Origin of the sequence: Paraburkholderia sp. PREW-6R (genome assembly GCF_039621805.1) — a bacterium.
Taxonomy (GTDB): domain Bacteria; phylum Pseudomonadota; class Gammaproteobacteria; order Burkholderiales; family Burkholderiaceae; genus Paraburkholderia.
Genome location: NZ_CP155075.1, coordinates 630905 through 861590, shown reverse-complemented (window position 1 = coordinate 861590; position 230686 = coordinate 630905). Strand labels below are relative to the sequence as shown.

Below are 230686 nucleotides of genomic sequence, written 5' to 3'. Positions count from 1 at the left end.
GACGCGCGGCAGCGTTGAATCGTGCTTCACGTCGTGTATCGACGTGGTGCCGACCGTGCTGGACGCACTCGGGCTGCCGCCGTACAGCGAGCGTGTGGAAGGACAATCGCTGCTGGCGCTCACGCGCCGTGCCGCTCACACTGCAAACACGGATAACGCGCAGAAGTGGCGCGACTACGTCGTCTCCGAACTCGACTACAGTTTTCGCGGGGCGCGTCTCACGCTCGGACGCGAGCCGGGCGAATGCCGGGGCTGGATGGTGCGCGATGCGTACTACAAATACGTGCACTGGCAAGGCTTCGGCCCGCAACTGTTCGATCTTCAGGCCGACCCGGACGAATTCGTCGATCTTGGCCGCGATCTGTCACACGAATCGATCCGCTCGCGGATGCACGCGCAACTGGCGGACTGGCACGGCAGCCTCAAGCAGCGCGTGACGATCAGCGATGCGAACGTCGCGAGCCGCACCAATACGCATAAAAACTGGGGTGTGTTTTTCGGCGAATGGTGACGCGCTCGACCTCACACGATGCATCAACCTGACTGAAAGAGCCCGCATGGAAGCGGGTCATCAAGGAGACATCATGAGCCACGTCCCCGCTACATCGAGTTCATCGGGCAGCGACGACAACGCGATCTACCGCAAGGTCGCGCGCCGCGTCGTGCCATTTCTGTTCATCTGCTACGTGGTTAACTTCATGGACCGCGTGAACATCGGCTTTGCGAAGCTGCAATTCCTGCAGGACCTGAAGCTCGACGATTCGGTGTTCGGCGTGGCGGCGGGGATGTTTTTCGTCGGCTATGTGATCTTCGAATTGCCGAGCAATCTGCTGGCGGCGCGAATTGGCGTGCGCAAGACGCTTTTACGCATAATGGTGCTGTGGGGCGCGCTGACCGTGTCGCTGATGTTCGTGAGGAGCGCGCAAGGGCTGTACTGGCTGCGCTTTCTGCTCGGCGCGGCCGAGGCGGGCTTCTTTCCCGGCGTGGTGCTGTATCTGACGTACTGGTTTCCGGACCAGCGGCGCGGCCGCATCCTGAGCCTTTTCGTGATGGCGGTGCCGCTTGCGGGCGTCGTCGGCGGCCCGCTGTCGGGTGCGATCATGGGTCATCTGCATGGCGTGCTCGGCTTCGCGGGCTGGCAGTGGCTGTTCCTGATCGAAGGTGTGCCGGCGATCGTGCTGGGCCTGCTCGCACACGTGCTGCTCGACGAGCGTCCCGCTGACGCGCGATGGCTCACCGCGAACGAAAAAGCGCAGATCGAAGCCGCGCTCAACTCAGATCGCCGCGCGCATCCGGCGGGCGTACATGCTTCCGCGAAGCTCTCCGATGTGCTGACCAATCCGCGCATCTACGTGCTGTCGGCAATTTACTTTTGCGTGTTCATGGCGTTGAACGCGATCGGCTTCTGGATTCCGACGCTGCTGCGGCAGGTTGGCGTGCACGCGATCAGGGATATAGGCTGGTTAAGCGGCGGGATTTCAGTGTGCACGGCCTTTGGCATCGTGCTGATCGGACGGCACTCGGACCAGCGTAAGGAGCGTCGCTGGCATGTGGCCGGTTGCGGCCTCGCGGTGGCGGCGAGCTTCCTGTTGTTGCCGCTTGCTGCGCACAGCATCGCACTGACTGTCGTGCTCCTCGTGGTCGCATCCGTCGGTATCTACGCCGCGCTCTCGCTGTTCTGGACGATTCCGACGCTCTACTTGCAGAAGGATGGGATCGCGGGCGGAATTGCGACGATCACGGCAATTGGCGCAATCGGCGGCGCGGTGAGCCCGTCGCTGGTAGGGATGCTGAAGACGTCGACCGGCAGTCTGTATTCGGGGTTGGGTGTGGTCGGTGCGCTGCTCGCCATGGGCATGCTCGCGCTGCTGGTAGTGGTGCGTCCGGCGACGCGTGAAGCGACGGGTGCCGTCGGCGCGGCATCAGGCCACTAGAGCGCACAACCTGACCCGTGATCTTTGCTTCACGCTGTGCACTTCCGCCTGAAGCCGGGTGGCGTCTCTATCATTGGTCCGCACTATTCATGACCACCCGGCCACCGATGACTGACCTTCTTCCGTTTCACGAAACGTCTTCCACGTCGTTCTCAACGCGTTCCAAACGCCGGAGGGGGCAGCCCATCCGGACGCTGTTTCTTTATTTGAACGGTCCCGCACGACTGGCTTTGGAAGCGGCAATCCTGCGCCCGACCTTTTCGACGTCGATGGTCTGCGCGCAACGATGATCGATGCGATCACGCAGTCTGCCTTAGGCTGGGCGCAATACTCCGCGACCGAAGGTGTCGCCGAGCTGCGTGAGGCGCTGACGACGGCCAGCACGCAGCAGGGCTTCGATCTGCTGACGCGCTTGCTGCTCGATGCGGGGACGTGGTCGCCGTCAAGCGACCGACCCACACGATGAGCAGGAGGTCTTGCGTCTCTGGGAGCGCGCACCGAACGCCGCTGCCGACGAAAACGGTATATATGCCGCCTCGTTCTAACACCCGATCGCACAACGCAAGGGTATCGCAGACCCCGTGCGTGGTGCCGACGCTCGCCAATCCAGGCGACGAGTGCAATCAGAATTGGACCCTCATTGGCCAGAAGCGGGCGCTCGACAATCGCATGCGAATCGTCAACAATCTGGACCGTCCAAAGTCTGGCTGCAAAAAAATGTCAATACACTCATCGGACCGTGTATCGTTATTTGGTGGGCCTGCGCTTCATCTCAGCATAGAACTTGGATTTGGGCGAGATGACGCACGCATGGAGCAGGCGCTTTCGGCATTCTGGAGTAGTGGCAGTGTGGACGGCCCATGGCTCGACTCAGGGTCAATGGGCGAATTTACTGGCACTGAGCCTGCGACAGGCACCGATCTCGTTGACAGAGACCAATGCGGAACGTTGCGTGTTAGTGGCGCGACTGCCTCGATGCCGTTCGCGCTTCTTCAGATCAACGAAGACGGGCCGAAGAGAGTTGTGGATGGAAAGCTGGTCCTCGACAATCAGATACCCGAGCCAGAGAAATCGGCGTGGCTAACGGTAAATCTGACTCGATATCAACTGACGAAGCAGTTTCATGTAGACAACACGTGGACGTTGCGGTCGCAACCGTGGCTTGGATTAGTCTGCGATGCATTTGCCGAAATCGTCAATGCAGTGCATGCTCAGGTTCCGATAGCCTCTGCCGCTATTGGAGAAGAAACATCAGGATGTTTCCGATGCCCTACTGCCAATCGGCTGGTACATGCAGATCAGGCATACCCGCCGCTCGCAGTTATTTCGACCGATGTGATCGAGAGTCGTGGTGCGGTGTTCGTAACCAATGTGTTATGGCGCGAGCTATGTCCCGACGTAGATGCAGTTCTGCTTCCGTCCAATCTTTACTACGTCAAGCCGAGGCTGGATGCGCGATTACTTGGTGCTTGAATGGCATGGAGCCACCCGAAGGTTTTAAAAATATTTAAAATTCTTCTGAAGCGGCTCAGGAAGTATTCGACCGAACAGACGAGGCAGATGCCAGAAGCCGCCGTCTACATGGCTTCGGGATGGCTAACAATGAGTGCATTGCAACAACCCATCAGCCGGGTTATATGACGATACGGTCTTAGGCCAGGGAGTGCCAATGATAGCTTCTGACACCATCGCACTTATCGTGGATCCTGATTTCGGGCTTCCCACCCGAGAGGTCGCGGCAAGAGTTCGACACACGTGGATCGTGGAGACGCCAGAGAATCTGGCGACCGTTATAAAAATCAGGAAAGCATCGCACAAGCCTCTTGAGCACATGATGGAGAACGGAATCACTACGTTTCTTCAATATGGACCAGATCCAGAGAGTTGGTGCGACACGACTTTAGATTCTGTAGAGGAGCACCATAGTAGCCACGCCGGCGGTCGTGGTTATGGCGTGCTCGAAATCTATGGAATTTCGCTTACGGAGCGACTTCGACGTGCTTGCCTTGAATTTGGGTTCTCGGTGTTTGCGGAGACCGATTACGGGTTCCGTGCAGAAAAGCTCGGCCGAGATTAGCTGGCTCTTGCAAACGTGGAGATTTGTCGTTCGACAGAAGCAACACTCTGCGGCGCTGCTTGCAACCGACACTTATCTAAAAGATGCACCGTCTCCAACTTTTTTAGGCAGAAGAAATCCCCCTGATGTTCCTCGTCGAATCTCCAGTCACCTGGGCGCCACAGCGCATTTTGAACGGGCGGTCCCGGTAATTCCGAAGGTTCGCCCGGGTCGTTAACCGCCCCCGTCTGCGCGCAGCGATTACGGTGCTCCCTCAAGTTTCCGACCGGTCTTTCTGAATCTCCGGCTGCTAATCAAAATCTGCCCTCGGGAACAGGCTGAACGTATCCCAACTGGCGTCATTCGGGTTTGCCTCGCAGCCTGTGCAGATTGCTTTACTCGCGGACATGGATGCCTGACGTTCGCACTCGGAAGGTCTTCAGGCTGCCGCCCGTGCGGTCAGAGTCCGAAATTGATGCGGTTACATGAGTGCTAACCGAGTGGCTATACTGGACCCGACCCCACCGTCCGGTGGTCGCGAATTCGTTTTTCGCGTATTTCCTCACTATGTGAACCACGTCCTGAACGGGCATCCAGTGAGACGTCGATTCGCGCATTAATGTCGACCGCTCTGCCGCAGATAGCCCACGACGCCGTGCAGATTCGCCGATGCTTCGCCAATTGCCGTCCAATCCATCCGGTCAATCGCCAATAAAAAAGCTGCTCTTAAGCGGCCGATAAAAAAGCGGCATGCGTCCGATTTTCGGCTAACATCTAGCGTCAGCCTGAGCCAACGGCATTTCCTTTAAGGAAAACGCATGCAAAAAAGAGCGATGATGCAACGCGCTTCTGATGCTTTCGCAAACAAGGCAGACTGTCTGGTATGCGGCGGTGGAATGCGTCAGGGCGTTCAGCATTGGCACTATGTATGCGCCAGATGCGGATATGAGGCAGGCGACCTACAGCCTGCAATTAACGATAGCAGCGCGCATAACGCCATCGACGAGGCGGATAGAGAGGCCGGGCTCAGGGCCATCCGAACTGAGAACTTCCGGGAGGTCGTCGGGCTCATTGCTGCGAACCTGCCCGTTGCAGCGAAAAAACTACTTGATGTAGGCTGCGCACACGGCTGGTTTCTCGAACAGGCCGCAGGTCGATTTGACGTGTTAGGCATTGAACCAGACGAAGCGGTCCGCGCGAAGACAGCGGCAAAAGGTCTGCCGGTAAGGGGCGGATATTTCCCCCAAGCGTTGCTTCCCGGAGAGACGTTTGACGCTATCGTCTTTAACGACGTGATCGAGCACATCCCGGATATTGATTCCGCACTTGCCGCGTGCCGCGAGCGCCTGAATCCCGGTGGTGTGCTCGTGCTCAATCTGCCGAACAGCAAAGGTCTGTTTTACCGCGTATCCAAGTTTTTCGCGGCAATGGGGTGGACGAGCCCGTTCGAACGGATGTGGCAAAAAGGTTTCCCGTCACCGCACGTCCATTTTTTCGGGACGCGGAACCTGGCGGAGCTTGTCGACAAGCATCAAATGCGGCTAGTCCGCGAGGTCCAGTTGCCCTCTATTCGCGCTAAGGGGATGCTGGAGCGGATGCGATACTCAACACATGAATCCACTCTGAACATGTACCTGCAATACATCGGCGCGATGGCGATACTGCCATTTACGAAGCTCTTTCAAAGCGACGTGATTGTTTGCCTGTTCGCCGTTAATCCGAAGTGATCAATCTCGCGATTGAAAAATGCTCGAACCGCTCAAGCCGTCACGAAGCCGGCGCGTTAAAGCGGTCAGTCCACTTATCCTCGTAGCGCATCTGTGCGAAGTGTTCGATCACAAAATCGATGAACACGCGTGAGCGTGCCGGCAGATAGCTGCGGCTTGGGTACGCGATGTTGATATCCATCGACGGCAAATTCCAGTCGGCCAGGACGCGCACCAGCGTGCCGCGCTGAAGGTCGTCGTAATGCAGGTAATTGGGCTGCACCAGCATGCCCATCCCGCCTAGCGCCGCCTGCCGGAGAATCTGCGCTTCGTTCGCGCTCGCGATCCCCTGTATCACTTTCGTCACCGTCTCGCCGTTGCGCTCGAAGTGCACGTCCTTTGGATAGCTCGAATGCAGATACGTCAGGAATCGGTGACGATCGAGCTCGTCCGGATGGTCGGGCGTTCCATGCTGCGCGAGATAAGCAGGCGATGCGACGACCGCGCGATGCGTGCGCGCGAGGCGGCGTACCGTGATGCCGGAATCCGGCTCCGCATAGCGGGTGCGAAAAGCCACGTCGATCCCGCTATCGATGATGTTGTCATAGCGATTGGCGGCGATGACTTCGACAGTCAGCTTCGGGTATCGCATCGCGAATAGCGGCAGGATGGGGCCGATATGCTGCATGCAAAACGATAGCGGCCCCGTCACGCGCAGGTTGCCGTCGATGCTGTGGGCCGCAGCGGCCGCCGCCTGTTCCGCGGCATCGATCTCGGCCACGGCGTTCTTGCAACGGCCATAGAACACTTCGCCGGACTCGGTCAGCCAGAGCCGCCGCGTATTGCGTTCGACGAGCCGCACCGACAGGCGGCGTTCGAGTTCCGCAAGGTAACGGCTCGCTGCCGCGTTCGACTGCCCGAGCGCCTCGGCGGCTTTCGTCATGCTGCCCGTTTCGGCGATCTGAATGAACAGGCGCAACTGATTCCAGTAATCCAAATTCGACTCCGGTTTTCCAGCAGCAGGAAAAGTGATTTCCCGCTGTCTTCTTGTTCGCTCAGGAAACCAACCTTATCGTGCAACAACAATGCCGGAGCGCCAATCCGCGATTGCCCGCACGCCGATTCGTCGACATGGATCGTCGGCTTTGCGCTGCCGCGATTGGGCGCCCCGCTTCCAATACGTAGACGCCCGGGCGTCGCCAATTCATCCCCAATCAGGAGAACAGCATGCTGAGCGCATCCGACAACGCCATCCTCACCCAGGTCGGTCCCGACAAACCGATGGGCAAGCTGATGCGGCAATTCTGGATTCCCGTGTGTCTGTCGTCGGAACTGACTGCCGATGCCGAACCGCTGCGCATCATGCTGCTCGGCGAAAAGCTGATTGCGTTCCGCGACACGGCGGGCAAGGTCGGCGTGATGGATCATCGTTGTCCGCATCGCTGCGCGTCGATGTATTTCGGCCGCAACGAACAGGGCGGCGTGCGTTGTGTGTATCACGGCTGGAAATTCGACGTCGAAGGCAATTGCATCGACATGCCCAACGTGCCGCCCGAGCAGGACTTCAAGCATCGCGTGAAGGCGCGTGCCTTCAAGGTGCTGGAACGGTCCGGCATGGTATGGGCGTACATGGGCCCGCGCGACACGCCGCCCGAATTTCCGAATATCGACGCATTGCAGATTCCCGCTGCCGAGCGTTCGATCTTCGTGCATCAGCGCGATTGCAACTGGCTGCAATCGGCGGAAGGCGACATCGACACATCGCATTTCGGGTTTCTGCATATCGGCAGTCTCGAAGCCGACGACGTCGATCCTGACTCGATGCACAAATGGGGAATCATCGGCCGCGCGCCCGAATACAGCGTCAAGGAAACGCCATGGGGCACGATGTATGCCGCGTATCGCGCGGCCGACGAGGGCGAGCGTTACTACCGGTTCGCGCATTTCCTGTTTCCGTTCATCACGTTCACGCCGAACGGCGATTTCGACGATCTGATCGCGTGCACGATCAACGTGCCGATGGACGACGAACACACGATGTCATATCGCGTCGCGTGGAACAAGCGAACCATGCCGCTGCAGAACCTCAAGAGCGGCGAGCCGATTCCCGGTCTCGCGCCCGAAAGCGATTTCCTGCCGCGCACCCACGACTGGTATGGCCGCTGGCGTCTGGCCGCCAACGTCGACAACGATTACTTCATCGATCGCGACGCACAACGCACGATCAGCTTCACCGGCATCCAGGGGATCGGACGCCAGGATCAGGCGGTGATCGAAAGCATGGGGGCCGTCGTCGATCGCACCTTCGAGCATCTTGCCGCGAGCGATCGCATGATCATGGTCACGCGCCGGCGTCTGCTGCAGGCCGCGCGAGCGCTTGACGCAAACAATGAAACGCCCGCCATCGTCGACGATCCCGACGCGTATCGCGGCGCACGCGGCGGATCGTTCCTCGCCTCCGACAAGCTCGACTGGGTTGCGGCCTACGAGCAGAAGCTCGGCGAGGCGGTGCGCATGCCGGCGCAGCCCGAGCCGCAATCGGTGTGAACTGACGCGCCGGCGCATTGGAGCCCGCAAGCGAAGCGGCGCAGACGCGCGAAGCCCGGCAACCGGCAGGACCGACACGCCCGACATGCGCGCCCGACGAAGGCGCGCGGCGGGCTCACGATATCGACGATACGGAGACACCCCACATGGAACCTCGCGCCGACGCACGAGGCGAGTTACCCGACGCACTTGGGCGACTCGCCGACCGGGCCGACGATCACCCGGAGACGATCCGCAAGGTCGGCCGCCGCATGACCTGGCTGATCTTCGCGCTGAACTTCGTCGCGGTGCTCGATCGCGGCAATCTCGGCTTCGCCGCGTTGCAGATGAACAAGGATCTCGGGCTGACGAGCGCGACTTTCGGCATTGGCGTCGGCGTGTTCTTTCTCGCGTATTCGCTGCTCGAAGTGCCGAGCAACATGGTGCTGGCGCGCTACGGCGCGCGCCGTACGCTCGCGCGCATCGCGATCCTGTGGGGTCTCGCGCAGATGGCGATGGCGTTCGTGCATGGCCCGACCACGTTCTACATGGCGCGCGCGCTGCTTGGCGCGGCGGAAGCGGGTCTTGCGCCCGGCATGCTGGTCTATATCAGCTACTGGTTTCCCTACGCCTACCGCGCGCGCTACAACGCGGTGTTCGCTTACGCGATTCCGGCGTCTTACGCGGTCGCGTCGATCCTCTCCGGCTCGATCCTGCAACTGAACGGCGTGCTTGGGCTGGCCGGCTGGAAATGGCTCTTTCTGCTCGAAGGATTTCCGGCCATCGCGCTCGGCATCGTCACGCTGTTCTATCTGACCGACAAGCCCGCGCAAGCGCACTGGCTCACGCCCGAGGAACGCGGCTGGCTGCAAACCACCATCGATCGCGAAGCGATGCTGGCCGGCAGTCAGCCGCACGCGCGGCTGTGGGACGCGGTCAAGCATCCGACCGTGCTGCTGCTCGCAGCGGTCAATACCGGCATCTACAGCGGACTCGCGACGCTCGGCGCATGGCTGCCGCAGATCGTGCGTTCGTTCGGCTTGCCCCTGCATCTGATCGGGCCGATCTCTGCAATTCCGCCGCTGACCGCGGTGATCGGCATGTATTTCATCAGCCGCCATTCGGACCGCAAGCGCGAGCGCATCTATCACACGTTCGTGCTGCTGCTGGTCGCCACGCTCGGCTACGCGATCGTCACCGCGTCCGGCACGCCTTCGCTGACCATCGCCGGATTCGTGATCGCCAATCTCGCGGTGTATTCGGTCAACACGATTTTCTGGACCATGCCGCAATCGTATCTGCCGCGCGAAATCACCGCGACCGGGCTCGCGTTCATCAACGCAATGGGCAGCATGACGGGTTTCGTCGTGATCGCCATGATCGGGCGCGTACAGGGCTCGATGGGCAGCCTGACGGCGGGCTTTCCGATCGTTTGCGGCGTCTTCCTGCTGGCGAGCGTGGCGGTGCTGACGCTGGCGTTCCGCATGAAGCGCGCGAAGGCGACGGTGGCGGTTTCGTAACACACGCATGTACGGCTGCACCGATGCACCCGCCTGCCGTCGCGGCGGCGGCGTTTCAACGCGAATCGACGATGAAAACGAAAACCGGGCCCCACCCGGCTAGTCCATAACGTTTGGGATCAAAACCAATATGAAAAAGCACTGGAGACTCGGTCTGATAGCGTGCGCTCTTGCAGCGGCCACGCACGCAAATGCGCAAAGCAGCGTCACGCTGTATGGATTGATTGACGAGGGATTGATGTATTCGAACAGCTCGCAAACCGGCACCGTCGGCGGCGCGCATAACGGCAAGAGCCAATGGGCGATGATGGACGGCGCCGCCGGTATCGGCGGCTCGCGCTGGGGCCTGCAGGGCACAGAAGATCTCGGCGCCGGTCTGAAGGCCATCTTCACGCTGGAGAACGGCTTCAACATCAACACGGGCACGCTTGCGCAGGGCGGACTCGAGTTCGGGCGGCAGGCGTTCGTCGGCCTGTCGTCGCCGCTCGGCACGGTGACGCTCGGACGCCAATACAATCCGATGACCGACTTCGTGTTCACGACCTCGGTGGCCAATTCGGTGCCCGGGCATCTGGGCGCGCATCCGGACGACATCGACGATCTCGGTCATTCGCAGCGTATCAACAACACCATCAAATTCAAATCCGCGACCTTCGACGGCTTCACCGCGGCTGGCATGTACGGTCTGGGCGGCGTGGCGGGCGACGTGACGAACCGGCAATTCCTGTCGGGCGCGCTCAGCTTCGCGAGCGGTCCACTGACGGTTGCGGCGGGCTACACCAGCGCGCGCAATCCGAATCTGTCGTACTTCGGCACCGGCGGCACGTCCGGTCCGGCGACCTCGGACAATCTCGGTTCGGTAGGGTCGGCGACAGCCGCGCAATCGAATCCGGTCTACGCCGGATTTTCGTCCGCACATTCGTTGAGCATTGCAGAGGGCGGTGCGAAATACCAGATCGGCCCGGCGACGATCGGCGCGGTCTTCAGCCACATCTCGTTCAACAATCTCGGCGACCTGAACTCGGGGCCCAATCCGCTGCGCTACCGCGGCACGGCCATCTTCAACGATGCCGAAATCAACGGCAGCTACGCAATCACGCCGAGCATCCAGGTGGCCGCCGCGTACGATTATCTGCACGGCGGCAGCGTGAGCGGCGCGGGCGGGTCGACGGGCGGCGTCACGTATCACCAGGGGCTGGTTTCGGCGGCGTATCTTCTGTCCAAACGCACCGAGGTCTACGCGATCGGCATTTATCAGCAGGCAAGCGGGCGCGACTCGCTCAATCAACCGGCGGTGGCCTCGGTGACCAATGTATCGCCGTCGTCGACCGACCGGCAGACGGTCGTGCGGTTGGGCATTCTTCACCGCTTCTAAGCCGGCATCCACGTCCCAATGAAAGCATTTTCCGCAAACGGCATGCGGCCAGTCAGGTTGATCGGCATCCGGCTGGCCGCCGAAGACGTCAACGTCTACGAATTCGCGCCGCTCGACGCTCGGCCAATGGAGCCATTCGAGCCGGGCGCGCATATCGATCTGCGCCTGAACGACACGCTGCTGCGCCAGTATTCGCTGCTTCCGCCGCTCACCGGCACGCATGCCGACGCGAACACGCTGCGCATCGCCGTGCAGACCGAAGGCGACGGACGCGGTGGCTCGCGCTTTCTCGCGCACGATGCGCACGTCGGCGACGTCTTTCACGTCAGTGCCGCGCGCAATCATTTCCACCTCGTGCGCGGCGCGGCGCATAGCGTGTTGATCGCGGGCGGGATCGGCATCACGCCGCTGTTCGGCATGATCGGCGCGCTGCAACGGGAAGGCGCTTCGTGGCAACTGCATTACGCGGTACGCAGCGAGACACGCGCGCTGTTTCGCGACGCGCTGCGGGATTATGGCGACAAGGTTCGCATCGCGTGTTCGGACCGCCCGGACCAGGGGCGCCTCGATCTGCAGGCGATCGTCGCGGACGCGCCGCCCGGCAGTCAGTTCTACTGCTGCGGTCCGCAGCGCATGGTCGATGCGTTTATCGACGCGAGCCGCGCGTTGCCGCCCGCCGACGTCCACGTCGAACGCTTCTCGGCGACGACCGACGCCGCCGACGAAGGCGGCTTCGAAGTGCGGCTCGTACGCAGCGACCGCCGCTTCGTGATTCCGCCTGGCAGCACCATCCTGCAGGCGCTGCGCGAGGCGGGCATGGATGTGCCGTCGTCGTGCGAGCAGGGCGTGTGCGGCGTTTGCGAAACGCGTGTGCTGGCAGGCGAGCCGGATCATCGCGATCACGTGCTGAGCGCGTCGGAGCAGGCGAAGGGCGACACGATGATGATCTGCTGTTCGGGCAGCCGCAGCCCGTTTCTCGAACTCGACCTGTGACGCGCGCATCGCGATGCCAGGGTTGTCGCGGACATTCAAGCCGGCGTGCGTCGAAGTAGCATGACTGGCCGACGGAATGAACGATAGGAACCCTATACGTCTGGTTCGCAACGCGAGACCGCGAGCCCACCGCCGTTTGAGCCCAGGAGGCTTTCAATGAACGATGCCACCCTTTCAGATCCGTCAGCCACCGCGCGCACTTTCTTCCAGAAGATCTGGGACGATCACGTGATCGAAGACTTTGGCGACGGCAGCTATCTGCTGCAGATCGACCGCCTGTTTCTGCACGAGGTGTCAGGCGGCGTGGCGCTGCGCGAGTTGCACGAGGCACGACGCGCGACCGACAGTCCGCGCCAGGTGTTCACCGCGATCGACCATGTCGTCAACATCTATCCCGGCCGCCGGCCCGGCCAGGGACGCAACGACACCGCGACGTCGATGATCGCCGAGACGGTCGGCGAATCGGCGCGTCACGGACTCCAGGTGTTTCAGGTCGGCGATCCGCGCCAGGGCATCGTGCACGTGATCTCGCCGGAACTGGGGCTTGCGTTGCCGGGGCTGACGCTCGTCTGCGGCGACAGCCACACCTGCACGGTCGGCGGCGTCGGCACGCTGGGCTGGGGTGTCGGGTCGACCGAAGGCGTGCACGTGCTCGCGACGCAGACGCTGGTGCAACCGAAGCCGAAAACGATGCGCGTATGGTTTGACGGCGCGCTGCCGGCGGGCGTCCACGCGAAGGACATGGCCTTGCATCTGATCGCGCGGATCGGCGCTAATGGCGGCATTGGCTACGCGATCGAATTCGCGGGCGAAGCCGTCGAAGCGCTGCCGGTCGAAGGGCGCCTGACGCTGTGCAACATGGCGATCGAATGCGCCGCGCGCTATGCGTTCGTCGCGCCCGACGACGCCACTTATGCGTATCTCGCCGGCCGCGAATACACGCCGAGCGGCGCGGCGTGGGACGAGGCGGTCGCTTACTGGAAGACCTTGCCGAGCGACCCGGGCGCGCAATTCGACAGCGATATCCACATCGATTGCACGCAGCTCGCGCCGCAGATCACGTGGGGCACGAGTCCGCAGCATAGCGCGGCAATCGACGGCGCGGTGCCCGCACCGGGCGCATTCGACGACGAAGGCGCGCGCGCACTGGTCGAACGGGCCCTTGCGTATCAGCATCTGACGCCGGGCACGCGCTACGACGACATCGCCGTGGACGTTGCCTATATCGGCTCGTGCACCAACGCGCGATTGTCCGATCTGCAGGTGGCTGCCGACGTGTTGCGGGGACGCAAGGTGGCCGACGGCGTGACCGCGATCTGCGTGCCGGGGTCGAGCCGTGTGAAGGCCGAAGCCGAGGCGCTCGGCATCGACGCGATTTTTCGCGCGGCCGGCTTCGAATGGCTCGAGTCGGGCTGTGCGATGTGCGCGACTGGCGGCGCCGATCGGCTCGGCGGCAAGCGCGTCGTCAGCACGACCAACCGCAATTTCGAGAACCGTCAGGGACCGAAAACGCGCACGCATCTGGCCAGTCCCGCGACGGTCGCGGCAAGCGCGGTGCTCGGGCATCTGGCCGATGCGCGTGCATTGCCTCGCACAGCCGATGCGGCGGACGTGGCAACGTCGCCCGCAGCGGCCGATCAATCGCGCTGAACGAACGGAGCAAGCTCATGGAAGCCTTCACTCGCATCAGCGCGATCGCCGCGCCGCTCATGCAGATCAACATCGACACCGATCAGATCATCCCGACGCCGTATCTGCTGCGCACGAGCGAAGCGGGCCTGTCCGAGGGTCTGTTCGCGAACTGGCGCAAGCAGGCCGACGGCTCGCCCGACCCTGGGTTCATCCTGAACCGGGCGCCGTGGTCGAATGCGCACATCCTGCTGGCCGGGCGCAATTTCGGTTGCGGATCGTCGCGCGAGGCGGCGCCGCGCGCACTGCGGCAGGCGGGTTTTCGTGTCGTGATCGCGCCGAGTTTCGGCGAGATCTTTTTCAGCAATTGTTTTCGCAACGGACTGCTGCCGGTCCGGTTGCCGGAGGACGCCGTGCGGGATCTGGCGCAGCAGATGCAGGATGCGCATGGCCATGCGCAAATTGCCGTCGATCTCGATGCGCAAACGGTGCGCGCGCCTGACGGCCAAAGTTTCGGCTTCGAGACGCCGCCGGCGTTGCGCACGATGCTGCTGAACGGGATCGATGAAATCGACGTGACGCTGCAACGGCGCGAGAAGATCGATGCCTACCGATCCTCCGACCGGCGACGCCGGCCGTGGGCGTACGACCCGCGCTCGCCACGCTGACGCGCACGCTCGCGCCGAAAAGAGGAAATGTCAATGGAACCGGAATCTAACCGCGCCGCCGACGCCGCCGACCCGTGCGCGCCCGCGCCACGCGATGCGATCGGCCACCGCGTCGTTCGCGAGCCGCGCAACGATAGCGACGAAAAGCTCGAACGCGAGACGCTACGAAGGGTGACGTGGCGATTGATGCCGTACGTGTTCGGCCTCTTTCTCGTCTCCATCGTCGATCGCGGCAATCTTGGCTTCGCGGCGCTTTCGATGAACCGTCAATTGCATCTGACCGGCGCGATGTTCGGCATCGGCGTCGGACTGTTTTTTCTCGCGTTTGCCGTGTTCATGATTCCGAGCAATCTGGCGATGGCGCGTTTCGGCGCACGCACGGTGCTGACCCGCATCGCGATCGGCTGGGGCGCGGTGACGATGCTGATGGCGTTCGTGCAAGGGCCTTACAGCTTCTACGCGTTGCGGGCGCTGCTCGGCGCGGCGGAAGCGGGCATCGCGCCCGGTCTGCTGCTGTATCTGAGCTACTGGTTCCCCGCGCGCTATCGCGCGCGCAATAACGCGATCTTCACGTATTCGGTGCCCGCGAGTTACGTGCTGACGGCCATCGTCTCCGGCTGGATTCTCGAAATGGACGGCATGCTCGGTTTGCCCGGCTGGAAATGGCTGTTTCTACTCGAAGGGTTGCCCGCGATCGTGCTCGGCATCATCGGCTTGCGTGTGCTGACCGACGCGCCCGCGCAGGCGGCGTGGCTGTCGGCCCCGCAACGCGACTGGCTGCGACGACGTCTGGACGACGAAGCGCCCGCGCCGGTGCTCGCGCAACGCGCGCGCTTGCGCCACGTGATCGCGCATCCGCTCGTGCTGATGCTCGCGATGATCAACGCGGGCATTTTCGCGGGTCTCGCGACGCTGTCGACGTGGTTGCCGCAGATCGTGCACACGTTCGGCTGGTCGCCGCACCTGTTGGGTCCGGTGGTCGCGTTGCCGCCGGCGGCGGGCGCACTCGGGCTGTTCTTCGTGAGCCGTCATTCCGACCGGCATGGCGAACGCGTCAAGCATCTTCACGCAATGCTGCTGCTGGCGGCAGCCGCTTACGCGGTGATCGCGCTGTCGCGCGGGCCGGCCGCGATACTCGCCGGATTCTGCTTCGCGAACATCGGTATCTATGCATCGATGACGGTGTTCTGGACGATTCCGCAAACCTATTTGCCGCGCAATATCGCCGCGGCCGGCATCGGCACGATCAGCGCGGCGGGCAGCGTAGCCGGCTTCGCGGTGACGACGCTGATCGGACGTGTACAGGACGCGACGCACAGCCTGACATCGTGCTTTTCGATCGTGATCGTCGTGCTGCTGGTGGCAAGCGGCGTGCTGCTCATCATTGACCGGCAGTTGCGCGAGCCGCCGTCATCCAGCGCGCAGGCGCCGTTGCCGATGCATTGATGGAGATCTACTGGCGGTGCGAAAGCCGTGAGATCGATGCCAGTACCGCATCGCGCGATGCTTCGGCTTTCAGCAGTGGGGCGATTTTCGCCGCGCCGACTGCGTGGCTGGATAGGAGGCCTTGTCCCTGCTGATAGCCACGTGCGGTCAGATGCGCTTTATCGGTCGAAGCTTCGATGCTCTCCGCAGTGACTCGTGAGCCCAAGACCGTTGCTCGGCCGCATGGGTGCCGCGACGGTTTCCGCGCTTTCTGGCTCGGTGCTCATTTTGTGCGCGAAACTGCGGTCGATTCTGATCTTGTCCAGCCGGACGCTGCGCGGGTGATAGAGGCTTGAGTGGCCCGTGCCGCGGTGGCCGCCGCGCTGAGAACTCGAACCAGCGCCTTCGGTGATTGATATTTCGACGCGCGACGGCGCGAGCCCGCAGTGGGCCTGTGGCTGTTACACGAACAGGTGGATAAGGAGTTGCGCTCGAATTGGCGTAGGGTGGGGAACTGTGTGGCTCTGTTCGGCCATGAACGGACCGTCGACGCCGACGACTAAATTGTCGACAATTTTCAACGCCGCCCGCTTCAACGGCGTTGGAGACGAGATAAAAACCCTGACTATGAAAGCTCTTACAGATCTGGAGTGCTGCATGGTGCAGGTGGGAACTAAGGGAAACAATTACTTCCTCAGCGATAGCGCGTAGGATGATCACACCGACGATCTGCCACATAGCTCGATGGGCGCGGCGGGTAGCGGCCCTTGCGTCCGTATGGATTCCAGGATTTTGCTCCGTTGCCGACATGCAGGGGCACCGCGGGGAGTTGAACGCGCCGTCACCGCGTTTAGCCAATTCGCGGAATAGAACGGCGAGGTTACGGGGGTGCAACATGATGCATGACTTTCTGGCGAATAACCGCGACGAACTGGTGAGGCGATGCCGGGCAAAGGTCGCAGGGCGACCCGGGCGAAGTGCGACGGTTGAACAGCTCGAAAATGGAGTTCCGCTCTTCCTTGAGCAACTGATAAGAGTTCTTCGGGCAGAACAGTCGTCGGACCCGATGGACGGCCTCAGGATTTCCGGTCCTGCGGGCGGCGGCGGGGTTCCATCGGAAATTGGTCTGGCAGCCGCGCAGCACGGGCGCGAGCTATTGATCCTGGGTTTTTCAATCGGTGAGGCAGTGCATGATTATGGCGATATTTGCCAAGCCATTACCGATCTCGCACACGAGCGTGATGCTCCTTTCTCTGTCGACGAATTTCGTACCCTCAACCGATGTCTGGACAATGCCATCGCCGATGCGGTGACTGAATTCAGCGACCAACGCGATTTCGCGCTTGTTGACAGCCAGGAAATCGCGACGCGCGAGCGGCTAGCGTCCTTCGCGCACGAATTGCGTAACCTGCTTCAGACCGCAACACTTGCTTTTACTGCCGCAAAAGAAGCAAATCTAAGTCTGACTGGCGCCACGGGGACAGTTCTGGAGCGCAGCCTCGACGGCTTACGCGAGCTGATCGATCGCTCTGTTGACGAAGTGCGCCTTTTTAGCATGAACTCCATACAGGTGAGAATATTCCCTGTCGACGACTTCATCGCTGAAGTGGGTATCGCCGCCAGCGTTCTGGCGCAGTTGAACCACTGCACGCTGACGATCGCCGATATCGATTTCCGTCTTGCCGTGAAGGGGGACCGCGACGAGTTGTGTGCAGCCGTGGGGAGCCTCCTTCAGAACGCCATCAAATTCACGCAGCCTCATACGGAAGTCATGTTGGACGCATACGCGCTGTCTGATCGAATACTCATCGATGTGAAAGATCACTGCGGCGGCCTCCATCCTGGCGACATTGAGCGAATGTTCGTTCCGTTCATGCAGCGAACTACCGATAAAACTGATGTGGGGCTGAGCTTGTCAATCGCAAAGTCTAGCGTCGAAGCGAATGACGGCGTTCTCAGTGTGCGCGACGTCCCTGGCACCGGCTGCATCTTCACCGTCTCGTTGCCTCGATACGGAATGCAGTGCTGATTCATCCGCTCCTCCGGGAGGAGGTAGACCCAAAAACGTCCGGATTAGATCTCGCCTCGGTCCGTGCTTTTTGCAGGCGTCTGCTTAACCCATGAAGCAAGAAATAGGGTCGACCCCGCAGCACGGGTTGCGCTGCCAACCGATGAATATCGCATTCACCGATAGCTGGCTGAATTCAATGCAGGGACTTCGCCTGGTTATACCGACAGGTTGCACTGTTGCGGGGACTGCAGGCGGCGACGGTCCCGAAATAAGCCGTTCTATTCTGATCAGTGCGCCATTTGTCGCAATTATCCCGGTGGGGGCGCAGTTGGCCGCAGTCGCTGACAACAATCCCGCTGGATGGGTTATCGCACTCAAACCGGGCGTACTTGGGCAAGTCTCGCAACTGGCGTTTGACGTGGTCCCAAGATGGTCCAGGTTTTGGAATCCGTTCCTGCGCGAGGCCGCGGGCACACTGACTACCTTGCATCATGCGGATCTCATCGACGCTGCCTGCGCCGACGCGTTTGCCGATGTCGTCTCGGTGCACGTCGCTCTGCGCTATGGGCATTGTGCCGGTGCGGCAGTGCCGGACATGCCTCTTACGCGTCAAATGCTGACTCGCATTGAAGCCTTCGTTCATGAGCACATAGCCGAAACCATTCTGGTCGGGCAACTCGCAGTGCTGGTGCACATGAGTGCATCAAACTTTGCACGCGCTTTCAAAACGGCGACAGGTACCCCACCGCATCTGTACGTGACACTCGAACGGGTGAAATTTGCCAGGACGATGTTGTGCCAACAAACCCCTCCTCTGGTTGACGTTGGCGCGCGCGCGGGGTTTCGGACTCAGCAGCATTTCACCGAAGTATTTCATCGATACACCGGTGTGACGCCGCGCGCATACCGACTTGCCCACCGGACAGTCGGTAGCTGATTCATTGGCGAATTTGCGGCAAGACGATGACCGCGGAACTGCCGCGCGCGCGATTAAGTCAGAGCGACAAGAGTTTCTCGAAGTAGATACTGCCGTGGGTCACGAGCACGAACATATCCGCGTCCGCTGATGGCGTACTTTGCTATTACCTGATCGAAGTGCCGGCGCGTCGCGCGATTGTCGCGAAATTGCAGGCGCGGCGCGGCAGGCGAGTGAAAGCGGAGCAAACGGGCTTTTTCTGCCCATCCCCGGAAACTGAAGACTTCACTAAACCATCGCGCGACGGCGAGGTAGTTTGAGAGCCCGAACGGCATATCGGATCGCGAAGTGGCAGTTGCTCGATCGCCGACATGGAAAGGGGGCTAATGCGCGCTAGCTGCAAACCCTCGCGAAATCGCACGTCGGCGAGTGGCCGCTCTGGAGATGCCCGACTGTCGCTTGTGGGTCGACTTGCGCCCGACGCTTCAGGCAGCACGCGGCCAGCAACGAACCTTTAGCCGATGCGTTGCGCGACTACCCCAATGACATTTGCATTGTGCAAACGGCCATTCAATCCTTCGGTCGGCGAATTCGCATCGACGGTAATTCTGAGGCGGTGCTGGCAGCGAAACGGATTCCCGGAAGCCGGAGGCGGGCCTCCCAACGCGTTCGATGTCGCCTTGCAGGGGTGAGCGGCGCGCGGGCAGTGTCGGGTATAGTCAGCAGGTTCTTTATCCACGGTATCTGTTCAATGGAATCAAGATGCAAGACAGTGGGCGTAGTCGCGCCCGCGGGTGTACCCGATCCGCTAGGCATCGAGCGTGGCATCGCGCTCGTCGAGAGCTGGGGCTTCAAGGTCCAGACGGGCGCGCATCTCGGCAGCCGGTACCGCTATTTCGCCGGAACTGCCGAGGAGCGCGCGAGCGATCTGCGGCGCATGCTGATGGACCCGTCGATCGACGTCGTCTGGCTCGCGCGGGGAGGATTCGGTTGCGCGCACCTGCTCGAGCACCTGCCCGACGAGATCGCGACGCCGAAGACGATCATCGGTTTTTCCGACGCGACGTCGCTTTTCTGCGCGCTCTCCGACCGACCCGGCGTGCGCTTGTTGCATGGCCCGACATTCCACAGCCTGGCGACCAAGGTCGACGACGCGACGCGTGCCGACGTGCGAGCCGCGCTGACTGGTGGCAAACGCTTTCCGCTGAGCCTGCGGCATTTGTCTGGTGACTCTGGTGCCGTGCGGGGATATCTGTGCGGCGGCAACGTGACGGTGCTCGCGAGCGTCGCGGGTACACCTTGGTCGCTTCACTCACGCGACGCGATCGTACTGCTGGAGGACGTGACGGAATTAGGCTACCGGCTCGACCGCAGCCTGACGCAACTGCGTCTGAGCGGCGCGTTCGACGGGGCGCGCGCGTTCGTACTCGGGCAATTCACGCGCTGCCCGATCCCGGACGGCGCGGATTTCACGCTCGAGCAGATGCTTGTCGACGTGCTGGTCGGCTTCGACCTGCCGATCTACTCGGGTCTGCCGATCGGACATGAACACCGCAACATCACCTGGCAATACGGCAACCAGGCTGCCATCGAGAACAGCGAGATCCGGTTCGTCGCCTAGCGTCGAATCGGTTCTGTCGCAATGCATAGCCGATGTTTGCGAGCGGTTTGTAGGCCGATCTGAGAGCCCGAATTTTCTGCCGGCGATTTGATGACCGCGCGCCAGAAGTTCTCGACAGGAACGCCAGGCAGCTACCGCCCAACCTGACCGAGCGAACGGCCGCAGCACACTTCGGAACCGCCGTCGAGTTTCCGCCGGGGCGAAGGGTCGAAGTGTGCCAATCCATGCCTTTCGCATATCTGCCGCGATCAGCGGTCCGTGGTGTTCGTGTAGGCCCGGGACCGGCCAGTTCCGTCACTCGACGCCGCTATGTACATCGTTCACAATCCGAAGGATCACGGCCGAATTCTCACACCATGACTCCTGCACAGAACCGCCCACTGTCTGCATCAGAGATGTCCCTGGCTCGTTGGATGCTTGAACATGGTGAGCCGGAAGCGCGAGAATTTGTTGAGCAACTCGCAGTTGCGGAGATAACGCCGTGGCGCTGCCCCTGCGGCTGCGGGTCTATCAATTTCCAAATCAAAGGTCACGAACCAGCGCCCCCCGGCGTACACATTCTTGGGGACTTCATATTTGGTCCCGATGATGCGCCGACTGGGATATTTATTTTTGAGAGCGCTGGTCTATTGAGTGGTATTGAAGTTTACGGGCTAGCAGGCGATGCGCCCCGAGAACTACCGCGCGAACATGCGCTTCGGCCTTTATGGAAGGGCGGTAGCGAGGCATAGCAGTAAGCTTCAATCAATCGGTGCGGCGGGGCGAGGTCTGCGCCTGACTATTACGCAGACGGTGCCCAAGACCCTGGGCGCGGTCGGCTTTACCCACTGGTGCCCCTGACGGAGGTCCTTCCCCCGCGCCGCGACGACAGTCTGTCGACCTTGGACCAGTCGAATAGTTGCCCGCGAATGTCCGCTACCGGGCGCGCCGAAGGTCCCTTGTATGTCGATCCATGCCTTCCGCGCATCTGCCGCGATCAGCGTTCCGCGAGGCTTCTGTCGGCCCGGTTCGGCCAGTTTGAGACGTTCGACGCGACAAAGCGAAGTGACGACACGCGAGCCGAATGTCCCGGACTCGCGATCGAACAAACTCAAAACTCGTAGTTGGCAGCGCTCGCCAGCGTCACGAAGGATCCATCCAAGGTAGCGTTGTGGTGTTCGATGATCGCTCTTGCTGGCAATACACGTGTGTCCATGCAGGTGTGAGCATCCGCTATCAGAACTGGCCTGAGACCCATGTCGGCCGCAGTTCGGCAGGTTGCGTCGATGCAATATTGAGTCTTCATTCCGACTATGACTAACTCGCTGGTACCTGCTTCGGCGAGCCGCTCGCCGAGCGACGTGCCGAAAAAGCAACAAGGCCTGGTTTTATCGAATATCAAGTCGCGTTTCACGTCCACATCCAACTGGGGTACCAACTGAGAAAGCGGGCTGCCCGGTTCGATGGGTGTGCCTCTTGGCCCAGTGTGACGGGCAGCGAATATCGGAGCATTGGCGCCGCGTGCGCGCTTAATGAGTTGGTTGATATTTTTTAGCACACGGTCGCCCTCGTACGGCTTGTCCGAGCCGTTAAAAAGGCCCAATTGCATATCGATGATCAATAAGGCAGGGCGTCTTAGAGCAGATTGATTCATGCTGTTTCTCCTGATTGTGCCAGTGATGACGGAGAAACTAAAAGGCCCCTTTCATCTCTGGCGGGGCCTTGGCTAATACGTAACGTTGCGCGTACTGACCTACGACCCACCATAGGTGGTCGTGGTTGTTGTCGCAGTGTGGAGCGCATTGAAGTTCATGCATCAATCATGCGGTACGCGGCAACCATCGTCAACGTCCGTTTTCCGAAAAGCCGGCTGTCCCTTGGAGTCGGTCTTGGGCAGTCGCGTTGGGCAGTGTACGGCCAGTCGCGATCGTTCGACAGCCCGACTGAAATCACCGACAATCGACGCGTCGAAGCCGGAAGCCGAGATACCAAGACACCTATGCCAAACAATCTGGAACGAGCAGCTTATTGGGTTACGTTCATCCTTGAACACTGTCCATTTCCAAATCGTGACGCGCTTGCAGCGCAATTCGCGAATGCGCAGATAGTCAGGCTCTGCGAATGTGGATGTAACAGTTTTAGCCTGTCGCTGGCCACGCCCGACGAAGTTCCTCCCATAGCCATAGCTTCGAGCGGGCAGCCTTACCGTATGGTGTTTGAAGCGGACTTCCACGATCGGTCGGAACTGGAGGTTGGGGGCTCGATCGAGATCCTGCTCTTCGCCGACGAGTCGGGTCATTTAGCCGATGTCGAGATCGACTATTGCGGAAACGGCATACCCATTCCCGAAAATCTGGATCTTGAATTCCCACCTTACAACGTCTTCGTCAGCGACTCGCTCACCTAAAAATAAAAAACGGGAATAGCGCACTCCGCCCACACTGGATCATGGGCTGGAGTTTGCAAAACGGCAGTGCGGACGGCGGACTGAAACGAGTAAAACCATATCGGTGGTAAGGTCCCGTATCACGTGTGCTATTTCTACCCGCCACCCACCGCGAAACTCTCACATGAGGCCTACGCCAGGCCCGCGATCTCGGCTTCGCGAAAGAGGGTCTGGGTCCTCTTTGATGACCCGGTCTCTCAGTCCGGATGGTGCTAGGCTATGCAAGTGTGAGGGGACGGTCGACCCTGCGGGCACAGATGATGCGCGCGTTGCGCTCAAGTCAACTGAAGAACAGGAGGGTGTATGAAAATTGGCATTATTGGCGCGGGAAATATTGGAAGTGTACTGGCACTGCGCTGGGTCGAACATGGACACGAGGTGCTGATCGGCAACTCGCGTGGACCGGAAACGCTCGCCGATGTCGCCCGCGAAACGGGTGCAAAGCCAGCCGAACTCGCGGATGTAGTTCGCGATGCAGCAGTGATCGTAATCACTATTCCCGAGAAGAAGGTCCTTGATCTGCCTGCGAGCCTGTTCGACGATGTACCCGAAACAACGGTTGTAATCGATACCGGCAATTATTATCCACGAGAGCGTGATGGCCGCATCGAGGCGATCGAGTCCGGGATGACGGAAAGCGCGTGGGTTTCGCAGCAGATCGGCAGGCCTGTAGTCAAAGTGTTCAACAACATCTACGCGGATCATTTGCGCAATCTCGGCAAGCCGGAAGGCACCCCAGGGCGGATTGCGCTGCCAGTCTCGGGCGATAGCGCCGACGCCAAGGCGGTGGTGATGCAACTCGTCAACGAGGTGGGTTTTGATGCGGTCGATAATGGCGGGATCGACGACTCCTGGCGTCACCAGCCTGGCACGCCAGTCTATACGAAGGACTTCGACGCGGAAGGTCTGAAGGCCGGCTTGCAGAAGGCGGAGCGAGTTCGGACTCCGCAGTGGACGGCCTCGGACAAGAGCCCCGGCAGTTTCGAACAGCCTGCTTGAAGCGACGTTCCGACGGACGCGCCGAAGTCCGTCGGCGCGTGCGGGAAAGCAATGAGATGCAGTTGAACGTCTGCTGCCTCAAAAGGCCAACGGCGCTCGAACTCACGCGCCGCTAGCAATATGCTGGCCGCGCGATTGAACAACATCCGCTCCAGCGATGCCGCTTTACCAGAACTAGACTTGCCACTCTGGATCGCGGGTTCTTCTCGTTTGGCCCGATCGCGACGCGCTTCCGGAAAGCGGATTTCGACTGGCCGCTTTCCGGCGATCAATTTCAAGAGCGAATCGGCGCAATGCGACCCTCTAGGGCCGGTCGACCACGCGCGACAGATATGGAAGCTTCAACGGCACTGCAGACGCTTGTTTAGTCGCATCGGAAGACGGGAATTCGGCCTAAGGGCCGCTTTAATAAGTTCGTGCGAGCTGATCGCTTACGGTCACATCACGGTGCCTCAATCGCGGCGGTCTACATCCACATCTCGGGCGCTATCGATATAGTCTTCGCCCCAACGCTTCATCGCGTCAAGCACGGGTGTAAGCGTCCGGCCGAACTCGGTCAGTGTGTATTCGACGCGTGGCGGCACTTCATTGAATACTTCGCGACGGACGATACCGTGCGATTCAAGCTCACGGATTTGTAGTGTAAGCGAACGTTGCGTCACCGTGCCAATGAGGCGTTGCAACTCGCCGAAACGCTTTGTTCCACCCATCAGATAGTGAATGATGAGCGGCTTCCATTTGCCTCCGGCAACGTCGACAGTGACTTGAACTGCGCACGGGTATTTATTCAAAAGAGACATCTTGTCGATCCATTAGGATACTGTTTTGCCCTATATATCAAACGTGTGCCTACTTGTGCACAAACTTTGTAGCGTTGATATTGAGTCCCTTACGCAGATTGCTGCCGGGAGGGAGAGGTCATGAAAGCCGCCTATTACGATCGCCAAGGTCGAGCCAGTGAGGTTCTCAAGTTGGGGGAGTTCCCGCTCCCGGAACCAGGGCCTAATGAGGTAAGAGTCAAACTTCACGCATCGGGTGTCAATCCATCTGATATCAAGGCCCGTACAGGATTTTCAGCCAAAATGGGCTTTCCTGCCATTATTCCTCATCAGGACGGGGCAGGTACCATTGACAAAGTGGGAGCCGGGGTGACTTCACACCAGATCGGGGATCGCGTCTGGCTCTATGAGGCTCAATACGGGAGGCCACATGGTACCGCCGCCGAGTACGTTGTCGTCCCTGCGGTACAAGCCGCTGCGCTTCATGCGAATGTGTCGTTTGAAATGGGTGCGTGTCTAGGCATACCTGCCTTGACCGCCCACCGCTGCCTCTTTGCCGATGGCCCGATTACCGGCCTTAGAGTACTCGTCCATGGCGGAGCCGGCGCTGTTGGCTCCGCAGCAATCGCGCTGGCAAAATGGGCCGGCGCCTGGGTTGCGGCTACGGTAACCAAACCAGAGCACGAAGCCAGCGCACGCAGAGCAGGGGCAGACGTCGTCGTGCTTCGAACAGATGATGCGGTCGTCGAAGCACTGCGGTCCGCGAGCCGCAATCAAGGGTTCGACCGCATCGTTGAGGTGGCGCTCACCACCAACCTGGACATCGATCTCGCGTGTATAGGCACAGGCGGCGTGATAAGCACCTATGGTCTTGAGAACGCGAGCGAGCAGTTGGCGTTGCCCATTCTTAAGGCCATGGTTAAAGGATGCGTCTTCCGATTCGTCTACATCTATACCGTGCCGGGTCATGCAAAGTTAGAGGCAGTCGCCGCTATCAACGCATGTCTGGCGGCGAACGTTTATGCCCCGACCATTGGGAAGATTGTGCCATTGGAGCGCATTGCAGATGCGCACGAGTGCCAGGAAAGTGGTGGAATCGCGGGAAAAATCGTCGTCGCGATAAATTGATAGAGGCTTGGTTTGGAAAGCGTGCGGTCGGATAGTCTTCGATAGCACCTTATGTGGCAATTCCGATGGCGTCTCCCGGACCGCAAAGTCGTACGATCTAGACCATCGCAAGGTATTGGAAGGCCTTCGCCACGACTAGCGGACGGGGCTCCCTATCCCATTCATTGCACGCAAAGCGCACCATGCCGTTATCAATTTAGACTTCGCACGACAAGATCAAGCCGTCATGCGCAGCGTCATGGCTGTATTCAAATCGGGAAACACCTGTAAACACTAACTTGAATTTCGCTGGCGGCTTGCCGATTTGACTGTCGAAGTTCAACGTCAACCTGGCTTCATTGCCGGCGCCGCAGTGCATGCTCCCGTTTTGATCGACGAAGCGTCCATCATCAAACTCAAAGGATGTAATGCACGAGTCATGCAAACGATGCGTTTCATTCAAGAAGCGAACGATCGAAGCTTCCGAGTCGACATCCTTGGGTTCTTTGCTGGACATGAGTTCCTCGTTCGCTTGACTTTGAAGCGGGGCGATGACTCCGATCGCGATCGCCAAGAGGGCGCGCGAGAATCAGCTTTTGAGCGGAGTCGGACGATCAAAAACGTCGAATGCTGGAATCAGGCTGTAAAGTCCGAAGCAGATTGACGCGATGCCGAGCGCGAGAAGGAAGACGACAAGCATCCCGCGCGCCGACCTACGACGCACATCATTTAGGTCTACTCGAGCCTTTGCAGTCGCCGATGGCTCGTGACGCCGCTTACCGACAGGCGTCATGGTTTGCATGTGTTAGGTCATTCCGCAACGACTTCGCAGAAAAATTTCGCGTCCGCATCGGTCAAGCATAGCGGTTGTCGCCTCCTCTGAAAAATGTTCCCGCGCTTACCCTCGCGGGAACATTCCATCTAGAACTATGGCGACCGGCTCAGAAAGTTGAACCGTCAGACTTGTATTTGCCGTCATATGGGCCGGCCGGCAGTCCTTGGCCAACTTTGTTGACGGAAATAGCGTTTGCCTGCTGAGCCAGAGGAACGTAGTTCGGCTTCGCCTTAGCGATCGCCGCCGTGATCGCGGCTACAAGCAACGTCGCAAGAGGGTTACCCGCGTTCGCGGCTTGCGGCGAGTAGACCATGGTCTGTTTGTGCGTCCAAAGCGTTTCGCCCGTGGTGCCGCTCTTCAACGCATAGCTGAGTTCGACGGTTACCGATGTCGCTAGAACCGCATACCTCGCATCCCACCGGTTGATGGTGATGTACATGATCGAGTCCGCACCGAACATCTTGCCCAGAACGGTCGGATCGTTGGAGTGAACGAGGTTAGCGTCACCAAGCCCGTCATCCTCCATCACACGCTTTGTGAGGTTGACCGGGAACACGTAGTAGCCGCGCTCTGCCAACGGCCGAGTGATCGTTGACAGAAAGTAGTCCGGCGCATCCACGTCGACGCTGCGGTTGATAACCGGCACGACAAGAATGGAATGCGGGTCGGCATGCCGGAACGTCGTGTAATCGTTATGAACGGGAACCGGCGCGCACGCTGCCATCGCGACGACAGAAGTAACGGCGAGAGCAAGTTTCAAAAAGCGGTTTGCTACGCTCATTGTTTCGCCTCCTTCGTGCCAGAGGCGACTCTGATCATGGTCGTCATGAAGACCGTCGACTCAGGCCAGGTGGTCTTTTCCTTTTCGAAGAAGACAGCGGCCTGTTTCGAATTACCGGACTCAAGCAGGACCTGGCCATATTCAGCGTAGATTCCGGGCGGCACCTTTTTGCCCGATGCCTCCGCCTTGCTAATGGTATCAGCCAGGTGCTGAGCAAATGCCGTAGTATCGCCCGGCGTCTTGTAGTGTTCGTACAGGGACGACTCGTAGTCTCCCCATGCGTATTTCGGCTGAGGCGCACAGGCAGCGGTCAATCCGGCTACTGTGAGCACGACTGCCAATGTCGAGAACTTCATTGTTATTGCCCTCCGCTCGTTACGTCCACTGTGACTACTTCTCCACTGGCAGCCAGGATTCTTCTCTTTGCCAATAGCGTGTTGCCTTGACGCACTTCAACGGAGTGCGGGCCCTCCTCGATGACCATCACGCCGTTGACTCCGTTGTACTGGTTCGCTGGTCCGATCAACTGCCCGTCGAGCACGAGTTCGCTGCCGCTCGGTGCGCCGATAAGGCTCAGGGTGGGGCGGGCGCTGCCCGAAACGACCTGGCTATGGGGCATAGCGCAGCCCGCGAGGGCAACGACGAGCGCTGCCACGCAAATGGATTGCATCATTTGTCAGTTACTCGGCTACGAACAGAGATTTGTCTTTTGTGACGGACCCGCTTGTCACAAGTGCCATAGAGCCTTCGTTCACTTCGCTGTCACCAAAATTCGAAGTGACGCGAATGGTCGCGACGGGAGTCGGCGGCAATGCGATGGTGAAGCCCGTTTGCCCGCTCTGGATCGATTCACCCGGCTTGTAGATGTGAAGCGTCAAACCAGGCTTGATTCCTTGCAACGCGCCGCCGCTGATGTAAACCGTCGATCCGTCCGTCTTGAGGATGTCAGACTTCCACGGACGCTCGCGGAGCTTTGTCATCATGCGGCCGATGACGTCGGATATCGCAGCGGAGATTGCTTTGTCATTAAGCGAGCCGTCATAGTCGGCGCGACTCCCGAATCCTGCGATTTCTCCCGACTCGGTGGAAGCTTCACCCGTACCGGATGCAGAAAAGAAGACATAGCCCGTCTTGACGTCGACCAGTCGCAGCTCGACTTTCGCATGGGCGTTTTGCACCTTCGTCGCGCTCAGGAAGCCTGTCTTGCCCGTGGTGCTGCGACCAAACTCAGTCACCGAGCCGAGAATGAGCGCGTCCACACCTATCAGGCCGGCGTCTTTCGAAAGGGATTGTTCGGCGGCCACCTTCGCAATATCGGGGCGTTCGAAAACGAGAAACTGCTTCGACGCTACCAGCCGGCTTGCCAGGATGTCGCTCGCCTGCTTACCCAGTGGGTCGAGGCTCGCATCGGTGACGAAGGTCCGGCCGTAGCGAGTTTCATTGCTAAATCGGCCGATGGCGATCTTTCGTTTGACCGCCTTTTCGTCAGTCGCCGAGATTGCGACTTGCGCGGTTTGCTGTTGCGTTCTGGGAGTGGGCGCTTCCTTGACTTGAGGAGGCACGGATACGGTTGCGCAAGCCGCGAGCATCGCACTCACTGCGCTGATGACAAGATTTCTTTTCATTGTTCCCCGGAGGCCACATCTAGTAATTTTTCGACAGTCTAGGGCGGCGCGGATTTACAAGCAAGTTCGTCTTTTCCCGATTTGGCGGGAAATACAACAGTCGTTGGGGGGCGATGCGCACGATCCGGTATTGGCGGTCTTTCGATCAATGCCTGCGAGCGACCACTCAGGGATGACCAGCTGCCGACAAGAGTACTTGTGCCGTTGTATTGACAGATGCATGCCGCCTCGCCCGAGCTTGTGCCGGCGACAAAAATTGACAGCATGTGGCTGGCGATTGCCAGGAGCTCTCGTATTGTTGTGGTCGTTGACTGCCTTTATCTCCGTTATCGGGGCGATGGCTTGCGCCTGCATCCGGGTTCTCGCCAAAGGCATCTCTTTGACGTCATTGCATGATCGTGGGGCGGTTCTACGTCTGCGGTTCATCTCTCTCTCTGCCTTGTCGCTTCTTCTCGCTGCCTCAAATATCGAGATGGATAAATCCTGTGCTTTTGCGGGTGTATCGCACAGCATTCTTTTTTTTGTGAGAATGAAGTGCTAAAGTTACCGCTCAAAGCGCCGATACAAAAAAAGGCGGCAAAAAATAGAAGTGCTGCGACTGGACAGAAAAGCAATTGAACTATTCAGTCGACGCATCGGGATGTCCAATAACAAAGTCGAGAGACCAAAAGAATGATCAAGAATAAGAAGCGCGCAGCGGCTTGCGCGACCATTGCGACTGCAATGCTGTTCATGGGCGCGGGGGCAAATGCTCAGGAATCGGCTAACGACGATCTCAACTCCTGTGTCAAGAAAGAACAGGTTCTCACCACGGCAAAGGGCGCAGGACTGGGCGCGCTTGCCGGCCTGAGCGCCATGCTCGTATCCCACAAGAGCGAAGATGCGGGCAAGGCCGCGCTGATCGGCGCCGTCGCCGGCGGGGTAGCCGGCTTCGCGACGGCCTATTACACCGCAATCGACACCTGCTACAAGAAAAACCCCTCGTGGATTCCTGAGTCAAAGCTCCAGCGCACCAAAGACTACGACAAGGTCAAGAAGGAAATCCACTACAACCCCAAGCAGGGCTTCGTGACGAAGGTGCGGTCCATCGATGTGCCTGCAGTCGTCGCGGCCGGCAGCCAGGCGGATGTCACCAGCAACTTCATCGTCATGACGCCGCAGGGCGATGACGCGCCCGTCACCATCGAGCGCAAGCTATTCGTCGTCGAGGGCGACAAGCAGACCGAGGTGCCTTTCCCGACGCAGAACGCGACGCAGCAACTCACGCTCGAACCCGGCGAGCAGCAGGACACGGTTCACGTGCCCATTCCTCCGGATGCGAAGCCCGGCAGCAAGTTCATCTATCAGGTCAGCGTGGCGTCGTCGAGCGGCGGGAAGCCGGACGTCCAGCAAAAGCCGCTGGTCGTAAGTCAGTAAACATCGGGCCGGCCGACGTCGCGCCGGCTGTCCGTTCCCTGAATCCGCATCGAGGGTAGGGAGGCGCTCGCGCGCTTCCCGGATTGCTATGAAACGGCTTATCGCACGCCTTGCGTGCCTCATTGCCCCGGTACTGCTGAGCGCTTGCGCGGCCAGCAGTCTGCCGGGATTCCAGAACGCCTACCGTGCCTATAACGTGCCGGAACCGCTCGTTCAGCAGATCAAGCTCAAGTTCGCGACCCACGGACTCACGCAGGCATCGGTCGCGCGCGACAACACTGGGCGCATTCAGCTGATCGGGACTTATCGCGACGAGGATCAGGTCGACACCGCGTTCCTCATCGTGCAGTCGATCGTCGGCATCAAATCCACTTCGCCGTTCTATCCGGAACATGTCCTCAAGAAGCGATGGGACACCGAAGCCGGCAAGGCGCTCGCCGCTTATAACCGCGCCCAGGCGGAAAAGGCCACGCAGCCGGTGAAGCGCGCACTGGTGGTGGGCATCAATCATTTTGCCGATCCGTATCACCTGCCCGATATTCAAGGCGCGGATGACGCCGAGGTCGTTCAGCACTACCTTGAGCGCGCGGGTTATCGCGTGACTGCACTGCTCAATCAACAGGCGACGAAAGCCAACATCGAAGCCGCCATCGCGCGCCTGAATGAGCAGATTCGCCCGAACGACGACGTCTTCATCTATGTATCGAGTCACGGCAACATGCCAGTGCCGGTGCCGGGCGACAAACGCAAGATGTCGATCATGGCTTACGACTCGGGCAACGAGGAGACAGTTCGTTCGAACGACGGCCCGGAAATCATCCTGCACTTTCAGCAGCATGCGGTGCCCGACACGCTCGTTCAGGATCTCGCGCGCAAACCAAGTCATGTCACGCGAGTGGTGATCGACACATGCTATAGCGGCGACATGCTCAATGACATCGTCGACGAAGGCGCCGCTTATGTGCGGCGGACCAATGGCAACCGTAACGAGTACGAAGGCATCTCGCTCGCGTCGTGGACCGGCGACTCCTATACGTCGAAGGGCATTCGGTTCTCGGACGACGGCGTGCAGCAAACCGGCGGGACGCAAAAGGCGCGCACTGTGATCGACCGCAGCCGCGCGGGCTACAACATCATCACCGCGACCAGTCCGAACGAAGAATCGCTCGGCCCAAAGAACGGCACATTCGAAAGTCCGCTCGCGCACGACCAGGTTTTGAAGGGTTCGTTCTTCACACAATCGCTGTTCGCCTACCTGGATCACTACCACGGGCAACTCGCGCCAGCGTTTCGCGATGCCAGCCGTTTCACATCGGAGAAGGCACAGGAAGTATCGAAGGGCGAACGCCATCAGGTGCCTCGCGAGTGGTCGACGATTCCGCCGGACCAGAACGATCTTCAGTAAAACGCACTTTCCACAACAGCTTCCTTCAGCATTCCGGAGACTCATCATGCGTCACGCTTTTGCCGCGCTAGCGCTTGCCACGCTCGCAAGCCATGCCATGGCCGAAGATGGCTATACCGCCAAGTCGCTCTTCTTCGGTGAGGACGATAGTCTGCGCACCGTCGCGACTTCTCCGGCGCCATCCACGGGCGACGCCACCGCCGTTGCGGACAACCAATCCGCTCAGCCTGCAACGGCTCACGCGCAGACGGCCCACGTGGTGAAAGTGTCTTCCCGCAAGAAAATCGCGAACGTCGGCGCCAGCTATTTCATCAGGCTCAAGCAGCCCGATGGCTCGACACGCGATGTTCTCGCGCGCCGCGTGTTCAAGAGCGGTGAGCACTTCCAGCTCGGCGTGAAGGTCAACAATCCGTCATATGTGTACATCCTCAACGAAGGACCCGACGGCTCGATCACGCAAATCTATCCGCAGCCCTCGCAGGACAACTTCGTCGACGCAATGGGCGTCGTGTTCCTCCCGGCGCGCGGCTCGTTCGTATTCGACAACAAGCCCGGCATGGAAAAGCTGATGGTGTATCTGTCGCCCCAGCCGGTCGGGGGTGATCTACGCAAGCGCGTGTCTGGCTATACGCCCGACTTCGTTTCGACGCCGGTTCCATCCGTTGCGCAAGCATGCACGCCCAATCCCGGCGCGCTGACGGCGGACGCACCCGCGCCCGCATCGTCGTCCGACGCGGCGGTGCAAGTAGCGGCCGCCGACACGGGTTATGCGGCAAAGGGTATCGCATTCGCCGCCGAGGACAGGGCCGCCTGCACGACAGCGACGACGACCGCCGCCGCGGACACGGGCTATGCGGCGAAGGGCATCGCATTCAGTGACGACTCCGCGCCCGCCACGGGAGGCCAGGTCGCCTCTTACGTGGTCAAACCGGCTGCCACGTCTGATGCCAATCTCTATCTGAAGATCAACCTCGCCCACGAGTGACATTGCCGACATTGGCGAACCGGGAAAACGAACGAGCTGACATATGGAACATAACCACCTCATCATTGGCCTCGGCGGATCGGGCGGCAAGATCATCCGTAATCTGCGCAAGACGGTCGAGCGCGATCGCGATGTGCAGGGCAATTCGCCGTCGGAAGCGCGCTTCGAATATCTGTATGTCGACACGTCCACCGACGAGCTCGACAAGCACGACGAATGGCGCGTACTGGGCAAAGATATCGAGCTGGCGCGCAGCCAGTACGTCATCAACACGGCCAGCAACGTGCGTCCCGTGCTGGACGATCCTGCATCGTTCCCCGGTCTTAGCGACTGGATCGAGCCGCGCAGCGTCTTCGATTTCGTGAAGCCGGGCATCGCGGGCGCGGCGCAGCGCCGCAAGCTCGGAAGGCTGGTGTTCGCGCAGAATGCCGCGCAATTCGTCAAGGCGGTCGAGGACCGCATGCGCGTGCTCGAGCAGGGGCCGGGACGCAAGGGCGTGACCATTCATATCGTTTGCGGTCTCGCGGGGGGCACGGGCAGCGGTTCGATCGTCGATGCCGTCGCGCTGATCCGCAACAAGTACGCCGAGGCCGATCTGCATCGCATCCTGATCTACGCACTGTTGCCGGAGAAAGATTCGAAGCGCGTGCGCAATGTGGCCGGATTCTCGAACTACTATGCGAACGGCTATGCAGCGCTCGCGGAACTCAACGCGATGGCCGTGGGGCAATATCATCCGCGCAGCGTGCTCGACGGATCGCCGATGAGTCACGACACCTATTTCAACGGCTGCTATCTCGTCAACAACGTCAACGAGCATAACCTGCAGTTCGATGTCGATACTGAACTGCCGCGCATCGTGGCGGAGTTCATTTATCAGAAGACACTCAACAAGCAATGGGAAGGGCTCGGCCGCGCGGAGAAGGGCGAGAACGATATCAAGAATTTTGAGTCCGAGGACGAGATCGGCAAGGCGCGCGCCAAGCTGTTTTTGTCGTTCGGCGTCGAGCGCATCGTCGTGCCGGAGCAGGAGATCAAGGAATACCTCGCCTATGGCTTCGCGGAGCAGGCCACGCGTCAGCTCATGTTCAACAATTTCCGTCAGGGCGAAGGTTATGCCGACGAGCCTGTCCAGAAAGACTGGGGTTCGGAGGCGCGCAAGCCCGATGTGTTCCAGAAGCTGCTGCTGAGCGATACGCACCTGACGCTCGAGAGCGGCATTCTGGAAGACGACGCGAAGAACACGATGTGGAAGCCCGCGCACGAATACTGGAAGCAGATCGTGAGCCGCCTCGCGCCGGAGATTCGCGCCGACCAGACGCTCGAACAGACCACGTGGGTTCACGCGATGAGTTCGCGGCTCGCCAAGGTCTTCGACGAGACGTACCGGACGATGGGCGGCGTGCGCAAGTTCTATGAGATCAAGGCGAACGCACGCCTGGAAATGGCCCGGCATGTCAGCCGTCAGATCGAGAAGCAGTTGTTCTCGGACTGGAAGATCGGCACGCATTCGCTCATTCAGTTGCGTCAATTCGTCGACGCTTTGGTGGCGATGCTGGGCGAGCGCCTCGCACTCTTTAACGAAGAAGTGACGAAGGGACCCGCCAAGGAACAGGCGATCGTCAAGCGCATCGACGAGCTGAACAGCCAGTTCAACCAGGTGGGCTTTCTCGGCAAGCATCTCACCGACAAGCGCGGCGGCCTGTTCACCGAGATGGCGATGCAATATCAGGATCTCTTCGCGCTGCGCACGCTGATCGAAGGTCAGCGTTTCGCGTGCGGGCTGATTCCGTTCATCAAGGATGAACTCGTGTCGCTGCGCGGACTGATCGACGCGCTGCATCAAAATCTCGCTGCGGCGACCGAGCAGGTGCACGACGAACAGGCGGCGCGCCTCGCGAGCACCGACGCAATCCATCAGGACCGCATCTTCGACCGCAATGCGATCGGCAGCGTGATGAAAGCGCTGATCGTCGACGAGCAGGCGCAGATCGCGCGGACACAGAAGGTGCGTCAGTCAATCATCGAGCTCGCGGGCACCGAGGTCGATTCTTTCGACAAGCTGGTGCGCGGCGTGTCACTCGGCGCGATCATCTCGACCATCTCGCAGGCGTCGGCTGTCATCGTCGAGCTGGCGCACACGGAGATCGCGAAAACGCTTCAGCCGGTGCTGCACGTCAATATCGTCGAGCGCTTGCAGAAGCAGTACGACGCGAACCCGGGCGGCCTGAAGAACTTCGTGTCGGAACTCTATGAGAAGTCCGGCACGATGCTTCAGTACAACAAGACCGAAACGGACCGCGCCGTGGCGAACAATCAGGGCGGCTCTGTCGGCACGGCGAAAACGGTTGCAGTGTTTTTACCCGAATGCGAAAGCCAGAAGACTTTCCACGCAACGCTCAAGCGCATGTTCGAAGAGCAGAAGGATTCCGCGTCGGACACGGTCGTCGAGACGGGCAAGCTGTCGAATGAAATCGTCATCATGAAGATCGCTTCGTTGATGCCGGTGCGCTTCGTCGAATCCTTGCCGATGCTCAAGCGTCACTACGACGGTCTGCTTACCGACTTCAACGAATCGCACCTGCTGCATAGCAGCGGCGACGGCAAGCGCCTCCCGCCGCTCTACGCGCGCACGGCCGCCGAAGCGGCGTCGCAGGCGAAGCGCAAGCCATACCGTCTGGTCGCTCATCTGCTCGACATGATCCGTTCGCGCGAGAACCGCACGACGGGTGAGACCGAATGGATCTTCGTCTACGAGGACGACGGCCTGCCGACCGATCGCGTGCTTAACGGACGGACCTGGTCCGCGGTCTTCGATGGCGATCAGAAGGATGATCTCCAGAAGCTCGTGGAGACGGAAGTGACCCGTCATATCGCCAGCGCGCTGCAGCATCGGGACGACAAGAGCGATCTGATCAAACGCTTCGATGCATTCGCGCGCAAGACCCTCGAAGAATCGGGCGGCTATACCGACGACCCCGGTTACAAGGCGATCGTCGCGTTGAAGCCCCAGATTCGCGACATCATCGGCTTGCCAGGCACGGCGGCGCAGGCTGCCTGAGCGTGGCGCAACATCGAACGAATTAAGGCGGAGTAAAGAACATGGCAACGTACAAATGCCCGTCGCTGGGCGACTGCGAAGTCGGCATGAGTAACAAGATCATCGAGCGTGCGCCGGGTGAGGATCTTCATTGCCCGAGTTGCAAGGGCTTGCTCGATCCGTATCCGCCAAACGACCGCGGCGTCAAGAAAACGAAGCCGCCGGTGATCGCGGCGATCGTTGGCGCGGCGGCGCTGGTGATTGGCGGAGGCTCGGCTTTCTACTTCATCCACGCTCACAAGGCGGCGCAGGAAGAGGTGCAAGCTGCGCAGGGCGGCGCGCCGGCCGCCGAGGTGGCCTCGGCGAGCACGTCGGCCGTTATCGCAGCGAGCGTGCCAGCGGCGACTGTAGCTGCTCAAGGAGCGTCCGAGGCTGGCGGTATCGCGCCTCCCGCCGAGGACATCGCGGCGGATCGCAAGGCGGGGGACGAACAACTCACGAGCGGCGATGCGGCGGGTGCGGAAAGTGCGAGCAATCGCGCGGCGGCGAAGGAGATGATCAAGGTCGCCATCGCCGACATGGCGCAGGGCAAGCTCGACGACGCCGAAAAAGAGTTGAACGCCGCGCAGGCGCGCGACCCGAAGCAGTCACTCGTGTATTACAACCTGGGCGTGCTGCGGCTTAAGCAATCCCGCACCGACGATGCGCTCAAAGCCTTCGAGGCGAGTTTCCTGAACGGCTTCCAGTACTTTGACGCGATGGAGAAGGATCCCGATCTCGACGTCGTTCGTCATGATCCGCGCTTCGAGACGCTGGTGAATAAATACCGTCGTCCGGCCACGACATGAAGCTGAGTCACGTCCTGCTGAGCGTGGCGTGCGGAGTGCAACTCGTCGCATGTTCACGACAGGAGCGGCCGTCGATCATCGGACACTGGCAGGCGGAGCGTCAGACGTTCTTCAGCGCGCATCTTCCGATCGGTCCTGACATCGTGATCAGCAAAGAGGCCGTGTCCATGCCGGGGACGGACACGCGCATTCCGCTGAATGCAATCAGGCAGAAAGGAGGCGAGACCCTGCTGGAGTTGCCGTATGGCGTCGGCGTCTCGTTCTTTTTCGACGGTCCGGATCGCATGCATTTCGACGTGCCGGTGGTCGGAAGCGTGTATTACGACCGGGTGGGTGACGCGACTGCCGCGCAAGTCGTGCCGCAGTCCGACGGGAAAGCCGCCGGAGCAGTCGTAGCGGGGCCTGAGGAGAGTCCGAAGCAAGCTGTGTCGCCGTCGGTGGCGACGCCCGTAGCCTTGGTCGACAAGCCTGCACCAGTGCCGCAGGCGCCGCCAGCGGTGGACGTCGGGCAGCCGGGTCCCGCGCGCTCGTCGGAATTTGATCAGGCTGAACTGGCTGCGCGCCGGGGGGATCAGGATGCCGTCATCGATCACCTGAACGAAGCGTTCCGGCAGGGGTTCAAAGGTTTCGACAAGCTCGATGCCGCGCCGGAGTTTGCGACGATGCGCGAAGACGTCCGGTACCAGGCGTTGTTGGCTCGCTACCGATAGAAGACATCCGTTCGCGGTGATGTCGCTATTTTTGATGAACGGTTATTGAGGAATACTTTCATGAGTGATGTATCCCGCCAGATGATGATGTATGACGCGCAGAAGAAGAGCATTGTGCTCGCTTTCCTTCTGTGGTTCTTTCTCGGCTATCTGGGCGCACATCGGTTTTATGCGGGTAAGACCGTCACCGCGATCGTGCAACTGATGCTTTCGCTGATCGGTGGCGGACTGGCATTCGCGGGAGTCGGATTCGTTTTTATCGGCCTCGTTGGTATCTGGCTGTTCGTCGATCTCTTTTTGCTGCCGGGCATGATTCGCCGTTATAACTTATCGCTAGCCGGCAGACTGGGCTGATGGCGAACTACATGCGGTCGAACATGATCCGCGGTTTTCCACCGCAGACGAAGCCGCTGGACTGCTATAAACGTCGCCAACTTTCAAAACAGACGAATTAAACGATGAAAAGACTGATTGCCGTATTGGTGGGAAGTGTCCTGCTTGTATGTGCTGGCGCTGCCGGTGCCGAAGGATGCCTGAAAGGCGCTGTTGTGGGCGGCGTAGCCGGCCACTACGCTGGGCATCACGCAGTCATCGGCGCTGTAGGTGGTTGTGTGGTGGGCCATCATCTGGCGCAAGAGAAGCGCAAGCAGGCGGAGCAGGCGCAAACGCAGCGGACCCTCGCGCATTGAGCGTCGCAATGGAACGCGGGGACTGCTGCAAAAAGATATCGGTAGTTACTGCTAACTCGCCGTAGACTGCACGGCGGTACTGTCGACTGCTAAGTCCACGGCCTGCGTAAGAAGATTGTCTTAGCGCCGGCATGGCGCTGGTATATGGAGTCGCACAATTAGTCCAACGCTCAGATCGCGAGTTCATGCGCCGTTGCCTTCAACTGCGCAACGAACTGATCGACGATCACCGACCGCGGCCTCCCCGGCGCGAACAGAAAACGCGGCTCCACAGGCACTGCCGGCGAAAAACGCCGCGCGACGAGCTCTGGAAATGAGGCCCCCATCAAGGCGAATGGATCGACTAACGCGACCGCGTTGGCCTCACGCGCGAGCGCGCACAGGACCGGCGTGCTGTTCGATACGAACGCGCTGGTAAATACGCGCCCTTGCGCGCGAAATGCTTCACGCAGACGCCAGCCGGTCAGCGTGTCGTCGCCGAAGGTGGCCAGCTTTTCGCGGTCAAGCATTTTGGGGGTGATGGTTTTTCGCGCCGCAAGGGCGTGCTCCTTGCGCACGACGCAACGCAACTCCGCGCTACAGAACTCCTCGATTTCCAGCGTGCCCGAAGGCGCGGCCACATCGAGAATGCCAAAGTCCGCCTGATTGTTGTTCACGTACTCGACCACGTGTCGCGTGGGCAGCGCGCGTATGTCGAATTCGACATAGGGATGCGTCTTGCGAAATTCTCCCACCGCACGAGCGACGATGGTGGTCGCGAGCATCGACACCGTGCACACGCGGATCGAGCCGCGCTGGCCTTGCTGAATCTCGCGCGCTGTCTCGGCAATCGATTGCACGCTGCCGAACAGGCGCTCGATCTCGGGCAGGATCGCATCGGCTTCGGGCGTGCACACGAGCCGCCCCTTCACGCGCAGAAACAGCGTGAGCCCAATCTCTTCTTCCAGCATGCGCAGCGTCTTGGTGACAGCAGGCTGCGAAACATACAGCAAACGCGCGGCGGCCGACACGCTGCCCGCCTTGACGACCGCACGGAATATCTCCAGATGACGCACTTTGAGCATGGCCGACCTCGCGAAAACCCATAACTTTCAGGCAGGAACAACCTTATCAGAAAGTATTGGTTTTCATAGTTTTGAAACCGTACACTGGGCTTCATCGGTAGCGGAAATAACCAGCAGGCAAGCATTCCAGTCAATCAATTAAGGAGCTTCGCTGTGAGCATTCCTGATGCATCGGTGTGGCGCGCACGCGCTCAAGAGATTCGCCCCGAGGGCCGCGCGTTCATCGACGGACAACACGTGTCTGCGCTGTCGGGCAAGACTTTCGCGACGGTGAATCCCGCTACCGGACGCACCATCGCCGACATCGCGGAATGCGGTGCGGAAGATGTCGATGTTGCGGTGCAAAGCGCGCGCCGTGCATTCGAATCGGGTGTGTGGTCGCGCCTTGCGCCTGCCGGGCGCAAGGCCGTCATGCTGAAGTTTGCACAGTCGATAATGGAGCATCGCGAAGAACTGGCGCTGCTCGAATCGCTCGATGTCGGCAAGCCCATCACCAACGCCTATAACGGCGACATCGCAAGCTCCGCGACCTGCATCCAGTGGTACGGCGAAGCCATCGACAAACTCTACGGCGAAACCGCGCCCGCCGCGCCCGACGTCACCACCATGATCGTGCGCGAACCGCTCGGCGTGGTCGCCGCCGTCGTGCCATGGAACTATCCGCTGTCGATGGCAAGCTGGAAGCTCGGCCCCGCGCTCGCCGCCGGCAACTCGGTCGTGCTCAAGCCCGCCGAGCAATCGCCGCTCACAGCGATCCGCATTGCGGCGCTGGCGATGGAAGCCGGCCTGCCCGCGGGCGTGCTCAACGTGTTGCCCGGCTACGGCGAGACGGCGGGCCGCGCGCTCGGTCTGCACATGGATGTCGATGCGATCGGTTTCACCGGTTCGACCGCTGTGGGCAAGCTCTTCATGCAGTACTCGGGTCAATCGAACATCAAGCGCGTCGGGCTCGAATGCGGCGGCAAGAGCCCGCATATCGTGCTCGACGACTGTCCCGATCTCGATGCCGCCGCGCGCGCCGTCGCCGCCGGCATCTTCGCCAACAGTGGGCAGGTTTGCAATGCAGGCTCGCGGCTCATCGTACACGCGGCGGTGCGCGACGAACTCCTCGAACGCGTGGCGAAGATCGCCCGCGAACTGGTGCCGGGCGACCCGCTCGATCCCGCAACGAAGATGGGTGCGATCGTCAGCCAGACGCAGCACGAAACGGTGATGTCGTATATCGATGCGGGACGCGCGGAAGGCGCGCGCGTCGTCGCGGGAGGCCGTGCGGCACGCACGGAATCGGGCGGCTACTTCATCGAGCCGACCGTGTTCGATCGCGTGAGCAACGACATGCGCATCGCGCGAGAGGAGATATTCGGGCCGGTGCTGTCGGCAATCACGGTGGAGTCGCCCGAAGAAGCGGTGCGCGTCGCGAACGACACCATCTACGGTCTTGCCGCCGCCGTGTGGACCTCCAACATCGCCCGTGCGCAGCAGGTGTCGCGGCAATTGCGAGCGGGCGTGGTGTGGGTCAACTGCTTCGATCGCGGCACCATGTCCTCACCGTTTGGCGGCTTCAGGCAATCCGGCTTCGGGCGCGACAAGTCGATGCACGCGTTCGACAAATACATGGACTGGAAAGCAATCTGGATTGCAGGCTGAAGACGACGAACGACTCAAGGTATCCCCCGATCAACGTGCCATCGTGGAAACCATCATGAAAACGCCCGACCTCGACACATCAAAGCTCATCGACCAGCAACCTCGCCCACGGCGCGTGTTCCTCCAGCAAGCGGCCGCGCTTGCGGGCGTCGCGCTGCTCGGTGCGCCCGCTATCGTGCGCGCGCAGTCGAAGAGCATCAGCGTGACGTGCTGGGGCGGCGCGTATGAAGCCGCGATTCGCGGCGCGTTCGCCGAGCCATTCACCAAAGAGACGGGCATCGCGGTGAATCTCGTCAACAGCGCGGACCTGGCGCGTATGAAGGTGCAGGTCGAGTCGAAGAATGTGTCGTGGGATGTGTTCGACAGCATCGGGCCGCAGATCGTGGCGGGATCGCGCGCGGGCATGTGGGAAAAGCTCGACCCGGCCATCGTCAAGACGGACGGGCTGGTCACGAGGACCGGACAGGATTTCGTCGGCACGTATTCGTATGCTGGCGGTATCGGCTTCGATCCGAAGCGAAGCGCAAAGCCGCCGACGACCTATGCCGAGTTCTGGGACGTTAAGGGTTTTCCGGGGCGGCGGGGCTTGCGTCCGCGCGTTAGCGAAAACCTCGAGATGGCGTTGCTTGCCGATGGCGTCGCGCCCGACAAGCTCTATCCGCTCGATGTCGAACGCGCGTTCAAGGCGATGGACCGCATCAAGCCCGCCGTGCGCAAGTGGATCGAGACGACGCCGGAGACCGTCACGCTTATCGCCAGCAACGAACTTGACTTCACCTACACGTATCTGAGCCGCGTGCTGCCGGCACAGCGCGCGGGTACCTCCGTGCAGATGTCGATGAAGCAGACGCTCAACAGCCTCGAATATCTCGCGGTGCCGAAGTACGGCAAGAACACGCGGGCCGCGATGCAATACGTGGCGTTCTGTCTGCGCCCGGACCGTCAGGCCGCGTTCTGCGACATGGTGGAATTCGCGCCGAATGTGACCGCTGCGATGCCGCTGGTGTCCGCCGCCGCAAAGGCACGCATGCCCGACATGCACGATAAAAACAGCATCATCATCAACGATGCTTGGTGGGGCGATCACTACGATGCCTTGCAAAACCGCTTCACGACGTGGATGCTCACCTAAGCGGAGCAATCCGGCAAAGCAGGCGATAGGAGGCGCGCGATGAACTATACGCTCAATGTGAAGACCGTCGTCGTGATGTTGCTGCCGCTCTATACGCTGCTGGCCGTGTTCTTTCTATGGCCGCTGGGCGTGGTCGGTTGGTCGAGCATCTGGGAGCATGCGTTCACGCTGCGCGGCTACGAGCAGGTCTTCACCAATCCGCTGATTCGCCGCGTGCTCGGCAGCACGCTCGCGATCGCCTCGTTCGCGACGGGCACTAGTCTTCTGCTCGGCTATATCGTCGCGCTGCATCTCGCGCGCCTGCCCACCGCGAAGCGCGCCCCGTATCTCGTCATGGTGATGTTGCCGTTCTGGACCAGCATCCTCGTCAAGAGCTATGCCTTTACCGTGGTGTTGGGAAGTGCGGGCCTCATCGCGAAGATTGCGGGCTGGCTCTCGGGCGATGCATGGCATCCGGAACTCGTGTTCAATCGTACCGGGGTTGTGATCGGCATGACGAACTATTTGCTGCCGTTCATGGTGCTGCCGATCCTCACGAGTCTCACCACGCAAAACCGCAACCTCAAGTTCGCGGCCGAGTTGATGGGCGCAGGCCCGTGGATGATCTTCGCGCGCATTACGCTGCCCCTTTCGATGCCGGGCGTGATCGCAGGCGTGCTGATGTGCCTGACGCTCTCGATGGGCATGTACATTACACCTGCGCTGCTGGGCGGTCCGCGCGACATGATGCTGGCGAACCTGATCGATTTCTATACCCGGCAGACGCTCGACTGGACGCTCGCCGCCGCCATTGCGATGATGCTGCTCGTGCTGTCGGGCGTCCTCATCGCCATGCTCGGACGCGTGCAGCAGGGCAGGGAGGCGCTCGCATGATCGATACCGCAACCGAGGTCGGGAGCACCTACGTCCGGCCCGAAGCGAAACGCCGCGATTCGCGCGCCATGTTGCGCGTGCTGGGCACGATAGGCGGATGGTGCGGCTATCTGTTCCTGCTGCTGCCGAGCCTCGTCATCGTGCCGATTTCCTTTGGTGGCGGCAGTGAACTCACTTTCCCGCCGAAGACTTTCTCGCTCGATCTGTTCAGGCAGCTTCTCGCCGATCCCGCCTGGTGGGGCGCATGCGTGACGAGCGTGATCGTTGCTCTGGTGGCCTCCGCGATCTCGATCGCGGTCGGCGTGCCTGGCGCGTACGCACTCGCACGCGCACGCTTCCCCGGCAAGCGCATCTTCGAAACGCTCGCGATCACACCCATGCTGGTGCCGGTCGTGGTATTGGGCCTCGGCATCTACAAGCAGTTTTCGACGCTCGGGCTCGTGAATACGATCTGGGGCCTTGCGCTCGCGCATGCGGTGCTTGTCGTGCCGTTCGTGGTGATCGCGGTCGGGTCGGGCTTGCGTCACGCGGATGCCGCGCTGGAAGCCGTCGCGCTCGTGATGGGCGCGAGCCGCGTGCGCATCTTCTTTCAGGTGGTATTGCCGCAGATACGCGCATCGGTCGCGGTAAGCGTGCTGTTCGCGTTCCTGCTTTCCTTCGATGAAGTCGTGGTCGCGTATTTCATCTCGGGACCGCAGACCACGACACTGCCCGTCAAGATGTATAGCGCGATTCGCTGGGAAGTGTCGCCGGTGCTGGCCGCCGTATCGACCATGCTCACGCTGATCTCGCTCCTGATGTGTCTGGGCATCATGGCGCTGCAGCGGCGCGAAGCATCCACGGATCAATGAGCGTAACCCGGGCGATACAGGCGACATGGCAAACATACACCACGACGCGGTGATCGTCGGCGCAGGGCACAACGGCCTCGTGTGCGGGGCGTATCTTGCGCGCAAGGGTTTCAAGGTGTGCGTGCTGGAGCGGCGTGAGCTGGCGGGCGGCGCGGCGGTCAGCGAAGCCGTGTGGCCGGGGTATCGCGTATCGACCGCTTCCTACACGATGGCGCTGCTGCAACCGCGCATCATTCAGGAACTCGAACTCGCGAAGCACGGCTACGAAATCGTCGTGCCGACGCCTATGCTGCATCTCTATGGCAATGGCCGCAGCCTGGTGTTCCGCGCGGAAGGCGAGCAGCTGGCGCGCGACATCGCGTGCTTCGACTACGCGGATGCGCAAGCCTACGGCAAGTATCGTGCACACATGACGAGGCTCGGCAAGGCAGTCTCGGAGATGCTGTGGGAAATCCCGCCAGATCCCGCGGATAGTGCGCTCGGCGCGCGCAGCAAACTGCTCGGTTTCGCGTGGCGCTTCCGCGACATGGGCGAGCAGTTCTACGATCTGTACGACATCCTCACGTTATCGGCCCGCGACTATCTGGCGCGCTGGTTCCGCTCCGACGAGATGATCGCCGCGCTCGGCTTCTATGCGTCGTGCGGCGGCGCGGCGACGAGCATCTGTTCTCCGGGCTCGGCCTACGTGCTGTTGCGCGGTTTCATCCGGGACAATGCGACGAATGCCGGACCGGCAGGTTTCGTGCGCGGCGGCATGGGCACGATTTCCGAGTCGATCGCGGCATCGGGTCGGGCGCACGGCATGGAAGTGCGCTGCGATGCACCGGTGGCCGAAGTGTTGATAGAAGGCGATCGCGCGGTCGGCGTACGGCTCGAATCAGGCGAACATATCGCGGCCGGATGCGTGATCTCGAACGTCGCGACCAAGGTGCTGTTTCAGAAGCTCGTGCATGCGCGTCACGTGCCGCCCGCATTCGTGTCGCGCGTTTCGCAGATTCGCGATCGCTCGACTGCGTTCAAGGTGCATCTCGCGTTGAATCGTCTTCCCACCTTCAAGGACTTCGATGCAAACGCCGCGGGGTTCGCGTATCCGGCGCAGGTGCGTATCGGGCCGTCGGTCGAGTATCTGGAGCGCGCGTGGGACGCCGCCAAGTATGGCGAGATCGCGCCGCGCCCTGCGCTGGTCGTAATGACGCCCAGCGCCGTCGATCCGACAGTCGCGCCCACGGGCAAGCATCTCATCAGCATCTTCGGCCAGCATGCGCCGTATGCACTGCGCGAAGGCGATTGGGACACCCAGCGGGATCGCCTCTACGAAATCGTGATCGACACGCTTTCGCAACACGCGCCCGATATTCGCGACTGTATCGATGCGGCGCAAGTGTTGTCGCCCTTTGATCTCGAACGTATCTTCGCGCTGCCGGGCGGACATGTGCATCACGGTGAACTGAGCGCCGATCAGATTTTCTTCAGGCGTCCCGTGCAGGGCGCGGCGGACTATCGCACGCCGGTGAAAGGGCTTTATCAATGCGGTGCATCCGTGCATCCGGGTGGCGGCGTGACGGGCGTGCCAGGTCATAACGCCGCGCAGGTCGTGATGCGCAACGAGAGACGTCGGGGCGGAGCCAAATCATGAACATGATCGAACTGAAGCAGGTCTCGCGACGTTACGGCGCGGTGCAGGCGCTCGCGCCACTCGACTTCAGCGTCAGGCAAGGCGAATTCGTGACGCTGCTCGGACCGAGCGGCTCGGGCAAGACGACGCTGCTCAACCTGATCGCAGGCATGGTGAGTCCGTCTTCAGGACGCATTTTCGTGCGCGGAGTCGATATCACCGATGCACCACCGAGCGCGCGCGGCCTCGGCATGGTCTTTCAGAACTACGCACTGATGCCGCACATGAGCGTGTTCGACAATATCGCGTTCCCGCTGCGCGTTCGCAAGATGTCGAAAAGCGAGATTCGAGACAAAGTCATGCAGGTGCTCGAACTCGTGCGCCTGCCCGACATCGCGCAACGCAAGCCCAAGGAATTGTCGGGCGGACAACAGCAGCGCGTGTCGCTCGCGCGTTGCATCGTCTACAACCCGGCGCTGATTCTGTTCGACGAACCGCTTGGTGCGCTCGACAAGAAGTTGCGAGAACAGATGCAGTTCGAGATTCGCCGGCTGCACGCGGAACTCGGCATCACCATGCTCAATGTGACGCACGACCAGGACGAGGCGTTGTCGATGTCCGATCGCATCGTGCTGATGAATCAAGGGCAGGTCGAACAGGTCGCCACGCCCGACGAGCTCTATCGCTCGCCGCGCACCGTGTTCGCAGCGAGCTTCATCGGCACCGCGAATCTGATTGCGGGCGTCGTGCAGGAAAACGCGGGTGAGCATGCGATCGTGTCGACACCGCTCGGCATGCTGCGCGCCGCAATGCATTCGCGAGCCGTCACGCGCGGCACCGCGGTCAAGCTGCTGGTGCGGCCCGAAAGCGTGCGCATGATGGGTGCGCCTGATTCCAGCGATCTCAAGCTGGACGATGCAATCGCCGGCGGCTTGCGTCACGCGGGCACGCTCGAGGACTCGATCACGCTCGGCGGCGTCGTGCGTCATCACGTGCGCCTTCCGGGCGACATGCAGATCGTGGTGCAGCAGCAGGGCAGCCGCCGTCCATCTACCCACGCGCGGGGCGCGCCGGTTCTCATCGACTGGGCGCCGGAAGACTGCCAGATGATTTTGCAGGACTGAACACCCCTTATCCGCGCCGTGTCGCTCGAACACGGGGCCGGCAAGTTTATGGAGAACAGCATGAAGACACAGTCGCCGACCGTGGCGGACGAACTCGCGCATCGAAAGCGTCAGGAAGCGCTGGCGCTGCCCGAATCGCTGGGCGATTTCGTTCGGGAGCAGGCCGCGCTCCATGGCGATAAAACGGCTGCCGTGTGGTTCGAGCGCGGCATCAGCATGAGCTATGCGGAGATCGATCGCGCGGCTTCTTGTCTTGCCGATTCGCTGGTCAAACGCGGCATCCGCAAAGGCAGCCATGTTGCGCTGATGCTCAAGAATGCGCCCGAGTTTCCCATTACGTGGATCGCGCTCGGACGCATTGGCGCGGTGATGGTGCCGGTCAACACAGCCTACACACGCGAAGAAATGGCCTTCGTGCTGACCGACGCCGACGCGCAATATCTCGTGATCGACGCGGAGTATCTGCCGCGTCTCGCCGATGCACCCGCGCTGCCCGGTCTGCTCGCATGGGAACGCGTGATCGTCGCCGGGGCGGTGGACGCGAGCGATCCAACGTTGCAATGGCAGGCTCTCGTCGATGCAGGCAATGCGGATTTCGTCGCGCCGAGCGCGGTGTCGCGCAACGATCTGCTCAATCTTCAATACACTTCGGGCACAACGGGATTCCCGAAGGGCTGCATGCTAAGCCACGACTACTGGATGATCCATTGTCATGGCGCGGCGCGGCATCGGCGCGGGCCGCAGGGGGGCATCGAAAACGTGCTGATCTGGGCGCCGTTCTTCTACATGGACCCCATGTGGCAATTCCTCATGACGTTGAAGCTCGGTGGCACCGCGTATATCGCGGAGCGCATGAGTTTGTCGCGCTTCATGTCGTGGCTGATCGACTATCGCATCCACTATTGCATCTTTCCGGAGCCGGCCTTGAGCCAGCATCCGCGCAGCCCGCGTGATGCAGAGGTGTGCCTCAAGTACATCAGCATCTATGGCTGGACGCAGCCCGCGCGAGAAGAAGTACAGGCGCGCTTCAATGTGATCGCGCGCGAAGGCTTTGGCATGACGGAAGTGGGCACCGGTGCGCTGGTGCCGGCATGGGCGCACGACAAGGCGCTCGAACGCACCTGCGGCCTGCCTGCGCCATTTCGCGAGCTGCAGATTCGCCGCGAGGACGGCAGCGTCGCGGAGGTGGACGAGGCTGGCGAATTGTGGGTGCGTGGACGCGGCATCTTGTGGGGCTATTACAAGCGGCCCGAGGCGAACGCGGAGAGCTTCGACGGCGCATGGTTTCGCACCGGCGATATCTTCAGGCGCGATGCCGATGGCTTCTATAGCATCGTCGGCCGCATCAAGGAGATGATCAAGCGTTCGGGGGAGAACGTATCCGCGACCGAGGTCGAAGCGGTGCTGCGCAGTCTGGATGTCATCGACGAAGCGGCGGTCGTGCCCGTGCCCGACCCGCTGCGCCGCGAGGAAGTCAAAGCCTATCTCAAGTTGCGCGAAGGGCTGTCGCATGCGGACGTGCCACCGTCGATGGTGTTCGAGCATTGCGCGAAGCATCTCGCGGCCTTCAAGGTGCCGCGCTTTCTGCAATATATCGACGGCGATTTTCCGCGCACGCCGTCGCGCAAGATCGCGAAGAAGCGTTTGATTGCTGAAACCGTGGACCCGTTTGCGCAGACCTACGACCGTCAGGAAGCCCGCTGGCGCTAGAGCTTTCCGGAGCCAACCATGTTTGTGGATTTTTCGAGCCGTCCCCCTTCGCTTCAATTCGACGGACCCGTCACGCATCTCGCGAACTATCGACGCATCTATGAAGGCACGGAGCGTCAGGCCGCCGTGTCCGACAACATCGATCCGCTCGCGGCTTACCTTGCAATGTATGAACGTCTGGATGCGCGATACGTCGTGTTGAAAGCGCGTGACTTGACGAGCACCTTCGGCGTGAAGATCGCCAACGCGGATGTCGCCGCGTTCTGCCGCGCGCATGGAGAGCGTTATATTGGCTTTGCGGGCGTCGATCCGCACAAGGGCGAGGCGGCCGTTGTCGAATTCGAAGCCGCTGTGCGCGAACTGGGATTGCGTGGCTTGAACGTGCAGGGCTTCGAACACAGGCTGTGCATCGACGATCCCTTGCTTTTTCCGTTGTATGAGAAGTGTGTCGAACTGGGCGTGCCGGTCAACATCCATTGCGGCACGAACTTCTCCACGCATACTTCGATGATGTACGGCCATCCCGCCGCACTCGACCGCGTGATGATGGCGCTGCCCGAACTGCGCGTGTGCGCGTCCCCGCCGGGTTGGCCGTGGGTGCAGGAGTTGCTCGCGGTGGCGTGGCGGCATCCGAACGTGTGGATCGGTACACTCGCCGTGCGGCCAAAGCTGCTCGCGACAGCCCATTCAGGCTACGAGCCATTGTTGCAGTACGGTCGCACCGTGCTCAGGAAACGCATGATTTTCGGCTCTGCCTTTCCGATGATGCCAGTGGAAAAAGCACTCGCCGAATTCGATGCGCTGGAGATGCCGGATAGCGTCCGGAAGGCATGGCAGCACGATAACGCGCTTGAGTTTCTTGGCGTTTGACGCGCAGTTCAAGCCATGAATAAGCTTGAAAGAACGCTCATTAAAATGCGCGGCAACGCGGCTTCAGCCGGGAAACTGCTGGCTGACTGGCAGTTTGCGCGGAAGTAGGGCGGATTTGCGCCGCACGGCGCGAGAGGTGGAGTCGAGTTGCGCTGCAGTGCCTTGCACTGCCTTACAGCTTGTCTATCTATCGGAACCCAACGCCCCCAGGCTCTGCTCATATGCCGTGGCTTCCTCGACCAACCACGCCTCGAGCGCGGCGAGCTGCGGCGATCGTGAACTGATCTGCGAGCACGACAGATAGTAGGCGCCCGGCGTGGACACCTGCAGGCCGAATGGCGCGACCAGCCGTCCATTGCGCAAATCGTCCTCGATCAGCGCCCGCACCGCAATCACCACCCCGAGCTGATCGAGCGCGCCTTGATAGGCCAGCGCGGCGTTGTCGAAGTTGATGCTGCCGTGATGATCCAGCTCGGTAATACCGGCTTCCACCAGCCAGCGCGACCAGTCCATCGGCCGGTGCCGCGACGACAGCAATGCGTAATTCGCCAAGTCCTTCGGCTTTTTGAGCGGCCGCTCGCGCATCAGCAGCGAAGGGCTGCACACCGGCATCAGCACTTCGCCGAGCAGGCGGCGCTGACTCGTATCGTCAGGCGGGAACGCATGCGAATGAACCGACAAATCGATGTCTTCGCGGCGGAAATTGGCCGGCTCGTGCGACGTAAAAATCTGGATCTCGATTTGCGGATGCAAAGCCTGAAAACGCGTCAGCCGCGGCACCAGCCAGCGCATCGCGAAGGTGGGCGGTAGTTTGAGACGCAGCACGGAACCGTCTGCTTCATCGCGTGCTTCACGGGTCGCGTAGTCGATCTGATCGAACACACTGCCCAGCGCGCGAATATAAGTCTCGCCTTTGCGCGTGAGCTCGATGCCGCGATGCGTACGCAGGAAAAGCTTCATGCCGAGCCAGTCTTCAAGCAGCGACACATGACGGCTGACTGCGCCCTGGGTTACCAGCAGTTCCTTTGCCGCGCCGGTGAAACTCAGATAGCGCCCGGAAGCTTCAAAGGCGCGTAACGCATTGAGCGGAGGGAGTTTTCGTCGCATAGTCGGCATGACATTTTCTCATACCGTCCATGATATATCGATCGTTGCAAACGACCTAGAACTACCTAATCATCGTCTCACTTGCGCAGTGCGATGCACCGGAGTGCCGGCCACGGCGCCAACCGACGGAGACAATGAAGTGAACGCAACGACACGAGCGTCCCAAACGCTCTTCGACAAAATCTGGCGGGCGCATCACGTGATGGAGCGTGAAGACGGCCAGAGCCTGCTTTACGTAGACAGTCATTTTCTGCAGGACGGCTCGGCGCCCGCTTTCGAGATGCTGCGCCAGCGCGGCCTGGAAGCGCACGCGCCGCAGCGCGGTTTTGCGACGCCCGACCACTATGTGCCCACCTATGGCCGGGATCTGGCGAATGTCGCCGACCCCGAAAAACGCGCGATGGCTAACGCGTTGCGCGACGACAGCGCGAGCCTTGGCATCACCTTCTTCGGACTCGACGACGTGCGCCAGGGCATTGTGCACGTGGTCGCTCCGGAGCAGGGCTTAAGCCGCCCCGGCATGCTGATCGTATGCGGCGATAGTCACACGTCGACTCACGGCGCGGTCGGCGCGCTGGCCTTCGGCATCGGCGCGACTGAGGTCGCGCATGTGCTCGCCACGCAAACGCTCTGGCAACGCAAGCCGAAGGCATTGCGCATCGTGCTCGACGGCAAGCTCACCGCGGGCGTCGGTGCGAAAGACGTGATTCTCGCGATCATCGCCAGAATCGGCGCGGGCGGCGCCACCGGCCATGTCATCGAGTACGCGGGCCCGGTGATCGCCGGCCTGTCGATGGAAGGCCGCCTGACGATCTGCAATATGTCTATCGAAGCGGGCGGCCGCGCCGGCATGATTGCACCCGACGACACCACCTTCAACTATCTCGCGGGCCGGCCGTTCGCGCCGACCGGCGCCGATTGGGACCGTGAACTCGCGCGCTGGCGCACGCTCGCATCGGACCCGGACGCGTCGTTCGACAAGGAAGTCGCGATCGACGTCGGCACGCTCCAGCCGATGGTCACCTGGGGCAACAGCCCCGAGGACGCACTGCCGATCGACGGACGCGTGCCGGACCCCGCCAACGCACCGAATGCGGAGCGGCGCGCCACGATGCAGCGCACCATGGATTACATGGGCCTGACACCCGGCATGCGCCTGGACGGCCTGAAAATCGATCGCGCGTTCATCGGTTCGTGCACCAACGGCCGGATCGAGGATCTACAGGCGGCCGCCGCGGTGGTAAGAGGTCGCAAGGTCGCGCCGTCGGTCGAGGCATGGGTCGTGCCGGGCTCGGGACTCGTCAAGCGGGAAGCCGAATCGATGGGACTCGACCGGGTCTTCAAGGAAGCGGGCTTTCAATGGCGTGAAGCGGGCTGCTCGATGTGTCTGGGCACCAATGGCGACACGGTGGCGCCGGGGCAACGCAGCGCCTCCACCACCAATCGCAACTTCGTCGGCCGTCAGGGCCCCGGCTCCCGCACCCATCTCATGAGTCCCGCGATGGTCGCGGCCGCCGCATTGAGCGGCAGCCTCGCGGATGTCAGACTTCTGCTCGATCAGGACAGCTGATGGAAAAATTTTTGCGGCTGGACGCAGTGGCCTTGCCGATTGCGCAATCCAATCTCGATACCGATCAGATTCTGCCCGCGCGCTATTTGCAAAAGCCGCGCTCGGACGACTTCGGCACCTATCTGTTTCGCGACCTGCGATACCGCGCGGACGGCGAAGAAAACGAGCGCTTCGTGCTGAATGCGCCTGCCTACCGGCCGGCGCGCATCGTGGTCGCGAACGAGAACTTCGCTTGCGGCTCGTCGCGCGAGCACGCGGTGTGGGCGCTATTCGACTACGGCGTGCGCGCCGTGATCGCGCCGAGCGTGGGCGATATTTTCGCCTCGAACGCTTCGAAGAACGGTTTGCTGATCGTGCTGCTGGCCGCTCAGGATGTGGCCGCGATCATCCGCAAGCTCGAAGCGCAGCCCGGCCTGCACGTGAGCGTCGACCTCGAGGCGCAGACGGTGTCCACGCCCGACGGCGTGTCGCATCGCTTTGACATCGACCCGTACCAGAAGCGCTGCCTGCAGGACGGACTCGACGAACTCGGCTACACGCTGACGCAACTCGAGCGGATCGAAGCGTTCGAGCGCGACTACGCACATTGACGCACCGCTTGCACACTGAATTCACGGTCATACTCAAGGACAGAACATGAAAATCGCCGTACTCGCTGGTGATGGAATCGGAAAAGAAGTGACCGCGGAGGCTTTAAAGGTATTGCAGGCGGTGGTACCGAAAACCGCGGCGCTGGAAGTCAGTCATGCACCGATTGGCGGTGCCGGCGTCGAAGCCGCGGGCGATCCGCTACCCGCTGCAACGCTCGAACTGGCGCGCCGGTCGGACGCCATTCTGTTCGGCGCTGCCGGTGTGCCGGGCGACGAGAACATTCCGTTCGACATGCGGCCCGGCGCCAGTCTGCTGCGTTTGCGCAAGGCGCTCGGTCTGTTCGCGAACTTTCGTCCGGCCTTCCTGTTTCCTGAACTCGCGGATGCGTCGAGCCTGAAGCGCGAGATCGTCGACGGTCTGGACCTGATGATCCTGCGGGAGCTGACCGGCGATCTGTACTTCGGCGAACCGCGCGGCGTCACGCATGAAGGCGGCGAACGCGTCGGTATCAACACGATGCGCTATTCGGAAAGCGAAGTGCGCCGCATCGGCCATGCGGCGTTTCGAGTCGCGCGTCAACGTAACCGCAAAGTGTGTTCGGTCGACAAGGCCAACGTGCTGGAGACCATGCAGCTATGGCGCGAGGTCATGACGGAAGTCGGCAAGGAATATCCGGACGTGGAATTGACGCATATGTTCGTCGATGCGGCCGCGATGATGCTGATGCGCAACCCCCGCCAGTTCGACGTGATGGTGACCGGCAACGTGTTCGGCGACATTCTGTCGGATGCCGCCGCGATGCTGACCGGTTCGATCGGCATGTTGCCCTCGGCTTCGCTCGGCAGCGGCACGCTGGGCCTCTACGAACCGGTGCACGGCACGGCGCCGGACATCGAAGGCAAGAACCTCGCCAATCCACTGGCCGCGATTCTGTCGGTCGAAATGATGATGCGTCTGTCATTCGATCTGCCCGGCGCGGCCGACCGGATCCGGCGTGCGGTGAGCGCCGTGCTGGCCGAAGGTTACCGTACCGCGGATATCTATCAACCCGGTATGCGCAAGGTGGGCACCCGCGAGATGGGCGAAGCAGTACTCGCCGCGCTGGGTTGAGCGCGCCCGGACAGGACACCGGATCGACGCGCCTGGCTTATCACCAGGCGCGCGGCCTGATTCCCCAAAATAATGACGGTGGCGACAGCACGCCGTGCGGAGACAAAGATGACAGATATCTATGCCGATACGACGTTTCCCGTCGCGGACAGTTACGCTGGACAAGTGGCAGCACGGCTCGACCGGCTTCCGTTCACCCGCACGCTGTGGCGGCTGGTGTTCCTGATTTCCATCGGCGGCATCTTCGAACTCTACGACCTCTTCATGACGGCCTATATCGCTCCGGGCCTGGTGCGAAGCGGGTTGTTCACCAGCGGCTCGGTGGGGTTCTTCAGTATCAACGGCATCGGTTTCTTTGTCTTCTGTACGTTTGCCGGAATGTGGCTCGGCTGCATGGTGTTCGGCTCGGTGGCGGACCGGCTCGGCCGCCGCTCGATGTTCACCTTCTCGCTGATCTGGTATTCCCTGGCCACCGCTGTGATGGCGTGTCAGACCTCGTCGGCCGGCATCGATCTGTGCCGCTTCATCGCCGCGATTGGCGTGGGACTCGAACAGGTCACGATCGACACCTTCCTCACTGAACTGGTCCCGCCGCAAGGGCGCGGCAAGGCATTCGCGTTCTATCAGTTCATCGAATTCCTGATCGTGCCGGTGGTGGCGCTGCTCGGCTGGCTGCTGGTGCCGATCAGCCCGTTCGGTATTGACGGCTGGCGCTGGGTGGCGATGATCGCGGCCGTAGGCGCGGTGGCCGCGTGGGGCTTGCGGCTGGGATTGCCGGAAAGTCCGCGCTGGCTGGCGCTGCATGGTCATGAGGAAAAGGCCGAGAAGATCATGCGCGATCTCGAAACGAAGATCGCCCGTGAGGCCGGCGTCGCCGCGTTGCCGCCGGCGCCCGCGTCCGAAGCGGTGGTCGGCGACGGAAAGTTTTCGGAACTGTTCAAGGCGCCGTACGGCAAGCGCACGCTCGTGCTGTCGGTGTTCAACCTCGCGCAGACCATTGCCTTTTACGGCTTCGGCGCTTGGGTGCCGACGCTGCTGATCTCGAAGGGCATTCACGTCACCACCAGTTTGCAGTACGCGTTCATCATCGCGCTGGCCAATCCGGTGGGCCCGCTGCTTGGCATCTGGATCGCGGACAAGATGGAGCGCAAGTGGCAGATCGTATCGGCAGGCGTTGGAATCGGCATTTTCATGCTGTTCTTCGCCAGGCAGACCGACCCGACATGGATCATCTTCTTCGGTGTGCTCGTCACGTTGTTCAACAACTGGATTTCGTTCGTTTTTCACGGCTTTCAGGCGGAGCAGTACCCAACCCGCATCCGCGCGCGCGCCATCGGTTTTGTCTATTCATGGAGCCGCGTCAGCGCGGCCTTGGCGGGTTTGCTGATCGGCTTCTTCCTGCATGAGGGCGGCACCATGGGGGTCGCGCTGTTCATCGGCGCGGCGATGCTGGTAATGATCGTGGCGGTCGGCGTATTCGGGCCACGTACCCTCAACCGCAGTCTCGAAGAGCTTTCACAATGACAGCCGTGCTGAGCGGCGTCGACGCTGCACGCGAGGCAATTTCGGCCGGCAAATAGGCTAATCGACTCATATCATCGTTGATAGGAACGAGCATCTTGCAAACCAATGCCATCGATTTGAGCGGCCGCGTTGCGGTCGTGACGGGCGGTGCTCAGGGCATCGGTCTGAGCGTCGCTCACCGCCTGCTTGCATCCGGCGCGAAGCTGGCGATCTGGGACATCGATGAGCCGCGTCTGACCAGAGCCAAAGCTGAACTGAGCGCGCGCGGCGAAGGCGCGGTGCATACCGAACAGGTCGATATCGCGAATTACGGCAGTGTCGAAGCCGCTGTCGCCGGTACGCTTCGCGCGATGGGCCGCATCGATATCCTGATCAACAACGCGGCGATCGTCGGTCCTAACGCGACCCTCGCCAACTATCCGCTCGACGACTGGCGTCAGGTGATCGACGTCGACGTGAACGGCACCTTCTACTGCTGCCGCGCGGTGATTGCGTTGATGACAGAACAGAAGTACGGCCGCATCGTGAACGTGGCGTCGATTGCGGGCAAGGAAGGCAATCCGAATGCGTCGGCGTACAGTACGGCCAAGGCAGCGGTGATTGCGATGACCAAATCGCTCGGCAAGGAAGTTGCGATGCACGACATCGCGGTGAATTGCGTGACGCCGGCGGTGGCGCGCACGCCAGGCGCAATGGAGCAGGCGCCCGAACACATTGCGTACATGCTCGGCAAGATTCCGCGCGGCCGGTTTCTGGAATTGAACGAGGCCGCCGCGATGATTGCATGGCTTGTGAGCGAAGAGAACTCGTTTACGACCGGTGCGGTGTTCGATCTTTCCGGCGGCCGGGCCACTTACTGAGCCATCTGCCTCGCGCAGCGCAATGCGCATGGTCGACCGATTGACGCGTGCTTCAACCTTCACCCGTTTTCCGCTGGCTTCCCCGTCAAGCTGCTGAAACCCGTCGTAGAAAAGCGGTATATCCATAACTCGCCGAATTTCAACCGCGATCATGGGCCGGGGCCAAGGGCCGCATTCAACCCTGATGCGACCGTCCAAACCGCTGGCTCCGGCGTCCGTTACACTACGCCGTGCGTTCATGTCATGTTCTACCGGCTGCGTTCGCGCTAACCCGATCGTCGCGCGATTGCCAGGATTCGGCGGTTGCTTCGACCGCGTGGCTAACGAACACGGGCCGGCATCGGCACACACTTATAGGTCCGTCACGTTCGTCACTGTATTCCGAAAAGGTTGAAATGAATTTCAGGTCGTTGCAGTGCTTCGTCATTCTTGCCGAGGAACTGAATTTCAGCCGCGCGGCCGAACGCCTGCATATTGCGCAGCCGGCGCTTAGCCAGCAGATTCGGCTACTCGAACAGCGGCTCGGCACGCAGCTCGTCGATCGGGCGCGGCGGCCGCTGCGGCTCACCGAAGCGGGCCACTATCTCTGCACCGAGGCGCGGCAGATACTCGGCTCATGGGAGCAGGCGAGTCTCGGCGCGCAGGAAATCGGCATCGGTCGGCGCGGGTGGCTTTCTATCGGCTTCACGCGATCGGCGATGTACAGCATCCTGCCGCCCGCGCTGAAGGCGTTTCATCACGCGTTCCCCGAAGTTGAACTGAAGCTTTTCGAAATGCTCACTGAAGAGCAGACCGACGCGCTGCGCGACATGCGCATTCATGTCGGCATCGGGCGCCAGCCGCTCGACATTCCCGGCTGCAGATCTTATCCGCTACTGCGCGAACATATCGTCGCAGTGCTGACGCCGGATCATCCGCTGGCGGGCAAGAAGAAAGTGCGCATCGCGGAACTCGCAGACACCCCCGTCATCCTCTATCCGAAGCATCCAAACGCGCAGTTCAAGCGCACCGTGCAGTCGCTGTATCGCGACGCGGGCCTCACGCCGTTCGTCGCGCATCAGGCTTACGAAATACAGACCGCGATCGCACTCGTGGCGGCGGGGCTCGGGGTGACTTTCGTCGGCGAATCGGTCGCGCGACACGGACGCACCGACGTCGTGTTCCTCCCGCTCGCCGGCCCCGGCGCATCCCAATGGTCGACGCTTGCCGCCACCTTCCGCGCCGACGACGACTCCGCGCATCTGCGAGCCTTCCTCGGCTGCCTTCCGCCGCCGCTCTCCGACGCCGCACTATAAGTAAAGCGTTATAGAAGCATAAGAAACGCGTCTTGGACGCGTGCCGGCGCGCCTCTTATCATGGATTACCTGCTTTGATCGGGCGCGCTCCGTGCGCATCTGGGTCAGCACGCAGACGGCGTACGCCATCTGTCAAGCAGGACTCAAGCGGGGCCGAAGAGCCCTCGCGATCCGACGAAAAGTACGTGGAGACGGCATGACCCCATTCAACGAAGCGGCAACCATGCGAAAGGTGTACGGGCGGCTCATGCCCGTGCTCTTCGCGATGATGTTCTTCAACTACCTCGACCGCATCAACATCGGCTTCGCGGCCCTGGACATGAACAAGGCATTGGGCTTCTCGCCTGCCGTGTTCGGTTTCGCGGGCAGCATCTTTTTCGTGGGCTACATGGTCCTCGAAGTGCCGAGCAATCTGTTGCTGCATCGCGTGGGCGCGCGCCGTTGGATCGCGCGGATTCTGCTCACGTGGGGCGCTGTCGCGGCCGCCACTGCCTTCATCTTCAACGACAAAAGCTTCTACCTGCTGCGCTTCATGCTTGGCGTGATGGAGGCGGGCTTTCTGCCGGGCGTCGCCGTGTATCTGACGAAGTGGTTCCCGGAGCGGTATCGGGCGCGCGCGGTGGGCGGCTACATCATTGCCGGATCTTTTTCGGCGGTGCTGGGCGGCCCGATCTCGACGGCGCTGATGACCTATGCCAACGGCTTCTTCGGCCTGCAGGGATGGCAATGGATGTTCATCCTCGAGGGCGTTCCGGCGATGCTGCTCGGCCTGCTCACGCTGCGCATCATGACCGAGCGCCCCGCCGACGCCGACTGGCTCGACGACAACGAGAAGCAGTGGCTCGAAACGACGCTCGCGGCGGAACGCGAGGCGGTCGGCGGCAACACGCACTTTCCGCTGTGGCGTGTGGCGAGTGACATTCGCGTGTGGAGTCTCGCGTGCCTGTTCGGGTGTGCGCTGGTCGGCGTTTATGGGCTCTTCCTGTGGCTGCCGCAGATCGTCAAGAGTCTCGGTCACCTGAGCAATATCGAAGTCGGCTTTCTGTCGGCGGCGCCCCCGCTGCTGGGCGTACTGGGCACGTTCATCATCAGCCGCAACTCGGACCGCACCGGCGATCGCAAAAAGCATCTGGCCTTCGTGTACGGCATGAGCGCCATCGCGATCGCGGGCAGCGCGTATGCGCCGAATCCGGTCATTGCCTACGTGCTGCTCTGCGTCACCGGTCTCTTCATCTACGCCGGCAATCCGTTGTTCTGGAGTCTCGCTTCTTCGTTCAGAACCGGCGCTGCGGGCGCGGCGACCATTGCGCTCATCAACACGATCGCGCAGTTCGGCGGACTGGTCGGGCCGTGGAGCATTGGCCTCGTGCGCAACGCGACGGGCAACTTCAAACTCGCGCTGCTGACGATTGCCGCGTTCCTCGTCATCGCAACCGTGATCGCGCTCGTGATGCGCGTCAAACCCGCCGACGATGACGACGTCTCGTTGCCATCGACGAATCCAGCCACACGCACCTGAACTGCGCATACAGAACGATACGGAACTCACGCATGATTATCGATTGTCACGGTCATTACACGACCTCGCCGCCGCAGCACGAGGCTTGGCGCGTGCAGCAGATCGCAGCGCTGAAGGACGGCGTTGCGCCGCCGCCGCGCCCCACCATCTCCGACGATGAAATCCGCCAGAGCATCCAGAACGGCCAGTTGCGCATCCAGCGCGAGCGCGGCACCGACCTCACGATCTTCTCGCCGCGCGCCGCCAGCATGGGCCATCATCTGGCGACGGCGCAAGCCAATGCGGTGTGGTCGGAGGCCTGCAACGACCTCGTGCATCGCGTGGTCGAGCTATTTCCGCGCAACTTTGTCGGCGTGTGCCAGTTGCCGCAGGCGCCGGGCGTTGCGCCGGAAAACTGCATTGCCGAATTGCGACGCTGCGTGGAGCAACTGGGGTTCATCGGCTGCAATCTGAATCCCGATCCGTCGGGCGGCCACTGGACCGGGCTACCGCTGACCGACCGCTCCTGGTATCCCTTGTACGAAGCGATGGTCGAGCTCGATGTGCCCGCGATGATCCATGTGTCGTCGTCGTGCAATCCGAACTTCCACGCAACGGGCGCGCATTACATCAACGGCGATACGTCGGCATTCATGCAGTTGCTGCAAGGCGACCTGTTCGCCGATTTCCCGACGCTCAAGTTCATCATTCCGCACGGCGGCGGCGCGGTGCCGTATCACTGGGGACGCTATCGCGGACTCGCGCAGGACATGAAGCGGCCGCTGCTCTCCGAGTACCTGCTGAACAACGTGTTCTTCGATACCTGCGTCTATCACCAGCCGGGCGCGGAATTGCTCGCCAAGGTCATCCCGGCGAAGAACATCCTGTTCGCGTCGGAGACGATCGGCGCGGTGCAGGGCATCGATCCCGAAACGGGCCAGTACTACGACGACACGCGCCGCTATATCGACGCCATCGATTGGCTGAGCGACGCGGACCGTGAACTCATTTTCGAAGGCAACGCGCGCGCGGTCTACGGACGCCTGTCGGCGCAGCTCTCACGACAACGATCAAAGGAAGGAGCCACGGTATGAATCCGATCGGATGGCGCGAAAACGAATCGGCCACGCAAGCGGCCCCCGCCACGCTCGCCGCACTGCGCGAGATCGCGGTCTCGCTGTTGAGCGACAACATGGCCCGCGTGAGCGGCGCGAGTGGCTTGCGCCCGTTTCATCGGCCAAAGCCGATGGCGGGCACCGCCGTCACGGTGCGCACGCGCGGCGGCGATAATCTCGCGATCCATCGCGCGTTCGACTTCTGCCGTCCCGGCGACGTGCTCGTGATCGACGGCGCGGGCGAACTCACGCAGGCGTTGATGGGCGAGATCATGGCGACTTACGCGGAAAGCCTGGGTGTGCAGGGCCTCGTGATCGACGGCGCGATCCGCGATGTCGGCGCGCTGAGTCAGCGCAATTTTCCGGTGTATGCGCGCGGTGTCACGCATCGCGGGCCGTACAAGAACGGGCCGGGCGAGATCAACGTGCCGGTGACAGTCGGCGGCATGGTGGTCCATCCGGGCGATATCGTCGTCGGCGATGAGGACGGCGTGCTCGCGATTTCGCCCGCCGATGTCGAGGCGGTCATCGAAGGCGCGCGCAAAACGGCTGCAAAGGAAGCAGCGGCGCTGCAATCCATCGCTCAGGGACGCTTCGACCGCGCGTGGGTCGCGTTGCAGCGCGACCGCATGATGAACGGCTGAGCGCTTGCCGAACCGTCGTGGACGCGCGCATGATGGCGCGTTCCGCTTTTCATTTATTCGACATGCCCAGCTATCTGAACGTCGCGACGCTGCTGGATCTGGCGCGCCGCGCGCACGCCCACGCGCCCGGTCCCTGCGCCTGCACGAAAACACCGCTCGACGGCTGGCAATCGCAGCCGCTTTCTCTGGACGAAAGCCAGTTCCGCGAAATCGGCACATTGTGGCCGGAGAATGATCCGGAACCGACCTACGCCGAATATCTTCCCGGCAAGCTGACATACTGGTCCGCCGACGCGCCCATCGCGCCGCGCTATTTCCCTTACAACCGCTGCGCCGTGTGGGAATGCACGTTGTGCGGGCGCCTGTATCTGCACTACACCGAAGGCGGCGGGTATTTTGTCGATCGCAGGATGCGCTCGTTGCAATGGGCGTTGATCGAGGACGTGTCGCTCTGAGCACGTGGTGCTCGCAGCACCGGGCAGACAGCCTTGTTGCGGCCACATTGCAACGGAAGACTCTATTTATATCTACGACCGGGATCGTTAGCAACTCCGGCTACCTTGGCGCGAGCAAAAGCAGGATTACGCGTCGGCGAGTAGACTCCGGTCTCTGTCTTTCCCCTTAGAGGAGTGGTGCATGCCTTTGCCGTCCCGCGTCAGAATCGCGATTCTCGATGATTACCAGAACGTCGCACTCAGCTCGGCCGACTGGTCCCCCTTGAAGGACCGCGCGGACATTACCGTCTTTCATGATCACCTTGCGGACACGGCACAGGTCATCGAGCGCCTCGCGCCGTTCGACGTGGTCTGCGTGATGCGTGAACGCACGCCGCTCACGCGCGAAATCATCGACAGTCTGCCGAATCTCAAACTCATTGCGTCAACCGGTTCAGCCAACGCGGCGATCGACACCGAAGCGGCCGAGCAACGCGGTATCAAGGTCGCGCATACCGGCTATTCGTCCACGCCGACCATCGAATTTACGTGGTCGATGATTCTGGCAATGGCACGTCATATCACCACCGAAAATCGGTCCCTGCGTGAAGGCGGCTGGCAACGCACGCTCGGCACCGAACTCGCCGGCAAGACGCTCGGGCTGCTCGGGTTGGGTCGTGTGGGCTCGGCCGTCGGCGTGATCGGCCGCGCGTTCGGGATGAACGTGGTCGCATGGAGCCAGAATCTTACGGAAGAACACGCGCAGTCGACGGGCGTGCAGCGGGTCGATAAAGACCGGCTTTTTTCCATGTCGGATTTCCTGTCGGTCCATGTCCGTCTGAGCGAACGCACGCGCGGGCTCGTCGGCGCCGCAGAACTGGCGAGCATGAAGCCGACGAGCCGCATCATCAACACGTCGCGCGGCCCGATCGTGGACACCGAGGCGCTGCTCGCTGCATTGAATAGCGGACAAATCGCGGGCGCCGCGATTGACGTGTACGACACCGAGCCGCTCGACCTCGCCGATCCTCTGCGTTCACAGCCCAATGTGCTGGCGACGCCGCACATCGGCTATGTAACGCACGAGTTGTATCAGACGTTCTATGGCGATACCGTGCGAAACATCGTCGAATGGCTCGATCAGACGAAGCCGGCGCAGGCATAACGCGTCGTCACGAGCCCGCTCGCTGCGTTGCGCCAGGCGCGCAGTGAGTGTCGCTGATGGAGCAGGGCAGAGTGTTGTCGACCTGCACGCCGCCCTTTGCGAAGTTGCCACCGATACTTTGGCTTGGTTGAGTCGCCGTGATAACGCGTGCGGGCACGTGTGCCGCCCGGCAGAAAGGGGCCTTCTCACTTCGCGCTGACGTGCGCTGCCGTGCCTTCATTGCCGGCGGTGCGTTCCACGGCATGCTTAGCGCGTCAACTTGGGCTTCGATGCGTTTGCTAATGATGAATGTCCAGCAGGTCATCTACCAGTATTTTGCCGTGCCGATGTCCTGCCGCCTGTGCAGCCTGTTCGCTCAGATAGAAGGCGCCGTCGGCGTTGCCTGGCGGGGACGGTGGGGCGGGTTGGATTATCTGGCCTTCTGTTCGAAGGGTGACGGTCGCGGTGCAGGTATCCAGTACGACAGGAATGTTAAATGTGCGCCTGACGATAATAGGGGCTGTATCCACCTGAATTGTAAAGCCGCGATAGGAGTACTCGGCGCGCATGGGCTGCTCAATTTCGTTGAGAAACGCGTTGAATGGCGGACACCGCCTGAGCTTACGCGAATAAACCTCCGAAAGCATTCGTCTTTTTCCGCCCGGGAGCGAAGAAGTTACTAATCTGGCGTTCCGGATGCCGGCAATGGCGCAAGCTGGGCAAGCGCGGGTGCGACTACTCCTTCCAGCAGCGCTTTTTCCGGACGAACGCGAGCCAGTACGCGGACACCCATCAGAACGCCAACGAGATGCCGGGCGAGAACGTCCGCGGGCAGTGACTGCGCGATGGTGCCGTTGGCCTGACCAGCTGTGACGCACCCGAGAAAAAATTCCTCTATACGAACGAGAACGCCGGCAATGGTCTTCTGGAATTCGGCGTCGTGTGGCGCCAGTTCCAGGGCGGAGTTCACGAGCATACAGCCCTTTTGCTGACGGTCGTTCAATGAGCGGCGCAGGATTTCGTCAAAAAACGCATGGATTGCCTCAAGAGGAGGGAGCGCTTCGCACCGGCGCAGACGGTTCCCTATGCTTTCGCTCACGTAGTGATCGAGCGATGCCCGAAAGAGGCCGCGCTTGTCTTCATACGCGTTGTAAAGACTGGCGGCAGTAAGCCCCGTTTTTTCGGTGAGGTCTTTCACCGACGTTGCCTCGTAGCCGAATCGCCAGAAGCACTGGGTCGCCGCATCCAGTACTTTCTGTTCGTCAAATTCCCTGGGTCTCGCCATTCTGTGTCACCTGTCCAGTCATCGCGTCACGCACTTGCGAATTGTGCTGCGTTGAGCCATTATAGAATGAATGTTCTAAAATGAAAACGCAGCGCGCAGTCAGCCGCAGGCATACCGGGTTTGCAAAAGGTTTGCACGGAAGAGGAGGGACTATGGGACTACGGCAGACAAACACACTCACCTTCGACGTCCTCAGCGATGTCGGCAATGCCGCCGCACACCGCTACGGGCTCGTCTATGCACTTCCCGAGGACCTCCGCGATGCGCTGCGCTCAAACGACAAGGCACTCTCCGCGATCGATGACGACGAGAACTGGGAACTGCCGGTTCCTGCCACGTATGTGACTGCTCCCGACGGGCATGTTGCGCTTGCCAGCATCGAGGTCGATTACCGGAAGCGGCTCGAACCGGATGCGGTCCTCGCCGCGTTGAAGTCGCTTCGGGCGGTGTAATCGATGGCCAACGCCAAGGTCCCGGACGCGACGCCGGTTGATTCCGGGCCGACGCAGCGAGGTGCATCACGCGCACGTTTGATGGGGTTCGCCTGCGCGGCGCTGACCGTCATGATCTTTTCGGGCTGGTTTGTTGTGACACGTTTCGGTGTCACACGAGAGCTTCGCATCTGGGATATTGCGGCGCTCCGGTTCGGCGTCGGCGCCATGCTTCTCGCTCCAGCGGTCGTGCGCCGCGGTTCGCGCCTGCCGATCGCCGCCTGGGGAAAGGGTCTGTTATTCGCGGTGCTCTGGGGCGTGCCTTTCGTGCTGCTCGTCGCGCTCGGGCTGAAGCTGACTTCGGCCGCTCAGGCCGCATCCATTGCGCCGACGCTGATGCCTGTCTTTGCCGGCGTGTTCGCCTGGTGTTTCCTGCGCGAGCGGCAGGGAAGCTTGCGCTGGCTCGGGTATGCGGCGATCGTCACCGGTCTTGTCTGTCTGGTGAGTGCCGGTGCGGCGGCTCGCGGCGCGCCGGACCTGCGGGGTATCGCTGCGCTGGTCGCGGCAGCGGTCATGTGGGCGATCTATACGCTGCTTTTTCGCCGTAGCGGGCTGGCGCCGGTCCAGTCTGCCGCACTGATCTGCGTGTGGTCTGCAGCACTCTATCTCCCGGCGTATCTGCTGCTGGGTCTCACCCGATTCAGCCTCGCGTCGCAAGGCGAGATCGCCCTGCAGGTCTGCTATCAGGGCGTGCTGATGAGCGGCGTCGCGCTTATCACCTATAACCGTGCTGTCTCCCTGCTCGGTTCTTCGGCTGCGACCGCTGTCATTGCGCTGCTTCCCGCTGTTGCCTCGATTCTCGCCATTCCTGTTCTTGGCGAAATACCGTCGCTGGCCGAAGGGATGTCGATCGCCGTCATCGTTCTCGGCGTCCTGCTCGCTTCCAGGCCCGCGTCAGCGGGCCGGGCATCTGCCCGCTCTCCCTCTACCCGTCCACAAGCCTGAGGATACCGCCATGATCCGTTTTTATTTTCACCCGACGCCAAACCCGGCCAAGGTCGCTCTGTTTCTCGAGGAGACGGGCGTGCCCTATGAGGTGATTCCGATCGATACGAGCAAGGGTGAACAGCACACCGCGCCATTTCGCGCGATCAATCCCAACGGCAAGGTGCCCGCCATCGTCGATACGGAAGGGCCAGGCGGCAAGGAGGCGCGCGTGTTCGATTCCACCGCGATCCTGCTCTATCTGGCAGAGAAGACCGGCAAATTGCAGGGCGCGCCGCAAGACAGGCCAGAACTGCTTTCCTGGCTCCTGTTCCTCGCCTCCGGCCTTGGCCCGTTTTCGGGCCAGGCCGTGCATTTCCAGTTTGCCGCGCCGAAAGGACTCGACTATGCCGTGAACCGTTATCGACGCGAGGCGGAGCGCCATTATCAGGTTCTGAACGATCATCTGGAAGGGCGATCGTATATCGTCGGCGACACGTACACGATTGCGGATATTTCGGCCTGGGGATGGCTCGATCGCGCCTCGCGCGTGTTCAAAGGTGCGGACGATCCGCTGGCGGCGTTTTCGAATCTCAGGCGTCTGTTCGAAACGGTCGATGCACGTCCCGCGGTGGCTCGCGCCAGAGCCGTCGGCAAGGACCACGAGTTCAAGAAGGTCAACGACGAGGAGACCCGACGCGCGCTTTTCCCGTCCAACTATCCCCCGGCGGCCTAGGCCGACACTGAGCAGCAATGGAGAACAGCGTGGCAGATTCTCACGACTATATTCCCCCGAAGGTCTGGAGCTGGAACAAGCCCAGCGGCGGCACCTTCGCGAACATCAACCGGCCAGTCGCCGGTCCGACACATGAAAAAGTGTTGCCGGTCGGGCGCCACCCGCTGCAGCTCTATTCTCAGGGCACGCCCAACGGCGTGAAAGTCACGATCCTGCTGGAGGAACTGCTCGCGGCCGGCTATGCCGGCGCCGAGTATGATGCCTGGCTGATCAGGATCGGAGAGGGTGAGCAGTTCGGCAGCGGTTTCGTGGACATCAATCCGAATTCGAAGATCCCCGCGCTGCTCGATCGCAGCGGACCGAGGCCCATTCGCGTATTCGAATCGGGCTCGATTTTGCTGTATCTGGCAGAGAAGTTCGGGGCGTTCCTTCCAAAAGACGTCGAGACCCGCACCGAGACGCTGAACTGGCTGTTCTGGCAGATGGGCAGCGCGCCCTATCTGGGCGGCGGCTTCGGCCACTTCTACGCCTATGCGCCCACGAAGATCGAGTACGCGATCGACCGTTTCGCCATGGAAGTGAAGCGCCAGCTCGACGTGCTCGACCAGCGCCTCGCCAGCAACGAGTTTCTTGCCGGCGACGCATACACCATCGCCGACATGGCGGTGTTTCCATGGTATGGCGGCCTTGTCAAAGGCTGGCAATACGGTGCGGCGGAATTCCTGTCCGTGCAGGACTACGTGAACGTTCAGCGCTGGGCCGACATGCTTTTTGCGCGGCCGGCCGTGAGACGCGGCCGCATGGTCAACCGGACGAGCGGCGATGTGTCCGGCCAGCTTCTCGAGCGGCACGACGCCAGCGATTTCGAGGAGCTGTTGCGAAGCGAGTGATGTTGAATGCAGCAAGCAGGCTCAGCGCGATGGCTATTCCGATCGGCACGCAGGTAATAAGCAACGTTGCGGAAAGCCGTCGCTGGCTCGGTACTGGAAATGTCCGAGAAGGTGTTGGGCTATCCTGAAGAACTGCAAATGTCGAACCCAGCGTCGAAATCAACACGTACGATCTGTATCGATCGGGAAGCTAGCCTGGCTGCGACGTAATTTGCCTCGTGCTCTTTGCGGACTACCATCTCAGATAGAGCGGACCGAGCAGGGCACCGATACCGGCGGTGATGCTGATGCCAAGGACGTACCAGACACCCCAGAACGGTACCGACATCTCCGAACAGTAAAGCGCATAGAGAAGCAGACCCTGCGCGCCGGCGAGCAGTCCGGCGCCTGCGCCTGACAACATCGGGCGCACGGGCGCGAGTCCCTTCAGCGCGTGCATCACTGCAGCAAGCGATGGTAGAGAGAGCAGAACAATATTCGCTGTGGTGACACGCCATGTTGTACCCAGCATCAGTTGCAGACGATAGCCTGGCGGAGTCGCGAATACCACGAACGTGGCAGCGAGCAACATGATAAGGAACGGCAGTGTGACCGCTAACCATGCCAGCGTGACGGGGGCGCCGGGCCGCCCCAGACGTCCAGCGAGGTTCAATGCAGCGATGAGTGTCGTTACCGGAAACGCGAGGCGTACCCAGAACATCGTCGTCAGTATCAATTCCGGCATGTCGCTGCGGATGCCGTACAGCACGACCAGCAAGGCCGCGCTACTGGCCATGCCGACGCTAAGCGCACGATTGAGCCGCTTCGAAGCAAAATTCGACTCGATCGGTGTCAGATTGTTAGTTAGCCTTAGTATGAGATCTGAAGTTTTCATGTGGCCCGCCGGAAAAGGCCCTAACGTTTTGAAAGCGTACACGTGATGCAATACGGGCACCGGCTGTCGGGCAAGCCGTCCTGCATCCTGGTCAATCTGCGTGCCGAATGCCGGTCAATACGCCGGCTGAAAGCATTCCTGCCAGGTTCGCCTGGATGTCGAAGGAGGGCGCCTCGTGAAACGCCGCCGCGACTGCTTCGCCCAGTGATGCCCCGTCGAGAAGCTGGATCAGGAAGGCTGCACCGCCAGCCGGCAGACGCGATACCAGCACCTCGTCTTCGGGTCGTGTCACGAGTGCGTCCTCGGCTTCGCTTGAGCGCAACGGCGTAACGAGGCCGTCGTTCCGGTTCATCGCAAAGTTAGCCACGGCAGGATAGCGTGAGCGCACCACTCGCGCGGCCGCGTGTGGCGTGAAGCGCACTTCAGTCAGAGACGCCGGTTCAATCCCGGCTAATGCCTCAGCAGTGAGCACGGGCAGATCGGCTGCGTGATAGGCATCCAGCCACGCCCGTTCGACGCGCGCGACATCCGCGAGCCAGGGCATCTCGCGCGCATATTCGTAGGATTCGATGAACGCGGGAAAGTCCCGTCCATACTCGAACAGCAGCGGCGAAGTGGGAGGCGTGGCACGCAGATGGAAACGGGCCATCGCCCTGAAGAAGTCGGCGCCGGTAATGCGCTGAATCGCAGGATAGACGGCCGCCAGCGCATCGATGAGGCTGACCGTGACGTTGTTGCGATACACGTTGTAGCGCTTGACCACACCCTTGCCCGGCGCGGCTACGACGTCTTCAGGCGGGGCGATCGATGGATCCGTCAAACCCTGCGCAAACGCGGCGGCGTAACCGCCCGAAGGATGTTCAATCTGCATGGTTGACCGCCTCGGCAAGCGAAATGTCTTCTTCAGTCATGATATGCCGCACGGATAGAGCTTGAGCCTGCAACACCGGCCATGCGGGAAGATGGCTGTCCCATTCGATCAGCGTGGGCGTTGGCCCGATTCGCGCGATGAGATCCCGATAGAGACGCCAGACAGGATCGGAAATGGCGCAGTCGTGGCTATCGATGAGCAGCGGTTCGTTTTCGTCGTCGCGCTGCTCGCTATGTCCGGCCAGATGTATTTCGCCCACCTGTTCAAGCGGCAAATCTTCAAGATATGCGTCGGCGGAAAAACCGTGATTGGTCGCGGAGACGAACACGTTATTGAGGTCCAGCAACAGCCCGCAGCCAGTGCGTCGAACGACCGCGCGGATGAATTCGGTTTCGCTCAATGTCGAGGACGCGAACGCGACGTAGGTCGACGGGTTCTCAAGAAGAAGAGGACGTCTAATCGCGTCCTGAACCTGACCGATGTGTTCGCACACGTGCTCGAGCGTTGCTTTCGTGTATGGCAAGGGCAGGAGATCATTGAAGAACGTGCCACCGTGCGACGACCACGCGAGGTGCTCAGACACCAGCGCGGGTTCGTAGCGCGTCACCAGGTCGCGAAAGCGTGCGAGATGCGCGAGGTTCAGCGCTCCAGGTCCGCCGATCGACATGCACACGCCATGAACGGACAGCGGATAGGCGTCACGGATGGCCGCAAGTGCGCGGTGGGGCGGACCGCCGGCGCCCATATAGTTCTCGGCGTGAATTTCGAAGAAGCCGTCTTTCAGGCCGTCTGCGAGAATCGCGCTCAGGTGCTCATGCTTGAAACTGGTTCCGACGGGCGCTTGAGCGCGGCGCGTCACGCCACTCGAACAGCGAGGCTCGCCAATCGCCGTTGTCCTCGAGGTAGGGTTCATGGCCGCTCCCGTTCACGAAGCCGTTGGCAGATTCAGGACTTCAGCGGCGTGAGCGAGCCATGGCCACCGCCCGGCACTTCGATACTCGTGCAGGTGCCGCCTTGAACGAACTTCCACGAGTTACCCTGGAAGTCCATGGCCGACGTTCCCTGACAGGTCGTGCCGGGACCGGCGGCGCAATCGTTCTGACCTTTCAGTGCAACGCCGTAGCACTTTTCCTTGTGAGCCGCGATGGCTGCACCTTCTTCTGCTTTTGTGAGCGGTGCTGCGTGGGCGGCTGATGCAAGCAGACTCGCGACAACGCCGGCGAGCAGGGTGGAACTAACCGTGGCTTTCGTGGACATCGCATTTCTCCGGAAATTAGAAGGGTATCCGTGATGATGGATACGTCATCTAATTCGTGGTCCACGGACTTCTGGTTACAGCGGCGCTTTGTTTATTTGCCTGTCGTGGTCGATATCAGCTATTGGATGGGGGAACTGCCATGAACATTTTCAGAGCGTCGTTCAACAGCGAAGCAGTCGGAGACCAAGCACCGGGCTAAGCGCAAACTGCAGACTCGTGGCTGCCTTTGAAAGAAGCTTCGGGAACCGGGTAGGGAGAGTCGAGCGAAGCCGCCGCCGTTGGAACTCGTCAAGGCATTCTTGCGGGAGATTGTCGAGCGGTCGGCCCACGACAGGGATCGTAAAGGATGCCCAATATCATTTGAGCTTTCGGGTACGCGTTACCTCGCGGTTCCTGGCCGCGAGGAGGATTGTCCCATCGCTACCTGGCGACAATGCCCTGTGCGCCGGCCGGCACACCCGTTACCGTTCCGACCGAACTCAGACTCCCGTCGGGCGCGACCCGAAACCCACTCACGGCCCCCGCTCCTTCACGAACATAGAGAAAGCGGCTGTTGCGACTCAGTGCGAGATCTAGCGGAGCAGCGACGACGCCCGCCACGGAATTGAGCACTCGGACCCGGCCGTCCGGCCCGACCGCCAGGCTACTGATCGTTCCACTTCCTGCGTTGGCCGTGTACGCGTATTGACCGTCGCCTGTCGTCACGAGCCAGCATGGGGCTTTCTGGTCGAGCGGTACTGAGCGGCTCAATGGTTCGAGCGGCTCTATCTCGTTCGTTCTATAAGACGACACAGCGCCGGAGCCAGCCTCGGAGACTACTGCGAAGCCACGGTTTGTGATCGATAGACCAAACGGCGTCACGCCGCTCGAAGCGCTCTGCGTTGGCCGGGAAGCATAGCCGAGCGGATTGATTCTCCAGCTGTCGATCAGCTGGGTTCCTTTTTCGGTGACCAGCAACTCGTCGTCGTCCGGAGCAAACCTTACCTGCGCCGGCTGCGCAGCACTCCCGCCAGGGAGTGGTCGCCGGGAGCCTGGGAGCGGAATCAGGCGCTTGCCGATCGGATCGATAGCAAAGCCACTGATATCGGGCGTGCCACCTGCATTTACCACATAGGCGATGAACCCCTTGACGGTAATGCTCACCGGCATCTGGCCGCCTGACGGTTCTCTGTCGAGCAATGTGAGCTTTGTGCCGTCTATCGCGAACATCGACACGTCATTGCTGCCCGCGTTGACGGCGAACAGAAAGCCTGATCCTAATGTTAGTGAGCCTTGCGAACCCAGCGGGTCAGCACCTGTTCCTGCGCCCTTGCCTCCCGTCGCATACGTGCCGACGTACGTTAGTGTTCCATTGGCGTCCCGACTATAAGCAAGGACTGAGTTCGCTGCCGCCTGATTCGACAGGACGTATACGGCTCCGATCGAGTTGCCTTCCGGCTCGGCAGCTTGAGCCACATTGGCCGTCAGAATGAAACCCATCGCCGCAGCGAGTCCACGGACGACTTGCGGCCGTATCAAGTTGACATATCGCATCACTAACGCTCCTCTTTTTGAACATCCCTGCGGACGCAGAAAGCGCGGGCGGCGGTCAGTCAGACCAGGCAGTGACCAGTTACGGGATCAACGACAACGGGCCTTCGACCGTCCACGGAACCGCACCGAATGATTAGCTTACGTAGGCGCTCACATTTGAAGCGCTTTACGCAGCGACGAGATTACGCGCGTCCCTCACATGGCGATAGAGCATTAAAAGCGACGCACCGTATGGGGTTGACTAACGATGCCGGACCACGCTCCTGTCTTCGCAACGCCGAGGCAGCGCGTGCTGCTGGTGTTCGGTAGAGCATCGAGATGACGCGCCGTGCGTTCTATCCTGAAGGCAGTATTTCGCGGATGGACTGGCTGCGAAAGTTGCTTATTTGAATGCTGCTGGGGTCTCGGCGTAGGCCATCGTGAGAGGATGATGGCTCGCAGCGGGCATGCGCGACTGACGCAACTCTTCAGCCTTGTTTAACAGGTGAACAAAGGCTCGTACTTTTGCCGACCGGAAACGTGCCGCTGGAAATACGGCATGAACGTCACCCCCAGGTAAGGACCAGCCCGGCAAAACATGCACGAGCCGTCCGGCAGCAAGATCAGCGGCAATAACGAAATCAGGCAGGACCGAAAGCCCCGCGCCTGCTAGCACCGCTGCGTGAACGGCCGGTGTTGAGTCAATAGCCAGAGTCGACGTTGCCTGAATGAAGCGTTGCTCGGTTTCTCCGCGCGAAAAATTCAGACGCAACGGATCGCGTCGCGCGGCATGGGCGATGAACGGCAGTTTCTGGATGTCTTCCGGCTCTTTGATCGCGGATGCGATGTTCGCAAGCGTCGATCCGCAGACGAGCAGCTGCCGGGTCGACGCGATTCGCCTCGACTGAAGGCCGGAATCGGGTAGCCGACCGAGACGGACCGCAACATCTATCTGATCCGAGACGATATCCATGTGCTTGTCCGAGAGTATCAACGTTGCCTCACAGGCAGGATAACGCCGCGTGAACTCGGTGAGTGCGAACACGACCACGAGGGTTCCATAATCGGACGGTGCGGTGACCCGTAGAGCGCCAGTCGGTACGGCTGACGACTCGGCAAGCTCGTTAAATGCGTCTTCCGACTCCTTCAGGATCGCGGCGCAGCGAGCATGGAAAGCTAGACCTGCTTCCGTTGGATGGACCGCGCGTGAGGTACGGACAAGGAGTGTCGTTCCGACCTCCTGCTCAAGCTTCGCGACTTGCTGGCTTACCACAGCTTTGGTAATTCCAAGCCGTTCAGCTGCAGCTGTGAACGAGCCTGCATCGACCACGGCAGAATAATAGGCCAATCGATTCAAGTTCCTGTATGCGTGCATAAGGGTACAGTTCTGAATGGTCCCAATCCTGCCTGCGGATCGATACGTTCCACCGATGCGCGAGAGACGATGGCCTGAGAAAGAGCTTATTGCCGTGCGACGAAGCTCGAATATGGATCAGCTCGCCAATATCAGTTGCCTCGTAAGCCCACTGCATGCCGACTGAGACTTGATCGGCCCATCGGGTAAGACCTCCCCGACGACCAGGAACGCCCGGGCTGTTGCGAGAGGCTGGCTCAACCGTGCAGGCGTACGCGTCATTCGCCTCTCACCACGCGGACCGATCGTTTCCAGACGGCAATATCATGCGCGAGTGCCGGATCATTTATCTCACGTCTACAAGTCAATTCGCCGCATTGTCGCGACCGGTTACAGCCGTTTAAAACTTTTTATTCACAGGAAGGCCCGCACCGGATGCGGGCTCGAAAACGGACATGAGCGCGATGTCGTCGACTTCAACCAGCATCGCGAAACTTGCCGGGTAAGCGTGCTTTTCACGGTCATGTGAGGCACCCGACCCTATAGGTTCCGGTGTGAGGGCAATCCGAGGTAGCAACAAAACTGCTAAAGCGTGTTGCGTTGCATTGCGGGCACGGCCTGACACCCGCTTGCTGCGCTCGGAATCCAATGGGACGGGCGCTAGTTCGCATCAAACAACGGAATGTACCCCTCGGTCGGTAGTAGAGCCGTGTGCATTTCAGCATGAGCGCCCACCGAATTAAGGGCGTCGACGGTCGTGCGTCGATTCGACAGCAGGCGCCACGGCACCGCTTGCGTGGCAGATGCGGCAGGATCCAGCGCTCTGCGTAACTCATCAAGCATTGCATCAGGAGGGAGCGTGTACGTCACAAAGCCCTCATTGGCCAGCGATGCGGTGCGAAAACCTGCATGTGCACACAGACGCTCCTTCGCCGGAACATCATCCACTGCTGTCTGCCGGAAGCTCTGGATCAGATCTGCCGTGACGGAATCCACGATTCGACCGCCTTTGATGAATGGGGGCCTGTCGGCGGCCCACGCCTCAGGCGGGCAAGCTTTGTGTGCCGGCATCAGCTCAATGAAAGGATTGATTTCGGCCGGATAGATCCTGCAGACGCTGGGCCTTGCCTCGTACGCGCCACACCGCATATCGGATTGAAGGTGAGGGCAGGCGCCGTCGAAGGCGCCGGCAACGGTTACCATCACACGGATCGGAAGCTCGCCGCTGTCGGCGGCAAACGACCGCATTCGCCTGTGTTGCATCTGTCCATCGTCGGTGGATGGTTCGGCGAGCCACGGCATCGCTTCGCAAAGAACCTGGACATCACCGCCATGTTCCAGCCAGCGTATGGCTTCGTTGACGCTCAGTGGCAGACGGAGATTGTGACAACAATTGCCGCACATCGTGCATGCGAAATTTAAATCCATGGTCATGTCGAGCTCGGATTCCACCAAATGGACAGAAACACAAAGGGAAATGTAAGGCAGCCCCGCTTCGGCCACCATCGATAATGTTCTAGTTCGGCCTGAAGCGCGCTTTGGTTACATCGAGAATGCGAAATAGACCGCCGCTTCACTGGACGTCTATGCGAACCATCGGCAACGGCGAACAGGCGTGCGGCAGATTCGAGCGGCGCTGTAACCGGGATTGCCGAATATCCGAACTAGGATTGGAGTAGCGACAGTGACTTCTCTTTCTAAACGCCAAAAGGGTCTAATCATGAACCGGATACGATTCGTTAAACACATCGTAGGCGCAGCGTTGCTGGCGGCGTCAGCCGGCACGTTCGCGGGTGAAGTGCCATTTACTCAGGCAAGCTTCGATCAGACCGTGTCGTCAGGGCGACCCGCGGTTGTGTATCTGCATGCTACCTGGTGTCCAACCTGTCGGGTTCAGAAGCCGATCGTCGACCGTCTGTCTGCCGACCCCAAGCTGAAGCAGGTGACCATTTTCATCGCAGACTATGATGCGGAAACGAAACTGAAAAGAGAACTCAAGGTCACCCAGCAGTCGACCTTCGTTGTTTTCAAGGACGGCCACGAAGTGGCGCGTTCGACCGGGCAGACCCAGGAGGCCGCCATCCGGGCCGTGTTTGAACAGGCTCTGTGATGCAATTCACTGCTGCAACGTATGGGTTGAGTCTCGTCGCCGGGTCGGCGTCAGTGCTGTCCCCCTGTGTGCTGCCGCTACTCCCGATACTCGCGACCTCAGCGTTGGCTAAACATCGGTTCGGCATCGTCGCGCTGGCAGCGGGCCTCGCCATTTCATTTGCGGGCGTCGGCCTATTTCTCGCCACCCTCGGAGCGTCAGCTGGACTGGACCCTGAGATTCTTCGACGCGGGGCGGCGAGCCTGATGGTCTTTTTTGGCCTTGTCATGCTATCGGGCACCCTTCAAAAGGTTTTTTCCCGGCTGAGTTCCGTCGTCGGTGCGAGGGGCCAGCAGGCGCTCGACGATGTGAAAGGCAACGGTTTGCTCGGGCAAACGATGATCGGGCTATTGCTGGGGTTCGTCTGGACCCCCTGTGTCGGGCCGACGCTGGGGGCGGCAACGTCGCTGGCGGCACAAGGTCAGGACCTCGGTCAAATCGCGATCCTGATGGCGCTGTTCGGCCTGGGTGCGGCACTGCCGCTCGTCCTGCTCGGAACGATCTCGAGAGTATCGCTCCTGAAGGTGCGAGGCACACTTGCCGCGTGGGGCAAGACGGCCCGCTGGACGCTCGGGGCTCTTTTCGTTGTCATGGGAACGATCGTCATCACCGGCTTCGACCGTCAGTTGGAAACCGTTCTTCTGTCCGTCAGTCCAGCCTGGCTTACTACGCTGACAACATCCCTATAAAAGCGCGACGGCTGCACCGCGGCGCAGGGTATCGTTGCCGCGATTCAGCAGCGTTGCGTTCGCGCGGCTCGCAGGGAAAACGCTGTCATGAAAAGATGCGTAGCTGATCGGCCAGCGCCGCGCCGAGGTGCGTGCTGAAGGCCCGATGCCGTATAAACGAACCCCACTTTAGTTCTTGTCTGTTCTGTAACCAGCCCGGGCCAATAGGCGAAATACCTGATGAAGCGCAGACATAAGCCTGTGCTTGAGCGATCGACACCGGTAACTCCGGACGACCTGACGCGCCAGGATGGGTTGGCCTTCGGGCAGGTCGATCGATACCCTGTTGGGAGAATATCGTGAAACTGAACAAGTTGGTGATTGTCATGGCCGTGGCAACGCTCGGCAGGTCGCCGCTGGCGAGTGCGCAACCTGTGCAGAACGCTGACGGAAGCGCAATGCCGGCAGAATCGAATCAAGCTCCGAAGACTCGCGAGCAGGTGCGCGAGGAACTGGCTCAAGCTCGCATGAACGGTACCATCCCGCGTTTTGGCAATCCCGATCCGTATGGGCCTGGCGGCACACCGAATTTCATCCGCCGCTAAAGAAGGCAGCCACTAGCAAGGCGAACGGATTGTCGAGGCACAATCCGTTCGCGTTCGCGACAAGGCTACGGAAGACCGTGATGTGACGCACGTCTCGTGGAATGTGCAAAGCAAGTTCCGGACGACATGAGCCGGGCAGTATAGGATCAGTCATGGAGGACGGATACGGTATTGCAAGGCAGCAGAGCCAGACATGTCCGCCTATCCGGCTTTATCCGTGCCACGCGGCTTGACCGCTTCTGTGTTCGCAGGCGGCGGCAGCCTCGGCGCGATCGAAGTTGGCATGCTGAAAGCACCCGATCACGACCTCGGCAACCTGTCGCCAAGCAGATAGTCGATCGATATCAGGCCAGGCCCCCAGGCTGCAATCGCCAATGCCATCGCCAACCAGGTCAGATGGATGGGCCAGCCGTCCGGTACAGTCAATTCGACGATGCAGGTCATCAATATCAGTCCGGCTGCCGCAAAGCGGGTTCCAAAGCCCAGCACGAGCAGCACCGGGAATGTCACTTCGCCGAGTCCCGACAGAAACGCGAAAACAGCCGGGGCGGGAAACGGATACGGACCGCCTGGAAGATGCAATTTGAACTCGTCCGTGAACAGGTCGATCGCCGTATCGTTCAGTTGAAGGAAGCCGTGCCATTTGAGAATGCCCGACTTCCAGAACGGCACAGCCAGAGCAAGCCGCAGCACGAGTTGAACGAGCCAGGGTTGTGCAAGCCGCTGGATCAGCCGCCTCACCGTGCTGATCGCGGATGTGACCACGCCTGGAAACGGCAATTTTACGTGTTGTTGGTTCGACATCTTTGTTATCTCCATGTTGGACCGCGTTAAGCACGCTGGCTGAGATCATCCCTGCCAGGTTGGCCTGGAGATCGAAGGACGGGGCTTCCTGAAACGCAGCCGTAACTGTGTCTACAGCTCGGGGCAGTCTGTTTGGGCAACTGACTTGTCAGCGTGGCATTGCCCATGGCCGCCCCGTCCCTCTTGTCGTTGGCCGGATCAGGACTTCAACGGGGTGAGCGAACCGTGGCCGCCACCCGGCACTTCGATACTCGTGCAGGTGCCCCCCTGAACGAACTTCCACGAGTTACCCTGGAAGTCCATCGCGGAAGTCCCCTGACATGTTGTGCCGGGGCCGGCGGCGCAGTCGTTTTGTCCCTTCAGCGCAACGCCGTAGCACTTCTCCTTGTGTGCGGCCACCGCTGCGGCTCCTTCGGCGGGTGTCAGTGGCGCGGCATGGGCGACTGATGCAAGCAGGCTCGCGACAACGCCGGCGAGGAGGGTGGAGCTGACTGTGATCTTTGCGGACATTGAATTTCTCCAGTGGTTGGGATGGAAGGTACCCGTGATGGATACGTGATCTAGTTCGTGGGCTGTCGATGTCTGGTTACAGGGAGTCGCTCTTTTTTGCTTTCGACTTGTGGAACGTTGGCATCTGCCCGAACCGCCGCGGCCAAGCCGCATGCAGCAGTTCGCTGCCGCTTGCCAGACGGTTACAGCACACCGCAGTGTTTCGCCGACAGCGGCAAGATGAAATGGCTCCGGTCGTCGGAGATGAGCGATCCGCATGCGTGCCGACGAGGTTTCGTAAAGACCTGGCGGCCTGGGTTTGGCATGATTATTTGGTATGGCTAAACGAAATTGAGGGCTACGCCGATTCGCGACTACTGGCGCACTGACATCTGAGTAGCGAAGCAAAAAATTCGTCGATCGCCGTAACCGTCCGGCCGCCGGAGGCGAACTATCAGTCGGACGTGGACGGTATGGCCTCCGAGAACCGTTCACTTCCGGTGGTGAGCAGGAAGCGGGCAGGCGCTGTTGGCTCGCTGTCCTGGTCATTCAGCTTGCTCCGTGCATCCGTCCGGCGGTCTGTTCGCTGTCCGAGGTGGAACACTGGGCCGTTCATGGATATTTGGGCGTTCTATTCCCATGCTACGAAAGACCCTTAAACGTGTCTGCGGTTTTGTCCTCGCGCTGCGCGCGCCAGGTATGCCCTGGGTGTTGCTGTTTGCCCGGATATGGTTTGGACAGGTCGTCTTCGTGCATCAGATCATGACCATGGCAGAGGGCCCTCATGATGGTCTGTCCGGCGGCCTGCATGTTCCTTCCGGGCTCGACGCAGCGCTGCACAGTGTGATGCCGTTGCTGCTTACCACGGGGCTGCTGACCCGTCCTGTTGCGCTGGTGCTGCTCATCGAAACGATCGCCGACAGTCACGGTGCGCTGGCAGTGGGCGCACAGGGAGCCAAACTCGCGCTCCTTTCGTGGCTCATCGTCAGTGGGGCGGGGGCCCTCTCGCTGGACAATCTTCTGGCGCGCGGTGTGTCATGGATTCCATTTCGCCCGATAAGCTTCACGCGTGGGCTTTATGTCCGGTTCGAACGCTACCTGGGTCCGCCTCTTCAGTTTGTCATTCGTGCCGGGCTTGCCGCCTCACTCGTTAGCTTCGGATTGCCAACGGGTTCGTGGTTGCAGGAATCAATGTTGGGTGCCGCGGCGACCTCTCTTATTCACCCGGCCTGGTGTGCGGCGGCCCTCGCGTTGGCGCTGGCGCTTGGCTGTGCGACGCGTGTTGCCGCGCTGGTCATCGCGGTGATGGTGCCCGTGGCCGGCATCGCCATGTCGACCGACGACCGGCTGGCAGTGCTGCTTCTTCTTCTCGTGCTAGTGGTCGCAGGCGGTGGTGCATTTTCCGTCGATTGGCTGATTGAGCGGTGGGCAAGCGGTAAGTCGCAGGAAGACAATTCCGCCCCGGAGGAGCTGCCGCATGTCGTCGTAGTCGGGGGCGGCTTTGGCGGCGTTGCAGCCGCGCAGGGGCTGCGCAATGCGCGCTGTCGGATCACGCTGATCGACCAGCGCAACCATCATCTGTTTCAGCCGCTGCTCTACCAGGTGGCGACGGCCGCGCTGTCGCCCGCCGAGATCGCCACACCGATCCGCAGCCTGTTCCGGCGGCAGCGCAACGTTCAGGTCAGGCTAGGGCAGGTGACGGGGGTGGATACCGTCGCGCGCGAGGTACACGTTGGTACGCTAGCCGTGAAATTCGACTATCTGGTGCTGGCGACGGGCGCTCGCCACAGTTATTTTGGCAAGGACGGTTGGGCGCCTTTCGCACCGGGCCTGAAGAGTATTGAAGATGCGACCGACGTGCGCAGTCGCCTGTTGCGTGCGTTCGAGGAAGCCGAAAGCGCGGCGAGCGAGACCGAGCGGGCCGCGTGGCTGACTTTCGTGATCGTTGGCGGCGGTCCCACCGGCATCGAACTGGCAGGTGCCATCGCCGAATTGGCCCGGCACGGGATGTCCGAGGAATATCGCAAGATCGATCCGGCCCGCGCCCGCGTGATCCTGTTGCAGTCGGGCCCGCGCATCCTGCCCACTTTCGCCGCTATCCTGTCGGGCGCAGCAGAACGCTCACTGCAAGCGCTCGGGGTCGAGGTCAGGCTCGACACCCGGGTGCTGGGCGTCGACAGCGATGGTGTCGACGTTGCGGGGCAGCGCATCGCCGCACGTACTGTGCTATGGGCGGCGGGCGTGGCGGCGTCGCCTGCAGCTCAATGGTTGAGCCGGACCGCTGATCCGTCGGGACGGCTTGCGGTGGGCGCCGACCTGTCCGTGCCGGACCTGCAACGGATTTACGCAATCGGCGACACGGCATCCTGTCTGGGATGGCGCGGCACGGTTGTTCCTGGCCTCGCGCCGGCGGCCAGGCAACAGGGCTCGTATGTGGCCGGCGTGATCGCGGCCAGTCTGGCGGGGCGGCGCCCGCCGCCGCCGTTTCGCTACCGGCATTTTGGCAGTCTTGCCACGATCGGACGTCAGGCGGCTGTTGCCGAGATCGGCAAACTTCGCGTATGGGGGGAGCCCGCGTGGTGGTTCTGGGGCGCCATTCATATTGCCTTCCTCGTCGGCGGCCGGAACCGGGCCATCGTTATTCTCGATTGGCTCTGGGCGTATCTCACCTACCGGCGCAGCACCCGGCTCATTACAGGTGATACGCGAGACAGGACGATGGATTGAAAGGGCGAGTCCACCATCGATGATGGTGGTGAGGGAAGCCCGGGCAACGCGACGCATGTGTGCGTTTCGCTATCGAAGCCGCCCGGTCAGAAGTCCGCCGGTAAGGCCGGAGTCGACAGCTACGCCAATGTTGCGGCCATGCCGGACGGTATGAAAAAGAGTGGGCGGTCTGTTCCACATCGATGCCGCTCTAGCCCGTTGCATATGTTCGTTTCGAGCGGGACGCAGCGGAGGGGGATTATCGATCCACAACAGCGCATTGACGCTTGCAGTGCGTACCGACGCTGCCTTTATCGCCGGGCCAACCTCACCGCTTACGTGGACCGGTCGACGCGCGCACCACCAGTTCCGGCGGCGGCGCGAGCACCATGGATGGCGGCTGGCCCGGCGCGTCGATGAGATGAATAAGACTCTCCACTGAGAGTTCGGCCACGGCTTCGGCGTGGATCGTCACCGTCGTCAGCGCGGGATGAACCTGATGGCAAAGCTGGATATCGGTGATGCCGATCACGGAGACGTCTTCGGGCACGCGCCGGCCTTGTGAGACCAGCGCCTGTACCGCGCCGATCGCGAGCAGATCGTTGGTGGCGAAAAGGCCCGTAAGGCCTGGCGCGTCCGCCATCAGCCGCATGCCGGCAGCGTAGCCGGAATCGATCGAATCGCGCACCGTCAGCGCGGCGCGCGCTTTCACTTCTATGCCGGCCTCGCGCAGCACTGCGCGAAATCCGCTGGAACGCGCGTCTTGCAGACCACCCGAGCCGTCGCCTATCAGCATGCCGATCTTGCGATGCCCGAGTTCGAGCAGATGGCGTGCGGCGAGCGCGCCCGCGAGCGCGAAATCCACGGCGACGCAGGGCAGGGGCGGCGGATTCTCGGGATGCTCCCACATGGACAGCAGAATCGGCGCGCGATGCATAGCCGAGACGCAGAGCTCGTTGATCGCGATGTCGGTGTTCATCACGAGGACGCCGTCGGCAAGTGTGCCGGCAATCTGGTTGAGGTAGGCGCGGCCGATTTCCTCGTTGTCGTCCGTGTTGCACACCATCAGGAAGCGGCCCGCGCGCCGCGCCGCGCGCTCTGCCGACAGGACGAACTCGGGATAAAACGGGTTGCCCAGGTTGGACAGCATCAACGCGAGCATCGACGAGCGTCCTTCCGCCAGCGCGCGCGCATTGAGATTGGGCCTGTAGCCCAGTTCGTTGATGGCCCTCAACACGCGCTCCGCGGTCTCGGGGCGCACCTTGTCGCGATTGCGCAAAACGTTCGACACGGTGGCGGCCGTTACCTGCGCCCGGCGCGCCACTTCTACCAGAGTCACCATGCGGTTCCCATATTCAGGGATTGTTATTCATATGTTGCGCGTTGCACGCGGCGTTGCTAACTTGTGTCGCACAACACAAGGAGACGACTCGCCATGCCACATCACCCGTCCGAATTTAAGCGCTTAAATCTGCGCAACGCAAGTGTCCATTTTTAGACGCCAAAATTTAAGCGCTTAAATTCGGAGGCAGCATGGCGACGATCGACCTCAGGAATGTGCAGAAAGCGTACGGCGATCACGCGTCCGTCATCCGGCGCTTGAGCCTTGAAATCGCACAGCATGAGTTCTGTGTCTTTCTCGGTCCGTCGGGCTGCGGCAAGTCCACCTTGCTGCGAATGATCGCCGGACTCGAAGACCTGAGCGAAGGCGAACTGCGCATCGGCGGACGCCTGATGAACCATGTGCCCTCGGCGGCGCGCGGCGTTGCGATGGTGTTTCAGAGCTACGCACTTTTTCCGCACATGACGGTGTTCGACAACATGGCTTTCGGCCTGCGCATTGCCAAAGCGCCGAAGGCGACTGTCGAATCCAGAGTACGCGAAGCCGCCCGAATCCTGCAACTCGACGCGCTCCTCGACCGTTTCCCGAAACCGCTCTCTGGCGGTCAGAGGCAACGCGTCGCGATTGGCCGCGCCATTGTGCGTGAGCCTGGCGCGTTTCTGTTCGACGAACCGCTTTCCAATCTCGACGCCGCCCTGCGGGGGCAGACCCGTATCGAGATCGCGCGGCTGCATCAACGCTTTTCCGAAGCCAGCGTGGTGTATGTGACGCACGACCAGGTGGAAGCCATGACGCTCGCCGACAAGATCGTGCTGCTGCATGCGGGCGCCGCGGCTGAACGCTTCGGCAGCATTGCGCAGACCGGCGCGCCGCTCGAGCTTTATCACCATCCGAAGTCGCGCTTCGTCGCCGGATTCATTGGCTCGCCGCAGATGAATTTCATCGACGCCGTAGTCGACTCGACCAGCCCGGGCAGCGTAACCGTGCGGCTCGCGAGAAGCGGCGAGTCCCTCGTTGCCCATGTCGACGGCGCGCATCTGACGCGCGGCCAGAATGTCTCGCTCGGCGTGCGTCCGGAGCATCTGCGCCTGGGCGGCGAAGGGCAGGGCATCGCGGTGACCGCAGCACTCACCGAGCGGCTCGGCGAGCACAGCTACGTGCATGCCGACCACGAGCACGGCACGCTGGTGGCGAAAGCGCCAGGCGACTCGCCCGTGCGCGCCGGCGAGCGTCTGTCGATCCATGTGCCCGCCGACGCCTGTCATCTGTTCGATGAAGACGGCGTGGCGGCAACACGAACGATTCGTGCAGGCACGCCGGTCGCGGCCTGAACTTCCAGCCCTGCCATAGAGCGGGCTATACCGACTGTCCGCATGACGCGGCCAGCCAACAAAAGTAGTCAAGGAGACAAAGATGATTGCAAATCGCCTTCGCCGTCTGGCGCGCGTGTCGGCTGCTGTCGCTGTGGTATCGGCGCTGTGGTCGGCCGGCGTCGCCGACGCCGCCACGTTGAACGTGAACGTATCGGCGCGCGGCAACCAGCGCTCGACCTGGCAGGACGCCTTCGACAAGTTCAGGAAGGCGAACCCGGACGTCGACCTCAAAGTCACCTACATCACCGAGGAAGCGTACAAGGTGCAGATGGGCGGCTGGCTCGCAACCGATCCGCCTGACGTGGTCTCCTGGCACGACGGTGAGCGCATGGCTTACTACGCCCAGCGCGGCCTGCTTGAAGACCTGTCGCCGGACTGGAACAGGAATGGCTGGTCGCAACAGTACGCGTCGGTCAAGGAAGCCTCGACATACAAGGGCAAGCAATACGCTGCACCGCTCGGCTACGACGCCTACGGATTCTTCTACCGCAAGGATCTATTCGAGAAAGCCGGGGTAAAAGGGGAGCCGAAAACCTGGGGCGAGTTTCTCGACGCCTGCAAGAAGATCAAGGCGAGCGGCGTTGCGCCGATCGCCGTTGCCGCACGCGATAGCTGGACGCTGGCCGCCTGGTTCGATTATCTCGACCTGCGCATTAACGGCAACGCTTTCCACCAGCAACTGATGGCCGGCGAGATTCCGTACACCGACGCACGCGTAAGGAAGGTCTATACCACGTGGAAAACGCTGATCGACGACAAGTACTTCATCGACAACGCGCTGTCCTTCGATCTCGATTCCATCGCGCCGTTCCTCGCGAACGGCAAAGCCGCCATGATGCTGATGGGCACGTTCTTCTCGACCAGCATCCCGGCTTCGGTCAAGCCGGAGACGGCGTTCTTCCGCTTCCCGGTGATCGACCCGAAAGTGCCGATGGCCGAGGACGGCCCGGTGAACGTGCTGCTGATTCCGGCCAGGGCGAAGAACAAGACCGACGCGCACCGACTGCTCGCCTTCATGGAGCAGCCGCAGATCAACGCGGATCTCGCTCGCGGCTGGGGCCAGTTGCCGTCGAACAGCAAGTCGCCGGAACCCGAGGACGCGATCTCCAAAGTGGGCTTCCAGACGCTCGCCAGCACGCAAGGCGGCATCGCGCAGTTCTATGACCGCGACATGACCAAGGAAATGGCCGACGAAGGCATGAAGGCCATGCAGCAGTTCTACAGCGACCCGTCGCAACTCGATGCCGTGCTCGCGCGTCTCGAAGCAACGCGCAAACGCATTTACAGGAAGTAAGCCGGCGCGGACGCCGGCACGGAGTGCCAGGCCGGCGTCACACCTTCGATTTTCCCGCGAGGCCCGATCATGTCTTCTCCTTTAGCGAGCCGCCTGCCGACGGCGCGGCATCGACACGTCTCCACGACCCGCCGTCATCAGCACCGCGCCGCGTTCTTTTTCCTGTTGCCGGGCTGCGCGCTGTTCTGCCTGTGCGTGATCTATCCGATCTTCAGCAGCATTTCGCTCAGCTTTTACAACTGGGACGGCATGACGCCGAAGACCTTCGTTGGCCTTGGCAATTACATCGAGCTGTTTCATTCCGACACTTTCTACACGGCGCTCAGGAACAACCTGATCTGGCTCGGCTGCTTCCTGCTCGCGCCGCCGCTCGGGCTGCTGTTCGCGCTTTATCTGAACCAGCGGATGCGCGGCATGCGCGTCGTCAAGTCGCTGTTCTTCGCGCCATTCGTGCTTTCGGGCGTGGTGGTGGGTCTTGTTTTCAGCTGGTTCTACGATCCGGCCTTCGGCCTGCTGCGGCTTCTCGTCGGCCACGGCGTGCCGGTTCTCGGCGATCCGAAAACGGTGACGTTCGGCATTATCTTCGCGGCGCTCTGGCCGCAGACGCCATTCTGCATGGTGCTCTATCTCACCGGCCTCACCGGTATCAATCCGGAAGTGGTGGAGGCGGCGCGGATGGAAGGCGCAAAGGGGCTAAAACTGCTGTGGTACGTGATCCTGCGTCAACTGCGGCCCGCGACTTTCATGGCCGTGGTGCTGACCGTGATCGGCGCATTGCGCAGCTTCGATCTGATTGCGGTGATGAGCGGCGGCGGTCCGTTCGACAGCTCCACCGTGCTCGCGTACTTCATGTACGACCAGGCCATCAAGTACTACCGCGAAGGCTATTCGGCCGCCATTGCGGTCGTGCTGTTCGCGATCATGCTCGTCTACATCGTGTTCCACCTGCGCCGCATGCTGCGCGACGAACGTTGAGTCAACGGAGTCATTCATGTATCCCCTTCCCGTCGAACGCTGGAAACCGCTGAATCGTACGCTTTACAAGGTGTCGCTGCCGATCGCGCTCGTCATCTGGCTGCTGCCCATGATCGCCGTGCTCGTCACCTCGATCCGTTCCTCCGACGAACTCACCCAGGGCGACTACTGGGGCTGGCCGAAGCACTTCGCGCTAGTCGAAAACTACGGCGCGGCACTCACGCAAACGCCAATGCTTCACTACTTCACCAACAGCGTGCTGATTACCTTGCCCTCCGTGTTCGGCGCAATCCTGCTCGCGTCGATGGCGGGGTTCGCGCTTGCTACGTATCGCTTCCGCGGCGCGACGGCGATCCTGTTCGCGTTCGTCGCCGGCAATTTCGTGCCGATCCAGATCCTGATGATTCCGGTGCGCGACATGGCGCTGCGTGTCGGCATCTTCAACACGGTCTGGGTGCTGGTGATCTTTCACGTTTCATTCCAGACCGGCTTCTGCACGCTGTTCCTGCGCAATTTCATCAAGCAGTTGCCGTTCGAACTGATCGAGGCGGCGCGCGTGGAGGGCGCAAGCGAATGGACGGTCTACGCACGCATCGTGCTGCCGCTTATCCGGCCGGCGTTGGCCGCGCTCGGCATCCTCGTGTTCACCTTCGTCTGGAACGACTACTTCTGGGCGCTGTGCCTGACCCAGGGCGACGACGCCGCGCCGATCACGGTGGGCGTCGCCGCGCTCAAGGGCCAGTGGACCACGGCGTGGAACCTGGTCGCGGCCGGCTCCGTGCTCGCCGCGTTGCCGTCGGTCCTGATGTTTTTCCTGATGCAGAAGCACTTTGTCGCCGGCCTGACGTTCGGCGCGAGCAAGGGCTGACCGCCCGCCTTCCCTCCATAAAGCGAGACCCATTTCATGCAACTCGGTGTTTGTTATTACCCGGAACAATGGCCCCGTTCGATGTGGGCCGACGACGCTCGACGCATGGCCGAACTCGGCATCACGCACGTGCGGATCGCGGAATTCGCGTGGAGCCGCATGGAACCGCGCGCGGGCGAATTCGACTGGGGCTGGCTCGACGACGTGGTGGAGACGCTTGCGAGCCACGGCCTGAAAATCGTGCTCGGCACGCCGACCGCGGCGCCGCCGAAATGGCTGGTGGACGCGTATCCCGAGATCCTGCCGATGCGCGCGGACGGCACGCGCTGGAATGCCGGCTCACGCCGGCATTACGACGTTTCGAGCGAAACGTACCGGCGCGAATGTGTGCGGATAACGGCTGCGATGGCGCAGCGCTACGGTTCGCACGCAGCAGTGGTTGCCTGGCAAACGGATAATGAACTCGGCTGTCACGAAACGATACCGAGCTACACGCCGGCCGCACTCGCGCGTTTTCGCTCATGGCTCAAAGCGCGCTACGAAACCATCGGGCAGCTCAACGATGCGTGGGGCAACGTGTTCTGGAGCATGGAGTACGCGTCGTTCGACGCCATCGAACTGCCGAACCTTACGCCCACCGACGCCAATCCGATTCACCTGCTCGACTTTCGCCGCTTCATGTCCGACGAGGTGTCGGCGTTTCATCGCCATCAGGTCGAGGTGCTGCGTCGTTTCGCGCCGCACGCCGACGTGCTGCACAACTTCATGGGCTTTTTTACCACCTTCGATCACTACCGGTTTGCCGCGGACAAGGCAATCGACGTCGCCTCATGGGACAGCTATCCGATTGCGCGCACGGAATCTATCGCATTGCCCGAGGCACAAAAGGCACGTTACGCGCGCACCGCGCATCCAGACGTCTCGGCGTTCGATCACGACCGTTATCGCGCGATAGGGCAAGGCCGCTTCTGGGTGATGGAACAGCAGGCGGGCCCGGTGAACTGGGCGTCGTGGAATCCGGTGCCGGCAAAAGGGATGGTGCGGCTGTGGGCCTTCGAGGCATTTGCGCACGGCGCGGAGCTGGTGTCGTACTTCCGCTGGCGGCAATGTCCGTATGCGCAGGAACAGATGCACTCGGGCCTGAACCTGCCGAACAACGAACTGTCGCCTGGCGGAATCGAAGTCGAACGCGCGGCTCGCGAGATTGCGGCCTCGCATGTGCTGTCCACGCTCGCCGCGCCCACGCGCGCGGACGTGGCGCTCGTGTTCGACTACGAGACGCAATGGATGTTCGAGATCCAGCGGCACGGCAAAACCTTCGACTATCAGACACTGGCTTTCGAGTACTACGAGGCGTTGCGCGAACTCGGGCTCGACGTGGATATCCTACCGAAGAGCGCTGATCTTACGCAGTATCGTCTGGTGATCGTGCCGAGCATCGCGGTGATCGACGACGGCCTGATCGCGCAGGTCGAAAAGAGCGGTGCGCAGTGGGTTTTCGGCCCGCGCAGCGGCTCGAAAACCAAAGATTTCGCGATTCCGGCGAATCTCGCACCTGGCGCTTTGCAGCGGGTGTTACCGATGCAGGTGCTGGAAGTCGAGTCGCTGCGAGCGTCGCTCGCCCCCGCGGTTCGTGTCGGCAACACAAACGGGGTAGCGGTGCACTGGCGCGAACACGTGCGGGCCAACGGCGAGACAGGTGTCGAAGCCGCTTTCGACGACCAATGGCCGGCGGTGCTTGCGCACGGGCGAGTGCGCTACGTGGCGGCGTGGCTGTCGCAAGGGCTGCATCGCGCGCTGCTTCAGCAGGTGGCGGCCGAAGCGGGCCTGACAGTGCAGAACTTGCCGGAAGGCCTGCGCACGCGGCGGCGCGGCGATCTGACCTTTGCGTTCAACTTCGGTCCTGAGCGCGTGCAGGCACCGTCGCCGTTAGGTGCGCGCTTCGTGCTGGGCGGCGCACAACTCGCGACCGGCGATGTCTGCGCGTGGCTCGATGTGGACCGCACGGACAACCCGGCATGACCGTGGACGATCGCGCGCTCGCCGCAGCCGGCCCGCGCGGTTCGGTGGAACCGGACCGCGCTTGCGCCCTGTTGCTCAGCATCGACGCAAGCACGCCGGCGAGTCCGCCGCGCACGGGTCTGCTGCGGCTTGGAACCGCACGTGCGCCCGACGGCGCGACTATCGGCATCAACGACCGTTATCTGACGCGCGACAGCCGGCCGTGGTTGCCGGTGATGGGCGAAATGCACTATTCACGTGTGCCCGAGCGCCAATGGGACGACGAACTCGCAAAGATGAAAGCGGCCGGAATCGAGATCGTCTCCAGTTACATCATCTGGTGCCACCACGAGTTGCAGGCCGGCCATTTCGAGTGGAGCGGGCGGCGCGATCTGCGCAGCTTCGTCGCGGCGTGCGGGCGGCACGGCCTGCTGTTCTTCGCCCGCATCGGCCCTTGGGCGCACGCGGAAGTGCGCTACGGCGGCATCCCGGGCTGGGTCGTCGATCAGACGCCCACACGTTGCAATGACCCGGTTTATCTGGACTACGTGCAGCGCTTTTATGCGCAGATCGCGCAGCAATTGAGAGGCGAACTGTGGAAGGACGGCGGCCCGGTCATCGGCGTGCAGATCGAGAACGAGTACAACCTGACAGGCCCGGAGCAGGGCGCTGCTCACATCGCCGAACTCAAGCGGCTGGCGATGGCTGCCGGACTGGATACGCCGTTGTACACCGTGACAGGCTGGGACGACGCGGTGTTTCCGCACGGCGAAGTGACGCCGGTTTTCGGCGGCTATCCGGACATGCCGTGGGGCAGCACGCCCGACAGGTCGGCGCCGAACGAGGCCTACGCCTTCCGCTTCACGAGCCGGGTGGGCGGCGATCTGGGCGCGCAGACCCAGGGCGGGAGCGATGGCGATGCCGACAAGGTCGCCGGCGACACGCCGTTTCTGGGCGCGGAGTATGGGGCGGGCGTGCCCACCATGTACCGGCGACGTCCGGTGATCGATGCAGACGATGTCGGCGCGATGCTGCCGGTGCAATTGGGTTCGGGTGTGAACCTTTACGGCTACTACATGTTCCACGGTGGTCGTAATCCGCCGGATTTGCGCGAGGGCCAGGAATCGACGGCGACGGGCGGCTGGAACGACCTGCCGGTCGTCAATTACGATTTTCAGGCGCCGTTCGGAGCGAACGGCGAGGCCGGTGCGGTACTCGGCAAGCTCCGGCCGATGCATGCATTCCTGCGCGAATGGGGTAGCGCCCTCGCGACCTACCCGGTTCACGCGCCCGCCGTGAAGCCACGATCAGCCGATGATCTGCACACGCCGCGCTTTTCGGTGCGCTCCGACGGCGAGCGCGGATTCCTGTTCGTGAACAATCACGTGCGCCAGCACAGCATGCCGGCGCAAGCTGGCGTGCGCTTTTCAGTGCGGCTCGCAAACCGGACGATCACGCTGCCTACGGATGCCATCGACATCGCTCCGGGTGCCTATTTCGTATGGCCGATCGCGCTGCCGATGGCCGATGCGGAACTGCGTTACGCCACCGCGCAGCCGATGACGCGTCTCGCCACGCCCGGCGGCGACACCTACGTTTTTCGCGCTGTCGATGGTATTGCAGCGGAGTTTGTATTCGAGGCACGAACGGTCCGTGAGATCGATGCGGCGGGGAGCGTGGTAAAACGGCTCGACGACGCGCTTGTCGTCACACTGGAGCCCGGAACGTGCACGAGCGTGACGACTGCCAGCGGGTGTGTTTTCACGCTGCTGCTGCTTTCTGCCCACGATGCGGAACGTACGACGATTACGTCGTTCGAGGGTTTGCAGCGTCTCGTGCGCAGCGATGCCGACGTGTTCGAGTCGAACGGCCAGCTGGTGCTTCGCTCGACCGATCCGGAGCTGGCGTTCAGCATCTATCCGCCTTTGCAACGCACGCCGATCGCGACCTTGCCGCTCACTCGCGGGCAGGATCGCGATGGCTTCGCCACCTACATCGCAAAAGCCGAGGCGCGGCCAGTCACGGTCCAACTGGTGAAGTTGCGCGAGGCGCGCGAAGTGCCGCCCATACGGCAGGGTGGCCCCGCGAATGCGAGCGTCGAGCCCGTCCCGGAAACGTTCGGCAGGTCGGCAGCGTGGCAGATCTTGATACCGTCGAACGTGACGGCGGGTCTCGCCAACGCGTATCTGTCGATACGCTATCGCGGCGACGTGGGCCGCCTGTTCGCCGGCACGACGCTGGTGGACGACCATTTCTACAACGGCTTACCGTGGCGCATCTCGCTTGGGGATACAGCGGCTAGCGCGGTGTCGCGACCGCTGACGCTGACCATCCTGCCGCTGCGCACCGATGCGGCGATCTATCTCGACGCGCGTTACGATCCGCGTCCTGAGGCCGAGCGGCAAGGGCTGTCGCAGACGGCCACGCTTGATGAAGTCAGGATCGTTTCGGAGTACGAGCTTCGTGTTGGCGAAGCGTTAAAAGATCATTCGTAGTCCATCTGTGAAGTGGGGTCTGTCTGTCAACTCGGCCAGCGCTTCGACGCCCGCGGCGCTCTTCTTGCCTGGTTGAATTCGAGCAGGAGCATGTCGCGAAAGCCCCGTGCCGCCGCAGACAATGGGCGGGCGGTCGACGTAATCAGATACGCGCGATAGTCGATGCGCGGCTTGAACGCGGCGATGTGAAAACCGAGATGCGCGAACTCGAGCGCCGACTCGCGGATCACGAGCCCCACGCCCAAACCGTGGGCCACCATATGGCAGACCGTGGATGCCCACGGTGTCTCTGCGCGAATGCGTCGCTCGACGCCGCTCGAATCGAACACCGCGTCGATTGACGTGCGTGCCTTCACCTTGGCAGCCATCGAAATAAAGTCTTCCCCGGACAGATCGGTCGGCTGCAACACAGGTCGCCCAGTCAGACGGTGCCCTTTGGGCAGAATGCAGACGATCTCCGAACTGGTGATTTCCTCGCTGCGCAAACCCTCACGGTCCGATGCGCGCAGCGCGATACCGAGATCGATGGTTTGACGCGATACGGCTTCGATCACGCTATCGGTCGACATCGGCTCCAGTGACGTCAGCAGTTCCTCGCGCCCCGCGACATAGCGTGTGATCCGCTCGGTGATCCAGCCCTCGGCGAATGCGGGAAATACGCCGACGCGCAGATAGCCGCGCCGCGTAGTGCCGATTTCTCTCGCCACGTCGTTCAGATAATCGAGCCCGCGATACACCTGCGTGACTTCCGCGAAGAAGATTTCCGCTTCGGGCGTCGGCACCAGCTTGCCCCGGCGCCGCTCGAAAGCAACAAAACCGGCCTCCTGCTCGAAGCGCTCGATCATCCGGCTCACGGCCGGCTGCGATACGTTCAGGCGCTGCCCGGCAGCGGTAATCGAGCCATGCGTCATTACCGCGACGAACACCTCCATCTGCTTGGCATTGAGCCTCGGCATTGGCGTGTCTCCCCGATGATTGATGCGATGCGGTGGCAATATCAACCCACCGTGCGTTGATTCTAGGGCATTACATAGAGTGCGATCAAACGAACAAAATTGTAGTGGATGTAATAGTTTTGCCTGCCTATAGTCGCTTCATCGACGCATTGCGTACCTTTCGAAACGACTGCTTCACGAGGACAGGCCAGTGGACATTGAAGCTCGAAAAGACATGCAGGACCCAGCCGCGTTTTTCACGGAGACGCCGCTCGCCGCCCGCCACCTGGGCGAAGCGTACCGGGCCGGCGTGCAGCAACCTCCGGGCTTGCGCATTCATGCGCGCCCGAAAAAATCCGACTGGTTCTGGTACGCCATGCTGCTTGTCGCCGTCGTATTGTTCGTTGAACTGGTGATCGACAACCCGCGCTGGCAATGGGACATCGTCGTTCATTACCTGTTCAACAAGCGCGTGATGAAGGGACTAGGGAATACGCTGATCCTGACCGCGCTATCGAGCGCGCTTGGCCTGTGTTTTGGGGTCGTGATCGCCGCCTGCCGGATGGCGGACAACGCAGTGCTGCGCGCCGCCAGTTACATTTACATCTGGATCATTCCCGCGACGCCGCCGCTGGCGATGCTGCTGTTCCTGTTTTTTCTGTCGGCGCTGGTTCCGCGGCTCTATCTGCCGCTGCCGTTATTGCACGTCAATCTGTTCGACCTCGACACCAACCAGATCATCTCGCGCTTCAGCACTGCCGTGATCGGTCTCGCGATGTACCTCGGCGGCTATAGCGCGGAAATTTTTCGCGGCGGCGTCTCAGCCGTCGATCGCGGACAGCGCGAAGCGTGCAAGGCGATTGGCATGAGCGATTTCCGCATGATGTGGCATGTGGTCATGCCGCAGGCGGTGCGGATCATCATTCCGCCGCTCGCCAACGAATTGATCACCATGTTCAAGAATACGTCGCTCGTCACTGTGATCGGTTATGTCGAACTGCTGACGACGGTGCAACTGATCTACGCGACAAACTTCGAAACGATCCCGCTGCTGACGGTCGCCTGCATCTGGTATCTGGCGCTAACGAGCCTCGCGATGGCGGCGCAAAGTCTGCTTGAACGTCACTTCAGGAAAGGGGTGCGGACGTGAATGCAATCCTCAAGGACACATCGGCGATGAATGACACTGCACACTTTCTCGATCTACGCGCCGTCACGAAGCAGTTTGGCGACTTCACCGCGCTGGATGCCGTTGACTTCTCGCTCACCAGAGGCGAGGTCGTCGCAATGATCGGGCCGTCCGGTTCGGGCAAGAGCACACTGCTTCGCTGCATCAATATGCTCGAATTGATCGACGCCGGCAGCATCACCTTCAAGGGTGAAGTACTCGGCACGGAAATGCGCGGTGCGCGCTGCGTCCGCCTCCCGAAGAAAGCGCTCGACCAGCAACGCCGTTACTTCGGCATGGTGTTTCAGGGCTTCCATCTGTTCCCGCACTATACGGCACTCGACAACGTGCTGGCCGGTCCGTGCATCGTCGGGCGCAAGCGCAAGCGCGACGTCATCGAGCGCGGCAAGTATCTGCTGTCGCGCGTTGGACTCGCGGACCGGATGCACCACTACCCGGCCGAACTGTCCGGCGGACAGAAGCAGCGCGTCGCGATCGCACGCGCCCTAGCGATGGAGCCCGAGGTGATGCTGTTCGACGAGCCGACCAGCGCGCTCGATCCGGAACTCGTCAACGAAGTGCTCAACGTGATCAGGGAGCTGGCGCTCGCGGGCACCACGATGATCGTCGTCACGCACGAGATGGAATTTGCCCGCAAGGTGGCAAGCCGCGTGGTGTTGATGGACGCCGGCCGCATCGTCGATGAAGGAACACCGGCCTACATCTTCGATGGCGGTGGAACCGAACGCTGCAAACGCTTTCTGTCGAGCCTGCGCACCTAGTGCACGAGGGTGAGCCGGTTACTGAAAACTTCGATTGGGATTGAAAACATGACTGCTACAGACGGAAAGATCAGAATTGGACTGTCAATGCGCTATCTGGGCTATCACATGGCCGCATGGCGACACCCAGATGTGCCCGCGGCAGGTGCCATCGATTTTGACTACTTTCTTCGGACTGCAAAGAAAGCCGAAGAGGCCAAGCTCGACATGATTTTCTTTGCCGACGGAATCGGCATCCGCGCGAACGATACGCCTAAAGGATCACTCGCCCGCGACGCAAAGAATGCCGAGCTCGAACCGTTGACCTTGCTCGCGGCGATCGGCGCATGCACGTCGCACATCGGCCTCGTCGCGACAGCTTCAACAACGTATAACGAGCCTTTCCATATCGCACGCAAGTATGCGTCGATCGACCATATCAGCGGCGGTCGCGCGGGCTGGAACGTCGTCACCTCATGGTCGCAGCAGGAGGCGTGGAACTTCAGCCGCGACGAGCATCTCGGCTATGAGGAGCGTTATGAGCGCGCGGATGAGTTCGTCGAAGTGGTCAGAAAGCTGTGGGATAGCTGGGAAGACGACGCGTTCATTCGCGACAAGGCGAGTGGAATCTTCTACGACGAGACCAAGCTGCATGTACCGGATCACAAGGGCAAGCACTTCAAGGTGCGCGGTCCGCTGAACTCCGCGCGCACCCCGCAAGGCCGTCCGATCATCGTACAGGCCGGCGCCGCCGAAGCGGGACGCGAGTTGGCCGCGCGCTATGCCGATGTGGTGTATAGCAACGCAAGCAGCATGGAAAGCGCGAAGGCCTACTACGACGATCTCAAAGGCCGCCTTGCAAAATATGGCCGCACGCCGGATCAACTTTTGATCATGCCCGGCGTCACCCTATATGTCGGCAAAACGCGCGGCGAAGCGCAGGACAAATTCGATCAGCTGCAAAACCTGATCGATCCGCTTAGCGGATTGGCGATTTTGTACGGCGTGCTCGGCGATCTGTCCGAATACGATCTGGATGGCCCGGTACCCGATGTCGGCAATCAGCGTGTGCGCAGTATCGCGGAGAATCTGCTCGCGCTGGCGCACAGGGAAAACCTGACGATCCGCCAGATGTACAAGCGTGTGGCCTCGGGCAATAACTGGCAGATTATCGGCACCGCGGAGGACATTGCCGACGAAATGGAAAGGTGGTTTCGGGCCGGCGCCGCCGACGGCTTCAATATATGCCCAGCGACGTTGCCGCAAGGGGTCGACGATCTACAGCAATACATCCTTCCCGAGTTGCGCAAACGCGGACTATTCCGCACCGAGTACGAGGCGAGCACGCTAAGGGGCAATCTCGGACTGCGGTGTCTGCACTTTGGCGACTGATCCTGTCGACTAGAAAGCATCATGCGCCGCTTGTGAAGGAGCGGCGCCTTCCTGACGCGAGGCGTTTCACATGAGCACCGACACCACCGATGAACTTTTCCGCAACGCGATGGCGCGCTTCACCAACGGCGTCACGGTCATTACCACCGCCGACGGCGGCACGCCGTTCGGCCTGATTGCGACGTCGGTGTGCAGCCTGTCAGCCGATCCGCCGACCGTGCTTGTCTGCGTCAACAAAAGCGCGAGCGCGCACGACGTGATCCTGCATGCGAAGATGTTTGCGGTCAATCTGCTGTCCGCCGATCAAAAGGATGTTGCACAACGCTTTGCCACCGAGAAGGGAGCGTCCCGTTTCGATCCGGCCCAGTGGACAACGGGCAAGAGCGGCGTGCCGTTGCTGACCGGCAGTGTCGTCTCGCTCGATTGCAAGGTTATCGCCACGCACAACGGGTATTCCCATACGATCTTTGTCGGCGAGATCACCGATTCATCGACGCACGACGATCCGTCCGCGCACTGTCTGTTCTGGCATCAGCGTCATTTCGCGGCCGCGGCGGTGGAAGCGCGATGAACGTTACAGCAGCACGCACCCGTCAGTTGCCTGGTCAATCCTTCCCCAATCAACCGCACATGATGACCACGTCCACCCGTTTTAGCCGGTTCGTTGCGCGACTTACCGCTGTCACCGTGCTCAGCTTAAGCGTTGCGCCATGCGTCATCTCACCGGCCTTCGCCGCAGACGCGCCAAACGTTAACGCCATCCCCGCCGACCCGGAGCTTTCTGCGCTCGTGCCGGCGTTCTATCGCCAGAAGGAACCGATCACAGTCGCGGTCAATCCGGAGATCGCGCCTGTCAAGTTCATTGACGACGACGGCGAAGTGGCGGGTTTCGCGCCAGATCTGATCACCGCCGCGGCCAAAGTGCTGGGATTAAAGATCAGATTCGTGCAGGCATCGTTCGATTCGTTGATTCCGGGCTTAGCCGCGAACCGCTTTGACATGCTGTTGTCGCTTGGAGATTTCCCATCGCGGCATGGCAAAGTGACGTTCATTGACTACCTGAACGTTGGCCAGACAATCGTCGCATCGCCCAAGCGGCATTTGACGCTCAAGTCGCTCGACGATCTATGTGGGATGCAAATCGCGTTGCCGCGCGGCACAGCACCGCTGCAAAGGGCCAACGAAGCGAGCAACAAATGTGTGGCGGAGGGCAAGAAAGCGATCTCGATCGCCACCTATCCGGACACCAACATGACGCTGATGTCACTGACCAACGAAGCAAGCCAGGCTGTGTGGGTCGACTCGCCCGCTGCGAATTACAACATCAAGAAGTTTCCAGACAAATATCAGGCGGTGTTCTACTACAACCTCTCGTCATACGGAATCGGCTTTGGTGTCGACGACAACGGCAAGCGGCTTGCTCATGCGTTCCAGCAAGCGCTGATCAAGTTGCAGAAACAAGGGTTTTATCAAAGTGTGATGCAAAAGTGGGGGCTGCCGGAGAAGGACGGGCGCCCTACCTTCCCGGTCAACGATCCGCAGATGTGAACCCTCAGGCTGGCAGGCAGACCTCCTGTATCCTCCGGATGGAATGTCTCCCTTGAGCTGGTGGGTCAGCTGCGGGTCACGGCGGTTGAATCTGCCATGTCCGCCACTTATACCGTGACCACGATTTTCCCGAACTGATTGTTGGTTTCCAGATAGCGGTGCGCGTCAACCATTTCATCGAAGGAAAAGATCCTGTCTATCCGTGGCGTCAATTTACCTGCTGCAAGACCCGCCGTAATAAACTCAACGGCTGCTTTTTGACGCGCCGGATCGCCGCTCGTGTTCCAGATCGTATACCCGACAATGGTTGGCAATTTGATCAGCAGATCGAGGTAGGAGAACTGAGCAGGTTCCTCACTCAATGCGCCGTATGCGAGCAATATGCCTCCGGTCTTCATGGCTTTAACTAACTTGCCGAGACCTGGGCCGCCCACGGGATCGAATACCACGCGCGCGCCGACGCCGCCGGTGAATTGCAGGACTTCTGCAGTCAGATCCTGTTCTTCGGTCACGACGACAAGCGCTGCGCCGGCGTCGAGCAACTGCTGACGCTTGGCCGAGGTACGCGTTAATGCGATCGGTATGGCACCCATCATGTTCACAAGCTGGATTGCGGCGAGCCCGACACTGCTGGACGCAGCAGGAATGAGCACGACGTCGCCGGCCTGAAGGTCGGCGGCTTCGATGAAAGCGCCGTACACCGTGATAAACATCATCCAGATCGATGCCGCTTCTTCGAAGGACAAGCCTGGTGGATGCTTCACTACGGCCGACACGGGAGCTATGACCAACTCACCGTACATTCCGTACTGGTTCTGGGAGAATGCAGGAACGGTATTGACCGCTTCACCAACGAGCAGGCCCGTGACGCCTGGGCCGACGGCGTCGACGAAACCCGCCGCCTCGTAACCAAGCCGGGCAGGTAGCTTGACTTCCTCGATATATTCGCCGTTCCGCCACATCGACTCGGCGCGATTCAATTCGATTGCCTTGACGCGGATCCGCACTTCGCCTGGTCCCGGATCGGCCACTTCCACTTCCTTGAATTCGAGAACTTCGGGTCCGCCGGTAGAAGAAAATTCAATGACGCGCGACATAGTAGTCCTTTAAGAAGCAATTGAAAGTCCGGTCCGTTGGGATGGTCTTCGAACCGTGACTTGAATATTCCGCAAGGAATATAGGCCGGGAACGCTATGCATGGAACGCGCGTAATTGCATAGGTGTCATTCCGCGTGGAGATGAAGGCTTCGCATGGCGGAAGGAAAAGCGTTCGCTAAAGGGCGCCATAGCAGCCGAGTTCAATCATGACCAGTGCGGCATGTCCCATGCACGCTTCGCGTTGAGGCGGGTCCATTCGTCGATTCCCTTCAACGCGAAATCCTGTACCCAGTCTGTCAGCTTCCGGCCCGCTACCGTCCGCCGGTACGCACGCCCGTATTTATCCAGCTTTGGAATGAGCCTTATTCCAAAGGCTGCATTTCGTTGGCGTAAAGAAATGCATAGAGTGCGATCGGGACGTCGCGTATCCGTCTCCTGCCATCAGATGAAACCGGAGCTATCATGGAAAAGCTTTTCTCGCCGATCGCGATTGGCCCCTATGCGTTGTCGCATCGCGTCGTTCTCGCACCAATGACACGGTTGCGCACAATACAGCCTTGCGATATTCCGAGTCCAATGATGGCGGAATTTTATGGGCAACGCGCGTCAGATGGCGGGCTGGTCATCATCGAGGGCACCAGCATATCGATCACAGCAAGATCCTACCTCGGCGCTGCGAGCTTCTTCCACGATGGCCAGGTCGCCGGTTGGGAGGCGGTCGCGCAAGCAGTGCATGCGAAGGGTGGCCGTGTGTTCATGCAGTTGATCCATGGCGGCCGCCAGAGCCACGTTGAAATGACTGGCGGGACCGATCCAGTGGCGCCTTCGGTGGTGCCATTCGACGGCGTCGCGCTGACAAAAGACGGATTCGTTCCTGCGTCACCTCATCGGGCACTCGAGCTGGAAGAAATTCCAGCGATCATCGAGGATTTTCGCATTGCAGCGCAGCGTGCATTGGAAGCCGGCTTTGACGGCGTTGAGCTTCATGGTGCCAACGGCTATCTGGTCGACCAGTTCATTCAGGACGGAACCAACAAGCGGACCGACATCTATGGCGGTCCGGTGGAAGCCCGTGTCAGGTTTCTGCGCGAAGCGGTCGAAGCCCTGATTTCGGTTTGGGGAGCAGATCGCGTTGGCGTGCGCATTTCCCCATCGGGGGAATGGGGCGGGATTTCCGATAGCGACCCTGAGGCAACGTTCAGCCATGTTGCCAGAATACTGAACGAATACCAGATTGCCTACCTTCACGTGATCGAGCCGCGCATCAAGGGCGACGACACGCTGCATGATGGGCATCCGCCCGTCGCATCGACCTATTTGCGACCGCATTTTAGCGGCCCAATTATCGCGGCCGGCGGGTTCGACGGCGATAGTGCCCGTGTCATCGTCGATTCCGGAGACGCTGATCTTGTCGCCTTCGGTAGGCACTTCACGTCCAACCCTGACTTGCCGTATCGCCTTAAGAACAGGCTGCCGCTGGCGCCTTATGTGCGCGCAGGCTTCTGGGGCGGTGACGAAAAGCTTTACACAGATTTCCCAACCTACGACGGTCAGCACGGACGCTGAGCCGCATCTAATTCAACGCCGGCTATCTTCGAAGATTCAGATGACGCGCATTTATCAATTTGCTAAAGCGGGCGGTCCCGAGGTCCTTGAACTCGTGGAGGTGGAAGAGAACCAGCTGGGTTCGAATGAAGTCCGGATCAAAGTGAAGGCAATCGGCATCAACCGTGCAGAGGCGATGTGGCGAGCCGACATGTACATTGAGCCCGTGAAGTTTCCTGCTGGGCTGGGTTATGAAGCCTCTGGCGTGATCGATGCGCTTGGCGCCAACGTGACGGGTCTCGCGGTAGGTGACGACGTAAGCGTGATCCCCTCATTCTCGATGAACCAGTACTTCACGTACGGTGAAGTGGTCAATCTTCCGGATTTCGCTGTGGTCAAGCATCCCGAGACGCTCTCGTATGAAGAGGCGGCCTCGGTCTGGATGATGTTTATCACGGCCTACGGCGCGTTGATCGAAGACGCGAAAGTCGGCGCCGGCGACTTTGTTCTCATACCCGCTGCATCAAGCAGCGTGGGACTGGCAGCGATCCAGATTGCCCGATACGCGGGTGCGACGCCGATTGCACTGACGCGTACGTCGGCCAAGACGGAGCAGCTACTCGCTGCGGGCGCGGCCCATGTCATCGCGACGAGTGAAGAAGACCTGGTCGAGGAAGTCATGCGGATCACCGAAGGAAAGGGCGCGCGAGTCGCTTTCGACCCGGTAGGTGGGCCAGGCTTTCCAAAGCTCATCGATGCACTTGCCTTTCAGGGCATTGTGTATATATACGGCGCGCTGGCGGAGGGAGAAACGCCTATGCCAGTGCTCGCAATGATCGCAAAGATGCCGACTATCAAGGCCCACAATATCTGGCTGACGAGCGGTGACGACACACGGCGGAAGGCAGCCGTGCGTTATATCACTGCCGGTTTGGCCGACGGCGCATTGAAGCCTGTGATCGACCGCACGTTTGCGTTCGACGATATGGTCGAAGTCCACCGGTACCTCGAAAACAACGGGCAGTTCGGCAAGGTTGTCGTGACGGTTTGACGCGCTCACATCCCACATGCGCATGGTGTGTCGGAGCAGGATAGCTTTCACGCCTGTTTCGACGCGCCGCGCTGCTTTATGTCCAGCGCTGAAAGAAGCGGCAGTCAGCACGGCTTCCGGAATCCGCCCATGGGCCGACGCAAAGCTGCAAATACACCTCGGCGGGCGTCTTGAGCGTTTCATTACCATGCCGACGCTGTCGACGTTTCTCGTCGGCACGTGAAGATGCCGGTGGATAACTGGCTCCTCGAAGCATCAGTGATTCGGTAAGCCCGGCTATAACATCTTTCGCCATCTTCACAACGACACGTCCAGCGTTGCTCCGATTGAAAAAAGACAGTCGCGGCCAGGGACGTTCATGGTGCTTACCGGAGGTGCTGTCCGATCAGGTGTTCTCCCTTGTGTCACTGAAAGCCACTGGTGACCTTGGGTCCGGCCGATGGGAATCGGTAAAAGCCTCGATCGGGGTGCATCGACTGTTCATGCTGTCAGTCCGCCGTCCACACTGATGTTTTGTCCGTGGATGAAGCGGCCCGCCGAGGAGGCGAGAAGAAGCGCAAGTCCTGCCACGTCCGTGGGTTCGGCTATCCGTTTCATTGGCGTGGCTGCTGCAACCTGTGCTTCGCGACCCGGGGCCTCCCACAGTATGCGTGAGAAATCGGTTCGCACCGGCCCAGGGCAAATCGAATTGACATTGACGTTGAAAGGACCGAGCTCGATTGCGAGGTTTCGCACGTATTGATCAATCGCGGCCTTTGCAAGCGCATAGAGTCCTAGCTGCGAAGTTCCGCGTTTGGCCACGCGGCTCGACATGAAGATGATTGACCCGTCGCGCCGGCCGATCATGTCTGGGCTGATGGCGTTGATCAACGTGAGATTTCGCTTCACATTGTTGGCCATCACCTCATCGAACTCGCTTTCCGTGCGCCCGATCATCGGGCCGTTCGGCGTGTTTGCCGCGGCGTTGAGAACGAGAACATCAACGCGGCCGAATGCGTCTTTCGCCATATGCGCAAAAGACTCGACGCTTGCCTGATCATTCAGGTCCATCAAAAGCGCACGGGTGCGAATGCCCAGCTTCGAGAGGTGCGTTTCAGCCTCTGCAATGGTATGGGCGGACCGCCCGGATATCACCAGTGTCGCGCCGGCGGAACCGAGTGCTTCAGCGATCGCCAGTCCCATACCTTTAGTGGCGCCAGTCACGAGCGCTACCTTGCCCGACAGGTTGAACATGTCCATTTGATTCCCTTTGCCGTGATCGGTACTCCGCTGCACGCAGGCAAGCTCAGGCAGCAAGCGTATGTTTGCGGCGGCTGGCAGTAAACATCAAAAATGGAATGAGCGTTATTCCGTAACTGGATGACCGCGCCGCGCAGTGATGTCCACCGAGCGCGTGCGATCTTCCATCTCTTTGCCGCTTCCTCGGAATGGGGCTTATCCAGTTTGGGCCCTATGTCAGACCGTTGAGCCCGCCTAGATTTTGCGTTGACGCAGCGTGTTGCATTCCGTAGCGCGCTCTCATGCTCCCGAGGAGTCGAACATGTCGACACAGTATTCTTCAAATGCACAAGCACGCGACGGGCAGTCCGCGCAAGCGGCAACATTGCCAATCGCTGGCCTGCTTGCGCTCGCAATGACCGGTTTCGTGGCCATCGTCACGGAGACCTTGCCCGCGGGCCTTTTACCGCAAATCAGCCATAGTCTTGGCGTACCCGAATCATGGGCGGGTCAGCTCGTCACCGTCTATGCGCTCGGGTCCGTTGTAGCAGCCATTCCGGTCACTGTGGCAACGCGCAGCTGGCCGCGCCGCGCGGTATTGCTCATGGCGATTGCTGGTTTTTTCGCGTTCAATACCATCACTGCGTTGTCCCCATGGTTCTGGCTCACCTTGATCGCACGGTTCATGGCCGGCGTAGCGGCTGGAATCACCTGGGGGTTGGTGCCCGGATATGCGCGGCGTATGGCGCCCGTTCACCTGCAAGGTAGGGCAATGGCGATCGCGCTGGTTGGCACACCCGTCGCACTTGCGCTCGGCGTGCCTGCGGGGACGTGGCTAGGTGATCTCCTGAACTGGCGTACCGCGTTCGGCGTGATGTCGGCGTGGACTGTTGGTCTTGTCGTGTGGGTGATCTGGAAAGCGCCACGGCTTCCCGGCCAGGCTGCAGGCGATGGCCCGGGCATTGCCGCAGTATTTGTGACGCCCGGTGTGCGCCCTGTTCTGTTCGTCGTCCTCGCGTGGATGCTGGCGCACAACATACTCTTCACCTATATCGCGCCGTTTCTCACATTGGCGCATTTGACCGCGCATGTCGATCTCGTTCTGCTCGTTTTTGGACTGTCTGCGATTGTCGGGATCTGGATCACGGGTGCGCTCGTCGACCGGTGGTTAAGGGGCCTCGTGCTTACCAGCCTTGGAGCGTTTGCCGCAGCGGCCGCTGCGTTGGGTATCGACGGCACGTCCCCATTCGCTGTGTATGTCGCCGTGGCGATCTGGGGAATCACCTTTGGCGGTGCCGCAACGTTATTGCAGACCGCTTCAGCGGATTCCGCCGGAGAGGGTGCCGACACTGCGCAGTCGATGATTGTCACCGTGTGGAATCTGGCTATTGCCGGTGGCGGCCTGCTGGGCGGCATTCTGCTTGACACGACTGGTGTGGGTCCGATGGCGTGGGTGCTCCTCGCCCTGGTGCTCCTCGCCCTCCTTGCCTCATGGCGTTCGCGCGGCCATGCCTTCAAACCAGGCCACCGGATCGCCGCCTGAAAAGCCAGCCTGCTCATTCACGCCTCCCTGGAGTCGCATCATGCCTCTCGCTCTTCTTGCATTGACCATCGGCGCATTCGCTATCGGAACGACTGAATTTGTCATCGTGGGGCTGCTGCCTACGATCGCAGGTGACCTCGGCATCACGCTCCCGTCGGCCGGGCTGCTCGTGAGCTTTTATGCGCTGGGTGTGGCCGTCGGAGCCCCTATTCTGACTGCGGTCACGGGCCGCATGGAGCGAAAAACACTGTTGGTGTTATTGATGACGCTGTTCACAGCGGCGAATCTGCTGGCATGGCGAGCGCCGGGTTATGCAACCCTGGTGTTCGCCCGTGTCTTGAGCGGTCTTGCTCATGGCGTGTTCTTCTCCGTCGGTTCCATCATTGCGACACACGTCGTTCCAAAAGAAAAATCAGGTAGAGCAATTGCGACGATGTTCAGTGGACTCACGGTGGCGTTCGTTACCGGCGTGCCATTGGGAACGTTTGTCGGGCAGCACTTCGGTTGGCGGGTGACGTTTCTGGTCGTTTCGCTGTTTGGAATCGTAGCCCTGGCGAGTGCGCTCACGTTCGTGCCTCGCCATGTCGAGCGCGTGCCGCCGGCGTCGATAAGAAAGCAGGCGGAGCTATTCCTGCAGCCCAGACTGCTACTTGTCTTCGCAATGACGATCGTCGGTTACGGGGGATCACTCATTGCATTTACGTTTCTCGCGCCGATTCTCGAACAGACAGCAGGCTTCAGCCCGTCAGTAGTTGGAATTGTGCTACTGCTTTACGGCGCGTCCGTCGCAGCGGGAAATATGTTCGGGGGAAAGCTCGCGGATACGCACGGACCCGTGACGGCGCTCAAACTCATTTTTTCATTACTCGCGTTCGTGCTGCTCCTGCTTGGTTTTGTCGCGACGGACAAGGTGCTCGTCATTGCTGTTGTTCTCGCATGGGGCGGCGTCGCGTTCGGCAATGTACCCGCGTTGCAGGTTTATGTCGTGAAGCAGGCTGAACGTTTCGCCCCGCACGCCGTGAACGTTGCTTCGGGTATGAACATCGCGGCGTTCAACCTCGGCGTCGCTGGCGGGGCGTGGACGGGCGGCATCGTGGTCAGCCATCTTGGCCTGATGCATACGCCGTGGGTCGGCGCGACAGTCGTCCTCCTTGCGCTTGCGTTGACATGGATCAGCGGAAAGATCGACAGCGGCGATCGGTCGCCGGTTGCCGCGGCCTCCCGTATCCATCGCGTTTGAGCAAGGTGCCGCCCGATGCACTTATTCGGTTCTGGAATGATCCCTATCCCTGGCGCTACCTATCTGAGCACACCTTTAACCCCTACATTGGACATCAACGAAGCACGCGTGCCGGAGCTTTCCGGCAGTCTCCAGAACCATCAAAGGAATATCATGGCCAAGCTCTTCAGCCCCGCAAAAGTCGGCGCTTTTCATCTGAACCACCGGGTCGTTCTCGCACCGATGACCCGCGTGCGCACTATCCAGCCCGGTGACATCCCCAGCCCGATCATGGCGGACTTTTATGGCCAGCGCGCTTCCAAAGGCGGCCTGCTCGTTATCGAAGCTGCCAGCATTTCAGTCCAGGCGCGGTCGTACCTCGGCGCCGCCAGCATCTACCACGACGGCCAGCACGAAGGCTGGAAAGCAATTGCCGACGCTGTTCACGCCAAAGGCGGCCACGCGTTTCTACAACTGATCCATGGTGGACGTCAGAGCCACGTGGAGGTGACGGGCGGGGCCCAGCCAGTTGCTCCGTCGCAGGTTCCGTTCGAAGGAGTCGCGTTGACGAAGGATGGCTTTGTGCCGGCGTCCCCGCATCGGGCGTTGGAAGCAGACGAGATCCCCGGCATCATCGAGGATTTTCGTCGCGCAGCGCAACGCGCGAAAGCGGCTGGCTTCGACGGCGTTGAACTTCATGCTGCCAACGGGTATCTGGTTGACCAGTTCATTCAGGACGGTACGAACAAGCGCACGGACGCTTATGGTGGTCCGGTCGAGAAGCGTGTCCGGTTTCTGCGCGAAGCGCTCGAAGCGCTGATCTCCGTGTATGGCGCGGATCGCGTCGGCGTGCGTATTTCGCCGTCGGGAGAGTGGGGTGGCATCTCGGACAGCGACCCGCAGGCCACGTTCAGCTACGTTGCGAAGGTGCTCGACAGCTACAGGATTGCCTACCTGCACGTTATCGAACCGCGCATCAAGGGCGACGACACCCTGCACGCAGACCAGGCGGTCGTGGCGGCGTCCTACCTGCGACCGCATTTTTCCGGACCGATCATCGCAGCGGGCGGGTTTGACCGCGAGGGTGCGATTGCGACCGTCGAGAAGGGCGATGCCGACCTCATCGCGTTTGGCCGTCACTTCTCGTCGAATCCGGATCTTCCGTTCCGGCTCGAACGCAACTTGCCCCTGACGCCCTATGTGCGCGAAGCTTTCTGGGGAGGCAACGAAAAGAATTATTCGGATTTCCCCACCTATAGCGCCCAGGTCATGGACGATTCATCGCAGGATCTGATGGACGCCGAGGCCGTTTGATCGGATGCGCGCTTCAAAACATCGCATGAAGTGCGGCATGTCGATTTTGACGGCGGCGGCGAGTTGACATTCGGGAGCTGACAATGAGCCCAATTCCTTCCGGCTCGGAGTTCGACATCGATCAGGCGGCTAGTACGGCGATGCTGGCGGCCGCGGGTGCGGTTTCGGACGCTTTGTGCGCAGGCAGGCATGTTCCTGCGTTCGAACTTTCCGACACCCGCGGCCACGCGTTTTCGCTGGATCGGGCGCTAGACGCAGGGCCATTGGTACTCCACTTCTGGCGCGGCGCGTGGTGCGCATTTGGCGAGGAAAGTCTGGCGGAGCTGGCCGTCACCTACAGAAGCATCGTGACACTGGGGGCCTCGGCGTTCGCGATTGCTCCGCCTGGCCAGATTATGCAGCCGGGCGGATCCGTGCCGATTCCGGAACTGGTCGACACGGACATGAAGGTTGCGCGTGCGTTCGGCCTCGTGTTCGAACTCCCCGTCGAACTCAGACCGAGATATCTGGAGCTGGGGTATATCCCGCCGAAGACGCGCAAGTCGGGCAGTTTCCTCGTGCCCATCCCCGCGACCTATCTGATAGACCAGGAAGGCGTCATCGTGTTAAGTCACATCGATGCTGACTACCGCCATCATCTCGATAGCGAGGCATTGCTCGGGGCGTTGAAGGCATTGCGGGCACGCAGTCCCGGCCGTGGTAGGCCGGGTGCGGAGTCCTCCGGCACATGGCGCTCGGGGCGTCATTTTTGAATGTATCTGCAGAACAGGACGGGCGCCATGGGGAATGGCACGGTAAAGACACCGCGCATGCACGTATGGTCTGCATCAGGTAACCTCTTGGGAGACTTGCTCAGCACTGAGTCCGCTCGGATAGGCGTCGCGGCCGGATGCAACTGTAGAAGCTCAAACGCCATTTTTACGGGAGAAGCCCAATGGACCGTCTGGCCGCGATTGAAATCTACATTCGCGTTGTCGATACAGGCTCGTTCTCGGCGGCGGCGCGTCACTTCGATGTCGGACAGCCGGCGGTCTCCAGAGCGGTCGCCCAGCTGGAAGAATGGCTGGGCGTCAAACTTCTGATGCGCTCCACGCGCTCGCTGACACCGACAGAAGCCGGGCAAAGCTTTTACGCGCGGGCAAAACGTGCGGTCGAAGAGGCAGACGAAGCCGTGCTGGCGGCACGGGGCACCGCCGCGGGTCTGACGGGCAAACTTCGAGTCTCAGCGGCCGTATGTTTTGCCCGCCTCCACATCGTGCCGCGGTTACCTGAATTCCTCGAAAAAAATCCCGAGCTCGACCTGGAACTTGTCCTCGATGACCGAAATATCGATCTGGTAGAAGAGGGAATCGATCTCGCGCTGCGCATGGGAGATCTCGCGGACTCGAACATGACGGCACGCCGCATTGGCGAGGCGCGCCGGCGGGTGCTCGGCACCCCGGCTTACTTCGCCCGTCACGGGCAACCCGTTACACCGTCCGAGCTTCTTGCGCATCGCGCCGTCATCTATTCGCGTGACCTGGGCGGCGGCGATCGCTGGACGTTCAGCAAGGACACGATTGAACAATCCGTGAAGCTCGGCGCCCGCGTGTCGATCTCGGCGACAGAGGGACTGCGGGCTGCCGTGTTCTCGCATATCGGCCTCGCCGTTGCTTCCGAATGGGCATTCTCTCCGGAGCTTCGCTCTGGCGAGGTCGTATCGGTCATGGACGACTGGATGCTTCCAACGGTGGCGCTGTCTGCCCTGTATCCGACGGGCCGCATGGCGAGCAGCAAGGCAAGGCAGTTTGCCGCTTTTGTCGAGGAATGTCTGGCGCCGGAATTTGCACCCGAACTGCTCGGGGGCGACCCTCGCAAACGGGCTGCCTGAGCGTCCGGGGCAAGGGTCGGATTCGTCTGTTCAATCCGGTTTTTGCTGCGTTGACGCGCCATGTGCAGGGTTGATCGCGCAGAGGCGCGACGACGAAGCCGGGCGCGTCTCGGGCGTTCGAGACGAAGGGGACTCGCTGGTGCTCCTGTTTGCGCGTCGCGCATCGGTCAGATAGCCTTACCGAATTAATCCATCCCAACTCATATCTGGCACCGTGAAGGATATTTTCGCCCTCAAGCTCTACGCCCGGGTGGCGCGGCTTGGCAGTTTCTCGGCCGCGGCGCGCGAGTTCGGGCTGTCGCAATCGCAGGTATCGCGGATCATCGCCGAGCTTGAGGGCGATCTGGGAGCCCGTCTGCTCACGCGTACGACCCGCGCGGTCATGCTGACGGAGGCGGGCACGGAATTCCTGTCGCGTCTGGACCCCATCCTTATCGCGCTCGAGGAAGCCGAGCAGAGCGTGCGCGAAGGAAGCGAACTGCGCGGCACGTTACGCATGAGCATGCCAAGCAGTGTGGCGATCCGCGAAGTCATACCGCGCCTTGCGCCTTTTCTCCAACGCCATCCGGACTTGCGACTGCAGGTGCTGCTGGGCGATCGGCCGCAGGATCTCGTCAGGGACGCCGTGGATGTCGCCATCCGCCTCGGGCGTCTGGTGGACTCGAGTGCAACAGCCACGTTAATCACGCAGATTTCGCGTGTCATCGTGGCGTCGCCGGACTATATCGAGCGGAACGGCTCGCCGGTCACGCCGGAAGAGCTGACACGGCACCGCATCGTCGGCGGGCCGGCGTCGGTGGTCCCGACGGCGTGGAAGTTTGTGCGGGCAGATGAGAAGAAGGTGCTCGACCTCGACGCGCATTTCTCAGCGGACGAAAACGAGGGCGCCGTAGCTGCAGCGGTGGCGGGGATCGGCATTACTTCGACGAGCGAATGGGCCTGCCGCCGCGAACTCGCCGACGGCTCGCTGGTCAGGCTGCTGATCGAGTGGAAGACCGCTGACATTCCGGTGCACGCGTACTTCCCGATGGGCCGGGCAACCCGCGCCGCGGGGCGCGCAGTGGTCGAGCACCTCGCCGCCAACGTCAGGCGCGAACTCGCCATCCATGCATCCCGTACATAAGAGTTAGCACAAACGGGCGGCTACCGCCGCGCGCAGGACGCCGTTATCTTTCCCTCCACGATGCAACCAAAGTGAAGGGAAACGAAGATGGCACGCTCCATACGCATTCACGAGTTTGGCAATCCCGATGTGCTGCAGATGGAAGATGTCGCAGCGGGCGAACCGGGCGCAGGAGAAGTGCGCCTGCGCATTCATGCGATCGGCCTGAACCGCACGGAATTGACACTGCGTTCCGGCCGCGCGCCGGTTAAACCGGCTCTGCCGAGCGGTCTCGGCTTTGAAGCCGCCGGTGTTATCGAGGCGCTCGGCGCCGACGTGACCGGCTTCGCGGCAGGCGACCGGGTTGCGCTGGTACCCGCCTATGGCGCCGCGCAGTATCCGCTTTACGGCGAGGTATCGCTTGCGCCGGCACGTTCGCTGGTCGCCATTCCCGAACATGTCAGCTTTGTCGAAGCCGCCGCAACCTGGGCCGCATACGGGACCGCGTGGGCCGGATTGATCGCGATCGGTCGTCTCGTGGCCGGCCAAACGGTCCTGATTTCTGCCGCATCGAGTAGCGTCGGCCTTGCCGCGATCCAGATCGCCAACCGCGTGGGTGCGCGTCCGCTTGCCTTGACCCGCTCCCGCGCCAAATCTGATGCACTGTTGCGCCACGATGCCGCGGCTGTCGTCGTGACCGGTGAGCAGGACGTGGTCGAACAGGTCAAGCGCCTGACCGATGGCAAAGGTGCAGAGCTCGTGTTCGATCCCGTAGGCGGCCCCGGTTTCGCCGAGCTTGCACGGGCCACCGCGAACGGCGGCACGCTGGTGCTCTACGGCGCGCTCGCCACCGATCAGACCGTGATTCCGCCTTTCGACATCCTCGCCCGCGATCTGACCGTCCGCGGCCTCGCACTGACCGCCCGTACCCGCGACGATGCCCAACTGGCAGCGCTCAAGCGCTTCGTTAGCGAGGGGCTTGCCGATGGCACGCTGCGTCCAACGATTGACCGGACGTTTCCGCTGGACGAAATTGCCGCTGCCCACCGCTTTATCGAAGCGGGCGGACAGGTCGGCAAGATTGTCGTTACGGTTTGAACCCTATCCAATCCTGTTTTTCTGGGCCTGAAACACATGTCCTCTGAAGCTCTTTTTACGCCTGTCCGCATGGGCGATCTCGATCTGCGCAACCGTATCGTGATGGCGCCGTTGACTCGCATGCGCGCGAATCCGGGCGATCAGGTACCCACTGATCTCCAGGCCGAGTACTACGCGCAACGTGCTTCCGCCGGCCTGATCGTCGCGGAAGCCACGGCAATCAGTCCCGCGGGCTTCGGCTGGGCCGATACGCCCGGGCTCTGGAGCCCGCAGCAGGTGCGCGGCTGGCGACGCGTGACGGATGCGGTGCATGCCGCAGGTGGCCGTATCGTGGCGCAACTCTGGCACACCGGCGCGATCTCCCACCCGGACCTGCGCGACGGCGCGCTGCCGCTGTCGGCTTCGAACGTGAATGTCCAGCATGAGTCGGTCACGCCCGCAGGCCGCAAACCGACCGTCATGCCGCGAGCCATGACCCTGGACGAGATTCGACAGACCGTGGCGGACTATGCAGGCGCGGCCCGCAACGCGATGGAAGCGGGTTTCGATGGCGTGCAGATTCTCGCGAATTATCTTTACCTGCTCGCGCAGTTCCTGAACCGCACCACCAATCGCCGCACGGATCGCTACGGCGGCAGCATCCAGAACCGCGCACGCATTCTGTTCGAGGTCATCGAGGCCGTGCTCCAGGATGTCGAACCGGGCAGGGTGGGCGTGAAGATCAGCCCGATGCACGAGAGCGGCCCATTCGCTGCGAACGACGAGACGCTCCCAGCAGCTGAATACGCTATCCGTGAACTCGACGGCTATGGTTTGTCGCATCTGCTGCTGATGGGCAACACAACGGATTTCACCGGCACGCCGCTCGAACCCTTGATGGGGGACGGCATGTTCCACCATTTTCGGCCGATTTTCCACGGCAAGCTGATTGCGAACGTCAATATGGACGCCGAACGCGGCAACCGCCTGATCGAGGGAGGGCTCGCCGACATGGTGGCGTTTGGGCGTCCCTTCATTTCGAACCCCGATCTGGTCGAGAAGCTTGCCGCCCGCGCGCCGCTGGCCGAGGTGGACTGGTCCACGGTCTACGGCTCGGGTCCGCAAGGCTATTCCGATTATCCCGCCACGCGACGCGCGCATGCCTGACTCACGTCGAGCCGGGATTTCAATTTACCTGTTTTTATCGAGACTGACATGAGCAAGACGACACCCGAGCAGAACAAGGCCCTCGTCCTCGAGGCGTTCGATACGTTATTCAACAAGCGCGACTACGCGGCAGCCGAACGCTTCTGGTCGGACCGCTATATTCAGCATAGCGCGCATATCGCGCCCGGACGTGAGGGTCTTTTTGCGCTGATCCGCACGCTGCCTGACACGTTACGCTACGAGAACCAGCTCATCGTGGCAGACGGCGACTACGTCATCGCGCACGGCCGCTTCTCGGGAAATGGCAGACCCGCCGCGTGGATTGCAGCCGACGTTGTCCGCTTTGAAGACGGCAAACTCGCCGAGCACTGGGACGTACTGCAAGATGAAGCGACTGAGGCGCAATCCGTAAGCGGCTTGCCGATGTTCGGCGATCGCTTCCCGGCTTGAGCGCCACGGCGTTCAAAACCTAGCACACCACCTTTCAAGTATCAATAAGGACTCCATCATGAATATCAGCGGAAACACTATCTTCATTACAGGCGGCGGTTCGGGAATCGGCCGCGGGCTGGCCGAAGCGCTGCATCAACGTGGCAACAAGGTCATCATCGCCGGACGACGGCGCAGCCATCTCGACGAAGTGGTGGCGGCGAACCCCGGCATGGCGGCGATCGAACTTGATATTACCGATCCTGCAAGCATCGAACGGGTAGCGGCGCAGCTGATCGAGGACTATCCCGATCTCAATGTGCTGATTAACAACGCGGGTGTGATGCAGCCCGATACCGCTGCGGGCCGGATCGACGATGCGCTGATGGTCTCCACCATCGCGACCAACCTGGCCGGTCCGATCCGGATGACATCCGCGCTGATCGAGCATCTCAAGACGAAGAACGATGCCGTTGTCGCCTATACGAGTTCCGTGCTGGCCTTCGTGCCGCTCGCTATGACCGCGGTGTATTCGTCGACCAAGGCGGCGTTGCATTCTTACATCCTGTCACAGCGTTTCTTGCTGCGCGATACCACTGTGCGTGTAATCGAAATCGCGCCGCCGTGGGTCCGCACGGACCTGATGAACAGCCGTGAAGCGGAACAGGCCATGCCGCTAGACGCGTTTATCGACGAAACAATTGCCATTCTTGGCACTGACTCGAATGAAGTGTTGGTCGAAGGCGCCACGCTGTTCCGTGCGAACCCGGGCCCGGGCGAGCATGATCTCGTTAACGGGTTTAACGCGCAGATGGCAGAGTTGTTCGGCGACTGAGCTAGTGGTTCGTGTCATGTCTCGGAAGATCTGTTTCTATAAGCATAGCTTATTAATTTGAACCGGCCATTATCGGCCATAGGAGAAATGTGGTGACAAGTCTCAAGATATCGGTCCTTGGAACTGGCGACATGGGCGGCGCCATTGCTACTGCGGTCAGTCGCAGGACACGTCACGCCGTAAAGGTGCGCGGCGCCCAGCCAGGCAGTGCGTCGGCGCTCAGGTTAACGGACGAACTCGGTGTAACGGAAGCGTCGAAGCAGGATCTTCTCGCCAGCGACGTCGTATTCGTCGTCGTGCCGGCTGCTGAGATTGAGCGGGCTGCGGCCACCTTAAGCGGTTATCGGGGCATCGTAGTGGCGGTATCGGTGTCGGGCAGCGTCGGGCGGGACGGTCTGCCCAGCTCGGCGGAGCGCATCGCGACGGCACTGCCGCAGGCAAGCGTGGTGAGCGCCTTTACCTCGATCTGGTCGAACGTCATCCGCGAACCGGGAGAGTCAGGCAGGACCAGCGTGTTCGTCAGCTCGGACGACGAGAACGCGAAAGCGGTCGTGTCGAGTCTGGCCACGGAACTGGGGTTCGAGCCTGTCAATGGTGGGCCGCTCTCAACGGCCCTTTACGCGGAGGTGATGGGCATGTTTGCCGTGCGTCTTGCCACGGACTCGGGCTACGGTCGAACGATCAGCTTCCGTGCTTTCAACGCGGGCTGAGCATTGGCACGCGTATTAAGTCGGTGACCGAGCCAGGTATTCGCGTGGGAGCAGAGCGGGCTTCCCGCGCGCTTTACTGACTTGCGCCTGAAACATTCCTAGTCGGCACGGAGGGCTTCATGTTCGCAGAATTGCCGCCGACCATTTGCACGGATCTGGCCGTCAAAGTTTCCACTCAAAGATCAGAAGCTTCCGCTAATCTGCGCCTTCGTCCACTCGCCTGAAATGATCAATGAGCTTGCGCGAAACACGCGTGAACTCTGTCATCTCCTTCTCGCTCAGCACGGAAGAGAGTGCTTCGAGATGGCGATGTTTGGCGGCCAGTTGATCGTTGAAAGCAGCTTGCCCTGCTTCTGTCAGACGAAGCTCGACACGGCGGCCGTCGGTAGCGTGTGGGGCCGATTCAACCAGGTCGCGGGCTTTCAGCGCGCGCAACGCGCGGCTCACCGTCACCTTGTCATATACCCAATAGCGAGAGAACTCCGCCGCCGTAATGCCCGGCGAACTTCCGATTGCCTCGAGCAGACGCCACTCCAGCAGCGGCAATTCGTGCAAGGGCAGCATCTCTTTCGTATAGAGACGCTCGAGCAGCGTCGACAGGATCTGTACCTGCGACAGCTCGTACCGGTAGCTTTCCGGCGGAAACGCGACTCCTTGCGCCGTGCGTTTCTCACCCGACAGCCGCGTCAGGAACGCCTTTGCCTGGCGTAATTCTTCGGTTTGCACCCGTGTCTTCACAGTCTCACTCCCGATATTCTCGCCCGACAGTATAGCTGCCGCCCGATGTGCCCCGCCGTCTGCGCAAACGTCCTGCATGGATCGGGGACACGTGTAAACCCCGAGCAGCACACCATTGAATATAGTTTCAAATAGAACGATACTAGTGTCAAATGAATCTACCAAAGTGATCCATTTTCCGTTCAGGAGACATCATGGATTCAACCGGTTTAACAGGCCACATGCCGCCTGGCCGCGCCCACCGGTGGATGGTGGTGGCATTGTTCGCAGCGGCCTTCGCATTCGCCTATGTCGACCGCCAGATTCTCACGCTACTCATCGATCCCATCCGGCACAGCCTTGGCCTTAGCGACACACAAGTGGGCTTGCTGCAGGGCCTCGCGTTTGCATTGTGCTTTGCGATTGGCGGCATACCGCTCGGCTGGCTGGTGGATAACCGCAATCGCGTGCGGGTCGCATCGGGTTGTATCGCGCTATGGAGTGTCGCGACAGCGTCGTCGGGGCTCGCGTCCGGCTACGCGCAACTATTGGCCGTGCGTTCGGCCACGGCGCTATCGGAGGCAGGTTGTTCGCCGGCCGCTTTGTCGATCTTCTCCGATCTCTTTCCACCTCGAATGCTGCCGCGCGCAACGGCAATCTACACCGCGGCACCGTACATCGGCGGCAGCGCTTCGCTCGTTGCGGGTGGTTTTCTGTTGAATCATTTCGTCCACACCGGTGGAATGGACTTGCCCGGAATTGGGCATTTGCAACCCTGGCAGGCGGTCTTTACCGTTGTCGGCGCGCCGGGGCTGCTCCTTGCGTTGCTCATCCTGTTCGGCGTGCGCGAACCCCAACGCAGCGAGGACGCGGAAAAGAAAAAGAACAGTGCCAGCCTGCGCGACGTGATGCGCTTCGTGACCCGCGATGCAGCCCATCTGCGGGGCTACTTTTGCGGTTATACGTGCATTCTCGCGGCCTTTTTCTCGTTGATCACGTGGTATCCAACGTTCGCGATCCGCAGCCACTTCGGCTCGGCGGCGTCGCTCGGCCCCGTGCTTGGGATCGCGTTCCTGCTGTGTGGATTGGCCGGTTCGTTGGGCGGCCAAGGGTTCGTTGGGCGCGTTGCGGATACGGAAGTCGTCGGTCGTGTAATTCGCCTGGCTGCGCGATTCAGCCTGATGCTCATTCCCGCGATAGTGCTGATGGCATTTGGCAAGACGCTCGTATGGTCTGCTGCCGGCTACGCGGTAATGGTCTTCGTGATCAGCATGTTGACGTCGCTGATGCCGATTCCGTTGCAGGTGGGCGTGCCAAACCGCATGCGTGGGCGCGTGATCGGCTGCTTCATCTTTGGTGTCAATGTTGTCGGAACCGGCGCTGGACCGCTGCTGGTAGGTGCGGCAAGTGACCGTCTCGCCGTCGGTCCCGTCGACGCGCACGCGCTTTCCGTGTCACTCGCCGTCGTGCTGCTCGTCTGCGCGTGTGCCGCGTACTTTTCATTCAAAGGTGCGCTCAGAAAACTGATGCGCGTGACCGCGCCCGCGCCCCGTCCGGTTTCCCACTCCACCGATATTGCATGATGAACATCCACTACTTTTCCGCGAGCGATGAAGATCGCCGTTTTGCCGCCGCATTGCTTGGCGACGGCGGATTTACCCAGGTCTACGCGGACCCGCAGTCGGCAGCCGACATGCGCGATGCAACGCGGGCGATCCTGCAATCGAAGGCCTATGCAGTCGATGCGCCGGACGTCGTCGTCACCTCTCTGCAAATCGCCGGTGTACCGTGCGAGAGGATTGCCACGAGCGATGCAGACGCCAGTGGGCTCATTGTGTTTCTCCACGGTGGCGGCTTCGTGCGTGGCAGTCTTGAGCTGGGTCGCCAAAGCGCGATCGAACTGGCGGTGTTATCAAGGCGCCCCGTGCTCGCGATCGGCTTCCGGCAGGCACCTGAGCACCGCTTTCCCGCAGCAAGTCTGGACGTTCTCCACGTCTATCGCACGTTGCTCGCGCAAGGGCACGCGAGCGAGGCGATCGTGTTCGTTGGCGAATCGGCGGGCGGGTGTCTCGCGCTGACGTTGCCGGCGCGCGTCGTGCGCGGCGAATGTCCGTTGCCCGCCGGCATGGCAGGCCTGTGTCCGATGGCCGATTTGCAGATGCACGGTGCCTCATGGTACGTGAATGCCTCACGCGATATCGCCACGCGTGAAATGGGCAAGCGCATGCTCGATCTCTATATCGACGACGCCGACAGGAGCGATCCACTCGCGGCACCGTTGAACACGCCCTATGACGCGAATGCCAACGTGCTGCTGTGCGTGGGCGCGAACGAAGTGATGTTGAGCGACGTCGAGCGTTTCGCCGATCACGCAGAACGTGCTGGCGCATGCGTCGCGCTGAATCTTTACGAAACCATGCCACACGGTTTCACCAAATTCGACACGCCGCTCGCGCGCAAAGCGATGCGACACACAGCGGACTGGTGCGTCGATCGTCTGGCCGACGCACGTTAGCGGAGCGAATCGCCGCTGCACAAACTAAAAAATACAGACTGGTCTGGAGACGCCATGAGAAAAGTACTGACCGGTATCGCGCTCGCGATAGCCTGCATTTCGTCCGTTCATGCGCAAAGCTCGGTAACGCTGTACGGTATTCTCGATGCGGGCATTACCTACGTGAGCAATCAGAAAGGCCACAGTACCGTCATCGAAGATACGGGTATTGCCCAGGCGAATCGCTGGGGCTTGCTGGGATCCGAAGATCTCGGTGGCGGCATGAAAGCGGTCTTCACGCTGGAGAACGGTTTCACGCTCGGCAACGGCACGCTCGGTCAGGGCGGAGCAATGTTTGGACGGACGGCTGCCGTCGGACTGACTGGACGGTTCGGCACATTGACGCTGGGACGTCAGTACGATTTCATGCTCGATAACATCGTATTCGATACGGCTATCGCGCGATTCGGTGGCGTCTACGCTACGCACCTGCTGGACATCGATCGCCTTGCAGGAGAACAGGTGAACAATTCGGTGAAGTACGTGACCGGTAATGTGTCCGGTTTGAGTGCAGGGGCGATGTATGGCTTTAGCAACGTGGCGGGTTCGTTTGGCGGAACGTCCGGTGCGCCACGCTTCACGAGCTTCGGCCTGAATTACGACAACGGCAGTCCGTTCGCGATCGGTGCGGCTTATACCAACGCCAATGGTACGGGCGCCTCTGTGGCCGAAGCCGCTTTGCTCGGCACATCCATCCGGAACATCGGCGTGGGTGCGCGCTATCGCTTTGGATCGTTGACGGTATTCGGCAACTATACGAACAATCGCGTGAGCGGCGTGCCAGGCACGGGCAAACTGCTAGTGAGCGTGGTGGAGGGCGGCTGTGATTACTTCTTCTCGCCGGATCTGAACGGGGGTATTGCGTACATGTACAACCACTATCCGACTGTCCAGTTTGGGCAAATGAGCGCGGCGCTGCACTACCTGTTTTCGAAACGGACTGACGTATATGTCAGTGCCAACTTTGCTCACAGTAACTCGGCCGCTCACCCGGCCGGACTTTTTCTGATTGTGAATCCAGCGACGAATGTGGGGTATTCGACGAGTCAGAATCAACTCGCCTTGCGCATTGGCTTGCGGACCAAGTTCTAAGCGCCGCGCACTGGGCGACCGGCAGCGAAGCCGTGCGCCTGTCGTCTCTTACCGGGAGTGTTTGCATACCAGGGCGAAGGAGGGTAAGCGGTGTTGTCTTCCGACTTCAAATGGTAACGCCATGCCCACTGGTCAATGTTATGTTGCAATGCCGCCCGAGACGGTCTTTTAGCTAGCGGCCGCCGCGTCCCCGCTTCGGTGCCACTCGCTGCGTAAATGCCGCCGGCGAAGGGTGCGTATGCGACTGCTTCACATGTCACCAATGCAACGCAGCCACCGAAACTGGCGACAGGTGTCGACCCCGATCACCTCATCGACATTTTCCAACAGCCTGCTAAAGAGACTAAACGCGATGAACGAGTGCGCGTTGTACCTGTGAATAGATCGGATTGAGATCGGCGTGAGATGCCAGCAATACGTCGAGCGATGTCTCGCTTGAATTCGCTTTGCCGATGGCCGCAAATATTTCTGCACTGACCATCGCCTGCCAACCGTGCCGCGCGCATGCATCGACGAGCGAAGGCGCATAGACGGAAGCGCGCTCATCAAGCGGCCGCGCATTCTCACGACAATCCACCAGCAGCACACGGTGAATCGTACCGCGCTCCTTTTCGATGCGCGCGACGTCGTCCTCGATCCGCACGCACAGCGCTTCGTCGAGCGTTTCGCCATGCAGCACGCTCCGGAAAACGAGCACACCGTCGCGATAGGGCACCGTCGTCAGTGTCTCGCTCAACCAGTCCCGCTGCGCGCCCGGCGTGATGATGGATAGCGCCTCGAAGAGCGCGCGACTGACGCCGCGCCCCGTTCCTGCAACGAGTTGCGCATAAAAAGCCCAGCGATCCAGTTTGGCCTGCGCCGACGCAATCTCCCGTTCGTGCCGTGCAATTGCTTCGCGGCACGCGGCAATGCGCTGGCGCGCTGCAACGTGGGCGGCCCGGTCTTGAGCATCCAGCCACGCCGCATTCATGACGATCGACGGATCCGCGAGCCTTGCGACGAGCAGAGAGAGTGCATCGGTCCAGCGATGGTCGTCGTCGGTCGTGCGATCGTCGCGCAACGGCGGCAACAGCAGTAGCCGTCCGGCGTCGCGCGTCTGATATGTCGCGAGCACGTCGCCCGTCGCGGTCTGCAGGATGATTTCGCCGCGCGCATGCGTCAACTGCGACCGTGGATGCCACAGCGTCTGCGTCGCCGAAAAGAAGTCGTGGAACGGCTGACCGCCGACACGCCAGGTCGCCGGCCCGGCGTCGACATGCATTGCCAATGCCTCGGGCCGAGGCGCAGCGTCACCGAGCGATTCGAGCAGGTTCAGATCGATCAGGTCCTCGAAATGGTGCGCGCGCACCATCGCCTGCTCGGGCAGCAACAGCACGATCGTTCCGCCTCGCCGCAGCAGCGCTCCGAATTCGCGACGCCAGTGGCGCGCGGCGCCGAACATCCGTGTCGATTCGCCGACGCTCAGTTCCAGGCCGCTGGTAACCAGCTCGGCGTAAAGCTCACCGGCGTCCCAGACAACGGTGTCGCAAGCGGCGAGCGAGCCGGCGCCGCGATAGTCGCCTTGCGATACCACAAGCGGGGAAGGAGCGAGCGCTGCGTCGATCGTATGAATTCGCATATCGTTAGCTGAAACGGTTTTTTTGAAAAACGCTGGAAATTGTTTAATGTATGGGTAACTATACATTCACCGATACCACAGGTCTGCCGGACAAAAACATGCCGCCTCGTACCGTACCGTCCGTCGCCGAAGACGACAACCCCGCGCCGCTCGTGCAGCGCGCGGAGAAGTCGCCGATCGATCGCGACTCGCCGTTGCCGATCTACGTGCAGATCAAGCGGCGCCTGCTGGCGGAGATCCACGCGTGGTCGCATGCAGACCGGCCGTTCACGCCTGAGCATGAATTGTCGGCCCGTTTCGGCGTGGCGCGCGCGACAATGCGCCAGGCGATGAGCGAACTGGTGAACGAAGGCTATCTGGTTCGCCGTCGCGGCCTCGGAACGTTCGTGATGACGGAAAAAGTGGTCGAACGGATCGACATGTCGATGAACTTCATCGAGCAGTGGGCAAGCCTCGGCCGCAAGATGACATTCGAATTGCTGCGGGTGGAGAAGACGTTATGCCCGTGCGCCTGGCAGGGCCGCATGAAGCTCGATGGCAACGCCGAAGTCTGGCAGGTAGTGCGTCTGCGCCGCGCCGAACGGGTGCCGGTGTCGATCGACTACCGGATGATCAATGCGCGTTTTGCGGATACGTTGCGCAAGCGCGATCTGGAGCGCCATTCGATTCTCGATCTGCTGAATCCCGGTGCCAGGCCAATTACCGCCGAGTTCGGGCTCGAATGCCGCGAAGCCGATGTGGGCGACGCGGAGTATCTGAACCTGGTGCCGGGAGACCTCGTGCTGACGCGCCATATGACGTACCTCACCGGCAACGAAGAAGTGGCGATGGCGGGCACGTCGCTTTACCGTCCCGACCAGGCGCGCTGGTCCGTGCGCGTGCCGCTCGAGGAAGGCGCGCCGCGCGCCGATCGCGACGGCTGACGTCCCACGACGCGTACATTTGCCACGCAGCGGCGCATTAACAGCCTCATAACAATCCGGTTGCACGCAACCCCGCCTCACGGAGTGATTCATGTATTTCGGCATCCAAACTAAATGGTCGTTAAAGCGTGCCGCACGTGTTTATGCATGGCTGCGGCTCGGCGTGGTCGCGGTGCCGATGCTGTGCGCGGCGCTCGGCACCGCGTCTGCGCAGGCTCAGGTGAAGATCGGCTCGATTCTGTCGGTGACGGGGCCGGCGGCTTTCCTCGGCGAAGACATGAAGGCCGCCATGCAGATGGCCGTAGACGATCTGAACGCGAAGGGCGGTATCAACGGACAGAAAGTCGAATGGGTGTTTTACGACGGCGAGAGCCAGGCGGCCAAGGCGATCAACGCGACGCGCCGTCTGCTCTCGCAGGACAAGGTCTCGGTTATCGTCGGCGGCGGCAATATGAGCGGGATCGCGCTCGCGATGCAGCCGCTCGCGGAAAAGGCGGCCGTGCCGTTCGTGTCGACCGAAGGCGCGATGACGATCGTCTATCCGGCCGCGCAGCGCAAGTTCGCTTTCAAGAGCACGGTGGACGACGATCAGGTACTTGAGCGCCTGGCGGACTATTTCGCCAAGAACAAGATCACGAAGATCGCGTTTCTGGCCGATAGCAGCGGCTTCGGACAGAGCGCGGTCGAACAGCTCAAGACCATCGCACCGAAGCGGCATCTGGAGGTGGTCTATCAGTCGTTCAATCCGGCCGATACCGATCTGACGCCGCAACTGGGCGCCGCAAAATCCGCCGACGTAGGCGCGATCGTATGCTGGACGGTGACGCCCGCCGGCCTCATTTTCATCAAGCAGGCAAACCAGATGGGCCTGACGATGCCGCTGATTCACAGCTATGGCTTCGTCGATCAGCGCTATATGCAGCTGGCCGGCGAGGATGCCAGAAAGCTGCTGCTGGTGTCGGTCAAGTTTCCGGTCGGTGCGGATCTGCCGGATAGCGATCCGGTGAAAGCGAACATCACCGATCTGACGAAGCGTTTCGAAGCACGCTACAAGCACGCGCCAAACCAGTTCGTCGCGCAGTCGTACGACGCGATCATGCTGGCCGCGCAAGCGATGCAGAAAGCCGGACCGAAAGCCGACGGCGCCGCCATCGCCAACGCGTTCACGAGCATCCAAGGTTACAAGGGCATCAGCGGCATTTACTCGTTTTCCGCCGATCGCCATTCAGGACTGAGCAAAGACGACACCGTGATGGTGCGTTACGACGGACAGCGTTTCAGGCTGGCCGACTATCGCTGATCCGGTCGCATTCCATGTCGCTGTTATCGACCTGTCTCGCGCTTCGTTGTGAAGCACTCAAGGAGAGCCGCATGTCCACCGCCACGCCGTTCACGATTCTGGATACACCTGTCAGCCAGTTTCCGCTCGACCTCGGAGTGCGGAATCCGAAGATCCGCGAGCTGTTTCATCTGTCGACCGCGAAGCAATGGGACCCGCGCACCGACATCGACTGGAGCGGGTGCGATCCGTCGGTCTACACGGAGGAGCAGCGTTATGCGGGACGTCTGAGCTGGAGCCGTCGCGCATGGACCGAATATGCGGCGATTTCCGAAAGTCCGGCATTGCAGCTGCGTTTCTGCCACGAGAAGCGTGCGCCGGATATGCGTCTGTACTTTTCGATCCGCTCGCAGGAAGAGGCGCGTCACGCAGAAGCGTGCTTTCGCATGGCGGAGCGTCTGGGCGGCTATATTCCGGCGCCCAAGCCCAAGGCGCAGCAATCGGTTGCGACACACGGCGTGCGACGCATGGCGCTCGACCAGTCGATGCCGCTTGAAGCGATCATCGCTGCGCTGGTCTGCACGTCCGAGGAAATTGCGTTCGACGTGTTCCGTCATCTCGCCGACATCACCCGCGATCCGGCCGCGCGCCGCATTCACCAGATGATCACGCGCGACGAAGTCCGCCATTGCGCATTTGGCTGGCGTTTTCTCGATGCGCAGATGCCGCTGCTGTCGAGCGCCGAGGTGAAAGCGGTGGAGGAAGCCGTCGTCACGATGATCGAGAAGGTCGAGCTGAACGGCTATCACGTGACGTGGCTGTCGCCCGACAGCGAGGACGCCCGCGAAGAGATCGCGATGGATCGCACAGCGTGGGAAGCGGGCCTCGGCGCTACTGTCGAAGAACTCGAAAAGCCGATTTTCATCGCGTCCGTCGCGTCGATTCGCGACCGCATGCAACCTTGGGGCATTAACCTGCCCGCGTTTTATCACCCGAAGCTTGGCACGTTTTGACAGGAGCCGGACATGACCGACACACTGGCCGTCGCGCCCGACACCGCTGCGCAACCCGTGCGTATCCGGCAGGAGCGGCGCTTTCCGATCGCGCTGTCGCGGCAGATCGATTCGATACGCGACCTCTACGATCTCGCCAAGCAGCAGCGCTGGAACCCGCTGACGGACATCGACTGGAGCGGGTTCGAGACGGAGGGGATAGCGCGTGACGCACTCGACGCGGCGCGGCTCGTCTGGAGCCGCCGGGCCTGGCTCGAATATCCGCGTCTGTCGGATACGCCCGCCACGTTGATCCGCTTTTGTCTGGAGCCCGACCGCGAGTCGGACCCGAAGCTGTTCCTGACCGTAAAGAACACGGAAGAAGCCTGGCAGATCGAGACTTATCATGCGCTTGCCGACGTGCTTGGCGGTTACATCGATCGCCCGCCGCATGCCGGTGACGACGCGCTGTTCGACCAGTTCCGTCACGTCTCAGCGTTGCGCGCGGAAGAATCGCTCGACGGTCATTTCGTCGCGCACTGCGTGCTGGAAGCGGAAATCGAGTTGACGCTGTATCGCGCGTATCTCGAGGCGACCACGCATCCGGCGATCCGTCAGGCGCTCGAACACATCGTCGATGCCAAATCGCGGCATGCGCAGTTTGGCTGGCTCTATCTGGACGTGCGCGCGCCCGTGTGGGACGAGGCCGCGCACGACGATATCGCCGCACGCGTAAGCACGTACATCGACAAGTCTGTGCTCGCCGGTTTGCACAGCGCGTCGCTCGCCGGACAGAGCGACATGGCCACGGCGGCCGACGTCGCGGCAAAGCACGGACTCGGTGCAGTGAGCGCCGCGCGCGAAGCCGGACTCGTGCTGGACGCGTTGAACGACGCATTGGCGCGGCTCGTGCCGCTCGGCGTGCAGGTCGCGCTTCCCGCCCGGCCGGCCCACGCGCCGGTTCCAGCCGGAGCGCAATGATGAGTCCGCTTGCCGTCCAGATCCTGCAACTTGCCATCGCCGGTCTCACGATGGGCTGCATCTACGCCATCGTCGCGGTCGGTTTCAACGTCGTCTACAAGGCGACGGGCGCGATCAATTTCGCGCAGGGCGAGTGGCTGATGGCGGGCGGCATGGTCGCGTCGACCCTGCATAACGCCGGCTGGCCGGTGTGGGCAGCCTGCGTGGCCGCACCGCTCGCAGTCGCGGCGGCCGGCTGGGTATGCGACCGACTGGTGATGCCATTTGTCGCGCGCGGTCCACACAACAACCCGTTCACGCTGACACTCGTTACGATCGGTGTCGGCCTGAGCGTGCGCAGCGCCGTGATGATGCTCGGCAAAGAGCCGCATGGGTTGCCTGGACTTACGCCGGCCACGCTGCACGTCGCGGGCCTCGCCATCGACGCGCAGGCGCTATGGCTCGTGGGCATTGCGCTCGCATTCATCATCGCGACGCATGCGTTCTTCGAATACACGCTGGCGGGCCGTGCGATGCGAGCGTGCGCAGCCGAACCCGGCGCCGCTGCGCTGATGGGCGTGCCGGTCGAGCGCACGGTGTCGTGGGCGTTCGTGCTTGCGGCGCTAGCCGGTGGCATTGCCGGCGTGATCGTCACACCGCTGACGTTCGTGTCGTACGACTCCGGCACGCTGTTCGGCTTCAAGGGATTTGCCGCTGCGATGCTCGGCGGGCTCGGCGGTCTGCGTGGTGCGTTGCTCGGCGGCTTGCTGCTCGGTCTGCTTGAATCGTTTGCGAGTGGCCTCGTCTCGTCGCACTTTCGCGACCTCATGTCGTTCGTCTGTCTGCTGCTCGTGCTGTTCGTCCGCCCCAACGGGCTGTTCGGACGCGCGGATATCGTAAAGGTCTGATCATGACGTCCGTCGATAAAGCGTTGCCACGCGAGGCGCTTCCACCCGCCACCCGCGAGACGCCCGGTCGGGCCGTGCCGACCTACCGCCAGCCGCGCGCGCTGATCGCCGTATGGATCGTGCTCGCGCTCGTGCCGTTCGTCTCGCCGAACAGCTATGTGACCGGTCTCGTCGTGACCTTGCTGCTCAACGTAATGCTGCTCGCGGGTCTGAATCTCGTCTCGGGTTATACCGGCCAGATTTCGCTGTGTCATGCGGGTTTTTACGGCCTCGGTGCGTATGCGAGCGGCGTGCTGTCGGTCCGCCTGGGTACGCCGCCACTCGTCGATCTGCTCGCAGCGGTGGGAGTTGGCGTACTGGTCGCGCTGGTCGTCGGCATGCCGACGTTTCGTCTCAGGGGCCACTACCTGGCGATGGCGACACTCGGGCTGAACGCGATCGTTTCGGTGCTGTTCGTCGAGCTGGTCGATCTGACGGGCGGTCCGAACGGACTGTCTGGCATCGAACCAATGTCGATTGCCGGCTTCGCATTCGATACCGACCGGTCGTTTTACTGGCTGTGCTGCGCAATCACCTTCGCGGCGATGTGGGCCATCTACAACCTGATCCATTCGCGCATAGGCCGTGCGATGGTGAGCCTTGGCAACAGCGAAACCGGTGCACAGGCGAGCGGGGTCGACACGCAGCGCACGAAGCTGGTGGCCTTCGCGCTGTCGGCCGGGCTGGCGGCGGCTGTCGGATCGCTATATGGCCACTATGCGGGCTTTATTTCACCTGAATCGTTTTCGGTGTCGGTGTCGATCCTGTTGATGGTGATGGTCGCCGTCGGCGGCAAGGGACGTTTCTTCGGGCCGCTGTTCGGCGCGCTCGTCTATACGGTCGTGCCCGAAGCGCTGCGCGCGATTCCCGATGCCGAACTGCTGATCTTCGGTGTCGCGATGGTAGTCGTGCTGACGGCTTTTCCAGCAGGCATCGCTGGCGCGGGCGAGCGCGTGGCGCGGCGTGTCTTCCGTGTTGCGGGGCGTGACCCGAAGCAGGGGAGGACGCATGGCGAATGACACGTCCGCCTTGCTGACACTGCACGACATCGGCGTGCGGTTCGGCGGGCTCCCCGCGCTCGACGGTGTGTCGTTCAACATACCGCGCGGCGCCATCAAGGGGCTGATCGGTCCGAACGGCGCAGGCAAGTCGACGCTTTTCAATACGATCTCGGGCAACACGGCCCCGACCAGTGGCACGATCCATTTCGATGGCGCGCGCATCGACACGGTGCCGATGGCGCGCCGCGCGCAACGCGGCATCGCCCGTACGTTCCAGAACCTGCAGCTGTTCGGTCAGCAGACCGTGCTCGAAAACGTGATGGTCGGCTGTCATCCACGCACGCACGCCGGGCTTGTCGCGTCGATCCTGCGCACTCCGGCGCAACGTCGCGAGGAACGCGCGATCTACGATGAATCGATGGCCGCGCTCGACACCTTCGGTCTCGCGGATCGTGCACATCGTCTGGCGGGTACGCTCAGTTTCGGCGAAGCGAAGATTGTTGAAATCGCACGCGCGATAGTGAGCCGGCCCATGCTGATGCTGCTCGACGAACCGGTCGCGGGCGTGCCGCACGGCGAAGTCGAACAGGTGATCGCTGCGATCGACAACGTGAACCGTGCGGGCGTCACGCTGCTGCTGGTCGAACACAACCTCGGCTTCGTGATGTCGCTGTGCGACGAACTCGTCGTGCTCGATCACGGCTGCCTGATTGCCGATGGGGAGGCCGAAGCAGTCGTGCGCGATCCGGCGGTGCTGACCGCCTATCTCGGCGAGGAGCTGGCCGATGCTTGAAATCCGCGAACTGCGCGCTGGCTATGGCGCAAATCTGGCGCTGCATGACGTGTCGCTGACGGTCGGACAGGGCCGTATTGCGTGTCTGATCGGTTCGAACGGCGCAGGCAAGAGCACGACGCTGCGTACGGTGTGCGGGATCGTGCGCGCACGTGGCGGCAGCGTCTCGCTCGCGGGAACGCGCATCGACCCATTCGCGCCGGCAAAGATCGTCAAGGCCGGGCTCGCGCTCGTGCCGGAAGGCCGACGCGTGTTCGGCCCGCTCTCCGTCGACGAAAATCTGCAGATGGGCGCTTACCTCTCGTTGCGGGAACGCAAACGGCAGCACTACGACGAACGGCTCGCGTTCGTGCAGCGGCTCTTTCCACGTCTGCTCGAACGCAGCAGGCAGCTGGCTGGCACGCTCTCGGGCGGCGAGCAGCAAATGCTCGCGATTGGCCGCGCGCTGATGAGCGGCCCACGCGTGCTGCTGCTCGATGAACCGTCGATGGGCCTTGCGCCGCTCGTCGTACGCGACATCTTCGCGACGCTGGCGAGTTTGCGCGACGACGGTATGACCATCCTGATCGCTGAACAGAACGCGCGTGCTGGTCTGTCGATCGCCGATGACGCCTACGTGATTACCGAAGGCCGCATCACGCGTTCGGGAACCGCTGCGCAGATCATGCAGGACCGCACGCTCGCCGATGCGTATCTCGGCACGCAGCAAGCGGGCAGCACCGCGCGCCGCCGCCGCACGGCGCGAGATGCAAGCGGCAACCCTGCGGACGATGGCGCGCCCGTCGTCCACGCTTCTTAACCCGAGTGATGGAATCCTGAAGATGACTGTCGTGAAACTCAATCCCGATACCGTGCCTGCGCCGACCGGCCCTTATAGCCATGGCGTGTCCACACGCAGCACGGGCCGCACGCTCTATATCGCGGGGCAGGTCGGCGTGGCGCCGGATGGCACGCTGGCCGACGGTTTCGCCGCGCAGGCCACGCAATGCTGGCTCAATCTCGTCGCCATTCTCGCAGCCGATGGCATGACGGTGCACGACCTCGTGAAGGTGAACACCTACGTCACCGACGTGTCGACTGTCGCGCAACTCGGTCCCGTGCGCGAGCAGTTTCTCGATGGTGCAAGGCCTGCTTCGACGCTGACGGTGTCGCCCGCGCTCGTGCGTGCGGACTGGCTGATCGAAATCGAGGCGATCGCCTTCAAGGCGCAATAGCGTCGACTGACCCGGGGCGCGGCCTCGAACGGAGACAGTTTCATGAGTGACGAGATGGCCATCGATGCGCACACGCGCACGTCAATACCCGTTAGGAATCCGATTCTTGCGCTGACGGCGAGTGCGCTGTCGCACGCGTACCGTGCAGGCGAACTGTCGCCGGTCGAAGTGACCGAGGCGGCGCTCTCGCAGATCGCAGAATTCGATCCGCAACTGCATGCGTTCTGCGAAACCCGCGCGGATGCGGCGCGCGTCAGTGCACGCGAGGCAGAGGCACGCTGGCTATCCGGCGCGCCGTTGTCACCGCTCGATGGCGTGCCGGTATCGATCAAGGATCATATCGACGTGATGGGTTTTCTCGCGCCGAATCGGGGCGGACCGGCGCGTCAGGAGGAGTCGTCGTTCGACAGTCCGTGCGCGGCGCGTCTGCGCGAAGCCGGCGCGGTGATGCTCGGCAAGACGACGATGCCGGAGCTGAGCGTCGTGCCGGTCACGCAGACGGCCGCGTGGGGCATCACGCGCAATCCGGTCGACCTCGCGCACAGTCCGGGCGGATCGAGCGGCGGCGCGGCGGCGGCGGTGGCCGCGGGCATGGGTGCGATCGCCATCGGAAGCGATGGCGGCGGCTCGATCCGTCTGCCGGCCTCGTTCACCGGAACGTTCGGGCACAAGCCGACGTTTGGTATCGTGCCCTATTACCCGGGGCAAACGGATCGGACGGTTGCCGGTCCGATCGCCCGATCGTGCGAAGACCTTGCGCTGGCGATGGATGTGATTGCGCGCCCCGATGGGCGCGACTGGACGGAACAAAGTCGCGCCGATGTCCGCTATGCCGACGCATTGCGTGCGCCTTTGCCGCGTCTGCGAATCGGCTTTAGCGCGAGCTTCGGGTTTCAGAAGCCCGATGCCGAGGTGCTGGCCTGCGTGATGCGCGCATTGGGCGCGTTCGACACGCTCGGTCTCGAGGTCGAGACGTTTGAGCGCCTGTGCGACGACCCATTCATGACGTATATGCGCCAGGCGACCTTACGTCTGCGTGGCAGGAGCGCAAGCTATCGCGGCCCCGAAGCCGTGGGTTCCGTGTTGCGTCTGGCCGATACATGGAGCGCCGACGACAACCAGCGCATGATCGATGCGCGCGCCAAACTCGCCGAGGATTTCTTCGGGGCGTTCCAGCGCTTCGACGTCATCGTGTCGCCGAGCGCACCGTTCACCGCGCCGCGCGTAGGCGATTTCTATCCGGATGGCGTGATCACCTCGGAAGCGAACCGCAATCTGATCGGCTATGCCGCGCCGTTCAATCTCGTGCATCTGCCGGCGATCTCGATTCCATGCGGGCGGGTGAACGGGCTGCCGGTCGGTTTGCAACTCGGCGGGCCGCGATACTCGGATGCGCAGCTGCTGCAACTGGCGCATCGACTGAGTGAAGTGTTGTGTACGGTTAGCTAGGCATTGTTGCCCGTTGATCCAAAAGCCTCGCGTGGCATCCCTGCTATTCGACTATTGCGGTGTATCTGGCTGGACTCGCCCCGGCTCGGTCCGGCGGCCCGGCGGCCCGGCGGCTGCTGGGGACCCGACAGCGGTCATTTGCCGAGACTGGAGCGAAGTACCGCTCCAGATCACTGTCGCCGTTGTTTATTCAATCGATGCATTTGAAGAAGCAATAGCACACGCGGGAAAAGGAAGAAAGCGCATCGTGAGTGCTGCGCAATCAGTTCAACGCCCCGTTTGCCGCCGGCACTCGCGCCCGCAACCAGTTAATGCTGACGAACAGCAAGACCGCGAACACGATCAGCATGGTCGCAACCGCGAGAATGGAAGGATCGATGGAGTCGCGAATGCCGCTCCACATCTGGCGGGGCACGGTCTTCTGATCCGGGCCGCCGATGAAGAGGATCACGATGATTTCATCGAACGAAGTTGCGAACGCAAACACGCTGCCCGTTGCGACAGCTGGCGTGATAAGCGGCAGGGTCACGCGACGGAACGCAGTCCAAGGGTTGGCCCCAAGACCGGATGCGGCGCGCAACAGGCTTTGATCGAACGACAACATCGACGCTGTCACGGTGATCACGACGAATGGCGTGCCGAGCGCCGCATGCGCAAGCACGACGCCTGCGTACGAGTTCACCAGTCCGAGCGGTGCGAAGATCAGGTAGAAGCCCGCCGCCACGACGACGATCGGCACGATCATCGGAGAAATGATGATGGGCATGATGACCGAGCGCAGCGGGAACTGGGAGCGGGACAATCCGAGTGCGGCGAGCGTGCCGAGACAGGTCGCGATCAAGGTCGATGCCGCGCCGATGCCCACGCTGTTCAGCAACGCGCGCTGCCAGTCCGCGCTGGTCAGTGCCTGCTCGTACCATCGCAACGAAAAGCCCTGCATCGGATAAGAGAAATACGAGCCTGAGTTGAACGACAGCGGAATGATCGCGAGAATAGGTGCAATCAGGAAAAACAGCACGAGCGCCGTGTGCACGCGAACCCAGCGTGCAGCGACGCGTTCCGTCAGCACTGTGTTGCGTTTGTCTTGCATGAGCGTGTCCTTCGATGCTGATGGGTCAACCGAAGCGCAGCCGGTCGATGCCGACAATGCGGTTGAACAGGAAGTAGAAGACCGCCGTGAAGATCACGAGGTACGCCGACAGTGCGCCCGCAAGTCCCCAGTTGAGCTGCGTATTCGTTTGCATCGCGATGAGCTGGCTGATCATCTCGTCGCCTGCGCCGCCGAGCAGCGCAGGCGTGATGTAGTAGCCAAGCGCCAGCACGAACACGAGAAAACATCCCGCACCGACGCCAGGCAGCGTCTGCGGCATATAAATGCGCACGAAGGCCGTGAACGGATGCGCGCCGAGCGACATCGCCGCACGCACGTAGACGGGCGAAACGCCTTTCATGACCGAGTAGATCGCCAGAATCATGTAAGGCAAGAGCACATGTGTCATGCCGATCAACACACCCGTACGATTGAAAATCAGCGGTACAGGATGGGTGGCAAGACCCAGCCCCGAGAGCACGCTGTTGACGACACCGCCCGGTTGCAGCAGAACGTACCACGCGGTCGTACGCACGAGCAGCGATGTCCAGAACGGCACGATCACGAACAGCATCAGACGGTTGCCGGTTTTCGCGGGCAAACTGGCGAGCAGCCATGCAACGGGATAACCGAGCACGAGGCAAATCAGCGTCACGGTCGCGCTAATCGAAATGGTCCTGGCGAATGCTTCGCGATAGACCGACGCATCGGCGGGCATCGACGCAATGGCCCCTTGCGGCGTGACCTGCGCGTCCATCGCGGCAAGCAGATAGTCGGGCGTCGGCGACTCGGCCGCGCGCTTGAACAGGCGCCACACCTCGGGCGAGTTCCATCGCTCATCGATACCGATCAACGCGGGCTTCCACGCTTTCGGTGCGTCATCCTGAATATTGCGCGCCGTGCGCATCAGCAGGCTGCGAAACTCCGGCTGCGCGAAGTTCAGACGGCGCGCAACCGCTCCCAACTGGCCGCTTTCCTGGGCCTGTTTCAGCCCCGATGCAAGCAGCGCGAACGTACGTTCGCCGGGAACACCTTGCCCGTCCCACGCATTCAAGGCTTGCGCGAACGCGGGCATGCTGTCGGCGACCTCGCGGTTCTGCACGCTGCGTGCAAGCAGCATCGCAATGGGCGCGATAAACGTGGAGACCAGAAACACAATAAGCGGTAATGCGAGCAGAAGTGCCTGCACCGACGCGCGCCGCTGCGCCTGGTGATAGGACGCGCGGCCCTCCTGGGCCCGGGAAAGACCGCCGATGGGTGCGTGGATCGGTGCAGGCATGTTCTTCATCTCGTCTGCTTCAATTGCCTTATTGCGTGAGCCACACCTGGAAGCGCTTGTTGATCGCATCGGCGTTATCGGCCCAGAAGTTCGCGTTGATCTGCACGGCGCGTTTGAAGTTTTCCGGTGCGGTCGGCATGTCGGCGAGACGCTGTTTGTCGACGAGGGCGACCGCGTCCTTGCGCGGCGGCGCGTAAGCGATGTACTTCGCCAGGTCTGCTGACGCCTTCGGCTGGGCTTGCGACACGATGAATTTCGAGGCCAGATCGGCATGCTTCGCGCCGTTTGGAATGCCCCACCATTCGAAGTCGTAGACCTGCGCATCCCATACGGTCTTGAAGGGCTTGTGGTCCTTCTTCACTGCATCGTCGATGCGACCGTTGTACGCCTGCACCATCACTACCGCGCCGTCGGCGAGCAGTTGCGGCGCTTGCGCGCCCGACTCCCACCACACGATATTCTTCTTGATGGTATCGAGTTTTTTGAACGCACGGTCGACACCTGCGGGCGTGCCGAGCACCTTGTAAACATCCTTGGGATCGACGCCATCGGCGATCAGCGCCCATTCCATCGCCACCTTCGGCGATTTGCGCAGGCCGCGCTTGCCGGGGAATTTCTGCACGTCGAAGAAATCGTTGACGGTGGTCGGCGCGCTCTTCAGCTTGCTCGAATCGTAAGCGTAGACCGTCGACCAGACCATGCTGGCCACCGCGCAATCGCTGATCGAACCGGGAATATAGTCACTGGTATTGCCGAGCGACTTCTTGTCGAACTTCCTGAGCAGACCTTCATCGCAGGCGGTGATCGCGTCGTTGGTTTCGAGGTCGATCAGGTCCCATGTCGTGTTCTTCGCCTGTTCCATTGCTGAAAGCTTGGCGAGTCCGCCGTCATAGGATTCGAGCGAAAACTGGGTGCCGGTCGACTGCGTGAACGGGTCCATCCAGGCCTTCTTTGCCGCAGCTTCGAATGCGCCGCCAAACGTCACCACGTTCAGCGTTTCGGCTGCTTGCGTGGTGACGCTGGAGATAGCGAGTAGGGCGAGTGCGGCGCATTGTGTTCTGAATAGAGTGCGCATGTCAGTTGGCTCCTGCAGGTGCGGTCGTGATGAGAGAAGGTGAGGGTGGGGCGAAGGTATTGATCGCGGGCGGGCGGGGCTGCGCGCTGATCGCGAGAATCTTGCAGTCGTCATGACGCCAGGTGACCTGGACGGTGTCGCCCGCAGAGGGCAGCGCATGACGCTGGGTGTTGGGCACTTTGACGACAATTGAATCGCGCGAGCCGAGCGTCAGATGCACACGGTGGTGATCGCCGCAATACACCAACTCTTCCACGCGCGCGTGCACGACGTTATCGCGTTCATCGGGTTGCAGACCTTCTGCGCCCGGCAGGTGCGCACGCTCGGGGCGTAGCGCGAGCATGGCTTCGTCGCCAATGCGCAAGCCCGCTTCGCACCGGCCGCGAATGGTGCTGCCGTCCGTCAGCGCGAACGTCGCCCACCGCTCGTCGCAACTCACGACGCGGCCGGTCAGCCCGTTGTTTTCGCCGACGAAGTTCGCGACAAAAGCGTTCTGGGCGTTTTCATAAAGCTCGCTCGGCGTGGCCGCCTGCTGTATGCGGCCATCGGAGAACACGGCGACGCGGTTCGACATGGTTAACGCTTCGGCCTGATCGTGCGTCACGTAGACAATCGTCAGAGACAGCTCGCGATGCAGCCGCATGATTTCGTATTGCATCGTTTCACGCAGGCGCTTGTCGAGTGCGCCGAGCGGTTCGTCCATCAGGACGACACTCGGTTCGAACACGAGTGCGCGTGCGAGCGCGACGCGTTGCTGCTGTCCGCCGGAGAGTTGAGCGGGACGGCGATTGGCCAGATGCGGCAACTCGATCATGTCGAGCGCACGCTTGACGCGCGTCTTCTGTTCGGCGCGACTCACGCGTCTGACCGACAGCGGAAACGCGACATTCTCCGCAATGGTCAGATGCGGAAACAACGCATAGTTCTGGAATACCATGCCGATGTCACGCTGGTGCGGCGGCTTGTCATCGAGCCGCTTGCCGTCGAGCCGGATCTCGCCTTGTGTCGGCGATTCGAATCCCGCCAGCATCATCAGCGTGGTCGTCTTGCCTGATCCCGAAGGTCCGAGCAGCGACAGGAACTCTCCCTTGCGCACATCGAGGTTCAGATCGTCGACGACAAAGTTCACGCCGTCATACGACTTGCTCACGCCCGAGAACGAGATGAAGGAAGGATTAGACATCGTGATTGCGTCCTGTCGTTCTTACTGCAGATTCAGCTTGCTCGCGAGGTAACGCGCGAAGTCGTAGTTCGGCCGCTCGAGATGGCTGAGATGTCCCGGTTTGGCGAGCGGCGCATGCACGCCGCGAAAGACGGCTTCGACGCCGCGCCGGTCTTCGGCATTGACTTCGTCGAGCAATGTCTTCAGCGTCGCCATATGCGCATTTGCTTGGGGATCGGCAATGAATTCTGGCGACAGGCCGCCGCCAAAGCGTATGTGCACGCGGCCGACGCCTTGCGGTTGCAGCACGAGATACCAGAAATAGCCGGGCGTCAATGTAATCAGATGCGTCGGATAGATAGCGAGCAAAGCGGTAGTCTTACGCCAGTGGCCAATCAGGCGCGTGTTGTCCGGATGCGCGTTGCCGATAGGCAGCGACGCTTCCTTCGTGATCCAGTGGTAATTGAACGCCGCATGGCCCGGCGGGCACTCCATCTCTTCGAGGCGCGAGTGCGGACCTACCGTTGCGCGGTGAAGCATCGGCAGGTGATAACTTTCCATGAAGTTCTCGGCGAGGATCTTCCAATTGGTGTCCCACACGTGCTCTTCATAGAACGTTTCGATGTAGTCGGTCATACCGTACGCGTCGATTAGCGGGCTCAGTTCCGCAAGCTGCTGGCGGACCGGCTGCGCATTCTGATCGAGCGTGACGTAAATCCAGCCCTGCCATTGTTCACACCGCACGGCGGGCAGCCTGTAGCTCTCCTTGCAGAAACCTTCCTGACGGTCCATCAGAGGCGCCGCCTTCAATGCGCCGTCGAGCGAGTAATTCCACGCGTGATAAGGGCACACGATGCGCCGCACGTTGCCGCGTCCTTCGAGCAACATCGACATGCGATGCAGGCACACGTTGGACATTGCCTTGAGTTGCATCTGTTCGTCGCGCACAACGACCACCGGCTGTGCGCCGATGGTTGCCGTCAGATAATCGCCGGCCGCTTTGAGCGCGCTTGCACGGCCCACGCATTGCCATTCGCGCTGGAAGATGTCGCGCTCTTCGAGCGCCAGGAATTCCGCTGATGTGTAGACCCGAGGCGGCATGGCGCGAGCGTCGCCGAACGGACGATCGCAGCCGGTGCGCAATGCGTCGATCAATTCGGTCAGTCCGGCGTTGTCCATGACTTGGTCCTTGCGTGCGTTGAGCAGGAGCGCGCGGCGCAATGCGCCCGGCACGGACTCAATCTATCAAGCCAATATCCCAGTCAAAATATAGTTTTCGGATACAGAACAAAGCTTTTGACTATGCAGCACGGTTCAGGCGTCGATGTTCAGGCGTCGTATGTAGTTCTCGCAGAACGAAGCAAAGCGATGCACCACCTGGCGGGGCTTCATGGTGCGCGACTGCGCGATGCCGAGCATCGTTGCGTTCACGTTGTCTTTGAAGCGCTTGATCACGAACTCTTCGCCGTCCACGGTCCGATTGGACTTGAGCGGAAAGTTGAGCAGGCTGTAGCCGAGCCCGTTGGCCACCATGCCGCGTACCACTTCCGGCTGCGAGGATCGGAAAGCAGGCACGGGGCGGCTGCCCGCCGCATCGAAAAGTGCCGCGAAGTACTCGCGGCTGTGCGGCAGATCGAGCATCACATAAGGCTCGGGCAACAAGTCCGCCAGCGAAATCTTGCGGGCGCGCGCCAGCCTGTGCGTGCGCGGCAGAATGGCGTAAGGCGGCAAAGACAGCAGCGGCGTAAACGCGATGTCTTCGGTCAGGTCCAGACTGTATGTCAGCGCGATATCCAGCGAGCCGTCGTGCAGACCGCGAAGCAGCGCGTCCTGGTGCGCCTCGACAGTGCGAAAGGAGATGCCCGCATGGTTCTCGGTGAAGCGTGCAATCAGTCCCGGCATGAGCGGCGGCGCCAGCGAAACGAGGCAGCCCAACGCTATCGAGCCTGTCATGCCGCCATCCATCTCCTTCGCAGCCATTTGCAGCTCTTCCGCGATCTTCAGAAGATTGCGGGCCTGGCCGAGCAGGTCGCGTCCGGCTTGCGTCAGGGAAAGACCGCTTGCATGGTGCCGGATAAAAAGCTGCACGCCAAAAGACACTTCCAGATCGGCCAGGGCCGTGGAGATGGACGGCTGCGAAATGTGCAACTTTTTAGCCGCTGCGGTAAAGGACAGTGCTTCGGCCGTGACCACGAAGTAGCGCAGCTGGCGCAGCGAATAGCGAAGCGCGTGGCTTTCCATCAGTGTCGTTTTCCAGAGAATGGACGAACGGATTGTGTAGCGGACAAAAAACCGAGCATAGCTTTTTCCGATGCTATGCATTTTTTGAAAATATTTTATCGATCCTGTTTCGGCGCGTAAATTCTTGCGAGGACATACCGCCTTTGCAAGGACGCAGCCATGACAGCAGGAACAACGTCGATCGATACGCTCGTAGTAGGCGCAGGCCAGGCCGGCGTAGCAATGAGCGAACATTTGAGCCGCAACGGCGTGCCGCATCTGGTGCTGGAACGCGCGCGCATTGCGGAGCGCTGGCGCACGGGGCGGTGGGATTCGCTCGTTGCCAACGGCCCCGCCTGGCATGATCGCTTTCCTGGCCTTGAATTCGCCGAGACCGCGCCGGATGCCTTCGCTCCCAAGGAAGAAGTCGCCGACTACTTCGTTGCGTACGCAAAGAAGTTCGACGCGCCAGTTCGCACCGGTGTCGAAGTAACGAAGGTCGTGCGCAATACGGGCCGCGAAGGCTTTACCGTCGAGACCTCGGATGGCGTGATAGAAGCGCGGCGCGTCGTCGTGGCGACGGGGCCGTTCCAGAAGCCCGTGATTCCGCCGATTGCGCCGCACGCTACATCGCTCACGCAACTGCATTCCGCGGACTATCGCAACCCGCAACAACTGCCGGAAGGTGGCGTGCTGGTGGTGGGCGCCGGATCGTCGGGTGTGCAGATTGCCGACGAACTGCAGCGCGCGGGCCGCAACGTGTATTTGTCCGTCGGCGCGCATGACCGTCCGCCGCGTGCATATCGCGGACGCGATTTCTGCTGGTGGCTGGGTGTGCTCGGCGAGTGGGACGCCGAGGTGATGAAGCCTGGCCGGGAGCATGTGACCATCGCAGTGAGCGGTGCGCGAGGCGGGCAAACGGTGGACTTCCGCCGCCTCGGACATCAGGGCATCACGCTCGTCGGTCTGACGAAATCGTTCGAGGGCAGCGTCGTGCACTTCAATGCCGACCTCGCGAAGAACATCGCGCGTGGCGACGAAAACTATCTGTCCTTGCTCGATGCAGCCGACAATTACGCAGCCCGCAACGGCCTCGATCTTCCTGCCGAGCCGCAAGCGCGCGAGATCCCGTCCGATCCGGACTGTCTGACCCATCCGCTGCTGGATCTCGATCTGGAGCAGGCAGGCGTCGCATCGATCATCTGGGCGACGGGTTACACAACCGACTTCAGGTGGCTGCAAGTCGATGCATTCGATGAGAAGGGCAAGCCGAAACATCAGCGCGGTGTGTCGAAGGAGCCGGGCGTGTATTTTCTTGGCCTGCCCTGGTTGTCGCGACGCGGTTCAGCGTTTATCTGGGGCGTCTGGCACGACGCGAAGCACGTTGCCGATCACATCGTCACGCAGCGCACTTATCAGGCGTATTACGACACCCCGCACGACACCCCGCAATGTCAGGCGCAAGAACCGCGGCGTGAAGAAAGCGTCCAGGTCAATTAAACAGGGAAGGTGAATCGATGAGTCAACCTACGCATACCCGTATCCGCATGTTCAACACCAAGGATACGTACCCGAACCAGACGCTCGACAACGATCTGTGCCAGGCCGTGCGCGCCGGTAATACCGTGTATGTACGCGGGCAGATCGGCACGGATTTCGAGGGCAACCTCGTCGGTTTGGGCGATCCTCGTGCCCAAGCGGAACAGGCGATGAAAAACGTGAAGCAGTTGCTCGAAGAAGCGGGCAGTGACCTTTCGCACATCGTCAAGACGACGACCTATCTCACTGACGTGCGCTTTCGTGAACCGGTGTATCGTGAAGTCGGCAAGTGGCTGAAGGGCGTGTTTCCCATTTCGACGGGCTTGACCGTGGTCGCGTTGGGACAGCCGGAGTGGCTAATGGAAATTGATGTGATCGCCGTTGTTCCCGATGGATGGACGCCGCCGCCCAGCGCGTAAGGAGCACGCATGACTTTCTCTATCGTAGGTCGTTGCGGGAAGACGGGGCAACTCGGGATTGCGATCAGTTCGTCGAGCATTGCGGTGGGCGCACGCTGTCCCTGGTTGCGTGCAGGTGTGGGCGCGGTCGCCACGCAAAACGTGACGTTGCCTGCACTCGGGCCGCAGATTCTCGATCTGCTCGGCGAGAGGCAACTCGCTCCAGCGGAAGCCCTGAAACAGGCACTCGACGCAAACGAATGGCGTGAATTTCGTCAGGTGACCGTGATCGATGCGAAAGGCCGCACGGCTTTTTTCAGTGGCAAGGAAGCGTTGGGCACGTATCACGCGGTCGCTGGCGATCAGTGCGTCGCCGCGGGCAACATGCTGTCCGGCAAGCACGTTATCGAAGCGATGCCGGAAGCGTTTGCAAAGGCCGAAGGCCATCTTGCCGACAGGCTGCTTGCGGCCATGAATGCAGCGATCATGGCGGGAGGCGAGGCGGGTCCGGTACATTCGGCTGCGCTTAAAATTGTGAGCGATCTGACCTGGCCGCTCGTTGACCTGCGTGTCGATTGGGCCGACGAAGATCCGATTGGCAAGCTCGGCGATCTGTGGACCGCCTATAAGCCGCAAATGAACGACTATGTGACGCGCGCGTTAAACCCCACTGCCGCACCACGCTACGGAGTACCCGGCGATGAATGAGATGTCGAGCCGTACCTTGCTCGAATCGCTGATCGGTTTCCCAACCGTCAGCCGCGACTCGAATCTCGCGCTGATCGGGTTCATTCGCGATTACCTGGCGGCGCATGACGTCGAATGCGAACTGTTTTATAACGACGAGCGCACCAAGGCGAATCTGTTCGCGACGATCGGTCCGCGCGATCGCGGCGGCGTTGCGCTGTCGGGGCATACGGATGTGGTCCCGGTCGATGGTCAGGCATGGACTGTCGATCCTTTCACCCTCGTCGAGAAAGATGGCCGTTTGTACGGACGCGGCACGGCGGACATGAAGGGCTTTCTTGCTTCGGTCCTTGCCGCAGTACCGATTTTCGTCAGGCGCGGCCTGAAGATGCCTGTACACCTTGCTTTCTCGTATGACGAAGAAGTAGGTTGCCTGGGCGTTCGTTCAATGCTCGAAGAACTCGCGCGTCGCGAACATAAGCCGGTTCTTTGCCTGATCGGCGAGCCGACCGGACTCAGGCCGGTGCTGGGTCATAAGGGCAAGCTTGCGATGCGTTGCTGCGTGAAGGGCGCGCCGTGCCACTCGGCCTACGCGCCTTATGGCGTCAACGCCATTCAATACGCCGCCCGTCTGATCAACCATCTCGACGAGATCGGCGAAGCGCTTGCGCAGCCCGATCATCACGACGAACGTTTCGATCCGCCTTATTCCACGGTGCAAACGGGTGTGATTAAAGGCGGGCGCGCGCTCAATATCGTGCCCGCTGAGTGCGAGTTCGATTTCGAAGTGCGTGCGTTGCCGGGCTTTGATGCCGCCGAGGTCGCGGACCGCCTGGAGACGTATGCACAGGCCCAACTACTGCCGAAGATGCGCGCGATCAACGCGGACACCGACATCAGCCTGAAGCCGCTGTCGGCGTATCCGGGTTTGGCGACATCGCCTGACAGCGAAGCGGCGCGTCTGCTCGCGTTGATATCCGGATCGACGGAATTCGGCACTGTCGCCTTCGGTACGGAAGGCGGTCTATTCGAACAGGCGGGCATTCCAACCGTCGTATGCGGGCCCGGCAGTATGGATCAGGGACACAAGCCGGACGAGTACGTGACCGTCGAGCAATTGCGGGCGTGCGACGCCATGTTGCTTCGCCTCGCAAATCACCTGTCAAACTGAAGGTTGCCGATGCGTCATGTCGGCATCTGACGCGAGCGGTCCGCGAGACACAGGCGGCGGCAAACAATATCGACGATCGGTATTCGGGCGGTGCCAATCTTGTCAGATGAACGCAAACGCCAGAACGCGAACGAGGCTTTCAAGGCGACACCTGCTGTTGCGCCGCTTTCGGTGGATCGCTCACCAGCGCGTTGTAGGACCAGCCGCCACCCAGGTCGCCGAACAATGACGCCGCGTCCTGCAGGCGCGTCTGTGTCACGTTCAAGGCGGTCTGTTGAAGATTGAGCTGGGTCGTCTGCGCGGTCGCGACCGTCGTGAAATCGACCGTGCCCGCCTCGTATTCGTCCTGCGCGATCTCGGTGCCTCGTGTCGCGTCGCGCACGGCCTGCTCCAGCACGGCCGATTGCTGCGAAAGAATGCGCAAACCCGCCAGATCGTTTTCCACCCCCTGGAACGCCGCCAGCACCGTGCCGCGATAGTTTGCCACCGCGGCATCGTACGATGCTTTCGCTGCGTCGACCTGCGCGCTGCGCTGGCCGCCGTCGAAGAGCGTTTCGCTGGCCTGGCCGCCCAACGACCACACGTAGGCGGCCATGTGCAGCAGCCCCGACAATGGCGACTGCGAGAAGCCGTCCAGCGCCGAAAGCGAAATGGTGGGGTAATACGCGGCGACGGCAACGCCTATCGCGGCGTTCTGCGCCGCCATCTGACGTTCCGCGGCGGCAATGTCAGGCCTGCGCTCGAGGAGCGTGGAGGGCACGCTGACTGGAATGGAGGGCAGCGTCGGCAGCGTGGAGTTCGTTGGGATTTCCAGTTCTTCGGGGTTTTTACCGACCAGCACGGCGATCGCGTGAACGTATTGCGCACGCGACACGCCCAGTGCGATCAGACTCGACTGTGCGGATTCCAACTGGGTCTGCGCGGTCACCAGATCGGAGGGCGGAACAGTGCCGGCGTTATTCTGATCGGAGACGACTTGCTGCGATTTTTGGAACGCTGCGACGGTGTGCGTGAGCAGATCGACATTTGCGTCCGTTACGCGCAGATCGATTATCGCGTTGGCCAGCGCGATCTGCTCGGAAAGCGTGGCATTTGCGAGCGTGGCCTGACTGGCTTGCGCAGTCGCAGCGCTTTGCTCGATGTTACGGCGCACGAGACCCCACAGGTCGGGTGCCCAACTGGCATTGGCTTCGAGCGTGCCGCTGTTGTTGATGCGCTGAAAATTGCCGATGCCCGCGGCGCCGTTCAGCAAACTGCTGTTGAAATTGCCCGACGACGAGCGTTCGCGGGTCGTCGAGCCGGTCACGCCGATCGTCGGAAAGAGGGCGGCGCGCGCAATACGGACTTCCGCGAGCGCTTGCTGATAGTTCGCGTAGTCCTGGCGCACGGTCTGGTTCGAGACCGAGACGAGCGGTTCGAGCGAGTCCATCAGTGGATCGTTGAAGGCCGTCCACCAGTCCCCCTTGGGGCGCTCGGCGGCGGGCTGCGCCTCGGTCCAGCCCGGCAGTTCTTTCCAGGTGGCCGGGGTGGCGATGGGCGGCCGATGATAGTCCGGCCCGACCATGCAGCCGCCTGTCAGTACGCTCGATAGCGCGAGCAACGCGCCGGCCAGTCTGGAGTGGAAAAGTGTCTTCATGACGCGCTCGTGTCCGGTGCTTCGCCGCGGCGATTCCATGGCAGGCGCGCGGACCACTTCGCAAGTCGCGCGCGCAGCCGGTCGAGGTAGAGGTAAATCACCGGTGTCGTGTACAACGTAAAAACCTGGCTGACGAGCAGCCCGCCCATGACCGTCACCCCCAGCGGCTGACGTAGCGACGCACCCTGGCCGATGCCGATCGCTAGCGGTACCGCGCCCAGCACAGCGGCTGCGGTTGTCATCATGATGGGGCGCAGCCGTACCACCGCCGCCTCGTGAATCGCATCGCGCGCATTCATGTTTTCGTGGCGTTGCAACTGAATCGCGACGTCCACCATCATGATGCCGTTTTTCTTGACGATGCCGATCAGAAGAATGATGCCGATCATCGCGATCACCGAAAACGGCGTGCCGAAGATCAGCAAGGCGAGGGTCGCGCCAATGCCCGCCGACGGCAGTGTCGACAGAATGGTCAGCGGATGCACGGTGTTCTCGTAGAGCACGCCGAGCACGAGGTAGACCACTACGAGGGCGGCGAGAATCAGGAGCGGCACGGCGCCCATCGACTGGGCATACGCTTGCGCCGCGCCCGCGAAGGCGCCATGGACCGAAGCGGGCATGCCGATATCGCGCTCGGCCTGCGCGATGATCTGCCCGGCTTCGCTGAGCGAGCCGCCGGCGGGCAGATTGAACGAGATGGTGCCCGCCACGAGGCCGCTTTGATGGTTGACCTGGGTCGCAGTGTGGCTGTTTGCAAAGCTCATCATCGCGGGAAGCGGGACCATGGTTTCAGCCGCGGTGCTGTCCGCGCTGCCGCTCGAATTGCCACCCTTGCTGTTCGAAATACTATTGGTCTGCTGGTTCGCTTCGGCGTCGGCGTTCAGTGAATTCGTATTCGCGCTGCTGCTCGATGCGCTGACGATCGCGGCGGGCTGCTGCACCGCTTTGACGGTGGCGCCCGACATCTGCGTCTGCTGCGTGCCGCTCGCGTTGCCGGCGGCCGTGCTCAGGAAAATCTGGTTGAGCGCCTGCGGATACTGCCAGTATGCCGGTGCGACTTCCATCACGACAAAATACTGGTTGAGCGGGTTATAGATGGTCGACACGGTGCGCTGGCCGAACGCGTCGTACAGCACGTTGTCGATCTGGTTCGGCTGGAAGCCGTAGCGCGTGGCCGTCGCGCGATTGAAATTCACGTACGTTTGCAGGCCGTTCTGTTGCAGGTCCGAGTTCACGTCTTCCATCTTGCCGCGATATTTGCCGAGCTCGGTCACGAGTCTCGGCACCCACGTGAAGAGTGCGTCGGCGTCGTCGCTGGACAGCGTGTACTGGTATTCGGCCGCGGCCTGGCGACCGCCGATCTGCAGATCCTGTTGCGCCTGCAGGAAGAGTCGCGCGCCCGAGACTGCGTTGAGCCTGGGTCGCAGGCGGTTGACCACTTCGGTTGCGGACAGGTGGCGCTGCGCAAGCGGTTTGAGCTCGATGAACACGTTGGCCGTGTTCAGCGCCCGGCCACCCGTGAAGCCCGCGACCGATGCCACGGCCGGATCCTGTTTCACGATGGCCTGCAATTGGGCGAGCTTCCTTTCCATCGCGTTGAACGAGATGCTCTGGTCGGCGATGATCTGGCCGATCAGGATGCCCGTGTCCTGCTCAGGAAAGAATGTCCCGGACAGGAATCGCGCGAGGAATACGTTGAGCACCAGCAGGCCGATCAACAGCAGCACGACCGCCAGCGCGTGATCGAGGGCCAGGGACAGCGAGTGCGAATACGCCTGTTTGAAGCGCTCGAACTGTGCCTCGATCCAGCGCGCCCAGCGCGCCTGGGAATGCATCGCGCGCTCGCGGCTGAGCAGATAGGCGCACATGACCGGCGTGATGGTCAGCGAGATCAGCAGGGACAGCAGGATCGCGATCGACAGGGTGACGGCGAACTCATGAAACAGCAGCCCGACAATGCCGGGCATCAGCAGGATTGGCAGAAACACCGCGATCAGCGACACGCTCATCGAGATCACCGTGAAGCCGACTTCGGCGCTGCCGCGCAATGCGGCTTCCTTCGGATCGAGCCCGGCTTCCAGATGACGCACGATGTTTTCCAGCACCACGACCGCGTCGTCGACCACGAAACCGGTGCCGATTGTCAGCGCCATCAGCGAAAGATTGTCGATGCTGTAGCCGAGCAGATACATCGGTCCGAACGTGCCGACGATCGAGAGCGGCAGGGCGACCGCCGGAATCAGCGTGGCACGCGGCGACAGCAGGAACACGAACACCACGCCCACCACCAGCAGCACCGCGATGAACAGCGTGCGCTCCGTATCGGCCACTGACGAACGCACCGACTCCGAGCGGTCGATCGCGACGTTCACCTGCACCGCACTCGGCAACGCGGCTTCGATGATCGGCAGGCGCGCGCGAATCTGCTCGACCGTCTGCACGACGTTGCTGCCCGGCGTCGGATACACGATCACGAGCACCGCCGACTTGCCGTTGTAGAGCCCCGCGTTGCGGATGTTCTCGTTCGAGTCGCGCACCTGCGCGACATCGCGCAAAAAGACCGGGGCGCCGTCGCGGTAGGCAATCACCACGTCGCGATACGGCGCGGCCTTGCTGATCTGGTCGTTCGAGGTGACCACGTAGCGTTGCTCGCCCTGGTCGATGTGGCCTTTCGCGCTATTGGCGTTCGCGGCGCCGATCGCCGCACGCACGTCCTCGAGGCCGATGCCGTAGCTGTTCAGCTTGCCGGGCTCCAGTTCGACGCGCACCGAAGGCAGTGCGCCGCCGCCGAGCGTGATCTGTCCGACGCCGCTGATCTGCGACAACTGCTGCTGGATCACCGAGTCGGCGGAGTCGTAGAGCTGGGCCTTGGTCAGCGTGTCGGAGCTCAGCGCGAGCACCATGATCGGCGCGCCGGCCGGGTTGTACTGGCGGTACGTCGGGTTGCTGCGCAGCGTGGTCGGCAGATCGGCGCGTGCGGCCTGGATGGCGGCCTGCACGTCGCGCGCCGCGCCGTTGATATCGCGGTTCAGGCCGAACACGACGATGATCATCGACGAGCCCACATAGCTGATCGACGTGAGTTGGCTCACGTCGGCGATGGTGGCGAGGCGCCGCTCCAGCGGCTCGGCGACCGTGGCAGCCATGATTTCCGGGCTTGCGCCGGCCATGTTGGCCTGCAGCGCGATGACCGGAAAGGCGATGTTCGGCAGCGGCGCGACCGGCAGGCGAAAATACGCGAGCGCGCCCGAGATCAGGATCGCGACGGCCAGCAGCACGGTCGCGACCGGGCGCCGGATGAACAGCGCCGAGATGTTCACGGCGCGTTCTCCGGCGGCGCGGCGGCGCCCTCATTCGGAATGCGGCGGCGCGCGTTGACCCGCTGCGCCAGCCGGTCGAAGAACAGATAGATGACCGGCGTGGTGAAGAGCGTCAGCACCTGGCTCACCATGAGGCCGCCGATGATCGCGAGCCCCAGCGGCCGGCGCAATTCGGAGCCGGTGCCGGTGCCGAGCAGCATGGGCAGCGCGCCCAGCATGGCCGCGAGGGTGGTCATCAGGATTGGCCTGAAGCGCAGCAGCGATGCCTCGAAGATCGCTTCGCGCGGCGGCTTGCCGTGCTCGCGCTCCGCTTCGAGCGCGAAGTCCACCATCATGATCGCGTTTTTTTTCACGATGCCGATCAGCAGCACGATACCGATAATGCCGATCACGTCGAGATCGCTGCCGGCGATCATCAACGCCAGCAGCGCGCCGATGCCGGCCGAGGGTAGCGTCGACAGAATCGTGACCGGGTGAATATAGCTTTCGTACAGTACGCCGAGCACGATGTACACCGCGACCAGCGCGGCGATCAACAGATAGACCTCGCTGGAAAGCGAATCCTCGAACGCCTGAGCCGCGCCTTGGAACGACGACGTGATCGACGGCGGCAGATTCACGGCGCGTTCGGCGTCGCGAATCTGCGATACGGCCGCGCTGAGCGACGCGCCTTGCGCGAGGTTAAACGAGATCGTGACCGCCGGGAACTGCGCGAGGTGGCTGATCAACAGCGGCGACTGCGTGATGCTGATCTTCGCGATGCCCGAGAGCGGCACCTGGCCGGTGCTGCTGGTCTGGCTCGGCAAATAGAGATTACCGAGCGACTGCACGGTGGGTATCGTCTCCGGCTTCGCCACCAGAATCACGCGGTACTGATCGGACTGCTGGAAGATGGTGGAGACAATGCGCTGACCGAGCGCATCGTATAGCGCGTTGTCGATCGTGGCCGCCGTTATGCCGTAGCGCGCCGCCAGCTGCCGGTTCACTTCGACGTTCACGCTCAGGCCGTTGGTGTTCAGATCGCTCGTGACGTCCGTGATCGCGGGAATCGCCTTCATGCGCGCGATCAACGCGGGCACGTACTCGTTGAAGGCTTGCTGGTTCGGCCCGCGCAGCACGAAGTTGTACTGGTTGCGCGAAATCGAGGTGTCGAGCGTCAGGTCCTGCTCGGGTTGCAGATAGAGGCGGATGCCCGGCACGTTCGCGACTTCCTGCTGAAGCCGGCGGCCGATTTCCTCGGCGGTGACCGAGCGGTCGTCGCGTGGGCGCAGATTGATCAGGAAGCGGCCGTTGTTTAGCGTCGGATTGGTGCCGTCGATGCCGACATAAGACGTGAGCGACACCACGTCGGGGTCTTTGAGGATCGCTTCGGCGAGTGCGGTTTGGCGCCGGACCATGGATGCGTACGACACCGAATTGTCGGCCACGCTGATGCCCTGAATCACTCCCACGTCCTGCACCGGAAAGAGACCCTTGGGAATCACGACGTACAGGATCGCGGTAAGTGCAACGGTGATGACCGCGACCACCAGCGTCAGCGTCTGGTGATCGAGCACCCAGCGCAAGCCGCGCTCATACGCGGAAAGCGTCCTGTCGAACAGGCCTTCGCTGATGCGCTCGAAGCGGCTCGGATGGCGTTGCGCCTGCGCCCGCAACAGGCGTGCGCACAGCATCGGCACGACGGTCAGTGAGACGACCGCCGAGATTACGATCGTGACCGCGAGCGTGATCGCGAATTCGCTGAACAGGCGTCCAATCACGCCGCCCATAAATAACAGCGGAATCAGCACCGCGATCAGCGAGACCGTCAGTGAGAGAATCGTGAAGCCGATCTGGCCGGCGCCTTGGAGCGCGGCTTCGAGCGGCGTCTTGCCTTCCTCCAGATAACGCACGATGTTCTCGATCATCACGATCGAATCGTCCACAACGAAACCCGTCGCGATGATCAGCGCCATCAGCGAAAGGTTGTCGATCGAATAGTTGAGCTGGTACATCACGGCGAGCGTGCCGATCAGCGAGACCGGCACCGAGATGCTCGGAATGATCGTGGCGGGCACGTTGCGCAGGAACACGAAAATCACCAGCACGACCAGCACGACGGCGAGCACGAGTTCAAATGCGGCGTCCGATACCGACGAGCGGATCACGCCGGTGGTGTTTGCAACCACCGTGACCTGCAGGCCGGCCGGCAACGTCGATTCGAGCGCCGGCAGTTGTTTCATGATCTGGTTGACGGTGGCGATCACGTTGGCGCCCGGCTGACGCTGCACGTTCAGCACGATGGCCGGCGTGCCGTTGTACCACGCGCCGCGCTCGACATCCTGCGCCGCCTGGCTGACGCGCGCCACGTCGCGCAGATAGACCGGCGCGCCGTTCTGATAGGCGATTACCGTGGCCAGATAGTCTTGCGGATCGACGATCTGGTCGTTTGCGTTGATCGTGTAATCGAGATCAGGACCGTCGAAATTACCTTTTGGCTGACTGACGTTGACGTTCGAGAGCAGGGTGCGCAGATCGTCAAGATTGAGGCCGTAAGCGGCGAGCTTTTGCGGGTCCGCTTCGACGCGAACCGCCGGCACATTGCCGCCGGCGGTCGTGACGAGACCCACGCCCGGGACTTCCGAGATTTTCGTGGCAAGCCGGTTGTTGGCGGTGTCCTGCAACTGCGTCAGCGACATGGACTTCGACGTGATCGCGAGCGTGAGGATCGGCTGGTCGGCCGGGTTGACCTTCGCGTAAGTCGGCGGCGCGGGCAGGCCGGTCGGCAGAAAGCTGTTCGCTGCGTTGATGGCCTGCTGCACGTTCTGCTCGGCAATGTCGAGATTGAGCGAGAGATCGAATTGCAGCGTGATGACCGACGCGCCTTCTGAACTGTACGAGACCATCTGCTGCAAGCCGGGAATCTCGCCGAGCTGGACTTCGAGCGGCGCGGTCACGGTGGTCGCCATGACGTTGGGACTCGCGCCGGGGTAGAAGGTCTGGACCTGGATGGTCGGATAGTCGACATCGGGCAGCGACGACACCGGCAGAAAGCGCACCGCCACCAGGCCGACGAGCACGAGCGCGACCATCAACAGCGAGGTCGCCACGGGTCTCAGGATGAACAGACGGGAGAAGTTCATCGGCGCGCGCGCGGGCTACGAGGCGGCGGACGCGGAAGCGGGCGCCGAGGCCGGTCGCGAATGGCTTGCTGCACGCGCATCTGCCGCGCCGGCGGCACCTGAGGCACCTGAGCTACCTGAGGCACCTGAGGCACCTGTGGCGCCTGTGGCCGCGCGCGCGGCGGACGGCTTGATCTTCACGCCGTCGCTCAGGCGATCCAGGCCGTCCGTCACGACGGTATTGCCTGCGGCGAGCCCCGCCGTGATCACCGTATGCTGGCCGTCGCTGGGTCCTAGCGCGACCTTGCGGACGGACACCGTATTGTCGGGGTTGACCAGAAACACATAGTCGCCGGGCGCGCCGCTTTGCACGGCGGAGGTAGGCACCAGCAACGCGTTCTGCAAGGTGTCCACCAGCAGGCGGACGTTGACGAATTCGTTGGGAAAGAGCCGCTCGTCGTCATTGGCGAAGGCCGCGCGCAGCGTGACCGTGCCGGTAGCCGTCGCCATCTGGTTGTTGATCGCGTACAGCGTGCCGGTGGCGAGCTGGTGTGCATTGTCGCTGCTGAACACCGTGACCGGCAGTTGCGCGCCGGCAGTGGTGCGTTGCAGCACCTTGTCGAGCGCGGTTTGCGGCACGGTGAATTCGACGGTGGTCGGCTTCATTGTCGTAATGACCGCAATGCCCGGCTGGCTCGATGCGGTCACATAGTTGCCCGGGTCGACGAGGCGCAGCCCGACCTTGCCTGACACCGGCGCCGTGATACGGCAATAGGTCAGGTCGAGGACGTATTGCGCGATGCTGGCTTCGTCGGCCTTGACCGCCGCTTCGTCCTGCTGGACGAGAAACTGCTGGTCTGCGTAGGTCTGCTGGGCGATCGACTTGCGCTCGTTCAGTTGGCTGTAACGCGCGAGGTCGGCGCGGGCTTGCGCTAGCGCTGCGTTGTCCTTGGCAAGTTGGGCTTCCGCCTGACGCTTGCTGATTTCATACTGACGCGGGTCGATCTGCGCGAGAAATTGCCCTTTCTGGACTTCCTGGCCTTCACGGTAGCCGACGGCGGTCAGGTAGCCGCTCAGCTGCGGCAGCACGGTTACAGTGGCGACAGGGGTGACGGTGCCCAGTTCGTTGAGCGTTTCCGGCATGGGCCCGGTAGTGACGCGGGCGACGGTCACGACCTGCGGCGCCACCACGGGCTTGGGCGCCCTCGCGTGCAGCAGATGGAAGACCACCAGCGCGATGAGCACCAGCGCCACAAGGAGAATCAGGATGCGGCCTCGTCGGGGCCGCTTCGTCGGGATGGCCGGCGCCTCGCTCATAGCGCTCCTTCGCATGAGCCGTTGCACGGGACGAACGCCGTCCACGGACGGCTCGGCCAATTGCTGTCGAAGAGCGCCATACGAACTCCGCAGGAGAGAACACCACCAATGCCGGCGTCAGGATCTCAAACATTAGTAGCAAAGTCTAGCCGACTGTGGAGCTAATTTTCGCAATCTCCGATGGATGGCTGTTTCGATTTGTTACGGTCGGCGTGGCGTCCCCGGCTAACCACTGACCGAAGACCGCTCGCGCTTTAGTCTTTCAAGTCATTACCCGGTCAACGCGCCGTTATACGTCACACCCGCGATCACCACATTGCTGAGCGTGATCGACTTCACGTTGTTCACGAACACCGGTCCCGGCACTGTCGCCGACGCCGGTCCTGCCGCGATCGGCGTGCCGAGGTTGCAGTCGGAGATCGTGACACCGGTGATCGGCGACACGGTAGGCACCGGAAGCGGACCGTTGTAATCCGCGGCGACCGAGCCTTGCGCGACGATCGCCTGGAAGCACGAGCCTGACGTTGCCGTGAAGCCCGACGTCAACGGATAGCTCACCGCGCCGGACGTGTTGGTCGCGTGCACGTTCGAAATATTGACGTTGTTGATCGTTGCGGGGTTCCAGCGCACCGCGTCACCCGACGGGCTGTAATCGCAGTCGAACGTAATCAGGCCACCCTGGCCGGTCGACGGGTTCGCGGCAAGACCCACCGTGCCCGTGCCCGCCACTGAGCCCGGATAACCCGCGCCCAACGCGCCGCCGCCGTACTTGCCGGTCAGATTCACACCGTTCGGCAACGTGACGCCGTTGATCCACACGTTGTTGATGAAGCCGCCGCGATTCATGTTGGTCTTGAACCGCAGCGCGATGTTCAGCGGATTGGTCGCCCAGTTCGCGTTCTGCATCGTCAGCTTGCGCGCGTAGACGTTCTCGACGCCCGCGCTCATTTCGCTACCGATCGTCAGGCCGCCGTGGCCGCTTTGCATCGTGCAGTTCTGGATCACGATGTTCTGCATCGGACCGTACTGCGTGTCGAGGCACTTGCCGGACTTGATCGCGATGCAGTCGTCGCCGGTGTTGAACTGGACGTTCTGCACCAGCACGTAATTGCACGCATCCGGGTCGAAGCCGTCGTTATTCGGGCCGATGCTGTCCGCGAACACGCCGTCGATCACCACGTTCGTGCAGTCGGTCGGATGATGCTGCCAGAACGGCGTGTTCTGTGTGTGGTAGTTCTGCAGCAACACATTCGTGCAACCGATGAACTCGACCATGCACGGACGCAGGAAGTGACCGAGGCCAAACACGCGGTCGAGCACCGGTACGCCCAGTTCAGACAGCGCCGGCAAATAGTTCTGATCCTGATTCCAGCCAGACGCCGTGAGCAGCGTCATCAACGTCGTCGTGGTGCCGTCCTGATTTTTGAACGACACGTTCGCCTGCGGATTCGTGACCTGCCCGGCGGGCAGGCTGGTCAACGCCGTATTGCCCGCGTACGACGCGGAATTGGCCGAGTACGCGGTCGTGCCCGTGTTCGCGTCCGCCTGCGAAACCGGCGCGCCGCCCGATGCGGGCTTCAGATAACCATATTCGCCGCTCGTGCCCTTGAAGGTCCACCAGCAGGAGGTCGGCGCTTTGGTGCTCAATTGCATCGGCGTCATTGCCTGGCCGTTGAGCACGCAGGTGTTGTCGTCGGCGGTCAATGCGATGTTGGTTTGCTGGTAGGCATAGATCGGCGCGCCGAAGTTCAGGCAGTCGTTCGCCTGCCAGCGCGACCAGTACAGATTGCCGTTGGTCGTCGGATACGGGCCGCTCTTTGCGTAGTCGACGGGGTTCGGGCTGAAGTAGATCGTGCAGCCCGAGGTCAGATGGAAGTTGACGTTGCTCAGCAGCACGATCGGGCCGCCGCAATACCAGTTGCCGGCCGGCACCACGACGCGGCCGCCGCCCGCCGCGTGCGCAGCCTGGATGGCGGCGTTGAATGCGGCGCATGAATCGTAGGCGGTGTCCGTGACGTCGTACGGCACCATCACTGTCGAGCCCGGGCTTTGCGGCGAGGCCGCTGCCTGCGTGCCCGTCACCCACGGGATCGTGCCGCCCGGCCATGCGCTCGCCTGGATCAACGCGGACGACAAGAGCGCTTTCGCGCCGTAGCTCGTCACCTGAAAGTCAATCGCCGGGAACATCGACGTCGTGATGGTGGACAGTTTGTTGATGATCGCCGTCGCCTGGCCGGTGGGGCCCCAGATCGGGTCGACCGGAGTGCTCGGCGTGGTGGGCGTGGTGGGCGTGGCGGGCGTCGACGTGCTCAGCGAGTCGCCGCTGCCGCCGCAACCGGGCAAGGTGCTGAGCAGCGTGGCACCCGCTGAGGCGCCGGCCAGCATCATGAAGCTTCTGCGTCTGGGCGAATTCGGCTGGTCGTGGTTGCGGGTTGTCGATGACGCCAGCTTGCCGCTGTTTTTATCGTGGGTTGCCACAGGTGTCTCCTTGCCCCTGGTGGGCGTTGTCAAATCGTGGATGCCGCAGACGGCGCGGCCGATCGAAAGAGTTGGGCTGAGATCAGTGATCCTTATTATTTGTCATCGAGCGCAGAGGCGGATGAAATGGACCTGCGATTCAAAATGCGTGCAGGCGCACAACGCGCGGCTACGCTGTTCCTTCGGCTTTGCTTGCAGGAGCAGGTGGAGCGGCGCGGCCGTGCGTCGGGACGGGTGTCGGGTTAAATGGTTTGCTGGCCGGTCGCGTCATCGACGGATGCTTGTTCGGGTGCGTGGATCTCTTCGGGTGCGTGGATCTTCGCGGAGTGGTCCCGCGTGCTGTTGCCGCGCGCGACGCATCCATTGAACACCGCCTGGCAGCGGCCGCATCCGGCAGCGAGACACCGAGCGCCTGAATAAGGTCGGCGGCCAGGCCGCTGCGCGTGAACGCGGCGAACGCCGTCTTCGGTGCTTCGATGAAGGGTATGGCGAGACGGCCGGCATGATATGTCCTCGAACGTCTATGAATCGGGCGAGCTTCGCGACAATAACTGGTTTGTTATAGGTCGTCGTATGTCATCGGTGACATTAGCATTTTGCTCGTGAGTCATAACAGGCGCGTAAACCCGAACCGCACAGCTGAAAGGTGTTTTTGAATTGTGTGCATATTCGCTATAGTTATAGGATGACGTACATGTAAACGGTCTTCGGTTGGCGGTCGAGGCCCTGTTGATCGTCTGCAGCCGGGCACGGCATGGTGCTGGTCCCCCGCCGTCGTACCGCCGGTTGTATGCGCAATCGACGCGTTTCCGGTGTTGTCCGATTGGGGTCTGGTGGGGAGCACCGTCACCCCGGTTATCGAACAGACACGCGTTGGCTTGCTCCTCGTTGTGTTCGCTAACCTTTGGACGGATCCCGCCGTCAGCCGTCATGACCGATTCACGTACCGTCCTCATGTGCAGCTAACGAAACGACAAAAGGTCCGGCCACCTGCCTGAATACAAAGTTGACCCGAAAGTCACCGGCCGGTGATCGGCAGCACGCGACCCCTCCAGGTCGCTGAGGCGCCACTCGTGAATGCCGGCAACTCAGCGACTAGCTGCCGCTACACCATGTTGTGCATACAGAATGGCCTTGGGCTTAAAACAATCAGCCGCGTTACGTGGACGGAGGTAGCGTCTGCAGCGCCGATTAACTTTTACTTATATCCCCATGTTTTTGGCTGATTAGACGCGAATAAATCGGCTATTGACTATTGGATCGTTAGCGCTGCCTCCTCTCCGGCTCGCAGCGCGCCAATCCAATGGAGGACAGAAATGGTAGCCGATGCGCTAGTCATGGGCGATGCCGAGATTGCCCGTTTGCGAAGCACCCTCGAGGATGCCGCATCGCGATCCAGTCATCAGATCATCGATCTTGCACGCTCCCTCGTAGCCGTTCCCAGCGCCTATCCACCCGGCAATACTCACGCGGTCGCCGACACTATCGAGGCGATGTTCGAAGGCTCCGGTGCGGAAGTCGAGCGATTCGGTACGCTCCCACATGTCATGAACCTCGTGGTGCGCGTGCGTGGTGCGCGCCCTGGGCGTCGGCTTGTTTTCAACGGCCATCTGGACACCTTCCCGCTCGTGAACGCCCATCAATGGTCGGCCGATCCGGACGGTCAGGAACGCGACGGGAAGCTCTACGGACTGGGCGTGTCAGACATGAAGGGCGGGGTCGCCGCCATTGTGTTCGCGTTGCGTCAGCTCGCCGCTCTGCGCGAGTCGTTCGCGGGCGAAGTCGTCGCCACCTTCGCCGGGGATGAAGAAAGCATGGGTACGGAAGGGACTGGCTACCTGTTGAATCACGTGCCGCACGCAGCCGGCGACGCAATGATTAGCGCCGACACCGGATCGCCCAACGTGCTGCGCTTCGGCGAGAAAGGCATGATCTGGCTGCGTCTCGATGCGACCGGCAAGTCGGCACATGCGGCCCATGTGCATAAGGGCGACAGCGCAATCGAGAAAATACTCGATGCTATCCAGGAACTCAAATCGGTGCGCGACTATCCAGTGAACGCGCCGGACGAAGTCCTGGCTGCCATCGCCCGTTCGAGCGAAACATCTGAACTTATTTCTGGCGCAGGAGAGAGCGACGTTTTGCGCCAGGTCACCATCACGTTCGGTACGGTCAACGGCGGGCGTCTGTCCAATCTGATCGCGGACCACGCCACCGCGACCGCCGACATCCGTTTGCCAGTCGGCGTATCAGTCGCGCAGATCGAAGACCGCGTCAAGGAAATCGTTGCGCGTCATCCGGGTGTTTCGCTGGAAATCACGCGACGCTACGAACCGAGCTGGACCGCTCCCGATCACGAGATCATTCGAACACTCAGCCGCCATTGCGCTGCGAAGCTCGGCACACAACCGGTGGTCAATATGCGGGTGGGCGCCTCCGACGCACGGCTTTACCGGCAGCACGGCATCCCCACCGTGGTCTGCGGCTTGACGTCCTACAACATGGGCTCTTGCGACGAATACGTCTACGTAGACGAGTTGCGCGCCCTCGGTGAGATCTTCGCGCTCACTGCGTTCGACTATCTGAGCGCAACAGTCGGCCTCTGAACCGGCCCGCGTATGTCACGACCGCATTGGCCTCATTGACCTCGTTGTCGGAAGCGCCGCAGATGCAGCGCTGCCGTAAGCTCATCGCATCGGAAAAGGAAATGTCATGGCAACCGATAAAGCTTTAACTCCTGAGCAACGCAGCAAATTTCGCCGCATCCTGGCCTCTGCGCTGGTGGGCAACATGCTCGAGTTCTACGATCTGTTCGTCTACGGCTTCCTGGCCGTCGTAATGGCCAAAGCCTTCTTCCCGACGGGCGACGCCTACACCTCGATGCTCGCCGCTGCGACGACTTTCGGCGTCAGCTATTTCATCCGGCCGCTCGGCGCGATGGTAATCGGCTCATACAGCGACAGGCATGGCCGCAAGGCCGGCATGATGCTCACCATCTGGCTGATGGGAATCGGCACGCTCGTGATTGCCTGCGCGCCCACCTATGCGACATTCGGCGTGGTCGGTACATTGATCCTCGTGCTGGGCAAAGTCCTGCAGGGCTTCTCCGCGGGCGGTGAGTTCGGCTCGACCGTCTCCTTCGTCACGGAGCACGCACCGAAGGGAATGAAAGGGTACTTTGCGAGTTATCAGGTGGTCGGCATTGGCCTTGCCACGGGCCTCGCGAGTATCGTCGGGCTCGGTGCGAACAGGCTGATGACGCCCGACATGCTGGCGTCGTGGGGCTGGCGTGTGCCGTTTCTGATCGGCCTCGCGATCGTGCCGTTCGGTTACTGGATCCGCCGGCGCGTCGACGAGACGCCGGAATTCGAGAAGTCCAGTCACGAACGCAACCCCATCCGCGATACGTTCGCGACGGCCAAAGCTCGTCTCGCCGGGGCTATCGGCCTGTATTCGCTCGCCGCTTCGACGAATTATCTGTTGGGCGTTTTCATTCCGCTGTACGCGCAGAAGGTGTTGGGAATGAGCCCGGTGGATTCAATGTGGGGCGCGATTGGCTATTCGGTCGCACAGATTGTACTGCCACCCGTCTTCGGCGCACTGTCGGATCGTATTGGCCGGCTTGCGCTCATTACGACGGGAACGCTGCTTACCGTCGTCCTAACGATTCCTGCATTTCACCTGATGGTCGCGTCCCCCACAGTCGGCGTCTATGTCTTCTGCGTCACTGGATTGACAGCGTGCGTGATGGTGTTCCAGGGTGCGATGCCCGCGTTCGTCGCGGAACTGTTTCCGCATAGCACGCGTACCACCAGCATCGCGGTTGTCCATAACCTGACTTTCGCCGTGTTCGGCGGCCTATCGCTGATGATCTGCACGTGGATTGCAAACGAGACCGGCAGCAAGTTTGTGCCTGCTTATTACGTCATGGTCACTGCCGTCATCGCGCTAGTCTGCATTCTTTACTTTCGCAAGCGGACATACCCTGTTTCTGCTCACGAGAACGTGCTGAAAAACGCCTGATCGCCCAAAGTTCTCCACGTTCCATTTTTGGCTTACCGGATCGCTCGCCCCGTCACCCTTTAAAATCTGCTGGATCCGAGAAGGTCGACATCCGGCGAGCATCCAATGAGACTCAGGCACATAGAGGTAGTAAACGCGATCCGCGTGACTGGCACGCTCAAGGCTGCGGCCGCGCTGCTATCGCTCACCCAGCCGGCGATCACGCAAACGTTGCAGAGCGCGGAGCGCCAGCTTGGCTATCCGCTGTTCGAACGGGTTCGCGGCAAGCTGATCCCGACCCGCGAGGCGCAAACCCTGTTTCCTGAGATCATGCGACTGGACGAGCAGTTGCAGGCGGTCCAAAGGCTTGCGGAAAACCTGCGTGACGGGACCGACGAGTCTTCGATCCGCATTCTGGCCGCGCCAGCCTTGGCGCAAACTGTCGTGGCGGACGCAGTACTCGCATTCAAGGCGTTGCATCCGGGTGTGAAGCTTTCCCTTTGTTCTGATTACTCGTCAACCGCGGTCGCCAACATAGCGCTGATGGAAGCGGATATCGGCGTGCTGTATCACAGCGTGTCTCATCCTGCCATTAAGGAAATCGAACTGGCATCGAGCCGGCTCGTTTGCGTGGGTCACCCGGACGTTCTCGACGAGGCGCCTCTCATGGAGATCAGTGCGCTCGAAGGCCGCGAGATCATTGGACCAGATCCGGCCGATCCACTCGGGCGGCTACTGGCAAAACGGCTCGAAGAACTTTCGGTTACGGTCCGCTCGAGCGTCACCGCGCAGTCGTATCACTCCCTCGTGGCGCTTGCCGCACGTTCGAAAGTCGTGACTATCGTCGACGAAATCGCGGCGCTTTCCGCACGCGGTCAGGGGCTCAATGTCGTGCCGCTTGCACCGGAAATCGCGATTCCCGTCGTCGCGAGCGTGGCCATTAACGGCGAGCGGTCAGCGCTGGTCGAACAGTTCACAAAAGTGTGCCGGAATACGCTGCGCACGTTACGCTGAACCAGTGCAATGTGTCACCTACGCAACTCAAAAGATCCGAGAAGTGCCGGTTCCATCGCTCACTGCTTGGTAGCGTGCAACCGTTGCATCCAACTCACGGAGCGTCGCACATCGCGAGTGTCGGTATGGTCGCGCGGATGGCAAATGAAGCTGCAATCACGCCACCGCCCGACACTCCTCTCAGTGCCAATTGCTTCTTACCTGCAGCGCTAATCATTGATATGAGCTGCCTGGATCGCTCGCCAGCAGCGTCCCGGCTGCCAAAGCGGAGCGCGGCTGCACCGGCCCCACCCAGCGCGCGCGGCAACGGCTGACGCAGGCACGCCCGGAAGGCGATTGCGTCATTAATCGTGCTTTGCGGTCATGCCCACTGCACTATGGAGTGTGGCGTGAGCGTATTTCATGCCACTGTCGTGCATATGGCGGCTTGACGCCTGCTCCCCTCCTGATCAAATGGGGCGACCCACGTCACGGGCAGTTCCGGCTTCGCCCTGTTTCACAGCACTGGTGGCGAGTAGGTCATATCATCCTTGTGCGATTCAAGCTTCTCCAAACACCGCATGGGCGACGTGTGCAACTTCGCCTATTAAACGGAATTCACTCCACCGAGGGTGCCACGCCCCGTTGATGCGCTTCGTCGCTATCGCTTCCCCTTCCTGCGCCCAGCGCATGTGAACGTGCCGCTGCGACAATGCGGGCTCGTGTCTGTTCAGGATTGAGCAGCACCAAGCCGAGCGCGCCGCTCACCAGCAGCATGCCGCCCACCGCGAGAAAACCGTGCTCGTAGCCGATCGCCGGCACACCCTGGTTCGCCTGCACGATGCCGCCCATCAGCGCCGGTGCAATCAATCCCGCCAACGTGCCGATCGAACTGTTGATGCCGAGCAGCGCACCGCGTTGCCTGACCGACACGATGTCGCTGATCATCAACGGTCCGAACGAGAACACGAGCTGACTCATCGCGCCGCCGATCGCGAGACACACGACCTTCACCGCCGGCGTCAGGTCCGCCGAAATCGCGAGGAACATCACGCCGCCAAGCATCGCGAATGCACTCGTCAGCACACCGCGCGCAAGCCGTGAACTGTGGCCGTTGCGGATCATGCGTTGCGACCACCACGCGAGCACCAGCGTCAGTGGAATGAACGAGCCGACGATGCCGGAGAACAGCCATCCGGTGACGATTGGCGAATAACCGAGGCCGAGTCGCAGATACACCGCAAACCACGTGAACGCGAGCGAGATCACTGCGTATTCGACGAAGTAGATGACCAGCACGCCAATAAACGTCTTGTTCAGCAGCAGATGCCGGTAGAGGAACGACGGTCCGCCATCGTTCACGGCTTGCGCCGCATTGGCTTCATCGACCGCTGCGTTCGTGCTGCCGACCGTGCCGTCGCGGCCGATCACGAGCCACGCCAGCATCCACACGATGCCGACGATGCCGAGCGCGAAGAACGCATGATGCCAGTCGTAGCGCACGATGATGTACGACAGGATCGGCCCGGCCAGCATCAATCCGGCGCTGGAGCCTTGCTGCACGATCGTGTTCGGCACATTGCGATGCGCGTTGTCGAACCACTTGTAGCAGGCGTGCTGCGCAAGCGGAAACGCGGGCCCTTCGCCGAGACCGAGCAACACACGGCACGCGATCAGCACCGGCAACGTGACGCTCGCCGAGGCGAGCGGGAACTGCACGGCGCTCCACACGATGGCGAGCACAGCGAGCAACCAGCGGCTTTGCACATGATTCGCGATAAAGCCGAAGCCAATGCCCGACAGCGAGAAAAGCAGAAAGAAGCTGCTGCCGACCAGCCCGAAGTCGCGCGGCGACAAATGCATGTCGTGCATCATCGGCACGGCTGCAAGGCCGAGCACCGCTTTGTCCGCGAAATTGATCACCATGAACAGGAACAGCATGGCGACGATCAGCCATGCCCGGATCGATCCTTTGTCATTCATCTGTCGTCTCCATGCTGGTTTTGTTTATGGCCACGCAAAGCCGCTGCTACGTGTCTTGCATCGTCTGCGCGAGCGCGTCGAATGCGGCGTTCGCCTGGTCGACCAGCGTTGCCATCTGTGCGGCGATCGTCGTCGATTCGGTGATCGCGAATACGCTCTGACCCGCGGCTTCGTAAATCAGGTTCGCGTCGTCGTATTCGTGCATCGCGCTGAAGTCGGCGCCGGTGAGCGCCTGCTGCAACGGCATCGGCAACGGCTCGGGCGCGCCCGCTTCGTGCCACGCGTCGATCCACGCGCTGCGCACCACGCGGCATGGTTTGCCGCTGTGCGCGCGAGAGATCATCGTGTCGGCGCTCTGCGCGGCGATCAGCCGTTGCAGCAACGAAGGCGGCGTGTGGTTTTCCGCAGCGGCGAGCCACAGCGTGCCGAGCCACGCGCCCTGCGCGCCCATTGCCAGCGACGCCGCAACTTGCGCGCCGGTGCCGATGCCGCCCGCCGCAAGCACCGGCTTGCCGCGCGCGACCGCGACGATCTGCGGAATCAGCGAGAAGGTGCCGATGGTGCCGGTATGGCCGCCCGCGTCGCACCCTTGCGCGACCAGCGCATCGACGCCCAGCGCAAGCGCCTTGTGTGCGTGCCGCGCGGTGCCGACGAGCGAGATCGTGTATTTGCCGGCCGCGCGGGCGCGCTCGATCAGTTCGGGCCGGATCCCGATGGCGGTCGCCACGGCGCGCGCGCGGGAGCCAAGCAGCGCGTCGATCTGCGCATCGAATAACGCTTCGCTGCGCACCTGCGTCGTAAAGAAACTTGGACGCGTCGGCGCACGCAGATCGAAGCGCGCCCGCAGTCCCTCGACAAAAGCGCGATGCGCGGGGGGAATCTGCTCGCGCACGCTGGCTAGATCGGCGGCTTGCGGTACGTTTGCGGGCAACATCAGATCAATGCCGTAGGGCTTGCCCGCGAGGCGCGTTTCGACTTCATCGATCACGCGCGGAATCTCTTCCGGCATCTCGCGCGACAGACCGAGCACGCCGAAGCCGCCTGCTTCGGCCAGCGCGACGACCACGTCCGGCTCATGCGAGAAGCCGAAAATCGGATAGCGCACGCCGAGATCGCGGCAAATGGCGGTAGCGGTAAGGCGCGTCATGCGGCGCTCCTCGTGCCGGTCTGCAATCGGGGCTGATGCAGTTGCCGATGCCGCGCATCGTGCGATTCGCCGCGCAGCGTCAGCTTCGCGATGTTCAACTCGTGAATCTGCGACGTGCCTTCATAGAGACGGAACAGCCGCACGTCGCGAAAGAGCCGCTCCACCGCGTTATCCGCGATGAAACCGCCGCCGCCATACACCTGCACCGCCCGATCGGCGACTCGTCCGCACATTTCGGTTGCGAAGAGCTTGCACATCGACGCGGTCATCGTCACGTCTTCGCCGCGATCTCGCGCGCGCGCCGTGTCGAGCACCAGCGCGCGAGCCGCGTGAATATCGGTGTTGCTGAGCGCAATTAGCTGCTGCACGAGCTGGAATTCGGCAATCGGCTTGCCGAACTGTTCGCGCTCGCGTGCACGCAGCAGCATTTCGTCGAGCAAGCGAATCGCCGGTCCGACGCAGAGTCCCGCGAGATTGATCCGTTGCTTGTTCAGCGCTTTCATTGCACTGCGAAAACCCATTCCAGGCTCGCCACCGAGCAGCGCGGACGCATGCACGCGGCAATCCTTCAGATGCACTTCGCCGACCGGCGAGCCACGCTGGCCCATCATTCTGTATGCGGGGGATGTATCGAGTCCCGTCGTGCCGCGTTCGATCAGAAACGCAGAGATGCCGCGCGCGCCAGGCTCGTTGGGATCAGTGCGTGCGAACACGGTAAAGAGGTCGGCAATAGGCGCGTTGGTGATGTAGCGCTTGCTGCCGTTCAGTACGTAGTCATCGCCGTCGCGCACGGCGGTCGTCGCCAGCGCGATCGCATCGGAACCGGCGCCCGGTTCGGTCAGGGCGAACGCGCCGGTCATCGCGCCGCTCGCAAGCGACGGCAGATAGCGGCGCTTCTGCGCTTCGGTGCCGTCGGCAATCAACGCTTCCGAGCCGATGCCGGTATTGCCGCCGAAGCGCGCGCGAAACGCCGGCGCACATTGGGACACCACCATGTTTACGCACGCGAGTTCCTCGGTCGTGAGGCCCGCGCCGCCGTATTCCGACGGAATGCTGTGGCCGAAGCAACCCAGCTCGCGCATGCGTTCGACGATCGTCTCGGGCAGCGCATCGTCGCGGTCGACCTGTTCTTCGAGCGGAATGCATTCGTCCACCACGAAGCGGTACAACTGCGTGAGCAGGGCGTTGAGCGTGTCGGCATCGCGGATCATCTTGTCTCCTTCTTCTGTTCGATGCATGGCGCCAAAGCGCCGTATTCAGGGCGTCGCGTCGATCACGCCGCACGCGCGTTCGATGCGCAGCGCGGTTTCGAGCAGCAGCGGCGCGACCTTGCGTTCGAGCCAGTCGTCAGCAAGACGCCGGCTCACGATCGTGCAGTTCAACGCGATACCTTCTTCGTGCGGCGGCTGGCGCACCGGCACGGCCACCGCGTGAATGTCCTTGATCCAGTCGCCACGGCTATGCGTGAAGCCGCGCTGCGGGAACGCCGCAAGATCGGCTTCCCAGAACGGCAGGTCCTGCGCAAAGCGCTCCGGATCGGACAGACGCAGGCGGTTCAGCACCGCCGTGCGTTCGTTCAGACTCCCGCCGATCAGCAACGCGCGGCCCAGCGCCGTCGACAGCAGCGGGCGCGTGCTGCCGATATCCGGATGCGCGTTGTTGTCGCGCTCAGGACGGCACGTATCCACATAGACGATGTTCAGCCGGTCGCGCATGCCGAGGTTCACGGTGCAGCGCGTTTCGCGCGCCAGCGTCTCCATGTAGGGTCGCGCCACCTGACGAATCTGCATGGCGGCGAGCATCGGATAGCCGAGTGTCAGCACGCCGGGCCCGAGCCGGTAACGCTGGTACTTCTCGCTGCGGTTCAGGTAGCCGAGCAACGTGAGCGTGTACGTGAGCCGCGAAATCGTCGCTTTCGGCAGGCCGGTGCGATCCGCGAGTTCGCGATTGCCGAGCATCGGCTCGGTCGGCGTAAAGGCGCGCAACACCTGCAAACCGCGCGCGAGGTTGATCGCGAATTGGCGGTCGGTCGAATCGTCATCGGGCGGAGCAGGGAGGAGCGGCTCGCCGGGACGCACTGTCGCCTTCAATGCGGCGCGTGGGCGCCTCGCGGCGGCAGGAGAAGCGGCGGCCAGCCCGGCTTTGGGCGCCGCGCGCTCACGCTTGCTGCGGCGGCTTGCCGGCGTGGTGGGTTCGGTTTGCATGTCGGATCGTGATGTGGAAGTGCGCTTCGACTTGGACGAAACCATGGTCGTTTTCCGGGTCGGGAGGGTCAAGGAATTCAGCATAGTGTTTCGCTCTGCGGTATGCCAGTTGAACCCAGCGGCCGATCTCGCCTACTTTGACGGCATCCCGGGACGACAACACAAGCAGGAGACGCCATGACTACGCAGGATTCACCGTCGCAAGGGCCGCTTGCCGGCGTGCGCATTCTCGATCTGTCCGCCGTGGTGGCCGGGCCGTTCGGCACCACGCTATGCGCCGATCTGGGCGCGCGGGTGACCAAGATTGAATTGCCCGACGGCAGCGACGCACTGCGCACACTGCAGCCGGTCAAGGGCAAGCACGCGCTTTACTGGAAGGTGACGAATCGCGGCAAGCGCGGGATCACGCTCGATGTGCGCAAGCCGGCGGGACGCGATCTGATGCTCCGGCTCGTCGCGCGAGCCGACGTGCTGGTGGAAAATTTTCGTGCCGGCAAGCTGGAGGAATGGGGACTCGACATGGCGACGCTGCACGCGGCGAATCCGCGTCTGGTCGTCTTGCGTCTGACGGGTTTCGGGCAAACCGGACCGTACCGGCAGAACGGCGGCTTTGCGCGCATCTTCGAGGCGATGAGCGGTCTGACGAATCTGTGCGGCGAAGCGGGCCGTATGCCGCTGCATATGAATTTCCCGCTCGGCGATACGGTGGCGGGCACCTTCGCGGCCTTTGCGATCGCCGCGGAAATGGTGCGGATGCGATCCGATCCGGATGCGCCCGGCGTGGAGATCGATCTGTCGGCCACGGAAGCACTATTTCGCATGCTCGAACCACTCGCGGTGGAGCACGAACAGCTCGGTCAGGTGCGCGGTCATCACGGCAATCGCGCGACTTATACCGCGCCATCGAACATGTATGCGAGCGCCGACGGCGTGTCGTTTTCGCTGGTCGCGTCGTCGCAACCGATCTTCCGCCGGCTATGCGCGATGCTCGGCATGGAAGCGCTCGCGGACGATCCGCGCTTTATCGACAACGTGAGTCGCGTGGCGCACGGCGAAACGCTCGACGCATTGCTCGCCGAAGCGTTCGCGCAGATTCCGTTCGACACGCTCGATGCGCGCCTCACGGCAGCGGGCGTGCCGCATACGAAGATCTACACGATCGAGGATATCGTCGCCGATCCGCATTTTCAGGCGCGCGAGGCGATCATCCGTTTGCCCGACCCGGACCTCGGCAGCGTGCCGGCGCCGTGCATCGTGCCGCGCGTGCGGGGCCGCACGATGCCGCCGCCGCGCAGCGGTCCGGCAGTCGGCGAACACAACGCGGACGTCTATGGCGAACTCGGGCTCGATTTGGCGACGCTCGCGAAGCTGCGCGAGGAAGGGGTGATTTGAGCGAGTGAAGCGCGCGTCATGGACGCACGCTTCATCTGCCCGCTCTCGTTAAAAGAATCAGAAATCCGTTGTCAGCATGCCTTCGGGCAGACACGGATGCCGTTCCATCTGCGCGTCGCCCATTCGCCGCACGATGTCGCGGCCGATCACCGTGCGATGCACTTCGCTCGATCCTTCGCCGATCTGGTTGAGCTTCGCATCGCGAAAGAAGCGCTCCAGCGGAAACGACTTCAGATAACCGCGTCCGCCGGTCAGTTGCAGCGCGTCGGTACAAACCTTCATGCCGAGATCGGTGGCGAACATCTTCGCCATCGACGCCTGCACGGCGGCGTCGGCATCGTCGCGGTCGTAGCTTTGCGCGGCCGCGTCCACCAGCGTGCGGGCGGCTTCGATCTGCGTGAACGCGTCGGCGAGCATCCATTGCACGCCCTGATGCGCGCCGAGCGCCTTGCCGAAGACGTTGCGCTCGCCGCCATAGGTCGCGGCGATTTCGAGTGCGCCCATCGCGCGGCCGAGCGCCATCGACGCGTGGCCGAGACGGGCGCGCACCAGCGCGTCCTGCGCAAGCGCGAAGCCTTCGCCTTCCTCGCCGAGACGCATCGGCGCTTCGACGCGTACGTTGTCGAAACGCAGTTCGGCGACCGGCACGCCGAACCAGCCGAGCTTCGCATTGGGTTCGCTGACCGACAGGCCTTCTGCGTCGCGCGGCACGAGCAAGGCGACGAATGGATCGTCAGCGCGTGCCGGGGTCTCAGCGCCAGCAGTGTCGAGCGGATCGCGGCAGCGCGCGATCACCACATACCAGTCCGCGACGTTCGCGCGCGTGATGAACTTTTTCTTGCCCGTCACGCGATAGCCAGCGCCGTCGTGCACGGCGACCGTCGCGAGATTGCGCACATCGGAGCCCGCGCCCGGCTCCGTCAGCGCGAATGCAGCTTGCAACGAGCCGTTGCAGAGCGCGGGCAGCAGCCGGTCCGCAAGCGCGTCCGACGCACCCGCGACGATCGCCCGGCACGACAGATCCGCGCCGGTCACGAGCGACGCCGCCGCGCTGCACACGCGCCCCAGTTCCTCGACGAGACGAATCCGCAGACGCTGACGCGCATCGCTGCCGCCATGGCGGCGCGGAAACGCCGTGCCGATGATGCGATGCTCGACCAGCAGACGAAACGTGTCCTCGGCGAACACGTCTTCCTGCGCGACGGCGTCGGCGTTCGGGCCGATCGTCTCGCGCACGAGGCGGCGGGTGGTATCGACGAGCGCGCGTTCGTCGGGTTCGAGGCCGAGCAGAAAACGCTCGCTGAAAAGACGGCTCATGGTGTGTCTCCAAATCCTTATTGATCGATGAAAAGTGCGCCGTCAGCGAGAGAAATCGACGACGGAACGGCCGCGAATGTCGCCCTTCATCTGACGCGCGCACACGGCCGGCACGTCGTCGAAAGCGATCGCCTTGCCGATCGCCTCGACATGGCGTGGGCGCAGATCGTTGGCGATACGCGCCCACACTGCGCGGCGCAGCGGCATCGGACTGTTCGCGTTGATGCCGAGCAGTTGCACGCCGCGCAGAATGAACGGCAGCACGTTGCCCGCGAACGTCGCGCCGCCCGCGTTGCCGAACGCCGCAATCGGCGCGTTGTCGCGCATCGTCGACAGCAGCCACGCGAGCGTGTCGCCGCCGACCGAATCGAGTGCGCCCGCCCACTGGCCTCGCCGCAGCGGTTTGCCGCCCGCTTCCACGTCGCTGCGCGGCAACACCGTCGATGCGCCAAGCGCACGCAGATACGGTTCGGCATCCCGCTTGCCGGTGATCGCCGCGACTTCGTAGCCGGCCGCCGCGAGCATTGCGATGCCGAGACTCGCAACGCCCCCGGTTGCGCCGGTCACGATCACCGGCCCCTGCCCAGGCGCGAGACCGTTGTGCTCCATCCGGTGAATCGCGAGCGCTGCCGTGCAGCCCGCCACGCCAATCGTCGCGGCCTCGAACAGCGTCAGAGAATCGGGCAGTGGAATCACCCACGCGGCGGGCACGCGCACGTAAGGCGCGAAGCCGCCGTCGTGATCCACACCGAGGCCGAAGCCGTGCACGATCACGTTCGCGCCGACGCGTACGCTCGTATCGTCGGCGTGCACAACGGTGCCGACCGCCTCGATCCCCGCGATGCACGGCAGACGGCGGATGATCGGCGCGCTGCCAGTCACCGCCAGCGCGTCCTTGTAGTTGATGCCGCTGTAAGCGGTACGGATCACGACATCGCCGGGATCGAGCGCGTCGAGCGTGGTGTCGACGATCGCGCCCATTGCGCGGCCATCGCTCTCGGCCACCCGGATCGCGCGAAACACAGAAGGAAGGGAAGAAGACAGCGCCCCATGCGGCTGATTCACGCAAAACCTCCGTCGAAGGCAAGTGGTGAATCATGGTCGCACAGCCTGAGCCCGCGCCAAACGGAGCGCGTGAGCAGTTTCGCAGGTCGAAACACCTGGACGGGCTGTCGCGATTCAGCCAGGCGAGCATTCGAGGATGCAGCGAACGGAGTCTGAGAAATACCAGCCGCCGGCCACGCGGACGTTTCCGCATTCCGGCCAATCCGATCATTCTTGCACGCCTCAGCGTGACGTCTTCGCGCGCTCACCCGCGAAAGAATGAAAGCGCCGGCGACGCGTTCAGATGTTCTTTGCCCGCTTCGGCTTGGTGTCGATGTTGGCAACCTCCTCGAGCAATTGCTCTCTAAAGGTCGACGTCAGGGGCGAAAGCGATCCGGCCTTCCGCGCAAGGCAGGCAATGTCGCGAGGCCAGTCGGCACGGCTCGCCGGCACGCCCTGCAATCGGTACTGTTCCGCAACGGGGCGGTGTTGGGTACTGCATATGCCCAACATATCCGTGCTCGCGATGAGTGAGAAAACGCCAACTGGCGAACTATAGTTGCTCTGTACCTGAACAACCGGCCCCTCGACACGGTATCGCGCGAAATAAGCATCGATCTGCTGTCTTGCCGATATGCTTTGCGCGGGAAGTACCCATGTATAGCGGGACAACTGTTGCGGCGATGCGGGCTTTTCCAGCGTGCTCAGCGGATGGCCGCTTCGGCAGACGATTTCGATGGATTCTCTCAATAGCCTGAGGGCCACGAGATCTTCTGGCAGTTCGACAGGCATGGGGGCGACAGCAAGATCGATATCCCCGTCCAGCAGCGCCTGCATGAGTGCATCCGACAGCTGAACGTTCAGATCCAGCCGCAGAGCAGGGCGGCGCTTGAGCAATGCGAGAAACGTGCGATTGACTAGCGGCTCTGTCGCCGGCGTCGCGCCGACCCTGACCTTCGCAAGGTCGCCGGAATGCAGTTCGGCAATCTTGCACAGCGTGTCTTCGTAGGCCGCGCGCAGATTCACGGCATTGCGCTCGAACTCGGCACCGTAGCGTGTCAACTGCATACCTTTCGGCGATCGCTCGAACAGCGGAACACCCAGTTCCGCTTCCAGTCGGCGCACTGCCTTGGTAAGAGCGGGCTGACTGATCCCCACCTTGAGCGCGGCACGATGCAGGAGTCCGGTCTTGGCAATCGCCAGAAAATACGTCAGGTCGTCCAGGTTCACGATAACCAATGGTTATTGAAGGTGAAAGCAGCATGCTTGCCTTGTCAATTTTCACTGTCAATACTGCTCCGATACTTCTCACGGCGAAGACGGACAGGTCATGGAAACAGCAAACTTGGCGTACGAGGGCGCACAGGCCTGCCCTGCGTCGCGGCGACGTCTGCGCATGGTCGTAGCAGCCGCGACTATCGGCACGGCCCTCGAATGGTTCGACCTGGTCGTCTACGGCTTTTTCGCGGTCGTGATCGCGAAACTGTTCTTTCCGTCGCAGCACGAACTGACGTCGCTGCTGGTCGCGCTGGGGACTTTCGGCGGTTCGTATCTGATGCGGCCGCTCGGCGCGCTGCTGCTCGGCTCCTATTCCGATCGCCACGGCCGCAAGAAAGGGCTCACACTGAGTATTGCGCTGATGGCACTCGGCACGGTGATGATCGCCGCGACGCCCACTTATGCGACCATCGGGATCTCTGCGCCGATCATCGTGGTCGCGGGCCGCCTGGTTCAGGGCATCTCCGCCGGCGGCGAATTCGGTGCATCGACCAGCTTTCTCGTCGAGCATTCACCCCGCAGGCGGCGTGGCTTCTATGCAAGCTTCCAGATGGCGGCCCAAGGCGGCACCGCGGTTCTGGCGTCGCTTTTCGGAACCCTGCTCACCCGCTATCTGACGCCCGAACAATTGTCTGGCTGGGGATGGCGGATGCCGTTCATCTTCGGCTTGCTGATTATTCCGATTGCCTGGTATATCCGGCGGCATGTCGATGAGACTCCCGTCTTCACGCACGATGCGCATGCCGGCAGCCCGGTTAAGGAAACGTTCTCCGACAACAAGATCCGCCTGTTGCTGGCGATCGGGATTTACGTTCTCGTGACAGCTTCGTCCTACGTGATTGTGTTGTATATGCCGACCTTTGCAATCAAACAACTGGGTCTGAATCCTTCGGTCGCCTTTGCAGGAACCCTTCTGATGGGCGCAGTGCAGATACTTGCCTGCCCGTTGGCGGGTGCGGTCGCAGACCGGTGGGGACGCCTGCGGGTGCTTCTATTCTCGGCGCTCGGTGTGGGCGTCGTGGTCGTTCCATCCTTCGCATGGCTGATTGCGAGGCCAGTGCCGTCGACTTTCGTTGTCGCATGCGCGTTGCTCGGTCTTGCCATCAGTGCGTACCAGGGTCCAATGCCGGCTGTTCTCAGCGAATTGTTCCCGAGTCGGGTGCGGACGACAGGTCTTGCGCTTACCCATAATCTCGCAGTCGCCACCTTCGGCGGATTCGCGCCATTAATCATCACATGGGCGGTCAGCACGACTCACAGCAAGCTCGTTCCTGCTGCTTACGTCGCGACCGCTGCTTGTATCAGCATCCTCTGTTTGCTGGTTTGCCTGCGCAAGTTCGGCAATCACCAGCCCGCAGATTAATGGACCGGATGGGTGAATTCAGACATGGGTAACACACCGAACATCGTATTGATCGTCGCCGACAACCTTGGGTGGGGCGAGTTGGGATGCTACGGGGGCGGCAAGCTGATGCGTGGCGCCGCGACGCCCCGCATCGACGCGCTCGCCGAGAGCGGCATGCGCCTGCTCAACTACAACGTGGAAAGCGATTGCGTCCCGACGCGCAGCGCCCTCATGACTGGACGGCACCCTATTCGCACGGGTGCGTTCCAGTCCGTTCCGCCTGGGCTGCCGCAAGGCTTGAAGCGCACCGAATGGACGCTTGCCGAGATGGCCTCGGATGCCGGCTACGCGACTGCGCATTTCGGTAAATGGCACCTTGGCGACGTGGAGGGACGTTATCCGACGGACCGGGGTTTTGACGAGTGGTACGGCATTCCACGCACGACTGACGAGACGCAGTTCACGACGTCGATCGGTTTCGACCCGGAAGTCGCCGATATCCCGTCCATCATGGCCGGGAAAAAAGGTGAGCCTTCAATAAACGTGAAAGCGTACGATCTCGAGACACGACGCACCATCGACGAAGAACTCATAGAGAAATCGAAATCGTTCATGGCGCGCAACGCGCGCGCGTCGAAGCCATTTTTCCTCTACTTGCCGCTGGTTCATCTGCACTTTCCAACCTTGCCACACAAGGATTTCGATGGATCCACCGGCATGGGCGAATTGGCTGATTCGCTGGCGGAAATGGACTTTCGCGTCGGCCAGATCATCGATGAAATTGACGCACTGGGCCTCGCCGAAGACACTCTTTTCATTTTCTGCAGCGACAACGGCCCAGAATTTCGCGCGCCGTATCGGGGCACGGCCGGTCCCTGGACAGGCACATACCACACCGCGATGGAGGGCAGCCTGCGTGTACCCTTTATCGCGCGCTGGCCGGGCAGAATCCCCGTCGATGTGAACAATCAGATCGTGCACGTCGTCGATCTCATGCCGACGATTGCCGAAGTGATCGGCGGCAAGGTGCCGGAGGACCGGCCGATCGACGGCGTCTCGCAACTCGATTTCTTGACGGGCGCGAAGGCAGTATCGAACCGCGACGGATTCCTCTTCTACATTAAAGACGAACTTCGCGCCGTCAAGTGGCGAGACTGGAAGCTGCACTTCGTCTGGGAGCCGTACGTCAACGCGGGTGCAAACAGACTGGAGTCGCCCTATCTGTTTCATCTCATTCAGGACCCGAAAGAGGAAACCGACGTTCTCGTCCGTAATACGTGGGTGCTGGGTCCGATGCTGAAAATGGTAAAGGCGTTCAAAGATAGCGTGAAAGCTCATCCGAACACGCCGCCGGGTGAGTCGGACTGAGCTTTGGTTGGCGATTACCACTCAGCGAGCGATCATTGGGGATCGCAGCGGTGTTGGATCGGTACGGCGGGCTGTCATTCTTTGCGAATGAGTGCCCAATTGTCGATTCGGTCTATTGCGCCGAGGTCGGGACGCGTTCCTACCACGATCAGCCGTGAACTGCAGCGCAACGGCGGCGGTCAAGGTGCCGGCAAGACATGTAGTCGGGCGAAGGTGACGGCTGCGCCGATGCGCAGTCGACCGGACAAGCCTTCCGACGATTCACGTACCGCCTGTTCGGCCCGTTCTGGCTCATCAATGGCTCTGAGTGCGTGATCGTAGAACCGTTGACCGGCATCGGTCGGCGCAAGGCCACGTGTCGATCTCAATAGCAAACGGGCACCCAGACGTTCCTCCAGTTGCGCGACTGTCTTCGAGACGGCCGGTTGGCCCAGCTTTAACCGGCGGGCCGCGGCGGAAAACGAGCTCGCATCGACAACAGTGATGAAAGTCTCCATCGCCACCACGCGGTCAATGTGTAGCCTCCTGCCTGGTTGTCAGCGAAAGTGCGCAGTGTGGCGAAACGACGAGCCTCTTCGGTCAAAGCACGTCCAGATCGCGTGAAGACATACGAGCCGCAGGGATCGTACGCCATACGAGACTTCTGCCTTTCCGGTACTGGATTGTCCGCCGCTGCAGCCGGCAGGGTTATCCCCGGGTTCATTCAGAGACGAAACATGTAATCATATGTATGAATTTGAACGGAGACGATTTTGCAAAGCGACGGCCGGTTGCCACGTTATCAGCGCTTGCGGGACGAAATGGTCGCGTTAATCGCGGCTCGTGACTGGCGCCCGGGCGAAGCGATCCCTACCGAGCAAGCTCTTTCTCAAAGCTACGGCATTGCCGTTGGCACGGTGCGAAAGGCCGTGGATCTGCTCGTCGCCGAAGGCTTGCTCGAGCGTTTCCAGGGAAGGGGAACGTTCGTACGCCGCGCGAACTTTGACGGCTCGCTTTTTCGCTTCTTCCGCTTCCAGACACGGCAAGGCGAACGGCGTATTCCCGAAAGCCGGATTCTGCGCCGCGACGTCATCAACGCGCCTTCGACGGTGGCCGCGCGACTGGAGGTATCGCGCAATGCACGCGTGATCCAGATGTCGCGTGTGCGGTTGATCGACGGCGTGCCGCTGCTCGCGGAAGAGATCTGGCTGCCTTACGCACGTTTTGCGGCGTTCGCGACGATGGACCTTAGCGAGGTCGGGGACCTGCTTTACCCGGTCTACGAGGCGCAGTGTAATCAGATCGTGGCGTCCGCTACAGAAACGCTGACCGTCGAAGCCATCGGCTCGCGGCATGCGAAGCTGTTGAATATCGAACCGGGCACACCTGCGGTCGTCATCGAGCGTCTTGCATACGGCTACGATCGGCAGCCGCTTGAATGGCGCCGTTCGCGCGGTCCCGCCAGCGAATTCATTTATCAAGCAGAGATCCGCTAGCCATCGAGCGCTAGCGCAAACACGTCGTCCGAACACGGAACGGCGATGGGAGACGGCATGTTCAGTTGGTTCAGGGAAATATCGGGCAATGAGCGTCGGACGTTCTGGGCGTGCTTCGGCGGCTGGGCGCTCGATTCGCTCGACGTGCAGATGTTCAGCCTCGTCATCCCGGCGATCATTACCGAATGGTCGATCAGCCGCACGCAAGCCGGACTTGTAAGCGGCGTCACGCTGGTTGCGTCGGCGCTGGGTGGATTGATCGCGGGCATGCTGTCGGACCGTCTCGGACGCGTCAAGACACTGCAATGGACGGTCGCGTTCTTTTCCGTTTTTACTTTCCTGTGTGCGTTCGCACAGAACTATCCGCAGTTTCTCGTGCTGAAGACATTGCAGGGTTTCGGCTTCGGCGGCGAATGGGCGGCAGGCGCCGTGCTGATGGCCGAAACCATCCGCAACGAGCATCGCGGCAAGGCAATGGGCAGCGTGCAGAGCGCATGGTCCGTCGGTTGGGGCGCGGCCGTGCTGCTCTATGCGCTGATGTTTTCGCTGATGCCCGCGGCGACGGCATGGCGCGCGATGTTTGCGATCGGCATCGTTCCGGCGCTTTTGATCCTCTACGTTCGACGCGGAGTGCAGGAACCGGGCGCGCCCGTGCATTCGGCCCGCGACGCGCGAGTGCATGGAAACGAGGGGACACCGGGCGTGGTTGCCGGCATCTTTTCGGCAGGCATGCTCCGTATGACGTTGATTGGTGCCCTGCTTGGCGTCGGCGCACATGGCGGCTATTACGCGCTCATGACCTGGCTGCCGACATTCCTCAAAAGCGAGCGTCATCTTTCCGTGCTTGGCACGGGCGGATATCTCGCCGTGGTAATCGTCGCGTTCTTTTGCGGATGTCTCGTGAGTGCGCAATTGCTGGACCGCATCGGGCGTCGGAAAACCATCCTCACGTTCGCGATCTGCTGCGTCATCACGGTGGTCGCGTATGTGTTTCTTCCGCTCGGTAACACCGCCATGCTGTTCTTCGGCTTTCCGCTCGGCTTCTTTGCGGCGGGCATTCCGGCAAGCATGGGCGCGTTGTTCAACGAGTTGTATCCACGCGGGATGCGCGGCACGGGTGTCGGCTTCTGTTACAACTTCGGCCGCGTCGTATCCGCGGGATTCCCCGTGCTGGTAGGGCACATGTCCGCGAAGATGTCGCTCGGATCGGCCATCGGCATTGATGCGGGGCTGGCTTACGCGATCGTCGTATTGTCCGTGCTGATGCTGCCGGAGACGAGAGGGCGCGTGCTCGGCGATGCGGCTCCACACACAGACGACGCCCGCCCGATCGCTCACGCTCAAAGGCATTAACGATGCGCATAACTTGCATAAAGGCGAGAACATTGATGGAGAAACATTCGTGCTTTCTGCGACGCTAACAGGCGCGAACCGCGAGATCGCCTCGATCGATACGCACGCGCATGTGTTCATTCGCGGTCTTCCGCTCGCCGAGCACCGCCGCTATGCGCCGGATTACGACGCACCGCTGGATGCGTACTTCGCGCAGCTCGACGCGCACGGGATCGCACGCGGCGTCCTCGTGCAGCCCAGCTTTCTTGGCACCAACTGCGGCTATCTGCTCGATGCCTTGCGAAGCGCGCCCGACAGACTGCGCGGCGTGGCCGTGATCGCGCGCGATTGCGAGCCAGCTACGCTGGCCGACATGTTCGATGCGGGCGTCGTGGGAATCCGGCTGAACCTGATCGGACATGCCGATCAGCCGCTCGATCATTGGCTGAGCGCGCGCACGCTCGCTCATGTTCGTGAATTTGGATGGCACGTCGAGGTTCACGCGCAAGCGGCAAGACTGCAGCGCATCGTCGCGCCGCTTCTGGAGGCGCAGGTGAACGTCGTTGTCGATCATTTCGGCAGGCCCGATCCTGCCCTCGGTGCGAATGACCCGGGCTTTCGTCATCTACTCGAACTGGCGCGAACGAAGCGGGTGTGGGTCAAAGTGTCCGGCGCATATCGGAACTGGACGGGCAGCGGCACGAGTGACGATGGGACGCGTCACGCATTCCATCTTTTGAAGGAAGCTTTCGGCGTGCAGCGCCTCATGTGGGGCAGCGACTGGCCGCATACGCAGTATGAGACAGCGGAGCAGTTCACGAGATCGCTGGAGCTGTTGCGTGCGCTGCTTCCAGACGAGAACGAGCGCAGCATTGTGTTCGCGCAGACTCCTGCGAGCTTCTATATGTTCGATAAGCAAGCGGGAACTCGTTGATCAAATCGCGATGGCAACTGAAGCCCACCGAACCGTGCTTTCCTTGCCCAACGAGGTTGATTGACAAATATGCTCGGCCAGGCACTTCAAACCAAAGATACATTCCATGACCAGTCTAGATATTGATTTGTTGCTGACCGCGCTAGTCAGCGTTTTGGTGCTCGTCGCGCTCATCGTCTCGCGCATCAAGATGCATCCGCTTCTCGCTTTGCTAGTCGTTTCCGTTGGCGTGGGATTCGCGACCGGCATGGAGCCGGGGAGCATCGTCAAGCACCTGATAAACGGCGCAGGCAAAACATTGGGCGCGGTGGGCGTCGTCATCGCGCTCGGTGCGATGCTCGGCAAGATCCTCGCGGATGCGGGTATCACCGAGCAGATTGCCGAGGCCATTCTGAAGCGCGCTTCGGACCGGATGATTCCGTGGGCGATGACGGTGGTGGCGTTCGTCGTCGGTATTCCGATGTTCTTCGAAGTAGGGCTGGTCGTCATGCTTCCGCTAATTTTCAGCGTTGCCCGCAAGCTGGAAAGTCACACACGCTTCAAGGGCTCGGCTTATGTGTATGTCGGCGTGCCCGTGATTTCTGCGCTTGCTGCGATGCACGGCATGGTGCCGCCTCATCCCGGACCCTTGACTGCGATTGCCACGCTCAAAACGTCGGTGGGTCCGACCATGTTGTACGGCTTCGTCGCGGCCATTCCGGCGATGATTCTGGGTGGCCCGCTCTATGGCGCATTCATTTCGCCGCGCATGAGCACGAAGCCCGATCAGGCGTTGCTCGACCAGTTCACCGTCGTCGAACAATCCGGCGATAGCCGGCGGCCGAGCGTCAGTCTCGGCGTGCTGGCGGCTTTGCTGCCCGCCATTCTGATGCTGGTTCATGCCATTGCGGAAATGATTTTGCCGAAGGACGCACGGATGCTGCATGTGGCGAGCTTCCTCGGCAATCCGCTGATCGCCATGCTGCTCGGCGTGCTGTTCGCTGTCGTGGCGTTGGTACTCTCCCGCGGGGGCGATGCCGAGAAGCTGCGCCACGCGCTCGGCAACAGTCTCAAGCCGATTGCCTCTATCATCATGATCATCGCTGGAGGCGGCGCATTCCAGGAGATGCTGACTAGTGCGAAAGTAGGCGAAGCGATCGTGCATCTGACGCAGCATATCGCCTTCCCGCCGCTGATTCTTGGATGGCTGATCGCTATGTTGCTGTCCGTCTCCACCGGATCGGCCACGGTGGGCATCGTCGGCGCGGCAGGTTTGCTGGCTCCGCTGGCCGGTGCCGATCCGAGCCTCAACCTGCCGTTACTGGCCTTGTCCATCGGCTGCGGTTCGCTGTTCTTCAACTATGCGAATCATGCCGGCTTCTGGATGGTCAAGGAGTCGTTCGGCATGACGATGGGCGAAGCCACCAAGACGATATCGGTGGTGCAATCGATCGTGGCCGTGGTCGGGCTGGTGATGGCGCTGATTTTCAACGCAGTCTTTCACGTCCATTAAATGGCCAGCGAGAGAATAAGCGATCGCGCGGGTATCTGACTTTCAGATAGGCCGGGTTTGGTTCCCGGACCGGGACATCCATCGTCTTGGGCCTGGAGCAACGCCAATGCGGCGGTTTAAACCAAAAGGTGCAATCGGTGCCGACGGCTTGGCAGACGTGACCAGGTCTCTTGTCGTTGTTCATTTGCTAGCGGGTGCAGACCGTCCCTAATGGAAGCGTTGCTAATCCGTTGGCTGCGCTTGTGTTATCGGTGACAGGGATGGCTTCGTGCAACCGGGTGACCGTCCGGTGGCTGGACAGATCAGCAGCTTGCTCACCTGTTTTTTGGTCTTGCCTTCGATCAGATGCCGGCGACCGTACGTGCCGCGAAGGGGCGAGGGCTTTCGTCGTCGGCCGCCGCGCCGACAGCACGCACGGCAGCCCGGACGCACTGCCTGAGCGTCACAGGCATCACGGGTTCGCCTGTCGCCGTGGCGATGAACAGCACGCCGTCAGCCCGGGTGGAGCGCGATCGGTGCGTCAGCGTGGGCGCGAAGCACATCGATACGCGCCACCCCCACGAGAGAAACGCAGGTTCGGGTAAAAGCGAAGTCAGCGGCAACGCGCCCGTCGATAGCGGCACGTCGCCGTAACTGCCCGAATCGCTCCAGCTTCCATAGAGTCCGCGCCGAGGCGCAGGCGCGCTCTCGATACCCAGCACGATCGCCCCGCTCTGCTCGGCGCCGATCGCAAAGCCCTGCAGCACGCGCAGCGTCGTCAGCAGAATGAGCGCCCAGGTGCCGATCGACGCGTATGTCGGCAGGCAACCGGCCAGCGTCGACGCGATGCTCATGACCAGGAGCGTCACCATCAGCAGCATCTTGCGGCCGATGCGGTCACCGAAGTGCCCGCAGATCAGCGCGCCTGCGCCGCGCGCAACATACCCCACGACATAGGTGCCGAGCGACGCAATCGTGCCGAGCGGATCGAGGTACGGGAAAAATAGCTGGTTGAAAACGAGCGCCGACGCGGTGCCGTACGACAGGAAATCGTACTGTTCAATGGCCGTTCCGAGGAACGCGGAGATGAGCACATAGGGCCGGCGCGCACGGGCAGGCCTCGGATCGGGTATGGACTCGGAAACCTCGCATATTCGCTCTGAGGGCTGCAGTATCGTTTTTGACCCGCCATCCGACTTGTCCGTGTGCAAACCGGCGTCTTGCCTGTGCACTACGGACAGTCCATCACGTGTTCCCGCACGCGTAGCTCGACGCCGCATTTACGTCGCCGCCCGTGTAGCGCGGCCACAATGGATAGCGGCAAAGCGGACGCGTGCGCCCCAGCGTCGCCGTGTTGAGGTCGCTCATCGACAGCGTCTCCGGCGCGACGCCGCTCTGCACCCACTGATCCAGCGCCGACAGCGAATCGATCGCGGGATGAAACGGCCCCGTTCCGTGTCCGACACCCGGCATCAGATAGAAGCGCACGAAGCCATCGACGGTACTCTGGCCAAAGCGTTGCACGAGCCCGTTGTAGTAGTCCGTGCTCGAATCGGTGCTGACGATTTCGTCGGCGAGACCGTGCGTCATGATGAGTTTGCCGCCTCGCGCGAGGAATGCGCTCAGGTCGGTGCTCGTCGCATCCGTCAGCGCCGACACCGCTTGCACACGCGACTGATACGCGCCGGGATTCAACGGATCGAACGTCAACGAATCGAACGTCGATACGCGCGTGATGAAATACTTCACCCACTGATCGCCCGTCACCCACTGGTTCGCGTCGTTCTTGCCCGCCGGATTCGCCGGCGTTTTCGACTTGCCGAAATTGCGCGTGGTGTACGGTCCCGCGAATACCGAGCCTGCGAGGATGTTATAGCCCGCGTAAGTCGTCACGCCGTTCGCGATCGGATACGGCAATTGCAACGGCGCAGCGATGGTCTGCACGGTCGCGATCTGCGCATCCGAGAGACACGTATCCCCCGTATCGGCGCCGCCCGCACAGCGCACCGACGCCAGCACCGTCGCCGACTGCGCCTTGCATGCGGCAACATTCGAAATGATGCCGTCCGCGACGCCATCGAGCGTATCGCACGCGTTCATGATGGCGTTTTGCAGCATCACCGTTTTCGCGACGTCGAGCCATCCCGCGCCGTTGTTCAGATAGAGCGCGCGGCCGAGCACGACATTGCTCAGGCGCAGCCCCGTGTAGTTCAGCGCCGGCCGGTTGACGACGATGCCGTCGTAGTCGGCGGGCCAGCGCTGCGCCTCGCTCAGGCCATCACGGCCGCCCGTCGAACTGCCGAAGAAATAGGTTTTGGCAGGCGCGCTCGCGTAGCGCTGTTTGATCAGCACCATCGCAACGTCATGCGTTTTCTTCAGGCTCAGGCCGCCGTAGTTGGCGAGCGATTCGTCGTTGGCCGCGAACTTGCCGTCGGTGATGCTTGAACTCTGATGGCCCGAATCGTCGCCGAAGGTTGCGTAGCCGCTGGCGAGCGGCGTCGCCGTGCCCGTCGGCGCCATGTCGAGGGGATCGACGCCCGTAATGAGCGTGCCGTCGAAGCCGCCACCGCCGTAGTGCAGCGCCTTGTGATTCCAGTTGGTCGGCAGGTTCACCTGAAAGTTGATGGGTGGCGCCGTCGGATCGACGGGCGCAATCGCGCCGTTGACCTGACAGTATTCGCCGCCCGTTTCGACGAGCGTCGCGCTCGCGACGCTCGCGCCACTCGTCGGCTCGCCGATCGAAGATGCAGGGATCGACATGCCGCTCAGCGCGGAGCACTGTGCCGCTGCCGTCGGCTGAGTGGCGGGGGGCGAGGGTGTCGAGGGTGTCGATGTTGCCGATGGCGCGGAACCTCCATTCCCGCCACATGCGCTGATGCAAAAACAGAGGGCGAGCGCCCACCCCAGCGGTCTGTCGGTCATCGTCGTCTCCTTTCGTGATGGACTGATTTTCGTGCGCCGGATCGAGGCCCGGCGCCTGTCAAATGGCGGTGCTATTCGTTCGCGCCGCCCATTCGCATTCGCATTCGCGCCGGATGCTGCGCTCTCCACGAGCCGCGCCTGCGCGCCGAACAGTACGCGCACGCTTTCTTCCGACACGAACATCGCGTCACCGCCATGCGCCGCGCCCGGCACTTCGTGCAACCGATACCGCATCTGCGGATGCCGCGCGCGCAGATACGCGTAATACGCGCGGCCACGCGCAAGCCGCTGCGGACCTTGCGCCAGCGCTGCGCACGAGCGATCGAGCGCCGGATGCTGCGGATCGTTGCCGAGCGTGCCGGGCAGATAGCTCACGTCGTGATCCATGTAACGTTGTTCGAGCGCATGTGGATCGACTGCCTGCGCATAGCAAGGCAGCTTGTCGATGCTTACTTCCACTCGTTGAAGCCGGGACATGTTGCGCCGTCCATCTCGCGCGCCGTGCCATCAGGCTGCGGCCGTAACGCGTCGAAGTACACTCGAGGCCGTTGCCGTTGCCGTTGCCAGATGCGAGCACCGCGCGCCGCACATGGGACGGGCTTAAGGGTTTCGCGCCGGCGCAGGGCATGACGCCATGAAGGACGGATTGCATATGTCTCCTTGTGTGTGCTGCTTTTACATGCAGATTACGTGCTGACGCGGCCAATGTAAAATACATGTCAGCCGCAGTTGCCATATTTTTCACATATAGCGCGGAGGGATTGTTCGGCCATGCACCTCAGGCACCTGCGCTATTTCTGGCCATCGCCGAAGAGGGCCAGTTGACGCGCGCCGCCGCGCGGCAGCATACCTCGCAGCCGCCGCTGTCCCAGCAGATTCAGGAACTGGAACATGAACTCGGACTTGCGCTCTTTGTGCGACAGCCGCGCGGCGTCGCGCTGACTGCGCCCGGTAAGACGTTCTCGGCGTACGTGCGCTCTGTGTTGCGCGATCTCGATCAAGGAAACGTGGCAGGCCGCAGGCTGCGATGTTGTCATCCGATTATCAGTGCATGTAACGGACCGCCGGCCAGAGGCGTTCTGGGCCGATGGCTGCCCGGTCGGTGCACTGGATATTTCTCGGCTGGCGGTTCTTAAGTGAACGGGTAGTGGCTGCGTGAGGGTGTGTCGACTGATGCCCGAGTTCCCTGTTTCGGGAAAACACATCGTCGCCCCACGTACGACATTACAGCTTTGGACTAACAACCAATGTCGAGGCCAGATTGAAATGTCCGGGTTTGGACTTTTTAGAAATGTCCGATTTTGTGGTTCAGAAATCTTTATGTTAGAGGGCTTTTAAGCACCGAGCCAACCCGCGCTCCGGCAGTTCCAAGAATCGCTTCATTCAACTGCTCCCGGGTCAACTCGCGCTGCTTGCGGGTACCCACCTTGCGCTCCTTCGACCGTGGAGCCTCACCCTGATTGGTCCTTGATGGAGCTCCCGACGCCCGCCTGTCATCGCGCTGCGCCTGGATCAACTGCGCCATCTGTAACGTGTGTCCAAGCCGCTTGTTATCGACCACTGCAGCCTGATCGATCTCCGAGAGCCTGTCATAAGGCACATAGGGCAGGGCAGCACCATTCACCCGGATTTCGATACGTCCGTCCGGATACTCGAACACATCCAGATACCCGTGAATCAGGCTGCGGTTCGCTGGCGTATCTTCAAGCAGATAGATCACACGGTCGTATTGCACCGTCAACACTTTCGACACGCGCCGCGGCACACGAACCGTCAGGATCAGATCAAGATCGTCATCCGCCCGCAGCGGCCGGTGTGCATCGAACGTGCTGCGCGGCACCTTGCCAAACCGGCCGTTAAAGTCAGCGATGAAGTGGGGCGCGTAAGCATTGGCAGCTTCCTTCGTGCTGATGCCGCGTAGCCGCAGTTCCTTCACCAGACGATCCTGCAACGTCAGGTTGGCCCTCTCGACACGGCCCTTCGCCTGACTGCTGTTGGCGCAGAACGTATCTACATTCAGCTCATACAGCGCCCTGCCAAACTGCGTCACGCCCTTGCCAGGCGTAACCGAATGGCTGTTGCAGTGAAACACGCTGGCCTTGTCGCTGTAAAGCGCGACCGGCTTGCCATGCTGCTCAAGGTACGCGCGTATCGCCTCGAAATAGCTGAAGGTCGATTCGGTCGCGGTGAAGTGCAGCACCATCAACCGGCCCGTCGCATCGTCGATGAACACCAGCAGCGTACAGGCCGGTGCGCGGTCCTCGAACCAGCGATGATCGCTGCCGTCGATCTGCACCAGCTCGCCCAGACATGCACGACGGTTTCTCGGCTGATGCAGCTTCGGTGGCCGCTGTTTGCGTGGAATCCACAACCCGGCCTCACGCATCCAGCGCCGCACGGTTTCCTTGGCGAGCACGAGCCCATGACACTCGCATAGCTTCTCGCACGCCAGCGTCGGCCCAAAATCCGTGTAGCGCTCACGCACCAGCGCCATGGCTCGCGCCCGCAGATCAACCGGCAGTTCACGATTACTGGGCTGTCCACGCCGCGCCGACACGAGCCCGGCCGGTCCAGCGGACTCGTAGCGTCGCACCAGCCGTCTGACCTGACGCTCACACAGTTGCAGACGTTCAGCCGCCCGTACGGTCGTCAGTCGATGCTGGACGACCGCCTCAATGACCTTCACGCGCTCGAGCTCATGCATGCTGATCGTGATGAATCCACGTCCGTTCATGGTCGGGCTCCGGGCTGGCTGTGATGCCGCAGCATGCGCCACAGCTAGCCCGGAGTTGGAAAACCGGACATTTCCAATGAGCCAGAACCGGACATTTCTAAAAAGCTCTGACACACACAACGTTGATAACTTTACTTATGTCAAGTTGATACGCATTCCTTATTTTTGGCTGATATACGAACATTTCGTCCTATTTTATGAGCTCTGCCGTTTCGCAGCAATGCAGAGTTACCAAACGATCAATGCGGGTGCCCTACTGACTTTCGGTCTCGTCGCGCACCGTCGAAACACTCGCGAAGAACGGCCCGCGAATCCACAGACTCCGATTGACTGAGAATTCAACGGGCACCGTAACAAGATCAGACGGTCGTCTTTGCCTTATCGAGCTGACTCATACCAATGGCTGCAACGAGCTGTGCCTGAATCGGCGCAATGGCGATGTTAGCCGCTGTAGCGCCAAAATCGAGGCCGACAACGACGCGAGCGGCACGCTGCCCGCTTGGCTTGTTGATCAATTCCGCGATTGCAATGGCCACTTCATGCGGATCGGGCGCTTCTGCTGAGGCAAATACTCCTCCCAGGTATTCCTCGAAAGCTGCCGGCAGAGTAGCCACCTCACCGTAACTGACCGCCCGAGCGGTGTCGGCCGGTCGTTGGATCGAGGTGTAAAGCTTTGTCGGATACGGGCCGGGCTGAACGAGTACTACATCGATTCCGTTCTGCGACACCTCGTAGCGATAACCCTCCGTGAGAGCTTCTACGGCGTGCTTGGATGCTCCATACAATGCAAAGAACGGTAGCGTCACACGGCCAAGGATCGAGCCGATATTAATGACAAGCCCTGATCGAGCTTTATGCATACTCGGTAAAGCCGCCCTCGTTACGCGCTGAACGCCAAACACGTTCACATCAAACATTTCACGGGTTTGCTCCGGCGTAAAAGTTTCCTGGATACCGCCGGCTGCTACTCCAGCATTATTAATCAAGACATCCAGCTTACCGTCCGTTTTGCGGAAAAGTAAACTGAACGCTGCGTCCACACTTGCGTCATCTGTGACGTCGAGCTCGAGCGTTTCAATACCTTTCGCGGACAAGGCGTTCGCCGCTTCCCGGTGGCGACCGCTGATATCCCTCATTGTCGCGAACACTCGATGTCCGGCACCGGCTAACGTCTGGGCGATGTCGTAACCGAACCCATTTGAAGTCCCGGTGATAAGAATCGTTTTTGACATAGTGTGCAACCTTCAAGTCGATTAAAATAAGGATCGCTAACGAACGGAGTGCTTAGCGATGCGATGTTTCCTGAGTCGGTACGGCTGGATCCTGACCACTGCTGAATCCGCTTACAGCGAACGCAGATTTTCAGGCAGTTCTTGCACGACTCCCAAAGCATTAGTGTGAGCGCATGTCGCCGCCCCTTGGCTTCGGCTTTATTCCTAACCGAAAAGCTTCGGCAAGTGTGGCACGTCTCGTTAACCCTGCGCAATTAGACGAAAGTACTGGTTGGAGCATGTTGTCGATCGGTGGACTCTCGGGCTTAGTGCGGTGTTATAAAGCTTTCACGCCGGACGGCGTACCCCTTGAGATGAGAAACTTGGGCGGACGTAACCAAAGGCATACCATCGGTGTTGTGGCATGCACTGTAGCGCTAAAAATGCGAGCTGCCTTCCTCTGCGGAGAGGAATGCGTCACATCCATCGGTTCTAGCTGGGATAAGTACACCTGTGTAGGCGCTGAGTTCACTCTACAATGGTGGTGTTCGAATCGACACCGGATGGACGAGTTGGATCGCCTTGAAGCTATGCAAATGCTGGTGAGTGCCGTAGACCATGGAAGTCTCTCAGCAGCCTCCCGAGAGTTGAGGATTCCCGCGAGCACGCTTGCGCGCAAAGTCGCCGACCTGGAAGAGCTGGTCGGGACCCACCTATTGATACGTACCACCCGAAAGCTTGTGTTGACCGACGCAGGCATTGCGTATGTGGAATCAGCAAGGCGTATCCTGCAAATAGTGCGCGATCAAGAACGGGCGGCCGCTGGAGAGTTCACCGCTCCGCGCGGAGAGCTTGTCATAACGGCGCCCGTTCAATTGGGCCGGATCCACGTGCTCCCAATCGTGAACCGCTTCCTCGCCGATTACCCCGAGATAACAGTTCGTCTGCTGTTGTCTGATCGAAATATTGATCTGATCGACGCGCATGCGGACCTCGCAGTGCGTATCGGCGAGCTGCCAGATAGCAGCATGATTGCTACGCGTGTAGGCGCCCTCCGCCCCATTGTCTGTGCCAGCCCGGATTTCTTGAGTGCGTTTGCACCGCTAACACATCCCGAACAGCTCGCCCAGCATTCGAGCATCGTTTTCAACAGCCCCTATCTTTCGCCGTGGCGCTTCCGCGTCCCCTCCGAAGGCAGCGCGTTGACCATTAGAGTAACGCCGCGACTTGAGGTGACTACGCCCGATGCGGCGGTAAGCGCAGCGGTCGACGGCGTCGGAATTACTTATGTGTTTGAGCACGATGCTGACGAGGCGATCAGGAACAATCAGGTCAGAATTCTCCTTCCGGAGTTTGAAATTGAACCGGTTCCGGTCCACCTTGTACACGTATCGCGTAATCTCATGGCCGTTAAGCTGCGCCATTTCCTGGATTTCGCGGCACCGAAGCTAAGACTGTCGCTGTCGCGGTTTGGCAAGATTTAGGGCCGGCGCTGTCTTTCTCAGATTGAGTCCAGGTAACTGTTTCGAAAGCGGACGTCCTCCCAGACCCTTATGCTCTATCGGTGTCGTCGCCAAGGACTCGCGCATTTCTGCTATCGATGACCACTCGCGTCGCCTTTGTGGCGCCTGGGCCAGGCGCATACCGGACTTCACTGAATGAAAGGTGATTTCCGCTTGGCCCACGAACGTCCATCGATTCGATTGCCTGCCCACTTCTTGTTTCGAGCAGCCTGATCGGTGGCTTTCCGTTCGGAGCAAGCCATTTGTCGCCCCACTGCATGAGAGCAACAAGAACCGGATATAAATCAGCTCCCTTCGCGGTCAGTTGGTAACCGAACGTGTTGGCCCGGTCGGTCAACGGAAAACGTTCGAGAATTTCCAGTTCCACCAAGCGCTCCAGCCGTGCTGTCAATACGTTCCGCGCAATACCCAGCTCATTCTGGAATTCATCGAACCTCTTGCTCCCTTGCGTGCACTCCCGGACGATCAGCAGCGTCCACCACTCGCCGACCTCATCAAGAGCCCGTGCAATTGAGCAGTTCATCGAATCGAAGCGTTTCCGATACATGACATTTCCGAAAATGTTGTGTGATTCCATGCCCCAGTGGAGACCTGATGGGTAACCGCGGCACAAAGCATTTTGCCTTCAGCCTTGGCCCATGCCAGATTTTTTCTCCGAAGCGCGTCGATATTGTCTACGCCGCGGATCTACTTTACTCCAAGTTTCGTCACACAACTTCACCAGATTTCGGGGAGCAGTTTCCCGGTATCAGGAGTAGCTTGAACCGCTTTGCTTCTCTATAGTTTCGTCACGCAACTACACTATCGACTAATCGGAGGTGACATGGACCGCCGTCTATTGACTCTAGCGCTCGGAATGTTCGCACTGGGAACCGACAGCTTTGTCTTCGCGGGTATCCTGCCTGAGATCGCACGCAGTTTTCACACTAGCATTGGGGGAGCGGGTCAAATGATTACCGCATACGCTCTCACTTACGCACTCCTGGGTCCCACGATCGCTGCGATGGCAGCCAATGTAGCCCGCAAGCGCTTGCTGCTCGGCGGAATTGGTCTGTTTGTCCTGGCTAACCTCGGAACGATCGTAGCTCCCACCCTAGGTCTCGCATTGACAACCCGAGTGCTGGCGGGTGTCGGCGCCGCAATGTTCTCACCCACGGCTAGCGGCACCGGAGCCATGCTCGTGCCACCTGAGAGACGGGGCTATGCGCTCTCCGTTATTGTCGCGGGCCTTACGACTGCAACTGCGCTCGGCTCTCCGATCGGGGCAGTAATTGGTGGAATGGCGAATTGGCACTGGACTATGCTTTTCGTTGCCGCGCTCGGCGCTGGTGCCTTCGCAGGTATCTGGTGTTTCATGCCTGATGTTCCCTTGCCACCTGCTATCTCGCTCAAACAGCGTCTTGCTCCTCTCACGGATTCGCGAGTTGGGCTAACGTTGACAACGACGGTCCTAGCCCAAGTTGGGACGTTTATCATCTTCAGCTACTTCTCAGTGGTCTTTGACCGGGCGACCGGTCACAATCCAAAAATACTCGGCGCGTTGCTAGTGCTGTGGGGCGTTGCCGGCACGTTTTCCAATCTGTTGACAGGGCGCGTTCTGGACAGAATAGGCTCACGGAAGGTGGTAGTCGCGAAGCTCACTGTCGTCGCAGCTTCGATCCTGACAATGCCGTGGTCTGGCGGTCATCTGTGGAGTGCCGCGGTCGTCGTGACAGTCTGGGGCGCCTGCGCATGGGGTGTACTCGTGCCACAGCAGTTCCGGCTTGCCAGTCTGAATCCCCCGATGACCTCCGTGCTTGTAGGGCTCAATACATCGGGCACCTATATCGGCGTGTCGATTGCAGGCGCCGTCGGAGCGGCCGCGATCCCGCTTATCGGTAGCCACAATCTTGGCTATCTGGCGAGCGTTCTGGTGATTCTGGCGATAGGAGTCTCGGAACTGGCAAGCATGCGCATCGCGTCCGTTGCGAAAGCAACTTCAGGCACCGGACCGGCTACGACGTGAACTGGCGCCTGGCTGGAAGGGCATCCAGGTTCCCCGTGACGAAGCGTCGACCTTTCCTTCCCCGCACCCCCGCGCGAATCGGGACGATGCGTATCCAGAAAGCGCGATCAATACCTTGGTCTAATTGTTAAAGGTGATGCCATCTGGCGTAATTCGTGTCATCCGGTCGGCGATGACCGGATGAATGCCTGAATCCTCTGGAGCGTATAGCCATCGAAGGGGTCGTACGCGGCTTTCACGTTAATCAAAGGCGATGGGGGCAGAGCGAAGATTCAGATTGAACACGGTTAAACACTGCGAGAGTCGCGACCGGTGGTTCGCTAATCCCTGCAGCGACACTTACCCGGCAGTTGCAAGTGTCCCCACCAGTGATTGCACAAAATCAAGCCAAACGACTTCGTCGCTTATCCTTACTGGAGCTATCAAATGTTTACGTTCACTCATCGTAACCCCGAAATGCAGCTTGACCGGCATCACACCGCGCTGGTGCTGGCCGACATCCAAAACGAGTTCCTTTCGGAGCATGGTAGTTATTATCCGATGATCGAGCACAGTCTTAAGCAGAACAACGTTCCCGAACATATCGAACAGCTCCTGATTGCCGCGAAGGAATTCGGGTTTCCAGTTATTCATTCGCCTCACTATTATTTTCCTACGGACCGTCAATGGGTTGCGCCTGGCGGCGCGATTTCCGATTATCTCGCTACGGAGATTAGCTTCGTCGGCCGGAAGGATCCCGTCGATCTTGAGGGCTTTCACGGCTCCGGAGCCGATTACCCTGAGCGCTTCAAGAAATATCTTCAGGATGGAAAGACTGCGAACACCTCTCCGCACAAAGGTGCCTCTGCGCGAACGAATGATGTGATCAAGCAGCTTCGTATGCGTCGCATCGAGAAGGTGATCATGGCAGGCCCGGTTGCCAACATCTGCCTCGAAGGGCATATGCGAGACATCATTGAAGAGGGTATGGAAGTAGCGATGGTTCGAGATGCCGTAGCCGGCGGCCGTAACGAGGAAGGCGATGCCTATCTGGCGGCAATGATCAACTACCGCTTTCAGGCAAACGCCGTCTGGACAACGGAAGACGCCGTCAGGCGCATGAAGGCAGTCGCCGAGGCCTAATTCAGGTAACCGCTTCACGTGCAACCAACGACATCGCATTCTTACCGGAGGGCACGCCAAGAAGGCCCCGGCCGACCATTCCTGTTCCACGAAAGACGCGTGAACCTCATCCGTGATCTGGTGAATGATTCCCGTCCCGCAGCGAACAGATCGTTTGCCACTGCACATTTCAAAGAGTTCGACCAGCACACGTGTGTCGTTGGTTTAGCAGATCGCCTGCGGATGCGATCTCTCACGCCGTACGCCCAACGTGGCGCTAGCTGATACTGAACCGTACTGGACGCGCTGTGCGCCTGAGCCGGGTGGCCACTCCACGGACAAAATAACGGCCGGACGGCACCAATGCGTCAGTAGCATCGTCTGTCTCCACGATTTCCGCTCCAGGTCCGGCCAACCTTGAGCTAACCGGCGATGGGCCAGACGGCAATCGGAAGGTCAGAGGCGATGTTTCACGCGAGTCGACTGCGCTCAGGGCTCAACAATCCCTAGATCGACACGACTGTAACTGCAAAACAAACGTCACGACAATATGACGGGAGCTGAAATGTATCTAAACGCTTATCCTATAAAGATGCCCTCGTTTGTCGAGGTCGACCATGAATGACCGCCTGAATCCTGCGAAAGCAGATGCTGCGATTTCTCGACGTGCGCATTGGTCGAGTGGCAAGCGCTGGGTAGCCAGGGCGGTCCTGCTCGCGGCCATTCTGACTGCCATTGGGGCTACGTATAGGTTGCGCGAATCTGAAGCAGCTCCGGTTGCCGCACCGCCAGCCCCATCAGTCGCAGTCAGCACGCCGTTACAAAGAGACGTTGCCGGCCGAATCGAGCTGCTTGGACAGTTCTCAGCCGTGAACCGCGTTGAAATACGCGCCCAGGTTGGAGGCACCCTCACCCAGATTCACTTCCGGGACGGTGAAATTGTTCATAAAGGCGATCTGCTTTTCGAAGTTGATCCTGAGCCATATCAGATCAAACTGAGCGAGGCCAGCGCGACGCTCGAGTCGGCGAAAGCCCGATCTGCACTAGCTACGCGAGAACTCGCCCGCGCCCAGGAATTGCAGCGCTCTGAAGCCGGCACGATCGAGAATGTCGATCAGAAGATCGCAGAGCAACGGAGCGCCCAGGCGGCGGTTGACGACGCAAACGCTCAGGTGCGCGACGCGAGGTTTGACCTCGACCGGTGCCGCATTTACGCGCCGTTCACGGGCCGGATGGGCACACACCTTGTCTCAATAGGCAATCTTATATCCGGGAGCAGAGCTGCGAGCAGTCCAACAACATTGCTTGCAACAATCGTTTCACTTGATCCGGTTTATCTGGACTTCGACATGAGCGAGAACGACTACGCGGCGTTTCAAAAGACGCGGATCGCTCAGAAAGGGCAACTTGCAGATGCGGTGAACATAGCGCCCACTGGCGACGATACTTTCGCAAGGACTGGTACGTTAAATTTCATCGACAACGCGCTTGATCGTTCGAGCGGGACCATTCATGCCCGCGCGACCATCCCCAACGGTGACTTTTCCCTTACGTCTGGCGGGTTCGCACGCGTTCGTCTGTTGACATCTGCGCCTCGTCCGGAGCTCCTTGTTCCCGACTCCTCTGTGCTGGCAGACCAGACCGACCATATGGTTTATGTCGTGGGGAAAGACGACGTCGTAGCGCCAAAGAAAGTGGAAATCGGGGATCTCCGGGATGGACTCAGGATCATCCGCTCAGGTCTTCAACCGACTGACCGTATTGTCATCGATGGTATCCCGACGGTAAGACCAGGTGCCAAGGTCGCGCCGCATAATGGAACGATCGAAACCTCTGCCTTTCAGGTCGCAGTGGGAGCCAAGCCGTGAAACTAACTCACTTCTTCATTGAGCATCCCCGCTTCGCGGCAGTCTTAAACATATTTGCGGTGCTCATTGGTCTTGCGACGATGGTCAAGTTGCCTATCGCCCAATATCCCAACATCGTTCCGACAACTATTCAGGTAGTAACGTCTTACCCGGGCGCGTCGGCCGACACGATCGCCCGCACCGTCGCAACGCCGCTTGAGCAATCAGTCAACGGCGTCGAAAACATGGATTACATCACCAGTCAGTCGACCAGCAACGGCCAGTTGACCATCACGGTGATATTCAAGGTAGGCACAGATCCGAACACCGCGCTGCTACTAACGCGCAGCCGTGTGGAGGACACTCTCTCCCGCCTACCGGTGGAGGTTCAGCAACAGGGCGTGCAGGTTAAAAAGACGATACAGGCGCTTCTGCTTGGCGTACACGTATATTCTCCGGACGGCTCACGAAGCCCGGAGTACCTGTCAAACTACATGTTAACGATCCGGGACCAGATCGCACGTTTGCCTGGTGTCGCCGACTTCCAGTTGTTCGGTGAGCGGCAGTATGCGATGCGGATATGGATCGATCCGGACAAGGCCGCTTCTTACAACATCAGCGCAAACGAAATCCTTGCAGCTCTGCGGGCTCAGAACGCCGCCGTCTCCGCTGGCGTACTCAATCAGCCCCCAGTGAATAACAAAGGTACCGGCGCTTATCAGATTAATGTCGATGCCCTCGGTCGACTCAGCACGCCTGAACAGTTCGCAGACGTCGTTGTGAAGTCAGACTCCCTGGGTCGGGTGACCCGCGTTCGCGACATAGGACGCGTCGAACTCGGATCTGTCGACTACGGCTCCAAGGCTTACGCTGATCGCTATCCGTCGACGCCCTGGTTTGTGGTAGCCACGCCTGACGCCAATGTTGTAGCGGTCGAGCACGAAATCTGGGACAAGATGGCGGAGCTCAAGAAGAGTTTCCCGCCTGGCATTGATTACATCAGAATTTACGACCCGACTACATTCGTCTCGCAGTCGATCGAAGAAGTCATCAAAACAATCGCAATCGCAATTCTGCTGGTAGTCGGCGTGGTGTATCTGTTTCTCCAGAACTGGCGGGCGACGATCATACCGGTCGTTGCTATCCCCGTGTCCCTGCTCGGGACATTCACCATTCTCGCGTTGTTTGGCGCTTCGATCAACAATCTGTCGTTGTTCGGACTCGTCCTTGCAGTGGGGATCGTCGTCGACGATGCGATTGTGGTCGTAGAGAACGTCGAGAGAAACATGGCGCTTGGTATGTCGCCGCGAGAAGCCGCCCATCAGACGATGAACGAGGTCTCCACTGCAATTATTGCGATCGCGCTTACGCTGTGCGCAGTGTTTGGTCCGACAGCGTTGATGTCCGGAATCTCTGGTCTATTCTTCAAGCAGTTCGCGATAACCATCGCGGCATCCACTGTCATCTCGTGTTTCGTTTCCCTGACGCTGAGCCCCGCGCTTTGTGCCGCGATTCTAAAACCGCACGAAATGGAGCGCCCGCATGAGCCGGCTTCAACGATATTCGGCCGTGCTCACCATGCCACCTTCGGGCGGTTCAACACGGCGTTCGAATGGTTATCAGACAGGTACGGCAGGATCACCGGCCGCTTTGTCCGCGCAACGACCCTGATGCTCGTTGTGTATGCCGGGCTGATTGCAGTAACCGGTCTTCAAATGGCGAGGATGCCCACGGGATTTATTCCCGAACAGGACATCGGCTATCAGGCCATCATCGCGTTCCTTCCGCCCGGCTCGAGTCTTGAGCGTACGAATAAGGTGATCCGCGAAATCAATGACATCGTCCTGACCACGCCAGGTATGAAAGGTGTAACGCATACGTCTCCGGTCACCGGCTTCGACGTCACCACAACCACTATTGCGCCTAACGTCGGTACCCTCTTTTATGGATTGCCATCGCTCTATGGCAAGCATGTCCCCGGCATTAACGCGGCCACGATGCTTGTGACAATGCGCAAACGGGTTGCCACTATCAAGGATGCCGTCGTTGTGGTGGTAAACCCTCCTCCGGTACAAGGCCTGGGTTCAGCAGGCGGGTTCAAACTGATGCTGGAGGATCGCGCCGGTCTCGGTCCGCAGGCGCTGGCAAAGGCGACGAATGACCTTGTCGCGGCGGCTAGAAAGGATAAGACATTCGGCGGCGTGTTCACGCTTTACAACGCGGGTGCGCCGTCCGTCTATGCAGACATTGACCGCCTGAAAGCCGAGAAAGTTGGTCTGACACCAACAGACGTGTTTTCGACCATGGAGTTGTATCTTGGCTCCCAATATGTGAATGATTTCAATTTCATGGGTCGGACGTATCAGGTACGCGTTCAGGGCGACCAGGCGTTCCGGCAAACGCCCGAGGATATTGGAAGGCTTAAGGTGCGCAACAGTTCAGGTGACATGGTCCCCATCAGTAGTGTTTCCACCTTTAACAACACGACGACGCCCTACCGCGTGCCTCGTTACAACCTGTATCCCGCAGCCGAGATCATGGGCGCGGCTGGACCTGGTTTCTCGTCTGGTGAGGCGATCACTCGTATGGAGGAGCTCGCAAATCAGGTGCTGCCAAACGGAGTCACGTTCGAGTGGACTGATCTTGCACATCAGCAGAAGGAGCAAACGATGTCGCCTCTGATTATTTTCGCCGCTTCAGCGTTGTTTGTGTTCCTTGTATTGTCTGCGCAATACGAGAGCTGGAAGACGCCATTGGCAATCGTGTTGATTGTCCCGATGTGCCTCCTGGCCGCGTCGATAGGTCTGAATATCCGGGGCATGCCGATCGACATTCTTGCCCAGATTGGCTTCGTCGTCCTCGTGGGGCTGGCGGCAAAAAACGCAATCCTTATCGTGGAGTTCGCCAAGCAGCGGCAGGAAGAAGATGGTGTGAGTGCAGAAGACGCGGCCGTCCATTCGGCCCACGTCCGTCTGCGCCCAATTCTGATGACGTCGCTCGCATTCATCGCAGGCGTGGCGCCGCTCGCGATCGCTGCGGGAGCCGGCGCTGAAATGCGGCAATCTTTAGGGACCACCGTGTTCTTCGGCATGCTAGGCGTCACGGTCTTCGGCCTTGCGTTCACCCCGGCCTTTTATGCGTTCGTCCGCAAGTTGGGAGTTCGGAAGGAGACAGCTGGAATCAACCCGAGGCTCAGCAGCGGAGATGCGAAATGAGGCATGCACCTATCCCGAAGAAAGCTGCAGTGGCAGGCGCACTCATACTTGGTGCCATTCTCGCCGGATGCGCTGTAGGCCCTGACTACGTTGCCCCGACAATGGAGATGGCCCCATTTCACAACTCACCTGCAGTTTCGGCGCGGCAGACAACACTGGCCGCCCCCACGCTGGATAGATGGTGGACGGGCTTCAATGATCCAATGCTCGAACGGGTCGTACAGCGTGCGCTCGATCAGAATCTGGATCTTCAGTCATCCTTCGCTCGCGTCACACAGGCTCGGGCGGTAGCCCAGGCGGCCGGAGCAGCTTTATTGCCAACCGTTGACGCGCAGACCTCCTACACTGCAGCCCATCAGAGCGTGCAAAGCCCACTAGGCACGCTCGCCAGTGCGTTCCCAAACTACAGTCGCGATCAGAAGGAATATATTGCAGGCATGACTGCAAGTTGGGAAATTGATCTTGCCGGAGGACTCAGGCGCGCGCACTCGGCCGCTCGGGACGAAGAGCAGGCTGCCGAGGCGGCGCACCTCGGGACACGTGTGACAGTAGCGGCAGACGCCGCCGATGCATACTTTCAAGTCCGAGGCCTTCAGGCACAACTTGGTGTCACCCAGGATCAGGTCGACACAGATCAACGCCTTCTGGACCTCGTGACGGCGCGCGTTCACGCAGGCGCGGCCACGCCTCGCGAAGTCGCCCAGGCGCAAGCCGTACTCCGGCAGGCACGCGCCCGCGTTCCATCCCTGCGTGTCGCTCTCGAGGGGCAGCTCAACCGGCTAGATGTACTGATGGGTGTCCAGCCAGGCACTTACTCCGCAGAACTGGGTGCCAACGCCGGAACTATTCCCGAGATTCCCGCTATCAGCACAGACGACCAGCCACTGGATGTTTTGCGTCGACGACCGGACATCATCGCAGCCGAACGACACCTCGCCGCGACCAACGAGGAAATTGGAATAGCAATTTCCGATTACTATCCGAAGATATCGCTTTCGGGCGCGCTTGGCTTTGACAGCATAACCGGTCAGCATTTTTTGTCCGCAAGGTCCTTTCAACCGGTAGGCACAGGCGCACTGCGGTGGCGTCTATTCGATTTCGGCAAAGTGGACGCGGAAGTTGTTCAGGCCCGCGGCGCGCATGCCGAGGCTTTAGCTCAGTACAAACAGGCGGCACTCAAGGCCACTCTTGACGTCGAAAACGCGTTCGTCGCGCTTTCTCAAACAGAAATTCGAGTGCAGGAGCTCAACGCAGAAGTGATCGCGTTGACGCGGGCTCGCGATCTTTCGGAAACTGCGTATCGCGCGGGCTCGATAACGTTGACCGACGTGCTGGATGCCGAAAGGCAACTTCTCACCTCACGCGACGATCTTGATGCGACACGCGCGGACGCAGCTCGCGCAGCGGTCAGCACCTTTCGGGCACTGGGAGGAGGTTGGGATATACCCCAGCATGCGGGGTAGCCGCTACGGGGATCAAATGCCATCATCGTCGCGCGGTCCGATGATGATGGCGTGTGCAACGCTGCTCCACAACGACCTATCCAGCAACCAATTTCCGACACGCCAGCCTCGCATACCGTAAGTGGCCGACGTCACCGCCCTGCGTGGTAGGCCAATAGCCCCCCGCAGAGAACGATCGCGCGCTTCAGCTGAATCGTTGACTTCGAGCTGCTGGCGGCAAGGGGTGCTTCGCAGCGCCAAATGATGACGCGGTACCAGCAGTTGCACTGCCGGTCGCCCATGTCCACTGTTTCATCCGTTCGACAGGATCAACGCTTTCTATAACGTCGTAGCCGATGCTGGTAAGCCGGTACTCGGCCGCCGTCGCGCATTCGGTCACCAGCCCCATGTCTTTCAGCAACGCTAGGTGAAGTCTCACTTCGGGCCATGTATGTCCCTTCTTTTCGCTCACCCCTTTTTTGATATCCTTGCAACACTGTGTCGGATTTTCATGATTCTCCATGAACGACAGAATTTCCCTCAGAAGTTCAGCGTTTCTTCGCATCTCGACCTCCATGAATGTAGACCTACGACGTAACAATACCAGCGCGGATCGGCGACTGCATGTACCGTCCTAACGATATTCATATCGCCCAGGGAACGCAATCAGATGCAACCATTGGATTCAATGCGGGCACACCTCGAGCCAGCATAGCTCGCTCATCTGCACGCGTGCGAAACCGCCATCGATGGATTCGTTTCTATCGCTGACAATGCAGAACGCTCTGCGCACATCGAGTTCGTCGCGCGCGCTCTTCTTGCATGTCTTCACGGTCGCGCCGGATTTTCGCGCTCGAGACACCTCTTGGTTTGGTCACTTCCAGCCGAACCCGCGCGTACGGACATGAACATCTTTACGGGCGAAATATCCTCATCTATCGGCCTGAAAAGTCGATCCAGCTTTCCATGATGCTGAGCCTGGCCGGCGTGCCGCGTATGCGCATAGTTTTCGCCACGCAAGGCATATAGCAACGAGAAAAGCGCGAAAGTTGATGGAGCGATACCTTCGTCCAATTGTCGCCTGGTTGAAGATATGGCGTAATCCTCATCACTTACTACTTGCCGTGAACACGCGCGATGGCAACCACGGCGTTGCCAGTTGTTTTCCGAATCACCACCGATTTGCGCCGCAGGAAGGCAGATAACGATCTGCTCCGCTTATGCGCTGCCGCCGCCTTGTTTAAGGAGATACCATGAACATCGTAACCCGGTTCCGACAACTGCACCGCGACGCTAGCCCTTTGAAACTGGCTAATGCATGGGATGCGGGCAGTGCACGAATGATAGAAAGTCTTGGCGCACGTGCTGTGGCGACGACCAGCGCGGGGGTCGCGTGGGCTATGGGCTATCAGGACGGACGCCAGCTTCCAGTGTCTGAGATGATCGCGACCGTCCGTCGAATTATCCGCGTCTTGAGTGTTCCCCTGTCGGTAGATATGGAAAACGGATACTCGGACGACCCTCAGACCGTGGCCAACAACGTGATGCAACTGGTTGATCTGGGGGTGGCCGGCATAAACATCGAGGACGGACATGACACGCCGTCCATCCTGGCGGCAAAGATTGAGGCTATCCGCAGGGCAGTGACGAGTTCGGGGGCCGATCTCTTCATCAATGCGCGTTGCGATGTTTATCTTGCCCACCTTGTGGAGGAAAAGATGCGGTCGGATGAATCGATATGCCGAGGTCGAACTTACGCATCTGCGGGCGCGGACGGCCTCTTTCTACCGGGTCTTGCGGAGCCCACTGTAATTGCTGGAGTTGCCGGCGCGACTCAATTGCCGTTGAACGTGATGGCGTGGCCGGGACTTCCAGACGCCGAAACTTTAGGAACACTTGGCGTCCGGCGCCTGAGCGCTGGAAGCGCGATTTCTCAGACCGTCTTCGGAAAAATGAAAGCTCTCGCTGAAGGTTTTCTTCGAAGCGGTGAGTCATCGGCGGTCTCCGATGACGCTATGTCCTACGCTGACATCCAAAGCTTGTTCCAGCAATAGCGTTTTCTTGTAAACGGTCTCACTGATCGATCGTGCCGTACCTCTCTGATCGGCGGCGTCGCCGGCTGCTTCTTCCGAACACCTGAACTCACTCGAAGAGAATAGTCATGCCAACTACTGTTACCGCTTCCTCTGCAGGCACATTTGCAATTGGTGGCGACATCGTCGTCAACCGCCTGGGCTTTGGCGCAATGCGGATTACGGGCCCGGGAATCTGGGGTCCGCCCGTCAATCTGGACGCCGCAATTGCGACGCTGAAGCACCTTCCTGAGCTCGAAGTTAATCTCATCGACACGGCAGATTCGTATGGACCGTACGATAGCGAATACCTGATCAAGGACGCCCTGCATCCGTATAAAGGTTTGCTCGTGACCACCAAAGGCGGCCTGACCCGCCACGGACCGGATGTGTGGGCTCCGCTTGGCCGCCCCGAATACCTGCGACAGTGCGTCCTTACAAGCCTCAGACGTCTCGGCCTTGAGCAGCTCGACCTGTGGCAGCTGCATCGTGTCGATCCTAAAGTCCCTCGTGCGGAACAATTTGATGCTGTGGCGGCGATGCAAAAAGAGGGGCTGATAAGGCACATTGGTCTGAGCGAGGTCAGTGTCGATGACATCGAGTCGGCTCAAAGGCATTTTGCCGTCGCGACGGTGCAAAATCAATACAATCTCGTAGACAGAAAAAGTGAGCGGGTTCTCGATTTCTGCGAGAAACATAACATCGGCTTTATCCCTTGGTTCCCGTTAGCTGCGGGGGCACTGGCCCTGCCCGGCTCAATTGTCAGCACGATTGCCACGCAGCAAGGCGTCAGCACCGGCGCCGTTGCACTGGCGTGGCTACTTAAACGCTCACCAGTGATGTTGCCGATCCCCGGTACTGGTAGTGTCGACCATTTGGTAGAGAACGTCGCCGGCGCCGCCGTAGAACTGACCGATGAGCAGTTCGAAGAGCTCGACCGACAGGGACGAGACGCTGTGGCGGCTTAAAGCCCTGACTTGGTCGGCCGGGTTCCGGGTGGCCAGTTCAAGAGCTACCCTAAAATCAACCGGCCCGTACGTCATCAGAACCTGCAGGAGAGAACTAAATGCTGCAATTACGCCCAGGCTGCGAATGCTGTGACACGGACCTTCCACCCGAGTCGGTGGATGCGCGCATTTGCACCTATGAATGCACCTTCTGCAGTGACTGCAGTTCAACAGTCCTCAAAGGTATATGTCCCAACTGCGGAGGAGAGCTTTTGACTCGGCCGCGAAGACCGGCCGACAAATTGGCCACGCATCCCGCGTCAAAAGAACGCGTGTTCAATGCTAACTGTAAGGACCGTCTCGCGGTCTGATTTCGACATCAAGGGCAAGCCCGTGGAGCTTCTTGTATTTGCTTACGCTACCGTAGAGTATGTGATCAGGTATGCCGTCGAGATATCGCCCTCGATCTACCGTACTGTTCGAGCCTTCGCCTGCAGACGGCCTTCGCTGGGTCGAGCCGCCAACGGTACCCTGCGGGCGCTTCACCCGTTCTTCGAAAACACTGATCAGCCATCATTCTCCCGACGATGTGTTTACGCTACGGTCCTGGCATGGTTTGGTCAGCCCCGTGTCTACGACGAAAGAGTCGGCTATGAACCATGATCGGGGGCTTACGCCCGGGCGCGCAAGAAAAAATGGCATAGACCGGCTTCAGGCTATGCAGATCTTCGTGAAAGTCGTCGAACTAAATAGTTTTTCTCGTGCATCAGAGGCGCTTGGAATTCCTCGCGCAACTGCTACCACAATCATAAAAAACCTGGAGTCGCATTTACACGTCAGCCTGATGCATCGGACGACGCGCAAGCTGAACGTCACTGCAGTAGGCGCACACTATTATCAGCTGTGCAGGCGAATCCTCGCAGACATAATTGAAAGTGAAGACGCCATGGCGAACTTGAGCAACGGCCCAACTGGACCCCTGTACGTCGATATGCCGCCTTTCGTCGGTCGACGGCTCGTGGCGCCCAGAGTCGCCGAATTTATTGGACGCTATCCTAAGGTTGAACTGAATATCCGGCTCACCGATAGTGCCTCGCCCTTCTTTGCTGCGAACGTTGACTGCATTATCTGCGCTAGTTGCATGGCGAATGCAGACTATATCACGCGCCCACTCGGTGATCTGCAGATGGTAACCGCCGCTAGTCCGGAATACCTGAGAGCGCACGGTGTACCTCGAGTCCTCGAAGATCTGCAAGATCATCATGTAGTCAGCTATTACTCCGGTTGGTCGGGTACCGCCACACTTCATAACTATCGCGTCGAAAGAAAACGCGTCGAATTAAAGCTAAAGCGGTCGGTGCTGCTCAGCGACATTGAAGCTTCAGTGGATTCGACAGTGGGAGGCGCAGGAATCATACAAGCCCCGAATCTATTGATCGAATCGTTCCTTAAAAGCGGGCGCCTGGTCGAACTTTTTCCGCAATGGAAACCCGCCTCCGTTCCTATGGCGATGCAGTACACCGAAGACCGTCATCTTGTGGCGAAGGTGCGCGCGTTTGCCGACTGGATCGCGGAAATCTTCCGAGAGCAGGAGCACATCGTGGAATCCACGCTAACGGTGGAACAGTAGCCAAGCGTCTGCGCTTTCAAGATTGGAAAGGTTGGGTAGTCGATGGTGAGCGCGGGACGATCTGGATGTTAGCGATGTCTAATGAACTGCAGCATGCACCCTCGGTACCATTAACAACGGGCGTTATGGTCAGCTGATGCGCTGTGGGCGGCGATACCGACCAATACCTTTGTCCAATTGCGAAGCCGTCTGTCCGCAGGTTTAATAAGTATGAAAACGAGGCGGCCATTATTTCGGCTCAGGACCGGCGAGAAGCAACCACTAAGTGGTGCAATAGTCGGCTCGGTCCGAATTCGAGACGCAGCATAGATTACATGCCAAATCGTGGCATCCCTAGTCGTGCTCGCTGCGGCTGTGCTTAACCTATTAATGTCCGTGTCACGCGCGGTTTTATCGTCGGCCTGCAAGCTATCGGGTTGCTTCCACGACTTTCTCCGAAAACAGGACGTTCAACCGTTCACGCGATCGGCCTTGGCGGACCGGCGTTTCGAGCAAAAGAAGGATTCCTCATGGAAACATCATCGTTCGGCACTAGCGAAGGAATGCCCTCGTCACCATGGCTTGGGATATGGGCTATCGCTTTAGGTGCGTTCGCGCTGGTAGTCACCGAATTTCTACCGGTCGGACTGTTGCCCGGGATCATGGCAGGATTCGGTGTCTCGGAGGGAGCGGCAGGTCTCACTGTAACGGCGACGGCGGCCGTGGGTTTCATCGCCGCGCCGATCACTGCTCTGACCGTCGGCAGGCTGGATCGCCGCGCGGTGCTGCTCGCCTTGACTTTCCTGGTCATTGTCTCTGGCGTTGCATCAACCGTAGCAACGAGCTTTGCTGTGTTGCTTGTCGCACGAATGATCTTGGGAATCGGGGTTGGCGGATTCTGGACGGTCTCCATCACCGCCGCGACAAAGCTGGCAGGTAGAGAAAAAGCTCACAAAGCTTCATCGTTGGTTTTCTCCGGAATCTCGGTTGCGTCGGTCGTCAGCGTCCCGCTCGGCTCGTACATCTCCTACCACTATGACTGGCGAATTGCGTTTGCGATAGCCAGCGCTCTGTCGGTTGCCGTCTTGTTCCTGCAGATCTATGCCCTGCCCCGAATTTCCATGGCTAGCGGCACCTCGGTTCAGGACTATCTTCGACTGCTGAAGTCACCCAAAATAGCGCTCATCTATCTCGCGATCACGCTCATGGTCTCGGGTCATTTTTCAGGCTACACGTTTGTGGCTCCGTATCTCCAGCAGTTGGCAAAGTTTGAGCCAAACGCCATCAGTGGCTCGCTTTTCATGTTCGGCCTGGTGGCCGTCCTTGGAAATTTTCTAGGGGGCGCGTTGGCTGGACGTGATCTCCATAAGACGGTGTATGGGAACGCGCTACTGTTCTTCGCGGCGCTGGTGATGATCTCTGCCCTTCCCCAGTATCCTATCGTTACAGCAGGAAGTCTTCTGATCTGGGCTCTTTCGTGGGGCATAGCGCCTGTCGGCACGCAGCTGTGGTTGTCCAGTGAAACCCAAAATGCTCCCGAAGCTGCGCAGAGCCTTAACACCTCCGTTTTCCAGTTTTCGATCAGCGCAGGTTCGATGGTCGGAGGCATAGTGACAGATGACATCAACCTGCACGCTGCGATGTGGGCCGGGGCTGCCATCTTTGCATTAGCCGTACTCATGGTGGTTGCTGTCGGCCGGATGACCGCGGCGCATGGGCCGGATAGCAGTAACCTCTAACATTGCATCAGTCGGCTCTTACATGTAAGACCGGCCGGCTTCATGCAGACGCATACAATCCTGTACGATCTGTATGATCTGATCCACTTCTGCAGAACGTCCAACGTACTTCGGATAAACGAGATAGATATCGTATGTGATTGGCTCGGCCAGAGGTTTAACGATCAGGCCATTCCACAGTTCCGTCGAGGCGCAGAACTGATCAACGATTGCGACGCCGAGGGCGCGTTTTGCCAAAGCACAAGCGAGCTCGGCCCTGGGCACCTCGAATGCTGGTGTAATCTCGACGCCATAGGTCTCGAGCATCGCCGCAACGTACCTTCCGAACGCTATGTTCAGTGCGGGAAGGATGGTCTTGTGCTCCTTCAACTCTGACAAGCTGATCTTTTCTCGCAACGCGAGCGGATGCTCTGCGGTCATAGCGCAGACCATCCGGCCTCGCCCCACCACCTCCACCGTCAGATTCGGATTGCTGGGCGGCAGCAACGTGACCGCCACATCTGTCTTTTTGCTAAGCAACTCGTTCGGTACGTCGATCGCTAACGTCGTGCAATAGTTGATCTTCGTTTTCGGATTTTTCCGATGAAACAGTTCTATGACTCTCGGCAGCAAGCCCAAGCCGAGGGCCGGACTACAGCTTACGCTTACCTCGTTCGCCGACTTGCTTGCAAGGTTCTCGACGAATCGATCTACCTTTAGTGCAGAATCGTAAACCTCCTGCACCTCCGCGAACAACGCCACAGCTGCGGACGTGGGCAACAACTTCCCGCCGGTCCTGTCGAAGAGCTTCAGGCCGAGACTATTTTCAGTGTGGGTGAGGAGCCGGCTGACAGCCGGCTGGGATACGAACAGCATTCGCGCCGCACCACTAACGGTACCAGTCAGCATGACGGCTCGGAACACCTCCATCTGCCGCAACTTGAACTTCATCTCACTCCCCGTTTGCTCTGTCTTCAGCCGTCACGATGATGCTATGCCCCAGACCAGGTGAAATCGGCCTGCCGGAAATGTTTTGAGAACACAGCCGCACCCCGTTGGCCAGGAAGACGCACCTACATAACCAAATGTCATGGACGCACTCATATTGGTATAACCGCCCAGATGCCGCGTTGCTATGATTTCACCAACATAGCAGGTTGTCGAGTCCATCCTCGTTTGCGCGCCTGTGCTTGACTAAAAGCTTCACACATTTATGCGAAAAGTGTACCTCTGACCTGCCCAAGCCCCTGTGGGACGGCGCTTGGCAAGTGCCTGGAGGTTCAATCGTTGGCTGATCTGCTTCTTCCAGATCGGTCGCGTAGTAGCTCATGCGGCGGTTGCTGCGCGATTCGCCGGTCGCCACAACGCTCTTCTTCAAATTGCAAGTATTCGTCAGGGTTGGTGAATCAAATGGACATGGTTGCATGGGGACCCAGCGATGTCAGCGACGGATACGTTGCTAGCGCAGACGTGGAATACCATACACAGCTGTTCATCAACGGCAGCTGGGTTGAAAGTCATGGCTCTGGGTACAGTGAGCTTCACAATCCCATCACTGGGCATGTGAGAGCACGGGTCGCACATGCTGACAACTCGGATGTATTGACCGCCATAGAGGCATCCAGAACGGGATTCGCCGTGTGGCGAAAGCGCTCAGCCTTTAATCGCTGCAAAATTCTTCGGATCGCAGCGGACCTGCTTCGGGAACGGGCGCCGCGGGTGGCTGCACTGGTCACCCGCGAGCAGGGTAAGCCACTACGCGAAGCAGGCGCGGAGATCGAGCTCTCGGCAGATCTCCTTGACTGGTTCGCCGAAGAGGGACGTCGCGCGTACGGTCGCGTCATACCCGCTCGCGCTCCCGGTGTCAGTCAATGTGTCCTTCGTGAACCGATCGGGCCAGTCGCTGCGTTCACACCTACAACTTTTCCTGTTTCACAGGCAATACACAAGATCGGCCCCGCACTCGCAGCAGGCTGTTCCGTCGTCATTCGGCCCCCCGATGAGCTGGCGGGCACCACTGCGGCTCTCGTCGAGGTGTTTCAAGATGCTGGCCTGCCACCGGGCGTTCTTAACGTCGTCTTCGGAGACTTGCACGAGATCTCGGAAAACTTGATTGCTCATCCGGCGATCAAAATGGTCTCTTTTATTGGTGCTCTGGAGCACGGCAAACTTGTCGCCGCGCTTGCAGGTGTCCATATGAAGCGAAGCAACGTCGAAATGAGCGGGCACACGGCGGCGATCGTCTGCGCCGACGCGGATATTGAAACGGCGGCTAAGCTCCTCGCCTACTGCAAATATCGGAACTGCGGACAGGTTTGCGTTTCCCCGACGCACTTCATGATTCAGTCCAGTCGATTTGATGAGTTTCGGCATAGGTTGATTGAAGCAGCGAAGGGGATCATTACCGGCAGCGGAGACGATGTCGGTACGAAAATGGGGCCGCTGGTGAGCGCCAAGCGACTGCACGACATCCAGGCGTTGATTGAGGACGCCATACAGCGTGGCGCGCGTCTTGACCTTGGTGGACATCGGATAGGCTCAGCAGGCCATTTCCTTGAGCCGACGATACTCAGCGGAATAACACCGGATATGCGCATCAACGACGACCAGCTGTTTGGGCCAGTCGCACTTCTGAGCAGTTTCGAGATGCTGGACGACGTTATTGAGCAAAGCAATCGACTGCCATTTGGGCGCGCAGCGTACGCATTCACATCGTCGCCGATAACAGCCTCTCATCTTGTTTCAGGGCTCCAGGTCGGGATGCTGTCAATTAACCATCTGGGCCTGGAGCTTCCCGAATTGCCGTTTGGGGGCATCAAGGACGGCGGGTTTGGATCTGGTCACGTGACCGATTCTATCGATACATATCTCGTACCGAAGATGGTTTCCCACGCTGTTCTCTAGCCGGCCGCGACATATCTGTCGCCACCGGGTTACCCGTTAATAGTCTGGTTTTGAATCCAAGGATATCTCGTGAAAGAACACTCCTGATGCGAGGATCAGCTCGTCCCGGTTGAACGGTTGCATGCCGCCCCGCGTTGCGGGCTTAAACACCGTGTCACCGCGGCGGATGGTGAGGCCGGTCGCCGCACAGATCGCCCGCTTCTGCGATTGGCATGCTCTCCAGGTCTGCTCCCCATAGTAGCCGGATCGCGGATCGCTCCAACGGACAGCGATCGATTTAGGCGAGAGGCGCCCAACAACTACAGCAGGAAACTTTCGGGAATTGCTGCTCACCGCGACGTTGTACCGCCAGACACCGCCTGCGTTCACGGTTCGATCGTCGCCACGACGTGCGGTTGCCGCTATATCTTCCAGTCCTCCTTTTTCAGAAGAGGATAAAAGATCGATCAACGCACGCTTAAATAGACGTCCTTCGTTTATATGATTCATAGCTATTCTCACAGGGGACCAAGTTTCCGAACCGGCTCAACGGAGAGACCCTCGGATGTTGGCCTAAAGGGAACGCATTTATGCAAGAGCTGACCACAGAGCTTCTAACCGATGCGAACGACGTCCAGAGGGTTGCGCAAATTAAGCCATAGGCGTTGTTATGAAACAATTGAACGAAAGTATTGAGCCACTGGTTTCCTTCAGAGTGCTGACATGAAGCGAACTAAAAGTCCCTCCTGGGCAGCGTCAGACCTTGGGGCTCCCCAGAAGGAGCGTTCATTGGCTTTTGCAAAGGGACCCATGCCATGCCCCGACACTGCTACTCGTTGCTTATCTGCGTCATCCGAAAACCCGCTGGGACAGCCGGTCGCGCAGTTGGCAAAGCTGCTAGGCGCTGCTGTCGTCACCCCTCCGCGGGACGTAGCGCAGGTCGTTGACGCTCTCTCCCGCTCGCTGATCAACGCTTTCGGGCTAAGTTACGTCTATGTCACAGTGAAAGACTCCTCCCATGTCACCCGGTTTGAATCGCTCAGTCAGTTCGACTCTAGCGGTGATGGCAACCCCGCGACTGGGTCGGATCAGCTGGCTACAGAGCTTGCGACGCTCGAACAGCAAAGCTGCAACGTGCAACAGGAGGAATCGGGAGCTGACCTATACAAGCTCTGTTTCTCGATTGACGAGGGGGTCGGCGTCTTCATTGCGGGACGTAACAGATCTACCTTCCCGACGCCGCTCGAACTCTTCGCCCTAAAGGCCACAGCGCACACTGTGGCCGCATCTTTACGAATGTTGAGGGTGAGCAGCAATCCGCCAGCCGGCATGCGCAAAGACAGCAAGGCAACGGGAGCTGAAGTCAGCCGTTTCCACAACGTCGAACTCCTGTTCCATGCCCACTCAATCGTGGGCGTGTCGGCCGGCGCCCATGATCTGTTACATGACGAGCTTCGGCTGCGCGAGATGCTTGACTCGGTCCCCATGATGGTTTGGCGCAGTTTGCCCGACGGAAAGTGCGACTTCATGAACCGTGCATACGTTGACTACGTGGGCGCTGAGCAACAGCAGCGGGAAAGCTATGGGTGGGAAGACGCTATACACCCCAGCGACGTCACTCAAAGGATGGCCAAGTGGCGAAAGGCAATACAGACCGGCCAGTCTGCGGAGGCCGAAGTGAGAATTCGGCGCGAAGATGGGGTGTATCGATGGTTTCTCCTTCGCGTCGAGCCCTTTCGAAATAGCACCGGTAAGGTGGTGCGGTGGTACGGCGCGGGCACAGATATCGAAGAGAGAAAGCGTGCCGAGGAAAATTCGTACGACAGTCACAAACAGCTTAGTCTGATCGTCAACAGTATTCCGATGCTTGTCTGGTCAGCGCTACCGGACGGTCATGCAGAATTCTTCAACGACCGCTGGTATCAGTACACTGCCCTATCACCCAGTCAAACCGATGGATGGGGATGGCTCACCGCTGTCCATCAGGACGACTTCCGGAGAGCAGCACAACATTGGCGTACCGCGATTAGCACGGACGGCAATGACGAACACGAGTTCGAGCTTCGTTTCAGGCGGCATGACGGCGAATTTCGCTGGTATTGGCTCAGGGCAAACGCCATGCGATTCAACACTGGAGTTCTGAAACGCTGGTACGTCACATGCACAGACATTCATGATCGAAAGTTCGCGGAAGAAAGCGTTCGTCGCAGCGAGGCCTTACTGACTGAAGCCCAACGGCTTGCCGGGCTCAGTATTGTCTCGTGGCAAAGCGGCTCGGACACCCTGTCATGGCGTGGCGATCTGTGCGAAATGTTCGGCCTTGCACCCCACGAACCAGTAACTCGATCAATGATCGAAGGCCGTATTCATCCAGACGAACAATCCTTTGCTTCTGAGAATGCTTGCCTGCTTCGCGAATGCAGCGAGCGAGGTAGGGACCCTATTCGCATTCTTTTGCCAGACGGCGCCGTCCGCTACCTGCGTTACCACGCATACACCAGACCCACGACCGCCGGAGACATCGAATTTATCGCAACATTCCAGGACGTCACCGAGCAGCATTCGGCCTCCGAAGCGCTTGCGCGCGCTCAAGCGGACCTATCGCGCGCCTCCAGCGCGAGCAGCCTCGGTGTTCTGACAGCTTCAATCGCACACGAAGTGAATCAGCCCCTGGCAGGGATTGTAACGAATGCGAACACATGTCTGCGGATGCTTAACAGTGATCCCCCGAACGTGACTGGCGCGATCGAAACCGCCCGGCGAACCATACGTGACGCAAATCGGGCCGCCGACGTTATCTCAAGGTTGCGGAAGCTCTTCAGTCACAAGGAGATCAATGCTACTTGGTGGGACCTCGAGGCGGCGGTGCGTGAGGTCGTCGAGCTGACTCAAACGGATTTTCGCTCCTTTGGCATCTCTCTCATCGAGAATTACGATCAGCTTTTGCCGCCCGTACTCGGGGATCGCATCCAGTTGCAGCAGGTCGTGATGAATCTGCTTCGGAACGCCATGGATGCGATCGACGCTGCGTCAGGTAGCCCACGCTCAGTCGAGATATGGGTGACTGGAGCGCCTGGATGCGTGCACTTGAAGGTGAAGGATTCGGGCGTCGGGATCGATTCCAACCTTGCTGACAAGGTTTTTGAGCCGTTTGTCACATCAAAACAGAACGGCATGGGAATCGGACTTTGTGTCAGTCGTGCCATTGTAGAAGCCCATGGCGGAAGTTTGTGGGCACACAATAACGACAGCTGTGGGGCGACATTCGGGTTCTCCATTCCGTCCGTAGGTAAAATCACCGACGCTCTCGGCTAGGCTTTGTTCTATGAGAAATTGACGAGACAACCCCATACCTTTGGCTAATAGACAATCATGTATTGGGAAGCTATCGTCCTTCAACGTGTCTGAGAGCTTCGTCGCAGCCAGCAGTCGCGGACAACAAGTCTTTTTCTCGCTTTTGCTGGGGCCTAGTTTGTCTCCAGTACTTCGTCTGGGAAGTACGATGAAAAAACGACTACTCGTGTCGGTGGTCGATGATGATGAATCGGTACGCGAATCGTTGCCCGATCTTATTCGAGAGATGGGCTTCAACGCGCTGGCCTTCAATTCAGCAGAAGCGTTCCTGGAGTCCGATTCGGTCGTGCGGACGCAATGTTTGATAGTTGACCTAAAAATGCCTGGGATGGGTGGGCAGGCGCTTGTGTCGACGCTTAGGAGACTGGGAATAAGCATTCCCGTCGTATTCATCACAGCCAACCAAAGCAGTGCGATCCGGGAACAGTTACTCGGCGACGGCGCCGTGGCATGTCTCTTCAAGCCCTTCAGCGACGCCGAACTTTCTGAGGCACTTCTTCACGCTGTGTGTGAAAAGTAGCCCTGGCTGGTTGTATAGGAGACTTTCGTGAGCTCAACGTACCCTGTGCTGCAACGCCCATCACCTGCCCGACAAAAGCCCCCCTCTCCGACCGTATTCATCGTCGACGATGACATTTCTGTCAGGGAATCGCTTGAGTCGCTGATCCAGCATGAAGGCATAGACGTGAAGACCTTCGTGAGCGCCACGTCATTCCTCGAACATGCTCCTTCGACGGGCCCAACGTGCTTGCTGCTGGATGTTTCGATGCCGGGCCTGAACGGACTCGATCTGCAGAAATCCCTGATCCATGATCGACCGGCAATGCCGATCATATTTGTAACGGGACACGAGGACGCCCGAACGGTCGTGCAGGCGATGAAGGCTGGGGCGATCGAGTTCCTGACGAAACCGTTTGATGACCAAGCGTTGCTGATAGCGGTACGCGGCGCGATTGAACGCAGTTCGTCGCTCCTGCGCAAGGAACACCGCAAAGCAGAGATCAATTCCCGATACAACGCACTCACCCGTCGGGAACGCCAAGTATATGTGCTGATAGTCGAGGGGCTCCTTAATCGCGAGATAGGCCACGAACTCGGTATCAGCGAGATCACAGTAAAGGCACATCGCGGACAGGTTATGCGGAAGATGGAAGCCGAGTCACTCGCTGAGCTGGTCCGGCTGGCAGGTGAAGCCGGGAGTCCTGACAGCAACGGGTCTGCGACTCTCTAATAACCGCCGTTTTTCCCCGGGCATGGAGAGAGCGTGTGGGTAGGGTGTCCATGCGAACGTAAGCAAAAGTGCGGCAGTGCTTGAATTACACGGCGACACAAACGCTGAGCGTCGGCGGTGGTCTTCCAGACATATAAAAAGACGGCGCAATCGAGGTCGAAATGACTGCCTTCCTGGAAAGCCTTCTGGGCGTTTAGAAAACGGTAATCGAGATCGCTTATAGCGGAGTTCCCGCCCGTCACATTCAGTGAGACACAAAAATGATGGTCTTATCCACCGGAAAGTGCATGCCCATTTCTGTATGTGAACAAGGGTCGTGATGCAGCTTCTGTTCTGAAGCCCGTTCTGCTATGAACTTCAGTGGGTTTTGGTGCGTGTGCGCGCTTCAATTCCGTGAATTATCTTTTAGAGAGACGAATGATGAGAGCATGGCTATGGGATGGATCTGCAGGAATCGAACATGTGAAGTTGTCGGACGCGCCAGTCCCGGAACCACAACCAGGCGAAGTCGTGCTGCAACTTAGCCACGCCGCACTAAATCCTGCGGACCTGTACCTTGCGGAGGGGCGATATCCTTATCCCGTGAATCCACCACTTCCTCATGTCCTGGGACGTGACGGCGTCGGAACGATTGTCAAGGTTGGCGACGGAGTGAAAAACGTCGTTGAAGGCGACAGACGGATTATTCTACGGAGCGATGCGGGGGTTTTCCGGTGGGGAACATTTGCCGAGCAGTTATCCATTTCCGCCGACTCTCTAACGCCAATCCCCCAAGGATGGAGCGACGAGGAGGCATCATGCGCATCTCTGGTCTATGCGGCAGGATACCGCGCACTTACGATGTGGGAGCCTCTCAAGCCGCAGTCGGTTGTGCTTGTGACCGGCGCCTCGGGTGGCGTTGGCGTGGCAACAGTACAACTTGCAGCAGCGATGGGGCACATAGTTGTCGCCCTGTCCCGCAACGAGGAAAAGCAGAAGCGCTTAAGGTCGCTTGGCGCGGCGCTCACATTTAATCCCGAAAATCCGGGGTGGCCAGAAGAGTTGAGAGATTCCCTCAAATCACGGGGCGTTGATCTGGCCGTAGATAACATCGGAGGGAAACTGTTCCCGGATGTCGTCGCTGTCATGGGCGAACACGGTCGAATCAGTCTCGTAGGAGAACTTGCCGGCCCGGTTCCCAATTTTGATACCGGAACGCTTTTCTCGCGCCGGCTGCGGATAGGTGCGATGGCTCTAGGCTACTCGTCGCCGGAGGAGACTCGAAAGACATGGGAGGAACTGCTTAAAGTGATGACCGAAGCAGGTGCGCGCCCTCAGATCGATCAGGTCTTCATGTTCGATCAATTACACGAGGCGTTTGAACGTTTGACGAAGGGCCCAATGGGGAAAGTATTGATCCGCATTAATCCCTGAGCAGGCAAAACTGTTTGGCCCTGGTTGCCTTACTTACGCTACCAGCTGCGAGCAGTCGTTTAATAACTAATGTCTCGCTTGAACTGATACGCGCGAATTACGCTGTTCGGCGCGCGCCGTGGACAAGGTATCTATCGATACGCAGTCCCGTCCCGGCGCTTCAGATTCCATGCTTGACCTTCCCTTGCAAGGCGTATGGTTAGCTGCCTGAACTCAAGCAGGCGCTATGCTGGCTTCGCCTCCGTCTGTCATCGCACTTCTGCTTAGCGAATCCCAGATATCTCAACTTGTTACACATCGCATGTAACCAATTCTGCTTCGTAGCCGAACTACTCCCAAGCGCGTTAGTCGCGTTGTACTCGGCGCGTACTTGATTTGTACCTAACAAAAGGTGATTGGAAATGAAACTGAGGATAGCAATGGCGGCAGCTGTGTCGGCCTTTCTGGCGGCGTGCGGGGGCGGATCTGACAACGTGCAAAGTCCTGTCGCGCAGCTTTTCGCGCAGACCAACGACAGCTCTAACGCCGTGGTCCATTTTGTCCGCAACGCGGATGGCTCCTTATCTGCGAGGGGGAGTGTGCTTACCGGAGGAAAAGGTACGGCTGGCGTTAACTACTTTATGGGCAACATCGTTGCTCCGGACGCGCTGACAAGCAACAACAGCGTGATTGTATCGTCCGATAAGACGCGCCTCTTTGTCGCAAACGCAGGCGACAATACTGTCAGCACTTTTTCTGTCGGCACATCCGGCGACCTCACATTGCAGGCCGTATCGCCAACTGGCGGTGTCCGCCCCACTTCTCTTGCCTTTTCAAATAACGTTCTCTATGTTTCTCACCAGCAAGGACTGCAAGAACTTGGCGCGTATCGCGTTAGCGCCGACGGCAAGCTTACCCAGATTGGCCAATACGCCGTCGCGGGACCAGAAGCGCTGCCCACAGAAGTGGCAGTAAGTCCAGACGGGAAGTTCGTCGTCGTCACCGGCTTCCTGAAGACGGTCTCTCCCGTTCAACCCCTCAATATGCTCCTCGCGTACCCGACGAACAGCGATGGCTCGCTCGGTACACCTGTGTCCACTGCAACCGCAGGCGTAGGCCCATTCGGTGGACGATTTGGATCCGGTACACTCGCCTCAGTTTTTTCTGTGGCTGAGGCGGCGGGAGGCACGGCCAGTTCGTACTCGTTGTCCTCAACGGGGGCATTCAGCGTACTCAGCGGCCCAGTCGTCGTTACCAGACAGAAGGCACCGTGCTGGATCGCACTCACACCAGACAATCGCTTCGCTTACGTTGGTAACGGCAGTGGTACGGTTTCTTTGTTCTCGATCGACAGCACAGGTAAGCTCAGCATGACGAACCCTGTCGCTGCGACAGAGACACCAGTCGCGGGCCAAACTTCCGCGTTTGCCAACGATTCCTGGGTTAGCCCCGATGGCAAATACCTCTACCAGGACTATGCGGGGGACGACAAAATCGTGGCATATGCGATCGGCGTTAATGGTGCCCTGAAAAAATTGGGCGAGCAGCCGGCCAATACACAGGCCAAGATCAGTTTGCAGGGTCTTGCAGGCACTTGACGGCACGCTCTGAATCACGAGACTGGGCGCGCGAGAGAGATTCTCTTTGCGCCCTAGCATCTTAATCAGTCGAACGAATCCTGAATCCAGTCACGCGGGAAGGCGAAGGGGTGATGCATGGGATCGGACTCAGCCTTCTCCCGTTGATGGAATATAGGAGGCCTAATGCTGGCCGCGCAACTCCACTCGAACAGCACACGCCCCGGTCTCGCGCGCGCGAGATCGTCGGCGCACTTCGCATCAGATAGGTCACCGCTGTCTGGTCGGCACAGACGCAGCGACGAAAGAACCCCTCTGATGACGAAGCCGTAACAGATCGGGCTGATTGTCGGTGTCCCTCGCGAGGCGGGTTGCATCGGAGGGCGCTCAGTTTGCAAGTCATAGACATGTGGGTGATGCTTGCGCGGCCTTATCTAGGCCATTGCGCAACATGAGTTCGGGAAACGGGAAATTGCATACAGTCGAGTCGCAGCTTAAGGCCTTGTTTGTCCGCGGACTCGAGGGCAACGCATCCGATTACCAGCTTTTCCTCGCCGAATTAGCCGGACATTTACGCGGCTATCTGCGCAGGCGTATCCCAAACTTTCGCGACGATATCGAGGATCTGGTTCAGGAAATTCTGCTAGCCGTGCATAATGCACGTCACATTTTCAGGCCGAACGAGCCGCTGACAGCATGGGTTCACGCAATAGCCTGCTACAAACTGATAGATTTTCTAAGGATACGCACGCGACGCGAATGGCCGGTCGAACCTCTCGGCGATCAGGATGCGCTTTTCGCGGAGTCCGACAAGGAACGCACCGAGGCGCGGCGTGATCTCGGCAAGCTGCTCGCTCATCTGCCTGTCAGGCAGCGACTTTCCATTCTGCACGTAAAAGTCGAAGGACTCTCGGTGGCCGAGGCTGCTCGGATCACCGGGCTCACAGAGTCAGCCGTCAAAAACGGCATTCGTCGCGGGCTAAAGGCGTTGGGCATGCTTGTGCGAAGATTCGACGAAAGTGGATGATCTCATCGAATGCTCGCCGTCGGCATCGCACCGACGGCTTTTTCACTGCACGCTTCTTTGTGTAGCAGCCGCCTGCATGATTGCGCCGCATCGTGCGCATCATTTCAAGTTAACAGCATCGCCAACGATCTGACGTTGAACGACTTGAGTCGCCGTTTTGCCGTATGCTTTCGTTTCCGGTTTTCCTTAGCGAGGAAGCTTTTTTGCGTCGCCGCCTGCACGCATCATGAGTTCCAACGTCGCTTCAAGTCGAATAACGCGCTCTGTCAGCCCCTCGATCTTGGCCTGCTGATCCTTGACGGTGCCAGCCAGTGACACAACCTTGTCGTTCATCTTGATAACAGTCGTGAGCGCGTCCCAAACTTTGTCCGTGACGCCCATCAGTGCTTTCCTTCCGTCAACGCTGCGATACGTTTATTCGACTCCGCGACGAACGCAAGCGCATCGTCCAGCGCATCGTTCGCTTCGCTCGTGGAGGCGTTCACGCGCGCGATAAGAGCATGCATATCCTGCTCATCCTCTGAGGGCGTAAAGCCTTGAGCAGCCTGGCGCATCAGTTCACTGACGTTAAGTCCCAAGCGCTTGGCGGTGCTGGCTATCGCTCGCTTCTGAACGGCCGTTACCTGAACGACGATCCGCTCCGTTGCTGTTGCCATTCCGTTACTCCTATGTACATGGACATGATATGTACATTTTAGCGATATTTAAGGTGAAGTCAAGCAGACGCATCAGGCTACGAGGCAGTGAATGGACGACGTAGATATCGACGTTCTTACTTCGACCGGAAGCTCACGTCGCGTTGTGGCGAACACGCCGGCTAGGGCCAGATGAGAATAAGCGCAAAAGCTGCTCGCGTAGATCTGAGACGTCCAGCAGATGCTGGGCCCGTGTAACGGCGACGTACAGCAGCCGTAGCTCGTCGTCGTCCAACGTCAGCCGGCCGTCGACGTACTTGAAAAGGAAGTCGTTGACCACTTTGACGCGCTTCCATTCGAGACCTTTCGCTCTGTGTACGGTCGAGATCACATAGTCGCTGTTGGCCTCTGAGGACGCGCGTTGCGAAAGCGCTCGCAGATAGTCGGTCCCGAGCTCGTCAACAAACCTGACGATTGGCAGCAGGTCGGAGCCCGCAGCGCTTCTCGCGAAAGACTGTACGTCCTTCCACGACTCAAACAGGGAGAATGCCGCTGGCTTGTAGGCGCGGCGCCCGTCGAGCAGCGCATCTGCACCGTCGGCGTAAGCCACGATCTCCGCGGAGCTCATACGGATTGACGCTCTGTGACCCGCCTCGATGCCGGCCGCAAGATGCCAGATAGCCGAGACGTTCTTCCGGCACAGGATCGCATCGACGGGAGGAGCCAGCGACGGGTCATCGACGCCTATTGAACCGATCGAGTTTTGTCCGCGGACCGGAGTGCTCTCACCCAGCAAGGCAAGCAGGCGGCTGGCGAGGGTGGCGATAACAGGGCCGAAACGGAAAGATTCCGTCAGCGCGTACTCCGGCGCGGAGATCTGCGCCATCGCGTTCACGGCCCCGCGCCATTCGTAGATCTGCTGGTACGGGTCGCCAACGAAAACGGTCTGTGCGTGGGTCTGCTGGTTCAGGAGCCACAGCATCACGCCGTCGCTGTCCTGCGCCTCGTCGAACAGGATAAAGTCAGAGTCAATGCGGGGGACGCTCTGCGCCCACACCTTCAGATAGACGTCGGGAATGATGGCGCTGTGGCCTCGCGGCTGCCTGCTCTCATCCCATAGCCGGGAAACATAGGGGAGAAGACCGTTGCGCAGCCAGTCCGCGGCTCGCGGATCGATCTTTTCGTCGACGGGCACGTGAATGGCGGCCGGGATTTCGTCGGCCGACCGGCAGAACCGGCCTAACCCGTCGACGATCATCCGGCCGATTTCGAACGGCGTGATCTCAACCGCCTTGCCGGTGACAAGTGGCACCTCCAGCGCTGACAGTCCGAATCGGGCTGCAAGATCGTGCGGCGGCTCGGCCGGATACCCTACCCTTGCCGCTAGCTCGGGCGCGACAGACCTGTAGGCAAGCGAGTGCACGGTCGCCGCCGAAACGTTCGCGGGGAAACTGCGGCGCGCGTGTTCGGCAATCTCACGGTTGAAGGCCAGATAGGTGCCACGCTGAGGCGACAGACGATCGGCAACCAGGCGAAGCGTTAAAGTCTTGCCCGCGCCGGCATACGCCTTTATCTTTAGCCTGCCGCCCGCCGGTACGGCGTCGAGAATCGCCTGCTGTTCCGTTGTCGGATGGATTGATCGAGCCATTGCGGGCGGATGGTCTACTCAGTTGGTTCGGCGGGGGTATTCTGGCCGGAGTTCTGCCGCCCTAAAGGATCAGTGCGCCCTGCAGGCCCCCGCCCGACGCCAACTAAAAAAAAGCGCCACTCTGTGGCGCCTGCTGTATGCGATCTTGGTGCTGGACTGTCAGGTTTCTGACGCAGCCGTTTTGCGCGCGAGTACGCGCACCTTGCCTCGATACGTCTCCTTGGCCTTTACGTCCTCAAACGTGCCCTTCGCAGCCGCCGCTTCCACGCGATCGAGGATGACTGCAGCCCCGCGCTTCTGAAGCGCGACCACCTTCGGTCGGACCTTGCTAGATGCGTTCAAAGCCATAAAAGCCTCCCTCGTCTGATGCTGGATGTGTGACACATCGGACTGATACGTCGAGATCGCCACGCTCAAATTTCCTGGCAAGCCTATTATATAGCGCGTCCAGCTTGCCGGTCTGAGGCATGTAAAAGTACTGTGACGTCCGGGGGATTGCCTCTGCGTGCCCGACAAGGGCCAGACAGAGCGCCTCGCTGAACTGCCAGATCATGGCCGGGTCTGGCAGGGGCCAGTCTCCCGGATTGAACATCGTCTGTCGGTCGGCCTCGGCCCGGAAAAACTTTACCAGCCGTGAATCTGGCGCCGGTTGGAAACCGCCATTCCAGGCCGCAGCAGTCTGGCGCACGAACTCTTCATCCTGAGCGGCGTATGCCATCACGTCGATGAAGAAAACGAGATGGCGCGTTCCGGCGTACCCGATACCGCTGACCTCCACCGCTTCGTCCACGACTACTGGCCCCGCGACTCGCAAAATGTCGGGGCTGCCGGCGTCCGGCTGAAAAAGCGCCGCCAGCAAGGCGTCACTCACATATTCAATCATGTTACCGCGCACTCCGATCGACCAGGACCGGATCATTCTCTCACCGGGTTCGCAATGTCAAACCGTACTCTGCGGACCGCGGCCGCGCTTATTCGCCCTCGCCGTGACCAGAGCACCCAGTTACCTGCCCTGAATCGATGACAGGGAGACCGGCCTGAGAGGGTCGAAACGAACCTCTCCAACGCATTCCGTCTCGAGGATCGGCCTGAAGCGCGCGGCCGCCGCCATTGACCGGTCCGTGCTCAGACTGCGTTCACAGCATCCTTGAACGCCTTGCCCGCCGAGAACTTGACCGTCTTCGCCGCTGCGATCTGGATCTCAGCGCCGGTCGATGGATTACGACCGACCCGCGCCGCACGTGCGCCCGTCGAAAACGAGCCGAACCCGACCAGTTGGATGGTTTCGCCTTTCGCGACCGCCCCGCTCACCGTGTCCAGCAGCGCATCAAGGATTTCCGCGGTCTTGCCCTTGGCCAGTCCCGTCGTTCCGGCCACCGCGTCGATGAGTTCCTGTTTGTTCATGCTGAGCTCTCCTTCTGCTGTGTGAAAGCCCGCCACCCTATCGCATTCCGCGTGGCTCCGGCAAGAACGGCCCGCTCGTCTGACCCATGCGCCATTGCCATTTGTTGTGCCGCCGGCGCCCGGCAGCGGTTCAGCACCATTTTGCGCACGCGCCTCGCTCGCGCAACGAAATTGGTTACTACTGCTGTGCGATGCACCATTCTTCGCGACGACGCTCACAGGAAGGTGCAGGCGCAAATTCCACGTCAACTAATTTTGTTAACACTGTACCGTCTTGTTGCAACAAATTATGTAACGCAATGCGCACCAATGGCCGCGACGCGGCTGTGAATTAGTCGAACGGTGCGGTAGTTGACCGGCCTCCTTCCGGTCCGTCGCAAACCGGCCTAGCGCCGGATCGATGCGTCGCGTGATAGTCGGAGGCTGCCGCCAGCGCACTGTCGGACCGGGCCGTCGGTCGAAGTCGCCTTCCGATTGAATCTCCGAGGTCTCGCCCGCCCATGCTCAATGGCTGGTCTTCAGCGAGCAAATCGCAGGTGCCATTGCCTCTACCCGGCCATGAACGGTCGGTCGCCATCAGAGTTGAGTAGCCGTTCGAATGGCTGTTCCACTTCGAAACCTTCCAAATGAAACGCGCAGTCCGCCGTGAGACGCAGCGAACGCTACAGTACATATCACGGGGGGCGCTTTCGCCGACTCGGTGTAAATTCCACTTTGAGTCAGCCATGCCTTGTCATCCTGCGAGATTTGATCACCAAACTTTATGTGGAAAGTTGACAGCTAGGTGCTGCTCGACCACTCCTGTAAATCAATGCGATAAGCGGCACGTCGAGGCTGCCATTTAGAAAAATGAGAGCAAAAATCGAACAATCAGCTCGAACCGCCGTCTGCTTAGGCATGTTGGCCGTCACTGCTTCTTTTTTCACCCCATGGCACGCTGAGCGAGTCACGAGTCTTTGTGCGACAGACGCGCATGGCGTTGTCATTCCAGATCGCAGTGTTGACGGAATCCTGCGCTATTTTGAGGGCAGTTACTATCTGGAACGACCTCGCTCAGACAATGCAGTGGTCGCCCGCTGCCATCCAAAAACAGGGTGCGACAATGCCGCCGAGGCAGCTCAACGTTTTCTCGGCTCAAGCGCTCAGGCACAGTTCTGTGGAGAAAGACTTTCACGGCTCAGAGTGTCCGGAGCGGTAGTTTTCGAGCTTACACAGGCCTATTTAAACCACAACTATGAAAGTGGTCGAAAGGCGATGCGATGGTCGGGAATACTTTTTACAGCAACCGGTGGCCTTGTCCTATTGCTTCTATTTCGAAAGCATCGGTAGTGCCGCAATAGATCAAAACGCCATAAAGGCAATGAGACAGACAACGACCGTTGTCATGCTGGAAGCGGCTCTGGCAGCGGCACGAGCGTGAAAGTCAGGCCAATAGCCGTCATTCGAGGCATCCACCTAGATCGTCGACGAATATGCCGATGTAAGAATCGGCCCCTCTTCCCCGGTCCCTCATTGCCATAGAATGAGCCTCCTCCATCACTCCGATAGCAGGCACTACGATGAACGTTCGCGTTGGGATTGTGGGGATCAGCGGCTTTGGCGGTGGTGAGGCGATGCGTCTAATCGTTGGCCACCCGTCTTTCGAGCTAGTCTATGCTGCGGGCGAGGGCAGCGCCGGCAGCCGGTTAGCCGACCGTTTCCCCGGGGTGCCGGCGAGGCTGGCAGAGCTGGTAATCCAGAAGTGGGATCCGGCGACCCTTCCAAAACTTGACGTTCCGTTTGCGTCTCTGCCAACGGGCGCGTCGGCCGAGGCGTTGGCTCGCGTCCCACGCGACGTGAAGATCGTCGACATTGGCGGTGATCACCGATACGTGGACGGTTGGGTGTACGGGCTCGCCGACGTCTGGCCAACCCGAATCGAGGGACAACTTCGCATAGCCAACCCTGGCTGCTTCCCCGCCGCGACGCTCAATGCCTTGGCGCCTCTTCTTGCTGAGAAGCTGATTGAGCCCGCAAACATTGTGATCGACGGGAAGACCGGGATATCCGGTGCGGGCCGAGGCGGCGGCGAAAGTACGGCTACGCAGAGACAAACGAGAATCTGATGCCCTATGGCCTTCTACAGCACGTCCATATGCCCGAGATCGAGCGGACGATTGAACGGCTGAGTGGGGGCAGCGCGGCCGGTTTAGTCTTTACGCCACACTTGGTGCCGATGACCCGCGGCGTACTGGTCACAGGGTATTGCCGTGGCCGGGCGACGACCGGGCAGTGCCTCGAGGCGGCTCGACGCTTCTACGCGGGGCGCGCCTTCGTTCGCGTGACCGACAAGCCTCCGCAGACTAAATGGGCTACCGGTTCGAACCTTGCCTTTGTCAGCTACGCCGCAGATCCGGAACGCAACCTGGTGATCGCCATGTGCGCGGTTGACAATTTGGGTAAGGGCGCTGCCGGCCAAGCGGTGCAGAACGCAAACCTGATATGCGGTTTGCCTGAAACCGCAGGGCTGGATGGCGTACCAGTGTGGCCATGACAACCTGCGCTGAACGGGCCAGGCTTTGCTTGATTCTTGGACTAGCCCGCCGGCGCAGCACCCGGGGCTGAGACATAGTGTCGCTGCTCGGCCATCAAGAGCCACTCGCCCCGATGCTTACTACGCCGCCTGAACGGCGCGTCTTCTCTTGGTAAAGGCCATTCGAACTCCAGATCCATGTTCGTCAGGTTGCCTAGGCGGCGTCGAGATGAGAATGGGCTTGTGCTCCCGCTGCGCCACTCAGGATGTTCGAGGTTGTCCGGGTTGCTCTTCTTTCAAGCTCCTGTACGACCTCGCGCAACCGCCTCCGCTGCGGTATTCCGTAGCCGTTCCACGGAAACTGACCATCGAGCAGTATCGCTCGAAATCGTTGGCGAACAGGCCGCAATCCTTGTAGGCGACTGGCTAGCGGTGCTTGCTGTAAGGTCGTATTATTGGTATGCCAAGCGAGCCACAAAAATTCCGGACGCTATGCCCAATCTAAGGATGAATAATGCCGAGTATGTTTAGCGAGATGGAATTGATCACTGAGAGTGACGTGGAGCAAAAATTCATACTGAAATTGCTAACCGAGGCGTTGCCAACCGGCCTAGGTTATAAAAATGGAGATTTTAAAACCAAAGCGAATATTAAGCGCATCTCCATCGACAAGGGAAATAAAAAACATCTTTATTTCCCTGACTATGCTGTAATCATTGATGGCTTGCCGCTTTTGATAATCGAGGCAAAAACTCCAGGATCAGACTTAAAAGAGGCGATGCGCGAAGCTCGTCTTTATGCAACCGAAATCAATGCGTCGTATCCTAGAAACGTTAATCCGTGCGAGCGCATTTTGGCAACCGACGGTAGGACTCTATTAGCGGGATACTGGGATAGCGATGAATATATAATTGAGATTGCAAGCGAAGAGTTCACAGCTGTAAGTCCGGACTTTCTTAAGCTGACGGATTTTGCGGCTCACCCCGCACTCACTGCGCGAGCGCGTGAAATTCTCGGGTCGATAAAGAGCGCTGCCCGCTATTTCAAGCCGCTGCATATGCTCGGTGGCAAGGCAGTTATTAATGAAACTATCGGAGACAATTCGTTCGGAACAAACGTTTCGATAGAGTACAAATACTTGTTCAACCCAGACAGTCCGGAAGATAGAGCTTCGATCGTTCATCATGCTTACGTGACATCCAAGCGCAAGCAGGCTCACGTGGCGCCTATCGATAAACTGATTCGTGCAGCAATGCCCCGTAACGTTGTAGATGCCCGAGAGATAGAAGACTCGAGAAAACCAACAGAGGTGTTGGAAGCGGTCGGAAATATCGACAGAGTGAAGAACGAGATTTGCTTGTTAATTGGTAGCGTGGGCTCTGGTAAATCTACGTTTACGGATTATCTTCGTTTGGAAGCGCTGCCCGCAGCCGCAGTCAATGCGACGGACTGGGTGAATTTGAATTTGAATAAGGCCCCGCTGTCTCGCGAGCTTATTTATGAGTGGATAGTCGCAGAAATTATCTCGGCAATCGCGAAACATCATTCTAAGATCGATTTTTCAGAAATCTCATTTTTGAAAAAGATCTACGCTAAGCAGCTGGCCGCGGTGGAGAGAGGCAAGGCTTCCCTATATCCGAAGGATTCGGAAAAATATATCGATGCGATATTCAACGAAATCGACAAGCTTCAGGAAAGTAGCGTTGCAACGCTTGCTGGAATCATCGACTATTTATACAAAAGCAATAACAAACTTCTCGTTGTGGTGCTCGACAACTGCGACAAGCGCAACCGGGAAGATCAACTGCTTATGTTCGAGGTGGCATCGTGGCTAAAGAATACATTCATTTGCATGGTTTTTTTGCCGTTGCGAGACACTACGTACGATCAGTATCATAATGAACCCCCTTTGGATACGGTGATCAAGGATTTGGTGTTCCGGATTGACCCTCCGCTTCTAGAGCGTGTTATCTATGCGCGCCTTAGCTATGCGCTAAGGGAGATCGACATGCAGAACAATAAGTTCAGTTTCTTTCTGCCTAACGGAATGAGAGTCGATTGTGCGCGATCGGAAGTGGGTTTGTATTTAAAATCTATGGTCGCATCGTTGTTTCAAGACCAGCTATTTAGACGAATAATATCGGGACTTGCTGGCCGGAACATAAGAAAAGGGTTGGAAATCCTTTTGGATTTTTGTAAGAGCGGATATATTGGCGCGGATCAAATATTGAAGATCAGGGCGTCCGATGGTGATTATCATCTGCCTCCTCATCTAATTGCACGAATCTTGCTTAAAGGAAAACGGAAATACTATAGCGATACGGAATCTAATGTTAGAAATCTTTTTGCCTCCGATGACTCTGACCCGCTACCCAATCCATTCGTTCGGATTGCGGTACTTCAATGGCTAAAGAATCGGGCCCGTGAATATGGGCCGAACCGTACCCTCGGATTCCATCAAATAGCGACGTTAGTAAGCGATCTTCAAACAGCGGGTTATCCGGAAAAATCGGTTATCCGGGAAATCATGGTTCTGACATCGGCCGAATGCATAAGGTCTGAGGCGCAGACCAACGAAATATCCCCAAACGATCTTGTTGCGATCGGCCCTGCCGGCCATGTGCATTTGGATTTATTGCGAAACATCAACTATCTATCGACAGTAGCGGAAGACGTATTATTTCGAGAAAATCAGGTGGCGAAGGCTATTGCCGACAACGTGGTCGGAAGGGGTAAGTTCCGAACCGACAGCCGCCAAACGGCAATCAACAATGCAGCCTTGCTTACCGGCTATTTGACCTCGTATTACGAGAAATACTTCCTAGGCGAAGCTAAGTTGGTATATTCCGAATCGACTGAACAGTTAGTTGATATTCCGGAAATCGAATTATTTGTGAAGCAGCAGGTAGAAAACGACGATATTCTGAGAAACGTTGGGCGGCTTGAGGCTGAGTACCCTGTCGGTTCGCAATTGGAGGCGCAGATAGTATCGGTGCAAGATTATGGAGTTTTCGTTGAGTTTGGCTTAGACGGAAGTGGTTTGGTCCATAAGTCAAATTTCAACGGCGTGAAGACCGATACGATAGACGCTCTTGAAGCCGGAGATTGGGTTACCGTACAAATCTTGAAATATAATCATGAGCATCGGAAATTTGACCTGAAATTGGTTGCAGTCTCCGATATTCCGCAGGTGCCACAGCTATAGGTTGGGGTGGGGCGTCCGTCGCTTGTCTGGTCCAGAGCAGTCATCCAAGCCATTTCGGGTCAAACGGCTCATGTGGGTCGGGAGTACTCACCTGCGACTGGCCGCTTCCGGGAAGCGGATTTTCGGTGGCCGCTTTCCGGCGTCGAATTTGAATAGCGACTTGACGCAACCCGACCCGTTCCCGCCCCTCAGCTTGTTTCTGCGAACGTCACCAACGTGCTCCAAAGCTGTCACACGTTGTGCGGTCGGCGTCTCAGGAGGCAGTCTATTAACGTTCGCTCCCGCTCGAACTGGCGTAGACCGTATTAATTCTGTCACCGTTACGACAATAAATATGTCAATCTCCGGGCGTGCCGCGTCATCGCCTGAAAAGCCTTGCCGCATACGGAATCGATGGAGCGAAATAAAATTGTCAACTGCATGCGCAGATATGATAAAGCGACTGCCCGGTACGCGCCACGCCACACCGAAGGCAATTGGCTTGTCTCACGACCCATCGCCCCGGCCGCGGGGTTTCCGAGATCGGCCAAGAGTCGCCGCTCAAGGCGTCTATCCACTGGCGTTCCTGCGGTCTCGTCCGTCCCTTCGCAATGGCCGGTTTGCGGCGAGCAAAATGACAGCGGTGTTGCCTCAAGGCGGCCACGAAGGGACGTTCGACAAGCCAAGAGAAATCATCGAAAATCGTCGATCCCTAAGGTTCATCCTCTATAACCGTTCTATTCGCTCACCAATTCCGATGATCGAAGCCGAGAAGGCGATTGTTGAATGCCTGTCCGTGTTGGTCGGAGAAGAGCTTTCCGCGTGTCACAGGGCTGCGGATATGCTCACGCTGCACTTTGGGCCGGTTAGGCAGGACATCGGGCCACTGGGCAACCGGCGTTTGATTGGCGCATGGGGGTTGCACATACAATGCCCGTGGCGGCTCGAAGTCGGCTCGTCAATATATACGGGGAGATCGGATCTATGGGAGCCCGAGACCGAGCCGGGTGACGACTTCGATTGGCAAACATGGGACTTCGAAGCTGGAAACTTGCGAGACAAACGAATGGCGCTGCTACTGTCAGGCGAAGCGATGGACAATCCGGCTGCTACAGCAAAGTCGAGAGACCGGATTGTGGTCGAAGGCGTGCAAGCGGATAACTTCGGCGGAGCTCGAATTTCCATGTCACAGGGTTATTGTCTTGCCATGTTCCCGGATGGGACGCGGAGTGAGGACTGGCGATTCTTCTCTTTGGGAGAAAGCAGCAAGCACTTTGTTGTTGCAGGCAAAAAACTGTCCTAGCGCCATCAAGCGAGCTCCAAAGCGATTCTGAATGACCGCAATACGGCAAGACGAGTGACGCTTATGGGTCGTAAGTACGCACTGGCGACCGGCCGTTTCCGGGCAGCGAAATCCCACTGGCCGCTTTCTGGCGATGAGCTTGAAGAGCGGACAGACTCAACCCGACCCTGAACAGCCAATCAACAGCGGACATCGAACGACCATTGTTCAATCGTCTGCGGTCACACATGGCAACGGACGCGCTTGAGCTAACCAGCGCCTACGGTCGGGCTGAATGTTTCCCCGAACTCAAATCCAATTGCTTACCGGGTTCCTTTTGCCGTGGAAGGCCGAGTCTCGGGCCAGCTGCGCATCGCAATGCTGATTGTCTGGTGTAACTCGTTGGTCGGCACGCCGCTCGCCGCCTGAACGGAGATGCCTTGCGAAACAGTGCCGAAGTAACGCGCCAAGGCGCCGATGTCGGTGTTTGACGGCAGCTCCCCGCGCTTACGGGCATCCTCCAGACACTTCCGGATCATCTCAACGCCCGACTCACGGACTTCGCACAAAACCTGAGCCACTCGTCGTGATTCCTCGCTTCCGGTAAGCGCTCCCTGCACCAGCAGACAGCCTCGAGGTGTGCCTTTTGCGCTCTGAAACGTCGCCAGGGCGCGCAGGAACGCCTCTATTCCGCTACGCGCCGATGGTAGCGCCAACGATGGTGCCGCGAAGGCGCCGAGCCGCTCCTGGTAACGGGCGAGGGTTTTGAAGAAGAGCTGCTCCTTTCCTCCGAAAGCAGCATAGAGACTCGGCTTATTGACGCCCATCGCCTCAGTCAGATCCGTCAGCGACGTCCCCTCATAGCCCTTCTCCCAGAAGAGCACGAGGGCTTGGTCCAACGCCTTATCTGCGTCGAATTCCCGCGGCCTACCGATCGCCATTTGAGCACCCAATAATTTTTTACCGTTCGGTATGTTAAGTCCTTGACAGTGTGATGTCGAGTCCGAGATACTTACCGAGCGGTACAAAAGTACGTAAGCAAACTGACATTTCGGAGAGGCAGATGGCAAGTCAATTGAATGGAAAAGTGGCCCTGGTGACGGGTGGGAGTTCGGGTATCGGGTTGGCCACGGCGAAGCGTTTCGCTGCGGAAGGAGCGATCGTCTATATCACGGGGCGCAAGCAGGACGCCCTGGATAACGCAGTGGCCGAGATAGGCGGCAAGGTCGTCGCTATCCGTGCCGACTCCTCTGTCGTGGCCGATCTCGAGCGGGTCTACGCCACGATTCGCGACAAGAGCGGCAGGCTTGATGTGTTGTTCGCGAATGCCGGCATTGCAGCGTTTGTGCCGCTCCCAGCAATCACTGAAGAGCATTACGACAGCATCGTCGATACGAACCTGAAGGGCGTCGTGTTCACCGTCAAATACGCGGTTCCCCTGCTTTCTGAAGGCGCCTCAATCATCCTCACTTCGTCGACAGCGGGCTATAAGGGGATGGAAGCATTTAGTGTGTACAGCGCGACGAAGGCGGCGATCCGGCAACTGGCGCGCGGTTGGCTCCTGGACTTGAAGGCGAAGAAGATTCGCGTCAACGTCATCAGCCCCGGGATGGTAGACACACCGGCGATTGACGGCCTGGTCGGCGATCCGAATGCAGCGGCAGGAATGAAAGCGCATGTGGCATCGCAAATTCCCCTGGGCCGCATTGCGCAACCGGGTGACATTGCCGCTGCCGCCGTGTTTCTGTCCTCCGACGAAGCCGCGTACATCAATGGCGTCGACTTACCTGTAGACGGCGGCGCCAGCCAGATCTGATCCCGTCGGGGAGACATCGTCGAAGCCTGGTTCGCCCCGATTTCAGGGCGGGTCCGGCTTCGGCACTCCACCAATATTGAGGAGCAACGTTCATGCGATACGAACTGTTCGGACAACATACGGGCCTGCGGGTCTCCGAACTGGTACTTGGTGCGGGTAATTTCGGAACGCGCTGGGGCCACGGTGCCGAGCCGGCGGAGGCGCGCCGCATTTTTGAAGCCTACGCGGCAGCGGGCGGCAATTTCATCGATACGGCTAACGGATATCAGTTCGGGGAGTCCGAGGAGATTCTCGGCGAGCTACTTCGTGGTCACCGGGACGAATTTGTGCTGGCGTCGAAATTCACTTATCGCTCCACGCCTCAGGACGGCATTCTCATTACGGGCAACAGCCGCAAAGCCATGGTGGCGTCCGTGGAAGCCAGTTTGAAGCGACTCAACACCGACCGCATCGACCTTTTGTGGGCGCACATGTCCGATGGTGTCACGCCGCTTGAAGAGCTCATCCGAGGATTCGACGATCTCGTGCGTGCCGGCAAGATCCTGTATGCGGGTCTATCCGATTTCCCCGCCTGGCGGGTGGCTCGTGCAGCAACCATCGCCGAACTGCGTGGTACGGTGCCTGTCGCGGGTCTCCAGCTGGAATATAGCCTTGTGGAACGTAGCAGCGAGCATGAGCTTCTTCCGGCCGGCAAGGCGTTAGGGCTGGGGATCGTTGGCTGGTCACCGTTGGGCGGCGGCATGCTTACCGGAAAGTATCGGAATGGCGAAACCGGCAGGCGAGAAGGTTTTGGCGGCAACGTGTTCCAGCCCGAAAATACCCCGCAACGTACGGCGATCGTCGACGCGCTGATTGCCGTTGCAGACGAAGCGGGCGCGACTCCCGGAGAGATCGCCATCGCATGGGTTGCCGGAAAGGGCGTGCAGCCTATCATCGGGCCGCGCACGGTGGTGCAACTCCAGAGCAATCTGGCCGCGACGAAAGTCACGCTTTCGGCAGAGCAGATCGGCCGCCTCGACATGGCAAGCGCGATTACTCCCATCTTCCCGTATACGGTGATCGACGCACCGCAAACCCGCCAGGGCTATACCGGCGGCAAGGCCGACGAGTTCGATCCGCCTGCAGTGCCGGTCGCTTGAGGCATTGTTTCAATAGCCGGGAAGCCTGCATGGCGTCTGCGAGACGCCATGCACAGAACACTCTTGCTGCAATTGCGCTGACCCCCACTGCTGCAAAGGCTGGGTGCGAAACGTTTTCCCAGCGATGCCTCAAACGCTGTTCGACGCGGCTTAAACGGCGCGGGAGCGTAAAGGAAGGAGATGCTAATGCTTGAAACCAATTCAGTGACGCCGGCAGACTCGCAGGAACACTTGAAAGTACTGCCACTCGAAACGATACGCAGCTATCACGCGCATATTTACTTTGACGGCCCGGCGCAACGACGTGTCGCCGAAGTCCTGCGGGAACATATCGCACAACGCTTTTCAGTCACTCTTGGTCGCTGGCACGATCAACCAATTGGCCCTCATGCGAAGCCAATGTATCAGGTCGCCTTTTCGTCAAGTGACTTCGGCAGCTTCGTACCTTGGCTGATGACGAATCGTTGCGGACTGACTGTACTCGTTCATCCCAATACCGGCCGTCCACTCGCTGACCACCTCGACCATCCGGTCTGGATGGGCGAAGTGCTCGACATCCTCAACCGGCATCTGCTTCCCGTCGACGAAGAACCGGAGCCGGATCTCGTCACCAACACTCGACCAACGGTGAAGCCATGAGTGATATTCCTTACGGCAATGCGCTGATCATCGGGGCCGGTTTTGGCATCAGCGCGGCCCTTACGCGGGCGCTGCGTTCCGCAGGCCTTCCCGTCATCATCGCCTCGCGAAACCCCGATAGATTGGCGCCGCTGGTGAGCGAGACGGGAGCCGTCGCGCTGCAGGTCGATGCCTCCGACGCCGGCCAGGTCGCGCGGCTTTTCAAGGAGGCGGAGGCGCGAATCGGACCGCCCGAGATTGTCATCTATAACGCCAGCAGCTTGGTCCGCGGCCCGATCGCTGACCTGGACCCGGTGCAGGTTGAGCACGCAGTGTCTATCACCGCATTAGGTGCATTTCACGCGATACACGTAGAACAAAGTAATTTCGTCACCAAAAACGAAGTAAATGTGTCAACACCCGTTTTTGCGTACTTTCACGGGCCAGCTCCATTGCAACAATCGGTCGAAGCTTTTGCCTCATGGAGCTTCCGCTCCTGCCGCTCGAGGTTTCGAGTTATACCTCGTGATCTTCACCGCCAAGGCAAAAGCTGCCTGCCTTGCGGTTATGAAAATGTCGGGCGGTCGCAGTATGATGCTCCTTGCGCATCGCCCTCGCCTTGTAGCTGCGGAAGGATATCGAATCGCGTCACGCTCGCCGCACTGCGCACCGCGATATGGAGCGCCCACAAGACTTGCATCGAGCGTGTAGCCCATCTTCCGACCGCACCTAAGGCCCTCAGTCTCAAGCTTTCGCCGGACCGGAGAAACGGTCTTTGCTTGACATTGGGCGCGTCACGCCGTGTTGACCGAGCAATATGCACTGCCTTCAATCCGGAAGACCGAACGATGCCTACCTACCTGGTCCGCCTCAAGTAGCAAAGCGCGCAGCACCTCGCCAAACATTAGCAGCATGCGCCGCAGATGTCCCACATCGACGGCATCGCGCTTCGGCTCCACGCCTTAGTATGGGTCAATATCAGCGGGCACCAGCCGCACAAGCGCATGCCCAGAAAGCCCACTCGCACGCGCGAACTTCAAGAGTATCGATACGATCAACTTGCCAGGTAACACCATCTGGAATTGAATATGAAGCCAAGTACCGGGGTCAGCCGTTGCTCACCCGGACTGAGCATCGTGAAGCGCGAGGCAATGAGCGTGGACGATTTCATACGCGTGGACAAGCACACGACCGGTTGCATGGCGGACGCCGAAGGCCTCCCGGTCAAAGTCAATCGGGTTTGCTGACGATCGTCCGTAGCGGCCACTTCCGATAGTTCTACCGGGTATTAACGGTCATAAGACGTTGTCCAGACATTGACGATGCAATGTTGCCCGTCCAGTGCAATGAAGCATGGTCGCTGACAGAGTGTCGTTGAAGCGGGATCTGCTTCCGGCCCTATCCGGGCTTGGAAGGCGCTGCGCCGATATAGCGGCAGGCGTCACCCGAGATTTGGACGGAAAACGTCTACCGGTGCGCGCCGCGAGGACGCCAGAGCAAAGCAGATCGAGGCTTCGAAAAAAATCGACCATGTGTTCAACCTGCCAGAGAAAGTTGTCGCTACAACGAACGGGAAGTGACAGATTTACTTCGCACTGAGGCGAAGTGACGAGTTTACTTCGCGGACAAACGAAGTAAACTCGTCACCTCACAGGCTTCCAGCCCTGTCCTAGCGGGCATCAGCCGGTGACGAAATTACTTCGCTGTACGCCGGTTGGGCAACCGTTCGACGGCTTCGTTGAACACACCAAACGCGTCTCGCCAACCTGCCTCGTGACCTTCGAGCGCAACCGCTACAGCGTGCCGGCGTCGTTTGCCAACCGACCCATCAGCCTGCGGGTCTACGCCGCGAAGCTCGTCTTCGTCGCCGAAGGTCAGGTGATTGCGGAACACGGCCGGCGGATCAACCGCAGCCATGACAACGGCGAGACCATCTACGACTGGCGTCACTACCTGGCAGTCCTGCAGCGCAAACCCGGAGCGCTTCGCAACGGCGCACCCTTCGCCGAGTTTCCAGCCAGCTTCCGCAAGTTGCAGGGCGTGCTGCTGAAGCGTCCCGGCGGTGACCGGGAGATGGTCGAGATTCTGGCGCTGGTCCTGCTGCACGACGAACAGATGGTGCTCGCAGCCGTCGAGCTGGCGTTCGAGGCCGGCGCACCGAACAAGCAGACGGTGCTGAACATTCTGAGCAGGCTGCTCGACAGCCCGCCTGTGCCGCCGCTGCAGACGCCGCAGGCCTTCGCACTGACCGTCGAGCCGCAAGCCAACGTCAGCCGCTACGATCGACTAAGGGGCCGGGAGGATAACCATGCAGCCTGACGTCATGATGCAGATGCTCAAGTCACTCAAGCTGCACGGTATGGCTCAGGCGTTAGGCGAGCTTGCAGCGCAAGACTCGCCAGCGTACAAGTCGGCTTCGCTGGTGCTTGCCGGGCTGCTGAAGGCTGAACTCGCAGAACGTGAAGTCCGTTCACTCGCGTACCAGATGAAGGTGGCGCGCTTCCCGGCCTATCGCGATATTGGCGGCTTCGACTTCAATTGTAGCGACGCCAACGAAGCGCTGGTGCGGCAGCTGTACCAGTGCGAGTTCATCGACTCGGCGCACAACATCGTTCTGGTGGGCGGACCTGGAACTGGAAAGACGCATCTGGCAACCGCGATCGGTGTGCAGGCTCTCGAACATCACCGCCGCCGCGTGCGCTTCTTTTCCACCATCGAACTGGTCAACGCGCTCGAACAGGAGAAGCTGGTGGGCAAGCCTGGGCAGCTCGCAACCCGGCTCGTGTATGCCGACCTCGTGGTGCTGGACGAACTCGGCTACCTGCCGTTCAGCCAGACTGGCGGTGCGCTGCTGTTCCACCTGCTCAGCAAGCTCTACGAACGAACCAGCATCATCATCACCACCAATCTGAGCTTCGCTGAATGGGCTAGTGTGTTTGGCGATGCAAAGATGACGACGGCGCTCCTCGACCGGCTCACGCACCACTGCCACATTGTAGAAACAGGCAACGATAGCTATCGTTTCAGAAACAGCACGACGCAGCCAAAGAAGGAGAGAAAGAAGACCCAGACACCCACCGCATAACCCGCAAAGCTGGTCCAACGGGTGGGTCAGAATTCAATGCAAATCGTGGGTCAGGATTCCGTGCAAATCAACACGCAGGCGCTCCGGATTGGCCGCCTGAGCTGCTAGAGCGTATTCACGCAACCGAATCCGGTACACGCAAGCGAACCGAGAATGTCGGAAAGTTGCTCCGCATTAGAAAGAAATGGCGAGTGACTGCTGTCTAAGGTGAAAACCTTCCGGCAAGGCAATTTAGCGTGCATTGCTCGCTGCGTTCCAATGGAAATCGCACGATCTTGCAGACACTCCACGTACACACGCTCAACCCGGCCAAAACGCTCTTCGCTCAACAACATTCGAGCTTCACCCATGGTGCTTGGCTCTGCACAAAGAAGTTGCAGGGCAATGCGCACATCATCGTCCGAGCAGTCTGCATAGAACACATCTTTCGCTTTTTCGGGGATGACCGTGGTGGTCCTTGTAGACGCATCACGACGTATCGATGATGGAATCAGAGATGCCTTGTCCGACATCGAGATATAACGTACGGTCTCACCGGGTGGGACCAAAAAAGCGGTGACATAAACCAGCCGTGCGACTTTGTCGGGATACGCTTCCGCGACCATCGAGATAGTTGCACCTCCCAGGCTGTGTCCGACCAGTACGACCGGCAGCGGAGAAGCTCGCACCACTTGGCCGACGCTCTCCACAAAATCCGCAGGAGTGGTTGCAGCTGCCACTTCTGGTCGCGCCCACCGAGCCGGAAGATCAACTGCTGTGACTAGGTGCCCCTTTGCTCGTAGCATTGGAACAATCTTGTTCCAACACCACGCGCCATGCCACGAACCGTGAACAAGGACAAAGTGCGACTGATTTGACACGGACTTACTTGGGCTTGCACAAGCTGTGAGCGCGGCTGGCGCGATAGCAAGCTGCTGCAAGAGCTTGCGACGCGTGATTTCGTGTCTCATGGCGTTCATTTAGATGATGAGTAGTTGCATGCCACTAGATGGCGCTATCGCATTGCGTTTCGTTGTATCACGTTGCGGGAGCTCCTTTTCATAGCAAGCGAAGAAATGCTTGAGGCAAGCTATCAAATCAGCTGGATTAGTGAATGAAATAAAATCCAGTCCTCAGCACTCAGGGCTTGATGCGTAGATGGTCAGGCGACGCTATTGTCGCGTCTGACTGGTCGAACGCCGCGCCATCAATTCGGCGCGTCGGCATATCTGGGCCACGTGTGCGCGAAAGGCAAAGGCCAGCAATCGCTGCAACGAAAAGTGGAACGGCGCTGGCGTAAAGCATGTTGCTTAATCCGAGGTGCATTGAAAATAGTGCGCCGCCGTACAGCGACCCTACGATCCCGCCGAAGCGTCCCGCGCCGAAGGCCCATCCTAGTCCCGTCGCTCGTAGGGCAGTAGGATAGGTATCTGCCGCCACGTAGTGAGAGCAAATGACCCCTCCGATGACCGTGACACCTGCTGCGCCCGCCAGTACGCTGAGCAGTATCTGCGATTGGATACCAAATGCGCCAATGAGACAGACCACGAGCCCTCCGGTGCCCATGACCAGTGCCATGACAGAGGCAGGTCGCGACTTGTCCATCACGCGGCCTAGAACGATCGAGCCAAGGGTGCCTCCAACCTGGTAAAGCGCAGTGATAAATACCGCCTGCCCGACAGTGGATCCGGCGTCATGAATCATGACCGGAAGCCAGTTTGACAGCAGGTAAAGGACCAGGAAGCAAAGGAAGTAAATGGTCCAAAGAAGCAGCGTTTGGACAGCGCGTTTCGACTCGAAGAGTTGAGCGACCGGAGAGTGTGACACCTGCAGTTCAGAGGAACCGAAAGTTGTGCCAACGGGCAATTCGGAACCGGGCGTAAATTTATCGAGCAGCGCCTTGATCTGTACCGTTCGATTACCTTTAGCTGCCATGAATCTGATCGATTCCGGGAGCCACAGTAACACGGTCACTGTTACTATCGCGGGCAATATTCCGCCAAACAGCAGCACAGATTTCCATCCGTAAGCCCCTATAAGCCATGCTGACAGAAATCCGCCAAGGGCCGCGCCAAGCGAAAAGCCGCTATACATGAGCATCAAGATAGTTGCGCGGACTCGTTTGGGTGCATACTCGGCCGTGAGCGCAACGACGTTGGGCATCGCCCCACCGATTCCCAGACCGGCCAGGAAGCGCAGTACAGTTAACGTCTGGACGGTATTGGAGAAGCTGGCCGCGAAAGTCAACACGCTGAATAGCAGACAGCTGAATATCACGACCGGGCGCCGGCCCACACGGTCCGCCATCATGCCGCAGAGCATGCCCCCCAGAGCCATGCCCATCAGTCCCGCGACGAACACTGGTCCGAGTGCAGCGCGAGTTATCCCCCATCCCTGTACGATAGCGGGACCGACATAGCCAATCGCCTGGGCGTCAAACCCGTCAGCCATGGCGACGAATGCACAAACGAAGTAGATGAGTATTTGCCTCCTGCTTACCCGCATCTCATCGATGTAAAGCGCGACATCCAGAAATTTGTCTCTCCGTTCCATCCTTGTCTCCTAAACCTTCGGGCGTGCGCCTGTGCCAGCGCTACGCCTCCAGTAAGCCGTTATGTTCAGGCAGTCACGATCGTTATGTAGATACGCGCCTGTTGATTTGACTGGTCACGCCAGTCGCACGAGTTCGTCCTAGTAGCCCAAATCCCGGTTTAACTCATACATAAGTGGTTCCCCAGCAGATAGTCGGCGAAGATTCTCGATAAACTGATCAACGACCGCCTCGACAGCGGGCTGCGCAGCTGAGTGGGGGGTCACGAGTATCTTGGGGTGCCCCCAGAATGGACTGCTCCGTGGTAGCGGCTCCTGATCAAAGACATCAAGCGCAGCGCCGCTCAGCTCCTCATTGTCGATCGTTTCCAGCAGGTCGTCTTCGACAACGATTCCCCCCCGCGCTGCGTTAATGAAGTAGCAACCTTTCCGAACTGTTGAAAAAATCGACTTGTTCAACATCCCGCGCGTTGAATCCGTTAGTGGCAGCAGGCAAACAAGGAAGTCGCACTGGCTCAGAAATTCAGGCAGCGCTTCCCCCCCTGAAAAGATCTCGAGATCTGTTTCTGTCCTGGCCGCGCGTGTCCATCCGACGACGCGAAATCCGAGACTGGCGACGGCGCGAGCCACTACCGATCCTGTCTGTCCTACTCCCATGATTCCAACCGTGCATTTCGTTGCATCCGGGATCGGAAGCCGAGCCCAGTCGCCCGATGCATGCTGCCGCTCAAGGGTCGGTAAGCCCCGGAAGACTCGCAAGATCTGCAAGACAACATACTGAGCCATGCTCAGGCCCAGATCGTCATCACACGCGCGGGTGACGCGCACGCTAGCAGGGAGGTCTGATGCACTGAGTATGCCGTCGGCACCGGCACCGACTGACGCAGCAAGTCGTAAGTTCGGTAAGCGGGCAGCGATGCCAGTCGGCAATTTGAAGGTGAAAAGTGCCGTCACGTCGTCGTTCAACCCGGGAGCGAGCTCGGTAACGATAGTCAATTCAGGCGCTTTGCGTCGAAGTGACTCGTACCGTGTAACGACAAAGTCCGACGTGAGCAACATCAGAACCGTATGCCGTTCATTATCGGGCGATGACATCAATGTGTCCGCTCGGTCGAGAAAAGAGGGTTGTGGCGTTTGCTCTGTCTCGTCAACAACTGCCAGCGAAGGTCGACCACATCGGGTCTCTGAAGGAATGCCTTCGTCTGCAAGGCCTCTTTCTCGGGGAGATTTTTTGATACTCCGCTCGCCATGCATTGCAATTGCACGCGCGCGGCGAACTCGAGCACTGTGGCGGCAATTGTGGTGTCTGCGATCGAGCGCCCGACCACGAGCGATCCATGGTTCCTCAAAAGAATTGCTCGTTTGTCTCCGAGCGTCTGGGCAATACTGGTGCCTTCTTCGGCGCGAAGGACAATCCCGTCGAATTCGTCAAAGAGAACGATATCGTTATAGAACAACGCCCCACTCTGAGTAATGGGCTCTAGAACCTGACCAATAACCCCGAGCGCAAGGGAGGCCTCCGAATGCGTATGCAAAATGCATGTGACCTCGGGGCGCCGCGCATAAATTTCGGTGTGGATATTGAGCGTAGGGTTGCATTTCTTCTGCCCCGTAACGGTCTTCAGATTGAAGTCGGACTCGATCATCTCGTCGGCAGTCGCTTCTTCAAAACCGAGTCCATAGGGGATACTCCAGAAAGTATTTCTTCCCGGCAAGCGAGCCGTCAGGTGCCCGGAAATCCCGCTACCTTGGTCATCCATAGCGAGAATCTGAAATGCGAAAACCAGATCTTTAATCAGCTCTCTCGTATCGTTTTCCATATTTTCCTCTGTATTGGACGCATCCGATTCTTTTCTGGCGCCATATCAAGTCTGGTTAAACAACAGCGCGACCGGTCACGTCCACGCTCGTGGCGTCATATTCAAAGAGCCAGTCATAGCGCTCACGAACTTTTTCCTCAGCCCACTCTCTGCCCACAT

General features: G+C 60.4%; 194 protein-coding genes and 4 pseudogenes (2 of these 198 cut by a window edge). 133 read left to right on the top strand and 65 right to left on the bottom strand.

Annotated features, from left to right (window positions below):
- From AAGS40_RS28410 to AAGS40_RS28385, 6 genes are all read left to right on the top strand, one after another.
- A protein-coding gene (locus AAGS40_RS28410) for a sulfatase-like hydrolase/transferase (protein WP_345816892.1) crosses the window boundary here: on the top strand, positions 1-511 show its end. The gene continues 1076 nt to the left of window position 1, outside the view; the window shows 511 of its 1587 coding nt (coding positions 1077-1587); the start codon falls outside the window, past its left edge; it ends in the stop codon at positions 509-511.
- Positions 512-584: 73 nt separating this feature from the next.
- On the top strand, positions 585-1934 hold the full coding sequence (locus AAGS40_RS28405; protein ID WP_345816891.1) for an MFS transporter: 1350 nt from the start codon (positions 585-587) through the stop codon (positions 1932-1934).
- Positions 1935-2220: 286 nt separating this feature from the next.
- Positions 2221-2400: a hypothetical protein gene (locus AAGS40_RS28400; RefSeq protein WP_345816890.1), complete on the top strand. Its 180-nt coding sequence runs from the start codon at positions 2221-2223 to the stop codon at positions 2398-2400.
- Positions 2401-2603: 203 nt separating this feature from the next.
- Positions 2604-3407, top strand: a complete 804-nt coding sequence (locus tag AAGS40_RS28395) for a hypothetical protein (RefSeq protein WP_345816889.1) — start codon at positions 2604-2606, stop codon at positions 3405-3407.
- A 196-nt stretch (positions 3408-3603) separates the two neighbouring features.
- A complete protein-coding gene (locus tag AAGS40_RS28390) occupies positions 3604-4011 on the top strand; it encodes a hypothetical protein (RefSeq protein WP_345816888.1) in 408 nt (135 codons plus the stop codon).
- A gap of 797 nt (positions 4012-4808) precedes the next feature.
- On the top strand, positions 4809-5717 hold the full coding sequence (locus AAGS40_RS28385; RefSeq protein ID WP_345816887.1) for a class I SAM-dependent methyltransferase: 909 nt from the start codon (positions 4809-4811) through the stop codon (positions 5715-5717).
- A gap of 40 nt (positions 5718-5757) precedes the next feature.
- On the opposite strand, the gene AAGS40_RS28380 is transcribed toward AAGS40_RS28385, so the two are convergent.
- Complete coding sequence (locus AAGS40_RS28380; protein ID WP_345816886.1) at positions 5758-6693, bottom strand: LysR family transcriptional regulator; 936 nt, start codon at positions 6691-6693, stop codon at positions 5758-5760.
- 230 nt (positions 6694-6923) lie between these two features.
- On the opposite strand from AAGS40_RS28380, the gene AAGS40_RS28375 reads away from it, so the two are divergent.
- The 10 genes from AAGS40_RS28375 to AAGS40_RS28330 all read left to right on the top strand — a co-directional run bounded on the left by AAGS40_RS28375 (position 6924) and on the right by AAGS40_RS28330 (position 20380).
- The gene (locus tag AAGS40_RS28375; RefSeq protein WP_345816885.1) at positions 6924-8243 is read left to right on the top strand and encodes a Rieske 2Fe-2S domain-containing protein; all 1320 of its coding nucleotides are present in this window, start codon (positions 6924-6926) and stop codon (positions 8241-8243) included.
- A 146-nt stretch (positions 8244-8389) separates the two neighbouring features.
- A complete protein-coding gene (locus AAGS40_RS28370; RefSeq protein WP_345816884.1) occupies positions 8390-9742 on the top strand; it encodes an MFS transporter in 1353 nt (450 codons plus the stop codon).
- 130 nt (positions 9743-9872) lie between these two features.
- A complete protein-coding gene (locus tag AAGS40_RS28365) occupies positions 9873-11117 on the top strand; it encodes a porin (protein ID WP_345816883.1) in 1245 nt (414 codons plus the stop codon).
- 18 nt (positions 11118-11135) lie between these two features.
- Positions 11136-12110, top strand: a complete 975-nt coding sequence (locus AAGS40_RS28360; RefSeq protein WP_345816882.1) for a PDR/VanB family oxidoreductase — start codon at positions 11136-11138, stop codon at positions 12108-12110.
- A 156-nt stretch (positions 12111-12266) separates the two neighbouring features.
- Positions 12267-13760 (top strand): 3-isopropylmalate dehydratase large subunit, encoded by a 1494-nt coding sequence (locus tag AAGS40_RS28355; RefSeq protein ID WP_345816881.1) that lies wholly within the window; start codon positions 12267-12269, stop codon positions 13758-13760.
- A 17-nt stretch (positions 13761-13777) separates the two neighbouring features.
- Complete coding sequence (leuD, locus tag AAGS40_RS28350) at positions 13778-14407, top strand: 3-isopropylmalate dehydratase small subunit (RefSeq protein WP_345816880.1); 630 nt, start codon at positions 13778-13780, stop codon at positions 14405-14407.
- Between the two features lie 33 nt (positions 14408-14440).
- A complete protein-coding gene (locus AAGS40_RS28345) occupies positions 14441-15853 on the top strand; it encodes an MFS transporter (protein ID WP_345816879.1) in 1413 nt (470 codons plus the stop codon).
- Positions 15854-16727: 874 nt separating this feature from the next.
- The gene (locus AAGS40_RS28340; protein WP_345816878.1) at positions 16728-17861 is read left to right on the top strand and encodes a HAMP domain-containing sensor histidine kinase; all 1134 of its coding nucleotides are present in this window, start codon (positions 16728-16730) and stop codon (positions 17859-17861) included.
- 91 nt (positions 17862-17952) lie between these two features.
- On the top strand, positions 17953-18780 hold the full coding sequence (locus tag AAGS40_RS28335) for an AraC family transcriptional regulator (RefSeq protein ID WP_345816877.1): 828 nt from the start codon (positions 17953-17955) through the stop codon (positions 18778-18780).
- A 730-nt stretch (positions 18781-19510) separates the two neighbouring features.
- The gene (locus tag AAGS40_RS28330; protein ID WP_345816876.1) at positions 19511-20380 is read left to right on the top strand and encodes an LD-carboxypeptidase; all 870 of its coding nucleotides are present in this window, start codon (positions 19511-19513) and stop codon (positions 20378-20380) included.
- Positions 20381-21470: 1090 nt separating this feature from the next.
- Here the strand turns inward: AAGS40_RS28330 and AAGS40_RS28325 are convergent.
- Positions 21471-22013 carry a cysteine hydrolase family protein gene (locus tag AAGS40_RS28325; RefSeq protein WP_345816875.1) on the bottom strand — a complete coding sequence of 181 codons (543 nt, stop codon included), beginning with the start codon at positions 22011-22013 and terminating at the stop codon, positions 21471-21473.
- Positions 22014-22181: 168 nt separating this feature from the next.
- Here AAGS40_RS28325 and AAGS40_RS28320 point away from each other — a divergent pair, with 168 nt between their 5' ends.
- Positions 22182-22766, top strand: a complete 585-nt coding sequence (locus AAGS40_RS28320) for a hypothetical protein (protein ID WP_345816874.1) — start codon at positions 22182-22184, stop codon at positions 22764-22766.
- A gap of 342 nt (positions 22767-23108) precedes the next feature.
- Positions 23109-23804 (top strand): NAD(P)-binding domain-containing protein, encoded by a 696-nt coding sequence (locus AAGS40_RS28315; protein WP_345816873.1) that lies wholly within the window; start codon positions 23109-23111, stop codon positions 23802-23804.
- 452 nt (positions 23805-24256) lie between these two features.
- Here the strand turns inward: AAGS40_RS28315 and AAGS40_RS28310 are convergent, their stop codons facing one another.
- Positions 24257-24604 (bottom strand): helix-turn-helix domain-containing protein, encoded by a 348-nt coding sequence (locus tag AAGS40_RS28310; RefSeq protein WP_345816872.1) that lies wholly within the window; start codon positions 24602-24604, stop codon positions 24257-24259.
- A gap of 120 nt (positions 24605-24724) precedes the next feature.
- Here AAGS40_RS28310 and AAGS40_RS28305 point away from each other — a divergent pair, with 120 nt between their 5' ends.
- Complete coding sequence (locus tag AAGS40_RS28305; protein ID WP_345816871.1) at positions 24725-25711, top strand: NADPH:quinone reductase; 987 nt, start codon at positions 24725-24727, stop codon at positions 25709-25711.
- 196 nt (positions 25712-25907) lie between these two features.
- Here the strand turns inward: AAGS40_RS28305 and AAGS40_RS28300 are convergent, their stop codons facing one another.
- The 5 genes from AAGS40_RS28300 to AAGS40_RS28280 all read right to left on the bottom strand — a co-directional run bounded on the left by AAGS40_RS28300 (position 25908) and on the right by AAGS40_RS28280 (position 28931).
- Positions 25908-26207 carry a hypothetical protein gene (locus AAGS40_RS28300; protein ID WP_345816869.1) on the bottom strand — a complete coding sequence of 100 codons (300 nt, stop codon included), beginning with the start codon at positions 26205-26207 and terminating at the stop codon, positions 25908-25910.
- A gap of 424 nt (positions 26208-26631) precedes the next feature.
- Positions 26632-27306, bottom strand: coding sequence for a GNA1162 family protein (locus AAGS40_RS28295; protein WP_345816868.1), 675 nt, complete (start codon positions 27304-27306; stop codon positions 26632-26634).
- Positions 27303-27662, bottom strand: a complete 360-nt coding sequence (locus tag AAGS40_RS28290; protein WP_345816866.1) for a DUF4810 domain-containing protein — start codon at positions 27660-27662, stop codon at positions 27303-27305. Before AAGS40_RS28290 ends, AAGS40_RS28295 begins: the two co-directional genes overlap by 4 nt.
- Before the next feature lie 2 nt (positions 27663-27664).
- Positions 27665-27979, bottom strand: coding sequence for a hypothetical protein (locus tag AAGS40_RS28285; protein WP_345816865.1), 315 nt, complete (start codon positions 27977-27979; stop codon positions 27665-27667).
- 7 nt (positions 27980-27986) lie between these two features.
- Complete coding sequence (locus AAGS40_RS28280) at positions 27987-28931, bottom strand: CsgG/HfaB family protein (RefSeq protein ID WP_345816864.1); 945 nt, start codon at positions 28929-28931, stop codon at positions 27987-27989.
- 723 nt (positions 28932-29654) lie between these two features.
- On the opposite strand from AAGS40_RS28280, the gene AAGS40_RS28275 reads away from it, so the two are divergent.
- The 8 genes from AAGS40_RS28275 to AAGS40_RS28240 all read left to right on the top strand — a co-directional run bounded on the left by AAGS40_RS28275 (position 29655) and on the right by AAGS40_RS28240 (position 38024).
- On the top strand, positions 29655-30347 hold the full coding sequence (locus AAGS40_RS28275; protein WP_345816863.1) for a hypothetical protein: 693 nt from the start codon (positions 29655-29657) through the stop codon (positions 30345-30347).
- A gap of 88 nt (positions 30348-30435) precedes the next feature.
- Complete coding sequence (locus AAGS40_RS28270; protein WP_345816862.1) at positions 30436-31752, top strand: caspase family protein; 1317 nt, start codon at positions 30436-30438, stop codon at positions 31750-31752.
- 46 nt (positions 31753-31798) lie between these two features.
- Positions 31799-32737: a DUF4384 domain-containing protein gene (locus tag AAGS40_RS28265; protein WP_345816861.1), complete on the top strand. Its 939-nt coding sequence runs from the start codon at positions 31799-31801 to the stop codon at positions 32735-32737.
- 43 nt (positions 32738-32780) lie between these two features.
- A complete protein-coding gene (locus AAGS40_RS28260; protein ID WP_345816860.1) occupies positions 32781-35798 on the top strand; it encodes a tubulin-like doman-containing protein in 3018 nt (1005 codons plus the stop codon).
- A 41-nt stretch (positions 35799-35839) separates the two neighbouring features.
- A complete protein-coding gene (locus AAGS40_RS28255; RefSeq protein WP_345816859.1) occupies positions 35840-36625 on the top strand; it encodes a tetratricopeptide repeat protein in 786 nt (261 codons plus the stop codon).
- Positions 36622-37335, top strand: a complete 714-nt coding sequence (locus tag AAGS40_RS28250) for a hypothetical protein (RefSeq protein ID WP_345816858.1) — start codon at positions 36622-36624, stop codon at positions 37333-37335. The genes AAGS40_RS28255 and AAGS40_RS28250 overlap by 4 nt, the downstream gene beginning before the upstream one ends.
- Positions 37336-37395: 60 nt before the next feature.
- A complete protein-coding gene (locus AAGS40_RS28245) occupies positions 37396-37689 on the top strand; it encodes a TM2 domain-containing protein (RefSeq protein WP_345816857.1) in 294 nt (97 codons plus the stop codon).
- Positions 37690-37793: 104 nt separating this feature from the next.
- Complete coding sequence (locus AAGS40_RS28240; RefSeq protein WP_345816856.1) at positions 37794-38024, top strand: hypothetical protein; 231 nt, start codon at positions 37794-37796, stop codon at positions 38022-38024.
- Between the two features lie 170 nt (positions 38025-38194).
- Here the strand turns inward: AAGS40_RS28240 and AAGS40_RS28235 are convergent, their stop codons facing one another.
- Positions 38195-39088, bottom strand: coding sequence for a LysR family transcriptional regulator (locus AAGS40_RS28235; protein WP_345816855.1), 894 nt, complete (start codon positions 39086-39088; stop codon positions 38195-38197).
- 153 nt (positions 39089-39241) lie between these two features.
- Between AAGS40_RS28235 and AAGS40_RS28230 the strand changes: the two genes are divergently transcribed.
- From AAGS40_RS28230 to AAGS40_RS28195, 8 genes are read left to right on the top strand one after another with little or no spacing between them, the layout of a single operon-like run.
- A complete protein-coding gene (locus tag AAGS40_RS28230) occupies positions 39242-40735 on the top strand; it encodes an aldehyde dehydrogenase (protein WP_345816854.1) in 1494 nt (497 codons plus the stop codon).
- A gap of 55 nt (positions 40736-40790) precedes the next feature.
- Complete coding sequence (locus tag AAGS40_RS28225; protein WP_345816853.1) at positions 40791-41867, top strand: ABC transporter substrate-binding protein; 1077 nt, start codon at positions 40791-40793, stop codon at positions 41865-41867.
- A 39-nt stretch (positions 41868-41906) separates the two neighbouring features.
- Positions 41907-42740, top strand: coding sequence for an ABC transporter permease (locus tag AAGS40_RS28220; RefSeq protein WP_345816852.1), 834 nt, complete (start codon positions 41907-41909; stop codon positions 42738-42740).
- On the top strand, positions 42737-43591 hold the full coding sequence (locus tag AAGS40_RS28215; protein ID WP_345816851.1) for an ABC transporter permease: 855 nt from the start codon (positions 42737-42739) through the stop codon (positions 43589-43591). Before AAGS40_RS28220 ends, AAGS40_RS28215 begins: the two co-directional genes overlap by 4 nt.
- 25 nt (positions 43592-43616) lie before the next feature.
- Entirely contained in the window at positions 43617-45227 is a 1611-nt protein-coding gene (locus AAGS40_RS28210) for an NAD(P)/FAD-dependent oxidoreductase (protein ID WP_345816850.1), read from the top strand.
- Positions 45224-46330 (top strand): ABC transporter ATP-binding protein, encoded by a 1107-nt coding sequence (locus AAGS40_RS28205; RefSeq protein WP_345816849.1) that lies wholly within the window; start codon positions 45224-45226, stop codon positions 46328-46330. The genes AAGS40_RS28210 and AAGS40_RS28205 overlap by 4 nt, the downstream gene beginning before the upstream one ends.
- A 60-nt stretch (positions 46331-46390) precedes the next feature.
- Positions 46391-48040 (top strand): class I adenylate-forming enzyme family protein, encoded by a 1650-nt coding sequence (locus tag AAGS40_RS28200; protein WP_345816848.1) that lies wholly within the window; start codon positions 46391-46393, stop codon positions 48038-48040.
- 18 nt (positions 48041-48058) lie between these two features.
- The gene (locus tag AAGS40_RS28195; protein ID WP_345816846.1) at positions 48059-48910 is read left to right on the top strand and encodes an amidohydrolase family protein; all 852 of its coding nucleotides are present in this window, start codon (positions 48059-48061) and stop codon (positions 48908-48910) included.
- A gap of 183 nt (positions 48911-49093) precedes the next feature.
- Here AAGS40_RS28195 and gcvA read toward each other — a convergent pair whose 3' ends face one another.
- Positions 49094-50017 carry a transcriptional regulator GcvA gene (gene gcvA / locus AAGS40_RS28190; RefSeq protein ID WP_345816845.1) on the bottom strand — a complete coding sequence of 308 codons (924 nt, stop codon included), beginning with the start codon at positions 50015-50017 and terminating at the stop codon, positions 49094-49096.
- Positions 50018-50219: 202 nt separating this feature from the next.
- Between gcvA and leuC the strand changes: the two genes are divergently transcribed.
- The 11 genes from leuC to AAGS40_RS28135 all read left to right on the top strand — a co-directional run bounded on the left by leuC (position 50220) and on the right by AAGS40_RS28135 (position 61823).
- On the top strand, positions 50220-51587 hold the full coding sequence (gene leuC, locus AAGS40_RS28185) for a 3-isopropylmalate dehydratase large subunit (RefSeq protein ID WP_345817620.1): 1368 nt from the start codon (positions 50220-50222) through the stop codon (positions 51585-51587).
- Complete coding sequence (leuD, locus tag AAGS40_RS28180) at positions 51587-52177, top strand: 3-isopropylmalate dehydratase small subunit (protein ID WP_345816844.1); 591 nt, start codon at positions 51587-51589, stop codon at positions 52175-52177. Before leuC ends, leuD (AAGS40_RS28180) begins: the two co-directional genes overlap by 1 nt.
- A 46-nt stretch (positions 52178-52223) precedes the next feature.
- Positions 52224-53288: a 3-isopropylmalate dehydrogenase gene (gene leuB, locus AAGS40_RS28175; RefSeq protein WP_345816842.1), complete on the top strand. Its 1065-nt coding sequence runs from the start codon at positions 52224-52226 to the stop codon at positions 53286-53288.
- 108 nt (positions 53289-53396) lie between these two features.
- Positions 53397-54812, top strand: coding sequence for an MFS transporter (locus AAGS40_RS28170; RefSeq protein WP_345816841.1), 1416 nt, complete (start codon positions 53397-53399; stop codon positions 54810-54812).
- A gap of 95 nt (positions 54813-54907) precedes the next feature.
- Complete coding sequence (locus AAGS40_RS28165) at positions 54908-55672, top strand: SDR family NAD(P)-dependent oxidoreductase (protein WP_345816840.1); 765 nt, start codon at positions 54908-54910, stop codon at positions 55670-55672.
- A gap of 395 nt (positions 55673-56067) precedes the next feature.
- Positions 56068-56967 carry a LysR family transcriptional regulator gene (locus AAGS40_RS28160; RefSeq protein ID WP_345816839.1) on the top strand — a complete coding sequence of 300 codons (900 nt, stop codon included), beginning with the start codon at positions 56068-56070 and terminating at the stop codon, positions 56965-56967.
- A gap of 196 nt (positions 56968-57163) precedes the next feature.
- Positions 57164-58486, top strand: a complete 1323-nt coding sequence (locus AAGS40_RS28155) for an MFS transporter (protein WP_345816838.1) — start codon at positions 57164-57166, stop codon at positions 58484-58486.
- A gap of 32 nt (positions 58487-58518) precedes the next feature.
- Entirely contained in the window at positions 58519-59559 is a 1041-nt protein-coding gene (locus tag AAGS40_RS28150; protein ID WP_345816837.1) for an amidohydrolase family protein, read from the top strand.
- Entirely contained in the window at positions 59556-60224 is a 669-nt protein-coding gene (locus tag AAGS40_RS28145; RefSeq protein ID WP_345816836.1) for an RraA family protein, read from the top strand. The genes AAGS40_RS28150 and AAGS40_RS28145 overlap by 4 nt, the downstream gene beginning before the upstream one ends.
- A 62-nt stretch (positions 60225-60286) precedes the next feature.
- Entirely contained in the window at positions 60287-60679 is a 393-nt protein-coding gene (locus AAGS40_RS28140) for a hypothetical protein (RefSeq protein WP_345817619.1), read from the top strand.
- A 181-nt stretch (positions 60680-60860) separates the two neighbouring features.
- A complete protein-coding gene (locus AAGS40_RS28135) occupies positions 60861-61823 on the top strand; it encodes a D-2-hydroxyacid dehydrogenase family protein (protein WP_345816835.1) in 963 nt (320 codons plus the stop codon).
- Between the two features lie 278 nt (positions 61824-62101).
- On the opposite strand, the gene AAGS40_RS28130 is transcribed toward AAGS40_RS28135, so the two are convergent.
- A complete protein-coding gene (locus tag AAGS40_RS28130; RefSeq protein ID WP_345816834.1) occupies positions 62102-62449 on the bottom strand; it encodes a hypothetical protein in 348 nt (115 codons plus the stop codon).
- A 32-nt stretch (positions 62450-62481) separates the two neighbouring features.
- Positions 62482-63087, bottom strand: coding sequence for a TetR/AcrR family transcriptional regulator (locus AAGS40_RS28125; protein WP_345816833.1), 606 nt, complete (start codon positions 63085-63087; stop codon positions 62482-62484).
- Positions 63088-63239: 152 nt separating this feature from the next.
- Here AAGS40_RS28125 and AAGS40_RS28120 point away from each other — a divergent pair, with 152 nt between their 5' ends.
- From AAGS40_RS28120 to yghU, 4 genes are read left to right on the top strand one after another with little or no spacing between them, the layout of a single operon-like run.
- Complete coding sequence (locus AAGS40_RS28120) at positions 63240-63539, top strand: hypothetical protein (protein WP_345816832.1); 300 nt, start codon at positions 63240-63242, stop codon at positions 63537-63539.
- Between the two features lie 3 nt (positions 63540-63542).
- Positions 63543-64523: a DMT family transporter gene (locus AAGS40_RS28115; protein ID WP_345816831.1), complete on the top strand. Its 981-nt coding sequence runs from the start codon at positions 63543-63545 to the stop codon at positions 64521-64523.
- 10 nt (positions 64524-64533) lie between these two features.
- On the top strand, positions 64534-65238 hold the full coding sequence (locus AAGS40_RS28110; RefSeq protein ID WP_345816830.1) for a glutathione S-transferase C-terminal domain-containing protein: 705 nt from the start codon (positions 64534-64536) through the stop codon (positions 65236-65238).
- A gap of 29 nt (positions 65239-65267) precedes the next feature.
- The gene (yghU, locus tag AAGS40_RS28105; RefSeq protein WP_345816829.1) at positions 65268-66128 is read left to right on the top strand and encodes a glutathione-dependent disulfide-bond oxidoreductase; all 861 of its coding nucleotides are present in this window, start codon (positions 65268-65270) and stop codon (positions 66126-66128) included.
- Positions 66129-66360: 232 nt separating this feature from the next.
- On the opposite strand, the gene AAGS40_RS28100 is transcribed toward yghU, so the two are convergent.
- The 7 genes from AAGS40_RS28100 to AAGS40_RS28070 form a co-directional block, all read right to left on the bottom strand.
- Positions 66361-67002: a DUF1109 domain-containing protein gene (locus tag AAGS40_RS28100; protein WP_345816828.1), complete on the bottom strand. Its 642-nt coding sequence runs from the start codon at positions 67000-67002 to the stop codon at positions 66361-66363.
- 91 nt (positions 67003-67093) lie between these two features.
- The gene (locus AAGS40_RS28095) at positions 67094-67873 is read right to left on the bottom strand and encodes a DNA-binding domain-containing protein (protein WP_345816827.1); all 780 of its coding nucleotides are present in this window, start codon (positions 67871-67873) and stop codon (positions 67094-67096) included.
- Positions 67863-68786, bottom strand: coding sequence for a DUF692 domain-containing protein (locus tag AAGS40_RS28090; RefSeq protein ID WP_345816826.1), 924 nt, complete (start codon positions 68784-68786; stop codon positions 67863-67865). The genes AAGS40_RS28095 and AAGS40_RS28090 overlap by 11 nt, the downstream gene beginning before the upstream one ends.
- 32 nt (positions 68787-68818) lie before the next feature.
- Positions 68819-69130, bottom strand: a complete 312-nt coding sequence (locus AAGS40_RS28085) for a DUF2282 domain-containing protein (protein WP_345816825.1) — start codon at positions 69128-69130, stop codon at positions 68819-68821.
- Between the two features lie 421 nt (positions 69131-69551).
- A complete protein-coding gene (locus AAGS40_RS28080) occupies positions 69552-70610 on the bottom strand; it encodes a beta-propeller fold lactonase family protein (protein WP_345816824.1) in 1059 nt (352 codons plus the stop codon).
- A gap of 436 nt (positions 70611-71046) precedes the next feature.
- On the bottom strand, positions 71047-71991 hold the full coding sequence (locus AAGS40_RS28075) for a LysR family transcriptional regulator (protein WP_345816823.1): 945 nt from the start codon (positions 71989-71991) through the stop codon (positions 71047-71049).
- Positions 71992-72657: 666 nt separating this feature from the next.
- Positions 72658-73503, bottom strand: coding sequence for a YkgJ family cysteine cluster protein (locus AAGS40_RS28070; protein WP_345816822.1), 846 nt, complete (start codon positions 73501-73503; stop codon positions 72658-72660).
- A gap of 178 nt (positions 73504-73681) precedes the next feature.
- Here AAGS40_RS28070 and AAGS40_RS28065 point away from each other — a divergent pair, with 178 nt between their 5' ends.
- The 3 genes from AAGS40_RS28065 to AAGS40_RS28055 all read left to right on the top strand — a co-directional run bounded on the left by AAGS40_RS28065 (position 73682) and on the right by AAGS40_RS28055 (position 75419).
- Entirely contained in the window at positions 73682-74107 is a 426-nt protein-coding gene (locus AAGS40_RS28065) for a thioredoxin family protein (protein WP_345816821.1), read from the top strand.
- Positions 74107-74835, top strand: a complete 729-nt coding sequence (locus AAGS40_RS28060; RefSeq protein WP_345816820.1) for a cytochrome c biogenesis CcdA family protein — start codon at positions 74107-74109, stop codon at positions 74833-74835. Before AAGS40_RS28065 ends, AAGS40_RS28060 begins: the two co-directional genes overlap by 1 nt.
- A gap of 338 nt (positions 74836-75173) precedes the next feature.
- The gene (locus tag AAGS40_RS28055) at positions 75174-75419 is read left to right on the top strand and encodes a DUF4148 domain-containing protein (RefSeq protein WP_345816819.1); all 246 of its coding nucleotides are present in this window, start codon (positions 75174-75176) and stop codon (positions 75417-75419) included.
- Between the two features lie 300 nt (positions 75420-75719).
- Here the strand turns inward: AAGS40_RS28055 and AAGS40_RS28050 are convergent, their stop codons facing one another.
- Positions 75720-76223, bottom strand: coding sequence for a DoxX family protein (locus tag AAGS40_RS28050; protein ID WP_345816818.1), 504 nt, complete (start codon positions 76221-76223; stop codon positions 75720-75722).
- Positions 76224-76421: 198 nt separating this feature from the next.
- Positions 76422-76733 carry a DUF2282 domain-containing protein gene (locus AAGS40_RS28045; RefSeq protein ID WP_345816817.1) on the bottom strand — a complete coding sequence of 104 codons (312 nt, stop codon included), beginning with the start codon at positions 76731-76733 and terminating at the stop codon, positions 76422-76424.
- A gap of 618 nt (positions 76734-77351) precedes the next feature.
- Here AAGS40_RS28045 and AAGS40_RS28040 point away from each other — a divergent pair.
- Entirely contained in the window at positions 77352-79439 is a 2088-nt protein-coding gene (locus tag AAGS40_RS28040) for an NAD(P)/FAD-dependent oxidoreductase (protein ID WP_345816816.1), read from the top strand.
- Positions 79440-79746: 307 nt separating this feature from the next.
- Here AAGS40_RS28040 and AAGS40_RS28035 read toward each other — a convergent pair whose 3' ends face one another.
- Positions 79747-80760, bottom strand: coding sequence for a LacI family DNA-binding transcriptional regulator (locus AAGS40_RS28035; protein WP_345816814.1), 1014 nt, complete (start codon positions 80758-80760; stop codon positions 79747-79749).
- Positions 80761-80951: 191 nt separating this feature from the next.
- Between AAGS40_RS28035 and ugpC the strand changes: the two genes are divergently transcribed.
- The 6 genes from ugpC to AAGS40_RS28005 all read left to right on the top strand — a co-directional run bounded on the left by ugpC (position 80952) and on the right by AAGS40_RS28005 (position 89766).
- Entirely contained in the window at positions 80952-82091 is a 1140-nt protein-coding gene (gene ugpC, locus AAGS40_RS28030) for a sn-glycerol-3-phosphate ABC transporter ATP-binding protein UgpC (RefSeq protein WP_345816813.1), read from the top strand.
- 82 nt (positions 82092-82173) lie between these two features.
- Positions 82174-83427 carry an extracellular solute-binding protein gene (locus AAGS40_RS28025; protein WP_345816812.1) on the top strand — a complete coding sequence of 418 codons (1254 nt, stop codon included), beginning with the start codon at positions 82174-82176 and terminating at the stop codon, positions 83425-83427.
- Positions 83428-83496: 69 nt separating this feature from the next.
- Complete coding sequence (locus AAGS40_RS28020) at positions 83497-84402, top strand: sugar ABC transporter permease (protein WP_345816811.1); 906 nt, start codon at positions 83497-83499, stop codon at positions 84400-84402.
- Between the two features lie 16 nt (positions 84403-84418).
- Positions 84419-85270 (top strand): carbohydrate ABC transporter permease, encoded by an 852-nt coding sequence (locus AAGS40_RS28015; protein ID WP_345816810.1) that lies wholly within the window; start codon positions 84419-84421, stop codon positions 85268-85270.
- A gap of 36 nt (positions 85271-85306) precedes the next feature.
- Positions 85307-87292, top strand: a complete 1986-nt coding sequence (locus AAGS40_RS28010) for a beta-galactosidase (RefSeq protein ID WP_345816809.1) — start codon at positions 85307-85309, stop codon at positions 87290-87292.
- Positions 87289-89766 (top strand): beta-galactosidase, encoded by a 2478-nt coding sequence (locus tag AAGS40_RS28005; protein ID WP_345816808.1) that lies wholly within the window; start codon positions 87289-87291, stop codon positions 89764-89766. Before AAGS40_RS28010 ends, AAGS40_RS28005 begins: the two co-directional genes overlap by 4 nt.
- A gap of 26 nt (positions 89767-89792) precedes the next feature.
- Here AAGS40_RS28005 and AAGS40_RS28000 read toward each other — a convergent pair whose 3' ends face one another.
- Complete coding sequence (locus AAGS40_RS28000; RefSeq protein ID WP_345816807.1) at positions 89793-90722, bottom strand: LysR substrate-binding domain-containing protein; 930 nt, start codon at positions 90720-90722, stop codon at positions 89793-89795.
- A 214-nt stretch (positions 90723-90936) separates the two neighbouring features.
- On the opposite strand from AAGS40_RS28000, the gene AAGS40_RS27995 reads away from it, so the two are divergent.
- The 5 genes from AAGS40_RS27995 (at position 90937) to AAGS40_RS27975 (ending at position 95570) form a co-directional block, all read left to right on the top strand.
- On the top strand, positions 90937-91851 hold the full coding sequence (locus AAGS40_RS27995; RefSeq protein ID WP_345816806.1) for an amino acid ABC transporter permease: 915 nt from the start codon (positions 90937-90939) through the stop codon (positions 91849-91851).
- Complete coding sequence (locus AAGS40_RS27990; RefSeq protein WP_345816805.1) at positions 91848-92651, top strand: amino acid ABC transporter ATP-binding protein; 804 nt, start codon at positions 91848-91850, stop codon at positions 92649-92651. Before AAGS40_RS27995 ends, AAGS40_RS27990 begins: the two co-directional genes overlap by 4 nt.
- A gap of 48 nt (positions 92652-92699) precedes the next feature.
- Positions 92700-94022: an LLM class flavin-dependent oxidoreductase gene (locus tag AAGS40_RS27985; RefSeq protein WP_345816804.1), complete on the top strand. Its 1323-nt coding sequence runs from the start codon at positions 92700-92702 to the stop codon at positions 94020-94022.
- 70 nt (positions 94023-94092) lie between these two features.
- Positions 94093-94593, top strand: a complete 501-nt coding sequence (locus tag AAGS40_RS27980) for a flavin reductase family protein (protein ID WP_345816803.1) — start codon at positions 94093-94095, stop codon at positions 94591-94593.
- Positions 94590-95570 carry an ABC transporter substrate-binding protein gene (locus AAGS40_RS27975; protein WP_345817618.1) on the top strand — a complete coding sequence of 327 codons (981 nt, stop codon included), beginning with the start codon at positions 94590-94592 and terminating at the stop codon, positions 95568-95570. The genes AAGS40_RS27980 and AAGS40_RS27975 overlap by 4 nt, the downstream gene beginning before the upstream one ends.
- A 107-nt stretch (positions 95571-95677) precedes the next feature.
- Here AAGS40_RS27975 and AAGS40_RS27970 read toward each other — a convergent pair whose 3' ends face one another.
- Entirely contained in the window at positions 95678-96667 is a 990-nt protein-coding gene (locus AAGS40_RS27970) for a zinc-dependent alcohol dehydrogenase family protein (protein ID WP_345816801.1), read from the bottom strand.
- A gap of 463 nt (positions 96668-97130) precedes the next feature.
- Between AAGS40_RS27970 and AAGS40_RS27965 the strand changes: the two genes are divergently transcribed.
- Together AAGS40_RS27965 and AAGS40_RS27960 are read left to right on the top strand one after the other, a co-directional pair.
- Positions 97131-98234: an alkene reductase gene (locus AAGS40_RS27965; RefSeq protein WP_345816800.1), complete on the top strand. Its 1104-nt coding sequence runs from the start codon at positions 97131-97133 to the stop codon at positions 98232-98234.
- A 40-nt stretch (positions 98235-98274) separates the two neighbouring features.
- The gene (locus AAGS40_RS27960) at positions 98275-99264 is read left to right on the top strand and encodes a zinc-dependent alcohol dehydrogenase family protein (protein ID WP_345816799.1); all 990 of its coding nucleotides are present in this window, start codon (positions 98275-98277) and stop codon (positions 99262-99264) included.
- Between the two features lie 480 nt (positions 99265-99744).
- On the opposite strand, the gene AAGS40_RS27955 is transcribed toward AAGS40_RS27960, so the two are convergent.
- Positions 99745-100503 (bottom strand): SDR family oxidoreductase, encoded by a 759-nt coding sequence (locus AAGS40_RS27955; protein WP_345816798.1) that lies wholly within the window; start codon positions 100501-100503, stop codon positions 99745-99747.
- A gap of 394 nt (positions 100504-100897) precedes the next feature.
- Between AAGS40_RS27955 and AAGS40_RS27950 the strand changes: the two genes are divergently transcribed.
- The 11 genes from AAGS40_RS27950 (at position 100898) to AAGS40_RS27900 (ending at position 111748) form a co-directional block, all read left to right on the top strand.
- Positions 100898-102025, top strand: coding sequence for an MFS transporter (locus tag AAGS40_RS27950; protein WP_345817617.1), 1128 nt, complete (start codon positions 100898-100900; stop codon positions 102023-102025).
- A gap of 40 nt (positions 102026-102065) precedes the next feature.
- Positions 102066-103265, top strand: coding sequence for an MFS transporter (locus AAGS40_RS27945; RefSeq protein WP_345817616.1), 1200 nt, complete (start codon positions 102066-102068; stop codon positions 103263-103265).
- Between the two features lie 153 nt (positions 103266-103418).
- Positions 103419-104558: an alkene reductase gene (locus tag AAGS40_RS27940; RefSeq protein ID WP_345816797.1), complete on the top strand. Its 1140-nt coding sequence runs from the start codon at positions 103419-103421 to the stop codon at positions 104556-104558.
- An 83-nt stretch (positions 104559-104641) separates the two neighbouring features.
- Positions 104642-105310, top strand: coding sequence for a redoxin domain-containing protein (locus AAGS40_RS27935; protein ID WP_345816796.1), 669 nt, complete (start codon positions 104642-104644; stop codon positions 105308-105310).
- Between the two features lie 182 nt (positions 105311-105492).
- Positions 105493-106428, top strand: a complete 936-nt coding sequence (locus tag AAGS40_RS27930; RefSeq protein ID WP_345816795.1) for a LysR family transcriptional regulator — start codon at positions 105493-105495, stop codon at positions 106426-106428.
- 214 nt (positions 106429-106642) lie between these two features.
- Positions 106643-107551, top strand: coding sequence for a LysR family transcriptional regulator (locus AAGS40_RS27925; protein ID WP_345816794.1), 909 nt, complete (start codon positions 106643-106645; stop codon positions 107549-107551).
- Positions 107552-107638: 87 nt separating this feature from the next.
- Positions 107639-108628, top strand: coding sequence for a zinc-dependent alcohol dehydrogenase family protein (locus AAGS40_RS27920; RefSeq protein ID WP_345816793.1), 990 nt, complete (start codon positions 107639-107641; stop codon positions 108626-108628).
- A 36-nt stretch (positions 108629-108664) separates the two neighbouring features.
- A complete protein-coding gene (locus tag AAGS40_RS27915; RefSeq protein WP_345816792.1) occupies positions 108665-109774 on the top strand; it encodes an alkene reductase in 1110 nt (369 codons plus the stop codon).
- 48 nt (positions 109775-109822) lie between these two features.
- Complete coding sequence (locus AAGS40_RS27910) at positions 109823-110224, top strand: nuclear transport factor 2 family protein (protein ID WP_345816791.1); 402 nt, start codon at positions 109823-109825, stop codon at positions 110222-110224.
- 58 nt (positions 110225-110282) lie between these two features.
- Complete coding sequence (locus AAGS40_RS27905; RefSeq protein ID WP_345816790.1) at positions 110283-111038, top strand: SDR family NAD(P)-dependent oxidoreductase; 756 nt, start codon at positions 110283-110285, stop codon at positions 111036-111038.
- A 92-nt stretch (positions 111039-111130) separates the two neighbouring features.
- Complete coding sequence (locus AAGS40_RS27900; protein WP_345816789.1) at positions 111131-111748, top strand: NAD(P)-binding domain-containing protein; 618 nt, start codon at positions 111131-111133, stop codon at positions 111746-111748.
- A 195-nt stretch (positions 111749-111943) separates the two neighbouring features.
- On the opposite strand, the gene AAGS40_RS27895 is transcribed toward AAGS40_RS27900, so the two are convergent.
- On the bottom strand, positions 111944-112486 hold the full coding sequence (locus AAGS40_RS27895; RefSeq protein WP_345816788.1) for a MarR family transcriptional regulator: 543 nt from the start codon (positions 112484-112486) through the stop codon (positions 111944-111946).
- Positions 112487-112680: 194 nt separating this feature from the next.
- On the opposite strand from AAGS40_RS27895, the gene AAGS40_RS27890 reads away from it, so the two are divergent.
- The 3 genes from AAGS40_RS27890 to AAGS40_RS27880 are packed head-to-tail and all read left to right on the top strand — an operon-like array spanning position 112681 to position 116111.
- Complete coding sequence (locus AAGS40_RS27890; protein WP_345816787.1) at positions 112681-114048, top strand: MFS transporter; 1368 nt, start codon at positions 112681-112683, stop codon at positions 114046-114048.
- The gene (locus tag AAGS40_RS27885) at positions 114045-114980 is read left to right on the top strand and encodes an alpha/beta hydrolase fold domain-containing protein (RefSeq protein WP_345816786.1); all 936 of its coding nucleotides are present in this window, start codon (positions 114045-114047) and stop codon (positions 114978-114980) included. Before AAGS40_RS27890 ends, AAGS40_RS27885 begins: the two co-directional genes overlap by 4 nt.
- A gap of 54 nt (positions 114981-115034) precedes the next feature.
- Complete coding sequence (locus tag AAGS40_RS27880; protein ID WP_345816785.1) at positions 115035-116111, top strand: porin; 1077 nt, start codon at positions 115035-115037, stop codon at positions 116109-116111.
- A 343-nt stretch (positions 116112-116454) separates the two neighbouring features.
- Here AAGS40_RS27880 and AAGS40_RS27875 read toward each other — a convergent pair whose 3' ends face one another.
- On the bottom strand, positions 116455-117729 hold the full coding sequence (locus AAGS40_RS27875; protein WP_345816784.1) for a hypothetical protein: 1275 nt from the start codon (positions 117727-117729) through the stop codon (positions 116455-116457).
- 50 nt (positions 117730-117779) lie between these two features.
- Here AAGS40_RS27875 and AAGS40_RS27870 point away from each other — a divergent pair, with 50 nt between their 5' ends.
- From AAGS40_RS27870 to AAGS40_RS27825, 10 genes are all read left to right on the top strand, one after another.
- Complete coding sequence (locus AAGS40_RS27870) at positions 117780-118652, top strand: GntR family transcriptional regulator (protein WP_345816783.1); 873 nt, start codon at positions 117780-117782, stop codon at positions 118650-118652.
- A gap of 91 nt (positions 118653-118743) precedes the next feature.
- Positions 118744-119952 carry an ABC transporter substrate-binding protein gene (locus tag AAGS40_RS27865; RefSeq protein ID WP_345816782.1) on the top strand — a complete coding sequence of 403 codons (1209 nt, stop codon included), beginning with the start codon at positions 118744-118746 and terminating at the stop codon, positions 119950-119952.
- 71 nt (positions 119953-120023) lie between these two features.
- Positions 120024-120944, top strand: a complete 921-nt coding sequence (locus AAGS40_RS27860) for a ferritin-like domain-containing protein (RefSeq protein ID WP_345816781.1) — start codon at positions 120024-120026, stop codon at positions 120942-120944.
- A 12-nt stretch (positions 120945-120956) separates the two neighbouring features.
- Positions 120957-121904 carry a hypothetical protein gene (locus AAGS40_RS27855; protein WP_345816780.1) on the top strand — a complete coding sequence of 316 codons (948 nt, stop codon included), beginning with the start codon at positions 120957-120959 and terminating at the stop codon, positions 121902-121904.
- Positions 121901-122791: a branched-chain amino acid ABC transporter permease gene (locus tag AAGS40_RS27850; protein ID WP_345816779.1), complete on the top strand. Its 891-nt coding sequence runs from the start codon at positions 121901-121903 to the stop codon at positions 122789-122791. Before AAGS40_RS27855 ends, AAGS40_RS27850 begins: the two co-directional genes overlap by 4 nt.
- Before the next feature lie 2 nt (positions 122792-122793).
- The gene (locus tag AAGS40_RS27845) at positions 122794-123849 is read left to right on the top strand and encodes a branched-chain amino acid ABC transporter permease (protein WP_345816778.1); all 1056 of its coding nucleotides are present in this window, start codon (positions 122794-122796) and stop codon (positions 123847-123849) included.
- The gene (locus AAGS40_RS27840; protein ID WP_345816776.1) at positions 123839-124624 is read left to right on the top strand and encodes an ABC transporter ATP-binding protein; all 786 of its coding nucleotides are present in this window, start codon (positions 123839-123841) and stop codon (positions 124622-124624) included. The genes AAGS40_RS27845 and AAGS40_RS27840 overlap by 11 nt, the downstream gene beginning before the upstream one ends.
- Positions 124617-125423 (top strand): ABC transporter ATP-binding protein, encoded by an 807-nt coding sequence (locus tag AAGS40_RS27835; protein ID WP_345816775.1) that lies wholly within the window; start codon positions 124617-124619, stop codon positions 125421-125423. The genes AAGS40_RS27840 and AAGS40_RS27835 overlap by 8 nt, the downstream gene beginning before the upstream one ends.
- Before the next feature lie 22 nt (positions 125424-125445).
- A complete protein-coding gene (locus AAGS40_RS27830) occupies positions 125446-125838 on the top strand; it encodes a RidA family protein (protein ID WP_345816774.1) in 393 nt (130 codons plus the stop codon).
- A gap of 42 nt (positions 125839-125880) precedes the next feature.
- Positions 125881-127287, top strand: coding sequence for an amidase family protein (locus AAGS40_RS27825; protein ID WP_345816773.1), 1407 nt, complete (start codon positions 125881-125883; stop codon positions 127285-127287).
- 262 nt (positions 127288-127549) lie between these two features.
- Here AAGS40_RS27825 and AAGS40_RS27820 read toward each other — a convergent pair whose 3' ends face one another.
- From AAGS40_RS27820 to AAGS40_RS27795, 6 genes are all read right to left on the bottom strand, one after another.
- A complete protein-coding gene (locus AAGS40_RS27820) occupies positions 127550-128377 on the bottom strand; it encodes an ABC transporter permease (protein WP_345816772.1) in 828 nt (275 codons plus the stop codon).
- A 25-nt stretch (positions 128378-128402) separates the two neighbouring features.
- Positions 128403-129656 (bottom strand): ABC transporter permease, encoded by a 1254-nt coding sequence (locus tag AAGS40_RS27815; protein WP_345817615.1) that lies wholly within the window; start codon positions 129654-129656, stop codon positions 128403-128405.
- A gap of 28 nt (positions 129657-129684) precedes the next feature.
- On the bottom strand, positions 129685-130731 hold the full coding sequence (locus tag AAGS40_RS27810) for an ABC transporter substrate-binding protein (protein WP_345816771.1): 1047 nt from the start codon (positions 130729-130731) through the stop codon (positions 129685-129687).
- A gap of 1 nt (position 130732) precedes the next feature.
- Positions 130733-131914 (bottom strand): ABC transporter ATP-binding protein, encoded by a 1182-nt coding sequence (locus AAGS40_RS27805; RefSeq protein ID WP_345816770.1) that lies wholly within the window; start codon positions 131912-131914, stop codon positions 130733-130735.
- Between the two features lie 21 nt (positions 131915-131935).
- Positions 131936-133072 (bottom strand): SRPBCC family protein, encoded by a 1137-nt coding sequence (locus AAGS40_RS27800; protein WP_345816769.1) that lies wholly within the window; start codon positions 133070-133072, stop codon positions 131936-131938.
- A gap of 135 nt (positions 133073-133207) precedes the next feature.
- Positions 133208-134134: a LysR family transcriptional regulator gene (locus tag AAGS40_RS27795; protein ID WP_345817614.1), complete on the bottom strand. Its 927-nt coding sequence runs from the start codon at positions 134132-134134 to the stop codon at positions 133208-133210.
- A 159-nt stretch (positions 134135-134293) separates the two neighbouring features.
- Here AAGS40_RS27795 and AAGS40_RS27790 point away from each other — a divergent pair, with 159 nt between their 5' ends.
- From AAGS40_RS27790 to argE, 4 genes are read left to right on the top strand one after another with little or no spacing between them, the layout of a single operon-like run.
- The gene (locus AAGS40_RS27790) at positions 134294-135613 is read left to right on the top strand and encodes an NAD(P)/FAD-dependent oxidoreductase (protein ID WP_345816768.1); all 1320 of its coding nucleotides are present in this window, start codon (positions 134294-134296) and stop codon (positions 135611-135613) included.
- A 17-nt stretch (positions 135614-135630) separates the two neighbouring features.
- Positions 135631-136071, top strand: a complete 441-nt coding sequence (locus AAGS40_RS27785) for a RidA family protein (protein ID WP_345816767.1) — start codon at positions 135631-135633, stop codon at positions 136069-136071.
- A 9-nt stretch (positions 136072-136080) separates the two neighbouring features.
- Positions 136081-136758, top strand: a complete 678-nt coding sequence (locus tag AAGS40_RS27780) for a DUF1028 domain-containing protein (RefSeq protein WP_345816766.1) — start codon at positions 136081-136083, stop codon at positions 136756-136758.
- Entirely contained in the window at positions 136751-137908 is a 1158-nt protein-coding gene (gene argE / locus AAGS40_RS27775) for an acetylornithine deacetylase (RefSeq protein WP_345816765.1), read from the top strand. The genes AAGS40_RS27780 and argE overlap by 8 nt, the downstream gene beginning before the upstream one ends.
- Before the next feature lie 139 nt (positions 137909-138047).
- On the opposite strand, the gene AAGS40_RS27770 is transcribed toward argE, so the two are convergent.
- The 5 genes from AAGS40_RS27770 to AAGS40_RS27750 all read right to left on the bottom strand — a co-directional run bounded on the left by AAGS40_RS27770 (position 138048) and on the right by AAGS40_RS27750 (position 149760).
- Positions 138048-139544 carry an efflux transporter outer membrane subunit gene (locus AAGS40_RS27770; RefSeq protein WP_345816764.1) on the bottom strand — a complete coding sequence of 499 codons (1497 nt, stop codon included), beginning with the start codon at positions 139542-139544 and terminating at the stop codon, positions 138048-138050.
- Positions 139541-142864: an efflux RND transporter permease subunit gene (locus AAGS40_RS27765; protein WP_345816763.1), complete on the bottom strand. Its 3324-nt coding sequence runs from the start codon at positions 142862-142864 to the stop codon at positions 139541-139543. Before AAGS40_RS27765 ends, AAGS40_RS27770 begins: the two co-directional genes overlap by 4 nt.
- Complete coding sequence (locus AAGS40_RS27760) at positions 142861-145986, bottom strand: efflux RND transporter permease subunit (protein ID WP_345816762.1); 3126 nt, start codon at positions 145984-145986, stop codon at positions 142861-142863. Before AAGS40_RS27760 ends, AAGS40_RS27765 begins: the two co-directional genes overlap by 4 nt.
- A gap of 15 nt (positions 145987-146001) precedes the next feature.
- Complete coding sequence (locus AAGS40_RS27755) at positions 146002-147282, bottom strand: efflux RND transporter periplasmic adaptor subunit (RefSeq protein ID WP_345816761.1); 1281 nt, start codon at positions 147280-147282, stop codon at positions 146002-146004.
- Between the two features lie 270 nt (positions 147283-147552).
- Positions 147553-149760, bottom strand: coding sequence for a glycoside hydrolase family 28 protein (locus AAGS40_RS27750; RefSeq protein WP_345816760.1), 2208 nt, complete (start codon positions 149758-149760; stop codon positions 147553-147555).
- A 1316-nt stretch (positions 149761-151076) separates the two neighbouring features.
- Between AAGS40_RS27750 and AAGS40_RS27745 the strand changes: the two genes are divergently transcribed.
- From AAGS40_RS27745 to AAGS40_RS27735, 3 genes are all read left to right on the top strand, one after another.
- Entirely contained in the window at positions 151077-152366 is a 1290-nt protein-coding gene (locus tag AAGS40_RS27745; RefSeq protein ID WP_345816759.1) for a M20/M25/M40 family metallo-hydrolase, read from the top strand.
- 106 nt (positions 152367-152472) lie between these two features.
- Entirely contained in the window at positions 152473-153783 is a 1311-nt protein-coding gene (locus AAGS40_RS27740) for an MFS transporter (protein WP_345816758.1), read from the top strand.
- 105 nt (positions 153784-153888) lie between these two features.
- The gene (locus tag AAGS40_RS27735) at positions 153889-154776 is read left to right on the top strand and encodes a LysR substrate-binding domain-containing protein (RefSeq protein ID WP_345816757.1); all 888 of its coding nucleotides are present in this window, start codon (positions 153889-153891) and stop codon (positions 154774-154776) included.
- Between the two features lie 597 nt (positions 154777-155373).
- Here AAGS40_RS27735 and AAGS40_RS27730 read toward each other — a convergent pair.
- Genes AAGS40_RS27730 through AAGS40_RS27715 form a run of 4 tightly spaced genes read right to left on the bottom strand, consistent with a single transcriptional unit; the run spans position 155374 to position 160089 of the window.
- A complete protein-coding gene (locus AAGS40_RS27730) occupies positions 155374-156738 on the bottom strand; it encodes an MFS transporter (RefSeq protein ID WP_345816756.1) in 1365 nt (454 codons plus the stop codon).
- A gap of 46 nt (positions 156739-156784) precedes the next feature.
- Positions 156785-157885, bottom strand: a complete 1101-nt coding sequence (locus tag AAGS40_RS27725; RefSeq protein ID WP_345816755.1) for a nitronate monooxygenase — start codon at positions 157883-157885, stop codon at positions 156785-156787.
- Complete coding sequence (locus tag AAGS40_RS27720) at positions 157882-159096, bottom strand: acyl-CoA dehydrogenase family protein (protein ID WP_345816754.1); 1215 nt, start codon at positions 159094-159096, stop codon at positions 157882-157884. Before AAGS40_RS27720 ends, AAGS40_RS27725 begins: the two co-directional genes overlap by 4 nt.
- Before the next feature lie 45 nt (positions 159097-159141).
- Positions 159142-160089, bottom strand: a complete 948-nt coding sequence (locus AAGS40_RS27715; protein WP_345816753.1) for an IclR family transcriptional regulator — start codon at positions 160087-160089, stop codon at positions 159142-159144.
- 177 nt (positions 160090-160266) lie between these two features.
- On the opposite strand from AAGS40_RS27715, the gene AAGS40_RS27710 reads away from it, so the two are divergent.
- Complete coding sequence (locus tag AAGS40_RS27710; RefSeq protein WP_345816752.1) at positions 160267-161481, top strand: CoA transferase; 1215 nt, start codon at positions 160267-160269, stop codon at positions 161479-161481.
- Positions 161482-161538: 57 nt separating this feature from the next.
- On the opposite strand, the gene AAGS40_RS27705 is transcribed toward AAGS40_RS27710, so the two are convergent.
- From AAGS40_RS27705 to AAGS40_RS27695, 3 genes are all read right to left on the bottom strand, one after another.
- A complete protein-coding gene (locus tag AAGS40_RS27705; RefSeq protein WP_345816751.1) occupies positions 161539-162798 on the bottom strand; it encodes an acyl-CoA dehydrogenase family protein in 1260 nt (419 codons plus the stop codon).
- A gap of 42 nt (positions 162799-162840) precedes the next feature.
- Complete coding sequence (locus AAGS40_RS27700) at positions 162841-163863, bottom strand: acryloyl-CoA reductase (protein ID WP_345816750.1); 1023 nt, start codon at positions 163861-163863, stop codon at positions 162841-162843.
- Between the two features lie 279 nt (positions 163864-164142).
- Positions 164143-165072 (bottom strand): LysR family transcriptional regulator, encoded by a 930-nt coding sequence (locus tag AAGS40_RS27695; protein WP_345816749.1) that lies wholly within the window; start codon positions 165070-165072, stop codon positions 164143-164145.
- Positions 165073-165238: 166 nt separating this feature from the next.
- On the opposite strand from AAGS40_RS27695, the gene AAGS40_RS27690 reads away from it, so the two are divergent.
- Together AAGS40_RS27690 and AAGS40_RS27685 are read left to right on the top strand one after the other, a co-directional pair.
- Positions 165239-166483: an MFS transporter gene (locus AAGS40_RS27690; protein ID WP_345817613.1), complete on the top strand. Its 1245-nt coding sequence runs from the start codon at positions 165239-165241 to the stop codon at positions 166481-166483.
- Between the two features lie 24 nt (positions 166484-166507).
- Positions 166508-167833, top strand: a complete 1326-nt coding sequence (locus AAGS40_RS27685; protein ID WP_345817612.1) for an arylsulfatase — start codon at positions 166508-166510, stop codon at positions 167831-167833.
- A gap of 185 nt (positions 167834-168018) precedes the next feature.
- Here the strand turns inward: AAGS40_RS27685 and AAGS40_RS27680 are convergent.
- Positions 168019-168348: pseudogene (locus AAGS40_RS27680) on the bottom strand (LysR family transcriptional regulator); the annotation flags it as partial.
- Between the two features lie 234 nt (positions 168349-168582).
- Between AAGS40_RS27680 and AAGS40_RS27675 the strand changes: the two are divergent.
- From AAGS40_RS27675 to AAGS40_RS27660, 4 genes are all read left to right on the top strand, one after another.
- Entirely contained in the window at positions 168583-169308 is a 726-nt protein-coding gene (locus AAGS40_RS27675) for a GntR family transcriptional regulator (RefSeq protein ID WP_345817611.1), read from the top strand.
- 57 nt (positions 169309-169365) lie between these two features.
- On the top strand, positions 169366-170661 hold the full coding sequence (locus AAGS40_RS27670) for an MFS transporter (protein ID WP_345816748.1): 1296 nt from the start codon (positions 169366-169368) through the stop codon (positions 170659-170661).
- Positions 170662-170710: 49 nt separating this feature from the next.
- Entirely contained in the window at positions 170711-171574 is an 864-nt protein-coding gene (locus tag AAGS40_RS27665; protein ID WP_345816747.1) for an amidohydrolase family protein, read from the top strand.
- Between the two features lie 106 nt (positions 171575-171680).
- Positions 171681-173066, top strand: a complete 1386-nt coding sequence (locus AAGS40_RS27660; protein ID WP_345816746.1) for a gluconate:H+ symporter — start codon at positions 171681-171683, stop codon at positions 173064-173066.
- Between the two features lie 341 nt (positions 173067-173407).
- Here AAGS40_RS27660 and AAGS40_RS27655 read toward each other — a convergent pair whose 3' ends face one another.
- Both AAGS40_RS27655 and AAGS40_RS27650 read right to left on the bottom strand, forming a co-directional pair.
- Positions 173408-174139, bottom strand: coding sequence for an MFS transporter (locus AAGS40_RS27655; RefSeq protein WP_345816745.1), 732 nt, complete (start codon positions 174137-174139; stop codon positions 173408-173410).
- 151 nt (positions 174140-174290) lie between these two features.
- On the bottom strand, positions 174291-175967 hold the full coding sequence (locus AAGS40_RS27650; RefSeq protein WP_345817610.1) for a tannase/feruloyl esterase family alpha/beta hydrolase: 1677 nt from the start codon (positions 175965-175967) through the stop codon (positions 174291-174293).
- Positions 175968-176738: 771 nt separating this feature from the next.
- On the opposite strand from AAGS40_RS27650, the pseudogene AAGS40_RS27645 reads away from it, so the two are divergent.
- Positions 176739-176965 (top strand): annotated as a pseudogene (locus AAGS40_RS27645) (LysR family transcriptional regulator); the annotation flags it as partial.
- A gap of 320 nt (positions 176966-177285) precedes the next feature.
- Here AAGS40_RS27645 and AAGS40_RS27640 read toward each other — a convergent pair.
- A complete protein-coding gene (locus tag AAGS40_RS27640; protein WP_345814155.1) occupies positions 177286-178701 on the bottom strand; it encodes an ISNCY family transposase in 1416 nt (471 codons plus the stop codon).
- 359 nt (positions 178702-179060) lie between these two features.
- Positions 179061-179933 carry an SDR family oxidoreductase gene (locus AAGS40_RS27635; protein ID WP_345816744.1) on the bottom strand — a complete coding sequence of 291 codons (873 nt, stop codon included), beginning with the start codon at positions 179931-179933 and terminating at the stop codon, positions 179061-179063.
- Between the two features lie 542 nt (positions 179934-180475).
- Here AAGS40_RS27635 and AAGS40_RS27630 point away from each other — a divergent pair.
- Positions 180476-181396, top strand: a complete 921-nt coding sequence (locus AAGS40_RS27630; protein ID WP_345816743.1) for a LysR family transcriptional regulator — start codon at positions 180476-180478, stop codon at positions 181394-181396.
- A gap of 67 nt (positions 181397-181463) precedes the next feature.
- On the opposite strand, the gene AAGS40_RS27625 is transcribed toward AAGS40_RS27630, so the two are convergent.
- On the bottom strand, positions 181464-182012 hold the full coding sequence (locus tag AAGS40_RS27625; protein ID WP_345816742.1) for a helix-turn-helix domain-containing protein: 549 nt from the start codon (positions 182010-182012) through the stop codon (positions 181464-181466).
- A gap of 246 nt (positions 182013-182258) precedes the next feature.
- On the opposite strand from AAGS40_RS27625, the gene AAGS40_RS27620 reads away from it, so the two are divergent.
- The 5 genes from AAGS40_RS27620 to AAGS40_RS27600 all read left to right on the top strand — a co-directional run bounded on the left by AAGS40_RS27620 (position 182259) and on the right by AAGS40_RS27600 (position 191066).
- On the top strand, positions 182259-183440 hold the full coding sequence (locus tag AAGS40_RS27620) for an MFS transporter (RefSeq protein ID WP_345816741.1): 1182 nt from the start codon (positions 182259-182261) through the stop codon (positions 183438-183440).
- Positions 183441-183866: 426 nt separating this feature from the next.
- Positions 183867-184562, top strand: a complete 696-nt coding sequence (locus AAGS40_RS27615; protein ID WP_345816740.1) for an isochorismatase family protein — start codon at positions 183867-183869, stop codon at positions 184560-184562.
- Between the two features lie 596 nt (positions 184563-185158).
- Positions 185159-186409 carry an efflux RND transporter periplasmic adaptor subunit gene (locus AAGS40_RS27610; protein WP_345816739.1) on the top strand — a complete coding sequence of 417 codons (1251 nt, stop codon included), beginning with the start codon at positions 185159-185161 and terminating at the stop codon, positions 186407-186409.
- On the top strand, positions 186406-189603 hold the full coding sequence (locus AAGS40_RS27605) for an efflux RND transporter permease subunit (protein ID WP_345816738.1): 3198 nt from the start codon (positions 186406-186408) through the stop codon (positions 189601-189603). Before AAGS40_RS27610 ends, AAGS40_RS27605 begins: the two co-directional genes overlap by 4 nt.
- On the top strand, positions 189600-191066 hold the full coding sequence (locus AAGS40_RS27600; protein WP_345816737.1) for an efflux transporter outer membrane subunit: 1467 nt from the start codon (positions 189600-189602) through the stop codon (positions 191064-191066). The genes AAGS40_RS27605 and AAGS40_RS27600 overlap by 4 nt, the downstream gene beginning before the upstream one ends.
- Before the next feature lie 184 nt (positions 191067-191250).
- Here the strand turns inward: AAGS40_RS27600 and AAGS40_RS27595 are convergent, their stop codons facing one another.
- Positions 191251-191610 carry a hypothetical protein gene (locus AAGS40_RS27595; RefSeq protein WP_345816736.1) on the bottom strand — a complete coding sequence of 120 codons (360 nt, stop codon included), beginning with the start codon at positions 191608-191610 and terminating at the stop codon, positions 191251-191253.
- A gap of 688 nt (positions 191611-192298) precedes the next feature.
- Here AAGS40_RS27595 and AAGS40_RS27590 point away from each other — a divergent pair.
- The 5 genes from AAGS40_RS27590 to AAGS40_RS27570 all read left to right on the top strand — a co-directional run bounded on the left by AAGS40_RS27590 (position 192299) and on the right by AAGS40_RS27570 (position 197412).
- Positions 192299-193099 (top strand): isocitrate lyase/phosphoenolpyruvate mutase family protein, encoded by an 801-nt coding sequence (locus AAGS40_RS27590; RefSeq protein ID WP_345816735.1) that lies wholly within the window; start codon positions 192299-192301, stop codon positions 193097-193099.
- Positions 193100-193206: 107 nt separating this feature from the next.
- Positions 193207-194085 (top strand): aldo/keto reductase, encoded by an 879-nt coding sequence (locus AAGS40_RS27585; protein WP_345816734.1) that lies wholly within the window; start codon positions 193207-193209, stop codon positions 194083-194085.
- Between the two features lie 98 nt (positions 194086-194183).
- Complete coding sequence (locus AAGS40_RS27580) at positions 194184-194435, top strand: DUF1272 domain-containing protein (protein WP_345816733.1); 252 nt, start codon at positions 194184-194186, stop codon at positions 194433-194435.
- Positions 194436-194716: 281 nt separating this feature from the next.
- The gene (locus tag AAGS40_RS27575; protein WP_345816732.1) at positions 194717-195694 is read left to right on the top strand and encodes a LysR family transcriptional regulator; all 978 of its coding nucleotides are present in this window, start codon (positions 194717-194719) and stop codon (positions 195692-195694) included.
- 509 nt (positions 195695-196203) lie between these two features.
- Complete coding sequence (locus AAGS40_RS27570; RefSeq protein WP_345816731.1) at positions 196204-197412, top strand: MFS transporter; 1209 nt, start codon at positions 196204-196206, stop codon at positions 197410-197412.
- A gap of 18 nt (positions 197413-197430) precedes the next feature.
- Here the strand turns inward: AAGS40_RS27570 and AAGS40_RS27565 are convergent, their stop codons facing one another.
- Entirely contained in the window at positions 197431-198342 is a 912-nt protein-coding gene (locus AAGS40_RS27565) for a LysR family transcriptional regulator (protein WP_345816730.1), read from the bottom strand.
- Positions 198343-198801: 459 nt separating this feature from the next.
- On the opposite strand from AAGS40_RS27565, the gene AAGS40_RS27560 reads away from it, so the two are divergent.
- Complete coding sequence (locus tag AAGS40_RS27560; protein WP_345816729.1) at positions 198802-200295, top strand: NAD-dependent succinate-semialdehyde dehydrogenase; 1494 nt, start codon at positions 198802-198804, stop codon at positions 200293-200295.
- A 36-nt stretch (positions 200296-200331) separates the two neighbouring features.
- On the opposite strand, the gene AAGS40_RS27555 is transcribed toward AAGS40_RS27560, so the two are convergent.
- A complete protein-coding gene (locus AAGS40_RS27555; RefSeq protein WP_345816728.1) occupies positions 200332-200784 on the bottom strand; it encodes a DUF3331 domain-containing protein in 453 nt (150 codons plus the stop codon).
- 279 nt (positions 200785-201063) lie between these two features.
- On the opposite strand from AAGS40_RS27555, the gene AAGS40_RS27550 reads away from it, so the two are divergent.
- The 6 genes from AAGS40_RS27550 to AAGS40_RS27525 all read left to right on the top strand — a co-directional run bounded on the left by AAGS40_RS27550 (position 201064) and on the right by AAGS40_RS27525 (position 208855).
- Complete coding sequence (locus AAGS40_RS27550; protein WP_345816727.1) at positions 201064-203589, top strand: PAS domain-containing protein; 2526 nt, start codon at positions 201064-201066, stop codon at positions 203587-203589.
- A 187-nt stretch (positions 203590-203776) separates the two neighbouring features.
- Positions 203777-204148 (top strand): response regulator, encoded by a 372-nt coding sequence (locus AAGS40_RS27545; protein WP_345816726.1) that lies wholly within the window; start codon positions 203777-203779, stop codon positions 204146-204148.
- Between the two features lie 27 nt (positions 204149-204175).
- Positions 204176-204859 carry a response regulator gene (locus tag AAGS40_RS27540; RefSeq protein ID WP_345816725.1) on the top strand — a complete coding sequence of 228 codons (684 nt, stop codon included), beginning with the start codon at positions 204176-204178 and terminating at the stop codon, positions 204857-204859.
- Between the two features lie 510 nt (positions 204860-205369).
- Positions 205370-206272, top strand: coding sequence for a zinc-binding dehydrogenase (locus tag AAGS40_RS27535; RefSeq protein ID WP_345816724.1), 903 nt, complete (start codon positions 205370-205372; stop codon positions 206270-206272).
- A 401-nt stretch (positions 206273-206673) separates the two neighbouring features.
- Complete coding sequence (locus tag AAGS40_RS27530) at positions 206674-207849, top strand: beta-propeller fold lactonase family protein (RefSeq protein WP_345816723.1); 1176 nt, start codon at positions 206674-206676, stop codon at positions 207847-207849.
- A 430-nt stretch (positions 207850-208279) separates the two neighbouring features.
- Complete coding sequence (locus AAGS40_RS27525; RefSeq protein WP_345816722.1) at positions 208280-208855, top strand: sigma-70 family RNA polymerase sigma factor; 576 nt, start codon at positions 208280-208282, stop codon at positions 208853-208855.
- Between the two features lie 186 nt (positions 208856-209041).
- Here AAGS40_RS27525 and AAGS40_RS27520 read toward each other — a convergent pair whose 3' ends face one another.
- From AAGS40_RS27520 to AAGS40_RS27500, 5 genes are all read right to left on the bottom strand, one after another.
- Positions 209042-209236 (bottom strand): hypothetical protein, encoded by a 195-nt coding sequence (locus tag AAGS40_RS27520; protein ID WP_345816721.1) that lies wholly within the window; start codon positions 209234-209236, stop codon positions 209042-209044.
- Positions 209236-209511, bottom strand: a complete 276-nt coding sequence (locus AAGS40_RS27515; protein WP_345816720.1) for a hypothetical protein — start codon at positions 209509-209511, stop codon at positions 209236-209238. Before AAGS40_RS27515 ends, AAGS40_RS27520 begins: the two co-directional genes overlap by 1 nt.
- Positions 209512-209644: 133 nt before the next feature.
- Positions 209645-211138, bottom strand: coding sequence for an ATP-binding domain-containing protein (locus AAGS40_RS27510; protein WP_345816719.1), 1494 nt, complete (start codon positions 211136-211138; stop codon positions 209645-209647).
- 328 nt (positions 211139-211466) lie between these two features.
- On the bottom strand, positions 211467-212021 hold the full coding sequence (locus tag AAGS40_RS27505) for a hypothetical protein (protein WP_345816718.1): 555 nt from the start codon (positions 212019-212021) through the stop codon (positions 211467-211469).
- Positions 212022-212263: 242 nt separating this feature from the next.
- Positions 212264-212542, bottom strand: coding sequence for an HU family DNA-binding protein (locus tag AAGS40_RS27500; RefSeq protein ID WP_345816717.1), 279 nt, complete (start codon positions 212540-212542; stop codon positions 212264-212266).
- A 1559-nt stretch (positions 212543-214101) separates the two neighbouring features.
- Between AAGS40_RS27500 and argC the strand changes: the two are divergent.
- The 3 genes and pseudogenes from argC (at position 214102) to AAGS40_RS27485 (ending at position 219541) form a co-directional block, all read left to right on the top strand.
- Positions 214102-215075 (top strand): annotated as a pseudogene (gene argC / locus AAGS40_RS27495) (N-acetyl-gamma-glutamyl-phosphate reductase).
- 493 nt (positions 215076-215568) lie between these two features.
- Positions 215569-218259 carry a type I restriction endonuclease gene (locus tag AAGS40_RS27490; protein ID WP_345816716.1) on the top strand — a complete coding sequence of 897 codons (2691 nt, stop codon included), beginning with the start codon at positions 215569-215571 and terminating at the stop codon, positions 218257-218259.
- A gap of 613 nt (positions 218260-218872) precedes the next feature.
- Positions 218873-219541: a hypothetical protein gene (locus tag AAGS40_RS27485; protein WP_345816715.1), complete on the top strand. Its 669-nt coding sequence runs from the start codon at positions 218873-218875 to the stop codon at positions 219539-219541.
- A 302-nt stretch (positions 219542-219843) separates the two neighbouring features.
- Here AAGS40_RS27485 and AAGS40_RS27480 read toward each other — a convergent pair whose 3' ends face one another.
- Positions 219844-220419 (bottom strand): TetR/AcrR family transcriptional regulator, encoded by a 576-nt coding sequence (locus AAGS40_RS27480; protein WP_345816714.1) that lies wholly within the window; start codon positions 220417-220419, stop codon positions 219844-219846.
- A 164-nt stretch (positions 220420-220583) separates the two neighbouring features.
- Here AAGS40_RS27480 and AAGS40_RS27475 point away from each other — a divergent pair, with 164 nt between their 5' ends.
- The 6 genes and pseudogenes from AAGS40_RS27475 (at position 220584) to istB (ending at position 226178) form a co-directional block, all read left to right on the top strand.
- Entirely contained in the window at positions 220584-221336 is a 753-nt protein-coding gene (locus tag AAGS40_RS27475; RefSeq protein ID WP_345816713.1) for a glucose 1-dehydrogenase, read from the top strand.
- Positions 221337-221428: 92 nt separating this feature from the next.
- Complete coding sequence (locus AAGS40_RS27470) at positions 221429-222475, top strand: aldo/keto reductase (protein WP_345816712.1); 1047 nt, start codon at positions 221429-221431, stop codon at positions 222473-222475.
- A 186-nt stretch (positions 222476-222661) separates the two neighbouring features.
- Positions 222662-223114: a DOPA 4,5-dioxygenase family protein gene (locus tag AAGS40_RS27465; RefSeq protein WP_345816711.1), complete on the top strand. Its 453-nt coding sequence runs from the start codon at positions 222662-222664 to the stop codon at positions 223112-223114.
- A complete protein-coding gene (locus AAGS40_RS27460) occupies positions 223111-223971 on the top strand; it encodes an SDR family NAD(P)-dependent oxidoreductase (protein ID WP_345816710.1) in 861 nt (286 codons plus the stop codon). Before AAGS40_RS27465 ends, AAGS40_RS27460 begins: the two co-directional genes overlap by 4 nt.
- 832 nt (positions 223972-224803) lie before the next feature.
- Positions 224804-225412 (top strand): annotated as a pseudogene (locus tag AAGS40_RS27455) (IS21 family transposase); the annotation flags it as partial.
- Positions 225402-226178 carry an IS21-like element helper ATPase IstB gene (istB, locus tag AAGS40_RS27450; protein ID WP_201130287.1) on the top strand — a complete coding sequence of 259 codons (777 nt, stop codon included), beginning with the start codon at positions 225402-225404 and terminating at the stop codon, positions 226176-226178. The pseudogene AAGS40_RS27455 and the gene istB, both read left to right, overlap by 11 nt.
- Positions 226179-226282: 104 nt before the next feature.
- On the opposite strand, the gene AAGS40_RS27445 is transcribed toward istB, so the two are convergent.
- From AAGS40_RS27445 to AAGS40_RS27425, 5 genes are all read right to left on the bottom strand, one after another.
- The gene (locus AAGS40_RS27445; RefSeq protein WP_345817609.1) at positions 226283-226963 is read right to left on the bottom strand and encodes an alpha/beta fold hydrolase; all 681 of its coding nucleotides are present in this window, start codon (positions 226961-226963) and stop codon (positions 226283-226285) included.
- 334 nt (positions 226964-227297) lie between these two features.
- Positions 227298-228710 (bottom strand): MFS transporter, encoded by a 1413-nt coding sequence (locus tag AAGS40_RS27440; RefSeq protein ID WP_345816709.1) that lies wholly within the window; start codon positions 228708-228710, stop codon positions 227298-227300.
- Positions 228711-228848: 138 nt separating this feature from the next.
- Entirely contained in the window at positions 228849-229802 is a 954-nt protein-coding gene (locus AAGS40_RS27435) for a glyoxylate/hydroxypyruvate reductase A (protein WP_345816708.1), read from the bottom strand.
- Positions 229802-230527 (bottom strand): class II aldolase/adducin family protein, encoded by a 726-nt coding sequence (locus AAGS40_RS27430; protein ID WP_345816707.1) that lies wholly within the window; start codon positions 230525-230527, stop codon positions 229802-229804. Before AAGS40_RS27430 ends, AAGS40_RS27435 begins: the two co-directional genes overlap by 1 nt.
- Positions 230528-230582: 55 nt before the next feature.
- A protein-coding gene (locus AAGS40_RS27425; protein WP_345816706.1) for an FAD-dependent oxidoreductase crosses the window boundary here: on the bottom strand, positions 230583-230686 show its end. It continues 1156 nt past the right edge of the window; the window shows 104 of its 1260 coding nt (coding positions 1157-1260); the start codon falls outside the window, past its right edge; the stop codon is at positions 230583-230585.

Excerpts from the sequence above, each read along its gene's own strand:
- AAGS40_RS28405 (WP_345816891.1), top strand. The coding sequence starts at position 585 with ATGAGCCACGTCCCCGCTACATCGAGTTCATCGGGCAGCGACGACAAC.
- AAGS40_RS28400 (WP_345816890.1), top strand. The coding sequence starts at position 2,221 with ATGATCGATGCGATCACGCAGTCTGCCTTAGGCTGGGCGCAATACTCC.
- AAGS40_RS28395 (WP_345816889.1), top strand. The coding sequence starts at position 2,604 with ATGCGAATCGTCAACAATCTGGACCGTCCAAAGTCTGGCTGCAAAAAA.
- AAGS40_RS28390 (WP_345816888.1), top strand. The coding sequence starts at position 3,604 with ATGATAGCTTCTGACACCATCGCACTTATCGTGGATCCTGATTTCGGG.
- AAGS40_RS28385 (WP_345816887.1), top strand. The coding sequence starts at position 4,809 with ATGCAAAAAAGAGCGATGATGCAACGCGCTTCTGATGCTTTCGCAAAC.
- AAGS40_RS28375 (WP_345816885.1), top strand. The coding sequence starts at position 6,924 with ATGCTGAGCGCATCCGACAACGCCATCCTCACCCAGGTCGGTCCCGAC.
- AAGS40_RS28370 (WP_345816884.1), top strand. The coding sequence starts at position 8,390 with ATGGAACCTCGCGCCGACGCACGAGGCGAGTTACCCGACGCACTTGGG.
- AAGS40_RS28365 (WP_345816883.1), top strand. The coding sequence starts at position 9,873 with ATGAAAAAGCACTGGAGACTCGGTCTGATAGCGTGCGCTCTTGCAGCG.
- AAGS40_RS28360 (WP_345816882.1), top strand. The coding sequence starts at position 11,136 with ATGAAAGCATTTTCCGCAAACGGCATGCGGCCAGTCAGGTTGATCGGC.
- AAGS40_RS28355 (WP_345816881.1), top strand. The coding sequence starts at position 12,267 with ATGAACGATGCCACCCTTTCAGATCCGTCAGCCACCGCGCGCACTTTC.
- leuD (WP_345816880.1), top strand. The coding sequence starts at position 13,778 with ATGGAAGCCTTCACTCGCATCAGCGCGATCGCCGCGCCGCTCATGCAG.
- AAGS40_RS28345 (WP_345816879.1), top strand. The coding sequence starts at position 14,441 with ATGGAACCGGAATCTAACCGCGCCGCCGACGCCGCCGACCCGTGCGCG.
- AAGS40_RS28340 (WP_345816878.1), top strand. The coding sequence starts at position 16,728 with ATGATGCATGACTTTCTGGCGAATAACCGCGACGAACTGGTGAGGCGA.
- AAGS40_RS28335 (WP_345816877.1), top strand. The coding sequence starts at position 17,953 with ATGAAGCAAGAAATAGGGTCGACCCCGCAGCACGGGTTGCGCTGCCAA.
- AAGS40_RS28330 (WP_345816876.1), top strand. The coding sequence starts at position 19,511 with ATGGAATCAAGATGCAAGACAGTGGGCGTAGTCGCGCCCGCGGGTGTA.
- AAGS40_RS28325 (WP_345816875.1), bottom strand. The coding sequence starts at position 22,013 with ATGAATCAATCTGCTCTAAGACGCCCTGCCTTATTGATCATCGATATG.
- AAGS40_RS28320 (WP_345816874.1), top strand. The coding sequence starts at position 22,182 with ATGCGGTACGCGGCAACCATCGTCAACGTCCGTTTTCCGAAAAGCCGG.
- AAGS40_RS28315 (WP_345816873.1), top strand. The coding sequence starts at position 23,109 with ATGAAAATTGGCATTATTGGCGCGGGAAATATTGGAAGTGTACTGGCA.
- AAGS40_RS28310 (WP_345816872.1), bottom strand. The coding sequence starts at position 24,604 with ATGTCTCTTTTGAATAAATACCCGTGCGCAGTTCAAGTCACTGTCGAC.
- AAGS40_RS28305 (WP_345816871.1), top strand. The coding sequence starts at position 24,725 with ATGAAAGCCGCCTATTACGATCGCCAAGGTCGAGCCAGTGAGGTTCTC.
- AAGS40_RS28300 (WP_345816869.1), bottom strand. The coding sequence starts at position 26,207 with ATGTCCAGCAAAGAACCCAAGGATGTCGACTCGGAAGCTTCGATCGTT.
- AAGS40_RS28295 (WP_345816868.1), bottom strand. The coding sequence starts at position 27,306 with ATGAGCGTAGCAAACCGCTTTTTGAAACTTGCTCTCGCCGTTACTTCT.
- AAGS40_RS28290 (WP_345816866.1), bottom strand. The coding sequence starts at position 27,662 with ATGAAGTTCTCGACATTGGCAGTCGTGCTCACAGTAGCCGGATTGACC.
- AAGS40_RS28285 (WP_345816865.1), bottom strand. The coding sequence starts at position 27,979 with ATGATGCAATCCATTTGCGTGGCAGCGCTCGTCGTTGCCCTCGCGGGC.
- AAGS40_RS28280 (WP_345816864.1), bottom strand. The coding sequence starts at position 28,931 with ATGAAAAGAAATCTTGTCATCAGCGCAGTGAGTGCGATGCTCGCGGCT.
- AAGS40_RS28275 (WP_345816863.1), top strand. The coding sequence starts at position 29,655 with ATGCTGTTCATGGGCGCGGGGGCAAATGCTCAGGAATCGGCTAACGAC.
- AAGS40_RS28270 (WP_345816862.1), top strand. The coding sequence starts at position 30,436 with ATGAAACGGCTTATCGCACGCCTTGCGTGCCTCATTGCCCCGGTACTG.
- AAGS40_RS28265 (WP_345816861.1), top strand. The coding sequence starts at position 31,799 with ATGCGTCACGCTTTTGCCGCGCTAGCGCTTGCCACGCTCGCAAGCCAT.
- AAGS40_RS28260 (WP_345816860.1), top strand. The coding sequence starts at position 32,781 with ATGGAACATAACCACCTCATCATTGGCCTCGGCGGATCGGGCGGCAAG.
- AAGS40_RS28255 (WP_345816859.1), top strand. The coding sequence starts at position 35,840 with ATGGCAACGTACAAATGCCCGTCGCTGGGCGACTGCGAAGTCGGCATG.
- AAGS40_RS28250 (WP_345816858.1), top strand. The coding sequence starts at position 36,622 with ATGAAGCTGAGTCACGTCCTGCTGAGCGTGGCGTGCGGAGTGCAACTC.
- AAGS40_RS28245 (WP_345816857.1), top strand. The coding sequence starts at position 37,396 with ATGAGTGATGTATCCCGCCAGATGATGATGTATGACGCGCAGAAGAAG.
- AAGS40_RS28240 (WP_345816856.1), top strand. The coding sequence starts at position 37,794 with ATGAAAAGACTGATTGCCGTATTGGTGGGAAGTGTCCTGCTTGTATGT.
- AAGS40_RS28235 (WP_345816855.1), bottom strand. The coding sequence starts at position 39,088 with ATGCTCAAAGTGCGTCATCTGGAGATATTCCGTGCGGTCGTCAAGGCG.
- AAGS40_RS28225 (WP_345816853.1), top strand. The coding sequence starts at position 40,791 with ATGAAAACGCCCGACCTCGACACATCAAAGCTCATCGACCAGCAACCT.
- AAGS40_RS28220 (WP_345816852.1), top strand. The coding sequence starts at position 41,907 with ATGAACTATACGCTCAATGTGAAGACCGTCGTCGTGATGTTGCTGCCG.
- AAGS40_RS28215 (WP_345816851.1), top strand. The coding sequence starts at position 42,737 with ATGATCGATACCGCAACCGAGGTCGGGAGCACCTACGTCCGGCCCGAA.
- AAGS40_RS28210 (WP_345816850.1), top strand. The coding sequence starts at position 43,617 with ATGGCAAACATACACCACGACGCGGTGATCGTCGGCGCAGGGCACAAC.
- AAGS40_RS28205 (WP_345816849.1), top strand. The coding sequence starts at position 45,224 with ATGAACATGATCGAACTGAAGCAGGTCTCGCGACGTTACGGCGCGGTG.
- AAGS40_RS28200 (WP_345816848.1), top strand. The coding sequence starts at position 46,391 with ATGAAGACACAGTCGCCGACCGTGGCGGACGAACTCGCGCATCGAAAG.
- AAGS40_RS28195 (WP_345816846.1), top strand. The coding sequence starts at position 48,059 with ATGTTTGTGGATTTTTCGAGCCGTCCCCCTTCGCTTCAATTCGACGGA.
- gcvA (WP_345816845.1), bottom strand. The coding sequence starts at position 50,017 with ATGCGACGAAAACTCCCTCCGCTCAATGCGTTACGCGCCTTTGAAGCT.
- leuC (WP_345817620.1), top strand. The coding sequence starts at position 50,220 with ATGGAGCGTGAAGACGGCCAGAGCCTGCTTTACGTAGACAGTCATTTT.
- leuD (WP_345816844.1), top strand. The coding sequence starts at position 51,587 with ATGGAAAAATTTTTGCGGCTGGACGCAGTGGCCTTGCCGATTGCGCAA.
- leuB (WP_345816842.1), top strand. The coding sequence starts at position 52,224 with ATGAAAATCGCCGTACTCGCTGGTGATGGAATCGGAAAAGAAGTGACC.
- AAGS40_RS28170 (WP_345816841.1), top strand. The coding sequence starts at position 53,397 with ATGACAGATATCTATGCCGATACGACGTTTCCCGTCGCGGACAGTTAC.
- AAGS40_RS28160 (WP_345816839.1), top strand. The coding sequence starts at position 56,068 with ATGAATTTCAGGTCGTTGCAGTGCTTCGTCATTCTTGCCGAGGAACTG.
- AAGS40_RS28155 (WP_345816838.1), top strand. The coding sequence starts at position 57,164 with ATGACCCCATTCAACGAAGCGGCAACCATGCGAAAGGTGTACGGGCGG.
- AAGS40_RS28150 (WP_345816837.1), top strand. The coding sequence starts at position 58,519 with ATGATTATCGATTGTCACGGTCATTACACGACCTCGCCGCCGCAGCAC.
- AAGS40_RS28145 (WP_345816836.1), top strand. The coding sequence starts at position 59,556 with ATGAATCCGATCGGATGGCGCGAAAACGAATCGGCCACGCAAGCGGCC.
- AAGS40_RS28140 (WP_345817619.1), top strand. The coding sequence starts at position 60,287 with ATGCCCAGCTATCTGAACGTCGCGACGCTGCTGGATCTGGCGCGCCGC.
- AAGS40_RS28135 (WP_345816835.1), top strand. The coding sequence starts at position 60,861 with ATGCCTTTGCCGTCCCGCGTCAGAATCGCGATTCTCGATGATTACCAG.
- AAGS40_RS28130 (WP_345816834.1), bottom strand. The coding sequence starts at position 62,449 with ATGCTTTCGGAGGTTTATTCGCGTAAGCTCAGGCGGTGTCCGCCATTC.
- AAGS40_RS28125 (WP_345816833.1), bottom strand. The coding sequence starts at position 63,087 with ATGGCGAGACCCAGGGAATTTGACGAACAGAAAGTACTGGATGCGGCG.
- AAGS40_RS28120 (WP_345816832.1), top strand. The coding sequence starts at position 63,240 with ATGGGACTACGGCAGACAAACACACTCACCTTCGACGTCCTCAGCGAT.
- AAGS40_RS28115 (WP_345816831.1), top strand. The coding sequence starts at position 63,543 with ATGGCCAACGCCAAGGTCCCGGACGCGACGCCGGTTGATTCCGGGCCG.
- AAGS40_RS28110 (WP_345816830.1), top strand. The coding sequence starts at position 64,534 with ATGATCCGTTTTTATTTTCACCCGACGCCAAACCCGGCCAAGGTCGCT.
- AAGS40_RS28100 (WP_345816828.1), bottom strand. The coding sequence starts at position 67,002 with ATGAAAACTTCAGATCTCATACTAAGGCTAACTAACAATCTGACACCG.
- AAGS40_RS28095 (WP_345816827.1), bottom strand. The coding sequence starts at position 67,873 with ATGCAGATTGAACATCCTTCGGGCGGTTACGCCGCCGCGTTTGCGCAG.
- AAGS40_RS28090 (WP_345816826.1), bottom strand. The coding sequence starts at position 68,786 with ATGAACCCTACCTCGAGGACAACGGCGATTGGCGAGCCTCGCTGTTCG.
- AAGS40_RS28085 (WP_345816825.1), bottom strand. The coding sequence starts at position 69,130 with ATGTCCACGAAAGCCACGGTTAGTTCCACCCTGCTCGCCGGCGTTGTC.
- AAGS40_RS28080 (WP_345816824.1), bottom strand. The coding sequence starts at position 70,610 with ATGGGTTTCATTCTGACGGCCAATGTGGCTCAAGCTGCCGAGCCGGAA.
- AAGS40_RS28070 (WP_345816822.1), bottom strand. The coding sequence starts at position 73,503 with ATGGTGGCCGAAGCGGGGCTGCCTTACATTTCCCTTTGTGTTTCTGTC.
- AAGS40_RS28060 (WP_345816820.1), top strand. The coding sequence starts at position 74,107 with ATGCAATTCACTGCTGCAACGTATGGGTTGAGTCTCGTCGCCGGGTCG.
- AAGS40_RS28050 (WP_345816818.1), bottom strand. The coding sequence starts at position 76,223 with ATGTCGAACCAACAACACGTAAAATTGCCGTTTCCAGGCGTGGTCACA.
- AAGS40_RS28045 (WP_345816817.1), bottom strand. The coding sequence starts at position 76,733 with ATGTCCGCAAAGATCACAGTCAGCTCCACCCTCCTCGCCGGCGTTGTC.
- AAGS40_RS28040 (WP_345816816.1), top strand. The coding sequence starts at position 77,352 with ATGCTACGAAAGACCCTTAAACGTGTCTGCGGTTTTGTCCTCGCGCTG.
- AAGS40_RS28035 (WP_345816814.1), bottom strand. The coding sequence starts at position 80,760 with ATGGTGACTCTGGTAGAAGTGGCGCGCCGGGCGCAGGTAACGGCCGCC.
- ugpC (WP_345816813.1), top strand. The coding sequence starts at position 80,952 with ATGGCGACGATCGACCTCAGGAATGTGCAGAAAGCGTACGGCGATCAC.
- AAGS40_RS28025 (WP_345816812.1), top strand. The coding sequence starts at position 82,174 with ATGATTGCAAATCGCCTTCGCCGTCTGGCGCGCGTGTCGGCTGCTGTC.
- AAGS40_RS28020 (WP_345816811.1), top strand. The coding sequence starts at position 83,497 with ATGTCTTCTCCTTTAGCGAGCCGCCTGCCGACGGCGCGGCATCGACAC.
- AAGS40_RS28015 (WP_345816810.1), top strand. The coding sequence starts at position 84,419 with ATGTATCCCCTTCCCGTCGAACGCTGGAAACCGCTGAATCGTACGCTT.
- AAGS40_RS28010 (WP_345816809.1), top strand. The coding sequence starts at position 85,307 with ATGCAACTCGGTGTTTGTTATTACCCGGAACAATGGCCCCGTTCGATG.
- AAGS40_RS28005 (WP_345816808.1), top strand. The coding sequence starts at position 87,289 with ATGACCGTGGACGATCGCGCGCTCGCCGCAGCCGGCCCGCGCGGTTCG.
- AAGS40_RS28000 (WP_345816807.1), bottom strand. The coding sequence starts at position 90,722 with ATGCCGAGGCTCAATGCCAAGCAGATGGAGGTGTTCGTCGCGGTAATG.
- AAGS40_RS27995 (WP_345816806.1), top strand. The coding sequence starts at position 90,937 with ATGCAGGACCCAGCCGCGTTTTTCACGGAGACGCCGCTCGCCGCCCGC.
- AAGS40_RS27985 (WP_345816804.1), top strand. The coding sequence starts at position 92,700 with ATGACTGCTACAGACGGAAAGATCAGAATTGGACTGTCAATGCGCTAT.
- AAGS40_RS27980 (WP_345816803.1), top strand. The coding sequence starts at position 94,093 with ATGAGCACCGACACCACCGATGAACTTTTCCGCAACGCGATGGCGCGC.
- AAGS40_RS27975 (WP_345817618.1), top strand. The coding sequence starts at position 94,590 with ATGAACGTTACAGCAGCACGCACCCGTCAGTTGCCTGGTCAATCCTTC.
- AAGS40_RS27970 (WP_345816801.1), bottom strand. The coding sequence starts at position 96,667 with ATGTCGCGCGTCATTGAATTTTCTTCTACCGGCGGACCCGAAGTTCTC.
- AAGS40_RS27965 (WP_345816800.1), top strand. The coding sequence starts at position 97,131 with ATGGAAAAGCTTTTCTCGCCGATCGCGATTGGCCCCTATGCGTTGTCG.
- AAGS40_RS27960 (WP_345816799.1), top strand. The coding sequence starts at position 98,275 with ATGACGCGCATTTATCAATTTGCTAAAGCGGGCGGTCCCGAGGTCCTT.
- AAGS40_RS27955 (WP_345816798.1), bottom strand. The coding sequence starts at position 100,503 with ATGGACATGTTCAACCTGTCGGGCAAGGTAGCGCTCGTGACTGGCGCC.
- AAGS40_RS27950 (WP_345817617.1), top strand. The coding sequence starts at position 100,898 with ATGACCGGTTTCGTGGCCATCGTCACGGAGACCTTGCCCGCGGGCCTT.
- AAGS40_RS27945 (WP_345817616.1), top strand. The coding sequence starts at position 102,066 with ATGCCTCTCGCTCTTCTTGCATTGACCATCGGCGCATTCGCTATCGGA.
- AAGS40_RS27940 (WP_345816797.1), top strand. The coding sequence starts at position 103,419 with ATGGCCAAGCTCTTCAGCCCCGCAAAAGTCGGCGCTTTTCATCTGAAC.
- AAGS40_RS27935 (WP_345816796.1), top strand. The coding sequence starts at position 104,642 with ATGAGCCCAATTCCTTCCGGCTCGGAGTTCGACATCGATCAGGCGGCT.
- AAGS40_RS27930 (WP_345816795.1), top strand. The coding sequence starts at position 105,493 with ATGGACCGTCTGGCCGCGATTGAAATCTACATTCGCGTTGTCGATACA.
- AAGS40_RS27920 (WP_345816793.1), top strand. The coding sequence starts at position 107,639 with ATGGCACGCTCCATACGCATTCACGAGTTTGGCAATCCCGATGTGCTG.
- AAGS40_RS27915 (WP_345816792.1), top strand. The coding sequence starts at position 108,665 with ATGTCCTCTGAAGCTCTTTTTACGCCTGTCCGCATGGGCGATCTCGAT.
- AAGS40_RS27910 (WP_345816791.1), top strand. The coding sequence starts at position 109,823 with ATGAGCAAGACGACACCCGAGCAGAACAAGGCCCTCGTCCTCGAGGCG.
- AAGS40_RS27905 (WP_345816790.1), top strand. The coding sequence starts at position 110,283 with ATGAATATCAGCGGAAACACTATCTTCATTACAGGCGGCGGTTCGGGA.
- AAGS40_RS27890 (WP_345816787.1), top strand. The coding sequence starts at position 112,681 with ATGGATTCAACCGGTTTAACAGGCCACATGCCGCCTGGCCGCGCCCAC.
- AAGS40_RS27885 (WP_345816786.1), top strand. The coding sequence starts at position 114,045 with ATGATGAACATCCACTACTTTTCCGCGAGCGATGAAGATCGCCGTTTT.
- AAGS40_RS27880 (WP_345816785.1), top strand. The coding sequence starts at position 115,035 with ATGAGAAAAGTACTGACCGGTATCGCGCTCGCGATAGCCTGCATTTCG.
- AAGS40_RS27875 (WP_345816784.1), bottom strand. The coding sequence starts at position 117,729 with ATGCGAATTCATACGATCGACGCAGCGCTCGCTCCTTCCCCGCTTGTG.
- AAGS40_RS27870 (WP_345816783.1), top strand. The coding sequence starts at position 117,780 with ATGGGTAACTATACATTCACCGATACCACAGGTCTGCCGGACAAAAAC.
- AAGS40_RS27865 (WP_345816782.1), top strand. The coding sequence starts at position 118,744 with ATGTATTTCGGCATCCAAACTAAATGGTCGTTAAAGCGTGCCGCACGT.
- AAGS40_RS27860 (WP_345816781.1), top strand. The coding sequence starts at position 120,024 with ATGTCCACCGCCACGCCGTTCACGATTCTGGATACACCTGTCAGCCAG.
- AAGS40_RS27855 (WP_345816780.1), top strand. The coding sequence starts at position 120,957 with ATGACCGACACACTGGCCGTCGCGCCCGACACCGCTGCGCAACCCGTG.
- AAGS40_RS27850 (WP_345816779.1), top strand. The coding sequence starts at position 121,901 with ATGATGAGTCCGCTTGCCGTCCAGATCCTGCAACTTGCCATCGCCGGT.
- AAGS40_RS27845 (WP_345816778.1), top strand. The coding sequence starts at position 122,794 with ATGACGTCCGTCGATAAAGCGTTGCCACGCGAGGCGCTTCCACCCGCC.
- AAGS40_RS27840 (WP_345816776.1), top strand. The coding sequence starts at position 123,839 with ATGGCGAATGACACGTCCGCCTTGCTGACACTGCACGACATCGGCGTG.
- AAGS40_RS27835 (WP_345816775.1), top strand. The coding sequence starts at position 124,617 with ATGCTTGAAATCCGCGAACTGCGCGCTGGCTATGGCGCAAATCTGGCG.
- AAGS40_RS27830 (WP_345816774.1), top strand. The coding sequence starts at position 125,446 with ATGACTGTCGTGAAACTCAATCCCGATACCGTGCCTGCGCCGACCGGC.
- AAGS40_RS27825 (WP_345816773.1), top strand. The coding sequence starts at position 125,881 with ATGAGTGACGAGATGGCCATCGATGCGCACACGCGCACGTCAATACCC.
- AAGS40_RS27820 (WP_345816772.1), bottom strand. The coding sequence starts at position 128,377 with ATGCAAGACAAACGCAACACAGTGCTGACGGAACGCGTCGCTGCACGC.
- AAGS40_RS27815 (WP_345817615.1), bottom strand. The coding sequence starts at position 129,656 with ATGCCTGCACCGATCCACGCACCCATCGGCGGTCTTTCCCGGGCCCAG.
- AAGS40_RS27810 (WP_345816771.1), bottom strand. The coding sequence starts at position 130,731 with ATGCGCACTCTATTCAGAACACAATGCGCCGCACTCGCCCTACTCGCT.
- AAGS40_RS27805 (WP_345816770.1), bottom strand. The coding sequence starts at position 131,914 with ATGTCTAATCCTTCCTTCATCTCGTTCTCGGGCGTGAGCAAGTCGTAT.
- AAGS40_RS27800 (WP_345816769.1), bottom strand. The coding sequence starts at position 133,072 with ATGGACAACGCCGGACTGACCGAATTGATCGACGCATTGCGCACCGGC.
- AAGS40_RS27795 (WP_345817614.1), bottom strand. The coding sequence starts at position 134,134 with ATGGAAAGCCACGCGCTTCGCTATTCGCTGCGCCAGCTGCGCTACTTC.
- AAGS40_RS27790 (WP_345816768.1), top strand. The coding sequence starts at position 134,294 with ATGACAGCAGGAACAACGTCGATCGATACGCTCGTAGTAGGCGCAGGC.
- AAGS40_RS27785 (WP_345816767.1), top strand. The coding sequence starts at position 135,631 with ATGAGTCAACCTACGCATACCCGTATCCGCATGTTCAACACCAAGGAT.
- AAGS40_RS27780 (WP_345816766.1), top strand. The coding sequence starts at position 136,081 with ATGACTTTCTCTATCGTAGGTCGTTGCGGGAAGACGGGGCAACTCGGG.
- argE (WP_345816765.1), top strand. The coding sequence starts at position 136,751 with ATGAATGAGATGTCGAGCCGTACCTTGCTCGAATCGCTGATCGGTTTC.
- AAGS40_RS27770 (WP_345816764.1), bottom strand. The coding sequence starts at position 139,544 with ATGAAGACACTTTTCCACTCCAGACTGGCCGGCGCGTTGCTCGCGCTA.
- AAGS40_RS27760 (WP_345816762.1), bottom strand. The coding sequence starts at position 145,986 with ATGAACTTCTCCCGTCTGTTCATCCTGAGACCCGTGGCGACCTCGCTG.
- AAGS40_RS27755 (WP_345816761.1), bottom strand. The coding sequence starts at position 147,282 with ATGAGCGAGGCGCCGGCCATCCCGACGAAGCGGCCCCGACGAGGCCGC.
- AAGS40_RS27745 (WP_345816759.1), top strand. The coding sequence starts at position 151,077 with ATGGTAGCCGATGCGCTAGTCATGGGCGATGCCGAGATTGCCCGTTTG.
- AAGS40_RS27740 (WP_345816758.1), top strand. The coding sequence starts at position 152,473 with ATGGCAACCGATAAAGCTTTAACTCCTGAGCAACGCAGCAAATTTCGC.
- AAGS40_RS27735 (WP_345816757.1), top strand. The coding sequence starts at position 153,889 with ATGAGACTCAGGCACATAGAGGTAGTAAACGCGATCCGCGTGACTGGC.
- AAGS40_RS27730 (WP_345816756.1), bottom strand. The coding sequence starts at position 156,738 with ATGAATGACAAAGGATCGATCCGGGCATGGCTGATCGTCGCCATGCTG.
- AAGS40_RS27725 (WP_345816755.1), bottom strand. The coding sequence starts at position 157,885 with ATGACGCGCCTTACCGCTACCGCCATTTGCCGCGATCTCGGCGTGCGC.
- AAGS40_RS27720 (WP_345816754.1), bottom strand. The coding sequence starts at position 159,096 with ATGATCCGCGATGCCGACACGCTCAACGCCCTGCTCACGCAGTTGTAC.
- AAGS40_RS27715 (WP_345816753.1), bottom strand. The coding sequence starts at position 160,089 with ATGCAAACCGAACCCACCACGCCGGCAAGCCGCCGCAGCAAGCGTGAG.
- AAGS40_RS27710 (WP_345816752.1), top strand. The coding sequence starts at position 160,267 with ATGACTACGCAGGATTCACCGTCGCAAGGGCCGCTTGCCGGCGTGCGC.
- AAGS40_RS27705 (WP_345816751.1), bottom strand. The coding sequence starts at position 162,798 with ATGAGCCGTCTTTTCAGCGAGCGTTTTCTGCTCGGCCTCGAACCCGAC.
- AAGS40_RS27690 (WP_345817613.1), top strand. The coding sequence starts at position 165,239 with ATGGTCGTAGCAGCCGCGACTATCGGCACGGCCCTCGAATGGTTCGAC.
- AAGS40_RS27685 (WP_345817612.1), top strand. The coding sequence starts at position 166,508 with ATGGGTAACACACCGAACATCGTATTGATCGTCGCCGACAACCTTGGG.
- AAGS40_RS27670 (WP_345816748.1), top strand. The coding sequence starts at position 169,366 with ATGTTCAGTTGGTTCAGGGAAATATCGGGCAATGAGCGTCGGACGTTC.
- AAGS40_RS27660 (WP_345816746.1), top strand. The coding sequence starts at position 171,681 with ATGACCAGTCTAGATATTGATTTGTTGCTGACCGCGCTAGTCAGCGTT.
- AAGS40_RS27650 (WP_345817610.1), bottom strand. The coding sequence starts at position 175,967 with ATGACCGACAGACCGCTGGGGTGGGCGCTCGCCCTCTGTTTTTGCATC.
- AAGS40_RS27640 (WP_345814155.1), bottom strand. The coding sequence starts at position 178,701 with ATGAACGGACGTGGATTCATCACGATCAGCATGCATGAGCTCGAGCGC.
- AAGS40_RS27635 (WP_345816744.1), bottom strand. The coding sequence starts at position 179,933 with ATGTCAAAAACGATTCTTATCACCGGGACTTCAAATGGGTTCGGTTAC.
- AAGS40_RS27630 (WP_345816743.1), top strand. The coding sequence starts at position 180,476 with ATGGACGAGTTGGATCGCCTTGAAGCTATGCAAATGCTGGTGAGTGCC.
- AAGS40_RS27625 (WP_345816742.1), bottom strand. The coding sequence starts at position 182,012 with ATGGAATCACACAACATTTTCGGAAATGTCATGTATCGGAAACGCTTC.
- AAGS40_RS27620 (WP_345816741.1), top strand. The coding sequence starts at position 182,259 with ATGGACCGCCGTCTATTGACTCTAGCGCTCGGAATGTTCGCACTGGGA.
- AAGS40_RS27615 (WP_345816740.1), top strand. The coding sequence starts at position 183,867 with ATGTTTACGTTCACTCATCGTAACCCCGAAATGCAGCTTGACCGGCAT.
- AAGS40_RS27610 (WP_345816739.1), top strand. The coding sequence starts at position 185,159 with ATGAATGACCGCCTGAATCCTGCGAAAGCAGATGCTGCGATTTCTCGA.
- AAGS40_RS27600 (WP_345816737.1), top strand. The coding sequence starts at position 189,600 with ATGAGGCATGCACCTATCCCGAAGAAAGCTGCAGTGGCAGGCGCACTC.
- AAGS40_RS27595 (WP_345816736.1), bottom strand. The coding sequence starts at position 191,610 with ATGCGAAGAAACGCTGAACTTCTGAGGGAAATTCTGTCGTTCATGGAG.
- AAGS40_RS27590 (WP_345816735.1), top strand. The coding sequence starts at position 192,299 with ATGAACATCGTAACCCGGTTCCGACAACTGCACCGCGACGCTAGCCCT.
- AAGS40_RS27585 (WP_345816734.1), top strand. The coding sequence starts at position 193,207 with ATGCCAACTACTGTTACCGCTTCCTCTGCAGGCACATTTGCAATTGGT.
- AAGS40_RS27580 (WP_345816733.1), top strand. The coding sequence starts at position 194,184 with ATGCTGCAATTACGCCCAGGCTGCGAATGCTGTGACACGGACCTTCCA.
- AAGS40_RS27575 (WP_345816732.1), top strand. The coding sequence starts at position 194,717 with ATGAACCATGATCGGGGGCTTACGCCCGGGCGCGCAAGAAAAAATGGC.
- AAGS40_RS27570 (WP_345816731.1), top strand. The coding sequence starts at position 196,204 with ATGGAAACATCATCGTTCGGCACTAGCGAAGGAATGCCCTCGTCACCA.
- AAGS40_RS27565 (WP_345816730.1), bottom strand. The coding sequence starts at position 198,342 with ATGAAGTTCAAGTTGCGGCAGATGGAGGTGTTCCGAGCCGTCATGCTG.
- AAGS40_RS27560 (WP_345816729.1), top strand. The coding sequence starts at position 198,802 with ATGGACATGGTTGCATGGGGACCCAGCGATGTCAGCGACGGATACGTT.
- AAGS40_RS27555 (WP_345816728.1), bottom strand. The coding sequence starts at position 200,784 with ATGAATCATATAAACGAAGGACGTCTATTTAAGCGTGCGTTGATCGAT.
- AAGS40_RS27545 (WP_345816726.1), top strand. The coding sequence starts at position 203,777 with ATGAAAAAACGACTACTCGTGTCGGTGGTCGATGATGATGAATCGGTA.
- AAGS40_RS27530 (WP_345816723.1), top strand. The coding sequence starts at position 206,674 with ATGAAACTGAGGATAGCAATGGCGGCAGCTGTGTCGGCCTTTCTGGCG.
- AAGS40_RS27525 (WP_345816722.1), top strand. The coding sequence starts at position 208,280 with ATGAGTTCGGGAAACGGGAAATTGCATACAGTCGAGTCGCAGCTTAAG.
- AAGS40_RS27520 (WP_345816721.1), bottom strand. The coding sequence starts at position 209,236 with ATGGGCGTCACGGACAAAGTTTGGGACGCGCTCACGACTGTTATCAAG.
- AAGS40_RS27515 (WP_345816720.1), bottom strand. The coding sequence starts at position 209,511 with ATGGCAACAGCAACGGAGCGGATCGTCGTTCAGGTAACGGCCGTTCAG.
- AAGS40_RS27510 (WP_345816719.1), bottom strand. The coding sequence starts at position 211,138 with ATGGCTCGATCAATCCATCCGACAACGGAACAGCAGGCGATTCTCGAC.
- AAGS40_RS27505 (WP_345816718.1), bottom strand. The coding sequence starts at position 212,021 with ATGATTGAATATGTGAGTGACGCCTTGCTGGCGGCGCTTTTTCAGCCG.
- AAGS40_RS27500 (WP_345816717.1), bottom strand. The coding sequence starts at position 212,542 with ATGAACAAACAGGAACTCATCGACGCGGTGGCCGGAACGACGGGACTG.
- AAGS40_RS27490 (WP_345816716.1), top strand. The coding sequence starts at position 215,569 with ATGCCGAGTATGTTTAGCGAGATGGAATTGATCACTGAGAGTGACGTG.
- AAGS40_RS27485 (WP_345816715.1), top strand. The coding sequence starts at position 218,873 with ATGACAGCGGTGTTGCCTCAAGGCGGCCACGAAGGGACGTTCGACAAG.
- AAGS40_RS27475 (WP_345816713.1), top strand. The coding sequence starts at position 220,584 with ATGGCAAGTCAATTGAATGGAAAAGTGGCCCTGGTGACGGGTGGGAGT.
- AAGS40_RS27470 (WP_345816712.1), top strand. The coding sequence starts at position 221,429 with ATGCGATACGAACTGTTCGGACAACATACGGGCCTGCGGGTCTCCGAA.
- AAGS40_RS27465 (WP_345816711.1), top strand. The coding sequence starts at position 222,662 with ATGCTTGAAACCAATTCAGTGACGCCGGCAGACTCGCAGGAACACTTG.
- AAGS40_RS27460 (WP_345816710.1), top strand. The coding sequence starts at position 223,111 with ATGAGTGATATTCCTTACGGCAATGCGCTGATCATCGGGGCCGGTTTT.
- istB (WP_201130287.1), top strand. The coding sequence starts at position 225,402 with ATGCAGCCTGACGTCATGATGCAGATGCTCAAGTCACTCAAGCTGCAC.
- AAGS40_RS27445 (WP_345817609.1), bottom strand. The coding sequence starts at position 226,963 with ATGCTACGAGCAAAGGGGCACCTAGTCACAGCAGTTGATCTTCCGGCT.
- AAGS40_RS27440 (WP_345816709.1), bottom strand. The coding sequence starts at position 228,710 with ATGGAACGGAGAGACAAATTTCTGGATGTCGCGCTTTACATCGATGAG.
- AAGS40_RS27435 (WP_345816708.1), bottom strand. The coding sequence starts at position 229,802 with ATGTCATCGCCCGATAATGAACGGCATACGGTTCTGATGTTGCTCACG.
- AAGS40_RS27430 (WP_345816707.1), bottom strand. The coding sequence starts at position 230,527 with ATGGAAAACGATACGAGAGAGCTGATTAAAGATCTGGTTTTCGCATTT.